Here is a 230,686-nt window from a genome sequence, read left to right as displayed (position 1 = left end):
AAGGAATCCATCTTTCATCCCTCCTCATCGATATTTTAATACATGAAAACCGGGATGGAAAATTTCCGATGCATAGAATTTGTGAATTTTAACCATCCTAAGTACCGTAATAATCATTCGAAGGAGGATTTTTCATGAGCGTATTGCAAAGAATTTGTCTCGTCTTAACCATCATCGGGGCCATCAACTGGGGACTGGTCGGATTTTTTCAATATGATTTCGTGACCGCCCTGTTCGGCGAAGGTATCGCCCGTTTTATTTTTGGCATTGTCGGGATCGCCGGGCTGATCAACATCGGTCTCCTTTTCGTCCCCAATGAGGAGAGAAGCCGTTCCGCGGAACCGCGGACCGACCGGACTTAATGCGCAAGATGCGCGGGATGGATGATTTCTAAAATGATTCCTGCCGGCTGCTGGCGGGACGTCCGGACGGCCGATCCGGCCCGAAGGAAAGAAAAATGGACGGGACAAATCCGTTGATGGAAAGCGAGGAGGCATTCCCCACTCGCAAGCCGCTTTCGAATCTTTAACGAAACGCCGGGGAAGCGAAAAGAGGATCCGAAAAGGATTTCGGGATCCTCTTTTTTCCTGTTCCGATCCGGAATCACTTAAAAGTCGAAGTCGCTGGGGTCCATCGGTTCCAATTTTTTATACCCTGCCGTCCCTTTCGTAAAGAGGGTCTCGTCCAGCGGCTGATCGATTTTGATCATCTTTGTCGTAAACGAATATTTCACCCGCTTCTGGTCGTCGAAAACTTTAAATCCGATGACAGTCCCGGTGTTCTTTTCCACTTGCATCTCAAAGGGGCCGTTCATATCTCCAGAATCCGTTATTTTCCCCTGTAATTGATAACATGGCAGATCCATACATTTCCCTTCGTGATAATCCCAATTCCTGAAATTCATGAGATAAAGGACATATTCGGAAGAAACAGCAAAACCCCCAGCTGTAAATAATTCTCGTTCTACGGGTGCCCGGGAACCATAAAGTTTTTCAAACTTACTAAGCTCTTTATCTTCTTTCTCATTTTTCTCCTTTTTTTTCAGCTCAAGTTCGGTGTAGGTTCGCTCTGTTTCATTAAAAGACATGCATTTTAATTGTTCCTCATCCCAGATTACCGTGGAAATTTTTTCGTTATGATCATACAGGATCCTGATCGATTTTTGTTTTTCCGCGTCGATGGCGTACCAGGTCTTGGACACGGTTGGCACGGGATCCGAGGAATAAGTCTCGTATTCGCCCTCCAAGGTTGTAAAATTTTGATAACCGTGGATGATCTTTTTTACAATGGTTTCCTTGTCCGGATATTTGGAATTATTCTCGATTTGTTCGTCTATGGCCTCGTTTATATTTATATTCTCTCCCTTTCCGGATTGGTTTTTTTCTGTCCCCCCGCCTTGGGTATGCTGAAAAACCCCCAATTCATAAACGATAAAGACAACAACAACCAGGCCCAATAGGATGCCGGTGATCCATTGCTTTCCTTTCAAATTACCACCTTCTTTGGCAAACTCCGGGTAAGATCAATGCGGTCCAGACAAATCCAATTTATGTTTATACATTTTCCCGCCGTCGTATCGGAGAAAGTACAGTTCCACCCTGTCCCTGGAGGGGTCCTCTTTGTCGAGGGTGAAGGTCAACCGGAATTCTTTCTTTCCGTCCGGCGGAATCCCTTGACCCGCTTCCCGGTTAATTGGTTCCGAATAAAATTGTTCCAGATCCACTTGGGTTTGGAAGTGATCCGCGAGCAGAATAAAAGATTCAATCGGAAAAGAAACCGTTTGTCCGGAACGATTCTCGATGACCAAAGGAATGACATAAAGATCATAATCATCACGGGAGCGCACTTCGGGAGTTTGAAAGATGTAAGCCACTTCCTGATGGGAAAACGGACGGCCGATTTTTTCGGTCTTTTCGACGATTTGATAATTCCGGTGCGGGCGATTCACTTCCTGATAGCGGTAGAAACTGAAAACGACGATGATAAGGAAGAGGGGGATGAACAAAAAGAAGAACAGCTTTTTACCCTTCACCGGAGATCACCTCATGGCCGACGATCTTCCCGCCATCCATCACGAAAATTTCATCCGCCACGCCGCGGATCCACTCCCGTTCATGGCTGGCGATCAAAACCGTTTTTCCTTCCCTTTTTAATTGTGCGAGCAGCGAGTTGAGGAGTTTCACGCCTTCCTCATCCAAAGAATTCGTCGGCTCATCCAGGATGATAAGATCGGGATTTTCCATAATGGCCTGGGCAATGCCGAGCCTTTGTTTCATTCCTAAGGAATATTTTTTGTATTTTCGTTTATCCTTCGGATCCAGCCCGACTTTTTCCAACGCTTCGGCCACTTCTTTTTTCGTGATTTTCCTTTGAATATAAGAAAGGAGTTCCAAATTTTTCATCCCCGTATATTCGGGAATAAACCCCGGATTTTCGATCAGAATCCCGATGTTTTCGGGGATGGAGACATCCTTCCCGATTTCCTTTCCGTTGACGGTCACTTTTCCTTGCGTCGGCCGGATCAATCCGGCGATGGCGCGGAACAGCATCGTTTTTCCGGATCCGTTCCTGCCCTGAAATCCGTAAATTTTTCCCTTGGACAATTTGATGCTTATATCGTTCAAAACGATGTTTCCCTGAATCTTTTTCGTCAATTGTTCAATGACGATATAGTCAGTCATGGGGATCAATCCTTTCCGAAATACAAAATGTCCGCTCTTTTAAACAGGCGGTAGCCGATCACGCCCGCCGCAAGAAGGGTGACGGAAAAATACATGACGCATGCGGCCGTGGAAAACCCCCTCGCCGGTTCAAACATCCCGTGGCGCAAAATCATCCCGTAGCTTCCCGGAAGAAACGGATTGGCGGTATATACCGATAATATGTAGATCGACGCTAAGATGAGGAACAAGTAGACCGGCCGGATAAGAAGGGAAAACATCGTATATACCGCGGCGCCGCACAGGTTTAAAAGAAAGGGTAAGGCGATGGTCAGCCAAGTCAGCCGGACGGCCGACCATCCCCCGCCGATGGCCGGTTTTATTTTCGCGTCGCCATATTCCCGAAAGCCGATGTCAGGCGAGAAAAAAACCGCGGCGATCAGCCAAGAGACGGCAAGAAAGGAAAGAAAGACAAGGATGACGGCCAAGAGGGAAAAAAGCACTTTGGCCAGCCAGATGGACAATCGTCTTTTCGCCCGGACGAACAAGAAGGAGGTATGCAAGAAAAGGTCATCCCGCGCATACGCCCCTAAAAGAAAGGGAATCATCATCTGCAACAGGAACCATGAAAAAGGGAAGGGCAAAAATTTTTTTTCGACAATTTCATAATCAACGCCTTGGAAAAGGGAAAACAATAGATCCGTATACGTCAGCATGTTTCGGTCCATACCCAGGAGCTCGGCCGAAGTTTGCAGCTGGTAGACGGAAAGGATGGCCATCGCCGTAAACATCATGAGACAGAAAAGGAAACGATAACGGAGGGATGACAACCCGATCAAGACGTCCCTGTACAAGAAAAAGAATATTTCTTTTGCCACGGGCTACTCCTTCTTTCCGCTCTGGGACAGGAAATCTTTCCGCAGCAGCAAAATAAAAATGCCGATCATCAACACAACCGACAGCCCGAAAAAATACAGGACGATTCCCAATAAATCCTTCCCGTCACCCCATGTTCCCAACCTTACCGCGGCCTTATTCAAAAATAGGGATATCATAAATAACGAATGCAGGGCAAAGTCAAAAATAAGAAACCCTACAACTAGAAAAAACGCATAAATATAACGGTCCGATAACAAATATAGGAAGGCGGCGGCAAGGCCGAGAAACAGGAAAGCCGAAAACTCGGTCAGCCCGTAGCGGAGAATCATGTAAGGCGTCGCGAATAAGGATAAATCAATTTCATCCTTATAAATGAGATACGGCGTTCCTTCTTTCGTCGCCCACGTGTTTTGGAGCGAACCGGTTTTCAGCCAGGCAAACAAAAACCCGAAAGCAAAATAAGCGGCCAGATAAATAAGCACGGTGAAGAAAACGATCCGGAACACGGTCCAAGCCAAAATCTCCCGTTTTTGAAAGCGGACGATCCTCAGCGGTTGGAACAAAGGCGTCAGGACGAAAAAAAGGATGAGCAAAAAGGCGGGAACGGAGAAGGCAAGCAGACTTGATTCGATGAACAACATGTTAAAAACGTCCGGAAGCCCCTGCTCCCACGGAAATAAGGTTTCAATATTGGAAAATACCGAGATTCCCAGGATCAATATTCCGATGCAGGCAGCCATCTTCCAAAGGGAGCGCTGCCAATCCATGAAAAATACTTTGAAAAAGTTAAGGAATGACAAGTTTTTTCACCCCGTACAGATAGGCGGCTGCACTCGCCAGCATGCCCGTCAAAAAAATGGCGGCCGCAACGGGAAAAGACACGGAATCAGTAGCAAATTGCCGCAAAAAATCGGAAGGAACCCAGCCGTACTTTCCTAAGCCCTGGAGGACGAGGGTCCAAACCATCACGATGAGAAAAGAGCCGGTCAGGGCGAGAAAGCGGTTATTGACGTAAAAGGAAAGGCTTAAAGAAAGACTGGCGAACATTCCGGAAAACAAGGACACAAGCAAAATATAAAAGAAAATATGGAGAAGCGGATAGCTGTAATACAACGGTTGGAAAAAGGTTGCATCCGGGCTTAGATAAAGCCGATTATTGACAATCGGATCCGGTTTTACGTCCGGCAAGATCATAAAGGAAAAATAAAGATTGACCAGCAAAGGAATGACACTGATGAGCGCCGCCGCGAGAAAATTGTAAAAATACAGCCCCGCGAAATAGCGGCCGGTCTTTCCCTTCGACAGAATGGCCGTGAAATACCCCGTTTGCCGGTCTTTCAAATACGTGTCGGAAAAAGGAAGCGACGCCAAAATGGGCAGGGTGATGAAAAAAACCGATGAAAGAACGGACAGGCCCGTGCCAAACCATTCGGAATAAGGGGTGAAATCAATCCCCTGGTTCTTTTGGAGCCCCAAGGTCAGCCATACCAATTGGGGAATGATTTCCGCCTTCACATGATAAAGGGATAAAAACAGGCCGAACCCTAAAGAAATATAGAGGGATTTGCTCAACAGCAGCCTTTTGCCTAAAAACAGAGCCATAACAACCATCCTTTGAAGGGATTCGGAGACTTTTTCGCAGCTGTGGATGTCTATGGTTTCTATTAATGCGGGCGTCATCAAGTCAAAAGGTTTTTCCTGACATTCTCCAAAATAAATGGAATCGAACAATGATGATCCAATCTCCCAACTTTTGAAGTTCGAAAACCATTTGGATATGTCATGCTTTTTCTATAAATCAAAATTTAACATATTTTATAATAAATTCCAACAATTTTAGAATGACAATTTTCGACATTTTTCCAATCTGTTCTCCCCGCGGATATTTAACATCGGGCATCGGGAGGTTTTGAGGAATGATCGAGAAGTTAAACAACTTATTTTGCCCCATCTTCCATTCCCTCTTTTTTTCGAAAAAATTTTACCTTGGCAAAAAAGTTTTATAGACTTCAGTCATATTTCTCAAAAAGGAAGGGTGCCCAAAAGAACCCCTTTTGAAGCACCCTCCTTGATTTTCTGCTCCTTAATTAACAGAACGAAGTATTCAAGCTCCATCTTTTCTATTATTTTTCGATCCCCATGTCCCGGTTCATCCGCCGAAAATTACACGGCCGCCGGCCGCATTTCCGCAAACACCGCCTGAATCCGTTCAAAGGCCCAATCCAGCTCCTCCTTGGTGATGACGAGGGGTGGGGCCAAACGGATGACGTTTTCATGGGTTTCTTTGCAGAGCAGCCTCTTCGCTTTCAGGGCTTCGCAATATTTCCGGGCGGGGGTGTGCAATTCGATGCCGATAAATAATCCCCTCCCCCGGACTTCCTTTATGTCGGGATGGTCGATCGTCCGCAATTTTTCCAGGAAGTACCCGCCGAGCTCCAGGGATCGGCGCGGCAGGTCCTCCTCCACGATCACGTCCAGGGCGGCGATGGATACGGCGCAGGCCAGGGGATTCCCGCCGAAGGTGGAACCGTGGGAACCCGGATTGAAGACGCCCAAAATGTCCCGGTCGGCGGCGACGCAGGAAATCGGGAAAACACCACCGCCCAGCGCTTTTCCCAATATGTAGACATCGGGAACGACCCCTTCCCAGTCGCAGGCGAACATTTTTCCCGACCGGCCCAAACCGGATTGGATTTCATCGGCGAGAAACAGCACCTTGTTCTCCTTGCAAATCTCGTAGGCCTTCCGCAAATAGCCGTCCGGCGGAATATGGATGCCGGCTTCCCCTTGGATCGGTTCGACGAGAAAAGCGGCGGTATTTTCGGTAATCGCTTCCTTTAGCGCTTCCAAATCGCCGTATGGAACGAGTTTAATGCCCGGCAGCAGGGGACCGAACCCCCGTTGGTATTCCGGCTCCGACGATAAGCTGACGGCGAGCATCGTCCGTCCGTGGAAGTTCCCCTCGCAGGCGATAATTTCCGCCTTGTTTTCTTCGACGCCTTTGACATCGTAAGCCCAGCGCCTCGCCGCTTTGACGGCCGTCTCCACCGCTTCCGCGCCGGTGTTCATCGGCAGGACCATCTCTTTTTTCGTCAGTCGGGCCACTTTTTCATACCACGGGCCCAATTGGTCGTTGTGAAAGGCCCGGGATGTCAACGTAACCCGATCGGCCTGTTCTTTTAACGCCCGGACGATTTTCGGATGGCGGTGGCCCTGATTGACGGCCGAATAGGCACTGAGCATGTCTAAATATTTATTGCCTTCGGGATCTTCCACCCATACCCCTTCCGCTTTGGAAATGACCACGGGCAGCGGATGATAATTGCGGGCGCCGTACTTTTCCGTCAATTCAATGATTTCTTCCGTGAAACGATGCGCCAATGTTTGAACCTCCATTCCAATGAAAATTTCACGCTATATTCTTATTGTAACGGATGCTTTCAGGCGGAGAAAGGGATAAAAGGGGAAAGGCAAAAAGACGGTTCCCCGGTGACATCGGCGGAAGGAAAAGGATGAGGAAAGTGCCCGCGCATGGAAACGCAAGCCCTGTTTCGAGGCATGATCCGTTCGAGGGAAGAAAAATGGGCAGCGGCCTTAACGTTTGATGGAATATTCTTCCATTGATTGGGCGATCCACTCTTTCAGCTTTTTCTTTAAAGGATAAAATCCCCGTCCGGAAGGAAGGTTGACACGGCGGTATTTCGCATCGGCCATTTTCGCGTCCGGGCGCTTTCTTTTCGGCGGTTTTTGCTTCTTTTCCAAACTTTTCATCGACAACCGGAGTTTCCCTTCCCCGGATGCGCCGATGATTTTTACGCGGATCACCTGACCGATTTTCACATAATCATGGATATTTTTTACATAGCCATTCGTAATTTCGGATATATGAACCAATCCTTGGACATGATCGGATAATTGCACGAACACGCCATACGGTTGGATGCCGATCACTTTCCCTTTGACGACGCTTCCGACTTTCCATTTATCATTCATGACAACACTCCTAAGTCTATAGTTTTCCTTTATGCGTATGATTCAAAAATTATAACATATTTTTGGAACAGGTGAAAAAGATTTTCCCTTTTTCTTCCCGCGTCCCGTTTGATACACGAGCCGAAAGTCCTTCCGTTCCCCCATCCGGATCATTTTTTGGTATGATAAGGAAAAAACGGTTAGGAGGATCGGGATGGCTGTTTTTTCAGACGCATGGATCGACCGAACGTCAACCGACAGCGTCAAATGGAAGGTCCCGAAAAAAATCTATCGACGGGACGATCTCTTGCCCATGTGGGTGGCCGATATGGATTTCCTTTCGCCAAGGGAAATTACGGAAGCTTTGATCAAACGGGCGGAACACGGGATTTACGGCTACGCCGCTCCCCCCGGCTCTCTATTTTCAACGATCCGGCTATGGCTTGAAAAAAGATTTCACTGGACGGTCCCGGAAGATTCCATCCTGTTGGGTCCGGGCGTCGTCTCCTCCCTCGCCCTGGCCATCCGCGCCCTCACGGATGCGGGGGACAAGATCCTGATCCAATCCCCGGTTTATCACCCTTTCTACCAGGTGATCAAAAACAACGGCCGGGAACTTGCCGTCAATCCTTTGGTGTACGACGGGAATGCTTATACGATCGATTTCGACGATCTGGAAAGGAAGCTGAAAAACGGGGTAAAAGCCTTTCTTTTATGCAGCCCCCACAATCCGGTCGGACGGGTCTGGAAAAGGGACGAGCTGGAAGCGATCGGGGCATTGTGCGAAAAATACGGGGTCTACATCCTGTCCGACGAAATCCATGCGGATATCGTGTATGAACCGAATCGCCATCTGCCGATCGCGTCTTTGCATCCCGCGTGGGAAAGACAAAGCATCACCTTCATGGCACCGAGCAAAACCTTCAACATCCCCGGGCTGCAGGCCTCATTTATGGTCATCGCCGACCGGGACATCCGGAAAAAGGTGAAAAGGGAGCAGCAGAAAATCGCTTTCCACGGTCCCAATCTTTTTGCCAACATCGCCATGGAGGCCGCCTATCAACACGGGGAAAAATGGCTGGAGGAACTGCTTTCTTACCTGAAAGAAAACGTGAGGATGTCCATTGAATTTCTAAAAACGGAGCTGCCTGCGGTCCGGCCGGTCGTTCCGGAAGGCACCTATCTGCTCTGGCTCGATTGCCGGGAATTGCAGCTTCCCGAGGAACAATTGATGAAGGCTTTGATCGAAAAAGGAAAAATCCTGTTGGAACCGGGGAAAAAATTCGGCGAGGAGGGCGACGGATTCCTGCGGATGAACATCGCCTGCCCGAGGCCGATGCTGGAGGAAGGATTGCAGCGGTTCAAACGGGCGTTCTCGTAACGGTTCGAATCCGCCGCAAAAAAGGAAATCACGGCCGTTTGCGGAAAAATCCCTCATGCCCAAAGCGGGATTTTCGCCAATGGCTGGCAGGCACGATCCGCACGCGTGCATGATCCGGCGTTTCCGCAATTTTTCCGGTTCCCTGTTGTTCTTTCATAACGGTCGAAAAATTACAACAGCAGGAATTGGCCGGGGTTTATGCCTCATGTTGTTGTTCGTTCATAACGATCTCCTTTCATCGCTTCCAATATGTGCAACTGATCAGGTTCAGAACCTTTCTTTCTTCGTCCGTCTCCTATTCAAAAAAGCACGGCGGCAGATCGGCGGATCCTTGCATATCCGCCTTCCGCGGGGAGACGAAACTCTCCAATCCGCCTGCCCGGCGTCCGGATGTTTGCATGGCCGGATAAAACATCGCATTCATCCGGAAGCTCTGCAGCCCGATGCCGGTCCCGCGCGTGCACCAAACAGCGCCTTGCGGTTATTCGGGAAACTTTCCGGACCTGATACATATGGTCGCATGCGCCGGACAACCCTTGCGGCTGTTCCGGGGTTTTTCCGGCCTCACGGCCCATCCGGTCGACATGCGCAAAAAACCCCTGTAATGCACGCTCCTTCCGGCTTTACAGGGGTTTTTGCGTTTTGCGGGAATCACCTAGGTCGCCGGCAACGGAATCCCACATCCTAAACTTTCCGTTCTTGGTTTTCACGTGGAGCCACTTGGGCACTCACTGCAGAATTTCTCATACTAACCGCCGATCCCGTTTTTCCCAGGAAACCGCCGATTTTCCGCTCTTTTAAAAGCTTTGCCCCGCATCAACCTTTCCTTTCCCCTCCTGCAGGACTTTCCCGGAAATACCGCCGGAACCGCCCCTTATCCGCCAGCGGATGGTAAAGGCGGAAACGGCGAGCAAAAGCAAGGTAAACCCCGCCCAGTTGGCCCCCAAGAAAAGAAATCCTTTCCAATGGATCGGATAGAAGGCGCTGTACAGCGCGGCGCTTGCCGCGCAGCCCGATGCGGCCGCCAGGGCGGACCAGGCCGCCGTTTCCTTTAGATAGAGCCGGAAAATATGACGGTTTTTCCACCCGATGAGCCGGAAGTTTTCCAATTCCTTCTCGCGCACTTTCAGCAGGGAAAGGATGCTTTCGATCAAGGTGGAACCGGCCAGGACATAGGAGGTCCCGATGAGGAAGCCGGAAATCCGGTCCGTCTGCAAATTGATGTATTCGCCCAACAGGGTTATCCCCGTTTGTTCCCCGGTGGAACCGATGGAGAGGTAGACAAAGGAAGACAACAGGCTGACGATCCCGATCTGGGCGAAGGGCGGACGGATATGCTTCCCGTAATAGGAAAGGTTTTTCCGGACCAAAGACTCGCTGTTTGCGGCCTTTTTCCTTTTTGCCGCCCGGAATTCCCGCCGCTCCCGGACAATGCCGCGAAATTTGAAAGGAAGCACGACGAGCAGGATGAACGCGGCGGCAAGAAGAACGATCAAAAACCAAAGGTAAAAATCGGCCCCGAATCTTCCCCATTTTTGCAAAGCCCATGCCCCCGGCAGGGAAATCGACGCCGAAAGCAGGAGGAGAACCGCCATTTCTTGCCTGAACCATCCGATGATGTGCTTCCGCTTCCACCCGAGTTGATGGAAGAGCAGCACATCCCTTCGGTTATCGACCTCCCAAAAAAGCATCCGGTTGATGAGGTAGAAAAGAGCGACAAAAGCGAACAGGACACCAATGATGACGTTGGTCAAATTCCATTCATCCACGATCGTCCCCGCCGCGCCGAGGGTGGTCCACGATTCTTCGACTAGGCCGACGCCTTCGACGTCCACTTTTAATTTTTGCGGCGAGGCCCCGGCGATCATGGTCACCTCCAGTCCCATCGCTTCAATTTCCTTCGCCACTTTTTCAATTTTTTCGGCGGCCGCCTTGGTATACCCTTCAATGCCGGCGACCTTTACGCGGATGGCATCGATCGGTTTGTCTCCCTTTATCCATGCCGCCGATTGGATATTCGTCAACCCCTTCGCCGCGGGAGTGACGAAACTGCCCGGGGTAATCGTCGGCTCCAGGGTGACCCCATGATGCTCGCCGTCCCCAATATATTTCACGGGGGCGAACTGGTAGATGCCGAGGGGGCTGGCCGCCAGCTGTTCCTTTTTGTTCCCCATTTTCACGGTGCCCACCGGGTCGAGGATGAACGTAATCTTCTTCCTCAGGTCCTCATCACGATTGACTTCCGTTGTTTTCATACCATGTTTTTCGATTTCCCGATAGATCGGAACCCCGTTTAACTCGTCCAGCTTCTTCACGGCCAAGCGGCCGTTTTCTGTTACATAGTTTAAAAAACCGGAACGGTAATAGACGGTACTGTCCGCAAAGTTATGCTCAACCAAATAGCCCATCCCCGGATAACTGTCCGGAAGGTCGTACACCGTGCCTATTTTTCCTTCCTCATTAACATAAACTCCTTTCTCATTTTGCTTATAAATCTTCACAAAATCCGACAGGTCCAGATCGTATTCCTTCCGGCTTTTTTCTTTCATTGCCAAGAGTTCGTCAACCAACCGGTCGTATTTTTCCGTGCCCCATTGATTGATAAAAGATATATTGTAAGAATCGTTATCCCCCGGTTCGGAAAGGCCCAGCCTTTCGCGGAATTTTTGGATATCCTTCCTGCTTAACTCCAGTTCATCGATCCTGAGCTTCGCTTTGAGGGAAGTCTTCCCGTCGAGCACCTCGATCACCGGCACGGCTTTTGCGTCGGGGAAACTGTCTCTGACAAACATGGCTCCCAAACCCATTTTGGGAGAATCCGGGTCAATGTCAGAAAAGGAAACGCCCGTCAATTTTTCCTCCTCTTCCGGATCGATGGCCACCAACAAATGATAGGTGTCGGGCAAAAGGAAAGCGGCTTTCTTGTCCGTGCATTCATTTAATAAATCCTTGTGGCTGATCAAATACTCATTGTCCGTTTCAAAGGTATTGCCATCCACCTGATACGCCATCGGATATTTCAATATAAAGCAGGCGTACTCCGGCTTGATGGCATAGTCGTTGATGCCGTCGGACGTGTAAAATTGCATGAGGTAGCGGTTGTATTCATGTTCGGGCGGATAGATGCTGATGTCGTTATTGATCCCGGTAAAATACCCCAAGGAGGCGACGGGAGCGGCAATCTCAATATCCTTCCGGTTTTTGATCCGTTCCCATTGTTCGACGGAAATCCCCCCGTTGCCGAAGCCGATGTAGTTTTCCGGCACAATCCCCATTTTGTCTTCCAACGGATGTTTTGCGCCGGGCGGCCGGACTAAAAGATCATAGCTCCCCCTCGCATAATAGGTGATATCCGTTTTCACCTGGCGATGAATATTCCCCAAGGAAGCAGCCGCCGCGGGCAGGGCCAGAAGGATGCCGACAAGGGAAAGGACAAACAGCAGGTGGATGGTTTTTTTACGGAGAATCCGTTTGAACAACAGCCGGCTCATGGAAGATCACCGATTTCTCCGCCTTCCCGCAGCTTTCCGTCCCGGATGGTTAACGTCCTTGATCCGTATGCCGCCGCTTCCTGATCATGGGTGACAAACAAAATGGTCATCCCGTTGTCATTCAATCCTTTCAATATCTGCAAAATATTTCGCCGGTTTCCTTCGTCCAAATTGCCTGTCGGCTCATCGCACAACAAGATTTGCGGATCATGGAGAATGGCGCGGGCGATCGCCGCGCGCTGTTTTTCGCCCCCCGACAATTCCTGCGGCAATGCGTGCAGGCGATGGCCCATCCCCAACCTTTCCAACACGGCTTCCGACTTTTCCCGGATCAGCTTTTTGGGCTGATACGGCCATTGGGGAAGCATCGTGTTTTCCAACACGGTAAACTGGTCAAAGAGGCGATAATCCTGGAAAATAAAGCCGATTTTCTCGCGCCGGTATTCCTGCAATTCGTCCTGGCCATATTCGGACAAATCGCCGCCGTCCACTTGGATGGAGCCGGACGTCAACGGAAGCAGGCCGGCGATCACATTCAACAACGTGGTTTTTCCCGACCCCGACGGGCCGAGGATCGATATCCACTCTCCTTTTTCGACGGACAAGGTGACGTTTTGCAGGGCATAGACCGGTTCCATCGATTGGAAGATGACGGTCGCGTTCTTCAATTCAATCTGCAACGGGCGGTCACTCCTTTCTGAAAACCAACCTTTTCGTTATACCTATCATATAAAAATTTACAAAAAAATCCAATGCTATTTTTTAAAAATAGATTATGTTCCGAATTTTAATACCCGAAGGATTTTTCCCTCCACAATTGCCTGGATCCGGGAATGTCCCGCCAAATAAAAAAGGATGATCCCCCGATCAAGGAATCATCCGAATAAAAACAGCCCCTTTCGGCGATATCATGTTTTTCGGAGAAACGGCCGCCGGAGCGGCTAAAAAGGGTGCCGCTATCGCAGGCGGAATCAACGTTTCCGGGAAAAGGGCAGAAACCGTTCCTCTTTCCATTCCATCCATCCGCGGTTTTCGGAAAAAACGAATCAAATCTTGTCCCAAGCCGCCAAGAAGCGGGATCAAAGGAACAATCGATCCGGATCAAGAACCGTCGCAAATGAGATCCCGCCCTTTCATCAACCCTTCTTATCTTCCCCTTGCCATTTCTTCACCTGTTCTTCCAAATGTTTCGCCTTCTCCTCTTCTTTTTTGGAATAACGGACGATCCACAGGAAAGTGAAAACGCAGGCGATAAAAAAGATGGAGAAGGAGATGGCGGCGGGGATATATTCCCTTTTATCCTCGGGGAAATAGAGAAATAAGGCAAGAATCCAATCCATCGCCAACATCCTTTCCGGCAATCTTCTTTGCCAATCGGAGACGGCAGGTCGAAATCGGGCCGTTTCCCCTTCCGTACCGGCAATCTTCCCGGTCCGTTCCAATCTCCGCCCGGCACTTGCGGAAAAATGGAAAGAACATCTGCGGGATTCCCGCGGCGGCAGATACCGTTCCACCCTGCCGCGGCCGGTTTTGCAAAACCAATCCAATGCTATTTTACTATAAAGAAACAAGAAATACATGGATGGGCAACCGGACCGGTTTCTGCCGAAGACCGGGGGGAAATATAGCCCCGTTTGGCGGAAAATTTTCAGGCCGGGTTTGCGGTGTTGAAGAGAAACATCTTTTTTCAACAAATTCCGTCCCGTTCAATTTCAAAATCCACATTGATTTGACCAACATTCGGCGGCCCTGGTCGACAACCGGTTCTTTCATCGCGGCTGGATCGTTCAACGTCTGGGGAAAAACGTTCAACATTTTTGGAAAAAATTCAATCAGCCATTCGATATGTCCAACATCATGGCAAAAATGTTCAACATTTATCTTTGATAAGAAGACGGATTGTCCAACATCCGAACCGGAATGTTGATTATTTAAAAAAAATTGTCCAACACCGAAGTTCACTGTCCGACATTCGCGACGATTTGTCCGACATATGAAAAAGTACGTTCATCATGAAAAAAACTTTGTTCATCATAAAAGAAAAAATAACCATCATCCTGGAAAAAACGTCCAACATCAAATGAAAATTGTCCATCATCCTTTTCGTGTCCATCATCCGATACGGTTTGTCCAAAATCCGGGCCCTTTTTGCCGGACACCGATACCGGGACAGGATTGGCCATCCCGCCGCGAAATTGAAACGGACTTCCCGGTCCGAAAAGCATGGCCGGAACCGGGAGGCGAAAACTGCGCGAATGCCGCGTGAAAGGGTTCAAATTTTCGGGACCTTGCAGCAGGTTCGGGGCAAAGTCCCTTGAACGCCGATGGGAACTCCTCCCAATCTTAAAAGTATGACTGTCCGCTTTTTCCCCCTATGACCGAACGCACTTTTCCAGCGGAATCCGTTGTCTTCCGCATGTCTTTCCCCTCCGGATAATACAAACGGAAACTGTTCCGAAAAGGGACGAACCCTTCTTTCGGGATCTCTTCAGAGACGATCAATCACCATTTTTTCGGAATCGGGTAGTTTGACCCGGGGCAGAATTCCCCCCGTGAAACGATCAATCTCCATTTTTTCGGAATCCCTTTTCCGAAAAACCGGCAAGCCCCACTCTTTTGCTCCGCCGTACGCCGGCCGATTCCCATCCGGCTTGGGCGGAAGGCCCGCTGTGCCGCGGACGGAAATATGCCCTCCCCCTCGACGACTTGCCCTCCCCTTTTCCGTTTTCATTTCATATATTATAATATTTAGAGAAACGAAATATTTAAAGAAGGTGATGGAAATTTCTCCTTCGAAACGAAACTTGTCCATTTTGTGGGTCGCGAATTTTTTAGTGGCCTCCAGCACCACCATGATCATGCCTTTTCTTTCCCTGTACATTGAAACGATGGGGAATTTCAGTGAAGAGTATGTGCAAAAATGGGCAGGTTTTGTCTTCAGCGTAACCTTTATCACCGCCTTCCTCTTCTCTCCGTTCTGGGGACGCATCGGCGACAAATACGGCTATAAACCGATTTTGCTGATAACGGGGACGGGCATAGCGGTCAGCATCTTTTTCATGGGATTTATGCATTCGGTCCACCAATTGTTTCTCCTGCGGCTGTTTATGGGCGCCGTGACGGGATTCATTCCCACCTCCCTCGCCCTCATCGCCGCCCAGACGCCGAAAAAAATCGTCGGTGAAGTCCTCGGGACTTTGCAGACGGGGAACGTGACGGGAAGTTTGTTCGGGCCGTTAATCGGCGGAATGATGGCCGATCATTTCGGATTTCAATATACCTTTGTTTACACATCCGTCGTCATCTTCATCGCCACATTGGTCGTCCTTTTCGGCGTGAAAGAGAAGAAGCGGCCGGAAAAAGCGAAAAGGGAAAAAACCTATACCGGGAAAGAAGTTATCTCGTTCATCTTTCATAAAAAAGTCCTGCTGTCGATGATGCTGATCACTTTTTTCGTCCAAATGGCCAATTTCACCATCCAACCGTTGCTGGCGCTTTATGTGAATAAGCTCACCCATGCGGAAAACGTCGCGTTTTTGGCGGGGATGGCCTTTTCCGCCTCCGGTTTCGGCAATCTGCTAGCGACCCGCCAATGGGGAAGATTGGGCGACCATATCGGCCATGAAAAGGTCATTCAGTTTTTGTTGATGGCCGGTGCCATCCTGTTTCTGCCCATGGCCTTCGTCCATTCCTTATGGCAGCTCGTCATTTTGCGCTTTTTCTACGGCATGTGCATGGGCGGCATCATCCCGTGCACGACGGCCTATGTCCGCCTGGTGGCTCCCTTGGAAGTGCAGGGGGAAATCCAGGGCTACCAGGTCAGTTTCCGCTTCCTCGGAAACGTCATCGGCCCTGTGACGGGCGGGGTGATTTCCGGGTATATCGGCATTTCCTCCGTCTTTTTTATCACGAGCGGCATTTTGGCCGCCGCCTTTTTGCTGCTCCTTTGGGGCTCGAAGAGAGAAAAGCGGGAAAGGGAAAGGAAAAAATTGTTGTTCGGCAGTTTTTGAACAAAATTTTCCGGACTTAAAGGATTTTCCCCTTTTTTCTTGAATTAAGGCTATAGAAAAAGGGGGGAGAGGCTTGACATTAATGGATGCGTTAGGGATTGAGCTGGAAGTGTTGGATGAGGGTTACGTGCGTGCCAGCATGCCGGTGGACGAACGGACCCGCCAACCCTTCGGCTATTTGCACGGCGGGGCCTCCGTCGCCCTGGCGGAAACGGTGGCGAGCGTGGGCGCCCACCAGCTCATCGATCCGGAAAACGAAATTTGTTTCGGCATGGAAATTAACGCCAACCATATCCGCCCAAAAAGGGACGGGAAGGTCACCGCGGAAGGAAAAATCCTTCATCACGGCCGGCGCAGCCAAGTTTGGGAAATCCGCATCACCGACGAAACGGGCCGATTGATCTGCATTTCCCGATGCACGATCGCCGTCGTCGCCAAAGAAGAAAACGGCGGTGCCGATCAAAATGGAAAGGGAACATGAACGGAAGGCGGGAAGCTGCTCCGATGATCCCCGGAAGCGGGAAAAGGAGCAGCTTTTTCCATGAAAGGATTGTTGTGAGCGTATTTTCGCATTATCAAGAGTGAGACCGTGAAAGGCGCGCCGGCACGCCCCCGCATTCCTGTGCGATTCCGTTAACGTCCGGTAATTTCCGGAGCAAGGCAAAAATTGGGCGAGTGAACAGGCGTACGGGGAACCCTGCATACCGCATTTTGAAACTGTGGATTTATCTGGATGAAGCGAACAATCGTACGGGAACCGTGCATACGAAAAACGGCCATTTTACTTTAGCAAAAATGAGAGAATGACAGGCGAACCCGTTAACGGTTTAACAAGCTGCCGACATATTTCAACAATTCATTCGCGGAAATCGAGTTGTATCCGTATTCGTCGATGAGGCGGGCGATGACTTCATTGATCTTCTTCAGCTGCTGCTCGTCGGGGGTTTTCGTCGAGGTGGTGATCTTCACGATATCCTTCAAATCGGCGAACAGTTTTTTCTGGATCGCCTCCCGCAGCCGGTCATGGCTGTTGTAGTCGAATTTTTTCCCCTTTCGCGCATAGGCGGAAATGCGGATCAGGATTTCTTCCCGGAACGCCTTTTTCGCGTTCTCGGAAATGCCGATCTGCTCTTCGATCGACCGCATCAGTTTTTCGTCGGGGTTGATTTCCTCGCCCGTCAGCGGATCCCGCAATTTCGTCCGGTTGCAGTATGCCTCCACATTGTCCAAATAATTTTCCATCAAGGTTTTCGCCGATTCCTCGTAGGAGTAGACAAAGGCCTTTTGGACTTCTTTTTTGGCGATTTCATCGTATTCCCTCCGGACGAGGGAGATGAAATTCAAATATTTTTCCTTCAGTTCGGGGGTGATGGAAGGATGCTGATCCAGGCCTTCCTTCAGCGACCGGAGCACATCCAAGGCGTTGATGGAGGGAACCCCCTTCCGGATAATGGCGGACGAAATCCGGTTGATGACATAGCGGGGATCGATGCCGCTCATGCCTTCATCGGCGAATTCTTTTTTGAGTTCGTCCGCGTCCGCCTGGCTGAATCCCTCCACCATTTCCCCGTCATACAGCCGCATTTTCTTGATCAGGTCCATATCCCCCCGTTTCGGTTCCCTCAGCCGGGTCAGAACGGTGAACATGGCGGCGATCCTCAACGTGTGGGGAGCGATATGGACATCGGCGGCGTCGCTCTCCTTGATCATTTTTTCATAGATCTTTTCTTCTTCGCTCACCTTCAAATTATAGGGGATCGGCATGACGATAATCCGGGAGTGAAGGGCCTCGTTTTTCTTATTGGCAATGAAGGAACGGTACTCCGTTTCGTTCGTATGGGCGATGATCATCTCATCGGCGGAAATCAGGGCAAACCGCCCCGCTTTAAAATTCCCTTCCTGGGTGAGGGAAAGCAGATGCCATAAAAATTTTTCATCGCTTTTCAGCATCTCCTGAAATTCCATCAGGCCCCGGTTCGCCTTGTTCAGTTCCCCGTCGAAACGGTAGGCGCGCGGATCGGATTCGGAGCCGTATCGGGCGATCGTGGAAAAGTCGATGCTTCCCGTTAAATCGGCGATGTCCTGGGATTTCGGATCGGACGGGCTGAAGGTGCCGATGCCGACGCGGCGGTCTTCGGAAAAAAAGATCCGCTCCACCGGTACTTCTTCGATTCTCCCGCCGAATTCCTGTTCCAGCCGCATCATGTTCAAAGGGGACAGGTTGCCTTCAATCCGGATCCCGAACTCCTGATAAAAATCCTCCCGCAGATGGTTCGGGATCAAGTGGAGAGGATCTTCATGCATCGGACAATCCTTGATGGCGTAGACCGCCCCTTTCTCCGTCCGGGTATAAGCTTCCAAGCCCCGCTTCAGCAAATTTACCAATGTGGATTTGCCGCCGCTGACCGGCCCCATCAGCAGGAGGATCCGCTTGCGCACATCCAAACGTTTGGCCGCCGGATGAAAATATTCTTCGACCAGCCGTTCCAGCGCCTCTTCCAGCCCGAAGAGATGGCCGCTGAAAAATTTGTACCTTTTCCTCCCGTTCTCATCCTCTTCCACGCCCGCATCTTTGATCATGTTGTATATTCTGGCATGGGCCGATTGGGCAATCCACGGCTTTTCCTTTAACAGCTCCAAATATTCGGCAAAGGTTCCTTCCCATTTTAATTTTTCTTCTTCCATACGCGCCTGGGCAATCTTGTCAAGAATCCTCACAGGTACCACCCCATGCTTTTTCATTTTCGCCGCTATCAAGCATTGATACCTATAAGTTTATGTCCCTTGCGGGGGAAAAATGCCTGTCCGCTTCCGCCATGTTCCGCCGGAAAACGATTCCGCCCGGCGGTCACCGAACCTTTGATCGCTGCCGGGCGGAGCACCCTTGGGCACGGGCCTTTTCCTTTCTTGCCGGGAACCGTCGGCTTGCAGCAGGACCCTCGCGGTTTTTGGCCTGAGAGCCTCCCCCCTTTCTTTTATCCGTCTCCCATTCCACCCAATATGAGCCCCCCCTCTTCCTTTCATCCGGCGCCGATTCCTCCCAATACCCGTGGCGGCCGGGCAGAAAAAGATAAAAATCCTGCGGAATCCGATGGCGATGCAGTAGATTTCCGTTGGTTTTCGTCGTTTTCGGTAGGCGGTATTTACAATAAATTTAGAAAAGATACACATTTTCGAATGAGGGGGAGGTTTGTTGATCTATTTTCATCAAGTGAACAAATACTATGGCGATTTCCACGTGCTGAAAGATATCAACTTAACCATCCATCAAGGGGAAGTCGTCGTCATCATCGGCCCGTCCGGTTCGGGAAAAAGCACGCTCGTCCGTTGCATCAACCGATTGGAAACGATTACAAGCGGGGAACTCATCGTCGACAATGTGAAAGTCAATGACAAAAAGGTCGACATCAACCGGCTGCGGCGCAATATCGGCATGGTTTTCCAACATTTCAATTTGTACCCGCATATGACGGTCCTGCAAAATATTACGCTGGCGCCGCGGAAAGTGCTCCGCATCCCGGAAAAAGAGGCGAAAGAAACGGCCATGTACTACCTGGAGAAAGTCGGAATCCCGGAGAAAGCCAACGCCTATCCGTCCGAATTGTCCGGCGGGCAGCAGCAGCGGGTCGCGATCGCCCGAGGATTGGCGATGAAACCGAAAATCATGTTATTTGACGAGCCGACGTCGGCCCTTGACCCGGAAACGATCGGCGAAGTGCTCGATGTCATGAAACAATTGGCCAAAGAGGGAATGACGATGGCCGTCGTCACCCACGAAATGGGATTCGCCCGTGAGGTCGCGGACCGCATCGTCTTTATCGATCAGGGGCGCATTTTGGAAGAAGCCCCTCCGGAGGAATTTTTCTCCAATCCGAAAGAAGAGCGCGCCAAAGTATTTTTGGGCCGTATTCTCAACCATTAATCAAAGCAGGTCATCGATTCGTCCCTTCTCCTGTTTTGCCGGGAAGCCGTATTTTCAACCATTAATCAAAGCAGGCGGCACGCCTTCGGCCTTCAATTTTATTTTTGGGCCGCATTCTTAACCATTAACAAGGAGGTTTTATTATGAAAATCAAATCCTTTTGGAAATTTTGGGCCGCCCTTGCCCTTGCCGCGCTATTGGGCATCGCCTTGGCCGGCTGCGGCGGCGAATCGTCAAAGACCAACGGGAACGGGGGAAAATCGGCGGAAACCGACGCGCTGGAAGCCATCAAACAGCGCGGCAAACTGATTGTCGGCGTCAAATATGATTTGAACCTGTTCGGTTTAAAAAATCCGGAAACCGGTGAAGTGGAAGGATTTGATATCGATATCGCCAAAGGGTTGGCGAAAAAAATTCTCGGGGACGAAAACAAAATCGAACTAAAAGAAGTGACATCCAAAACGCGGATTCCGATGCTGAACAACGGCGATATCGACGCGATCATCGCGACGATGACGATCACCGAAGAGCGGAAAAAGGAAGTCGATTTCTCCGATGTGTATTTCATGGCCGGCCAATCGTTGCTCGTCAAAAAAGACAGCAAGATCAACAGCGTGAAAGATTTGAAAAAAGGAATGACCGTACTGACGGCAAAAGGTTCGACCTCCGCGCAAAACATCCGCAAAGCGGCGCCGGACGTGAATGTATTGGAGTTTGAAAACTACGCCGAGGCGTTCACGGCGCTAAGATCGGGACAAGGCGACGCCCTCACGACGGATAACGCGCTGCTTATGGGGATGGCCAAACAAGACCCGAACTATCGCGTCCTTGACGAAACCTTTACCGAAGAACCCTACGGCATCGCCGTCCGCAAAGGGAACACGGAATTATTGCAGGTCATCAACGAATACTTAAAGGAAATCAGAGAAAACGGCGAGTACGACAGGATCTATGAAAAATGGATCGGGAAAAAACCGCAGGAATAAATGGAAAGAACAGATGGGCGGCGCTTGTTTTCGCTCATCTGTTTCATCTTCAGACAGGAAAGAGGTGGAAGCAGCGTGCTCCGATTTTCGATTTTGCTCGAGCATTGGGACATGTACATGCAAGGGTTTGCCAATACGTTAAAGGCCAGCGTCCTTGCCCTCATCGGAAGCCTGATCATCGGCATCATCATCGCCATTTTCCGGATTGCGCCGATCCGGCCGCTGAACTGGCTGGGAGCGGCCTATGTGGAATTCATCCGCAACATTCCCCTCGTTTTAATCGTTTTCTTCTTTTTTGTCGGTCTGCCCGCCATAGGCATCCGCTTTGATCCGTTTACTGCGGGCACGTTAGGCTTGATGGTCTACACCGCCTCTTTTATCGCCGAAGTCATCCGGTCGGGAATCCTTGCCGTTCCGAAAGGGCAGACGGAGGCGGCACGCTCGTCCGGATTGACCTATTTGCAGACGATGCGCCATATCGTCTTGCCGCAGGCGATCAAAATCGTCATTCCGCCGCTCGGCAACCAATTTCTTAATCTCGTGAAAAACTCGTCCGTTTTAGGCGTCATTGCCGGGCTGGACCTCATGTATTTCGGCGATTTAATCTCGTCGGATACGTTTGTTACCTTTGACGTTTACATTTTCGTCGCATTGTTTTACCTTGTCCTGACGATCCCGCTCAGCCTCGGCGTCGGATATTTGGAACGGCGCCTGGCCAAAAGCCGATAATACGAGGAGGGATGGACAAATGGACTTTATCGGCGCATACTCCCCGGCGCATCTCGCATTTTTGCTGGAAGGATTTTTGGTGACATTGGAAGTTGCGTTTATTTCCATATTTTTTAGTTTCATCTTCGGGATCATCATCGGAGTGATCCGCTACACAAAAATCCCCGGCGTTTCCCAGCTTTTCGCCGTCATCGTCGAAACGATCCGCAATCTTCCGCTTCTTTTGATTATTTTCTTTACCTATTTCGCGCTGCCGGAAGTGGGATTAAAGCTTGACAAATTTTACGCGGCCATTGCCGCCCTCGTCGTGTTCGAATCGGCGATGCTGTCGGAAATCGTCCGCGGAGGATTGAACTCGATCGACAAAGGACAGATCGAAGCGGCGCGCTCATCCGGCCTCTCCTATATCCAAACGCTATGGCATATCGTCTTGCCGCAAGCATTGCGCCGCATGGTGCCGCCGATCGTCAGCCAATTCATTTCCTTGCTGAAAGACACGTCGCTGGCGATCGTTATCTCCCTTCCGGAGCTGATGAACCACGCGCAAATCATTAACGGGAGGAGTGTCAATTACGTGATACCGATTTTTCTCCTCGTCGCGTTCATGTATTTTGCCGTCAATTATTCCCTGTCCCTCGTTTCCAGAAGGCTTGAATATAAACAGCGCTAAAGCGGCAATTTTTTCCAGAAAAATTAATTATAAAAATTCACCGCCCATCTGTTATATAATAGAAAGGGGATGGTGAAAGATGTGTGACAAAGGGGAAAACGACGCGTGAGCCGTTTTTGGGCGCGGTGTTTCTGATCTTGGCTGCCGCATTTTTCGGGGAAATGAAAGTAACGCCGTTCAATAATTCGTTCCGCTTTTCATTGGGAAGCGCCGTATTTTTTTTCGGACTCATTTCCTTCACGACGATTTCGCCGATTTTCATCGGCGTTTGTACAGGATTTTTCGTGACCGGATTCCGCATCGCCCTGGACATGCTGACGGGGGAAACCTTCGCCGGCAGCCTCCCTGTCCATCTGCCGGCCGCTTTTTATTACATGAGCTTCGCGTTGCTTGCCAAAATCATCAACTTCCGCCGTTACATGGACTGGCCGATTCGCGCCGGGTTTCTTGGCGCCGCTTTGGATTTCACTTCCAACGCGGTCGAACTCGCTTTCCGACATTTCTTCGGCGAACCGTTCGCGCTGACTTACCAGAACGTGGCGATGATGATGCTGTTCGGGATTTTGCGTAGCTTCAGCGTCATCGGCCTGTACAATATTTTCATGATCAGGCATCTTCGCGCTATAGGGGAAGCGCGGCAACAGGAACTGGAACGCCTTGTGATGATCAATACGGGGCTGTATGAGGAAACCTTTTACTTGCAAAAATCGATCGCATACATGGAAGAAATCACCCGGAAGAGTTATGACCTGTACTCGCTCCTCTTGGAAGGAAAAAAAGCCGATCCCCATTCCGCCCTCGTCATCGCCGAGCATATCCATGAAGTAAAAAAGGATGCGCAGCGCATTTTCTCGGGCCTGTCGAAATTGATCGGACAAGAACCGCTGCGGCGCCGGCTTCCGATCAGCGAACTTTGCGGCATGGTTATGCGCGCGAACGAAAAATTCGCCGAACTGTTGGGGAAAAAGATCCGGTTCACCCATGCGTGCCGGGCCGATTTGTCGACCGATCACGTCTACGCCCTGCTCTCCGTTTTGAACAATTTAGTCGCCAACGCCGTGGAAGCCATTCCGTCCGCCGGCACGATTCATCTGCAGGCGGAATTGAAACAAAGCGATCTCGTCTTTGAGGTGACGGACTCCGGAACCGGTATCGCGAAGGAAGATGCCGACTGGATTTTTCATCCCGGTTTCACGACCAAATACGATCCTCACGGGAACCCGTCAACGGGAATCGGCCTCACCCATGCGCGGGACATCGTGCAAAGCCTCCAAGGACAGATCCGGCTTGTCAGCAGCAGACCCGGACAAACGATATTCCGCCTTTCCATTCCCACCGGCCAGCTGTTGCGAAAGGAGGAACGCAAGTAATGCCGCTCCGCTTTTTTCTCATTGAGGATGACGCCGTCGTGCGAAAAATGCTGGAAAAAATCATTGCGGAAAACCGGCTCGGGGAAGTCGTCGGACAAGCGGAAGACGGCTTGGACGTATCTGCGAACCAATTGTATTCCGTCGACGTCGTGCTGATCGATTTGCTGATGCCTGGACGCGACGGCATCCAAACGATGAAAAAATTAAAAGAGGAAGGGTTTACCGGACAGTTTGTCATGATTTCCCAAGTGGAAAATAAAGAAATGGTCGGGCAGGCATACCTTCACGGCGTCGATACGTACATCCAAAAGCCGATCAACCGCCACGAAGTGGCGGCGGTATTGAAGCGGGTGGCGGAACATCTCTCGATCGCCCACTCCCTCGACTCGATCCGGCAGCTGTTGCAGACGTTGGATCAGGAAGCGGAAACCTCCCCTTCGCATCAAACCGGACAAACGCCGCTGGAACAAAAGGCGCAGCATCTCCTTCTTTTGCTGGGCATTGCCGGGGAAACGGGGGCGTCCGATTTATTGCTGATCATGCGCTGGATGGCGGAGCGGGAAAAGCAGGGACGGACCGTTCACGAACTGCCTCCTTTAAAAGAATTATACACGGAACTTGTGGAAAAAACCCACGGCCCCCGTCATGACAAACCGGCCGTACAAAAAGAAGTCCGCGCGATGGAACAGCGAATCCGCCGCATCGTGCTGCAAGCCTTTACCCATTTGTCCTCCCTCGGGCTCACCGACTACACGAACCCCACGTTCGAGCACTTCGCCCCCCGGCTGTTTGATTTTGCCGAAATCCGGAAGCGCATGAACGAACTCGAAGCGGGAGAAAAGACAACGAAGTGCCGAATAAACGTGCGGAAATTTTTAACGGCTTTTTACATGGAAATCAAAAAAACCTGAGCCGTTAAAGGGCGATAGTTGCCGCCGTCACCCTCTTTTAAAAATTGCCGGCAGCGAATCTTACCCATTGTATTGAAAATATCCACAATAACAGAATAGAATATGTACTGATCATGCCCACTGTTACCGTGGCCCATCGGATTCCAACAACAGTTTATCAATTTTTGAAGGATAAAAGATTCCCATTCCCACAAATAAAATAAAAAAGAGGGGAAAACAATCCCCTCTAATCGAGCAATTTAAATCCCAATTTCAATTCATCGACGACGGCTTCTTTCAGGCAGCAAAGCTGTTCGAGCACCTCTGCGACGGACTTATTAAGTTCCGTGATGCCTTTCAGATCATCGTCTTTATCGTCTTTATCGTCTTTTTCGCATTTATCGCCATCGTGTTTGCGGGAATGCTTTTTCTTGAATGTCTCTTCAATGGCTTCTTCCAGCTTCTCTGCTTCTTCAAATAGGATGCGAATGATCCCGACTTGGGTAATCAGGGCTAAAATGACGAGAATATTGGCCAAGGTTTGTTTGGATAAGCGGCTCGTTCCCCCTGCCTCAACCATGTCATAAAAATCATTCATCCATTTGTTGTTTGACATATCGATCCTCCTTGAGCTTTTTTTATTGTCCGGACACTATACATTATGTGATTGCAAAATCGGTGACTGTTGTTTCAACTATCTTAAGCAAAAAATGCTTTTGTAACAAGAAAATACAGGATTGGGGCTTGCGGACTGGATACTGTTGCCGGAGGCGGGAATGCCGATGAGGCGAAAAAATTGGTTTTCCTTTTTGCGGCCGCCGGATTATCCGTCTGCGGTTGGGAAAAAGGTCCGTGCCGGATATGTTATAATAATGGAAAATTTTATAAAATTGCTATTTTCAGGAGCGTGGAACGATGAATTTGGAGATGATGGCCGTGCGGTTTCGACGCTTCGCCGCCGAGGAATGCCGAGGTTCGAGCGGGCTCTATGAACAATTATCGCTCGCGATTGCCGAAGACGGGGAACTGCTGGCCCTTTGTTCGTTCGCCAAGAAAGGCCAGCCCGTCCCCAATTTGCTTTTCGGAACGGTTCATTACCTTTTGCTGAAAGGAAGCGGTCATGAATTGCGGGAATACTATCCGAGCCTGACGGCCAATCCCCGAAACAAAGAGGAGGCTTTTCTTCCCTTTAAAGACTTTTGCCGCATGTACCGGGAGGAAATCATTTCCCTTCTCCAGTCGAAATTGGTGCAAACCAATGAAGTGGGACGCTGCGCGTATCTGTATCCGGCCTTTTGCCATATTTACCGGACCGCGGCGAAACCGTTGGCCTGCATCGAAATTGGCACGAGCGCCGGCCTGCTGCTGTTATGGGATCAATACAGCTATTCCTACGGAACGGGCGAAGTTTTCGGAAACGCAAGCTCCGAAATCCGGATCCGCGGGGAAATCCGCGGAGGCAATTTTCCCTTCATGGAAAAGGACCCGCCCCCGGTCAGCCATCGCATCGGCTTGGATCTGCATATCCTTGATCTGTCCGATCCCGAGGACGAATTGTGGCTTTTGGCCTTGATCTGGCCTGAACACGAGGAAAGAAGGGAATTATTTTTCAAGGCTTCCCGGCTGGCAAAAGAAGCGGCCTTACATTTGATCGAAGGTGACGGCGTGGCGCTTCTTCCCCGCATCGCCGGCCAAATCCCCGCCGATTCCGCCCTTTGCGTCTTCCATACCCATGTGGCCAATCAAATCCCCCCGGAAGGGAAAATCCGATTGTTGAAGGAAATGGAAACGATCGGGAAAAGACGGGATGTCTTCCATTTATACAACAACATCGCAGACGGCGAACTTCATCTCGATTATTTCATCAACGGCCAAAAAGTCGAAAAAACGATCGGAAAAACGGCCGGGCACGGGAGGTGGTTCGAGTGGGGGATATGAAAAAATTGGTTTTCTATTATTAAGCGGACGGAAAACAGGGATGGAATCTTAATAGGCATACAGTCAATCAAGCCATTCTTTGCCACTGGGTTTAAGGGGCAGATTTGATCTGCCGTTTTTCAGTGCTCTTAGCGATTTTTCAAAAGAATGCCAGATCACCTTCAATTGGCTTAGTTAAGAACAAAAGCGATGATTTTCAAAAAAATCCTCCCCTTCTGGACAGTTTGTACGTACTGTCTTCCGGGGAGGTTTAATATTCTTAAAGACTTTTATTCATTGGCCAAATCTTCGCCGTTGGAGGCAATGACTTTTTTGTACCAATAAAAGCTTTTCTTTGGAATCCTCCGCAAATCTTTTAAATCAAATTCATCGCGGTTCACATAAATGAATCCGTAACGTTTGCTTATTCCTTGATGAGTGCTGACTAAATCAATGGCGGACCAAGGGCAGTAACCGATCAATTCCACTCCGTCATCCAAGGCAAGGCGGCATTGTTCAATATGTTTTTGCAAATAATCGATCCGATAATCATCGTTTACAACATCGCCTTCTTCCAATCGGTCCTGAGCGCCGAGACCGTTTTCCGTAATCAGGAGAGGAAGATGATAGCGTTCATATATTTCCCTTAATGTCGTCCTCAAACCCACCGGATCGATTTCCCATCCATACTCTGTTTTGGGTAAATTCGGATTCGGATGGCCTTTGAAAAACCCTGGTTCTTCGAAAGCCATTTGCTGGTCTTCCCTTTTATTATTGGACACTTTTTGGGGCAAATTTGCCCCCACGGTCATCGTACTATAATAATTGAAAGCAATGAAATCCGGTTTGGCCTCTTTTAAAATAGCCATGTCCCCGTCTTGAATCTCTGGTATGGCCTGTTTCTTTTCCAGATAACTCCACACCGTGCTGTTGTAGCGGCCAAAAACCGCCGCGTCCAAATATAGCCAATTCCGGAGCGAGCTGAATGTATGGGCGGCCAACACATCTTCCGGTTGCGGACTGATCGGGTATACGGCGGAAATGTTCGGTGCAGGACCGATTTTGGCATCCGGCAGCATCCTGTGGCACAAAATCATCGCCTTCGCTTGGGCCACGAACATATGATGGTTTTGCTGATACAGCTCTTTCTTCGGATTTTCCGCATTGCGATCAACGGTCCCAAGAAGTTCACCGAACAGAATCATTACGTTTTGTTCATTGATGGTCAACCAATATTTCACCCGATCTCCAAAGTTTTCAAATAATGTTTTCGCATAGTTTTCATAGGCGTCAATGGTTTCCCGATTCAGCCATCCGCCTTTCTTTTGCAAGGCATAGGGCAAATCGAAATGATACATCGTCACAACCGGTTCAATATGGTGTTTTTTCAATTCGTTGATGAGGTTATTATAAAAATCGATGCCCTTTTGATTTACTTCGCCGGTGCCTTCCGGGAAAATGCGAGACCATGATATGGAAAAACGGTACGCTTTTAAGCCCAATTCGGCGAACAAGGCGATATCTTCTTTATAGCGGTGGTAATGATCACTCGCCACTTTAAAATCCGTCACTTCTTTTGGATGCTCGGCCACATCCATGACCGAAGGCCCTTTTCCGTCCTCGTTCCATGCCCCTTCCACTTGATAGGCAGAAGTAGATGCGCCCCATAAAAAGTCTTTCGGAAACGGTTTCAATGGATGGTTTCGCAAGTCAAACACCTCCTGATCAATTGGAAGTTAGCGTCTTCAGTTTGTTTTTTCCCCTTGCGTTTCTTCTTCAACAGCTTTCTTTTCGGCTATTTTATAGAAGGGATAATAAATCGCCGTGGCCACAAACACGAGAACGATTTGTAAAATGACTATTCTCCAGCTGCCTTGTAAAAATCCAGAAGCAATAATCGGTACACCCAAAGGCAATTGGGCTCCCATTAAATGCGGGACAAGACCGATAACCGTTGCAATATAAGCAAGAATCGATAAGGTAAGAGGTGCCAGTATAAAGGGGATGGCCAATAACGGATTTAAGATGATCGGCGTTCCAAAAATAATCGGTTCATTGATTCCGCAGATCCCTGCGGGAATGGCTAATCTGCCTAAAGTTTTATAACGTTTGCTTTTTGAACGAAACAGCATCAATAAGTTCAATCCTAATGTGGCCCCGGAACCTCCAAGCAAGGTGTATACCATACAAAAGGCAAGCCCGACAATATTCGGAAGAGGTTCCCCGGCATTATAAGCATTAAGATTTTCCAAGTCTAAAGCCATCCATATCGGCATCATCACTGACAAAACTACCATCATGCCATGGATGCCGAACAGCCAAAGAAAATGTGCTAAAAACATGACCAACAGATATGACCATATGCTTCCGCCCAATCCTTGCAAAGGAGTTTGAATAAACGTGTAAATAAACTGATGCAAACTTCCATAAGGCGTACAATCAAAAATGAATTTCACGATCAAAACGAGTCCGATAATGATAAATCCCGGAATCAGCCCGGCAAAAGATTTTGTAATTGTTGGCGGAACGCCTTCAGGCATTTTAATAATCAATCCTTTTTTAATAATTGCGACGTAAAGCCTCCCAACGGAAAGACCGAGTATGATGGCCACAAATAATCCCGTTGCGCCTAACCATGTGAACGGTATGAGATTTGAAACCGTGCCATCACTTTCTACCTTCTGTAACGGTGTAAGGATGAGGAATGATATAATACCAAAGGATCCGGCAATAGCACCATCCATATCAAATTTTCTCACCAAATTCATTGCGATAAAGTATACAGCCAGCAAGGCGATAATATCTGTTGTAAAGTTAACGGCAATGGATAGATAAGGTTTGATTCCGATGGAGTCAAGAAGTTTTTGATAAGGATCCCATGGTAAATTGTTGAGCAAAGTACAAATAGCACCCACAAGAATTGCCGGCAAAACGGATGACAAACCATCGGTTATGGAACTTAAATATTTATTGTTAGAAATTTTCGTTGCAACCGGCAAAATCTTATTTTGCAGTCCCTCCATATTTAGGTTCATATGTTTCCCTCCATTTTTTATTCTTCATTACCCTTAATCGCCATCGAAGCAATTACTTTCCTTCAATCAGTTTTAACGCTTGATCCAATACTTTTTCCCCGTTCATCATGCCGTAATCGACCGGGTCAATCACTTCAATTGGAATTTTGTCTCCGTATTTTTTCTGATACTCATCTTTTTTAAAGCTTATTTGCGGACCGAGCAGGAGAATGTCGATATCTTCCACCTCCTTTGAAAGATCTCCGCCTGCACTTGCAGAAATTTCTACATCCAATCCTTTTGCCTTTGCCGCGGCTTCCATTTTAGTTACCAACAAACTGGTCGACATCCCGGCAGCACAAACGAGTAAAATTTTTTTCACCACTATTCCCCCTTATAAATGGATTAGCGCATTATTTTAGTAGTTGTTCTTGAATGATTTCATGCAAACGGATAATTTCAGAAGCTAGATCCTTAATTGTTATCGCATTCATAAGGTGATCTTGGGCATGAACCATAAACAGACTTACTTCCGTCTTATTCCCCCTCGTTTCCTCCTGTATGAGATGCGTTTGTACCTGATGGGCGTTCACCAGGTCCTTTCCCGCTTCCTCGATTAACTTTTTGGCCGAGTCGATCTGTTGTTCAGCCGCCAACTTGATTGCATTCATGGCTTTGCTGCGGGCATTGCCGGCATGTACAATGATATCCATAATTACGTCGATATTCTTCAAATTCTACAACCCCTTCTTTTCTATCCGTAACCTCTTGCTGCTATCTTTATTGTGATATGAAAACGCTGACAATTACAGAGGATGATTTTCCATTATTAATGGCAATTTCTTGCCGGTTTTCGAAGGGGTATTCTCCTTTATTGAAGCATTCACAGGTCTTCTATCATTGAAAGTAAATAGATTGATGATTATAAAAAAAGCCATCATTTTCCAAACCCAGAAAATGATAGCTTTCCGTTGCACAAAATAATTTTTGTAAATCGGCTAATATTTTTTGCTTGTGGGTACAGCCTTGAAGCAAAGGTATAAAACCGGCTTTGACTCACTCCTGTCTATTCATGCCATGATTTTCTACATCATATTCATCATACGGATTACGATTCGAATAAAGCAGTCCTATGGTTTTAAACAAACTTGGCAGACATATTCATTTTGTCGGTTTTGCAAGGGAGCGATCATTAGTTTTCCAGATTTTGTAACAGACATTGCAACACTTATATGTATGAGCCAAACAAGCTGCCCGCTCTTTTAACCGCGTGCTAAAATTTTTACTTATTAGCCGGGCAACCGCACGGCTCCTCCGCAGTTTCAGCCGCCTTTTTCTTTTTTAGTTGTTCAATCGTTTCGTACAGAGTAATAATCTCTTTTGCCAAATCCCTCACCGTCAAAGCGTTCATCAGGTGGTCCTGGGCATGGACCATTAGAAGGCTCACTTCCGTCTTCTTGCCGCGGACCTCTTCTTGGATAAGGCCGGTTTGCGCGCGATGGGCATGCAGGAAATCCTCATCCGCTTGGCCGATCAGCTGTTTGGCCTCGTCAAATTTTCCTTCCTGGGCCAGCTGAATGGCCTTCATCGCTTTACTTCGGGCATTGCCGCCATTGGCGATGATTTCCATAATTATTTCCGTATTTTCCAATGTGTCCATCTCCTTTTCTGTCCGGCGTCTACTTCTCGGATCTCTGTTCCCGTTCATTTATCATAAAATTTCATTTGTCTATCTTGTACATAAACAAAAAACTCTGCAAATTCCGATCGGCGTCCGGCTTCCGATATTGCCCTCCGACTCATTGGCCTTTCAACGCATTCTTAAAAGCTTCAAACGTTTGGCATTGCAACAGCCGATGGATGAGCGGGACATTGTCCAGCAGCTTTACCAATACCTGATACATCGGTTTTAAACTGTCTTTTTTATTTTTATCCACATTCAGCAAGAACACCAATTGAACGGGACGATTTCCCCATGAAATCGGTTTCGTCAACGTTACGATGCACCAAAACGTTTCATCGGTTTGCGGTTCAATCGGATGCGGGATGGCCACTAAATTGCCGAAGCTGGTCGGTGAAAATTTTTCCCGCTCCAGTACGGAATCGATATATTGATTGTTAACCTTTTTGTCTTCCATCAGTTTATTACCCAAAAAACGGATAACTTCCACAGGCGTCGTAAAATCCATCTGTAAAAAAGTGTACCGTTCCCGCAAGTACTGATCGATCACCGAAACTTCATGATTCATCACCTTTTCAATCTTTTTTACGTCGCTTTCCCCTAAAATGGAGCTTACTTGAATCACAGGGACGGGCAATTTTTCTTTGATCGGAACGGTGCTGATAATAAAATCGATATGGTTGAAGGATTGTTGATTCAAATTATAATATTCCGTCGTCCCGATAATATCCAGCTCTTCGTTAAATTTATTTTTTAATTTGTAAAAAAGGAGCTGCGCGGTTCCCAATCCCGATGCGCAGACAATTAAACAGCGGGGGGTTTTGTTCTTCCTCTTTTTTTGCCTTTCTAACGCGACTTCAATATGGAGGGCAATATACCCGATTTCTCGTCAATTTTTACATGAAACCGTTCCTCCAACACTTCGGAACCGATGACGGCCGCTTCGAAAGAAAGGGGATATTTCGTCTTTATTTCCTCTAAGAGCGGATTTCTCAAATTCATTTTATATTTTAGCCGATTGATCGCCGGCTTTAAATGCAGGCATAACGCCATGAGCAATTCCTCGTCCCCGTTCAAATGCAAGCTGTACTTGTCATCGATTTTTTTGACCATTTCCTGGGCGATACTTTGTATTTCCTCATCAATGAATGCATTTATTTCTTCGCTTTTTAGTTGTGGTGGAACCATTTTTGTACCTTGCAAGTGAATGGATATATAGGCCACTTCATTTTTCGGGAACGATACATGAAGCCGTGCTTCAATGTCTTTCACAATTTCTTTCGCTACGAAAAATTCCTTTTGATTTTCCAGCTGCTTTATTTCTTCGTTGACCATCCTGACCACTTTTTCCTCGCGAATCCGCTTACATGCGATGGCAATATGAGTGATCAGGTTATGCAGGCTGATATCGGAAATAATAATATTATATTTCCGCAATTTTGATAGAATAACATTTTTAATCGTTACCAGCTCTTCTTTCGGAATAATGGAAATCCAGTTCTCGGTCTGATCGACGATACTGTGATGATCATTAAATATATACTGGGAGATGCAAAAACGGATTTGCATTTCATCGCCCAATACTTTTAAACCATAGTAGGGCCTTTGCTCAAGCTTTAAATGATATTTGCTGAGGATGTGGCGGACAGTCTTTAGGTCGCTCTGTAAGGTGGAACGGCTGATAAATAGTTCATCTGCGAGTTCTTCCATTTTTACGTAATCGGGCTGGAGAAGCAATTTTTCCATGATATAGCGGACGCGGTCTTCCGACTCCGTCGGTACAAACGGTTTTTCCGTTTCATAGGTTTGCCAAAATTTTTTGAACGTTTCTTCATCGTCGATTCGAAGTTTGTAGCCGGTGCCGCGATAAGATTCAATCTCCGCTTTATAATTTTTCAATAAATTATTTATATCTTTAATATCATTTCGGACGGTTTTCGAACTGACTTGCAATATGGATGCCAGCTGGGAACTCGTAAAAGGACCTTCATTTGAATTTAGTACTTGTATCAATTTCTGCCAGCGGGAATTCATTTTCGGAAAACCTCGCAAATGTTTTATTCGCTATTAATATAGCATTTTTCGACAAATGGCGACAAGGCGAAGGCACGGAGGCCCCTTCATTGGTGAATGCGCTAACGAACACTTACCAACGAAGGGGTTTTGCCTACAAATACGGAATCGCCCAGCGACGGAAGCCCATTCCCCTTTTCGCAAGATGAACCCGAAATGTTCCGGCCTGCTTTATGCCGCCCGGGATGGTTTTTCATTTCGCAGGATCCAAAGGTACATCCCCATCGATACGAGTACGGAAAATGCCGCGGTGAGATAGATGTCCCGGTAGCCCAGCCAATGGCCGATTTGGCCGAAGGTCATGGCCCCGATCCCGATTCCCAGATCAAAAAAGGAGAAAAAGGTGGCGTTCGCCATTCCCCGGCGGTTTTTCGGCGAACTTCCGACCGCCCAGGCCTGCAGGGCGGGCTGAACCGCACCGAATCCCATTCCGTAAAGGAAAGCCGCGGTGAACAACGCCAGACTGTTCGGGAGCCATGAGAGCAGGAGCATGGCCGCACAAATCAGCGCGGTGCCGGGCAGAAAAACCGCAATATGGCCCCTGCGGTCATAAATCTTTCCGGAAAAGATCCTGGACAGCATGAGGGCTGCGGCATAAATGATAAAATACCATTGAATGCCCGCAACCCCCTTCTCGTGGGTGTATAAAGGAAGGAAGGTCGCGATTCCCCCGAATGTGACCGTAATGAAAAAGATGAGAAGGGAAGGTTTTAAAGCGTTCTTTTCATAAAAATCCCACTTCACGGCGGCGGCCTTCCCCGGCTGCCATTCCACCTTCTTATACCGAATCAGGGAAGACAATAAAAAGGCCGTCAACCCCAAAGCCGCGCATATGGAAAACAATAAAGGAAAGGATATGTGCTCCGTCAGCACTAGCCCGAGAGAGGGACCGAAGGCCAAGGCGAGATTGCCGGAGAGCCCGTAATACCCCAGTCCTTCTCCCCTTCTGGAAGCGGGAATCAGATCCGTCGCGATCGTGCCGGCGGCCGTCGTCGACAATCCCCAGCCGGCCCCTTGAACGATCCGCATGGCAAACAGGAGGAGAAGGCTAGTAATCAAACTGTAGGATCCTACGGAAATGACGAAAATGGCCAGCCCGGTCAAATAAACCATCCCCCTTCCCCTCGATTCGAGGGCATGACCGGCATACGGACGGACGGCAAGGGCGGACAAGGTAAAAATGCCGACGACCAGACCGATGAGCTGGTCATTCCCGCCGAGATGTTCCACATATAACGGCAAAGTGGGCAATGTCATTTGGAAGCCCAAAAACACAAAAAAATTGGCAAGGCAGATCAGGACGAAGTCCTTGGTCCAAATCCGCTCCCTTTCCAAACTTTCCTTCTTTAACGCGCCCATTTTTCCTTGGTCCACGAAGAAACGCCCCCGTTGAAAAATGATGTCTGTATCATTATAGCATATCCTTTTTCCCGGAACGCCCAAGAAACGCCCAACCGCCACGAACACCCCGCGGTTCTCCCCGTTTTTTGGCCGCATGATGCCGCGTGAATCCGAAAGACGACGGAAAAAAATTCTTTCCTTGCAACACGGATTGCCGATCCTATATTTTCTTAATATTTAAACTTTTTCGCGCGTTGAAAAAGAGTAAAAAATCATTGCTGATTTCTTACTCTTTTCCGTTTAAGGAGGAACCATGCCATCCATTCCCCATTCGTTTATCGGTTTTCATATTCTTTTTTATATTGTTCGAACTCCCTTTCCGAACAATAAACAAAATGGCCGGGAGCCACTTCCCGCATTTCCGGCCGATCCTGATCCGTGTACTGATGGACGCTCGGATCGTACGGGATCCGTTTGCGGCTCCTTTCATAGTCCGGATCCGGGAGCGGAATGGCGGATAACAGGGACTTCGTGTATGGATGCAGCGGATGCTTGTACAAATCGTCGCTGGGGGCCAGTTCCACCAATTTGCCGAAATACATGACCCCGATGCGGTCGCTGATATATTTCACCATGGAAAGGTCATGGGCGATAAACAAATAGGTCAATCCCTTTTCCTTTTGCAGCCGTTTCATCAAATTGACGACCTGCGCCTGAATGGAAACGTCCAAGGCCGATATCGGTTCGTCCGCGATCACGAATTCGGGGTTGACCGCCAATGCCCGGGCGATCCCGATCCGCTGCCTTTGCCCGCCGGAAAATTCATGGGGGTAACGGTTGGCATGTTCTTCATTCAAACCGACCGTCTCCAGCAGTTCGACGACCTTTTCCATCCTTTCCGTTTTGTTCTTGACAAGGCCGTGGATATCCATGCCTTCGGCGATAATGTCGACGACCTTCATCCGCGGATTTAAGGAAGCGTACGGATCCTGGAAAATCATCTGCATTTTCCGGTTCAATTCTTTCAGTTCCTTTTTCGATTTGATCCGGTGAACATCCTTGCCCTGGTATAAAACCTGGCCTCCGGTCGCATTGTAAAGGCGGATGATCGTCCTTCCCGTCGTCGATTTTCCGCAGCCCGACTCGCCCACAAGCCCAAGGGTTTCCCCCTTGTAAATATCGAAGCTAACGTCGTCGATCGCCTTGACCATGTTGGGCTTGCCCGCGTTAAAATATTTCTTTAAATGTTTCACTTCCACAAGTTTTTCAGCCATTTAGAGACCTCCCTCGACCAAAACAGGATGTTCGAATGTTCCTGGCAAAACGCGTCTGCGCTGCTGAACAATTTTCGGAGGCTCTACTTTCGGCGCATTCGGATGCAAAAGCCAGGATTTGACGAAATGGGTCTCGGACACTTGGAACATCGGCGGTTCCTTTTCAAAATCGATCTGTAAGGCGTAAGGGCTTCTTCTCGCGAAGGCGTCTCCCACCGGCGGTTTGGTCAAATCGGGCGGACTGCCGGGTATGGCGTGCAGTTCTTCGCCATCGTTGGCGTCCAAGCTCGGAATGGAGGACAACAATCCCCATGTATACGGATGCCGCGGATCGTAAAAGATTTCGTCGGACGTCCCGATCTCCACAATTTGTCCGGCATACATGACCGCGACCCGGTCCGCCATATTGGCAACGACGCCCAAGTCATGGGTGATGAAGATGATGGAAGTTTCCAGCTTCTCCTTCAATCTTTTCATCAATTCCAAAATCTGCGCCTGAATGGTCACATCCAAGGCGGTCGTCGGTTCGTCGGCGATCAGCAATTTCGGCCTTGCCGCCACGGCGATGGCGATCATGACCCGCTGCCGCATCCCGCCGGAAAACTGGTGGGGATATTGGTTATAACGGCTGGCCGCATTCGGGATCCCGACCATATCCAACAGTTCGATCGCCCTTCGCTTCGCTTCCTGTCTCGAAACCTTTTCATTTTTCATGATCAATTCGTCAATTTGGCGTCCGACCCTCATCGTCGGATTCAAGGACGTCATCGGATCTTGGAAAATCATGCTGACGACGTTCCCGCGGATCTTTTCCATTTGTTTTTCCGTCTTCGGAACGATATCCTCACCGTCCAAAATAATTTGCCCTTTTGTGATTTCCGCGGGGGGAGTCGGCAGCAATTTCATGATCGCTTGTGCGGTAACGCTTTTTCCGGACCCGGATTCGCCGACGAGGGCCAGGGTTTCCCCCTTGTTCAGGTGAAAATTCACCCCGCGAAGGGCATGGACGGTTCCGGACTGGGTATGAAATTTCACTTCCAGATCTTTGATCTCCAAGATTTTTTCCATCTCATGTCACCTCCTATTTCCGTAAGCGCGGGTCGATGGCATCACGCAGACCGTCCCCGATGACATTTAAAGCAAACATCGTCAAGCAGATGAAGGTGGCCGGGAAAAATAATCTCCACGGATAGTATTCCAACGCCGGCAACCCTTCATTGGCCATCGTTCCCCAGCTGGCAAGGGGCGGATTCAATCCCAATCCCAAGAAGCTCAAAAAGGCCTCGGTGAAAATCGCCGAAGGGATCGTCAAGGTCAAGGTGACCAGGATGGGACCCATCGCGTTAGGGATCACGTGTTTGAATAAGATCCGGTTGAAACTTGCGCCCAAGGTCCGGGCGGCCAAAACGAATTCCTGGTTTTTCAGCTGCAGGACTTGCCCCCGCACAATACGCGCCATATTGATCCAGCCGGTGACGGTCATGGCGAGGATCATCGTCCAAAGTTCCTGTCCGAAAACGACCATAAACAAGATGATAACCAACAAGTAAGGAATGCCGTTTAATATGTCCGCGATCCGCATCATCACTTCATCGACTCTTCCGCCCTTATATCCGGCGATGCCGCCCCAGACGACACCGATCAATAAATCGATGAGCGCGGCCACCACACCGATCGTCAAGGATATTCTCGCGCCGACCCAAGTGCGCACAAATACGTCCCTTCCCAGATCATCGGTGCCGAACCAATGTTTCGCGGAAGGCGGCTGGTTGGTGTTCATCAAATCGTTCGTATCGTAGTCATACTTGCTGAACCACGGCACAAAAATGGCCATTGCCACGAGAACAAGCAGCAGGAAAACGCAAAACATGGCCAATTTATTTTGCCTGAACCGGTAAAAGGCATCTCCCCAAAAACTGATGCTCTTCTTCTCGATTTTTTCCGCTTCTTCCAAATTCTGCTGGACGAGAACAAACTTTTCTTTTTCCCCGACGGATGACGTCATCTTGATCATACCCCCTCTTTCGCGGATACTTTGATGCGCGGATCGATCAGCCCATAAACGATATCAACCAACAATACGGCAAGCAAGAGGATGATGCTGTAGAAAGTGGTCACGCCCATGATGACCGTATAATCCCGGTTGGTAATGCTCTGCACAAAGTGGGCGCCAAGACCGGGGATGCCGAAAATTTTTTCGATAACAAAGCTTCCCGTAATGATGTTGGCGGTCAACGGGCCCAAATAGGAGATGACCGGAAGAAGGGAATTTCTTAAAGCATGGCGGTAGACGATGACCCGCTCGCTGAATCCCTTCGACTTCGCCGTCTTGATGTAGTCATTGTTCAAGACTTCCAACATGGTCGACCTGGTCAGCCGCGCAATATAGGCGAGCGGCATCATGGCCAGAGCCACCGAGGGGAGGATAGTGTGTTTAAAAGAAGCCCATGTGGCAATCGGAAACCATTCCAATTTAATGGCAAAGATATATTGCAAGACGGCGGCCATGATGAACGACGGAACTGAGATGCCGATGACCGCAAGGCTCATGGATGAATAATCGACCCAGCTGTTCTGCCTGACGGCGGCGAAAACGCCCAGCAAAATCCCAAAAAAAACAGCGATAAATAACGCTTCGAGGCCAAGATACAAGGAAACCGGAAAACCGTCCGCGATGAGATCGTTCACCGTCTGTCCCTTATATTTAAACGAGGGGCCGAAATCCCAGGTGGCCACTTTGACCAAATATTGGGCATATTGCTTGTACCACGGTTGGTCAAGGCCGTAATGGGCGTTCAGGTTCGCTTCAATTTCCGGGGGAAGCCTTTTTTCGGAAGTGAACGGGTTGCCCGGGGCAATCCGCATGAGGAAAAAGGTGATCGTGACGATGACGAACAAGGTAAGCAAAATGGATGCGAGACGCCTGAGAATATATTTAAGCACGCCTAACCACCTCCGTTTTAACTAAGTAAAGGGTATATGAGCGTGGCCCATATACCCCATTGAACAAACTCATTTTTATTCGAAGTAAGCCCATTTGAGCTGTACGTCTCCCAGGCCAGAGATAGCCACATCTTTGAGGTTGTCTTTTTGTACCCAGGCATTGGTATAGAAGTAAATCGGCGCGACCGGCATTTCATCCATGAAGATTTTTTCCGCTTGTTTCAACAGTTCAAGGCGTTTTTCAGGATCCCGTTCTTTTTGGGATTGGATCAACAATTGTTTGAATTGCGGGTTTTCCCAACGGGTGTCGTTGTTTCCGCCGTTCTTGTCGCGGAAGAGTTCAAGGAAGTTGATCGGGTCGTTGAAGTCGCCCAGCCAGCCCATCCGTCCGACCATGTAGTCGCCGCGGTGAAGTTTTTCGATATAAACGGCCCATTCTTCGTTTTCAAGTTCGGTTTTGATCCCGAGGTTCTTTTTCCACATGTCTTGGATGGCCTGAGCGATCTTTTGGTGAGCTTCATCCGTGTTGTAAGCGATCTTGATGACCGGCAATTCGGACACATCTTTGTAGCCCAGTTCCTTCAAGCCTTCTTCCAGAAGTTTTTTCGCGGTTTCCACATCGTTGTCCTTGAAGTAGCCTTTTTCGTTTTCAGGGAACATGGAAGGCGGAACTGCGGCCATCGCCGGGATTTGCCCCGCTTTCGTAATATTCTTTACGATCGCTTCGCGGTCGATGGCATAGGCCAATGCTTTACGAATTTTCGCATTATTTAAGGGCTTGACTTCCGTATTGAATTTGTACCAGTACACGCCGGCGATCGGCTTGATATTCAATATGCCTTCTTTTTCCAGCTGTTCAATGGAATCGGTCGGCAATTGCGAGAACGGAAGACCCGCCCAGTCGAGTTCACCTTTCTTGAACATGGACAGTTCCGTATTGACGTCTTCGATCATGTACATGGTGATTTTTTCTAATTTTACGTTGTCTTTATCCCAGTATTGGTCGTTTTTCACGAGCTCGATCTTGTTGCGGTGTTCCCAGGTCACCATTTTGAACGGACCGTTGGAGACGTAATCTTCTCCGGCGTTTTTATACCAGTCCGGGTTTTTCTGGGCGATTTTGCTGTTGATCGGCAAATACGTATAGAATGCGGTTAATTCCAGGAAATACGGAGTCGGTTGTTCCAAAGTGACGACCAAGGTTTTGTCGTCCTGGGCCTTGACCCCTACGGAATCCAGCGAAGCCTTTCCGGTGTTGGCAGCTTCACCGTTTTTCAAATAATAGAGCTGATAGGCGTATTGGGATTCGTTTTTCGGATCGAGCGCCCATTTCCATGCGTATTCAAAGTCGTGGGCGGTTACCGGGTCGCCGTTGGACCATTTGGCGTCACGGAGCTTGAAGGTATAAACCGTTCCGTCATCGGAAACTTGAATATCTTCCGCCATCGCTTTTTCCGGTTTGCCGTCCATGCCGATGCGGGTCAAACCTTCAAAGGTGTTGCGAAGCACGGTACCGGAAGTGTTGTCATTGGCCAAGCCCGGATGCAGGGAAAATGGCTCGGTCTTGATGTTCACCCGGAATTCCTGCTTGGGTTTTTCTTTTTCGGATCCCCCATCACCGGCACTGTTTTTCCCGCCGCAAGCGGAAAGAACCGTGCCTAAGGCCAGCAACAGGGTGAGAAGTAACGCAAGCTTCTTCTTCATCGATTTCCCCCCTAGTTTGTTTTAAATCTCCATTTTCTGAAGATTTATATATATTATCATTATAATCGTTTTTTTCTTTTTTTCAATATAATTTTTTTATCCGCTCTTGTTATAAAATGCAGTAATCATTTCACGGATTAATATTTTTTTAATAAAATTTTCGATAAGAATATATCGAATTTTTTTTGCGATATTTCCATAATGACAGAATTTTAATTCGAAAAAAATAATATTTAAAAATAATAGCGAAAGGGGTTTCATGGCTTTTCCTAGAATGGGGCAGCAAAAATTGGAAGCGAAATTTCAGTCCCGTTTCCGCTTTTTTTTTGCAAATCCTGAATCGATAAAATGGGATGATTTCTCGCCGGTTCCCGCCCATTTATTCCTTTTCGGCGGCGGGGATATTGGGGTATAATAATAGAAGCTGAAAGGGAAGTGACAAAGGAGGTAAAAAGATGCGGTTAATCCTTATCCTCGGGGTGGCCATTGCCTTTTTGACAGCGATTCTCACATCTGGGTACGAAGACAAACCGGGCACTTTTTAAACAAGGGCCGCCTCAAGCGGCTTCAAGTCCTGCCCGTTCAACGGCAAAACCCACAGACCGCGGTCTGTGGGTTTTGTGCTGTTTTATTTTCCCGTCGCATTTTCTTCCTGAAAAACGTCCGCCTCCGCCGGCAGTTCCGGACCGGCGATTTCCAGCCCCGGGAAGTTTTGCTGCCGCAGCGCTTCGTAAACCAATATGGCCGCCGTGTTGGATAAATTCAAGGAACGGACGTTGCCGTTCATCGGGATGCGGAGGCATCTTTCCCGGTTTTTCCGCAGCAAATCCTTCGGAAGCCCGGTCGTTTCCTTTCCGAAAATGAAATAATATTCCTTCGCCGGATCGCGGAAATCGCATTCGCTGTAAGTCCTCTTCCCGAATTTGCTGATGTAATAATGCTCCCCGGTGCCGTTTTTATGAAAAAATTCATCGAGGGAATCATAGTAAAAAATTTTTACGAACGGCCAGTAATCCAGCCCCGCCCGCTTCAGCATCTTGTCATCGGTGGAAAAGCCCAGCGGACGGATGAGATGCAAAACGGTGTCCGTCGCCGCACAGGTTCTCGCAATATTTCCCGTATTTGCGGGTATTTCCGGCTGGTAAAGGACGACATGGATTCCCACCAATCATTCACCTCTTGTTTCAAGCCTGCTCGTACACCCGGACGGTCCGGGCAATCCTAAAATGCCGTGCCGGATCCGTCCGCCCCGGCATCGGAACGGAACCCGCCCCGCTGCCAGGACCATCGCCCGGATGCCGCCGTTTTATAATATTAGTGGCGGGACGGGTGCCCTCCCGTTTCCGGGAACGAAGGTTCCGCCTCGGTTCCCCTTCCTTTGGACCGCACGGGAAGGTTCGCCGCTCCGGCCCGGGGCCAACCTTTGCGGCCAAAGCCTGCCGGGTCTGCCGAAGGTCCTTCTTTTGACGCAGCCGCGAGCCGCTTCTCCCGCCCGAACTCCGGGCCGCCTTCCTTTTATTATAAAGAAGCAAGACGAATCCTCTTCAAACATCCCGTTTTAGATCTTGTTGAATCCTTTTTTCTTGATGTAATCATGCACGTACAGGCGCTCATTTTTCATCAGGGTTTTGACCGCCTGCCCCGTCCAAGTATCGGCCCGCAGGCCTCCCGTCCGTTTGCGGTAATAAGACCGGACGGTTTCGTTGTATGCGCGAAGCTGTTCTATGTATTTGTTCTTATCCTTTTCGTACCCGTTTTCGTGGTAAATATGTTCCAGCGCCAAACGGGGTTTTTGTTCGTTTATTTTCGCCGGGTAGCCGACGGTCAGCCCAAACAGCGGCAAGACAAAATCGGGAAGATCCAAAATCCGGCTGACCTCCTCCAGGTCATTCCGCAAACTCCCGATATAGCAGATCCCCAGCCCCATCGATTCCGCGGCCAAGGCGGCATTTTGCGCGGCGAGGGCCGCATCGATCAGGGCGACCATAAATAATTCCGTGCTTTCCAGGTTCTTTGCGGCCTGCTCCCCTTCCATCTCAAAGGCGATGCGGTGGCGGTACAGGTCGGCGCAAAAGACGAACAAATGCCCGTTTTTTGCCACATGCCTCTGATTGGAGGCGATTTCCGCCAAGCGGGCCTTCTTTTCTTCATCGGTTACCCCGATGATCGAATAAGCCTGCAAAAAGCTGGATGTGGAGGCCGCTTGGGCGCATCGGATGATCGTTTCAATCTGTTCCTTCGTCAGTTTTTTCTCTTCAAAATCCCTGATCGAACGGTGGGAAAGGATGGTTTCTACGACAGGATTCATGACGTATTCCCCCTTTTTTATGTACGTTTGCGAAAAAATCGCCCCGTTTTCCCGGCGAAAATGGGGCGGATGTGGCTCGTGCCATCATTTTACTTCAAAAGGCATCCCGCAGGCAATTTCGGCGCCCTGGCTTTCCTGCACGCCTCCCGGCGAAACGTCACCCCGCTGCGGAGGCGGAATCGGCGGGCCAGCGCCGCCCAGCTTTTTCTAAGCGGACGCTCCGGAGGCGGAAACCTATTCTTCCCTGTCATCGACAATGGTCACGAACGTGTATTGGATGTTTTCCGTATAGGCGGATGAATCTTCGTATGACCAATAACGCATGCGGCTGTTCGTCGTATGGGCATTGACGAGGGGCATGCCGTCAGCGTCCTTCGCCGTTACGATCGTGGAATGGTCAAAGCGGCCATTTCCCTGGAAATCGTAAAAGATCACATCCCCCAGCTTCAGTTCGGCGGGATGGGCCACCCGTTTTCCCCTCAAACCGACTTTCGACGATAATAAATACTGGCGCAAGGAATGGGAGGTGGACCAGCTGTAGCTCCAATTTTTGTTTTGCATCCACCATCCCTTGCTCCGGTCCGGGTAGCCCCGCATCGGCGCGCCGCCCGCATAAAGGCATTGGGAAATAAAATTGGTGCAGTCCACGGCAAATTTTTCAAACCGGGGATTGTAGTCGTTCCACCAGCGTTCGGCATACTGGACCGCCCGCAGCCGGTCGTAAATGAAACGCAATCTTTCCGCTTCCTCCGCAAACTCGCCCGCCAGCCGGTAATCGGCCTCTTCCTCTGCGGCTTCCTGCTCCTCGTCGGAAACGAAGACATTTTGATAGAAAGTGGCCACCCGGTTCTCCACTTCCTGCTCGAGGTAATAGCGGTTTTTCTGCTTGATGAACAGCGATAATTCCAGATCGTAATCCACCCGCTTCAATTCGGATTCTTCCCGGATCCCGTTGATTTTTCCCCTGGCTTCCGCCTTGATGATCTCCGCACCCCGTTTTTTCATCAGCTGCTTTTTCCGGGTGATTTTCCCGCAGCCCGTCAGACGATCGTCGACACATTGTTTCACCCGCCTTGAAGCGGCGTTTTTGATGTGCTCCAGCATGCGCCTCACTCCCCTTCTACTATGAATGTATGTAAAAGGGGCGGGGCGTTGAACTTTTATTGCAGCATTTTCAACGCTCGGCCGATTTCCGCCAACACCTGTTCCGATTTTTCCCTATCCCGGGCGGAGGACAAAATCTCCTTCGCCCTTTCCCCTCCGATTTTTCCCAACGCCCAGGCCGCCGTCTTCCGGATCACTTCCCGGGGATCTTCCGCCAAAACCTTCCCCAAGTCCTCAACGGCAGTCACGTCTTTAAAATGGGCAAGGGCGATAATCGCGTTCCGCTGAATCGGCTTTTTCCCCCGCCAGGCGCCGGACATGTGTCCGAATCTTTCCTTAAATTCCCGGTTCGAGATCGACAAGAGCGGCTTTAAAAGCGGCTTTGCCGCCTCCGGATCCGGTTCGAATTCCGGATGAAAATGAAAATCTTTTCCTTTGTTATAAGGGCATACGACCTGGCAGGTGTCGCAGCCGTACAGCCGGTTGCCGATTTTTTTGCGGTAGGGTTCCGGGATGTCCTCTTTCGTTTGGGTCAAATAGGAAATGCATATTTTCGCATTGATTTGGCCGGCACGGACGAGGGCGCCGGTGGGACAGGCTTCCAAACATCGATTGCAGGATCCGCACCGATCCTCGATCGGGGCATCCGGCTCAAAAGGAATATTCGTAATCAATTCCCCCAGGTAGACATAGGATCCGAATTCCGGGGTAATGATGGCGCAGTTTTTCCCGCTCCATCCGATCCCCGCCCGCTCGGCCACCGCCCGGTCGGCGAGGGGCCCCGTATCGACCATCGGTTTATACCGGGCGTCGGGGACTTTGGAACGGATAAACTGCCCCAGTTTTTCCAGCTTGTCATTCAACACCCGGTGGTAGTCTTCCCCCCAGGAAGAACGGGCAAAAATCCCCCTTCTTTCCTCCCGGTTGCCCCGGACGGGGTTTTTCATTTTTGAAGGGTAACAGACGGCAATGGAAATGATCGATTGGGCGCCCTCCAAGGAAAGCCGGGGATCGGTCCGTTTTTCGATGTCCGGCTCTTCGAAGCCGGATTGGTAATTCAATTCCCTTTGCCGGATCAGCCGGTTTTTTAATTCGGTGAAAGGATCGGCGGTCGTAAACCCGATTTTGTCGATGCCGATCTCCTTGCTGTACGCAATGATTTCCTTCTTCAAAGTATTCAGCGCTTCCATCGCCGGTTCTGCCCCCTTCCGTCCCTAACGTCATCATAATATTTTCCCCAAAAAGGAAAAAACGCAATGCTTCGTTCTTTCCGAAACGAAACACTGCGTTGATGCAATATGTATGAAATAATTTCAGCAATGTTTATAATAACACGGCAAAAATGATTTGTAAACCGTTTTTGTCATAAATTGTGCTTTTTTTCCCATTCCCCTGCGGGTTCGGGATATTACCGGGAGAAACTTTCGTCCTCCGCCGGCGGCTCGTGAAACCTTTTCCGGTTCGAGTCCTCGCGAAAGGGTCCGGATCCTGGCGGCCGGCCTTCTGATCCGGGCGGCAATATCCGCCATATCGGGAACGGGAATCAAATGAAATGGGGGCTCCGTACGGTGTCGGATCCGGTGCATGGGAAAGCAGTCCTTCCGGAACCGCCCGGTTCTCCGCCTTTCCGCAAAGCTCCCCTACACATGCCGGGGGTTGCTTTTCCCCCACTGCCGAAAAGACCGCGGAAACCCGTCGAATGTGCCCCGGCTTCCGTCCCGGACGCCCCCTCATTTGTCCTTTCGCGGCCGCCCGGGATCCTCGCCGAAGCCCCGTGCCGGGGCCCGAACTTCCCGGCGGGATATGGAAAACGGAAAGACCGGCCGTTCATCTCCCGGGCTTTCCGTCTCCATCTCCTTAAATAAATCCGGGGATCGGGATTTCGGCCGTTTATCCTCCGGGCTTTCCGTCCCTTCACTTTTTCACGCTTTGAACATAACGTTCGCGGAACACTTGCATTCCTTCATCTTCGTTCAAATTCTTCAAATCCCGGTTCGTCACCTTGCCGTTTCCCATCTTCACGACATAGACATCAACGGTCTTTTTCCCCCACTGTTCGTAAACGTCTTTCACGGTTTCAAAATATAAATCAATTTTGTTTCCTTTGATGGCGCCTCCCTTGTCGGCGACGACCCCATACCCGTATTCGGGGATGAAGAGGATGGTCCCGAGCGGGAAAACATTTAAATCCGCCGCAATGGTCGAGTATAAATCCCTCTTGACTTTTACCCCCGAATAGGTGATGCCGAAATCGGGATCCCCGGGCCGCTTCCCCGTGGATTCGTAACCGGCGGTATAGCCCGTGGCGACGACTTTCACCTTCGGGTACTTTTCCCAGTCAAACGCCTCTTCCAAAGGGGGGACTTTCCCTTGGATGGAGGTGCTCGATGAAATTTTCGTTTCTTCCCGTTTTTCTTGGTTTAATGTTTTATAAGATAGATTGACTTCTTTCAACGCATGGATGTATGGAAGATCATCGGATGAATATCCGCCGTAATTCGCTTCCTCAAGCAAAAATCCCGCGGCTTCCGCTTTAATTCCCGTCCATTTGATCCCCGTCAATGCCTGAAATGTCGTCAAAAAGGCGGCGACAAACAGCACGGTCATGACGATCCTTCTTAACCATCTGGATAAAGTCGGCATAAAAATTCACTCCTCCCGAATCTATTTCTTTCCTAAATTGGCAAGAAATATTCACGGGAGGAGCTGAAATCTTTGCTGGCAAAGGATATTTAAAACATTTGATAGCCTTTTTGGCGCAGGATGCGGATGGCAATCCCCGAGAGAACGGCCCCGGCAAACCCGGACAGCAAAATGATCACATCCGCCGCATGGAGGGAAAGGATCCGCTCCCACAGGCGGCCAAGGGATTCCCCCGGCTTGGTGAAGTATTCATACCATTTCACCTGATCGATAATGAAGATGACGACGATCGGATAAAGGGCGGCCATCAGCCACGTCATCCGCAGCACCATGTTCAAGATAAAACCGATGCCGAAAAAAAGAACGAAAAACAGCAGCACGGAAACCGCCATTTGGATGATCGTGATTTGCACGGCAAATGCTCCTCTCCTACATGCTAATTTTAGTTTACTGAAGAAAAAAGGCGCCCGTCAAATCACGCGAAGGCGGTTTGCGTCCCTTCCGCCCGCATCCGGATGAAGGATCTCGGATGGCCGGTAACGGCGGAAAGGCTCCACGGGGAGCATCCGTCTCTTCCTGGGGTTGCGTCCGTCCCTTTGCCGGAGATCCGCTTTCCGCCGCCATGGGAAGCCTCCGTTTCTCCCGGGGAATGCGTCGGAAAAGGATTTCCCTTCGCTTAGGGGACGCGGAGCCGCGGACCGGGTCCCGGAAACCGGATCTCCCTTCGCCGGCTTGCGGCTTAACCCGGAAAAAAAGGCCGGCGTTCCGCCGGCCGATTTTTTTCCGGATTTATAACAGTTTGAACTTTCCTTTTTTTAGGACGAGCGGAAGTCCGCCGACCAAATAGAGGGCGCGGTTGTCCACCACTTTTTTCATGAAGGCCGCCTTAAAGCCGGTCAATTTTTTCCCGAAGACGATGGCGATGGCGTCTTTTTCGCCCAAGGAACAAACCGTCCCCTTGTTGTCAAAGACGAAATCATCCAGTTCTTGATTGCGGATTAAAGCAGCGATATTCTTCGCGGTATGTTCTCCCTGCTGCATGGCGATCTGCGCCGTCGGCGGATAGGGGCGGTTCGTTTCTTCATTGATGACGAGCGAGCAGTCGCCGATGACGAAAATATTTTCGTGTCCGGGCATCCGCAGATACATGTCCACTTTGACCCGGCCTCTCATGTTCTCGAACCCGGATTTTTCAATGACGGAATTTCCCCGGACCCCTGCTGCCCAGATCACGGTGCCAGCCTTGATGAGCTCCGTTTCGTTTTCCCCTTTGCCGACGACGACCCCTTCCGGCGTGCATTCTTTAATCGGCGTGGAGATGCGGAACTCGACGCCTTTCTTCTCCAGCAGGGAGACGGCGTAATTGACCAGTTCGGGATCGAATCCGGGCAGGATGACCGGCGCCGCTTCCACGCAGATGATCTTCACTTTCTTCGGATCGATGTCGTATTCTTCACACAGTTCGGGAACGCGGTTGACCAATTCCCCGAGGAACTCGATGCCGGTAAAGCCGGCGCCGCCGACGACGATGGTCAAAAGTTCCTCCCTTTTTTCATCCTCCGCCTTGTAGGTGGCGAATTGGTATTCAATATGCTCGCGGATTTTTCTGGCCATGTTGACATTGGTGATCGACAGGGCATGTTCCTTCAATCCTTGGATGCCGAAGGTTTCCGATTCGCCGCCCAAGGCAATGACCAAATAATCGTAATGGAGTTCGCCGCCGGACAAAATCACCTTTTGTTCGTCCGCCTTGATTTCCTCGACGGTATCTTGGATGAATTTCACCCGGTTCGTGTTGACCACGTCGCGGATGCGGTAGCGGACCCGGTCGTGATGCAGCGTGCCGGCGGATGCTTCATGCAGCCACGTCGTTTCATAGTGGTAATCGTTTTTGTTCACCAAGACGATGTCCGCTTCGTTGGGGTGCAGCAACTTCTGCAGTTTGACGGTCGCCATCAGGCCGCCGTACCCCGCGCCTAATACAACAACAGCTGGTTTCTTTACCATCTTTCACCCTTCTCCCATACTTTTGATTCAAAAATGCTTTCCATTTTCTCCCTTCGCCGAATCGGGGGAAAGTTTGTGTAATTCTTCACTAACTAATTCATAAAATGTTACTAATTTTTTCACAAAAAATTAACATCTGTTTCAAATCCATCATAGCCCTTTTTCCTAAAATTTTCAATATCCCTGCTTCAATATTTTTTCCCTTTTTCCGGAAACGCCATCGGCCTTCCTATTATTTGCTTTTGTAACAGTTGTGTTAAAATATAGGGGGTAAAAAGGAATGGAGGGATTTTTTTGAAAGAAGATAAACAAATTTATGACATAACCGTGATCGGCGGCGGTCCCACCGGTCTTTTTGCCGCTTTTTACGGCGGGCTGCGAAACGCCACCGTTAAAATCATAGAGAGCTTGCCCCAGCTGGGCGGCCAACTGGCGGCATTGTATCCGGAAAAATATATCTATGATGTGGCCGGGTTCCCGAAGATCCGGGCCCAGGATTTGGTCAACGCCCTGATCGAACAAGCGAAAATGTTCAATCCGACCGTCTGCCTGGAACAATCCGTTCAAAAGGTGGAAAAGCTGGACAACGGCATTTTCCGGCTGACGACGGACAAGGAAATCCATTATTCAAAAACCGTCATCATCACCGCCGGAAACGGCGCCTTCCAGCCGCGGCGGCTGGAACTGGAAGAAGCCAAACAATATGAGGGAAAAAATCTCCACTACTTCGTCACCGACCTCCAATATTTTTCCGGGAAAAGGGTGGCCGTCTTCGGCGGGGGCGACTCCGCGGTCGACTGGTCGCTCATGCTTGAGCCGATCGCCAAAAAAGTGACGATCATCCACCGCAGGGACAAGTTCCGTGCCCATGAAAGCAGCGTGGAAAAGCTGAAAAATTCCAAGGTGGAAATCAAAACCCCCTTTGTCCCGGCGGAGCTGATCGGAGACGGGGAAAAAATTGCGCAAATCGTGCTGAAGCATGCGAAAGAAGAGACGACGGAAGTCCTCGACGTGGACGAAGTGGTCGTCAACTACGGTTTTATCTCCTCCCTCGGTCCGATCAAAGACTGGGGCCTTGATATCGTAAAAAATTCCATCGTCGTCAATTCGAAAATGGAAACGAACATCCCCGGCATCTACGCCGCCGGTGACATCTGCATCTATGAAGGGAAAGTGAAGCTGATCGCCACCGGGTTCGGCGAAGCGCCGATCGCGGTGAACAACGCCAAAGCCTACATCGACCCGAAAGCAAGGGTGCAGCCGGTCCACAGCACTTCCCTTTTCGAACAATGAGGAACAGATCAGTTCCAATGTTTTTGGATCGTTAAGATTCCGCGCCTCCCGGCCGGGAACGCCCGCGGGCGGGGCGGGCGCTTCAATGCCCGGACCCGAATACTGGATGAAGTCCAAACTCGGTGTAAAACCGGATACTGGATCCATTCCATAATTTGTGCAAAAACCCGGAATCCGGATCAATTGCATAATTTGAGCAAAACCCGGAATCCGGATCAATTCCATTATTTGTGCAAAATATCGCCGCTAAGCGATTCCAATTACGTAAAGAAAATGTTCGCCGACCGGGAGTCGAATTTTTCACAATCACTTGGACTTGGCCGAATACTGATTCCGGAATGACAGTTCCGGAAACAAGATGCCCGAAGCCGGCACCGCCTCCAAAAAAGGGAATAAAACATGCGGCGCAAGGCGGGGAAACATGCATCTTTCCCCGGTGCCGCAATCGTAATCCGTCCGCAAAGCGTTTTTCGTCAAGTATTTGCGGACGTTTTTTATTCCAGCCAATAAAAAATGGATACATCGGTTAAGGGCGCTCTCCTCGGGGAAAAGTCCGCGTTTTTAAAACCGTCCAGTCTTTAAATGATTTGAATACAGGCGCAACTGACTTCCCATACGGGAAGTTTTCTCTTCTGCCTTCTCCAACTGTGCTTGCTATCTTTTCAAGAAATCGTTTCGGCGGGTCCTTCCTTCCCCGATTTTGCCGACCGGAAATTCGGTGCGGACCATGAACGTTTTTAAACGTTTCTTATCCGCCCCGTTTTCCGTCCCCCTTGCCCCGTCCAAACAGGGTTTTCATGACGATTGATCCAGATCCGCCGCTAATCCGGCGAACATGGCACTTGCTCCTTTTCCATCCAGCTACGACCGTTGTTCAGGGAATATGATCGATTTTCGAATTATAAGGCGCAAGGTCTTTGTCCGTTCACCTATTGTAGGGGCCTGATTTTGCCCGCAAATATTTTATTCATTCTGTTGCCATGCAGGGTTGGAGCGCTTCGGCGGATCTTCTGCGTCTACACCCGCCTGTTATATCAAAATTTTTTGAACTGGATTCGACAGCCAGGGCAGGGCCGGGGCCGCCTCTTTTGTCATACTGTTGTCAGAACTTCTTTTTTACGGGGTTCCGGAGGGATTGTCTGCAAGAGACCGCTGGTTCAAATCACCTATATTCCCGGTAAGTACGGGGTCTAAGGCCCGTTGTCAGGAGCTCCGGCATTCCCCGACCGATGGCCATGAGCCGGCATGGGAGGTTCATGGTTCAACTTGATATTATTTCCGCCATAGAAGGTTCATGGATCAACATGGATGGTCCTCTGACCGCCTTGAAAGGTTCATGGTTCAAGGTGGATGGTCCTTTGACCGGCATGCAAGATTCATTGTTTAACTTGGATGGTACTTGACCGGCATGGGAGGTTCATGGTTTATCATCGAAGAGGAATGTTCAACATTCATGGATTTCCGGGCCGGTATGTCCAACATTTTTCTTCCCTTCGTCCCCCGGCTGTTCAACAACCAAGGAAAAATGTTCATCATTTTTTGCCAAACGTTCAAAGAAAGGTACTCTTTGTCCAAAATCCCGGGTAAAATGTCCGACATTCATTCCGGGTTACGGCACGGAGTGTCCAACATCTTAACCAGAACGTTCAACATCTGAAAAAAAACGTCCAACACCGCACGGGACTGTCTAACATTTTCAAAAAAATGTCCATCATTTGAAAATTTTTGTCCAACATGGAAAAAAATTTGTCCAACATGGACGAAAAAATGTCCATCATCGCGGAAAAAACGTCCATCACCGCATGAATAATGTCCAACATCGTTCCCTAGGGAACGCATCCCGGATGAATTGAAATACGCCGCCTCTGGTTTCCTCCCAATAGGAACCGGAGGCAGATTATCCTTTAAGGTAAGTGCCGTACAGAATGGAAGATGAAATCGCCGGGCGGGACAAAACCAACAGCGATCATTGGTCACCCCGCCAATGGAAGGGCCTGATTTTTCCCAAAAATATTTTACTCTTTCACAAATGAAAGATCCGGACGCTCCCGTCCGGATCCTATCTTTTTAAGGTAAATTACTCCTCCCTTTTAAGGCTTGTTCCCATAGGACCATCCCTCCCCCGAAAGCATAGAAAGGATGGAAAAGGCCGGCGATTTCCATTTATTCTTTCCGCCTCCGGTTTCCATTGAAATGAAAAAACCTGAGTCCTTGGCATAGCGGACCCAGGCCGATTCCCGCCATCCAGGCAGCGGCTTTAAAAGGGATTTTCTTCCTTTTTCCATTATTGAAACGCTCAGCATTTTTCCGGCGTACCCGCCACTTTCGCCGTACGGAAGGAAGCCCCGCAGCCGCAGGACGCTATGGCGTTCGGGTTGTCGATCGTAAAACCGCCGCCCATGAGCGTTTGCTTATAATCGATTTTCGTCCCTTGCAAGATCGGTGCGCTCGTTTGATCGACGAGCACCTTGACCCCATGTTGTTCGATGATTATGTCATCCTCATTGACATGATCGTCCACTCCCATTCCGTAGGAGAGCCCGCTGCATCCGCCGCCTTTGACGGAAATACGCAAGTACGCGTCCTCCATGCCGTTTTCCTTCAACATATCCTTGATTTGGTAGGCGGCGGCCTCCGTTAACCGGATGACGTCAGCCATCGTTTGAACCTCCCTTCCACGTTTCTCGTTTGCCATCTTATGAGATAGTATATCCCTTTTCGCCGGGACGCTCAACGATTTAAAACGACGGTTCTTCCCTGGGCGGAGATATATATTTGCGCCGGGCAATTTTTCCGGGACGCCCGACGATTTAAAACAACGGTTCTTCCTCGAGGCGGTGATAAATGTTTTCCACCAGCTTTTCCGGATCTTCCCCCGTGACGATCTCCCCGTTCACGAGGGCGAATAAATGCCCGGCGCAGAATTCGCAATGGTTTAAACAGCTGTATTCGATCACATCCAAATTCGGATCGTTTTCCAATATCTCCAAGGCCCGCCAGGACCCGTTCGCCAAATTGCTCATGCAAAATTCAATGATCGGATTCACCGTTCTCACCTCAAAATCTTTCCGCAAAACCATGTCCTTTGTTTAAGAATGCTACCCGAACCCGGGCTCGCGGTCAATGATTTTGCTTGATTTGCAATGGGGTCATTGTTTAAGCCGCATTTTTTGTTATAATTTTTTGTGAGTGTTTACAAAACTTTTTTAAGATAATAATCATTCAAAACTGGAGATTGCTGATAAAGGGGATTATGCACATGAAAAAGCTAGTCGTGTTGGGCGGCGGTTACGGGGGCATGACTTTGCTGCAGCGCCTTCTTGCCAAAGGGCTGCCGGAAGGCCATTCCCTCCTGCTCATCGACCGGACGCCGTACCACTGGTTAAAAACGGAATTTTATGCGCTGGCTGCCGGCACGATTTCCGATCACCACATTCGGGTTCCTTTCCCCGAAAGCCCGCAATTGGAATATTTATGCGGCCACGTGGTAAAAATTGACCTGGACAACCGACTTGTCCATTTAAAAAATCAGGAACCGGTCAAATACGACGAGCTCGTGATCGCCTTGGGATGCGAGGACAGGTACCATCAGGTGCCGGGCGCGAAAGAACACACCCACAGCATCCAGACGATCGAAGCCGCAAGGGCCGCCTACCAGGCCATCCATAATCTCCCGCCGAAAGGGAAAGTGGCGATCGTCGGGGCGGGCCTGAGCGGCGTCGAACTGGCAAGCGAACTGTGCGAAAGCCGGCCGGACCTGGAGGTTTTTTTATTCGACCGGAGCAAAAGGATCCTTTCCGCTTTCCCGGAACGGCTGAGCAATTACGTGGAGTCCTGGTTTCGGGAACACCGCATCCATTTGGTCCGGGAAGCGAATATCACCAAAGTGGAAGAAGGGGTGCTGTACAACCGCGGGGAGCCGGAGGATTTTGACGTTATCGTCTGGACGGCCGGCATCCAGGCCAATAAGATCGTCCGCGACTTGGACGTGGAAAAAGACGGCGGCGGCCGCGTCCTTTTAACCACCCACCATACCATCCCAAATTACGACAACGTGTTCGTTTGCGGCGATTGCGCGAGCCTCCCCTTCGCCCCGAGCGCCCAATTGGCGGAACGGCAGGCGGAACAAATTGCCGATGTTTTGCTCAAACGCTGGGCGGGGGAACCGCTGCCGCCCGAACTGCCCCGCATCAAGCTGAAGGGAATTTTAGGATCCCTCGGAAAAAAGCACGGCTTTGGACTGGTTGCCGACCGCCCGATCACCGGCAGGGTGCCCCGGCTGTTAAAATCCGGCGTGCTGTGGCTTTATAAATTCCATAACGGGTAATTCAGCCGCCGGATGCCGGATCCGCTTCCGGCTTCTCCGGAAAATTTGCCCCGGCGCCCCCGCCGACCGCCCGCAGCGGATGGAAGGCACGGCGCCTTTCCCGCCCCCTTCCGTCCTTTCATCCGCTATTCTTTCCTTTTCCCGCAAAGCCATGAGTCCCCGCCCAGGCATCCCGTCCGTTCCCTTTCCCCTTCCCGGTCTTTTTCGTCCCCAAAATTCTTCCCCGCCCGGCCGTGAAAAAGGCTTTCCCCAAAGCAAACGGCGATTTTCCAAACCTCCGATCGAATCATGGACGGTTATGGAATATTTTTCCTCAGAAATGAAAGGGTTTTCCAAAATTTTCTTTAAAAAATTGTTATAGACAAAGAAAAAAATGTGGTATAAAATTAGTTCTGAATATTCTATTTATTGGTCTTTTTAAAATAGAAAAAGGGGGATTTATATTGTTTAATTTTAGAAAATTCTTACTAATCTTTTTGGCATCATGTCTTGTTTTTTTTACCGCCGCATGCGGCAATTCAGAGAAAGGTTCATCGTCCGGTGATACGATCAAAATCGGACTGAATCTCGAATTGTCCGGGCAAGTCGCATCCTACGGAAGCTCCGCAAAGGAAGGGGCCGAACTGGCCGTTGAAGAAATCAACGCGAAAGGCGGCATCGACGGGAAAAAACTGGAATTGGTCACCGTCGACAACAAATCCGACAACTCCGAATCGACGAGCGCGGCCATCAAATTGACCACCCAAGAAAAGGTGGTTGCGATCATCGGCCCGGCAACCAGCGGCGCGGTCATGGCGGAAAAAGACGTGGCGACGGAAAATAAGACGCCCGTCATCACCCCTTCCGGGACCAATGAACGGATAACGGTCAACGAAGACGGTTCCGTCAACGAATACATGTTCCGGACGTGCTTTATCGATCCGTTCCAAGGAAAGATCGCCGCGACCTTCGCCGCCGACGAATTGAAACTGAAGAACGCGGCCATCTATACCGACAATTCCAGCGATTATGCGAAAGGCCTGGCGGCCGCCTTTAAAGAAACCTTCCTTGAAAAAGGCGGCAAGATCGTCGCGGAAGAAGCTTACGCCGCCAAGGACACCGACTTCCGTTCCACGCTGACGCGCATCAAGGCCGCCAAGCCGGATGTCGTCTTCATTCCCGGCTACTATGAAGAAGTCGGTTTGATCATCAAGCAGGCCCGGGAGCTGGGAATCGACGTGCCCCTGATCGGAGGGGACGGCTGGGATTCCCCGACATTGGTTAAACTCGCCGGGAACGAGGCTTTGAACAACGCTTACATGCTCGCCCACTACGCTTCCGACGATCCGGATGAAAAGATCCAATCCTTCGTCGAAGCTTTCAAAAAGAAATTCAACGGGAAATCGCCCAACGGCTTCAACGCTTTAGGGTATGACTCGGTCTACTTCCTGGCCGACGCCATCAAACGGGCCGGCAGCCTAGACGGCGAAAAAATCAAGGACGCCCTCGCGGAAACCAAAGGATTGGAATTGGTTTCCGGGACGCTGACGGTCGATGAAAACCACAACCCGATCAAAGCCGTAACGATCATGAAATTCGAAAACGGCACGGCGAAATTCCATTCGAAAGTCAATCCGTAATGCACGAGGATTTTTCATAGGCAAAGCGGCACCGGTCGTATGGGGGAATTATTCCCCCGCTCCTTTTTTATGCAAGAAATTTCGCTTCTGGGCCGGAACAAACGGATATCCCTTTCCGTCATCATCTTTTTCATGCAAGGAAAATCGCTTCTGGGGGGAACCAACCGATGGAATTGATTCAGCAATTGATCAACGGCATTTCACTGGGGAGCATATACGCGTTGATCGCATTGGGTTATACGATGGTATACGGCATCATCAAATTGATCAATTTCGCCCACGGCGACGTGTTTATGGTCGGCGCCTTCACCGGGTTTTATCTGATTACGGTCTTCCATCTCCCCTTCGTCCTGGCCCTCGTTCTGACCATGCTCATCACCGCCCTGCTCGGCGTGGTGATCGAACGGGTCGCCTACAAACCGTTGCGGAATGCGACAAGAATTGCGGCTTTGATCACCGCCATCGGCGTATCGCTGCTCATCGAATATACGACCATTTATTTGCGGGGCGCCCAACCGGCGGCCTATCCCGACGATATCATTCCGAACAAAACCATTGCGATTTCCGGGCTGACCATCAGCAGCCAGTCCATCGTCATTCTCGCCGTCTCGGTGACGTTGATGATCATCCTCGAATTATTCATCCATAAAACCAAAACGGGAAAAGCCATGCGTGCCGTTTCCGTCGATGCGGATGCCGCCCGGCTGATGGGAATCAATGTGGACCGGACCATCTCCGTCACCTTCGCCATCGGTTCCGCCCTGGCGGGGGCGGCGGGTGTCGCCTTCGGGATCTACTACATCAAGATCGAACCGTTAATGGGCATCATCCCGGGATTGAAGGCGTTCATCGCGGCGGTTTTGGGCGGAATCGGCATCATCCCCGGCGCCATGGTCGGAGGAATGCTTTTGGGCATCGTCGAAGCCCTCGTCAGCGCGGCGGGTTTTTCCCTCTGGCGCGACGCGGCGGCCTTTCTCATCTTGATTTTGATCCTGCTGTTCAAACCTTCCGGGCTGTTCGGCAAAAACATCAGGGAGAAGGTGTGATTCATGAAAATCAACAAAAAATTTTGGATCCCGTTTTCCTTGGCCATCGTTTTTTACGCGGTGGTGCAATTTCTCCTTTCCTCCGGAACGTTGAATCCGTATTACGAAAACACCTTGTTTCTCATTTGCATCAACCTCATCTTTGCCGTCAGCCTCCATCTGATCATCGGCATCACGGGGCAATTTTCCATCGGCCATGCGGGATTCATCGCCGTCGGCGCCTACGTTTCGGCCGTTTTGACCATGAAAATGCATCTCCCCTTCCTGCTTGCGATCGCTGCCGGCGGGATTGCTGCGGCGATTGCGGGAATATTGATCGGCGTTCCCAGCTTCCGTTTAAAAGGGGATTATTTGGCGATCGCCACGTTGGGATTCGGTGAGATCATCCGCATCATCCTGTTAAACATCGACTATGTCGGCGGCGCCGCCGGAATGAACGTCTCCCGTTTAACCAATTGGACGATCCTGTTTTTTTCCGTCCTCATCACGATCATCGTCATCAACAACTTCACGAAGTCAACCCACGGCCGGGCATGCATCGCCCTGAGGGAAGATGAAATCGCCGCGGATGCGATGGGAATCAACACCACGTATTACAAAGTCATCGCCTTCGTCATCGGTTCCTTTTTCGCCGGCGTGGGCGGCGCCTTGTACGCCCATAATTTCTACATCATCCAGCCGCAGGTTTTCGGCTTTTTAAAATCCTTCGACATCTTGATCTTCGTGGTTTTGGGCGGCCTGGGAAGCCTTTCGGGAACCGTCATCTCCACGGTCCTGCTGACGATCGTCTCCATCTATTTGCAGGACTACCCGGAAACGCGGATGATCCTGTACAGCATCGTCCTCATACTGACGATGATCTTCCGCCCGCAGGGCTTAATGGGGACAAAAGAATGGACGGATCTGTTTAAAAAATACGGAAAAATGGGGGGCAACCAGAATGGCAAACAAACCGTTGCTTGAAATGAAACAGGTCGGCGTCCAGTTCGGCGGATTGAAGGCCGTCTCGAACATCAATCTTGAAATTTATGAAAACGAACTGGTGGGGCTCATCGGGCCGAACGGGGCGGGAAAAACGACCATCTTCAATCTGCTGACCGGCGTGTATCCCCCGACGGAGGGAGAGATCAGACTGCAGGGGGAATCCATCGTCAAGCTTCCCCCGTATAAAATCACCCAAAAGGGGATCAGCCGCACCTTTCAAAATATCCGCCTGTTTAAAGAATTGACGGTCTTGGACAACGTCAAAGCGGCCTATCATTCCTTGGCCAAACATTCCATCCTGAGCTCCGTCTTCCGGCTGCCTTCCCATTTCTCCGGGGAAAAGGAAATCGAAGAGAAGGCCGTCTCTTTCTTAAAAATTTTTAACCTGGATTCGAAAAAGGACGAATTGGCAAAAAATCTCCCCTACGGCCAGCAGCGGCGGCTGGAGATCGCCAGGGCCCTGGCCGCCAACCCGAAGCTCCTCCTGCTGGACGAACCGGCGGCGGGCATGAACCCGAAGGAAACCCAGGAATTGATGGAGTTGATCCGTTTCATTCAAAGGGAATTTCATCTGTCCATTTTATTAATTGAACATGACATGCCTCTTGTGATGGGCATATGCCAAAGGATCATCGTTTTGGATCACGGACAAAAGATCGCGGAAGGTTCCCCCGAAGAGGTCCGAAACGACAAGAGAGTCATTGAGGCGTATCTCGGAGAGGAGGTCGTGTCATGATCCGGGTAAAAAATTTAAACGTGTATTACGGCCAAATTCACGTGCTGAAGGATCTGTCCCTGGAAGTGAACGAAGGGGAAATCGTCACCTTGATCGGCGCCAACGGCGCGGGAAAAACGACCTTGTTAAAAACCATTTCCGGCTTGATTAAACCGAAATCCGGCTCGATCACCTACAAAGGCCGGGAAATCCACGGTAAACCGGCGCCGATGATCGTAAAGGCGGGAATCTCCCAAGTTCCCGAAGGACGCCGGGTGTTCCCCAACTTGACGGTGGAAGAAAATCTGGAATTGGGGGCATATCTCAGAAAAGATAAGGCGGCGGTGGCCCAGGATTTCAAAAAGGTTTACGACCTTTTTCCCCGGCTGGCCGAACGAAAAAAACAATTGGCCGGGACCCTGTCCGGCGGGGAACAGCAAATGCTGGCCATCGGCAGGGCCCTGATGTCGAGGCCGTCCTTGCTTCTCTTGGACGAACCGTCCATGGGGCTGGCCCCGCTGCTGGTCAAGACCATCTTCCAAGTCATCCGGGAAATCAGCGAAAGCGGCACGACGATCCTGCTGGTGGAACAAAACGCGAATTTGGCATTGGGGATCGCCGACCGGGCGTACGTATTGGAAACGGGAAAAATCGTCCATTCGGGGAAGGCGAGCGACATCTATAACAGCGAACAAATTAAAGCCGCGTATTTGGGGAGTTGAAGGGGCCTGCGGCCGGAAACGGCCCATCTTCCTTCCGGGGACGAACGGCGGCCGGGCAAATCGACGGGGGTTTCCGCTGGCGAACAAAAGAACGACGGGCAAGGAAATGTCAAACGTCCTTTTTCAAGGATTCTTAACCGGCGGACCCTTAGGCGAACCGTCCCCGTCCCCGTTGGAAACGTCCCGTTTTTCCGAAGGGACATGCGCATTTCTTTGGCGGGAGGTTCGCGGACGAAACGCTCCCGCAAATTTTTTCCGTCCTTTCCTTTCCCGGGAAAGGGCCCCTTATCGGTGGATGCAGAAGAACGGCCATTCCATGGATTTGCTTTGCGGGGAGAGGGCTTTTCGTCCCGGCCGCAGACGGAATCTCCTTTTCCGTCGGGACCGCCCGAAAAAAAAAGGCGGCTATTTGCCGCTTTCCGTTCCCGGTTTGTATCCGTATTTTTCCAATTCGGCGAATATCTCCTTCAGGCGGGGATTCCCTTCGCCCACGACTCGGTCTTCAATGACGACGACCGGATAAAACATGTCCTCTTCGATCACTTTCCGTGCGAACGCCCGCTTTTTCCCTTCGTCCGGGGGATTGAACAGATCCACGTATTCGATGGCAAACGGCTGGCCCGGAAACTTTCGGGCAATGGCCGCCTGCAGCCATTCAAAGGTGTCCCTGGACGACGGCAGATTGACACAGGACGGGCATATTTGTTCGGCGCCGTAAACGACGATCTCCACTTTCTTTTTCATGGTCCATCCCCTTTATGGAAGCCGGCGGTCGGCATTTTCCAATAGATTTTTTTGTTGAACTTTATTATACTATGAATTAGGAAAGGAGTCGATGATATGGCAGATCGGGAGATCAAGGAACAGGTTCAGGAAGTGCTGGATAAACTGCGTCCTTTTCTGCTTCGTGACGGCGGTGACTGCGAACTCGTCGACGTGGAAGATGGTGTGGTCAAACTGCGTCTGCTCGGCGCCTGCGGCACATGCCCCAGCTCGACCATCACCTTAAAAGCCGGAATCGAAAGGGCGCTGTTTGAAGAAGTGCCCGGAGTCGTTGAAGTGGAACAAGTCTTTTAAAAAATCCATGTCAAAATAAAGGAAAAGCTTATTGGTTCATCATCCAATAAGCTGTTTTTTATTTTTCGGACAGTCCGCACCGCCTTGCGGAATTTTCACCGGCAACATGCGGGAAATGGCTCCGGGATTTTAATCGGTAAACCCCGCGGACACGCGGTAAAATCCGCGGACGGCCGGCGCTTTTTCGGATCCGCAGGGAAAGGCGGGCGGGGCTTCCTTTGTCAACCGGCCTTCCGTTGGAACCTGCGCGGGCCGCGGTGCCGGCCGGGCGGACGGTCACCGGCCGCGAAGCTGAAAACCCGATTTTCAAATCCGCCTCGGCCGGAGTTCAAAAGATGCGCGGCCCCTCCTCAACCGAAAGAAAGGAATTGGCGTCCTGTCCCCACGTTTTAACAATGCTCCGTTCATCATTTTCCCACGCCTTGTCCGCAAGGAACTTTGGCATGGTTCGTACCCCGGCAAACCATAGCTTCCGATCTTCGAAAAGCCGACTTCCCCCGGTCCGTTTCCGTCAGAGGTGCGATCTTTGCAAGACCGAAGGATTGACCACATTCACCGGCGGCCTTCCGGACAGGACCGCTTCCAAATTCTCCGCGCATCTTTCCATCATCGCCCATCTCGTTTCCGTCGAGGCGCTGCCGATATGGGGCAAAGGCACCACCTGTTTCATTTTCAAAAGGGGATGGTCCGGACGGACCGGTTCCTCGGCGAAAACATCCAGCCCGGCGCCGGCAATTTCCCCCTTTTCCAGCGCCTCGATCAAATCCTCTTCCACGGCGACCGCGCCCCTCGCCACATTGATGAAAAAGGCCGAAGGTTTCATCTTTTTAAACGCTTCCCGGTCGAACATTCCCCTCGTCTCATCGGTCAGGGGCGTCAAGCAGACCACGTAATCCGATTCCCGAAGCAAATCGTCAAAGGATCTGTAGACCGCGCCCAGCCGTTTTTCCGCCTCCGGTTTCCGATGCCGGTTATGATACAGCACCTTCATGGAAAAACCCCGGGCCCGCTCGGCCACCGCTTCGCCGATTTTCCCCATGCCGACAATGCCCAAGGTTTTATGATGGATATCCGTGCCCGCCATAAAGAAAGGGCTCCAGCTCTTCCAGCGGCCGTTTTTCACGCATTCCAACGCTTCCCCCAACCGCCGTCCGGCCATCAGGATCAGGGCCATCGTCAAGTCCGCCGTCGTGTCGGTCAATATATCCGGGGTATTGCATACGGCAACGCCGAGTTCCGTCGCCTTGCCAACGTCGATATTGTCATAACCCACGCCGAGATTGGCGACCACCTTCAAACGCTTTGCCGCGGATAAAAGCTCTTCATCGATCCGGTCGGATAACATGGCGAATAACCCGTCCGCCTTCGCCGCTTCCCTGAGCAAAACATCCCGCGGAACGGGCCGTTCTTCGCTCGGCCAAACTCCCACTTCGGCAAAACGCCGCAGTTTTTCGATGATCTCCGCCGGCAGCTGCCGGGTCACATAAATGTACGGTTTGGCAGTCATGGCAATCTCCTTTCCCCTGCAAAGTCCGTTCCCTGATACGAAATCCGTCCGTCGGTGATCCCGGATCCGTCCCGTGAAAGACGCAACGGAATCCCCTATTATTTTAACCAATCGACCCGCGGCAGCCAATGGTTTTGCATCCGGATTTGCAAATATTCGATCAATTCCGCCAAGAATTTTTCATATTCCCCGCTCCGTTCCACCATCACCTCCAGTTCCCTTTCTTTTTTCAGCCTCTCCCCGTCAGATTCCGCCGTAAAACAGCCTTCGGCACATTCCAAAAAATGGAGCGGAAGAAGGAGGCGGGAATAATACAGGCGGCAAAAAAAAGGGGACAATGGAACGGCGGACGCATATTCCCGAAGCAGGCGGGAAATCATTTCCTTATACCTTCCCGGGAAACGGAAAAAGGCGTCCCGGGACCATTCGGCAAGATCCCGCGACGGATGGTCGACGACCCAATCGAAGGGGTTTTTCCAAACGGATTTGCCCCTCCAGGCCGAACAGCCGAACCGGTGGTGACAGATCGCCGGAAGATCGCAATCCCAAGGACGCTCATCATAAAAGGTCTCCGTGAAATACTGTATGGCGTTTTCGCACAAACCGGAAAAATAGGGAAAGGCCTCCGCGAACAATCGTTCAAATCCGCGCCCAGGCGCCTTCCCTTCCATGGTTTTCCATACCGCATCCAGCTGCTCCAGACGCCTCTCCCACATTTCTTTCCACAGGCCGTACCGGTTCAGCGCCTTGCCGCCGGCAAAATTCCTGCCCCGGCGGTGGAAGCCGGCCAATTCCCGGCCGAGATCGCGGATTTCACCCAGATTCCGGAGGGGGATTCGCAAAACCAGGCACGGTTCGCCCCGATATGCTATAATATAATACCCGTCCTTCGCCGGCAAAAATTCCGGAACATGCCTCTCCCCGAAGGAAATGAGCCAATTGGCCATGGCGTAACGTTCCTGAATTTCATCCGGCGCCTCTTCCGTCCTGATCCGGATATAGACCTGATCGCCGCTGCGAAAGGCCGGGCAGCCGTCCAGGGTGAAAAACCCCTCAGGCGTGATTCCGTATTGCTGCCGGATAAAAGAGGCATCCATTTCCATTTCCTTTTCCTCCCCGGTTCCCGCCAATAAAAGTCCAATACCTTTCTACCCATTGTATGATCCCCTCCTTCGGACTATTTCACATTTTGTTCCAGGGGGATTATAATAAGGAAAACGAAGCGGTTTTCTCCGCCCCGTCCCATGATGAAGGGCGGAGGCCAAAACCTCGCCCGTCCGGATAAAAATTCCTGACTTTCCATCATATTGAAAAGAAGGTGATTGCCATGTCCGAACAAAAATTCATGCCGTTAAAGGAAAATAGAGCAAAACAATTGCTGAAGGAACGGGGAGTAACCGTCGATGACATCGCCGAACTGGTGTATTTTTTGCAAAAAAGCTATCATCCCGACTTGAAAATCAAAGAATGCAAAGAAAACGTGGAAGCGGTATTGGAAAAACGGGAAGTGCAAAACGCCGTTTTGACCGGAATCCAGTTGGACGTATTGGCGGAAAAGGGGCTGCTCGATGAACCGCTGCAGACGATGATCAAAATGGATGAGGGCCTTTACGGCGTAGACGAGATCCTGGCCTTCTCAATCGTCAATGTCTACGGTTCCATCGGCTTCACCAACTACGGTTATATCGACAAAGTCAAACCGGGAATCTTAAAAAAATTAAACGACAAAAGGAACGGCGATGTGAACACCTTTTTGGACGACATTGTCGGGGCCATCGCCGCCGCCGCATCCAGCCGGCTGGCTCACCGTTCCGTGGGCGCCGAATGACCGCGCAAGAAGTTCCCCTCCCCTTTCCGTTTCCGGGCTTTCCCCCAACCGATCGGAAGTGCGTATAAAAACCCGCGGGACCATTTCCCGCGGGTTTTTGCCGGACCAAAAAGAGATTCTTCGTCTCAAAGAACCGTCCATTCGTCCAAGGAATCGACGGCGTAAGTCGGCATTTGCTCCACCTTTTGCAAATCTTCTTTTTTCGTGACGCCGGAAAAAACCAGCAGCGTATCGATGCCCGCCCGGATTCCGGCCAGGATGTCGGTGGCGTAGTTGTCGCCGACGAGCAGCGTCTCCTCTTTTTTTGTGCCCAATACTTGCAGCGCCTGTTCGACGATGATCGGTTCCGGCTTGCCGATAAATACCGGTTCCGTCCCGGTGGAGACGCGGACGAGGGCTGTCAAAGCGCCGTTGCCCGGCATCAGTCCCCGTTCCGTCGGCAGCGCGATGTCGCCGTTGGTTGAAATGAACCGGGCGCCGTTCCGGATCGCCAAGCAGGCGACGGCAAATTTTTCATAGGTCACTTGCCGGTCCAAGCCGACGACGACGCATTCGGCGTCCTCCCCGGCAAAGGCGAATCCTTTTTCCATCAGGGCCAGCTTCAGCCCCTCTTCCCCGATAAAATAAATCTTCGCATCCTTCTTCCATTGGTAAATGTAATTGGCCGTGGCCATGCTTGTGGTGAAAACCGAATCCTTCGTCGCCGGAATGCCGAATCGGTTCAGCTTTTCGGCCACTTGTTCGGGCGGTTTTGTGGAATTATTGGTGACGAACAAATACGGGATTTTTTCCTCGGCCAGCCGCCGGACAAACCGGACGGCCGCATCGATCCGTTCCTCTCCCCTGTACATCGTTCCGTCCAGGTCGATTAAATAACCGCGATATCTTTTCATCGTCGATCTCCCCAGCCTGTTATGTATGTTTATGAAAATTATTCGTTTTTAAATGCGGAAACCGGTCCAGACCCATGTTTCAAATAATCCCTGACCCGGTCCGGAAAAGCGGCAAAAGACGGCGCCGCCTGGCGGATCATCCTGTGCATCTGGCCATGGTCGATGGCCAAATACTCCTGCATGATCGTCTTTCGCATCGGAATGACCGATTTGAAATCTTCCGCCATCTTCTTGGTAATCACTTTCTCATCCGCCAAAATATCAACAATGTCGTTATAACTTCCCGGATCCCGCATGATGAAGCCGTCGATCAGGGCGTTGCCCGCATCCAGAAAGGAATCGATCAATGTCAACACAATCCTCTCCAAGGCCGCTTTCTCGATCTCCTTATCCGGAGATCGGATGGAAGACAGCGTCTCCAATTGTTTTTCCATGTATAACAGGGTTTCTTCAATTTTTTTGCGGTCAACAAAGTACAACGGCTCATTCCCCCTTTTCAAGAAACTTCCGTTCGAGAAGATTCGGCTAGCTATATGATAACACAATCCCGGCCCTTTCCGCATGCCGCCTTTTGCTTCCCCGGCAGGGGCTCCTCGCCCGTGCCCCGAAAGAAAATCTCCTTCCGCAAAAACTTCCGGGTTTCAATAAATCGGATCGCGGACGCTTAACGTCTCTGAAGGCCGAGAAACGCCTGACTTGCGGGTTTCATGTTTTTTACCTCTTCAGCGCCAAGGTTCATGCAAACCCCTGCGGCAAAGGCGAAATTTGGCCAATAAATATAAAATTTCCGGGAAATACTAGCCATATCCGGCGTTTGAAAGGGATGAACGGAATGGATCGAAAGGATCCGGAGCAATCCGGGGAATTTGCCAATGTTGAAGTCGGACGGGAATACATCGTTCCGGAGGAATTTCCGGAGGGGCCCTATGGCGCCCCGCGGGGAAAATTCGAAAGGATCAAGCCCGGGAAAAAGGGGAAAAAAGGGCAGAGGGTGTACAGCGCCTTCAATTATGAATACAAACAGCTCCATGAAAACCTGCCGAGGCAAATGGACGGGGCCCACCCTCCCCATGATGAAAAAGGGGAATAAAATTCCCCTTTCGGAAAAACAAGAAAACGGATGAAAGGTCGGGCCTTTAGGGACAAGCTCTCGACTTCGGCAGACACTTTAAGGGAAGGATCTTGAGTTTCGATGAAGGCGGAAACCAAACCGCCGAATCTTTTCCCTCCGGCCGAAAAAGAAAGGGAAAAAGAAAGGACGGATCCCGTTGGAAGATCCGTCCGTTCCCGATTATTTTTCCACCTTTTTTAATACGAAATAGGGACAGCCAAAATTGCAGTATTCGTATAAATATTCCGTCAAGGTGCTGATCTTCGTATCATAGGTCGCCTTCTGGTTGTTGTCGTCAAAAAAGCCTTTCAGCCGGAGCTGGCCGTAACCCCAGTCGCCGACAATATAATCATAACGGAGCAAAATATCGCTGAAACGGTCGCGGAATGCCTGCTCATTGAATCCGTTTTTTCTTTCCTCCACCAATTCGTAATAAACATTATGAATGCTTAACAATTTCATGGTCTATTTCGCACCTCGCTTCCCATGATCGCGGATTCCACATTTTTCTATCAGGAAAAAAGCCCCTTTTGCAAATGCTAAATTCAGGAGGTGATCCAATGAAAACTTTCATTTCCCTCTGCCTGATTTGCGCGTTCCTGTGCGGATGCAACAAAAGTGCCGGACATCCCGGCGTGTACGAAAGAAACGGGACCACGGTCGACGTGAACGACCAAAGGCCGGATCTGTACAATTACGTCGATACCGGAAACGGGGAACGGATGGATGACTTCGGATTCGTCCGGCACGTGAAAAGCCCTGTCGCCGGTCAAAACCCGGCCAACAAGCCGGTGTTCATCAACCGGGAGAAGTTGGCCGACATGATCAGCCGCCTCGTGGTGTCCCTCCCGGACGTAACGGATTGCAGCACTTTGGTCACGAGCAAGGAAGCGTTGGTCGCCTATACGACCGGCTCCCGCGACCGGCGGCGGGTGGCCGAACAGGTGAAGCGGACGGCCATGTCCGTCGTGCCGCGGCAGTACGAGGTTTATGTGACGGACGATCCTTCGTTGCGCAAGGAAATCGAAAATTTCGCCGGCTTGGACTCGGACAGCGGAGGAATCGATAAGGTTTTGAACCTTACCATTCAACGGATGATCGATTCCACGCCGCAGGGAACGGAACCGCCAGCGGGGGGCGGATGAGTCCGCCGGACCCCCGTTCCGGACGGCAGCGGATGATGCCGCATTTCTTATAAAGAATTATACTTTTCCCCAGGAAAAATTCAATCCTGAAGAGTTCCGCCGGCAAAATGCCGTCTTTCTTCATCTCCGCTCACTTCGTTCGCAGCCCATGATAACGGCCTGTCCTGCAACAGGACAGCGCCCGATCAAGCAAGGAGGAATCAGCTTGCGAATCAAGAAACTGTCCGTCCTTTTCATCCTTTTTTCCGCCATCTCCTGCCACCCCGCCCAGGCGGCCGCCCCGGACGGGGAAAAGGCACGGCTTGAAAAAAGGATGGAAGCCTATCAATATATGGGAGCGGCCACCCACATTCCCTGGTATTATCTGGCCGCCGTCGACCAATACGAAAGGAACATCCGGCAAGCGCAGCGTCATTCGCCCAAGCCCGAAGGGATCATCGCCATTCATATCCCAAAAGAAAAATGGGCGGGATTGTTCAATCCCGACCCGGATGACAAAAACCCGTTGTCCATTTTGGTTTTCCAAGGTTTCGGCAGGGACGGGAACGGCGACGGAAAAGCCGATCCGTCCGACGGCGCGGACGTCCTTTATTCCTTTGCCGACTATCTCCTGCAATACGGACCCGACGACGAAAACATCCGAATCGCATTGTGGAATTATTATCAGCGGGACAAGACCGTCGGCATCATTTTGAATATTGCCAAGCTTTTCAAAACCTACGGGCGGATCGACCTGCAGCAGAAGCATTTTCCCCTTCCCGTTTACGCCCGGTACAGTTACCGGGACACGTGGGGGGACCGGCGGGGGTGGGGCGGAAGAAGGATCCATGAAGGAACGGATATTTTTGCCCATTATGGCACGGAAGTGTATTCCACCTGTTACGGGGTGGTCGAGATGAAAGGCTGGAACAAATACGGGGGCTGGCGCGTCGGCATCCGCGACATCAACAATACCTATCATTACTATGCCCATTTGAATCATTTTTCTAAAAACATCAAAATCGGGGATGTCGTCGAACCGGGTCAGCTCATCGGCACCGTCGGCAGTTCCGGATACGGGCCGAAGGGCACGGCAGGAAAATTCCCTCCCCACCTCCATTATGGGATGTACAAGGATAACGGACGCACCGAATGGTCCTTTGACCCCTATCCGTATTTAAAACGTTGGGAACGGGAGACGAAGGCGAACAAAGGAAAAAAAGGCTAGTCCCCTGCCCCGATCCCAACGCAGCAAATGCCTTCCGGAAAGGCCGGCGGCCGGCCTTTCGGCATGCGGGAGAGAGGATGCGGGAGCTTTCCCGGGTTGGCCGGCCATCCGGGCGATAACCGTCCGGGCTTTTCATCCGGAAGCCATAGTCCAGACCGCCGTGGAAAAATGCCACCCTATCGCTTTGGAAAATCGTCCTCCCTTTTGTCCCTCTTTCCGCCGCGCCGCGGACTTCTGCGGCATATGGAGGGCATAGGGCGTCCAAAGGGAACAAATACGGGAAAGACAAATCCCCGGCATCCCGTTCCCCATCGGAAACCCGAGGTTTTCTCCGCGGCGTTTTTTGAGGGCCGGCACCCATTCCTCCCTTACTTATGGGAAACAATGGTGGAATCAACTTCCGCGAGGAGCCGGTACTCCCTTCCACCCGCCTTACTCTTTCCCATCGGGGATTTGGATCGAAGGGGGCGTGTCACCGCGATTGTTGTAAAACTGGGGAACATCCCCTTTAATGTATCCCATGGCGAGGGGGATCCTTTTTTCGATGGTCGTGATTTCCGTTTCAAAGGGGACGATAATGCGAATGCCGATCTTCACATGGAGCCGGATTTCCACCCAAATATTGTTGATTTGATGTTCTTCCCGGACGGTTTCAATATCGTTTTTCACATCGGCGATGGCCTGCAGCTTGACGGGGATATCCGGACCGAGACTGCCGATGATGATGTTATCGAAGACCCGGCCCATCGGGATGTAAAAGATGATCCCGTCCTTCGCCGGATGGACATCCTTAATATCCCCCTCCAGGGGAAGTTCCGCCGCTCCCCCTTCCATCGCATTGATGCTGTTCAGGATCGAATTGGTGATTTTCGTCGAATATTCCACCGCTTTCTGGGTATTGAACCGGTAAGTCATGACGCTCCCCGATTGGTCAAGGGGCACGATTTCCATCATATCGTCCAGCCGAAGGCCTTCGCCGATCTGATCTTCGATGGCCTTGTTGATCAGGTTCGTCGCCAAATTGACGGATTGGGACTCGGCGTATTTCATGACCGGCGACTTCATCCGGTCATTGACGATCCACAGCCCGACGGCGCTCGAAAGCACAAAAAAAACGAAGGATAACAACAAAATATATCGTAAAGGAAGCGGTTTTCTTCTGATGCGGCGGCGGTATAACGCCAACGGAGAACACCCCCTTACAAGCTATATGTATGCTCGCAAAGGGGAAAAAACAACGGTTTGAAAAATTGCCGACCGGAAAAGGAAAACAGGCCCGATACGGAAGGAAAATTTTCGGAAGGCCGCCCTTCCCGGTCGCAAAAATTCCGAACGGAAAAAGGAAATCCCCGTCAGGAACAAAATCTTCAGACAGCGCAACCCTTCCGGCAAAAAATTCCAACCGGAAAAAGGGAGAATGCCCGTGTCAAATTTCGGGCCGCAGACAGCCCTTCGAGGAGGAAAAGAGGCCGTTTCCGCGCGGCAACATTTAGGCCTTCAAAAACCGCACGGCTAACAAATATTTCGGGCATCGTCCCCCAGAACGAAAATTCCAGCCACAAAGGGTAAATACCCCTTCCGGAACGCTTGCGCCCTTTCGACGCATCCTCCCGAAATGGAAAGGAACCAGCCGCAAGCCTGTTGACGACGCTGCTATCTTCCGCCGGGACGGGGCAGTCTCCCTTCGGCGCCAATACTCCCTCCCGAAAAAGAAAAGGCACCGTCAGCAACCCTTCGGGGGCACGGCCGCCTTCCACCCGGTCCTTTTAATCATCTTCCGGCAGCGGGAACATGGTCTGCAATTTCCACTTCAAAACATCCCGAATGAATTCCGGCAAAAAGAAACGCTTTTCGGCCCGCATGATGGGGGGATAGAAACGGGCGATGGCGAGCATGTCGAGCGTCGCCACCGTATACCTTCGTTCCGGTTCGATTTCCGCGCCGTTAATCCGGATTTCCGCGGAGGCGCCCTTCCCGGAAATTTGGATGTTATCGAAGATCATTTTCCCGAAGATTTCGCCCCGGAAGCCGAACCCTTTGAGCGCCAGCGTCAAATAGGGGTCTTCCGCCATTTGGGCAAGGACTTCCTTCAATGCCCCTCCCTTCATGCTCACCGTGCAGGGATTGATCGGATGGGGGCAAATTCTATGGATATCATACTCGGTAACGATCCCTTCCGGGAGATCATCCAGCAAAATGCCCGCATTGATAAAGGCGCATTCGGCCTTGCACCATTCGGTTAAAGCTTTGCACAATAGCCGGTTCAGCTCCGTTTCCCGGAACCAGTCCGACTTCAGGCGGGCCGGCAGCTTCGCCACCGGGGCGGATAACAGTTTTTTTCCGTCTTCCTCCAATTGTTCGACGAACCGTTTCTCACCTTCCGCCTCCGCCAGCCCTTCCGTCGCGATCAGCATCGCCCTTTTGCGGACGGGCTTCTTTTTTTCCGGATCGAACGCCAATTCCACCCGGCCGATGTTCATCCCGTATTTTCCGGTGCAGCACAACAGGGTTTGGCCGATCTCCTTTCCCCTTTCTAAAACATGATGGGTATGGGCCCCCAGAACGACGTCCACCTCCGGGAATTCCTGGGCGATCCGTTCATCCTCGGACAACCCCAAATGGGAAAGGACGACGATCAGATCCGCTTGTTCCTTCAAGAAGGGCAGCCATTTCCGCAGCTCGGCAAAAGGATCGCCCGCCACCCAATGCAAAGGACGGTAAAAATTGCTGTAATTGATCGTAACCCCGATCACGCCGATCTTCGTTCCCCGCCGCGTCTCATACAGGCGGTAAGGTTTCGCCCACGGCGGCCGGCTCCCGTCTTCAAAAAAGAGATTGGCGACGAGGCAGTCGAACCGGGCCTCCCGGTACAGTTCCATCAAATCCTCATGGGACAAGGTGATCCCCTCGTTGTTTCCGATCGTCACCCCGTCATAGCCGCATTCGTTGAGAAGCTTGACGTTCCCCTTTCCCATCGTCCCTTCCGAGTAGGGGTGAAAACGGTCCACATGGTCCCCGACGTCGAACAGGAACATGGACTCGCCTCGCTGTTCATGGATTTCCCTTCGCCTTTGCAATTCCTTCCGGATGCGGGGCCAATTTTCAAAATGGCTGTGCAAGTCGTTCGTATGATAAATGTAAATCTTCTCAAGCATTTTATTCCCTCTTCGCAGGTTTTTCGGGGGCTTCCCCGGTGCAGGCAACGATTTTGGAATCGCACGGGAATCCCCCGCACATTTTACGTTCTCTACTCCATATATACCAAAAAATTCGCCCTTACGGAAACGCGGAACGCACCAACCGGATAATCAGGGCGAAAGGCATCAAGAACATCCGGTTCAGATACAGCCGTTTTCTGCCCGGATGAAACACAGGCATGTTATCGATCAGGATGAAAATGTCTGAGCCGTCAGGGAGCGTCATTTTGTTCACAAGCCGCCTCCATCCCCTCCCTTCTTTTTCGGAAGAAAAAAAGACCTACTCAAATGAATAGGCCCGCCTTCATCGTTTTCCATTTTCCTGAACTTTTCCTTCCGCGCCTTTTGGAAACAACAGATTCGCCGGTCGCCGGACATAGGGATGGCAGCTTTTACCGTTTTCATTCCTGCCGGCGGTTGACCGCGAATTTGACTACCGGCCATTTCTCCTTCCGCAGCGCGTTGATCAGTTCCGGCCCAACATGCAGGTGGGCCCGCACGAGCTCTTCCGGGGTCAGCGCCATCCACCGGTTCAGCGACACATCGGTGTAACGGTTGCTCTTGAATAGCTCAAAAAACCAAAGGCTTTGGTCGCCGATGTTCTGGATGTAGTGCCCGTAAGCGCGCGGGATATAGCCGACATCGCCGGCCCGATAATTGAATGTCCGGGCCGTGCCATTCGCGGCGAACACCGTCATGCGCGCCGTGCCCGTGAGGTAATACTGCCACTCGTCGCTGTTCGGATGCCAATGCATCTCCCGCATCCCGCCCGGCTCGACCTCGACCAGTGCCGCCGCGATTGTGGCCGATGCGGGAAAATTGGTGGAATCGACGATGCGTACCGACCCGCCCGTCGTGACGATCGGCTCTTGGGCCAGCAGCCGGTGCGTGAAGGTCTTTGGCACGATCCCGTAAGGATCCGGCACCTTCTGGGTTTCCACCGGTCCGGGCACCTTCCCTTGGAAAATGTAGCGCTGCTTGGCAGGAATATGGGCAAAGACGCTTTCCAGTACGCCGAAATTCGCGGCCAGCACGTCCTTCGCTGTATGGGCGAACCAATCGGTAATCGTGAAGGTATCGTACTCCGTGAAACTGCCGTCGTCGAAGACGAGCAGAAATTCGCAGCCTTCACCGAGCCCCTGGATCGAGTGGGGGATTCCGGCGGGAAAATACCACAAATCCCCTTCGCCTACATCGGCGATAAAATTCCGCCCGTGCTGGTCGACCGCGGTGATGCGGGCACTGCCCAAGATCACGTAGGCCCATTCCGCCTGCTTATGCCAATGCAACTCGCGCACCCCGCCGGGCGTCAGGTACATATTCACGCCCGCCAGGGCGGTGGCGATCGGCAGCTGCCTCACCGTCACTTCCCGCGACCAGCCGCCGTGTTTTAACTGCATATGGGTGTCGGAAAAGGAGAACTTCAAGTTGGGGATCGATCCGGCATCCGAAGCAGGCGGGACCAGCATGTCGGGATTCTCCAGGTCGCGAAGCACATCCCGGGGGCCCAAATCGATTCCGCCGGCGCCGTCTTCCCTGACCGGCTGCGGTACGTTTCCAAAGGAAGCTTGATTCTCCGGTCCTTTTTTCATAAGATATGATCCTTTCACAAGGAGTTTTGAAAATTCCATATTCTTAACAGTAATTTATGACGCGGATTCGGAAAATATCTCCCTTCGTATAAAAACCCCGAAACGTCCGATTTGGGTGCGAAGAAGACGCCATGGCAAGGTTCCGGGGTTTTGACGGATCATGAAAAATAATCTCCTTGTTTCACTGACGAAACAAAATCATCTGCATGCGCAGAAAATGATGTGAACGCCTAATCAAACGGAGAAAAAATCCTATATGATAAATGGCAGGCAAATAAATGGAGGTGTCATTCGATGAGTGCCGGAGGATATGCGGGTACCAGCTTTGCCTTTTTCGTGGTGCTGTTCATCTTGTTAATCATCGTGGGTTGCGGCTGTATGATCGGCGGTTTTGGCGGTCACGGGAGAGGATACGGTTATGGACCGGAATTCGGACCCTGTTAACCGCGGTTTACTTCAATAATTGCCAAAATGCTTGTCCTAGCAACAGGTTGAGCGGGGCACACAAAAGGACCAACGGACTTCGGTCTTTTTGTGTGCCCTGAAACGAGCGGCGGCATGCAACCGTCCCATAAAAAAGAGAGGTCTCCCCATCGCTTATTTCGCAGATCAATCGGTCTCCTCTCAACCGTCAAATGATCGGCGGCTTTTCATTTTTTACTGCCGGGGAAAACAAATTTCCCATCCCACATTTTTTCATAAGCGGTACGAGTTGCGCGGAGCAACGGTCAGGAGTGCCATTCGCGGCGGGAAACGGTCAGCGGATCACAAGATACGGCCTCATCATTTCATAATCCTCGTGCTCCAAGATATGACAGTGCCATACATACAGCCCCGTATAAGGACCAAACCTCATGATGATTCGGGTTACCTGGTTCGGATTGGCTCTTACGGTATCCTTCCATCCCCGTTCTTGCGGCTCGGGAGGGATCGGCGGGCCCGTATAACGGATGACCCCCTCCTTTTTAAACCTTTCGGCATCGAAATCCCGTCGGTCCAATATTTGAAAATCGATCAGGTGAAGATGAATGGGGTGTGTATCCCCCGTTAAGTTGATCAGGCACCATATCTCCGTTGATCCCAACTTTGGAGTTTCTGTTACGGGGGCATCCCAAGGTTTATTATCCAGCAGCATCCATTCACGGCCGTACGGATCCTGCCGGTCATTTAATGTAAGATATCGGATCTTCGCAGCCGACCCTTCGTTTATTTTCGGAAGCGGCAGCAAAACAGCCGGGATCACGCTCGTATCCACGCCGGACAGGGGAAGAGACACCCGAAACTGCATCACCGTCCCAGTGTGTTCGTCCGGCGGATCGCCGGCCGGAAAAGGAGCGGGGGCGTCATTGGTCATGGTAATCTTTTTCCCCGCCAGATTGGCAAAATCAATGATCACATCCGCCCGTTCCGCCGGGGCCAGCGTGATCTCCCTGACGCCGATCGGATGGGGCATGAATCCTCCATCCGTCCCGATCTGATAAAAAAGTTGTCCGGAATCAAGCTTCAGCCGATAAAAACGGGCGTTCGACGCATTTAACAGCCTGAAGCGATATTTCCGGGGTTCCACTTTGAGATACGGCCATACTTTCCCGTTTACGAGGATGGTATTCCCGAAAAATTCGGGAACGATCGAGGTTTCCAATCCCGGGACTGGTTTTTCCGGCTGTTCAGGGTAATATAGGGATCCGTCTTCCTTAAACGTCTTGTCTTGGATCATTAGCGGGATCTCGTATTTTCCGCTTGGCAAATTCAAGCGACGTTCCCGATGATCCCGGATCAGATAGAATCCCGCCAGGCCGGCATACACATTGAGCCTCGTGATCCCGAGCGCATGGTCATGATACCAGAGGGTGCAGGCCCGATCGGTATTATCATATCGATAGATCGGCTTTCGGAAAAATGGCCCGGTTTGTTGGAATCCCCTTGTAAACCAGGCCTCCGGATAGCCGTCGCTTTCCCATTCGACGCTCGCCCCGTGTACGTGTACGACCGTCCGTACTTCCGGCACATTCCCATGGGCGCCGTGCACCGTGCGGTCCACCGGCAAAAGATGTTTGTCCGGAAGCCGGTTGATCCATTGGATAAACACCCTTTCTCCGCTCGTTGCTTCGATGGTGGGACCCGGATAGCTGCCTTCAAAACCCCATACGGTCGTATCGTTTAATTCCCGGTGGAGGGATTGCTTAAATTCGGTCATATTCACTTCATAATACGTATGGAACGGATCTTTCCACCGCGGTTGTAAAACGGGAGGGACGGGAAGCTCATCTGCAAATTTGGAGAGTCTCATCGTTCCACTCCTTCATCACCCGATGATGATCATAGCCTCCTTTCTTATAAGGTATATGGATGGCAAGCCCGGTATGACCAGATTATCATTTTTGCCGATCATGAATCGGGCGATGGCACGAAACAATGAAGGACGATGCTGTCCCGGCGTCCGTGCGATTATGTCCGGAGGGGCGGTCCGACGGATAGCAGCCCTCAAATCAAAAAGGAGAATGAATCGATATCCTGAATGCGCGGGAGTGAAACCGGTTTGTTCAAGATGATGAAAAAAGTTCCAGGAGAGGAATTCATCCGAATGACAGACCGGCAAGCAGATGATGCCGCTTGGATCCGGGAGCAGGATGTCAAATGTGCATCCGAACGTTTGGGGGTTGAAAGCATAAAATGACCGCTGACACCGGCCTCCATGCGACCAAGAAAATTGCGGACGGATCGCTGGAGTCGTGTCAGCGGCACGCAAATCAAAATCTAAATTTTTGCGGGCAAATTGTGGGTGCAGCGGACAAGAATGAACGCTGCACCCATGATATGACAAGGATTACCCGATGCTTCCTTCCATCTCGAACTTGATGAGACGGTTCATTTCCACCGCATATTCCATGGGAAGTTCCCGCGTGAACGGTTCGATGAAGCCCATGACGATCATTTCGGTGGCTTCCTGTTCGGAAATGCCGCGGCTCATCAAATAGAACAATTGTTCCTCCGATACCTTCGAAACCTTCGCTTCGTGTTCCAGGGAGATGTTGTCGTTTAAAATCTCATTGTACGGAATGGTATCGGAAGTCGATTTGTTGTCCATGATGAGCGTGTCGCACTCGATGTTGGAGCGCGCCCCGTCGGCCTTCCTGCCGAAATGGACGAGCCCGCGGTAAGTGACTTTGCCGCCTTGACGGGAAATGGATTTCGACACGATGGTCGAGGACGTATTCGGCGCCAAATGGTACATTTTCGCCCCCGCGTCCTGATGCTGCCCTTTCCCGGCGAAGGCGATGGACAAGGTCATGCCCCGGGCGCCTTCCCCTTTCAGCAAAACGGAAGGATATTTCATCGTCAGCTTGGAACCGATGTTTCCGTCGATCCATTCCATCGTGGCGTTTTCTTCGCAAACCGCCCTTTTCGTGACCAGGTTGTAGACGTTCGTTGACCAGTTCTGAATCGTCGTGTAGCGGCAGTAGGCGCCTTTTTTGACGATGATTTCCACGACGGCGGCGTGAAGGGAATCGGTCGTATAGATCGGGGCCGTGCAGCCTTCCACATAATGGACGCTGGCGCCTTCGTCGACGATGATCAGGGTGCGCTCAAATTGTCCCATGTTTTCCGAGTTGATCCGGAAGTAAGCTTGCAGCGGCGTTTCCACCTTCACACCCGGCGGAACGTAAATGAAGGAACCGCCTGACCATACCGCCGAGTTGAGGGCGGCGAATTTGTTGTCCGTCGGCGGGACGACGGTGGCAAAATATTTTTTGAACAGCTCTTCGTTTTCCTTCAATGCGGAATCCGTATCTTTAAAGATGATCCCCAATTTTTCAATATCTTTTTTCATATTATGATAAACGACTTCCGATTCGTATTGGGCGGAAACCCCCGCCAAATATTTTTGTTCCGCCTCTGGAATCCCGAGCCGATCGAAGGTGCGCTTGATTTCTTCCGGCACCTCGTCCCAGGACCGGCTGGTGCGATCGGACGGCTTCACATAATAGGTGATTTCGTCGAAGTTCAGTCCGGACAAATCGCCGCCCCATTGGGGCATCGGCCGTTTATAAAAATGGTCCAGCGCCTTCAGGCGGAATTCGAGCATCCATTTCGGCTCGTTTTTCATGCGGGAAATCTCTTCCACGACTTCTTTGGTCAATCCCCGCTTTGCCCGATAGACGGCGACGTCCTTATCGCGGAAGCCGTATCTATATTCACCGATTTCCGGCATTTTCTTCGCCATCGATCATTCCTCCTTTTTTAATGGTCTTTCAACCCTTTTTCCAACGCTTTCCACGCCAAAGTCGCACATTTGATGCGGGCGGGAAATTTCGCTACGCCCTGAAGGGCAACCGCATCTCCAAGGGCTTCGATTTGTTCGACATCTTTGCCTTGGATCATCTCGGAAAACATTTCAGCCAGACGGAGCGCCGATTCGGTGTCCTTTCCCCTGATCGCTTCGGTCATCATCGACGCGGAGGCCATCGAAATGGAACAGCCTTCCCCTTCAAACTTGACGTCATCCACTTTGCCGCCGTCGATTTTCATCGTCAGGCGGATCCGGTCTCCGCAGGTCGGATTGTTCATGTCCACCGTCAGGCTGCCGTCCTGCAGAACCCCTTTGTTCCTCGGCCGCTTATAATGATCCATGATCACTTGCCGGTATAAGGTTTCCAATTGGTCAAATGACATCGTCGAAAAACTCCTTTGCTTTGCGAAGCCCTTCAATGAACCGGTCGACATCTTCAAAGGTGTTGTAAAGATAGAAGCTGGCCCGGCCCGTGGCCGTCACGCCCAGCCATTTCATCAGCGGCTGGGCGCAGTGATGGCCGGCGCGGATGGCAATTCCGTAAGCATCCAGCACGGTCGCCACATCGTGGGCATGGACGCCGGAAAGATTAAAGGCGATGACACCGCCCCGCCGATCGGGATCCTTGGGGCCGTACCACTCGAGGCCTTCGATCGTCTCCAACTGTTCCATCGTGTAACGGATCAGCGCCCGCTCATGCCTTTCAATTTCCTCCAGCCCGACTTCTTCCAGGAAGTCGATGGCCGCGCCCAAACCGATGGCATCGGCGATAATCGGCGTGCCGCCTTCAAATTTCCAAGGCAGCTCCTTCCATGTCGATTCGTACAATCCGACCGTATCGATCATTTCCCCGCCGAATTCCACCGGTTCCATCTGTTCCAGCCAGCGCCTTTTCCCATATAATACGCCGATTCCCGTCGGCCCGCACATTTTATGTCCGGAAAAGGCGTAAAAGTCGCAGTCCAGATCGCGGACATCCACCTTTTTGTGCGGGGTGCTTTGGGCGCCGTCGACGACAACCACCGCTCCGTGTCGGTGGGCGATCGCCGCGATTTCTTTAATCGGGTTGACCGTTCCCAGCACGTTGGATACATGGGTGATGGCCACAATCTTCGTCCGGTCGGTAATCGTTGCCTTGACATCCTCCAAGTCGATCGTCCCGTCGGCTTGAAGGGGGATATATTTCAGGCGCGCGCCGGTGAATTTTGCCGCATGCTGCCAAGGGATCAGATTGCTGTGATGTTCCATGCAGGTAAGAACAATTTCATCCTCCGGTTTCAAAAAAGCTCGGCCGTAGCTGGAAGCGACGGTATTGATGGCCGTGGTCGTCCCCCTGGTGAAAATGATTTCTTCAACGGACTCGGCATTGATGAATTTTCTCACCTTTTCCCGGGCGGCTTCATACGCCTCCGTCGCCTTCGTCCCCAGGGTATGCACCCCCCGGTGGACGTTGGAATTGTAGGTTTTGTAATAGTGGGTGATCGCGTCGATCACCGGCTGCGGCTTCTGGGAAGTGGCCGCGCTGTCCAAATATACGAGGGGATGGCCGTTGACTTCCTGGTCAAGGATCGGAAACAGGGAACGGACAGCTTTAATATCCATTTTATTTTACTTTCCTTTCTATAACCTCGATCAACTGCTTTTTAACCCCTTCAATGGGCAATTGGTTGACGACCGGAGCGAGGAAGCCGTGGATGATCAGCCGTTCCGCCTCCGCCTTGGGAATTCCCCGGCTCATCATATAATAGAGCTGAATCGGATCGACCCTTCCGACGGAAGCGGCGTGTCCCGCAAGGACATCGTCTTCGTCGATCAACAGGATCGGGTTGGCGTCCCCGCGGGCTTTTTCGCTCAGCATCAAAACCCGCGACTCTTGCTGGGCGTTGGATTTCGAGGCGCCGTGCTCAATTTTTCCGATCCCGTTGAACACGACGGAAGATTTGTCCTTGACGACGCCGTGCTGCAAGATAAATCCTTCCGAAGCTTTGCCGAAATGGATCACCTTGGTGGTAAAGTTTTGGGTTTGTTCGCCCCTGCCGACAACGACCGTTTTCGTATCCCCGTAGGATCCGTCGCCGACAAGCAGGGTGACGTTTTCCGAAACGGTATTGCCGTCGTTCATCAATCCCAGCGCCCATTGGATGGAGGCGTCCTTCCCGGCGACCCCGCGCCGGTTGACGTAGGCGGTAACCCCCTTCGCCAACGTTTCGACGGCCCCGTAAACGATCTTCGCGTTCGTGTTGGCGATCACTTCCGAAACGATGTTGACGATGCCGTCGGAAGCTTCCCGAAGCGAGATGTAATTTTCCACGTAAGTGACGGAACTGTTGTCATCGGCGACGACCAGGACGTGGTTGATCAGCGGCGCGTTTTCGTCGTGGATATAAACGGCTTGCACCGGTTCCTCCACCTGGACGTTCTTCGGAATGTACAGGAACGCCCCCCCGTTAAACAGCGCCGCATGGAAAGCGGTCAGCCGGTGATCGTCGGCCTTGACGGCTTCCGTCATAAAATATTTTTTCACCAAATCGCCGTGCTCCCTCACGGCGGTCAATATATCCGTAAAGATGACCCCTTGGTCGGCCAATTCCTTCGACAGGGATGCGTAGATGGGCTGTTGATCGTATTGGACGTAAAGATTTTTTGCGTTTTCCAGATCGATCAAGGATTTGACCTTTTCCGGCAATTGTTCGATCCCGCCGGCAGGGGCCTTCTCGGAAACGTGCTCGGTGAAACGGGTAAAATTCCATTTGTCGATTTTCGTCTTATCCGGTTTGGGAAGCTCCAGTTGGGATATCCGTTCATAGGCGTTCAGGCGAAAAGTTTTCAGCCATTCCGGTTCCGACCGCCCTGCGGAAAAGGACTCCACGTATTTTTGGTCAAACGGATTTTGTACATCGATCGTCATCTTCATCCTCCTAACCCCTAGGCTTCTTGCCCGACCTCTTCATCTTCCGTTTCGTCTTCAATGCCGAGTTCCTTTTTGATCCAATCGTATCCTTCCGCTTCGAGGCGCAGGGCCAATTCCGGACCGCCGGATTTCACGATGCGGCCTTGCATCATGACGTGGACGTAATCCGGCGTGATGTAGTTTAACAGGCGTTGATAGTGGGTGATGATGATGCAGCCGAAGTTTTCGTTGCGCATCGAGTTAATCCCTTTGGCCACGACTTTCAAGGCGTCGATGTCCAAACCGGAGTCGATTTCGTCAAGGATGGCGATTTTCGGTTCGAGCATCATCAGCTGCAAGATTTCGTTCCGTTTTTTCTCCCCGCCTGAGAACCCTTCATTGACGTAGCGCTGGCCCATGTTGACATCCATTTCCAGCAATTGCATCGTTTGATCCAATTTTTTAATGAACGGCATCAGCGGGATTTCGTTTCCTTCTCCCCGGCGGCTGTTGATCGCCGTGCGCAAAAAGTCAGCGTTCGTGACGCCGCTGATTTCGCTCGGATATTGCATGGCCAGGAAAAGACCGGCTCTGGCCCGTTCGTCCACTTCCATCTCCAGAACATCTTGCCCGTCGAGGGTGACGGTTCCCTTGGTGACTTCATACTTCGGATGGCCCATGATGGCCGCGGAAAGGGTCGATTTCCCCGTGCCGTTCGGGCCCATGATGGCGTGGAATTCGCCGGTTTTCACTTCGAGGTTGACCCCTTTTAAAATTTCTTTGCCTTCAACGGCAACATGCAAGTCTTTAATGGTTAATGTTGAACTCGCCATGTCTATACCTCCATTATTCCATTCAATGTTCATTCTCAATTTATTCTCATTACAATATTATAACAAATGAAAAGTATATTCAACTTGCCGGGTTAACTTTTCCACGGATGCAATCACCAAGATGTGGACGGAAAATGGTTTCCGCCGTACATGGAGACCCTTGAATCCTTGCCGAAGCCTTGGCCGGATGGCGGTTAAAGGCTTGGCCGGCTGTTTCCCTTCTTGTCCGGCGGCCTGGGGCCCGCCCTTGCCCGGGTCCGGTTTCCTGAAAAGGCCCGCGGGAACGGGATTTTCCGGATGGGTTCGGGCCGGGATCCTGAAGCCGAATGAAAACGGAACGGCCGGATTGGGGATTCCATTTTATCAACGATGAATGAAAGGGAACGAAACCAGGGAAATCAGCAAAGATTCTGTTTAATCCATTTTATCAAAAATCCGGGATCTGCGGGGAGACTTCGAGGCTTGCGGATGATTTGATCTTATTATTTTATCAGAAAACGGGATAAAAGAAAGTGCCCCAAAATCCATTTTTGGGACACTCGACGTGGAATCATCTGCGTTTTATTTCTTTGCGAAACCCCGCTCCGCCCGGTCCCCGGAAACGGGACGGTTTCCGCATCGGGCCGGACGATCTTGGCCCTTAAGACGCTCCCGGAGGAGGAACACACCCTTTTTATTTATCGACGGGAACGACCGCTCCGCCCCATTCTTCCAGGATGAAGTCCTGAATTTCCTTCGAATGGAGGACATCCACCAGCGTCTTGATCTCTTCTTTGTTTTCATCCCCCTGGCGGACGGCGATGATGTTGACATAGGGCGAATCCGAATCTTCGATGGCGATGCTGTCCTTCACCGGATTCAATCCGGCGTCGAGGGCGTAGTTGGAATTGATGACGACCGCATCCCCTTCGTTGTTCTTGTAGATTTGGGGCAGCAATTCCGGGGCATACTCGTAGTTGAATTTCAAATGTTTCGGATTTTCCGCAATATCTTTTACGGTAGCCGTGACCTTGTCAACCCCGTCTTTCAGTTTAATTAGCCCGTTTTTCTCAAGCAATGTCAAAATGCGTCCGTGGTCGGGCACGCTGTTACTGATGATGATCGTCGCCCCGTCGGGAAGTTCATCCAGGGATTTGTACTTTTTCGAATAAACCCCGATCGGTTCGATATGGATCCCGCCGGCATTGGCAAATTTGTAGCCGAATTCCTTCATTTGCGCTTCCAAATAGGGAATGTGCTGGAAGTAATTGGCGTCCAAGGATCCGTCATTCAAGGCCGGATTGATCAGTTCATATTTGCTGAAGGTGCGGATATCCAAATCGATGCCTTTTTCTTTCAGGATCGGTTTGGCCTTTTCCAGGATCTTGGCGTGGGGTTCATTCGTCGCCCCGATGACGATCTTTTTCAATTCCCCTTCATCGGAGCCTCCGGTTTTCTCGGATTTCCCGCAGGCCGCAAGGCCGAAAATCAAGGCTACAGCGAAAAGTGCGACAAGCCATTTTTTCATGAAAAATCCCCCTTTGTATTATTGTTTCAATCCTTATCGGATCAATTAACCCGCTTCAAATGCCGCCGAACCCTTGATCCGGCCTTCCCGTCCGAAGGGATTTGCCGGATCTTGATCCTTTCCGGAAGCCGGAAAGACCGGGCCGGTGTCCCGCCATTTCCGGCAGTTTTCCGGGACCCATCCCCCGTCCTTGCGGCGGCCGTTCATCGTTTATCCAATTTTTTCGTTATAAAATCTCCGATAAATTGGATGATAAAGACGATGAGTAAGATCAACAGGGTGGCGAAAAAGGTCACATCGTTTTGATTTTGCGAAAATCCGTCCAGATACGCGTAGTCGCCGAGGCCGCCGGCCCCGATGACGCCCGCGATGGCCGTATATCCGACGAGGGCGATGGCGGTCACCGTAATGCCGGAAACCAATGCCGGCATCGATTCGGGCAGCAAAACCTTAAAAATGATCGTGAAGGTGTTTGCCCCCATCGCCTTTGCCGCCTCAATCACCCCCTTATCGATTTCCCGCAGGCCGATTTCCACCATCCTCGCATAAAATGGAGCGGAACCGATGATCAATGCGGGAAGGGCGGCGTCTGCCCCGATCATCGTCCCGACGAGAAATTTCGTAAAGGGAATCAATAAAACGATTAAAATGACGAAGGGAATGGAACGGAAAATATTGATCAATCCGGAAATAATGCCATAGATCCATCTGTTTTCCCACAGATTGCCCTTCGAGGTCAGAAACACCAATAATCCCAAAATAATTCCAAGTAAAAATATAAAAATAATGGAAATTCCGGTCATATAGAGGGTTTCCCATGTCTTTTGCCATGCTTTCGCCAAATCCACATTCGGAAATATGGCGCTAAACATTTTTCATCACCTCCACGCCGATCTGTTCCGCCGATAAGATCTCAAAGGCCTTCGCCAACGCTTCCGGATCTCCGGCCATTTGCACATACAGGAAACCATAGGCGCCGTTTCTCGTTTGCGAAATGTTTCCATGCAGGATATTGATGTCCAGACCGGTTTCCCTGATCAGTTTGGCGATGATCGGTTTTTCGACGGATTCCCCGGCGAAGGTGAGTTTGACCAATTTTCCTTCGGGATATTTGCGGAAAAGATGTTCGATGGTTTCCGACGGTTCTTCCGTTTCGGTAACTTGCCGGACGAACTGTTTCGTGATTTCCGCTTTCGGCCGTTTAAATATTTCCAAGACCGGGCCGACCTCGACGATTTTTCCCGCCTCCATCACCGCCACCCGATGGCAGATTTTGCGGATGACATGCATTTCATGGGTGATGAGAACGATCGTCAAGCCCAGTTTTTGGTTGATGTCGACGAGCAGCTCCAGAATCGAATCGGTCGTTTGCGGATCCAGGGCCGACGTGGCCTCGTCGCAAAGCAGCACCTTCGGATTGTTCGCCAACGCCCGGGCGATGCCGACCCGCTGTTTTTGCCCCCCGCTCAGTTGGGAAGGATAGGCATCCTCCTTTCCTTCCAAGCCGACCAGTTTAATCAGCTCATCGACCCTTTTTTTCCGTTCCTGTTTCGGCACCTTGGCAATTTCCAACGGGAATGAAATATTCTCCCGGACCGTCCGCGACCAGAGGAGATTAAAATGCTGGAAGATCATCCCGATCTGCTGCCGGGCCTTTCGCAATTCCGCGCCGCGGATATTGTGGATTTCCTTCCCGTCGATAATGACCGAACCCGACGTGGGGGTCTCCAATCCGTTCAGCAGGCGGATAAGGGTGCTTTTCCCGGCGCCGCTGTAACCGATAATCCCGAATATTTCTCCTTCTTTGATCTCCAGATTGACATGGTCAACCGCCGTAACATCTCCGTTTTTCGCCGGAAAAATTTTTGTTAAGTTCTGCACGGAGATCAAAACGTTCCACCCCTTTCCCTGTCGCCATCCATAAAAGGAAAGCGCCTTTCCACAATGAGCAGAAAGGCGCACGATTACGAAACAATCGATTACCTCTCCCTCATCTCTCAAAGTGAATCGCTTCACTTTGTGTGAATTGGCACCATTTCAATGCATACGCATTGACGGTTGCCGGGTTTCATCGGGCACATCCCTCCACCTCTCTTGATAAGAGCTAGGTACTGCCTTATTAAATTTTCATGATGATTGAAATTCTATCACCCTTCTTAAGCCATGTCAATAAAAAAATGAAGGAAAACTTCAATCGCCGCGGCCTTTCGGCAGGAAAAATCCCTTCCATTTTTTGGCCGCCGGAAGGGCCGATCGGGTCCGCCCTTTGGCCGCACGGACAGCCGGGCCCAAACGGATCGGACCGCTTTTCCCGGCCTCCGGGGGCGGCCGGCGATATGCGCGGCATCACCGTTTGCGGATGGCTCATTTTTCCTTTCACCACCCATCCTTCGCGATGAATCCCGAATGGCTGTCCATACAGCAGGGAAAACCTCCTTCATCCGCGGATGAATCCCCCTTTCCGCGGCCCGGTCGGGCCGTTCATTCGCCAAAAACTTTTCCTGAAGGAAATCGCTGCCCGGATGGCGAATCATGAAAAAAGTTGAGTTAGGATGCTTTCCTTTTTAGGGAACGCGGGGAGCTCCATTTCCCCGCCAACTGCAGCCGTTGGGCCGGGATTCTTTCTTTTTTAGGAGGTTTTCGTATGTGGCAAAGAGAAATGGCGGATACCCGCAGGGGAAAGTTCGAGATATTCACCCGGGGCGAGGGCAGCCCGCTCTGCATTACCCATTTCTATAGCGAATTCAACGAACGGGGCTATTATTTTGCCGATGCATTTACCGGCCATTTCAAAGTTTATCTCACCAACTTGAAAGAGGCGGGAAACTCTTGCAAAGCGGATTCGGAGCGGGAACTGGGCATGGAAGAAACATGCAAGGATTTGGAATCCGTCCGGGAAGCGCTCGGCATCGAGAAATGGGGATTCGCCGGCCATTCCGCCGGCGGGATGCTCGGGCTGGTCTATGCGGCCATTTTCCCCCGTTCCTTAACAAAAATCTTGATCGGCGGGGCCTCCGCAAGCAAGGATTACATGGAACATGAAGGCAGCATGTACAGTCCGAAAAGCCCATTGAACAAAAGGCTGAAAGCCTTGTTTTCCATCCTGAAATCCCCGTCATCCGCGAAGGAAGAACGGGCAAAGGCCATGAGGGAATGGACGGAAATGTCCCTTTACAGGCCGGAGAAATTCGAGGACTATTTTTCCAGGCCGAGCAGCGGAAGGGTCGTGCAAAATAGATTGGATTACTTTTCGTTTCACGAATTGCCCAACTACGACATTCGGGAGAAATTAAAACATGTCCCCGTTCCGGCCTTCATTTATTGCGGCAGATACGATGCCCAATGCCCGCTCCCGTTCTCGGAAGAAATCCATCGGTTGCTGCCGGATTCCAAACTGTTCGTGTTCAACCAAAGCAACCACGTCCCGTTTTTGGAAGAGGAGGATTTATTCAAGGAGATGGTGCGCCAATTTGCGGAACTGGGCAATGCGTAAGATTTGCTCATGCTGTTTCGGCAGCCGCATTCGGGGAACGCATGGGGCCCGTCAGATACGTTTTTATAGACGGGATAAGTTCGTGAATCGGCAGCCCGTTTCTCGGAATAAAAACCAAAACGGGATTGCCGCCAACGCCGGTGAATTTTATGAGGATAAAATCTTCGTGGCCAGCATTCTGGCGGCGGGCAGCCCTTTCTCCGGCTGATGCCGTATCAGAAAGGCAGGATCATGAACAAAGGAAAAGGAATCTGCGAGAAAAAAGGAAAATTTGAACCGGGAATTCATCATCCGGGGTCCGGCCACGGCCCCGTCTCCGCCGGAAGCCGCAAAGACCCAGCCCAAACCGGAAAAAACATGCCGCAACAAAATGAAAAACCCGATTGTCATGACGGCGCCCCTCAAAAAGAGCCTTGATAGATCAAGTCCTCCTATTTGTGTAAAATCCTGCTCCCAGTCAAGGGAACATCGCCTTCCGGGAATGGATCCGCTTTGCGCCCGCTTCTTTTTACACAAATTTTTGGACTTCATCGCCTTGATATGCATTTTCAGAAACTTGGCGAAAGGGACCGGCCCTTCCTTAGCCGCCTTACATCCGCTTGGAAGAAAACTTAAAGGTGTATTTGTCGCTTCGAAAATAAAGTTTCGTATATTCAAATACGGTGCCGTCTTCCAAATATGCCCAGGCAGACATGTAAATGAGCGGCAGGTCTTTTGGCGTCCGCAGCAATTGATTCAGGCTCTTGTTCGGGAAAATCGCCGAAATCTCCCCTCTTCTCTCCTTAATTTGATACCCTTTCCTTTCAACATAGTCGTATTTGGATTTCGACATCACTTCAACGGACAGATCCGGGAACAGTTTTTCCGGCAGATAGGTTTCCTCCAATATCATCGGCTCCTCCCCGACACAGCGCAAACGGCGTACGAAAAACACCCGCTCATCTTCCTTCAAATGCAAAATGTCCCGAACTTGCCGGTCCGGATATTCCAGGCGAAATTCCAAGATTTTATTGATCGGGTTTTGCTGCAGCTGCAGCATTTCCTCCGTAAACCCTTGAAGCTTGTAAATATCGTGATTGATCTTTTCCGTTTTTACATACGTGCCGCTGCCTTGAATTTTATATAAAATCCCCTCTTTCACCAACAAATCGATCGCCCGGCGAATCGTGACCCTGCTCACCTTGTATTTTTCCGCCAGTTTGTTTTCCGGCAAGATCGCTTCATCCTTCCCCAAATTCGACAAGATAATGTCTTCTTTGATTCTTGATGCGATTTGCCGATAGAGAGGCGTTGATCGGTTCACGATTAGATTCCCTCCAAAATTTCACCATGTTTAAATACAAATATATAACAAATTTTTTTGTCTTTCATTATTTATTTTTTACAAAATGAGGTAATTCCATGGTTTTTCCCCGATCGGCGAAAAAATGTCTTCATATTTGTATTAAAATTGTATTGTATTTGTATCTAATTTATGATATATATGAAGTATCCCAATACTTCACATCTTGAGGAGGCCTCTTCGATGAAAAAGCAGCGCCTTGTGATTGCAGGCAGTGGAAGCACTTACACGATCGGGATGGTCATGAGCCTGATTGCCGAAAAAGAGAATTTCCCCCTGGAAAGCCTTGTCTTTTACGATATCGATGAAAAAAGGCAAGCGCTGAATGCGAAGGCCACGGAAATTTTGCTGAAGGAATACTACCCGGAGCTGAGGTCCTTCACCTACACAACGGACAAGAAGGAAGCCTTTAAAAACGCCGATTTCGTTTTTGTGCAAATTCGCACCGGCGGACTGAAGATGCGGGAAAAAGATGAACAAATCCCGCTGAAATACGGCGTCGTCGGCCAGGAAACATGCGGTCCCGGCGGAATGGCTTACGGGCTTCGATCCATTAAAGATATGATCGAACTGATTTACGACATCCGAAAACAATCCCCCGATGCCTGGATTTTGAACTACACCAATCCGGCGGCGATCGTGGCTGAAGCATTAAAAAGAGAATTCCCCGACGATCGGAGAATTTTAAACATATGCGATATGCCCATCGCCATTATGGTCAGCTATGCGAAAATTTTAGGTCTGGAAGTTTGGGACCTGGTTCCGGAATATTTCGGGCTGAACCATTTCGGCTGGTTTACCAAAATTTACGACAAAAGCGGAAACGACCTTACCGAACGATTGAAAAACTTGATCATCGAAAAAGGATTCAAACCGGAAGATGCGGAGATTGCCAATGATCCGTCCTGGATTAAAACCTTTGAACAAGCCAGGAAAACCTTGATGGACTTTCCTGAATATTTGCCGAATACCTATTTGCAATATTACCTCTACCCCGAGGAAATGGTGAAGAAAGAAGATCCGAACCATACGAGAGCCCGCCAAGTGATGGAAGGCCGGGAAAAAAGGGTTCGGGAACTATGCCGGCGCATCATTGAAAAAGGTACGGCTGCCGGGGAAGACCTTCACGCGGATATTCACGGCGTCTACATGATCCGTGCCGCAGAATCGCTGGCGTATAACTTGCATCAATATTTTATCGTCATGGTGGAAAACAGGGGGGTCATTCCGAATCTCCCGCAAGATGCCATGGTGGAAGTCACGTGCGTGTTAACGAGCGACGGCCCGAAGCCCTTCGCCGTCGGTGAAATCCCGACCTTTTACAAAGGCTTAATCGAGGGGCAATTCGCCTATGAAAAATTAGTGGTCGACGCCTACTATGAAAAAAGTTATTTGAAACTCCTGCAAGCTTTAACCTTGAATCGGACGGTGGTCGACACGGATAAGGCGAGACGGATTCTCGATGAACTGATCGAGGCAAACAAAGGCTATTGGCCGGATTTGAAATAAATCTTCCTGAAAGAGGTGACAAAAATGAAAAAACTGATCATCAACGCGGATGACTTCGGTTATTCCCGTTCCGTCAATTACGGGATTATCGACGCCCATCAATTGGGGATATTAACATCCACCACTTTAATGACAAACATGCCGGGTGCAGGGCACGCAGCCGAACTTGCCAAAGCCAACCCTTCTTTAGGGGTTGGCGTGCACCTCGTCCTTACCTGCGGGAAACCGTTGCTGAAGCATCATAAAACGATTGCCGATATGAACGGAAATTTCCGCAGATTGGATTACTATAAAGGCGCCTTTACCATCGATTTGGATGAGGTTTACGAAGAATGGAAGGCGCAAATCGAAAAATTCCTGTCATTCGGGCTGATCCCCACCCATTTGGACAGCCATCACCATATCCATTCCTTCGGAAATATTCCGGAAGTCTTTTTGACGCTGGCAAAGGAATATCGCTTGCCCGTCCGGGGCAATATGCCAAAGGATTGGATGGATACTGCGAGACAAAAGGGAATAAAAACGACCGATTATTTTTGTTATCAAATTGAAACCGTTTTAAAGGATCATACCCTTGAACAGCTATTCGAAAATTATGATTCGATAGAGATTATGACCCATCCGGCTTATCTGGATAAAAGTGTGATCGCAAACTCGTCCTATGCTTATCCGCGGGTGGATGAACTGGAAATGTTAATCCATCCGGAACTCGTCCGAAAGGTGAAATCCTTTACCGATATCAAACTAGCCACTTATCGAGATATCTAAAATCTATGCGGGATTCGGGAGGAGATCAACATGAAAAAATTTTTGCAAAGATTGGGAAAAAGTATGCTATTGCCAATTGTCGTGCTGCCGATCGCCGGGCTGCTCCTGCGGCTAACGGCTCCGGACATGCTGAATATTCCTTTGTTCCAGGCATCCGGGATCATTTTGAGCAACATGGATGTGATTATCGCCATTGGGATCGCCATCGGTTTCGCCAATACGAAAGATAAAGGCATCCCGGCTTTCACCGGCTATCTGGCCATCGTCGTCCTCAAAGAAGGCTTGCGGATCATGAATCCCGAATTGAATATGAGCGTTTTCGGGGGAATATTAGCCGGTCTGCTCGCGGCCTATATTTATAATCAATTTAAAGATACGAAACTCCCAAGCATGTTCGCCTTCTTCAGCGGAGAAAAATTCCCGATCACGATGATCGTCCTGGTGATGATCCCCGTCGCCGGCATTTCCGCATGGGTCTGGCCCTATGCGCAAAACGGCATCGATGCTTTCAGCCAAACCCTCGTGAAATTGGGGGCGGTCGGCATTTTCATTTTCGGATTTTTAAACCGGTTTTTGCTTCCTTTCGGTTTGCATCACGTCATCAATACGTATGTCTATTTCGGGCTCGGGGAGTACACGACGAAAACCGGCGAAGTCGTCAACGGAGAGATTACCCGCTTTTTAAACGGGGATCCGACGGCAGGATTTTTCATCGGCGGCTTCTTCGTGACCATGTTGTTCGGCATCCCGGCCATCGCCTTGGCCATTGCCCGCGCGGCAAAATACAAAAAAGCGGAAACAAAGGCATTAATGTCTTCCGGGGCGGCCACTTCCTTTGTAACCGGTATTACGGAACCGATTGAGTTCACCTTCTTGTTCACATCGCCGCTGTTGTACTTTATCCATGCGGTCTACACGGGATTGGCCGGCGCCGTATTATATCTGCTTCATATCAGACACGGTTTTTCCTGGGGGGCCGGCGTCATCGACTACGTATTGAACCTGGGATTGTCTGACAACGGCTTAATGATCATTCCGGTTGGGATCTGCTTCTTCGTATTGTATTATTTGACGTTCTACTTCCTTATTAAAAAGAAAAATATTCCCGTCATGGGACAAGTTGAGGACAAAGTGTTCGCCGCGGACGCGGGGGAAGAAGAGCAGTCATTGAAACTGACCCATTCCAATTATGAATACATGGCCAGAAAAATTGTTCAATATATCGGCGGCAAAGAAAATATTGTTTCTTACGAAAACTGCATGACTCGAATCCGTTTGGAGCTGAAGGATACTTCCCTCATCGACGAAGAAAAAATTAAACAAACCGGGGCCCACGGTGTAATTAAAGTCAATGACCGTTTGGCGCAAATTGTCATCGGCCCCCAAGTCACAAACGTGATGAAAGAATTTGAAAAAATCGTGGAAGAATCATAAAGCCGGCGTTTGACGGAAAGGCAGGCACTTCACCATGTGGAGTGCCTGTTTTATTGGACGGGCCCATATATGGGATGCTTCGGCGGTGGAAATCCCTGTTCCCAAGGGGCTCGAGCAAGGCGGCATCCGGCAGGCGGCATTTCCCATCCTTTTTCTTTAAAAGCCGATTCTTTATTGTAGGGATGTTGTCATAGTGTTAATATGGGAAGGGAAAGGAATCTGGCAAATCCCGCGGCGCGGCCGTGAAATTTGTTTTTTCAAAATATTCTTTACTTAATTGATTCCTCAACAAACGCTGCCTGGCCAATAGGAAAACTTCTTGCAGAGGAGTGGTGTTCATGCGACTGACGAAGGAGGAATTGGAGATTTTGGCGATCTTGGAGGAAAACCACCGCACGCCCGTTGAAACGATCGCCATGCAAGTCCAGACAACCCCGGAGAACGTGAAAAAAATCATCGAAAGATTGGAAAAGGAAAAGATCATCGTCAGCTATCCGGCCCTCATCGATTGGAACAAAATCGATGGCAAGGAGCATGTCGTCGCCATGATCGATGTCAAGGTCACGCCGAAACGGGGAGTCGGATTCGACGAAGTGGCCGAACGGATTTACCGCTACCCGGAGGTGACCTCCCTCTACCTCATGTCCGGGACTTATGATTTTTCGGTCACCGTGGAAGGAAAAAACTTGAAAGATATCGCCACCTTCGTTTCCGAAAAACTGGCGACGATCGAAAACGTGGTCTCGACTACCACCCATTTTTTGTTGAAAAAATATAAACATGACGGGGTCATCATCGAGGGAAAACAAGATAAGGACCGGAGAATGGTGATCACCCCATGAAAAATCCCGAAAGCTATCTGTCCGAAACAGCCGCCCGCCTGCGGCCGTCCGGCATCCGCAAATTTTTCGATCTGGCGAGCAATATGGAAGATGTGATTTCCTTGGGCGTCGGCGAACCGGATTTTGTCACGCCTTGGGGCATTCGGGAAGCCGCCATCGCTTCCTTGGAAGAAGGATATACTTCCTACACGGCGAATGCGGGACTCATCGAGCTGAGGCGGGAGATCTCCGCCTACTTGCAGAAAAAAATCGGCGTCAAATACGATGCCGGACAAATCCTGGTCACCATCGGGGCCAGCCAGGCATTGGACCTTGCCTTCCGGGCGATGCTCAACCCGGGCGATGAAGTGCTGATCATCGAACCGGCTTTCGTTTCTTACGCCGCCCTCGTCACCTTGGCCGGCGGAAAACCGGTAACGATTCCCGCCCCCGCCGAAAACGGATTTAAAATCACGCCCGAACAACTGGAATCCGCCATCGGTCGCCGCACGAAGGGGATCTTAATCTGTTCGCCCAACAACCCGACCGGCACCTGCTTCAACAAAGAGGAGCTTGCGGCCTTGGCCGAAGTCATCGAAAAACACGACTTAATCGTTTTTTCCGATGAAATTTACGGAGAATTGACTTACGACGGGGAATACGCGAGCATCGCCGCCATCGGCGGCATGAAAGAGCGGACGATTCTGATCAGCGGCTTCTCCAAAGCCTTTGCGATGACGGGCTGGCGATTGGGGTATGCCGCCGGTCCGAAACCATGGATCCAGGCGATGCTGAAAATCCATCAATATGCGGCCATGTGCGCCCCCCATATGCTCCAGCACGGGGCGATGGAAGCCTTGCGGAACCATGAGGAAGACGTAAAAAAAATGCGCGACAGCTACCGGAGAAGGAGGAATTACCTCGTCGCCGCCCTGAACAAAATCGGTCTCGACTGCCATATGCCGGGGGGAGCCTTCTACGTCTTTCCCTCCATACAAAAAACCGGCCTGACTTCGGAGGCCTTCGCGGAAGAATTGCTCAAAAAGGAAAAAGTGGCCGTCGTTCCGGGGAACGCCTTCGGCGAAAGCGGGGAAGGATACATCCGGTGTTCCTACGCCACCTCCATGGAACAGCTGCAGGAAGCCATCCGCCGCATCGAAAGATTCGTCGGAACCCTCCTGCCGGGGAAAAAAGGCGGGAACGAAGGGACGGCCAAGGCGGAATACATGAACGTCTGAGCGGGATCGATCCGGCCGCATGCCCGGGACCGGCCGCCGAAGCATGCAGAACCTTCAAGCCTCGGCAAAGCTTTCCGGGGCGCAGGCAAAAGCTGATGACCAGGCGGACCCAAAAATGGAAATTAATGAACAATCCTTGGCTCCTGTCCCCGCTCCAAGCCGCATCCGGCCAAATCCGGCGGCGCCGGAAAAGGAACGGCACAGAAAAACGCGCAAAAAAAGCCGGGTCCCTTGAACGCATGAACCGGGACCGGCTTCCAAACATTTCTCCCCTTCCGATGATGACGGGAAGCGGCGGGCTATAAAAATTCCCTTTTCACCGCGATATTCGCCCGCAAAAGAACTTGGGCCACATGCCTGTCCGGCGCCGCCGCGACTTCCCGGTAGGATCGGTCGATGTATAGATGTTTCGCCTCGGGAAACTCCCGTCTCAGCTTTTTTCTCAGCTTTTCCCCCGATTCGTCGGCATCGGTCAGGATAAACAGCTCCCTGCCGGGCAAGCGGTCCGTCCATTCGTCGATTTTTCCGATCCCGATGGTCCCGTTGGTGCAGATGACCTCCACCGGCTCGTCAACGACGGCGAGCACCTTCCTTTTGTCGGTCTTTCCTTCCACGACGATGACTTTCCATTCCGAATCCGTCATGCTGATCACCTTTTTTCATTCTTCCCCTGCGCCGCGCGGAAAAAACGCCGCCCGTTTCCCGCTGAAAGAAGAGCGCCTGAAGAAACAGGCGCCCGAACGGACTTATTCTTTTTCGCTGATCCATTCACTGTATTCATCGGCCGATAAAAGCTTCTTCAGTTCGTCGGGATCGGTAGGTTCCACAACGATCATCCATGCCTTTTCGTAGGGGGACTCGTTGACAAATTCCGGATGGTCGCCCAGTTCTTCATTCACTTCGACCACTTTTCCGCTGACCGGCGCATACAATTCGGATACGGTTTTTACCGATTCCACGCTGCCGAACGGCTCACCGGCCTTGACTTCCGTTCCCGCTTCGGGAAGTTCGACGAAGACGATATCCCCCAGCTCCGATTGGGCAAAATCGGTGATGCCGACCCGGATCCGGCCTTCTTCCACCTTCACCCATTCATGTTCTTTCGTATAGAGAAAATCCTTCGGTGTTTCCATTTTCTCTTACCCCTCCACATCCGTATATCATCCTGAATTTTTTTCCTCTCATCCGCGGGAATTTGTATCCTGCGGCGGCCTTTGCATGCGAAATTGGAAATCCGGCCGCTCCGATGGACGGCCGTCCTACCCCCGCTCCGGAGATTTAAGGCAGCCAATGCTTTTCAAATTCCTCTTCCGAAAAGCCGACGGTCACCTGCGAACCGTCGGTCACGAGCGGCCGCTTAATCAGCATGCCGTCCGATGCCAGAAGATCCAGCAGCTCCGATTCGGAAGCCGTCTTCAATCGTTCCTTGACGCCCAGCTCCCGGTATTTTTGCCCGCTCGTGTTAAAGAATTTTTTCAATTCCAAACCGCTTTGCCTGTACAGTTTTTCCAACTCTTCGCGGGAAGGGGGATTTTCCGCGATGTGGACGGCCCGGTAATCCACCTGATGGTCGTCCAGCCATTTTTTGGCTTTCCGGCAAGTGGAACATTTCGGATACCAGTAGAACGTGACAGCCACAGGTTCATCACCTTCCGATACGTACTAAACCCATTATATCATTTCCTCGGGGAAAGCCAATATTCGATCGTCCGGCGGCCGCCCCTTTCCTGCTCAGGCGGATAAAAAGCGAGGGGGCGAAATCCTTTAAGGAAACAGGAATAACGCCTCCCCGGCAAAAGAAAAAGGCCCGGACGAATCCGGGCGCAGGGACGGAAAGCTTCAAGCGATTTCCGCCTCGAAAACTTTCTTTTTCAGCCGTCCCAGAAGGTATGGAAGGCTTCACACGACGTATTTTTCCGCTTCGATGATCCGGTCCGCCGCCTCCCGTTTTTTCGGAATCACGTTGACGGGATCGCGGCGCGTCAATTTCCGCAAAGCGGATAGCATCAACCGCTGCTGGTCGCCTTCGGATACGGCGAGCAAGGTTTCTTTCGCATCCAGTTCGAGCTTGTTAAAGGCTTCTTCGCAGAAGATTTCCGTATACAAAATCTTCTGTCTGCTCTTTTCCGGCCCCTCTTTGGCGATCGCCTTTTCCGTCCGCAGCAAGGCCGATTCCATGGCGTACACGCCGGAAACCATGTCGGCGAGATTGACCAGGATCTCCTGTTCCTTTTCCAGATCGTTGCCGAATCTTTGCGCGGCCAGCCCGGCGGCCATCAAGGTGATCTTCTTGGCGTTTGCCGTCAAATATTTCTGCAGGGCAAGGGGCTCGTTCGGGATCTCCCGGGGCGCAAGCATCATCAGCTCTTCCTGAAGCGCCTGGGCTTTTTCCAGGAGCGGGAGTTCGCCCCGCAATGCCCGCTTGAAGAACGTGCCGGGAACCAGCAGGCGGTTGATTTCATTCGTACCTTCGAAAATCCGGTTGATCCGGGAATCCCGGTAGGCCCTTTCAATTTCGTAATCTTGCATAAAACCGTAACCGCCGTGGATCTGCACGCCCTCATCGACGACGTGATCCAGCGTTTCCGTGGCAAACACCTTGTTCAAGGAGCATTCGATGGCATATTCGGCGATGGCTTTGGCAATCTCTTTGCCGTCCTTGGCCTGTTCTTCGCTCAGGCTGCCCAGCCGTTGGTCGAAAAGGCCGACGGTCCGGTAAACGGAGCTCTCCGCGGCGTAAATCTCCGCGGCCAGCGTGCCGAATTTTTCCTTCGTCAAATGAAACTGGGCGATCGGCGTGTTAAATTGCCGGCGTTCTTTGGCATATTTGACGGTGATTTCAAAGGCGTGTTTCGCACCGCCGACGGCCCCGACGCCGAGTTTGTAGCGGCCGATGTTCAGGATGTTGAAGGCGATGACGTGGCCGCGGCCCACTTCCCCGAGGAGGTTTTCGACGGGAACGGGGACGTCCTGCAAAATCAGCGTCCTTGTCGAAGAGCTTTTGATCCCCATCTTCTTTTCTTCCTGGCCGGTGGAAACCCCGGGGAAATCCCGTTCCACGATGAAGGCGGAAAACTTGTCGCCGTCCACCTTCGCATAAACGATGAACACATCGGCGAATCCGGCGTTGGTGATCCATTGTTTTTCCCCGTTTAAAATGTAATGGGTGCCGGCTTCGTTCAACTTGGCGGTCGTTTTCGCCCCGAGGGCGTCCGACCCCGAACCCGGTTCGGTCAGCGCATAGGCGGCGATCTTTTCGCCGGTGGCCAAGGCCGGCAAATATTTCCGCTTTTGCTCTTCCGTGCCGAACAGGACGATCGGCAGCGTGCCGATGCCCACATGGGCGCCGTGGGAGATGGAGAAGCCCCCCGCTTTGGACATTTTTTCGGCGATCAAGGCCGAACTGATTTTATCCAGCCCCAGTCCGCCGTAATCTTCCGGGATATCGGTGCCCAGGAGCCCCAATTCCCCGGCCTTTTTTAGAAGCTTTACGGAAAGGTCGAATTCGTGGTTCTCCAGCCTGTCCAGCACCGGCAGCACTTCCTGCTGGACAAAATCTTCCGTCGTTTTGGCGATCATATGGTGCTCTTCGGTAAAATCCTCCGGCGTGAACACCTGTTCCGGCTTGATTTCGTCGATTAAAAAGCTTCCGCCCTTCACGGCTTGATCCGTTTGATTCGCCATAAATATTCCTCCCCCTTGTTTTTCGCATTAATCCAATAACTCGAAAACTCCCGCTGCGCCCATCCCCCCGCCGATGCACATCGTCACGATGCCGAATTGGACGTTCCGCCTTCTCATTTCGTGGATCAGCGTCAGCGTCAATTTCGTCCCCGTGCATCCGAGGGGATGGCCCAAAGCGATGGCCCCGCCGTTTACGTTGACGATCTCTTCATCGAGGCCGAGTTCCCGGATAACCTGGATGGATTGGGAAGCAAAGGCTTCGTTCAGTTCGATCAGCCCGATGTCTTCCAGCTCCAATCCGGCCAGTTTCAGCGCCTTCGGCACGGCCTCCACCGGGCCGATGCCCATGATTTCCGGACGCACCCCGGCGACGGCGAAGGAGCGAAATTTGGCCAGGGGCTTCAGCCCCTCCGCCTCCGCCTTTTCCCGATCCATCAACAACACGGCCGCCGCTCCGTCGCTCATCTGCGACGAGTTCCCCGCCGTCACCGTCCCGTTGACGGAAAAAACGGGCTTTAATTGGGAAAGGACCTCCACGTTCGTCTCCGGCCTGACCCCTTCGTCCTGGGCAAAGGTGACCGTTTTTTCCACCAGCTTGTTGTTTTCCACGGTCCGGACCGGGACTTCCACGGGGACGATCTCTTCGTTGAACTTCCCTTCCCGAATCGCCCGGGCGGCCCTTTGATGGCTTCTTGCCGCAAATTCATCCTGGTCCCTTCTGGTCACGCCGAACCGCTTCGCCACTTCTTCGGCGGTATGCCCCATGCTCATATAATACTCGGGCGCTTCTTCGGCGAGCCGGGCATTCGGGCGCACGACATGCCCCATCATCGGAACGAGGCTCATCGATTCGACGCCTCCCGCGAGGACCGCCTCGGCGTGGCCGAGCATGATCCGTTCGGCCCCGTAGGCGATCGATTGCAAACCCGAGGAGCAATACCGGTTGATGGTAATGGCCGGAACGGTATGGGGAAGGCCGGCCAGCGCCCCTATGTTTCTGGCGATATTCAAACCTTGTTCCGCCTCCGGCATGGCGCAGCCGATGATCAAATCATCGATCGGGCCGTCGTAGTCCCCGGCCCTTTTCAGCGTTTCCTTTACGACAAGGGCGCCCAAATCGTCGGGCCGCATGTTTTTCAGCGCGCCCTTCCTCGCCTTGCCGACGGGCGTTCTTGCCCCGCTGACAATCACAGCTTCCTTCATATTTCTCCTCCCCTTTGCGGATCGATAGAATCGTAGCCCGAAAAAGAGACGGATCGCGCCGGCGAGACCGGTGCCGCCGGATGCTCCGGCCGGAAGGCCGGATCCGTCCTCCCGCTTTCCCGGCCGCTGAAAGCCCTTTCGGAAATGCCGACGCCGTTTCTTTCCGGGTCTTGTCTTCAGTTTCTCAGCGGTTTGCCTTTCAATAACATATGCTGCATTCTTTCTTGGGTTTTCGGTTCGCCGATCAGGCTCAAAAAAGCTTCCCTTTCCAGATCGAGCAAATATTGTTCGTCCACTTCCGTACCGAACGGGACTTTCCCTCCGGCGAGGACATAGGCCAATTTTTTGGCGATTTTCAGATCGTGGTCGGAAATGTAGCCGGAGCGGTGCATCGTTTGCGCCGCCAACAACATCGCCGCATAGCCCGTTTCCCCGGCGACGGGAATCTTTTTGCGGGCTTTCGGGCGGAATCCCTTCTCATATAGCTCCAGCACCCTTTGTTTCGCGTCGTAAAGCAGATGGTCGGGATTCACGCTGATCGAATCTTCCGGCGACAGGAAGCCGTTTTCCCTCGCTTCCTCGGCGGAAGCGGACACTTTGGCCATGGCGACCGTTTCAAAAACCTTCATCACCACATCCTGCAAATCGACTTTGATCCCTTGGGGCAGGCGTTCCAGATGCTTCACGTACAATTCTTTGCTGCCGCCCCCGCCGGGAATCAGGCCGACCCCCACTTCCACAAGGCCGATGTAGGTTTCCATCGAAGCCTGAATCCTTGGCGCGTGGAGGCAGACTTCCGCTCCGCCGCCCAAGGTCATGTTGAAGGGAGCGGCAACCACCGGTTTTTGGGCGTATTTGATCCGCAGCATCGCCTGCTGGAATTGGCGGACGACAAGATCCAGCTCATCGAAGTTTTCGTCCTGCGCCTCCATCAGCATTAAGGCGATATTGGCCCCGACGCAGAAATTTTTTCCCTGGTTGCCGATGACCAATCCTTTGAAATTTTTTTCCGCTTCCTCGACGGCGGCATTGATCATCTGGATGATATCCATGCCGATGGCGTTGTTCGGCGAATGGAACTCCAGGAGGGCAACGTCATCCCCGAGGTCGATCAAGCTCGCCCCGGCGTTTTTCTTGATGACGCCGTGTTCCTCCTTCCACAATTTCAAATGGATCGTCTTTTTATTCTCCCGGACCGCCTTGTATTCCCCTTGATGGTAATAATACACCTTGCCCTTTTCCGTTTTATAGAAGGATTTGAACCCTTTGGCGAGCATTTCCTTGACCCAGCCGGGAACGACATAGCCTTCCTTCTCCATCCGCTCGACGGATTTTTCCAGGCCGATGGCGTCCCAGGATTCGAAGGGCCCCAGTTCCCAGCCGAACCCCCATTTCATCGCCTGGTCGACGGCCACCAGATCGTCGGCAATGGCGTAGGCCCGTTCGGCGGCATAGATCAGGGTCGGGGCAAAGATGTTCCAAAGCAATCGTCCCGCCCGGTCGTCCGCATAAACCAATGCCTTCAATTTATTTTTCGCGCCCCTCTGCTGCTTCGCCGCTTCGGTTGAAGCCGTTTTCAATTTTTTCCGCGGGACGTAATCCATCGCCCGGATGTCCAATTCAAAAATTTCTTTTCCCTTCTTCAGGTAAAAGCCTTGCCCGCTTTTTGCGCCGAGCCAGCCCTTTTCCAACATTTTTAAAACGAAGTCCGGGACCTTGAAGACTTCCTTTTCTTCCCCTTCCACCTGGTGGTAGACGTTATTGGCCACGTGGACGAAGGTGTCCAAGCCGACCACATCCAGGGTCCGGAAGGTGGCGCTTTTCGGTCTTCCGATCAAAGGTCCGGTCACCGAATCCACTTCCCCGATGGAATACCCCCCTTTCACCATCTCCCGGACGGTAACGAGCAATCCGTATGTGCCGATCCGGTTGGCGATGAAGTTGGGCGTGTCTTTGGCAATGACGACGCCCTTCCCCAAGACGTCTTCCGCGAAGGTTTTCATGGTTTCGGTCACTTCCGGATCGGTCTCCTCCGCCGGAATGATTTCCAGCAGCTTCAAATAGCGGGGCGGATTAAAGAAGTGGGTCCCCAAAAAATGCCTTTTGAAATCTTCCGAACGGCCTTCCGCCATCTGTCGGACGGATATCCCCGAGGTGTTGGAGCTGACGATGGATCCCGGGCGGCGATAACGGTCGATTTTTTCGAATACCGATCTTTTCACTTCCAAATTTTCCACGACCGCTTCGATGATCCAGTCGGCTTCCCGGATGCGGGGCAGATCGTCTTCCAAGTTCCCCGCTTCAATGAGCTCCAAATTTTCCTTTTTCGTTAAAGGAGCCGGCTTTTGTTTCAGCAGTTTAGCTTTGTTCGTTTCCGCGATCCGGTTGCGGACCGCCTTATCCTGCAAGGTCAGCCCCTTCTCTTTTTCTTCCGGCGTCAAGTCTTTTGGGACGATATCGAGCAGCAATACCGGTATTCCGACATTGGCCAAATGGGCGGCGATTCCTGACCCCATCACGCCGGATCCGATCACGCAGGCTTTCCGGATCTTTCGTACCATGGTTTCTCCTCCCCTTCGCATTTGAATGAACGCTCATTCATTCATGCTGAAAAAAATAAAATCCGTCTTATTTTAAATATATAAAAGATTTTCCCTGTTCGCAATATCGGAAAAAGGAAAAAACTTCACCGAACCGGCGCACGGTTGCGGTGAAGCGGAACAAAAAATATCGCCTTTATGCCGTTTTCATCTTTTAAATATTCCCTTCAGCACAAACCATACGTTGGCCGGGCGTTCGGCCAAACGGCGCATGAAATATCCGTACCAATCGGTCCCGTAAGGCACGTACACCCGCATCGTGTAGCCTTCCCGGGCCAGCTCCAGCTGCTTTTCGTTCCGGATGCCGTAAAGCATTTGAAACTCAAAACGGTCCTTCGGGATATTTAATTCCTTCACCAAATTTTTGGTATATTCGATGATTTGGTCGTCATGGGTGGCGACGGCGGTGTAATTGCCGTTTTCCATATTCATCCGGATGATCTTTTTAAAGTTTTCATCCACGTCCTTTTTTAAAGGAAAAGCGACTTCTTCCGGTTCTTTGTACGCGCCCTTGACGAGCCTTAACACCGGAGAATAGGCGTTCAAATTCTCAAGATCGTGTTCCGTCCGATACAGATAGGCCTGCAATACCGTGCCCACATTGTCGTATTTTTCCCTCAGCTTCTTATAAATGGTCAACGTTTTTTCGCAGCGGGTATGGTCCTCCATGTCGATGGTGACGAAAACATCGTGTTCCTTCGCCTTATCCAAAATCCTCGTCATGTTGCGGAAGACGACATCATCGGAAATGTCCAGGCCCATGGAGGTTAATTTTACGGACAATTGGGCGTTCAATTTCTCCGCGCCGATCCTTTCCACCGTTTCCACGCAATGGTCCGCCATTTCGTTGGCTTCCCGTTCATTTTCCACAAACTCCCCCAAATAATCGACGGTAACCGCCAAGCCGTCTTCATTCAGCTTTTTGATCACGCGGACCGCCTCGTCGAGGGTTTCGCCGGCGACAAAGCGCTGTGCGCCCAAGTGCAAGCCATATTTGCGGGCAAGCCTCGTTAAAAATTTATTGGTGGACAAAAATTGAAAAAAATTCTTCATCAATTTTTCCATTTGCATGCCCCCTAAACAGAAAAAAATTATGTTGTTTTTTGTTTTGTACCGGCACTTTTCGAATACCCAATAAATAATTTTATCATTCTTTGCCATAAAAACCATATACAGTTTTCACCAAACCTTCCCAAATTCTTCCGGATCCTCCCCTTTTGCGGAAAAAGCGGGAAAAGAGGGAAAAGATAGGGACAAACCTTGAAATCGGGGGAGCCAAGCGGCAGCGCGGCGGCCGGAAAAAGGGCCTCTTTTCGCGGTGTTTTTCGCTTGCGGGAGGGTGCGGGAGATATGCCTGCCTTATTTTCAGAAAGAGCGTCACCCCGTTAACCATCTTTCCCCCGAAGTACCCGGGTGTTTAGCAAATTTCCGAAAAGAAAGTGCTTTGCAACAGGGGCTGCGGTACCCTCTATTCCGGGTGTTTCTCTCTTCTTCCGGGAATGGTATACTTTCTAAAAGAGGATTAGGCCTAATCATGGGGAGGGCAAAAGATTGGCGAAATCGAAACTGCAATTTTGGACGGTGCAAATCTTATTAACCGTCGGAATCATCTATTTATGCACGAAAATCTCTTTTCTATTCGAACCGATTTTCATTTTTTTCTCGACCTTGTTTTTTCCCATTTTAATTTCCGGGTTTCTGTTTTTTATTTTTAACCCGATCGTCACCTTCGCGGAAAAATTCAAAATCCCGAGAACCGCGGGGATTTTGGGAATCTATGTGGCCTTTATCGGGCTCATCGCCCTGGTCATCGCCTTCGTCGGGCCGATTTTGTCAAAACAGATCGCCGAGTTTTTCAAAGATATCCCGAGGTACGTCAGGGAAATCCAACGTCTGACGGTTCTCATCGCCGATTCGGAAGCCTTCCGATGGCTTCAGTCCCAAGAATATTTTTCCATCGAAAAGATCGGGGAGACCTTCTCCGCCTTTATTACCGATCTCCCCGTCAAGTTTACGGCGGGCATCGCCAACATCGTCGGGATCATCACGAATATCGCCTTGACGACCGTCACCGTTCCGTTCCTCCTGTTTTACATGCTGAAAGACGGAAGGAAGATGCCCCGGCTGATCGTCCGGATTTTGCCGGCAAACTACCGGGACGAGGGGCTCGCCATCTTAAAAGATCTGACGAAAACTTTGTCCGCCTACATCCAGGGGATCGTCACCGTCTCCTTGATCGTCGGGACGCTGTCTTTCATCGGTTTTATGATCATCGGGCTGCCCTATTCCCTGCTGCTGGCCTCCATTGTGGCGGTGACCAACATCATTCCCTACGTCGGTCCCTTTCTCGGGGCGACACCCGCGGTGATCATCGGCCTGTTCCATTCCCCGATGATGGCCTTGCTGGCGGTTGTCGTGATCGTCGTCGCCCAGCAGATCGACAGCAATTTGCTGTCCCCGCTCATCATCGGCAAGCAATTGGAAACCCATCCGGCAACGATCATCATCCTTTTGCTGGTGGCGGGGAATCTGGCGGGCATCCTCGGCATGATTTTGGCCGTGCCCGTCTACGCCGTCCTGAAAACCATCACCTTGAATATCATCCGGCTCTACCGGCTGTACCGGCAGCACCAGCTGGCTTCGGATAAGCTGGAAATATAAGGCCGGAGGCGGCCAGGGGGCGGGTTTCCCGGCCGGGCTGTTTTCCTGCGGGGAACACCGGAGTCCTTCGCCGCCGGTCCGCTTCACAATTTTAAGGCCTCGGCGGGAAGGCTGCGGATGAAAACCGGATGGAAGGCGGAAGAGCGCATCCCTATTCCGAAAAAGGCGGCCCGTCCGCTCCGGGATGCGGGAGCGGAAAGGTTCTCCCAAGCCGGATCGGGTTCCGGCGGGGCACATGGAAGGAAATCGGCTCGGGCGATTCCGGATGAAAACCCGCCGCGCCAGGATATCCGGGCGCAAAGCCGGGTAGCGGGCCCGCACGGCCCGGTCCCGCCTCTTATCATCCTTGGAAAAGCATGCCGATCCCGCTTCATCAAGTGAAAAATGTTTCCGCCGCGAGGACGGCGCCATCGAATGCTTGCCGCCCGGGAAAAACACATCGGTGATCCCCCTGCAGCATCGGTATCTCCCCCGCGGCAGACGGCAACCGGCTGAACTGCGCCGGCAAAAAATCGGGCCGCCTGACCCCGGCAAGGGGCAGGCACGCCCGGTTTTCCTATGTTCCTGAAGAAGGAAAATTTTACCGTTTGTAAACGGCCGTTATTTTAAAAATATGGATTCCCTTTTATTCAGCGCGCAGGGGACCGACGGTCCGCCTATCATAGCAGAACCCTGCCGAACGGGAAACCTCCTCCCCCGTTGCGGGCCGCAAACCGTCAGCGATCCCTTTTGCTTTTCAACAAGTCCTTTCCGGATATGCCCGGTTGGGTCATTTCAAAGGGATCCAAAATTTTGTTGATCTCCTCTTCCTTCAAAATTCCCTTTTCGATGCACAGGCTTTTGACGGATTTTCCCGTTTCCAGCGCCTCCCGGGCAATGGCCGAAGCCGTTTCATAGCCCACGTGGGGGTTGATGGCCGTCACAATGCCGATGCTTTTTTCCACATATTCTTTCATCTTCGCTTCATTCGCCCGAATGCCGTCCAGGCAATACTTCCGGAACACGGTAAATACGTTCGTCATCATTTCAATGGATTGCAGCAGATTGAAAACAAGCACCGGTTCCATCACGTTCAGCTCAAACTGTCCGGCTTCGGAAGCCAAACAAATCGTATGGTCGTTGCCGATCACCTGGAACGCCACCTGGTTGACGACTTCGGCCATGACCGGGTTCACCTTCCCCGGCATGATGGAAGAACCCGGCTGCCGCGGGGGCAGGATCAATTCCCCCAATCCCGCCCGCGGTCCGGAAGCCATCAGCCTCAAATCGTTGGCGATTTTCGACATGTTGATCATGCAGCCCTTCAAAGCCGAGGAAACTTCCACATAAGCGTCCGTATTCTGCGTCGCATCGACCAAATGATCGGCTCTCCTCAACGGCAGCCCGCTGTTTTCCCTGAGAAACTCGAGGACTTTTTCCATGTAGACCGGGTCGGCGTTCAACCCGGTGCCGACCGCCGTCGCGCCGATGTTCACTTCGTAAAGATGCTGGCGGGACGTGCGGATGCGGCCCATATCCCGTTCCAGCACCCGCGCGTACGCCTCAAATTCCTGCCCGAGCCGGATGGGCACCGCATCCTGCAGATGGGTTCGCCCGATCTTCAATATATATTTGAATTCATCGGCTTTACGGTAGAAAGACTTCGTCAGTTGCTCCAACGCATCGAGCAGCTTTTCCAGCTTCTGCAAAACCGCGATATGGATGGCGGTCGGAAAAACGTCATTCGTCGATTGGGACATGTTGACGTGGCTGTTCGGACTGACCGTCCGGTAATCTCCTTTTTCCTTTCCCAAAATTTCCAGGGCCCGGTTGGCGATCACCTCATTGGCGTTCATGTTGATCGACGTGCCGGCGCCCCCCTGGATCGGGTCGACGATAAATTGGTCATGCCACTTCCCGGCAATAATCTCCTCCGCCGCCCGGATGATCGCGTCGGCAACGGGCGGCGAAAGTTGGCCGATGGCCAGATTGGCCTGGGCCGCCGATTTTTTGACGATCGCCAGCGCCGTGATCAAACTTTTATCCAGCTTTTGCCCGGTAATCGGAAAATTTTCCACCGCCCTCAATGTTTGGATCCCGTAGTAGGCATCCTTCGGAACGTCCTTTTCCCCCAAAAAATCCCTCTCCGTCCGAAAATCCTTCGATGGCAATTTTTTCACTCCTGATCCATTCTTTTTCCCGAATTTCCAATGATATTATAAATCTTTTGCACAAATCTTTCATCGGATGCTCACCGGGTCCGTACCGTTCCGGTCCGTCAACCGCCTGCAAGTTTCCGACTCCGCCGCCACCGTTGCCATCCTTGCAGACGATGTCCTAAAGACGGAACGCCTCCAAAGGATATTCTTCGGCCCGGCCGGCGGTGCGGTTTGCTGTCCATTTTTCAACGGTTTTTATATAATGGGGTTGAATTCAATCCATAAGGATGTGGCAACATGGGTCTTTTTTCCAAAAAAAATAAGCCGGGGAAACTATATTTTTGCACCAATAATTTAAACCGCTTTTATGACGATGACGCCTTCGACCGCCTGGAAAGCTTCGTCGACGAACACGGGCTGAAGGTGCGGGAGATGGACTGCTTGAGCTACTGCGAAGAATGCGAGTGCTCTCCCTATGCCCTCTTCAATAGGGAATTTATCGCCGCGGACACTCCCGATGAACTGATCGAAAAATTGAAACGGCGTGTGTCCGAGGCCTGATTCCTGCCGGCTTTTCCCGGGCCGGAGCCAAATGCAAAAGGGAAACCGACGGAACAGCGGGGGTTTTACCGGCTTGCTCCCGCCGAATGGTCCCGGGCCTCCGCTTCCACAAAAAATGCCCGTTTTGCCGGATGATAGACCATCCAAGCCAGCAATAGGCCGATGGACAAACAGACGAAGGAAGCCAGGACGATGCTGGAACGCAGCGGGAAAAGATCCCCGGTAAAGCCGATCAGCAGGATGAACAAGATTTGCAAAAGGCTCTGAAACAGCCCATAGATGCTGGATATCCGACCCATCATATCCTGGGGGAAATGATTTTGAAAGAACGTGAGAACGCCCGTGCTGGAAAAGGCGTTAAAAAACCCGAGCAGCAAAAATCCCGCCGCAATCGCGAGAAAGGAATAGGAAAAGGCATAAATGATATAACCGGCGGCCACCAGCAGATGCCCGACGGCGATCATCGTCCGCACCGAGATTTTTTGGGCGGTGCGGGAAAGGACCATCGAGCCGGCGACGTAACCGATCCCCGTCACGCTGATGAGCAGCCCGTATTCGCTTTCCGAAAGGCCCACCACTTTTCGGGCAAACACCACTTCCTGGGCATCCATCCCCAAAGCGATAATCATAAAGAACTGGGCAAGAAAGTAAACGGTGACGATGTACGGATGGTTCCTGCTGAAGCGGAGCACCTTTCCCCAGTCCTCCGCGAAAACGCGGAAATGGATCTTCCGTTTTTCCGCTTTTGGTCCGTCCAAGTCCGGCAGGAAGAAAAAAACGAGAGCGGAACAGGCAAAGGAGACGGCGTTCAGCAGGATGGCCGCCTCGGGGGTGCTGATCAGCAAAAGCATGCCGGATATGGCGGGGCCGATCAGAAAGGCGCCTGACGTCACGAGACTGCGGTAGGCATTAAATTTTTTCCGGTCTTCCGCCGGGACCAATTTGGTGATGTATGTAATCGAAGCCGGGTTGAAGAAGGCTTTGGCGACGGCCAATAAAAACAGGATCCCATAAATCAGCCAGACGGATTCCAGCAAGGGAATCGCGGCCGTTAAAACGGCGCGGAAAAGATCGGTTGCGATCAAGAGCCGGCGTTTGTTGAAACGGTCGATGAACGTGCCGGACCAAAATTGGGTGAGGATGGCGGCCAGCGGACTCATGATCCATAACCCGGCTACCGCCGCCGCGGAATCGGTCAGCCGCAAAATGAATACATTGATGGCCACCAGATAGATGAAGTCGCCGAAGGTCGATGTCCCCAGCCCGATGAAAAGCAGCCACTGTTTTTTCCTCTCTCCCATCCCGTCACCTTCCGTTCTCCCAATCATTCCATCCGAACCGCATGCGAAACGAGCCATAAAGCTTCCGGAGAGCAAAAAAAATCCCAACCGGGTTCCCAAATCGGATTTGCATCCAGCATCCGCTCTTCCAGCGTAAAAAGCGAAAGCTCAATCGCCCGGTTGGTCTTCTTCCGGCTGCTCCAATTTTTTTCTCCTTTCGATCCGGTCCTCTTCTTGCAGAAAGCGGACAAAGTTTTCCATGGCCAAAGCCGGTTTTTCCTTGATCCGCCGAATGTAGCGGGTCTTCACTTCCTCGGAAACCGACCGGCTTTTGGTGATCCGTTCCACCATGTATTGCATGCCGATTTTTTCAATTTCTTTTTTGTTCAGCCTCGTTTCCTTCCACAGCGCCAGCCCAAGGGCGCCAAGGACGGAATAGACGAAGAGCAGCCCGTAATCCCGGCCCCCGTCGGGAATGAAAAACAGGAGGTAAACGATGTTCAAAAAGGAAATCCCGATCAGCGGAAACGTCCAAAACATGTATTTCGACGTTTTCCTGGCCAGGGGAAAGATTAATTTTTGGATTTGCTCCAATTCCTTCCGGATATACTCGGGAAAACTGTTCGCCAAAAAATTGTCCAAACTTCATCATCCCTCATCAAAAATTCCTTGGAACACTTCCGTCCCTATGAAAAAAGACCTTCCTCTTCCGCCAGGTAAGGTCTTGCCAACAACCGAATCTGTTGCCGGCAAAGCCGGGAGTAGAACGCTCCGTTATGACGACTTTGCCGTGAATGATACTCCCCTGTCCGCTGTGAATGATGAATGGCCGGGTCATTTTTTGAAAAAACCGGTGACGTCGGATCCCATCCTGCCAAAGCGCCCGGAAACCGATCCCTTACCGCTTTCTTGATGGAGACGGTGGGAGTCGAACCCACGTCCAGAAGCATCGCCGCTTAAGCCTCTACGAGCGTAGTCGGTATATTCTCTTTCGCGGTTACTTCAGCCTACCGACAGGCTTCCGTAACGCTAGTCTGGGAAGATCTCTTCCTTTGCCCTCAGACGGCAGGCAAAAGGCGTAGCCCATTCCTATAAGTCCCTGACCCTTCACATGGGCGATGAAGGGAGGAACCGCTCTTGGCGATTAAGCGGCAAGAGCGAGGTTAGCTTGTTGTTTGCCAGTTATTCTTGGCACGGCGTTTTAACGAGATCGCCAACTCGGCTCGCAGCTTAAGCTCGATCTGCCCCTGTCGAATCCAAAACGTCCCCGCGATTCAATTTTCAAAGGAAAAGGAAGAACCTTTGCAATCTTAATTATAGCATAATCCCGTACGGGATCAAAGGATTGAACAACCTGTCTTTACATATATTGCCTTTCTTTGAAAGCCCGTTCGATGTCCCGTTTCGCTTCTCTCTTCTTCAATTCTTCCCGCTTATCGTATTTTTTCTTCCCCTTCGCCAGGGCGAGGGTGATTTTCGCAAAACCGTTTTTCAAGTAAATTTTTAACGGGACGAGGGAATATCCCTGCTCTTTCGTCAGCCCGATCAGCTTGTTGATTTCCTTCCGGTGCAAAAGGAGCTTCCGCGTACGGAGGGGATCGTGGTTAAAGCGGTTTCCCTGCTCGTACGGGCTGATGTGCATTTGATGCAAAAAGACTTCCCCGTTTTCAATCTTCGCATAGGAATCTTTTAAATTGACCTTTCCGGCGCGAATCGATTTGATCTCCGTCCCCTGCAGAACGATTCCGGCTTCGTAGGTTTCTTCGATAAAATAGTCATGGTGCGCCTTTTTGTTCTGGGCGATTACCTTTCCGTCGCCTTTCGCCATGCAGATTCCCCCTTCGGTACCCCTACATTTTAGCAAAAAAAAATTTTTTTCACAATAAACAAAACGCCCCTTCCGTATGACGGAAAAGGGCGGATCCCCCCTTCAGGAAAAGGGGGAGGGACATTCGGGCCGCCGGCCGACAGGCGAAAAGGCACCGGGATGGGAGATCGAGCCGCAGCCCTCTTTCATGAACAAGTGGCATCCACTAAGCGAGGGACACGGGACGGATGAGCGCTCCGCCGCTTTCCTTTATCCCCGTTTTTGCCTATGGTTGTGCTTCCGCCCTTTTCCCTTCTCTTTTTCCCGCGGATGGCCGGACAGCCAAATTTCGCCGGCGCCTTTCCTCTTCTTTCCTTTGTCCGCGCGGAGCACTTTCACCTTCCGGTCGCCGAGCCCCTTCTTCCGTTTGATGCCGACCACTTCAAAATCGATCGATCTTTCATCCTTGTTGACCTGCAGGACGCGGACCGTAATTTCATCCCCGATCCGGTACACTTTTCCGGTCAATTCTCCGATCAAGGCATATTGTCTTTCATGGAAATGGTAATAATCATCATACAAATAACTGATGTGCACCAGGCCTTCAATCGTGTTCGGCAGCTCGACAAAGAGGCCGAAATTGGTCACCGAGCTGATGATGCCGTCGAATTCCTGGCCGATCTTGTCTTGCATGAATTCCGCTTTCTTCAGGTCTTCCGTCTCCCGTTCCGCATCCTCCGCCATCCGTTCCATCTTCGAGGTGTGTTCGGCGATCTCCGGCAATTTTTCCCGCCATTTTTCCACCGATTTTTCATCGATGGCGCCTTCCAGCAAATAGGCGCGAATGAGCCGGTGGACGACCAGGTCGGGATAGCGGCGGATCGGCGAGGTGAAATGGGTGTAATATTTCGCCGCCAATCCGAAATGGCCGACGCTTTCCGGGCTGTACTTCGCCTGCTGCATCGAACGGAGCATGACGGTGGAGACGATCATTTCCTCCGGTTTTCCCCGGACTTCGTCGAGGATTTCCTGCAAGGCGCCGGGATGGACGTCGTTCGCCCGTCCCCGGACGACGAGCCCGAAATTGGTGATGAATTCGAAAAACCTTTGCAGTTTTTCCTCCTTCGGATGTTCGTGGATGCGGTAGATAAAGGGGAGATCAAGCCAATGGAAATGTTCGGCGACCGTTTCATTGGCGCACAGCATGAATTCTTCGATCAGCCGCTCGGCCACGGAACGTTCGCGGATGACCACGTCCGTCGGCTTGCCCTTTTCGTTGACCACAATCTTCGCTTCTTTGAAATCAAAATCGATGGCTCCCCGGTTCATCCGTTTGTTCCGCAAGATCTCCGCCAGTTCGGCCATCGTCTCCAGCATCGGGACGATTTCCCGGTATTTTTCCCTGAGCGGTTCATCCCGGTCCACCAGGATCCGGTTGACGTCGGAATAGGTCATCCTTTCCTTCGTCTGGATGACGCTTTGGAAAATTTCGTGGCGGACGACCTCTCCCTTTTCGTCGATCTCCATTTCACAGGAAATGGCAAGACGCGGGACCCTCGGATTTAAAGAGCAGATGCCGTTGGACAGGCGGTGGGGAAGCATCGGGATCACCCGGTCGACCAGATAGACGCTCGTTCCCCGGTTGAAGGCTTCCCGGTCGATGGCGCTCCCTTCCTTGACATAGTGGCTCACATCGGCGATATGGACGCCCAACAGATAGTGGCCGTTGTCCATTTTTTTCACCGTTACCGCGTCGTCCAAATCCTTCGCGTCTTCCCCGTCGATGGTGATGATCGTTTCCCCGCGCAAATCCCTTCTTCCCGCGAGATCCCGATCCTGCACTTCGGAAGGGATTTGTTCCGCTTCCGCCATGACTTCCTCCGGAAATTCATGGGCGATCCCGTGCTTATGGATGATCGACAAAATATCTACGCCGGGATCGTTTTTATGCCCCAATATTTTTACGATTTCCCCTTCCGCGCTTTTCCGGCCTTCGGGGAAGGCGGTGATTTTCACGACGACTTTGTGCCCGTCGACGGCCCCTTTGGAAGCCTCTTTCGGAATGAAGATGTCGCCGTTAAATCGTTTGTCATCGGGGACGACAAAACCGAAATATTTGCTCTCCACGTAGGTTCCGACGACTTCCGAAAAGCCCCGCTGGAGGATGCGGATGATGGAGCCTTCCGGCTTTTCCCCGCTCGATTTGAAGGAGACGCGGACAAGCACCAGATCCCCGTGAAGGGCGTTGTTCATCTCCCCCGGCGGGATGAAAATATCGTCCATCCCCGGCTCGTCGGGCGTAACAAAGGCGTAGCCTTTCGGATGGCCGGACACCCGGCCGCGAACCAGATTCATTTTTTCCGGTACGCCGTAGCGGTTGCTTCTCGTGCGGACGACCAAGCCCTTCTGCTCCATGTAAACCAGGGCCTTGACGAATTGTTTGAATTCGGCGGCGTCCTTCACCCCGAAGGCTTTCTCCAATTCGCTGGCCGTGAGCGGTTTGTAGGCTTCCTCCCGCATGTAGTCCAGCAATTTTTCCACCCATTCGGAAGTTTCCATGGAAAACTCCCTCCTTTCTTTCCTTTTCTTCTTAACCATCTATAAAGGGCGGACCGGCCAAATCACCTGCTTTTGTAAAATCCTGCCTAATGCCAAGGGAGCACAGCACCCCGGAAAAGGAACGGCTTTGCGCCCCCTTCTTTTTTACACGAATGCCTGGACTTCATCGGCGGATCGACCGGGGAAGGGAGCGGCCCTGCCGGTCACCGCAATTTCTGATCTTCCGGTTTGCCGCCCGGTGATAACGGGCCGACCCTTTCCGACCGGCCACCGTATCCTGATCATCGTCGGTCCATCCATGTGCATACGGGGCCTGGCATCCTTGCCATCCCGGCCGCCAACCCGGCAGGCGCAAGACCCGTTCCGCCTTCCCGCAATCGCAGCATCCCCTCCTGCCCCTTTCGGCAACGGAAGTTCCCAGGCGCGGTCAGGCGGCAGGCATTCGGGCGGATTAACGGATTAACGGGAAGCTTGCCAATCCAACCCTTCCAAAAAGCGGAGCACGTCGTCGTGCAATTGATCCTTTTCCACGCCGGTCGTCAGGACATGCCCCGATCTTTCATACCACTTGATTTGTTTTTCCGCGGAAGCGACGCCGTTATAGATGACGTCGGCGCTCCCCGGATCGATCATCTCGTCATGCCTGGCCTGGGCGACAAAAACCGGAGCGTAGATCATGTCGAGACTGTCCCTTACTTCTTGAATTAACGCCTGGATTTTTTTCAGGGAGGAGAGGGGTTTTTGCCGAAGGGCCTCCACCTCTTTACGGACGGTTTCTTCGTCCTTCCCTTCCTTTCTTTTGTATTCCCGCGCGAAGTTCAAAACCCCGTGAAGCATTTTTTCTTCCCTTTGAATCGCCATCGGGGCGCACATCGTGACGATCCCTTTGACGGGAACGGTATAGCCCAGCTTCAGGGCAAAAACGCCGCCGAGGGACAGGCCCGCCACGGCGATTTCTTCATACCCCATATCTTTTAAGGAATGGTAGGCGCTCAGCACGTCTTCCCACCAATCGTCCGGGGTATAGCGGAAAAGTTCTTCCGGCGGCACGCCGTGGCCCCGGTAGATCGGCGCGTGGGAAGTATAGCCCATCTTTTCCAGAAATCGGCCGAGCATACGCACATCGGCGCTCGTGCCGGTAAATCCGTGAAGCAATAATACGGCCCGTTCCCCAGCTTGAAAGGTGAACGGTTTCGGCGGTACGATTTTCACGCGCATGCATCCTTTCATTCATCTATAAGGTTTGCCCCGTCCGGGCCGATTTATCCCGGAACCGGAAAAAATTTCAATCCTTTTGTCCGAGGATATGCCAGAACGCAAGACTTTCCCAAGGAAAGCCGTTCAAAGGAGCCTGATCAACCGCAGCATCCGAAATCTTGCTCCCCATCCCCAAGGAAAACCGTTCAAAGGAAGCCCGAAGCGGGCGGGGTCATCTCCGGGTAGCGGAGGCAGAATTTTTTAAAAGGTTGCCCGAAAAGAAGGACGCCCACGCCCGTTTTTTTATCCCTTGTTCGGACCAAGGGAAGCCTTTTTCGGTGCCGTTTGCCCCCAAATAAAAAACCTGACCTGCAAACTCGGCCAGGATTTCGCGTTTTCACAAGCCAAAATAGGTAACGGCGATCGTCAAAAGGAAGAACAGCACAGAGAGCACGATCGTGATCCGGTGCAAAATCAGGTCAATCCCCCGGGCTTTTTGCTTTCCGAAAAGCTGCTCCGCCCCGCCGGTGATGGCACCCGACAGCCCGGCGCTTCTTCCCGATTGCAACAAAACGACGGCAATCAGGCTGATGGACACAATGACCAATAATACAATTAATACCTTGTGCAACAAAACCTTCGACCTCCCGAAACGGACATTCCTGCCATTATTCATATGTTAACACAAAATATTCCATAAAACAATTGTTTGATCAAGAAGTGTTGTTCGTCTGTGATCTTGTCATATTGTAACGCTTCAGTGAAAATGTCAGTATGAGACAGGAGCGAATTCCATTGAGCAAAAAAGAATTGAAGCGTTACAAAGTCATTCGTCAATGGATCGAAGGGTNTATCACGGGAAAACAAGCTGCCGAATTGTTATCGCTGAGTCTTCGTCAGGTTTATCGCCTAAAAAAACGAGTCCTTGAGGAGGATGAAAACGGAGTCATTCACAAAAACCGGGGGCGAAACCTGCACATGCCTTATCCGAAGACAGCTCCGGGTCACCGTTCTTTCTTCATCCATCACGATGCGCCGGACTTCCATACCTTTCTTTCGTTTCGTGCTCCGGATTTACCCCATCCGCTTCGGAAAATAAATTCCCTTGCGGGCGCTCCGCGGATTCTTCCAATTTGTTCACCATGTCCCCGTCTTCCCGGGATTTGACCATTCCCGCTTTGTTACGATATTCCGGACGGCCCCGTTTGCTATTCACTTCCGTCCACTCGGCCAAGGTGTCCGCCACAGTCCGGTCGTCGCACTTACTGGCCAATTTCGCGGTCTTGACAGCCGCCATCGGAGATCTTTGTTCCTTATTTTTGGATGCCCGGCCACGCTAATGGAATTGCCCTTCGGATCGGCCATCAACGTCCGTAAAAAAAACTCACCGTGCCAAAAAGGAATTGAATCGGCCGCTGAACGTTTCTTTCCATCTTCCATCCTTCGCCTTGTTTTGTTTTTGAGCATCTCGTTAAGTTGGGAAAAACCTTTTCGAGGGCATTTGCAAAAAACCGATGCATAAGCCGCAACAGTTTCTCTTTTTTCCATCAGACCGGACGCGGGCCGGACGATCCCATCCCGTATAAGCGTAACGCTTTAGGGAAAGCGGCCGAAAGCAGCGGACGGATCCATGATCATGACCAATATTCCTTCAGGCACGGCTCCTCGATATCCCTTCGATCCCACCGGCTGCGGCCGGATTTGGAAGCGCACGTCGTTCGCCAAACATCCCCCTCTTTATTGCGCCGGACCGCCCTTCAAAAACCGCAACGCTTCCTTCAAATCGGCATCTTCCTGCAAATGCCCGGGCGTCCACGGCAGATAAACATCCGGATGGGCGGCAAGATCGAGCAGATTTTTTACCTTATCCATCTTGTCCAATCTCGAAGTGGGAAAATAGAACTGAAAATCATCCCATTCCTTTACGGCCAGATTGGCATAGCCGTTCACCCCGGCGGTCGGCCGGCCGATCACCGTCACCTTGGGCGATTTTTTGCAGATTTCAACAAAGTTCTCGCCGGAACTTCCACAGCCCGTATCCGTTAATATCACAACTTTTTCGGGGAGTCTCCTCCCTTCGATGACGGCCTCGAAATCTTCCTCGAACAAACGGACGAACCCTTTCCCCTTGTTTTTCCTCCATCGCTCCATGAAGTTTTCCAATGTTTTTCGGGTTTCCTCATCCCGGATCTGCCGAAGTTCGGATTGGATCTGTTCCACCGTGAGATGATAATTTCTTTCCGTGCAATGGAAGGTCATTTTCCAATCCTCTTCCATGGTCAGGACGTTTTTTCCCTCGGGAAAAAGATAAGGAAGCAGCCGAAGAAATGCGGCATCCGTCCCTCCCCGGTTCTTTCTCACGTCGATGACCCAATATCGGCAGCGTTCCAGTTTTTCCGCGTTTTCCTCGATCAATGCCCGGATTTTATCGGGATTTTCGAAATCGGTCAAGGTCATCAATAAGATATTTTCATCGATTTCCCGGATCTCGTGGCAAGGTTCGTATTTTTCCTTCGGATATGCGGATAATTCCAGCTCCATCTCCGTTCCCGCTTTCGTGACAACCTGACACTTTTTATATTTTTTTATGATCTTGTTCCAATTTTGCCTTTCCGGGATCTCGTCCATCAATTCCCTTTGATGTTTTTCGGCCAGCTCGCCGATCGGAATTCCGTCCAAGGCGCGTATGGAATCGCCCGCCGCAAGACGTTTTTCCCTTCCGGCGGACGTCACATACAACCGGTCCATGTACCGGCGGACCGCAAATCCGACATCCGTTTCTTTGCCGGCGTCCGTTTTCAGCAAGAAATACATATGCGGGTCTTTAAAATCCAGCAAATAATCCTGGACCAGTTCATGAAATTTGGCTGGGGTCAAAGCTTGCTGCGCTTCCAGCCGGCGGATGGTTTCCAAATAAGGTTCCGGCCGGTCCCAGCCTTTTTTGTCCAGGCAGCCGGCGTAGTCATTCCGGACGATGGATACGACTTCCAAGAAAATCTCTTCATACATCTTTCATAACCGCTCCCTTCTATCGATCTCCGATTCTTTTTCCCTTGAAATTATTCGTCCGATCGTGACGCATGTCGAACTCCAGCGGCGGCCCCCTCACGGGTTTCCTTTTCCGGAAAAGGAGCCTGCAGCTTGCGCGGCTTTACACTCGGACAAACGGCTAAACATAAAATCCGCAGTCCCTTCCCCGCTCCTTTCGCATCAATGTGCATCAATGATTATGAATGCAAAAAATTCCTATTTCTTTTTTTATCGGCCGGCTTGACCGTTCCAACAGCCGCCCGGAAAAATGCCCAGTATGTTGATCGGCCGGGCAGCAAGTACGGCCAAAAATGCCCCATTGAAACTCTGGCTATCGGTCCCCGCGCCGCCAGACAGGGCCCCAATAAACAGGAAAAGCCGTTTTTATTGAAAAAACCGAAACACCGGCGGCGTAGGGATGAATAACAACGCTCGCAGAAAACAAACCGCTCCCGTGAAATCCTGGAAAATAGAAATCCGCCCGGTTTCCCGGAAAAGGGCGGATTGCTAATAAAACCGGAAAATTTTGTTTCGGCAGAATCCGTTGAATAAGTTTAAAAGGAAGGCAAACAAAATGGCAAGGAAAAAAAGGCGACCGCCACATACCAAAAACGCAAATTCGTTGCCCGCAACGTATTCGGATTTTAAGGAGCCTTCTGCATCCTCGTTTTCCGGTCGCCAATGAACGTTTCTTGCCTGAATGGACGGAACGGCATATGCGCCGGATGCCGCTTTCCCTCAAATGCGATCAGCCGCCAATGAGACGGCCATAAACTTTTTCCGCAAGCAGGATCCGGAGAAAGGCCTTCTTGCAAGATCTTTGTCCCGCTTACTGTAAAAATTTTAACCGGAGCCGCCGTTATTTCACCTTTCTTTTAGAAAGGACTTTCCCGGTTTCAAAGAATATGCTTCAACTAAAGTTTTGTCCACAATTCAAACGGAGCCGTTGCGCATCTTTTCCTGGCCCGCACAAGTTTCCTGCCTGTTGAATGCCGGAGGCACCGGAGGTTGGCAAGGCTTTTTCTTGTTTTCACCAGCCGTGAGTCTTTTCGCCAACTGCGCCAAAAACATTTCCTCCATAGAACCGTTCATAAAACCTGGCAAAGGAACGCAAAACGGCAACGCTTGCCAAGAAGGATATTTACAGATATTGGAGTATTTATCTTTTAAAGGAATTCATTTTAAATCTATCCGGCAAAAGGTTGAATCAGGCGTCCGGAGGAAAGCATGAATTTCATCAGACGGAGAAAAACTGCGGTCCCCGCCGCAACTCTCTTTTTACTGCATTGTTTCATCGTGCGCCAGGAGAAAGACGACAAGTAATTAATCCCCAGGGCGTCCAGACATCAACGGGGCTCCCCGCGGAAGACGATTTACAGCGGTCATTCAGCAATAAGGTTTAAGGAGGATTATATGCGAAAGATCATTGATAGACCCGGTCTTTTGCTCCTGATGATCTTTTTCATTTCCTTACTCATTTCGAACATATTTCCTTCGTCGGCGCCGACGGTTTTTGATCTATGGATTTTGTTCCTTGGTTTGCTTATTTCTATTTTTTGGCATGAATTGGGGCATACGATCTTTGGGGTATCATCCGGGATGCGTTTCCATTTCCTTGCTTTTGGACCCTTTTTCATTGCAAAAGCCCAAGGAAAAGTAAAAATCCGTGAAAATAAACATTGGATGTATTTCGGCGGCGTCTCATTCCTGACCCCCGCCCCCCATGGTTTTTCCAAAATAAAAGCAAAGTGGGGACTGTATTTGTTCGGAGGCCCTTTTTTTAGTCTGATTGCCTTTTTTGGTTTTTTTATGATTTGGAAGACTGCCGAAAACGATCGGATGCTATGGTACACCATCCTGAACATGGCCATTTTTATAGCCACCTCATTCCCGATTCCAAAAGGAGAAGCAAACGATGGCGGAAATTTATTTTTATTATTTCGGGACAAGGATCAGACGTATTTGTTAAAAATTCAAGTATTGAGCGAGATGTTTGGTTCAAAAAGGCCCATGGACTGGGATAAAGGGTTGATCGAACAGTGCAAGGAAATCATGAAAGAAAAAAATGCGCTGGAAAATCCCATGATCAATACTTTTCTTTTTTATCATTATTTTGACGCCGGCAAGATGGAACAGATTTTGTCGATTCTGGAGCCGATTGTCCACGGACCTCCTTTAAGGGATAAGAAATGGATCAAAGGAAGTTTTAACAGTTTATACATACTCTGCAAATTCTTGTATGAAAACAATGAAGATAGCCTGGAAGAATTCGAAAAATTATTTAAAGAGATACCTAGATTCGATTCATATGCCTATCATCGTTCCCTTGCCATCATCAAATTTTTAAAGGGGGATGTGGAAGGGGCAAAAAATCTGATCAACCAATTGGAACGGGAATTGGACCACACGGATGGCCAAGGGATGTATCATACCGAAAAAGAGATCTTACAAAAATTAAGAGGCAAAATGTTGATATAAATCTCCCTTGCTTCGGCCCGCCCATTACAAAAAATTTCAGCCCAAAATTTACAGGAAACAATTCTTGGCGGATGAATCCCGATTTTGTCCGGTCCGGCCGCCCTAAACCATCCGATAAAAAGCCGCGCAAAAACCCTTGGCCAGCCTTTGTCCTGCCCAAGGGTTTGCGCGTGACGGCGAAGACCTTTCGGCTCCGCCCATCTTGGCGGTCAGACGATTTACGCACCGCCTGCCGGCCGTCGGGAGGGAAGGCGGGTTCCCTCCCGCGCCAAAACGAAAAAGCCTCGCCCATCATCTCGAAGTGAAGGACCTCTTCAAACCCTGTACCGATCAAGAAAGTCAGGGTATCCTTAAACCTTACCCAATCAATGAAAGTTCGAGGCATCTTCCCTCGTATAGCAGTTTAAATATTCATCCTTCATCGCGAAACTCCTGCAGGCCCTTCCCCGTTCATCATAAATAGCTTTGAAAATATTGAGCCTCATGCTTTGATCCGCATCGTCGATACCGGATTCTCTATTTCTTATTTGAAGGGTTTCGTCATCCAGCCACATCACGGAAAAATCCGAATACCCTTCCGCATCATAGACGGTTTTCGCTTTCTTTTTTCGACGGAAAATACCGCCATAAGGACGTCTTGTCCTCCTGCAGCCCCGTAGAAGATTTGATAGACCTTTGCGACATCGTCTTTATTCGGCGTCTCGTAACCATCGACCAAATCCCCCTTCTTCGCATCGTCAAACGTAATTGTCTAGATCGAGTAAAAACGAAGGGCGGCAAAAATCCCGATGGGGATGAGAATAAAATAAAAATTTTTAATGGCTTTTTCATCCTTTCCCCCTAGGTAGTGTGCCGTTTTGGCACCAGTTCAATGCCGCGCCTTTTACATGAACGTCTTTTCCCGACCGAAGCCGGTTCTTCCTGCCGGAACCGCGAATACGGCCAATGTAAATCCATTTTTGCTTAATAAATCTATGAAAATATGGATTTGTTAAAAAATCCCTCTTCCGATTTCGTGATTTTGTCAAAAATGCGCAAAAACCATGCGGCAGCGGAAGAAACGGAACCGCTTGACCTATTCTCCGGCAGGGAAAGCATTTCCCCCGCCATCGCCTAAATGGATTGAAACTTGTATGCTCAACAAACGGAAAAATATCCCATCCCCCTTGATCCATCACCGAAAAGGGGTAGTCATTTCATAAACGGCGAAATTTCTTTAAAATAGAGATGGTGCCGGTGTTTTCCGCCGGAAAAAGGTACCGTTCCATGGCCGGGTATAGGCGTGGGCCGCCAAGTTATTGACTGAAGCTCCCTCCCTGTGATACGGTCATGGGCGGACCATAGAAAAGCCGGGCCATCGCCGTGTCGCAAAAGAAGCATATCTCGTTCAAGTCAAGGGCGGACACCGGAAAAACCCATGCGCTTGAATCCCCGGATGACAAGCCGGAAACGGTTGATGGCCAAAGTGCGGTTTTCCCTGCTGATTCGGCCATTCGGCCGAAAATCGATGCGGTGCGAAAAAAGGAATATCCCGTTTCCATTGGAGATAAATGTTAAAACATCGGCTTAGAGAAAAAACCATTTCGACAAAGGCAGGCGTTTGCGATGGAGAAATCAATGGAAAAGATCCTTGATACGGAAATCCAGCATTTGGACGGGAAGGGGCTGGGGCAGGCCGTCCTATGGCGGGAATTGGGAGACGGCCGAAAGAAAAAAATCACATTAACCGTTCCGAATACCCTTCCCGGCGAACGGGTGCGGGTTTCGGCCGATCATCCGGAACGGAAGCGGATCAAGGCGAAACTGGAAACGGTGCTGGAACCCCATCCCGAAAGGGTGACGCCCTTATGCCCCCATTTTGAACGCTGCGGGGGCTGCGTCTGGCAGCATTGGAACTATTCGGGGCAATTGAAGCAGAAAACGGACCGGGTCAAGCAGGCGTTCGCCTCCCAAGGCTTCGACCCGGACATGGTGGAAGAGACCATCGGCATGGAACACCCGTGGCATTACCGCAACAAGATGGAATTCACCTTCGCCCCGGACGGCTCGTTAGGGCTGCATGAACAAGGGAATTTCCGCAAGATCATCCCCCTGGAAACCTGTTTCATCGCCGGGAAAAACATGATCGGCGCGGCGATGGAGGCGGCCGCCTGGGCCAAGGAGCATCACCTTCCTGGATATGATAAGGACACCCATGAAGGGTTGCTCAGGCACGTATTGGTCCGGGAGTCTTTCGCCACAGGGGAGATCATGCTGGCCCTCTTTGCCACCGAACCGCCGGCCGGCCATCTGGAAAAGGCGGCGAATGATTTGGCGGAACGGATCACCGGGAAATTCCCCCAGGTGAAAAGTTTGCTTTGGATGGAAAACCGGAACTGGGCGGACCGGACAGGGGCCGAACGGACCCATATCCTGGCGGGCCGGGATTTCATTTTCGACGAATTGGCCGGATTCCGCTACCGGCTCTGGTTTGACACCTTCTTCCAAACCAACCCGGCCCAGGCTCAAAGGCTGGTGGAATTGGCCCTGGATATGGCCCGCCCCCAAGAAACGGAAAAGGTTATCGACCTTTTTTGCGGCGTCGGCACCTTTTCCCTGCCCTTCGCCAAGCGGGCCCGGGAACTGATGGGCATTGAAATCGTGGAAACCTCCGTTCAATCGGCCAAGCGGAACGCGGAGGACAACGGCATCCAAAACGCCTTTTTCCTTGCCAAAGACGCCAGACACGGAATCGATGAAGCCATCGAAAAGCTGGGAAGACCCGATCTGCTGTTGCTGGACCCTCCCCGCTCCGGGGCCGGGGGAAAAGTGATGCGGAAAATCGGCCGCTCCTCGCCCGGCCGGATCGTGTACATTTCCTGCAACCCGGATACCTTGGCCGCAGACTTGAAGGAACTCGTTCCCTTCGGGTACCGGCCGGTGAAGATCCAGCCGGTGGACTTGTTCCCCCATACCGTTCACGTGGAATGCGTCGTCTTGTTGACGCGGGAAAAACGGTGAAGAACGGCTTAAATTCGGTGGGGGCATCGGAGCCATCATCCGCGACGCCGTACCGACGGAATTGAAGGAAACGCTGCCTGCCGGGGAAATGGCGGCAATTGGCCGGGATGCCGGCAGGCTTTGCCGCGGAGACGGAAAAATTCTTAAAAAACGCCCCTGGGAGGCATCGCGTCATGAATGCCGGTCCATCATTCAAAAGTCCGGCACCTTTAAAATTTTTCATCTTGGTTTTTGCGCGTTCGATCCCCTTTTGGCTGTTTGGCGCCGTGGCCGAACACTTGGCGGACCGGCTTCCCGTAAGTTCGTTCATGGCCTTTTGCCCGATGATCGCAGCACTCATGCTGGTTTATTAAGGAAGAAAAATATGCGGACATAAAGTCCAAGAAAAAGAGCACCTACTCCGCCTTGCTCCTCCTGGAGGGGGCAGCTGTTTCAGAAAGTTTTCCTCGATCGGGGCATCAAAAAAAGGATATGGTATGCGCCCATCCTGTCGCTGATGCCCGCGGTCATGCTCCTGTCTTACGGCGTTTTGCGCCTTGCGGGAAGTGCGCTTCCCGAATGGCGAATTCCGCTTTCTATGATACCGGTCTTTTTTGTCGTGTTTTTTATTGCCGCGATCGGCAAAGAGGCGGGGTGAATTGGGATATGCCGTCGATCCGATGCAGGATCGGTGGAACGCCCCTGCCCGCCAGCCTGATGATGGAGGTGGTGTGGGGGATCTGGCATGTGGTCCCTTATATGCAAGCGCACCATACCGCATGCCGGATCCTATGGCAATGCCTGTTTACCGTTGCGGCACGTGTCCTGATGTTGGCTGTATAACAACTTCAAAAAGCGTGCTTTCCGCCATTCGATGATCAACGTGAGCTTCGCATTGTTCCCGAACTACGGCTCCCATTACGATCCGGCCGTCGCCGGCCCGATCGCCGCCATTGCGGCCTTGATCGTCATCTTCCTATGGGGACCGAAGACATTGGCCCGGTACAGATATGCCTGATGGAAATTCCGATCGCCGGAATTTTCTTCCGCCGCCCAAGAGGGAATGGGAGCGGAAACAGAAATTTGGATTCCTTGCTTTTTTCTGCTCCCGTTTCAAACCGGCCGGGCCGGCTTTAAGGACATCCCCGGCAAAAACGGGACAGGATAACGGTATTGACGGCCTTTTGCCTGCGATTTTTTGCCCTGTTGGTTGTATGCTTGCGGCCTGCAGAGAACGATTCGACGCGAAGTCCGATCATCGTTCTTGCCTTGGTGTGTGCTTTCAGCCCTATGGCCATGAAACGCCGGAGCCCTTCCTCCGTTCAACAATCTCCTGTTTTGCCTTTCCTTTTCTTGCCCAGCCCGCCTGCGTTTTTAACCGATATGCAAACGCGCTTCTCTAGCCCCGCTGGCCCACCGGGCAGATTCTATATGATTTCAGCCCCTGCCCCAATCCTCCCCAACCGCTTTCCCGACGGATTTGAAGTTTCCGAATCCACGTTTTCCTGATTCGGTGACGGTCTCTTCGTGGGGCGCCCCGAAACGACCGATCCATTGAATGTTCGGAGCAGTTGGATCGCCTCATCATGGACAATGCGCGGGAAAGACGGGAAACACTTTCCCTAGGATACCTCCCGTTCCTGGGTTTGTCGAAAGATTTCAAGCAAATTTCTGCTGTAAATTTTTATCAAATATAGTAATATTCTGAATATAGCAGGCTGGCGAAAACGGATGGGCAGAAAGAGGGGAATTTTTCAACGGATCCGAAATGCAGTCCGAATTGGCTGCAAGTTTTTAAGATGCCGGCCTTCCAACCGATATAGAAGGAAACAAAGTGATTTGCCCGGTCTCCCCTTCCCCCGCAGTTCCCGCTGCCTGAACAGGCCGGCCGGACCTCCGGGATGCCGGGGGTGACACGGCCGACCCACGGCAAGCCGTTTTGCTTTCGTCTGTGAAGAAGGGCATGTCCCGTTTTGACGGCCAATCATCGATTCATTCGCAAGCCATTTCGTTTTTCCCGGAGGAAAAGGCATGGAAAAAGGGCTTCTCTTCATCCGGCTATTGTTCAAAAGAACGGTCAACCGGCTGCTGATCAATCTCTATCAAAAACCGGAAACGTTCTTCCTGCTGATTCTCCTGATTCTCTTTGTCCTGTTCTTTGCCGCATTGGCCCCTTTCCTGGCCGATTTCCATATCCCTATGGAAATGGGGCTTTTCCCTGAGGCATCCTATATTTTTCTGATCGGCGGCCTCTTTCCCTACATTTTTTTCGTGACGAAAGAGAAACCGAAGGAGGAAGCGGAAGGTTCCCTGCTGCATTACATTACCGAGGATTATTGGCGGCCGGTGAAGAATTTCTTTTCCTTTTTCCTGCCGTTCCTTTTGTCAATCCTAATTCTTTTCATCGTTTTATCCATTTACGACAATATTCCGCTGTTTGATTCCTTGCTGTTTTGGCAGGCCTTGACCCAGGTGTATTTCATCATCGCCGTTTCCGGGGAAAGGGCCGTCCGGCGCCTTTTGCGGCGCTTCCGGATCGCGAAAAACCGGATGCTTATGAAATACGGGCTGTTTTTCGGAATCGTCGTCTGCGAATTAAGCGTTCCTTTGCATCAATGGTACGGGAGGCTGTGGCTGGACCGCCGGGTCCCCGCCTGGCAATCGGTTTTGGTGATGCTCATTGCCTTCGTTCTTTTTCTTTTGCTTCACGCCAAGGACCGCGAAACGGAACAGCCGTGGGCGGAAAACGCCCGGCGGGTTTATTGGCTGAAAAGACTCCCGTCCGGTTACGGTTTTTTGGCCCTTATTCATATGAAGGATTATCTGATCTTTTTGGCGTCCACCGTTTTTTTCATGGCTGCGGTCTCGAAAATCGCCGGAAATTTTTACAGCATTTCCGAGATTTATTTGATCTTTTTGATTTTGGGCGGAACGGCCTTCACTTTTGCCCATCTGGCCAAAACGGCGCCGGGGATCGCCCTGCTCCGCCTATCCCATTTGAACCATGCGGGGACGCTGCTGACGCTTTATTTTGCGTCAGGCGCCATATTTTTCATTTTCTATCTTTGGCTGATTTCCCTTTTCCATGGTCAATCCTTCGCCTTTTTGTGCAAATCTTTGGGGATTGGCAATTCCCTTGTCACGTACTTATTTGGTTTATATATCGCCGTTCTCATCTATTATTGGTTCCATCAATTTTTCGGACCGGCTTTGCAAATGATCGCCAGCTTTTTTGTATTGGTCACTTCCTATCGAATATGGCCAGAGTATGTCGGCCGGGTCATGGAACTCGGTTCCGTATCCGGCAGGGCCGCCGTCTTTCTCCTGACGGCCCTCGTTTTGTACGGAATGCTGATTTTAACGATCGGCGGATCCCAGGATGACACAAACGTCCATTAGGATCGGCGGCTATCGGGAAAACAGGCGGGAGAGGGCTCATGTAAAAGAGGAGACGCGCTGCATTCCGTTTTTTCCCGGTTCGTGTGCGGCTGCAAATTTCCCGGCGGGGGAAGCCATTTCGTGGATTTGACCGCCGGCGGATGCTCCCTATCAAGCCGTTGGCCAGACCGGCGGGATACGGGATAGGGGATCCTTGGGGATCGGCGGCCGGACCGCGGTCGCCGAATGACCGTTTTCCATCGGGTGGCGGGAGGATGATCTCCTTTCCATGAGAATGATTCAAACCTCGCAACAGGCAAGAATTCAAATATACTGAAGGTGGGAACCGGATGAAAACCGTTCGGGCTTTCGTAATCATCGCTTTTCTGAACACGGTGATCGGATTTCTGATCTCGTTCGTCCTTTTTTCCATGAACTTGAGGCAGCCGGTGGAACGGGCAAAGAGTTATCCCTTTGATGCCTTTCCGCTGTACCGGCTATTGCCGAGCGGCGAAGTGGAAATCGGGTTCTTCCATATCATCATCGCCGCCATCCTGCTTGCGTTCCCCATCACGTTCATCGTTCTCCTATTCAACCGTTCCATCGGGGTTTATTTTGGCAAAAAGGGAAGGATTTGAATGCGGCTGAATGAAATCGCCATTGAAGACCTGTCCGTCTCCTACGGGGAGAAAACCGCGCTGAGCCACGTCTCCACCCGCTTTCAAAGGGGAGAAATCTACGTCCTGCTTGGGCATAACGGCGCCGGAAAAACGACGTTCATCAAGGAAATTCTGAAGGCCGATCTGAAACGGCAAAAAATCAAATACTTGACGGACGAACAAAATCCGAGGGCCAAAACGCTAAAATACCGCATGTCTTTTTCCCCGGAAAAACCCGTCCTTTTTGAGGAACTGACGATCATGGAATACGTTTCCTTCGTTTTGAAAATGTACGGTTCCTGCCGGGAGCAATCCCTGAAACGCGTGAAGGAACTGCTCGCCGCCTTTGATCTTGAAAAAGAAAAAAATAAATTTATTTACGCCTTGTCCAACGGGATGAAGAAAAAGGTCTGCCATATTGCCGCATTGGCATTGGATGCGGATTTCATCTTTTTGGATGAGCCCTTTGCGGCGCTGGATCCGGTTGCCATTTACGAATTGAAGCGGCTCATCCTCTCCAGGACGGAACAGGCGGCCATCGTTTTGTCCACCCACCAGCTGGACGTAGTCGAAGGTTTGCCGGTTGATCCGGACCGGCTTCACATCCGTCTGCTGAAACAGGGACGGCTCCTTTTCGAAGGCACGAAAGGTGAACTTCTCCATGAACATCCTTCCTTGGAAGCCGCCTATTTGCATTTTTACGAAGCCCGGTGAGGAGGCGCGTAAAACACCAAAGGATTGCACAATCCACAGGAATGCATCCAGGAGTCCGGCCATCGATCGGCGGCATGACGACCTTTGACACATTTTATCCAAGTCCCGCAGGACTCGGGACCGTTTGCCTCCCTTTTGTCCTTCGCGTGACCGGTTTTCCGGCTGCATCTTTCCCTTTCTCCCTTTCATCCGCATACAAGGGCGACCGGTTTCCTGCCGCTTTTTGGAAAGGCGCCGGTTTCGGACGGCAGGCCGTCCTTTCTTACCCGTCCACGATCAAAAATCGGCGGAGCAAGAAAGTTAAGATTGGCTCCGCCCCATTTTATTCCCTCCTCATCGTCACCCCGCACCGGAAGAAACCGCCTCGGTCTCCCTTCCTCGGAGGCTTTCCGCCTATGACCGTGTGCTCCTTCTTGGTGCATCGGTTTTTTGATGATCGGGGAAACTCCCGGTTATATTCCGGTTAACAAAGAAAAAAGCAAGGATATTTTCCTTGCCGGTTATTCCCTTTGTGCGGGCCATGTCCCTTGCATTTTCCTCAGCAAAACGATTTGTCCCGTGTGATACGTGTCGTGCATGATCCACGCTGCGAGTTTTTCTAAGAAGCCCTCCTTTTCCAAATCTTTGCCGTCAAGCTTTTCCAGGGCCTCTTCGATGCCTTGGGCAATCTGCCGGGTGCGGCGGAGGGTCTCCTCCCATCCCTTCCGATCATCCGGATCCCCGGGAGGACCGAAGGTTTCCGTATTGGTGATTGTCTGCGGGGCGGGTTCCTTGCCTTGCAATTGTTCCAGGACGCGTTCGTTATAATAATTGAGATGATTCAAGATTTGCCAAATGCTGTTGGTATGTCCGTCCGGACGCCACGCCGCTTCCGCGGCGGTTACGCCTTCGATGGCCGAAGCGAGAGGCAAAAACCAGGATTCCTCCTTCCAGCTGAACTTTCTGAGCTCCTTCAAGAGCGACAAGGGTGAATATTCCATCACATAACCTCCTCACAACACATCGGTTCGGGCGGATATTCCATCGAAGGTTTTCCCCGGGATGCACAGGTTCCGGGAGCAAAGCCTCGGGAATTTTCCGATGAAACCCCGTTGAAGCTGTCGAAGCTTGTTTAATGCCATTATACCTTAAAAGGGCAGTCCCGCCACAGGTCAAATCTTCGCAGTTTATCGACCTTTTTTCCGTCCGTCGGTTCCTTTCCCTGCAAATCCTGGAATCGCTTACGCGTGCTCTGAAGCTTCCCGCCTGCTCTACACCCATGCCTGACAGCAAAAAACGGCACGCCGCCGGCCGATGGCCGAAAGCGTGCCGTATGCCTGCCGTTTTTTCCTTCCCGTGCCGCCGGCACGGGATGCTTTAACGGCCGGATTATTTTTTCAGGTTGTAGAATGCTTTCAATCCCAGATATTGGGCCGTGTCGCCCAATTGGTCTTCGATGCGGAGGAGCTGGTTGTATTTGGCCACCCGGTCGGTGCGGGACGGCGCGCCGGTTTTGATTTGACCGGCATTGGTCGCCACGGCGATATCGGCGATCGTGCTGTCTTCCGTTTCGCCGGAACGGTGGGAAACGATGGCCGTATACCCCGCCTTTTTCGCCATTTCGATGGCATCAAAAGTTTCCGTCAGCGTGCCGATTTGGTTCACCTTGATCAGGATGGAGTTGGCGATTCCCTTTTCGATCCCTTGCGCCAATTTTTTCGTATTGGTGACGAACAGGTCGTCCCCGACGAGCTGCACTTTCTTGCCCAGGCGTTCGGTCAGAAGCTTGAAGCCGTCCCAGTCGTTTTCCCCGAGACCGTCTTCAATGGAAATGATCGGATATTTGTTGCACAGGTCTTCGTAGAAGTCCACCATTTCCGCGGATGTGCGGACGACGCCTTCTCCCGGGAAATGGTATTTGCCGTCTTCTTTGTTGAACAGTTCGGATGCGGCCACGTCCATCCCGAGCATCACTTCTTCTCCCGGTTTGTAGCCGGCTTTTTCGATGGCTTCAATGATCGTTTGCAGCGCTTCTTCGTTGGATTTTAAGCTCGGGGCAAAGCCGCCTTCATCGCCGACGGCGGTGTTATAGCCCTTCGCTTTCAAAACGGCGCGCAGGCTGTGGAAGATTTCCGCCCCCATGCGGAGCGCTTCGCGGAAATTGGGAGCGCCCACCGGCAGGATCATGAATTCTTGGATGTCGACGGTGTTGTCGGCGTGTTTTCCCCCGTTCAGGATGTTCATCATCGGCACCGGAAGCTGTTTGGCGTTGAATCCGCCGAGATATTGATACAATTCGACGCCGAGGTAATCCGCGGCGGCCCGGGCGACGGCCAGGGATACGCCCAAAATGGCGTTGGCGCCCAATTTCCCTTTATTTTCGGTGCCGTCCAATTCGATCATCGCCTTGTCGATGGCCACCTGATCGAGGACATGGTAACCGACGATTTCCGGGGCGATGATCTCATTGACGTTTTTCACGGCGTTCAAAACGCCTTTCCCCAAATACCGGCTTTTGTCCCCGTCGCGAAGTTCAACGGCTTCATATTCCCCGGTGGATGCGCCGCTCGGGACAAGGGCGCGGCCGAAAGCTCCCGATTCCGTGTAAACTTCCACTTCCACCGTCGGGTTGCCTCTGGAATCCAATACTTCACGGGCGTAAATTTCTTTGATCAATGGCATGATGATCTCTCCTCCAAGTTATTTTTTGATTAAGCTTTTTCCTGTCATGGCTTCCGGTTTCTCAATTCCGAGCAGATCCAGCATCGTCGGTGCCAGATCGCCCAAAATTCCGTCATCGCGCAATTCGATCCCTTTCTTCGTGACGATGACGGGAACCGGGTTTGTCGTATGGGCCGTCATCGGCTTTCCGTCCAATGTGACCACTTCATCGGCGTTTCCGTGGTCGGCGGTGATGATCGCCGTTCCGCCCTTTTCCAGAATGAGATCGACGACTTTCCCCAGGCATTCATCGACGGCTTCCACCGCCTTGATCGTCGGTTCCAGTTTGCCGGAATGCCCGACCATGTCCGGGTTGGCAAAGTTCAAGATGATCACATCGTATTTGTCTTTTTTCAATTCGTTCAGCAAGGCGTCGGTCACTTCATAGGCGCTCATTTCCGGCTTCAAATCGTAGGTGGCCACCTTCGGGGAATTGATCAAAATCCGGTCTTCCCCGGGGAATTGCTGTTCGCTGCCGCCGTTAAAGAAGAAGGTGACATGGGGATATTTTTCCGTTTCCGCGATCCGGAGCTGCTTTAAGCCGTGCTTGGATAAAACTTCTCCCAGCACATCATCCAGGCTGGTCGGTTCGAAGGCCACGTAGCCTTTCACCGTTTCGCTGAAATGGGTCAGGCAGACGAAGAACAAATCCTTCGGATGTTTCGGGCCGCGGTCAAAATGGGTGTACTCTTCGTTGGTAAAGGCGTTGGAAATTTGGATGGCCCGGTCGGGACGGAAATTGTAAAAGATGATCGCGTCCCGGTCTTTAATCGTCGCCACCGGTTCCCCGTTTTCGTCCACCATGACCGAGGGGATGACAAATTCGTCGTAAATGCCGTTTTTATAGGAATCGTCCACGCAGGCGAAGGGATCCCGGTATTTCGGGCCTTCCCCGTACACCATGGCCCGGTATGCCTTTTCCACCCGGTCCCAGCGTTTGTCGCGGTCCATGGAATAATACCGGCCGGAAATGGTGGCGAATTGGCCGACGCCGTATTCTTTCATTTTGTCCAGCGTTTGCCGGATGTAGGTTTTCGCCGTTTGCGGCCCCACATCCCGGCCATCCAAAAAGGCATGCACATAGACATTCGGCAGGTTTTGCTTTTGGGCCAGCCGGAGCAGGGCGAACAGATGGTTGATATGGGAATGCACCCCTCCGTCGGAAAGGAGGCCGAAAATATGCAAATTCGTACCGTGTTTTTTCACATGTTCAATGGCCTTCAAAAAGGTTTCGTTTTTTTCAAATTCCCCGGTCCGGATGGCAATGTCCACCCGGGTCAGGCTTTGATAAACGATCCTTCCCGCGCCGATATTCAAATGGCCGACTTCCGAATTCCCCATTTGGCCTTCCGGCAAACCGACGGCTTCCCCGCTGGCTTTCAGCGTGGAATGGGGGAATTCGTTCCAATAACGGTCAAAATTCGGCTTGTTCGCCTGGGCGACCGCATTCCCCTTCACTTCATCCCTCAGTCCGAAACCGTCAAGGATGATTAAGGCTGTTGGTGCTTTGCTCATTTCGATGCCTCCAGTAATTGAAGAAATGATTGGGGATCCAGGCTGGCTCCGCCGACAAGGGCACCGTCAATATGGGGCTGTTTGACAAAATCCCCGATATTGTCCGGCTTTACGCTTCCGCCGTACTGGATGCGGACTTTTTCCGCGACTTCCTTGCCGAACATGTCGGCGATCACGGACCGGATGTATCCGCAAACTTCATTGGCGTCTTCCGCCGTGGCCGATCTGCCGGTCCCGATCGCCCAAACCGGCTCGTAGGCGACGACCGCCTTTTCCGCCTGATCCGGTTTCAATCCCTCAAAGGCTTTTTTGATCTGGGTTTCCACCACATGCTTCGTTTCGCCCTTTTCCCGCTGCTCGAGGGTTTCCCCGACGCAGACGATGGGAACCAGCGAATGCTTAAAGGCGGCGTGCATCTTTTTGTTGACCGATTCATCGGTTTCGTTGAACATCTCTCTCCGTTCCGAATGGCCGATGATCACATATTGGACGCCAAGATCGGACAGGGCCAGGGGGCTGATTTCCCCGGTAAAGGCTCCTTGATCCTGAAAATGCATGTTTTGCGCGCCGACGGCCAGTTCCGATCCTTTCACGGCGCCGACAAGCCGGTCGAGAAACAGGGCCGGCGCGCAAACCACCGCGTCCACCCGATCATTGGGCGGTATTTTATCCTTTACCTTTTCGACAAAATCCACCGCTTCGGCGGCGGTTTTATGCATCTTCCAATTGCCGGCGATAATGGGTTTGCGCATCCTCATCTTCCTTTCAAAATGAAAACTGGTTTTCCATTTTTATTTTAGCAAAAAGAAAGATGAGGGAGTCCGCATCGCTCATCTTTCTTCCTTTATGCAGATGTTCATTCTTTGTCATCCAAGGCCGCAACCCCGGGAAGCACTTTCCCTTCCATGAATTCCAATGAAGCGCCTCCGCCGGTGGAAACATGGCCCATTTGATCGGCCAGGCCGAATTTTTTTACGGCTGCGGCAGAATCCCCGCCGCCGATCACGGTAAAGGCATCCTTCGCATCGGCCAAAGCCAGGGCGACTTGTTTCGTCCCTTCGGCAAATTTGTCGAATTCGAAGACGCCCATCGGTCCGTTCCATACGACCAATTTCGATTGGAGGATGACATCGCGGTAAAGTTTCGCCGTCTTCGGGCCGATGTCGAGGGCCTGCCAGTCTTCCGGAATGGCGTCAATATCCACGACTTTCGATTCGGCATTTTCGGAGAACTCTTTGGCGACAACGGCGTCGACGGGCATGTAAAATTTGACGCCTTTTTCTTCCGCTTTTTTCATGAATTCTTTCGCCAATTCGATCTTGTCTTCTTCGAGGAGCGATTTTCCGATTTCATAGCCCTTCGCTTTGACGAAGGTATAGGCGAGTCCGCCCCCGATGATCAGATTGTCCACTTTATCCAAAAGGTTATCGATGACGCCGATCTTGTCCTTCACTTTCGCGCCGCCGATGATGGCCGTAAACGGACGTTTCGGATTTTCCAAAGCTCCGCCCAATGCCGCCAATTCTTTTTCCATCAAAAATCCGGCAACGGCGGGCAAATGACGGGCGATGCCTTCCGTCGAAGCGTGGGCCCGGTGGGCGGAACCGAAGGCGTCGTTGACGTACACATCCGCCAATTCGGCAAAGGCTTTCGCCAGTTCCGGATCATTTTTCGTTTCGCCGGGATAGAAGCGGACGTTTTCTAACAGGAGCACGTCCCCTTCCTGCATTTTTTCGATCTCCGCTTTCACCGTGTCCCCGAAGGCTTCGTCCGTTTTCAGCACCTTTTTCCCGAGGAGCTCCGAAAGTCTTTCCCCGGCGGCGGTCAAGCGCATTTCTTCCACCACTTGTCCTTTCGGCCGGCCGAGATGGCTGGCGAGGATCACTTTCGCCCCGTGTTCGATCAAGTAACGGATGGTCGGAAGGGCGGCGCGGATTCTCGTGTCATCGGTCACTTTTCCGTCCTTCATCGGCACGTTGAAGTCGACGCGGACGAATACCCGTTTCCCTTTTACATCAATATCCCTCACGGTTTTCTTGTTCATACGTGGCGACCTCCCTGGTTTTTTCGGCCCCTTCAGGGGCTGTTCAAAAAAAGATAAAAGGGGAAGGGGGAAATCGAGATCCCCGCTTCCCCCGGAAAACGTTGTTCAGGCGGTGATGGGTTCGGCCGAATTATAAACCTTTCTTGGCGATGTAAGCGGCCAGGTCGACGACGCGGCAGGAATAGCCGTATTCGTTGTCATACCAAGAAAGGACTTTGACCATGGTGCCTTCGATGACCATCGTCGACAGGGCATCGATGGTGGAAGATACGGTCGTATGGTTGTAGTCTTTGGAAACGAGCGGTTCTTCAGAGTAGGCCAAGATACCTTTCAATTCGCCTTCCGCCGCTTCTTTCAAGGCCTTGTTGACTTCTTCCACGGTGACTTCTTTTTCGAGCTCGGCCACCAAATCGACGAGGGATACGTTCGGCGTCGGCACGCGAACGGCCATGCCGTTCAGTTTTCCTTTCAATTCCGGCAGCACCAAAGCGACCGCTTTTGCGGCTCCCGTCGTGGTCGGGATCATCGATTCGGCGGCAGCGCGGGCGCGGCGATAGTCTTTATGGGGCAAATCCAGGATTTGTTGGTCGTTCGTGTAAGAATGGATCGTCGTCATCAAGCCGCGTTTAATGCCGAATTTTTCATGCAGCACTTTTGCGAAGGGAGCCAGGCAGTTGGTCGTGCAGGACGCGTTGGAAATGATATGGTGATTTTGCGGATCGTATTTTTCTTCGTTGACGCCCATGACGATCGTAATATCTTCATCCTTCGCGGGAGCGGTAATCACCACTTTTTTCGCGCCGGCTTCCAAATGCTTGGCGGCATCTTCCCGTTTTCTGAAACGGCCGGTGGATTCCACCACGATATCGACGCCGAGTTCTTTCCATGGCAGTTGGGCCGGATCGCGTTCCGCGAGAACCTTCACGCGATGGCCGTCGACGATGAAGGAATCGCCGTCAACGGTGACTTCCTTGTCCAAGGTGCCGTGAACGGAGTCGTATTTCAGGAGGTGGGCAAGCATTTTGGCGTCGGTCAAGTCGTTGACCGCCACAATGTCCAATTCCGGATTGTCGAGAGCCGCACGGAACACGAGGCGCCCAATCCGTCCGAATCCGTTAATTGCAACTTTCACTGCCATAATGAAACTCCTCCTTAAATTTTTTGATATATTTAAAAGGTTTTAACCTTTTAATAACCTTTTCGCGACCGCCTCATCGGTGATCAGCACCGTATTGGGAGGCGCGATTTTCATATAGGCTTTGATCGCCTTGGCCTTCGATTTACCGCCGGCTACGGCGAAGATGTGGGGGATGGCGTTCAGATCGCGCAATTGCAAGCCGATCGTCCGCACTTTGTGGACGATTTTCCCCTCTTCGTTGAAATAATACCCGAAGGCTTCGCCGACAGCCTTTCCGCGGGTGATTTTCTCCATGATCTCCGCTTCCGTCCTTCTCCTTTCGGCCATGGCTTTCGCCTCCCCGATGCCGTGGATGACGATATTGGCCGATTGGATCATGGTTAAAACCTCTTTGATCGAAGGCTCCTCGATCACCGACTCGTAAATCTCCTGGCTGACCTGTTCAGGGACGTACAAAACCCGGTGCTTTCCGCCGGACTTTTCCGCCATCTTGGATACGATGGTATTCGCCTGGTTTTTCACATCTTCCCCGAGACCGCCCCTCGCCGGCACAAAGACGATTTCCTTGTCGTGAAAATCGGGGGTGAAGGCTTCGGCCACCGCCGCCATCGTCGTTCCTCCCATGACGGCAATGACGTTTCGATCGGCGAGGCAGCTTTTGATCCGCTTGACACACGCCCGGCCAAGTTCAAATTTCACCCAGGGAGATGTGTCGCTGTCCCCGGAAATCACGACGACATCCTTGATGTTCAGCTGACTTTTCAGCTTTGTTTCCAATTCGAGGACGCCGGTCACTTCCCGCATAAATTCTTCCAGTTTGAACAAAATAATCTTGCCTTCATGGCTCAGGGTCATTCCGCTGCTCTTCACATCGATTAATTTTTGCTCTTTCAGGAAATCGATCTCTCCGCGGAGAACCCGTTCCGTCATCCCCATCCTTGCGGACAGGCTTCTTCTGCCGACCGGCTGCATCAAGGATATCGTGTGCAGGATCTGATACCTTTTTTCCAGCGTTTCCAAAAGATCGGGGACTAATCTTTTTTGGATTTGGATCAACGATTCCATTGGCGAATCCCACCGAACCATTTGGTCATTAAATGTCCCTAATAGTCTTTTTTGGTCCCATTACCGCTAAAAAAAATTTCCATCTCCACTTCTAATCATAGCAGGAAAGGGCCATATTTTCAATTGGAGAGGAGTTGTTGTAAGCGGTTTCTCGCTTCATCTTTCACAATTTGTCCATATAGGATGATCTGTCCGTCCACCTCAAGGACGGGGATCATCAGCCCGTATTTTTCCGTCCATTCATCGCTGTCGTCGATGTTGATCTTTTTCAAGGTGATCGGCAATTCTTCGGTCAATTCCCGCAAAACCGTTTCCGCCCTTTCGCACAGATGGCAGCCGGGCCGGCTGTAAAACGTGACTTCCACCGGATTTTCCGCTCCTTATTCTGCTCCGAATCTTCTTCTTTTATTCGAACTCGGGATGCCGATCTGTTCCCGGTATTTGGCGATCGTCCGCCGGGAGACGGATATGCCTTTCTTTTGAAAAATCTCCGCGATTTCCTGGTCGGACAAGGGGCGCCTTTTATCCTCCCGGTCGATGATCGCCCGCAATTCGCCTTTGATTTGCTGCGCCGATATTTCTTCCCGATTTTTGGCGAGCTTTGCGGAAAACAGGTCCTTCAAGGCAAAAGTTCCGCCCGGGGCGCGGACGTATTTGTTCTTGACCACCCTGGAAACCGTCGATTCATGGACCCCCGCCCGTTCGGCGAGTTCCTTCATCGTCATCGGGCGGAGCTGGTTTTTTTCCCCTAAAAAGAACTTTTCCTGGAGCTTGACCAGTTCGCCGATGATTTTCATCATCGTCTCCCGCCGCTGGGCCAGGCTTTTTTGCAGCCAGCGGTATTGCTGCATTTTTTCCCGGAAATAGGCTTTCATCGCCGGATCCGGGTTCCCGCGGAAGACATCGACATAGTCCCGGTTCAATTTCACGTCAATGAGATTGGCTTCGGCAATCTCAATTTCCCATTTTCCGTCGTTATATTTTACTATAAAATCCGGAATAATGTAATGGGGACGTTCCTGCAGGAAGGCGGCCCCCGGTTTCGGGTTCAGTTTTTGCACCCCGTCCATGACCTTCTGGATCTCGGCGGCGGAAACGTTCAATTTCCGGGAAATCTCCCGCCACTTCCTGTTGACGAACGGCTGAAAATAGTCTTTGATCACGGTGATGGCCAAGGCGTTATCCCCGGGGGACCTTTCCAGTTGCAGCAACAGGCATTCCTGCAGCGACCTGGCGCCGACTCCGGGAGGATCCAAACGCTGCAATGCGGCCAGCGCCCTTTCCCCCGCCTCCTTGGAAACCCCGATCTGCCGGCATGCCTCTTCCACGTCGACGGAGAGATAACCGTTCCCGTCGAGGTTGAGAATGAAATAGTCCAGGGCCTTCCTCTCCTCCCCGTCCAAGGGCAGCAGGAGGCTCTGGGTTTTCAAATAATCGGCAAGGGAGCAGGAGCCGGGGAAGGGGATTTGTTCGATATCCGCCACGGGGGGGCCGGACTTTTCGTAATTCCTGTAACGGTTCCATTTTTTGGCGTGGGGATCCGTTGTCCGGAAAAAATGGATATCCACGTTCAGCAGCGGGTTTTCTTCCGCTTTTTCTTCCAAAAACGAAGCCAGCTCCAAGGAGGTATATTGCAATAAAGAAATCGCTTGCAATAATTCCTGGGTAATATTCAGCTGTAGGTTTTGTTCCTGGGTCAACCCCGTCTGCAGTTTCATTTTGATCCCCCCGATCCTATTGTAAGCGAAGGAAAGGGATTGAACAAATAAAAAATGCCCCGGCCGACAGGGGATGGCCGGGAGACGGCCTCCGGCGCCTTTCGGCGGGGAATCCGCTTCTCCGGCGGGGCTCGGCCTTCGCGGAAGACTTGCTGCTGCCTCCGCCGCTTGGCAAAGGCGAACCAAGGGGACCTAGGTGGAAACGAAGCGGCATCGCCCTCTGTCTTTTGCACGATCCGAATCGACCTTCAGGAACAAAAAGGAGGGGGAACGAAGCGCCTTTTGCAAAAAAAAGAACGGGGCGTCCGCAAGCCGAATAAGGACTTACGGGAACGCCCCATTCCTTTTCCGCGCAAGACGTTTGCCGTTCCGTCTTGCGCCCGTCCGGCGCCATCCGGCGCCGAACTCCGATCTAGCGCCCTCGGCAGGACTCGAACCCACATTTCAAGAACCGGAATCTTGCGTGCTATCCATTACACCACGAGGGCATATCCAAATGACAAAGTTTATTATAATAGATGCTTGGAAAAAATGCAACTGGATTTGCCGAAAATTTTTTTCTTTTTTTTGACGGTTCATTGGAAAATGAAATGCAACAAAAAATATGTAAAAGCCATAGATAAACGATCAAGTCCTCCTATTTTTGTAAAATCCCGCTCCCAGTCAAGGGAACATCGACTTCCGGAATTGGAACGGCTTTGCGCCTGCTTTTTTTTACGCGAATTCCTGGACTTCATCTAGATAAACCGTGTTATGATTAGAGGCGGCGATACCACGATCAAACGGAGGGGCTATCCGTGGCTTTTGCAAATTTAGTTACCGTCTTTTACACCGAACGCTTTTTGGCGAAAAAAGTATTATTGGCCGGGCCTCTTTTTGTTTGACCTTTATTGACCTTTATTGTATGATGATTTTGTATGAAAATTGTTTTTTCAAGGAGGAGTTTCCCGATGTATTTGATTCCGACAGTCATCGAACAAACCAATCGCGGAGAACGTGCCTACGATATTTATTCCCGCCTTTTGAAAGACCGGATCATCATGCTCGGTGGGCCGATCGACGACCAGGTGGCCAACTCCATCGTCGCCCAATTGCTGTTTTTGGATGCGGAAAATCCGGAAAAGGACATCTCCTTATACATCAACAGCCCGGGCGGAAGCATCACCGCCGGAATGGCCATTTACGACACGATGCAATTTGTCAAGGCGGATGTGCAAACGATCTGCATCGGCATGGCCGCGTCCATGGGCGCCTTCTTGCTGGCGGCGGGAACGAAAGGGAAACGCTACGCCCTGCCGAACAGCGAAGTGATGATCCACCAACCGTTGGGCGGCGCCCAAGGGCAGGCGACGGAAATCGAAATCGCGGCGAGACGGATCCTGTTCTTGCGCGACAAGATCAACAAACTCTTGTCCGAACATACCGGCCAGCCGCTGGAAGTCATCCAAAAGGACACGGACCGGGACAAATTCATGACCGCCCAAGAAGCGAAGGATTACGGGCTGATCGACCACATTATCTCCAGAAACACGATTTCTTGACGGGCGCCGGAGGGCGCGCAAAAAAGGGGCAGCACTTGTTGCGCGCCCCTTTTTCTTTTCCGGAAATCCCCTTGCCCTGCAATGCAAATGGCCGCGGAGCGGCCTTCGCCCCGCGCCGCCCGCCTCCCCCTCCCATTCTCCCGTTTCAAAAACGGACGGGCTGCCCGCTTCGCAATTTCTCGGCGATGTCGTCCAGTTTGCGAAGGCGGTGGTTGATTCCCGATTTGCTGATCTTTCCGGAGGCCATTTCGCATAATTCCTGCAGCGTGACATCCTGGTATTCCAGGCGGAGCTTCGCAATTTCCTTCAATTTTTCCGGGAGGGAGTCGAGGCCGATTTGTTCGTCGATCAATTTGATATTCTCCACTTGCCGGACCGCCGCGCTGATCGTTTTGTTCAAATTTGCCGTTTCGCAATTGACGAGCCGGTTCACCGAATTCCGCATGTCCCTTACGATCCGCACGTCCTCAAAGCGCAGCAGGGCGTTGTGGGCGCCGATCACGTTCAAAAAATCGCTGATTTTTTCCGCTTCCTTCAGATAGGTGATATAGCCTTTCTTTCGCTGCAATGTCCGGCTGTTCAATGAAAAGCCGTTCATCAGCGAGCGGAGAGACTCCGCATGTTCATTGAACAGGGAAAAAATCTCCAGATGATAAGATGAGGTCTCCGGGTTATTTACCGAGCCTCCCGCAAGGAAAGCGCCGCGCAAATAGGACCGCTTGCAGCATTTTTTCCGGGTGAGGCCTTCGGAGATCTTCCGGTTGATGGAAAATCCTTCGCCGACGATTTCCAAGTCTTTCAGGATCATATCTCCGCCTTCGATGATCCGGACGATATAGATGTTATTTTTTTTCAGCCTCATTTTCTTCCGGACGATGACTTCCAGCGGCACATCGTAATATTTTTTGATCAAGGTGTAGATTCTTCTGGCGATCGCCGCATTTTCCGTCTGGACGTTCACCCAAACCTTCTGGCCTGCAAAAAAAACCGAACCGTTCATCCGCGTCAATGCGGCGAGTTCGGCCTTCCCGCAGCAGTCTTTGACCTCCAGATTCGTCAATTCCTTTTTGATATCCGAGGCAAATGACATCCCTCATACCCCCGTCGTTGGACAAATTGACACCTGCGTTTTTTCCTGCCGTCCCCGGTCATTTTCGCCCCTCACGGAAGGGAACCTGCAGACCCTCGCAGAATTTTAAGGCGGCAAAGGAAAACCTTGAACGCCTTGGTCCCGCGGTCAAAACGCCGCCGGCACCCAAACGGCCATCACGCCCGAAAACCCTTGTCCGGCCTTGGCTTGCTTCCCGGTCCAAAGCCGCTTTTTCCCGTTTTGCCAGGGACATCCCGTTCGGTCCGTAAGCGGTCCCGCCGGCATGTTGCGGGAAACATCCCGTTTCCCCTCCCCGAGCCTTCACCGGAAAGCCGCGGGGGGCCGGAAAAACGGACGGCTTTTTCGCGAAAGCCGCCCTTCCGCTCCAAAACCAAGCAAGAGAATCCGGCGATGGGACGGCCTTTATGCAAGCGATTGATGCGCATACCTTCAGCGGGCCGGGCAAACGGACCAGCTTTTTTGCCGTTGGCGGAAACACCCGGCATGGCCGTCCCGGAAGGAAGCCGGGCGAACGGCCCCCTAAAGGGTTTCCTTTATGATTTGAAAAATGATTTCCGAAAGCTTGAGCGAATCGTGGCGGACGATCCCGCTCTTGTAGTCGGCGATCGGTTCGGAAATCACGTCCAAACCCATTCGCACGAGGTTGTCGACATCGGGGAGGACGGGAATGGACGTTTCTTTCTTATATTTTTCGGTGATTTCTTCGGGAATCGCCCCGTCGTTGACGATGATTTGATGGATGGATGCATGGCCGATATGGTCAAAGATCGCCTGGATATGGTCGCTCGCCTTGTAACCGTCCGTTTCCCCGGGCTGGGTCATCAAGTTGCAAATATAGATCTTTCTCGCCTTCGCCTGGCGGACCGCATGCCCGATGCCCGGCACGAGCAAATTCGGCAAAATGCTGGTATACAGACTGCCGGGGCCGACGATGATGAAATCCGCCGTTTCAATGGAGCGGACGGCTTCGGGAAGGGGATCGATACGATCCGGGGTTAAAAAGACCCGTTTGATCCGTTTGCCCGCCAACGGGATTTTCGATTCCCCGGAAATGACCGTGCCGTCCTCCAGTTCCGCATGCAGCATCACGATCTGATTGGAAGAAGGAAGGACCGTCCCTTTCACGTTTAAAACCTTGCTCATTTCCTGCACGGCGCGGGCAAAATTGCCCGTAATGTTCGTCATCGCCGCAAGCATCAAATTTCCCAACGAATGGCCGGATAATTCCCCGTCGGAACGGAACCGATGCTGGAACAGCTGAAGGATGAGGGGTTCCACCTCCGAGAGGGCCGCCAAAACATTGCGGATATCGCCGGGGGGAGGGACGCGTAAATCTTCCCGTATCCTTCCCGAACTGCCTCCGTCATCGGCGACGGTGACGATGGCCGTAATGTTGACGGGGAACCGTTTCAACCCCCGCAGCAATACGGGCAATCCGGTTCCGCCGCCGATGACGACGACTTTCGGCAATGCCTTATATTCCATCATGAAACTTTTTCCTTTCGTCGCTTATTTCCCGGTGAGTGATTTCCACCGGATAATCGGTTTGCAGCTTTTCTTTCAAATACCTGGCGATGGCGACGGAGCGGTGCTGTCCGCCGGTACAGCCGACCGCAATCACCAGCTGGCTCTTCCCTTCCCGCTTGTAAAGGGGGATGATGAACTCCAGAAGGTCCGTCAATTTTTCCAAAAACTTGGCCGTGTCGTTCCACTTCATGACATAGTCGTACACTTCCGATTCCAAGCCGGTTTTCTCCCGCATCCTGCGGATATAATAGGGATTCGGCAAAAACCGCACGTCGAAGACGAGATCGGCGTCGATCGGTATGCCATGCTTAAAGCCGAAGGAAACGATATGGATGGAAAAGATTTTGGCGTTGCTTTCGGAGAATTCTTCCAAAATCTTTTCCCGAAGTTCTTTCGGCTTCATTTGGCTCGTATTGTAAATGATTTGGGCGCGGCCTTTGATTTCCTCGAGCAGCGCCCGTTCCAGGCGGATGCCTTCCAAGGGGAGCCCGGATTTGGCCAGGGGGTGGGAACGCCGCGATTCTTTATACCGGTTGACCAAAGTGGAATCGTCGGCATCCAAAAACAAAATCTTGACCTGCATCCACGGACTTTGTTCCAGTTCGTCCAAAACTTTGAACAAATCGTCAAAAAATTCCCTGCCCCTCAGATCCATCACCAGGGCGACCTTGTTCATCTTGCCGCTTTCCTTCATCAGCTCCAAAAATTTCGGAAGCAGGAGCGGGGGCAAATTGTCCACACAAAAAAAACCGAGATCTTCAAAACTGTGGATCGCAACCGTTTTCCCCGCCCCGGACATCCCCGTGATGATCACAACCTGCATCTCCTGGTGCTGCGACTGCATCTTTTGACCCCCTTCTTTTCAACCCGGCATTTCGATTATGCCAATTCCGGATCCAGGCGGTAGGAAAGCAGACGATAATCGGAAGAATAATGGAAGGAATTGTACATGATCTCGTTCCCGTTCAGCGCGTGGCGGATGATAAACCGGTCGCCCTCGGCCATCGGCAAGTTTCCGATTTCTTGAACGGGCTGCCATTGCAAGATCCCTTCATCGGTCGTTTCCTTGGTCTGCCCTTCCCCGTCCTTCGCCAAAAAGGTAAACATCATCCATTCATGAACGCCGTTTCCTTCATCGACTAAAAAGGTGGAAATGCTTTTCAGCACCGGATCTTTAATCCGGATCCCCGTTTCTTCCAAATATTCCCTGACGACCGCTTCCTTCACCGTTTCTTTCGGCTCCATTTTGCCGCCGGGCAAAGCCCAGAAACCGCGGCTCGGCTTTCTCAGCATCAATACCTTGCCGTCCTTAAAAAAAACACAATTGGTTACTCTTTGCATGAAACTCACCTCGTCGGATGCATAAAAAACGGCGGGATTTTTGCTCAAACCATTTTTATTATACTATATAGGGAGTAAGAACGGTATTTCAAAGACGGGCGCTTATCGATGAGGAAAAACGGATTTTCCCAGACGAAAGCCCCGGCCGCCGATGCCATGCCCGGGGATGCATCCGATGGGCTCCCCGGAATGGGTCCGGCGCCAAGCCGGAATGGTTTGAGCCATCCGGCTGCCGCCGGGTGCCCCGCCGGAAAATTCCGCCATCTGTCATCCCCGCGAAAGGGCCGCCTCCCGTCCAGTTCCCCGCCAAAAGCTTCGTTTCCCCAAAGGATGAACCGGATATGGGCGATCTTTCCCCGAGGGGTTCCTTTTCGTTTTGACGCACCGGCCCTTGACCGGTTTCTCCCTTCCGTCCGGCAACCCCCCGGTCAGGAACAGCCCTGCCTTGTTTCCGGCTCCTTCCCGTCAGAAACACCGTGCGCGGACCATCGAGTCTTCCGGTTCGGGAAATCTCCCTGTCCCTTCCAGCGGTTCCCGGTCCCGGCGGAAAGGACGATCCCTGACCGGGAAGGGGAAGTTTTCCGGGGCCTTTTCCGCCGGCCGGGCCGGTCTTCCCTCATTCCGCAAAAAAAATGGCACAGGTGAAAACCCGTGCCCGACGATTGAAAGATCTATTTAAAAGGGGGTCAATTTCTAATTCTTATCTTAACCGATCATTGTTTCATCCGTGTTACAGTTGATTTAAAAGGATTTAACGTTTCGGTTAGAAAACGATTATGAAATATTTGCCTTTTCCAATTCTTCGGCCAGATTCTCTACATACAGCTGGGCGCTCTGCGCGGCGATGCAGCCGTCCCCCGTCGCCGTAACGATTTGCCGCAGCGTTTTTTCCCTGACATCCCCCGCGGCAAAAATACCCGGGATTTTCGTTTCCATCCGCTCGTTCGTCACAATATAGCCGTTTTCATTGGTGATTCCCAATTTTTCGAAGGGCTTCGTCAGCGGCACCATGCCGATGTAAATGAATACGCCGTCCGCGGCCACTTCTTTTTCCGTGCCGTCCACGGTGGAAACGAGGGTGACGCTCCCCACTTTTCCGTCCTTTTCATTGATTCTTTTTACCGTATGGTTCCAGATAAAGTCGATTTTTTCATTGGCGAAGGCCCGCTGCTGCAAAATCTTTTGCGCCCGCAGCTTGTCGCGGCGGTGGACGATCGTGACTTTTCTGGCAAACCGGGTCAAATAAACCCCTTCTTCAACCGCCGAATCGCCCCCGCCGACCACGATCAGATCCTTCCCTCTGAAAAACGCCCCGTCACATACGGCGCAATAGGAGACGCCCCTGCCGCTCAATTCCATTTCCCCGGGGACGCCGAGCTTCTTATATTCCGCCCCGGTGGCGATGATGACGGCGCGGGCCTTATATTCCTTGTTCCCGGCGATGACCCGCTTGTAAGGTTTCCCGTCGATGACCTCTTTGATATCCCCGTAAGCGTATTCGGCTCCGAATTTTTTCGCATGGGCAAACATTTTTTCCGACAATTCCGGCCCTAAAATGGAATCATAGCCGGGATAATTTTCCACTTCCCCGGTATTCACCATTTGCCCGCCGGGCACGCCCCGTTCGATCATTAATGTGGACAGATTGGCGCGGGATGTGTAGACCGCCGCCGTCATGCCGGCGGGACCCGCCCCGATGATCACCACATCATAAATTTTTTCTTCAGCCACATTTCTTCACTCCCAACGGCTTATTAGGCCTTTCGCTACTATTATTGCCCTCATATCCATGGTATAACAGAAACGCCGAACGGTCCATGAACTTGCTCAATCGGGACGCCGCGGGGATCCGGAAAAGGGGGAGGGGAAATTTTCCGTTTTCCACGGCTCCCTTCCCTTTTTGTCCGGATGGAGCCTGACGAACGTTTCCCAATATTGCCGGGCCTCCTCCTCCATTCCGCTGAAATGGGCGGAATAGGCCAGCCAGTAATAAAGGTAACTGTCCACTTCATAGCCTTTTTTCGCGATCGATTTCAGCCATTGGTAGGCCCGTTCGTATCTGCCGAGAATCGCCAGCGTCGTGCCCAATTTGAAACGGTGGTCGTCGGAAATCGGATAAATTTTCTCCAGCATCGACGCCAACCCGTCCACCGGCTCTCCTGCGTGGCGCGAAAAGATGGCGGCGTTGCACAGGGCATGGAGATTCCCGGGGCTCTCCGCCAAGACCTGCTCCAATAATTCCGCGGCATCAGCGGTTTTTCCGATGTAAAAATAGGCGAGGGCCAAGTTGTTGTAGGCTGGCCAAAAGCGGGGATATTTTTCGATGATTTCCCGGAAAAGCCAGATCGCTTCCCCGATCTTTCCCTCCTTCAGCAGCCGGTTGGCTTCATCCTGAAGCTCGATCAGCTCGAGTTCTTCCCAAAAGTCTTCCCCCGCACCGCCCTGCGTCAAAAAGTCTTCCTCCTCGCCGATCTCCATGACGAGGATTTCCTCCAGTTCTTTCGCCTCCTCGGCGTATTCCCCTTCCGGATCAAAATAGAGATAGGTGCGGACGTGGTACAGGGCCTCTTTATATTTTCCGAGATAGGCGTAGTTGTTTCCCAAAAAATAATAACATTCGGTCATGTCCGGATCGATGCGGTTCAATATATAATAGAGGAGATCATTCGCCGGTTCATAATCGCCCATTTCCGCCATGACGATGGCCAATTGGCAAATGATCGTCGGATCGTCCGGTTCCAGCTGATTGGCCCTCTCCAGATATTTTTTCGCCAAGGGCAATTTATTTTGCTGGAAGGCTTTGACCGCCTTCGAAAAATAAAACTTTCCGTTCGGTATGAATGAAATCAATTTTTTCAGTTGGGATTCGTGATCCATGGAATTATTCACTAAAAATCCTCCAGCTTTCCGTCCGTAAAAAGTTTTCGAATTTCCGAAAGTACATTTTAACACAATTCCACCGCCGAGAAAATAAATTTCTTTCCCCGCGAATCCAAACGATGGAGCCCGGGAAGCTTCGCAAAAATGCCTGCTGCCAGGCCGGCTTCCGGTTCCCGGAAGCCGGGTTTTCCTCCAATCCGACCGGGGCGAAAAGCACGGAGGATTTTGCCGTGCGAAGGCCAGAAGGCCGGTACATCCGGTCCCGGGCTCCGCATGGGGTAAAAAAACGGACCCATAAGGGTACAAACCGTCGCGGATGTCAGACACCGGAAAGGATGATGGACATTTTTCTCGGGATGATTGACGTTTTTTCCGGGATGACGGTTATTTTTCCTTCCATGTTGGACAATTTCTTTTCTATTTAGAACCTAAAATTTAAAATGATGAACCAATTGTTGAAAATGTTGGACATTCCCATGCGGTGATGGACGATTTTTTCATGATATTGAACAATCCGGCTGAAATGTTGGACGATCCGTCCTGAAAGCCAAAAGAAATGTTGAACGTTTTACCCAACATATTGGACAAACGAAATCGTTTGTTGAACACTCGGCAAAAATGTTGGACATTTATCCTTAAATGTTAAACCATCCAAACCCAAAGAAAAAGCGAATGTTGGACATTCCGGTCCGGAACCAAGGCATGCAGAACGTTCCTGCCCTGTGTCGAACAGCCGGGCGACCATGCCGGGGCCCGGATGGTCAGGCAATTTTACCGAATTCCAAAGAAAAAGCCCATGACCCTTTTGTGAAAAAGGCAGGCAGTCTCCCGCCTTTGCACGAAAATAGGTCATGGGCAGCCGCAGTCCTTTGCGCATCGTAAAACAATCACCGGTCCCTTCAAGGCTGAGCATCCTTTCCCCGGCCCCGGACGATGTCCCCCGATTGCCGGAAATCTGCCCGCCGCCCCAGTAAAGGCGCCCGGCCGGAAGACAGCTACCGGTCGGGCCGGGACATCTTCTTCCGTTCCTCCATCTCTTCCTTTGTGTAAATCACCCGCATCGGATTCCCGCCGACAAAGGCGCCGGGGGGAACGTCTTGATGGACGAGGGTGGCCGCGGAGACGACGGCCCGGTCGCCGATCGTCACGCCGGGAAGGATGGTCGTATTGGCGCCGATCATCACTTCGTTGCCGATGACGACTTCCCCGATCCGGTATTCGTCAATCAAATATTCGTGGGTCAGTATCGTCGTATTGTAGCCGATCACGCTGTTGGAACCGACGGTGATTTTTTCCGGGAAAAACACGTCGACCATGGCCATCAGGGCGAAGGACGTGTTATCCCCCACCTTCATTTTCAAAAATTTCCGGTAGAGAAAATTTTTCAAAGGCAAAAAGGGCGTGTAGCGGGCGATTTGGATGACGATGAAATTTTTTACCACCTTCCAAAAGGGGACGGTTTTATAAACTTGCCACAAAGGATTCGGCCCTTCAACCGGATACCGCGTCGTCCTTCTCATCCTGCTCAACCCCGACAATCGTTAAAAGATCGCTCATCTTATCGAGCATATAATCCGGATGGAACTGCCGCAAATAATCCTTTCCTTTCAGCGACCACGCCACCCCCGCCGTCTTTGTCCCGGCGTTTTTTCCCGCCAAAATGTCATGATAATTGTCCCCGATCATCAGCGTCTCTTCGGGCCGGGCGCCGAAAAATTCCATCGCCTTCAGCACCGATTCCGGATGGGGTTTCGGATTCGCCACCTCGTCGACCGAGATGATGCATGGGAAAAAGGGGCGGAGCCGGGTCGCTTCCAAACCCAGATGCACCATTTCTTTCATTTTCGATGTCACGATTCCCAGGCGGAAACGGTGTTCATGCAATGCGCGGATGGTCTCATAAACGCCGGGGAACTCCCGGATGTAACGGTCATGGTTTTCCCGGTTAAAAGCCCGGTAGCAGGCGATCATTTCCTTGGCGCGATCCGGCGCTATCTTCCCGAAGGTTTCCCTCAGCGTCGGACCGATAAACGATATGCAATCTTCCCTGCTGTACCGGTTCGGGAAAAACCGGTCGAAGGTATGCATGAACGATTGAATGATCAATTCGTTGGTGTCGACGAGGGTCCCGTCAAAATCAAAGAGGAGAACGGTAATCATGGCTCCAGTCCTTTCTGCCCGTTTGTGAAACGTCTTTCCAACATTGGCTGACGGCAACCGTCAGCAAAACCGCCGCCGATAACCTCAACAAAAATAACGGCAAGACGGGTATGCCAAGGGGTGCAAAGACCAATGTATCTTCAATGACCGCATGGCATGCGGCCAAAAAGATGAAAACCACGCTCGCGTCCCGCCGGCTGACGCCTTCTTCCCGGATCGACCGGAGAAGGACGCCGGCCCCGTAGGCCATGCCGAAAATCAAACCGGCCGTCAAGGCGAGCGCCGTATTTTCGCCCAAGCCCAAAAACCTGGTCACCGGCGCCATTTTTTTCGAAAAGACGTCCAGCCACCGTTTGTCCTTCATGATTTGAATGGCGACCATCAGCGGGATGACGATCACCGCCGTTTGGACGACGCCAAAAAACCCCCGTTTTATCCCTTCCCAAAGGACGCTGCCTTCCGCGTTGCCGGCTCCGGCAGCGAGGCCGTAACGCGCTTCTTCTTCCCCGCCTTGCCAGAGGAGATGGATGGCGGCGGCGGAGCCGACCGCCAAGCCGAGCCGTACGAGGACGATCAGCCAAAGTTTAACCCCCGATTTGGCGGCGACCCCCGATTCGATGAACAAATTGTGGGAAAAGGAAAGCATCACCGCCAGAATAAACACTTCTTTTACCGATAAAGGGAGGGATAAAATGGCCCCGATGCCCGCATACAGGTTCAGCACGTTCCCCAGCACGAGGGGAATCGCCGCCTCCCCCGGCAGGCCGAAAAGACCCATGACCGGGGACAAAAGATCCATCAGCCATGGCAAAACCGGCGTCGATTGAAGGAGGGTGACGATCAAGGTAACGGGAAAAATGACTTTGCCGAGAATCCACGTCGTTTTGAATCCCGAACGCAATCCCTCTCGAAGCGTTGAACCCACTTTCCGTACCCCTTTCACAGCGATGATCCCGTTTCGGAGCGCCTTTCCAAGCGATGGCGCCGCTTGGCCGCACCCGCCTTCCGTCCGGCGCTTGCCGCGCCGGATCTTCCCGTTCACCTTGCAGAGCGATGAACCCGCTTTTCCCATGCGAGTAAAACCGGCGGGGGCCCGCACAAGGCCGCAAATACGACGGACCCGGTCCGGACCTATCCGTCCGGGAAGACCCGGCAGGACATCAAGAAAGGCCGATGGTCCCGGCCGAACAGGGCCGGCTTTTTCGCCGTTGCGGCGTCCCGCCGCCGCAACGGGTTGACCCGCCTTCCGGCCCGCAAGCGCCAATCCCCGGTCCTATTCCGAATAGCGGGGAATCTCCTTATTTCTCCGGCGGACGAAAATCAACACCGCCGAAATCACGATTAAGGAAACGGACACGAGCTGGGCCGCCCGCAGGTTGAAAAACATCAGGCTGTCCGTCCGCATCCCCTCGACGAAAAAGCGGCCGACGGAGTACAAAATCAGATAGGCAAAAAAGATTTCCCCCTGTTTCACTTTCGTCCTTCTCAGAAGGATCAGCAAGAGGAACACGAAAAAGTTCCACAGCGACTCATACAGGAACGTCGGGTGCCGGTATTGCCCGTCGATATACATCTGGTTGATGATAAAATCGGGAAGGCGGAGACTCTCCAAAAATTCCCGCGTGACCACGCCGCCATAGGCCTCCTGATTCATAAAATTCCCCCAGCGGCCGATGGCCTGGCCGATGATCAGACTGGGGGCGGCAATATCCGCCAGCTTGAAAAAGGGGATTTTTCTTTTGTAACAAAAAACGGCGGCGGTGGCGACCGCGCCGATCAAGGCGCCATGAATCGCGAGCCCTCCCCTCCAGATTTGAACGATCTGCTCCGGATAAAGGGAGTAATAGTCCCACTGGAAGATCACGTAATAAATCCGGGCGCAAAGGATCGCAATGGGTACGGCCCAAATCAACAGATCGGTAAAGACTTCCTCGCGGATCCCCCGCTTTTTGCCTTCCCGGACGGCCAAAAAGTAGGCGATGATAATGCCGGTGACGATAATAATCCCGTACCACCGGACGGATATCGGTCCGAGTTTAAAGGCAACAGGATCAAGGGGTTGGATCGTATAGAGCATATTACCTCTCCTTATCAAAGATTGACGAATCGTTCTGCCCGTTTAGTGATTGGACGGCGGAAAGGGACGGTCATTTCCTTACAGGCCGCCAGCCCGACCGCGCGGATTGGCCGCCGGTCCCCTTCCGCCGCAATCGGTTCGCAAAAGCGGGAATGTTCATGAATCCGGTAAATCGCTCAATGCGGTTTATTTGCAAATCGGTTGATCAGACCCATGGACCGCCCGCCCATCGATCATCCGGCGGGAAAAATCGCGCATGATGTGCGGTCCTTTCGGCATTTCCCGCAAATCCGGCCCGCCGGCCGAATCAATCTTCATCATCGGGGCGTTGGGTGATGGAACTGTACAGCTTTTCGGTAAACAATTGCGCCGCATTTACCCCCATCCGTTTCAGCCGGTAATTCATGGCCGCCACTTCGATGATGACGGCCAGGTTTCTGCCCGGCTGAACAGGGATCGTCAGCTTCGGCAATTCCGTGTCGAAGATCTTCATCTTTTCCTCTTCCAGGCCGATCCGGTCATATTGTTTGTTCGCATCCCAATTTTCCAAATGGATGCACAGGGAGATCCGCTTATGGCTCCGGACGCTGCCGGCGCCGAATAAGGTCATGACATTGATGATCCCAAGTCCGCGAATCTCCAACAAATGTTCGATCAGCTCGGGAGCGTTTCCAACCAGGGTGTCGTAATCTTCCTGGCGGATCTCCACGCAGTCATCGGCGACGAGGCGGTGCCCCCGCTTTACCAGCTCGAGGGCCGTTTCGCTTTTCCCGACGCCGCTTTTCCCCGTAATTAAAACGCCGACGCCGTAGACATCCACGAGGACGCCGTGGATGGAAATGGTCGGGGCCAGCTTCCCTTCCAAATAATTGGTCAAGAGGCTCGAAATCTTGGTTGTTTTCATCGGGGAGCGCAAAACGGGAACCCCGACCCTTTCCGAAGCCCGGATGAGCTCTTCCGGGACCTCTTGGTTGCGCGTCACGATGATGGCCGGGGTGATTTCCGTGCAAAGCTTCTCCATTCTTTCCTTCCGTTCCTGCGGCGACAAAAATTTATGGAAAAAGGACAATTCCGTCCTTCCGAGCAGCTGGACCCGCTCCGCCGGATAATGGTCGTAAAATCCGGCCAATTCGATCCCCGGCCTGGACAGATCGCTCGTGGTAATCTGCCGGTTGATGCCCTCTTCTCCGCTGACCAGCTCCATTTTAAAATTTTTCAATAAATCTTTCACAGTCACCTTTGCCATCTTGCTTCCACTCGCTTTTCCTTTTTCTGGTCCGTTCCTTTTTGTTATGCCTATTTTATCATGTTTTCCGGAGAAGAAAAATAAAAGGGCAGAAAATTTCCGCGGTTTTGTCTTTCCGGATTCGGGGAACGTTTTTTCGCCCCTCCGTCCCATGATAAAGATGTCTTCCTTAAGAAATTATACTATAATAGGGAGTGAACACTATGAAATAAAGGAGAATGAGAGTCCCGAAATGAAAAGCGACGCTTTCATTGTCGAAGGAACGGTATGCCTGGGAAATGAACTTCTGGAGGATGGGTTTGTAGCCATCAGGGACGGCAAGATTGAAAAGGCGGGAAGAAAAGGCGGGCATGCCCTCCCCGATGCGGAAACCATAACCTTTTCCCATCCCGTCTACATCGTGCCGGGATTTATCGATGTACATATCCACGGGGCGGGGGGCGCCGATACGATGGATGCCACGCCCGAAGCCCTGGATACGATCGCGAAAACTTTGGCGAAGGAAGGGACCACCGCCTTTTTGGCGACTACGATCACCCAAAGCCCTCAAGCCATCGAAAAGGCCCTGGCCAATGCGGCTTCCTACATCAAGGAACAGAACGCCCCGGGAAAAGCGGAAGTCGTCGGCATCCATTTGGAAGGACCTTTTATTAATGCCAAAAGGAAGGGGGCCCAACCGGAAGAATATATCCTCGAACCGGATGTGGAGACCTTTCAAAAATGGCAAAACCTCGCGGAAGGCCATATCCGTCTGGTGACGATGGCCCCCGAATGTCCCAACGGGCTTGAACTTGTTCATTATTTATCAAAGAACCGTTGCATCGCCTCCATCGGACACAGCGACGCCGATTATGCGGATGTGAAGGCGGCCGTGGAAGCGGGGGCGACCCATGTGACCCATTTGTTCAACGGCATGAAAGGGATTCACCACCGCGAACCGGGAACGGCGGGTGCCGCCCTCCTTTTCGATGAATTGACCGTGGAGCTCATCGCCGACGGCATCCACGTCCGGCCGGAGATGTTCCGCCTCATCTTGCAGGCAAAGGGCCTGGACCGTGTCGTATTGATTACCGACGCCATGCGGGCCAAATGTTTGAAAAACGGCGTCTACGATCTCGGCGGACAGGATGTCCACGTCCGGGACGGGAAGGCGCTGCTTTCTGACGGCACATTGGCCGGCAGCATTCTCAAAATGAAAGACGGGATCAAAAATATTCTGGCACATACCTCCCTCACCCTGCCGGAGGCCGTAAAGCTGGCGTCGGAAAACCCGGCGAGGGAATTGGGGCTGTTTGACCGGAAAGGCAGCCTGGAGGCGGGAAAAGACGCCGACCTGGTCGTCCTGAACGAACAGTACGAACCGATATTGACAATCTGCAGAGGAGCCATCGCGTTTAAAGGAGAGTTTTAAACATGGAAGTGATCGTCGCAAAAAATTACGAAGACATGAGCAAAAAGGCCTGCGCCCATATCGTCAGCCGGATCAAGGAAAAACCGGACCTCGTCTTGGGCCTGGCCACCGGCTCGACGCCGATCGGGCTTTATCAAAACCTGATCGCCGAATATAAAAACAACAACATCAGTTTCCGCCGGGTCGTCACCTTCAACTTGGACGAATACGTCGGCCTGGACGGAAACGATCCGAACAGCTACCGCTATTTCATGGACCACCAGCTGTTCAACCATATCGATATCGACAAGAACAACACTTTCATCCCGGACGGAACGGCGGAAAACATCGAGGAAGAATGCAAAAACTACGAGGCATTAATCAAAAAATTCGGGGGCATCGACCTGCAAATCCTCGGAATCGGGCGAAACGGTCATATCGGGTTCAATGAACCCGGATCGCCCTTCAACAGCCGGACCCAATACATCCGTTTGGCGGAAAGCACCCGGCAGGCCAACTCCCGGTTTTTCCCATCCCTGGACGATGTGCCGACCCATGCCATCACCATGGGGATCGGAACCATTTTGGAAGCGAAGGAAATCCTGCTCTTGATTTCCGGAAAGGGGAAACAGGAAGCGGTCCGCCGGCTGTTTACCGAAGAGCCGAACGAGGATTTCCCCGCTTCGGCCATAAAAACCCATCCGAAAGTGTTCGTCTTTGTCGACGAAGACGCCCTGGCGAGCGAAAGCGGAAAGGATCTGCAGGAATTGCTGGCAAAGTGAATCCTTTGCAAAATCCCTTTTCCCGCGGTTTCAATTCGCCCGGCTCCCGGATAAGGGGCCGGGCTTTTTTATGCCGATTTATCCCGGCAAAATTTCCCTGTCGATCACTTGCATCCCTTCGGATCAATTCAGGGGGCCCGGCCGCCGTCCCGGCACCGCAAGGATCCGCATCGTGGCCGGTCCGCCAGCCGGCCAAGGTCGGCTTGAACCCTTGCTTTCGTGCCAAAAAATTCCCCGGGGAAAATCCCGGGGAAGGTGCCGATGGCCGCTTTCCGGCTTGTCATCCGGACCACAGCTTTGCTTCAAATATTCACTTATCCCATTGGTCCAAAATCCTTCTTCCGGCGCCGCACGGTTTGCCGCTGCCACCGCCAAGGCGTTCCCGCGGGCCAGGTCCTTTGTCCTTTCCGGCACCGGAAGGATCCTGCCCACCGCCCTCCTGGGCGTCCCCTAAAACGGGCCGTTTCCGAACGGGCCGCGAATCCGGTTTTTGTACGCTCCCGCGTCCTTCCTGCCGGCTGCCGCGCACCCGAAGGGCGTTCAGACCCGGTTTACGGCTTCTTCTCGGGCGTTCATGCGGGCCAAATCCCGCTTCAAAATTTTGTCCAAATATTGCCCGGTATACGAGCTTCCCACCTTGACGATCTCCTCCGGCGTGCCGGCGGCGATGACCGTTCCGCCGCCCTCCCCGCCTTCGGGGCCGAGGTCGATGATGTAATCGGCCGTTTTGATCACATCCAAATTATGTTCGATGACGACGACCGTATCCCCGTTATCCACGAGGCGATGCAGCACTTTCAAAAGGCGGGCGATGTCGTCCGTATGAAGTCCCGTTGTCGGCTCGTCCAAAATATATAAACTTTTTCCGTTGGAACGGCGGTGCAATTCCGAAGCCAGTTTTACCCGCTGGGCTTCTCCGCCGGACAAGGTGGTGGCCGGCTGGCCCAGCTTGATGTAACCGAGCCCCACATCCACGATCGTCTGCAGTTTCCGCTTGATTTTCGGGATGTTGGCGAAAAATTCGAGGGCTTCCTCCACGGTCATGTCCAGCACTTCGGCGATGTTTTTCCCTTTATATTTCACTTCCAGCGTTTCCCGGTTGTACCGTTTTCCGTGGCAGATCTCGCAGGGGATGTAGACATCCGGGAGGAAGTGCATCTCGATTTTGATGATCCCGTCGCCGCGGCAGGCTTCACAGCGCCCGCCCTTGACGTTAAAGCTGAAGCGCCCCTTCTTGTACCCGCGGACCTTCGCCTCGTTGGTCGCGGCGAAGACGTCGCGGATATCGTCAAAGACCCCGGTGTAGGTCGCCGGATTGGAGCGGGGTGTCCGCCCGATGGGCGATTGGTCGATGTCGATCACCTTTTCCAGATGCTCGATCCCTTTGATCCCCTTATGTTTTCCCGGCTTGACCTTCGATTGATGGAGCTTTTGGGACAGGGATTTGTACAAAATCTCGTTGACCAACGTGCTCTTTCCCGAACCGGAGACGCCGGTGACGGCGATGAAGGTGCCGAGGGGGAATTTCACGTTGATGTTTTTCAAGTTGTTTTCCTGGGCGCCGATGACTTCGAGGAAATGGCCGTTACCCTTCCGCCTTTTCCTCGGGACGGGGATGAATTTCTTTCCCGACAAATATTGACCGGTCAGGGATTTCGGGTTATTCATCACTTCCTCCGGCGTCCCGGCCGCGACGATCTCTCCCCCGCGGGCTCCGGCCCCCGGCCCCACATCGATCAGATAGTCGCTGGCCAGCATCGTATCCTCGTCGTGTTCAACGACGATCAGCGTATTGCCGAGGTCGCGCATTTTCTTCAACGCGGCCAGCAGGCGGTCGTTGTCCCGCTGATGGAGGCCGATGGACGGCTCATCGAGCACGTACAAGACCCCGGTCAGCTGGGAGCCGATCTGGGTGGCCAGGCGGATCCTTTGCGCCTCGCCGCCGGACAAGGTGCCTGCCGAACGGCTGAGGGTCAAATAATCGAGGCCGACGCCCGCCAGGAAACCGAGCCGCTCTTTTATCTCCCGCAAAATTAACCGGGCGATGCTGTATTCCTTTTCGGACAAGGGCAAGTTTTCGAAAAAGGCCAAGGCTTCTTTGATCGACATCTCGGTGACTTCGCCGATGTGGCGGCCGTTGATCTTGACGGCCAGGCTTTCCGGCCGCAAACGGTGCCCGCGGCAGGTGGGACAAACTTTGTGGGCCATATATTTTTCCATTTGCTCCCGGACGTAATCGGAAGTCGTTTCGCGGAAGCGCCGTTCCACGTTGCGGACGACTCCCTCGAATTCCACATATTTTTCATGGACCTGGCCGAAATCGCTGACGTATCGGAAATAAATCTTTTCTCCGTTCGAACCGTACAGCAATTTTTCCATCAAATGATCGGGAATCTGTTTCACCGGGACGTCCATGTCGATGCCGTAATGGTCGCAAACCGCTTCCAGCAGCTGGACATAGTACTGGGAGCTGACCGGCTCCCACGGGGCGATGGCGTTTTCCCGCAAGGACAATTCCTTGTTGGGGATGATCAAGTCCACGTCCGCTTCCAGCTTCGCGCCGATCCCGTCGCAATCCGGGCAGGCGCCGAAGGGGCTGTTGAACGAAAACATCCGCGGCTCCAAATCGCCGATGGAAAAGCCGCAGATCGGACAGGCGAGCTTTTCGCTCATCAGCAATTCTTCCTTGCCGATGACATCGATGATGACCCGGCCGTCGGCCAGTTTCAAAGCCGTTTCCAGCGAATCGGTCAACCGGGCCTGCACGCCCGGTTTGAGAATGATCCGGTCGACCACGACTTCGATGGAATGTTTTTTGTTTTTCTCCAGTTCGATGTTCTCCTGGATGTCCCTGATCTCCCCGTCGACGCGGACGCGGACGAACCCTTCCTTCTTAATGTCCTCCAAAACCTTGGCATGGGTGCCCTTCCGCCCCGATACCACCGGGGCCAAAATTTGGATCCGCGTCTGTTCCGGATATTCCAAAATCCGGTCGACCATTTGCTCCACCGTCTGGGAGTTGATCTCGATGCCGTGTTTCGGGCAGATCGGCTTCCCAATCCGGGCGAACAAAAGGCGCAGGTAGTCGTAAATTTCCGTCACCGTGCCGACCGTCGACCGCGGGTTCCGGCTCGTCGTTTTCTGGTCGATGGAGATGGCGGGGGAAAGCCCTTCGATCGTATCCACGTCCGGCTTGTCCATCTGCCCCAAAAATTGCCGGGCATAAGCCGACAAGGATTCCACGTAACGGCGCTGTCCTTCCGCGTAAATCGTATCAAAGGCGAGGGAGGACTTCCCCGAACCGGAAAGTCCCGTAAGGACGACCAGCCGGTCCCTCGGGATTTCCACGTTGATATTCTTCAAATTATGGGTCCTGGCCCCCCGGACAACGATTCGATCTTTCATCTTTTCTTCACCCTTCTGCCTTCAATTCGAAAATCGCATCACGCAATTCGGCGGCCCGCTCGAAATCCAAAGCCTTCGCCGCTTCCTTCATTTCCTTTTCCAAACGGGCGATCAACTTCTCTCTTTCTTTCTTCGACATCTTCCCTTTGGCAAGGCTTCCGGTCCGGTATTCTTCGCCGTCTTCCGCGGCCTTGGTGGCCCGGATCACGTCGTGGATTTCTTTATGGATCGTTTTCGGAACGATGCCGTGTTTTTTATTGTACTCTTCCTGTATCCTTCTCCGCCGCCGGGTTTCCTCGATGGCGATCCGCATCGAATTGGTGATCGTGTCGGCGTACATGATGACCTTGCCGTTGGCGTTCCGGGCCGCCCGGCCGATCGTCTGGATGAGGGAGCGTTCCGAGCGCAAAAAGCCTTCCTTGTCGGCGTCCAGGATGGCGACGAGGGAGACTTCCGGGATGTCCAGCCCTTCCCGCAAAAGGTTAATGCCGACAATGACGTCGAATTTTCCGAGGCGCAAGTCGCGGACGATCTCGATCCGCTCCAGCGTCTTCACCTCGGAATGCAAATATTGCACTTTAATTCCCGCATCCTTCAAATAATCGGTCAAATCTTCCGCCATTTTCTTCGTCAGCGTCGTCACCAGCACCCGCTCGTTCCTGTCGATCCGTTCCCGGATCTCCCCGATCAAATCGTCAATCTGGCCTTTGACCGGCCGCACTTCCACAACCGGATCCAGCAATCCGGTCGGCCGGATGATCTGTTCCACCACTTCCGGGCAATGCTCCAGTTCATAGGGGCCGGGCGTCGCCGAAACATAGATGATCTGATGGATATGTTGTTCAAACTCTTCGAAGGTCAGCGGCCGGTTATCCAGGGCGGAGGGCAGGCGGAAGCCGTGTTCCACGAGCACTTCCTTCCGCGACCGGTCCCCGTTGTACATCCCGCGGAGCTGAGGCAAGGTGACGTGGGACTCGTCGACGACGATCAGGAAATCGTCCGGGAAATAATCGAGCAGCGTATACGGGGGTTCGCCCGGCTTCCGGAAGGTCAAATGCCGCGAATAGTTTTCGATTCCGGAACAATAGCCCATCTCCCGCATCATTTCCAGATCGTATCTCGTCCGCTGCTCCAGGCGCTGGGCTTCGAGAAGCTTGTTTTGCGCCCGGAGCTTCGCCAGCTGTTCCTCCAGCTCCTTTTCGATATTTTCGATGGCCAATTTCATCTTTTCCTCGCGGGTAACGAAGTGGGATGCGGGAAAGATCGCCACATGATCACGGTCGCCGATGATCTCTCCGGTCAGCGCGTCCACTTCCCGGATCCGGTCGATTTCATCGCCGAAAAATTCCACGCGGATGCAGTGCTGATCCCGGGAAGCGGGGAAAATCTCCACCACATCGCCGCGGACGCGGAACGTCCCCCGCTGAAAATCGATGTCATTGCGGTTGTACTGGATATCGACAAGCTTGCGCAATAATTGGTTGCGGTCGATCTCCATGCCTGTCCGCAATGAAACGACGAGATCCCGGTATTCCTCCGGCGATCCTAAACCGTAGATGCAGGAGACGCTGGCGACAATGATCACATCCCGCCGTTCGAACAGGGCGGATGTGGCCGAATGGCGCAGTTTATCGATTTCGTCGTTGATGCTCGAATCCTTTTCGATATACGTATCCGTCTGGGGCACATAAGCCTCCGGCTGATAATAATCGTAATAGCTGACGAAATATTCCACCGCATTGTTCGGGAAAAACTCTTTAAACTCGCTGTACAGCTGGCCCGCCAACGTTTTGTTATGGGCGATGACGAGGGTCGGCTTGTTGACTTGCTGGATCACGTTGGATATCGTAAAGGTTTTCCCCGTGCCCGTGGCGCCGAGCAGGGTTTGATGCTTTTTCCCTTGCTTAATGCCTTCCACCAGTTTTCGGATGGCCTGCGGCTGATCGCCTTGAGGCTTGAATTTGGACACTAATTGAAACGATTGGCTCATCGGGATCATCCTTTGAAATCGGTCATTATCATAGATTTCATTTTACCATAAGATTGAGGAAAATAAACAAAAAAACGAACAAATATTCGTTTTTTGGAATGCCGGACTTCTTTCGCAAAAAGAAAAAAGCTGCCAAAAAGTCGCTTCCTCCATGACTTTTCGAACAGCCCGCAACCCCCGCCGGCACCGTCAGACGAACTTCCGGGACATTCGCCTGGAATACCAGAAGCCGGCCGTCAGGGATAACGCATCGATGATCAATAAAGGCCAAGTGTCGGTATACCCGCGGTAAACGGAAATGGCGATCAAAGCCACCGTCAATACCAATCCGACCAGGGCGTTATAGGTCACCCTGGTGAACAGGACGACGAGCAAACCGGGAAAAAACAGCGCCGCCAAATATTTGCCCATATCTCTTCCACCGTCCAACGAACCTTCTCATCGTTTATCCTATCACAGGAAAAGGATTTTTTCTTCCGAAAAGCATCAAGCTTACTTTTTTATTCCGATGAATGGCGCTTGCGCGCCGCATCCCGGAAAAGGGAAAAACGGCCCCCGCAGGGCTTGTTCGCGGAAAGGCTGCCCAAGGGTTTCATTCGTGGAATCAAAAAGGCGTGATGACGGAGGCCTTATCACAAAAGGACAGCCCGGGCCAAAGGCGGAGGAAAACCGCCGTTGCCGGCAACGGAACGGCAAGTCTCTTCCCGCCGTCCGTTCCTACCCCGCATGATCCATCCATTGTTTTTCTTTCCCGACGAAGAGGATCCCGAGCTCATGATGTTCCCCTTCGTACAGCGCCCCGCTTTCCAGGCGGACCTCCCCCTGATGGTCGACGACTTCCAGCCTGCAGTAGGCCATGTTTTTTTGCAGGGCCCCGTAAAATCCGGTGTCATCGTTGACCGGCGTCCCGTTCACCTTCGTCACCAATTCCCCGATCTTCAAGCCCATCCGCTCGGCCGGGGAACCGGGAATGATATCCAGAATCTTCACTCCCCTTTCCGACCGGGAAAAATAGAAGGGCCGGTTCTGGTCCTGCATCCGTTGGATCAACGGGATAAAAAGCCGGCCGATCACGGCTGCGGCCGCGCTAGCGGCGGACCAGAGGGGATGCCAAAAGCCGGGAATCGCAAGGGCCGACACGATGAGCCCCAAGACCAAAACCCTTTTGGCCGTGGCGGAAACGGCAGCCGCCGGCAGATCGGTGCGGATTTGCCGGGCAAATCCGATCCAATAGGGGATCATAAGGAGCGAAAAATCCTCGTTCGGAAACGGAAGAAGCGGCCAGAAATCCAAGGGCAGATGAAGATTTCCTCCGGGCAGGACCAGCACGAGCGGAACCATCCAAAGCCGGCGGGATTCATGCACGCCGACGTTCAGCCCCCGGGGGCTGCGGATGATCCGCGGGGAGGTATGGTAAGCCGCGTCTTTAAACAACAAATAGCTTTCCGCAAACAACAAAAGGGCCAGCAAAAAAGAGACCGTCGGCAGCGTCCCGTCCGGCTCAAAGGAAAGCCACCGGTTCAAATAGGGAATTTCCGCGCGATAGATTTGCAAAAAATACAAAAGAAAAAAGGCCGTTCCGGCGGTAAAGGCCGGCGATAACCAAGCGGGATGCAAAAACAGGGAAAACAGAAGGGTGGCGAAGAAGGCCGCGACGGGAAAAGAGAAGGAACTGTAAGCGCCCGCGGCAAAAACCACGAGGGAAATGAGGACCCCCGGCAATATCCCTTTAGACAAATAGGTGCGGAATTCAAACCAGCCGTCCTGCACCCGGACATGGAAATCCTTCCGTTCCCTTTTGACCCGGCGGTAGCCGAGATAAACGGCGTAAAACCAGCCGATATAGAAAAGAGGATGAAGAAAGAACATGCCGATTCCTTTCGCAACTTCAAAAACCCATGCCGCCAAAGCAGGCACCTCCCCGTCCGATTGACCCAAATCCCTTGGCAGATGGCAGCATCTATCGGTCCGTTGGCTTGATTTTCTTTTATTTTAGCAAAATTTTTTTCAAAAACCTATTTCTATACGGGAAAAATATTTGGGCGAACCGCCGAAATGGAAGCCGGCCAATCCGAAGAAAAAAATCGGCGCCCGGCGGCGAAACAACTAGGAAACGGGCCGGTCATTCCCGCGAATGAACCGAAAGCGGCGCCCGGCATTGAACGGCACCGGCCGGCCGTTTATTGCCCGTCTTCGAAAATCAACGGGGGATTTCCTTTGCGATGGAGGGTCCGGCCTGCCGCAGAACGGCGTGCGCAGGGTCTCTCAAGGATCGTTTCAGCGCCCTTGCGCAAAGAATCGGCCGGCGGGCACGGCGGCAGGAAAAAAACCGGCACCCGAAAGACCCTTTTCGGTCTTTGCGGGCACCGGCCGTTTCCGGGGCTATTTTTCGGCCATGTAGGAAAGGTATTTTAACGAGGTCTTCAATTGGCGGTCATTCGCTTTATTCTCCTTTTCCTCCAGGATCACCTTTTCCATCGTCTTCGCCGTTTTCCCATCGATGACGCCGGTTTCGGGAAGCCGGTTGTCATGCTGGAAGACCTTCACCGCCGCTTCCGTCGTTTCGTCAAAGTAACCGTCGGTGCGTCCGGGTTCATAGCCGAGCTCTTTCAAGATGAATTGGGCCTGCTTGATCTGTTCATCGTTCATATCCCGTTTGAGGATCCCTTTCAGCTGCAGCGGCTGCAGGTGGAACAGGGCGGGCTGCTCGACCTGCACGTCCGGTTCGATGCCCTTTCCGTGGATCCAGTTGCCGTTCGGGGTCAGCCATTTGTACATCGTCAATTTCATGTTGCTTCCGTCCCCGAGGGAGATTTGCTGCTGAACGGTTCCCTTGCCGAAGGTCCGCTCGCCGATGACCGGATAGCCTTCCCCTTCTTTTAAAGCGGCGGCCAATATTTCAGAGGCCGAGGCGCTTCCCTCGTCGGTCAGCACGGCGATCGGATAGCTCTTCCTTTTCTTCAGCTTGGAAAAAATGGTTTCCCGCTCCCCGTCCTTTTTTTCGATCTGGACGATCGGTTTGTCGCCGGTTATCAGTTGGGACGCGATCTCCTCCACGCTCGTCAACAGGCCTCCCGGATTCCCCCGCACGTCGATGATCAGGCCGGCGATCTTCTTCCTTTCCAGCTTTTTCAAATGGTCGGCAAATTCTTCGCCCGTATCCCGGGAAAAGGAGGTGATCTCGATATAGCCGATTTTTTTCCCGTTCGCTTCTTCGAGGGAAGAATAGACCGTCTCGATCGGGATCGTATCCCGTTTCACCTCGACGGAGATCGGCTTCTCCAAGCCGTTGCGCAAAATTTCCAGAACGACTTTCGTCCCTTTTTTCCCGCGGATCTTCAAAGTTACCTCGTTCAATTCTTTGTTCGTCACGTCCGCCCCGTCGACCTTCAGGATTTGATCATAGGGTTTCAAACCGGCCTTTTCCGCCGGGGAATTTTTTAACGGGGAAACGATGATGATTTTCCCGTCGATCTTCGTGATTTCCGCGCCGATTCCTTCGAAGGAAGAATCGAGGGATTCGGAAAAACGGCTGGCTTCCTCCCTGTTCATGTACACGGAGTAAGGGTCGTTCAATACGGTCAACATTCCTTGGATGGCGCCTTCCGTTAATTTTTCTTCATTCACTTCGCCGACATATTGGGTTTTGATCAAATGGAAGGCGTTCCCTATTTTTTCCAAGTAATCCTGATTTTCCTGTGCGCCCCCCTCGGGAATTTCAATCAAATCCTGCTGTTCCCGCACCCGTTCCTCCCAGCGCCAATTCAGAAGAAAATAGGTGGCGCTTGCGGAAAGAACCATGGAAATGAGCAATAAAATGAGGACTTTCCTTTTTGACAAACCGGTCCCTCCTTGCCTCCAGGGCCGAAGTTTCCTTGCGGCCGGCCGAATCGTGTTTTGTACCATGTGTATGCGGCGGAGGGACAAGGTATGTAAAAAGATTCGAACGGGCAACGAGCAATCGTTGGGCATCCTTTTTTCAAATAAAAAAGAGGGGATGTCCCAGAACGGACATCCCGCTCTTCTTAACAGAGCTCCCCCATCCCGAGGTTTTGCGCTTCCCTTCGGGCGGCCCTCAACGGATCCGGTTAAAAATTGATATACTTGCGCGGGTTCACCGCATTGGACTTCGCATCGTTCCATGGCCCCTCATGAATTTCGAAATGGAGGTGGGGACCCGTCGAATCTCCCGTTGAACCCATCGCTCCGATATATTGGCCCTGCTGGACCACTTGCCCCCGGGAAACCGCCCGGGAAGAGAGATGGGCGTAAACGGTGGTAAAGGTTTTCCCGTCAATGATGTGGGTGATAAAGATGACATTCCCGTAACTGGGAGAATAATAAGAATCTAACACGACACCGCCGGCCGCGGCATATACGGGCGTGCCTACACCGTTGGCGATATCGATCCCGTAATGTTTACCGCCCCTGGTGCCGAATTCATCGGAGACGACTCCGGTCGTGGGACGGATGAAGATCCCGCTTCCGGAAGGCGCAGGCGCCGCATTCCCGCCCTTATTGTTATGCTGCTGCTGTTGCTGTTGCTGCTGTCTCTTCAATTCTTCCAGGCGCTTCTTTTCCAGCTCCATCGCCTTTTTAATGGCGGCTTCCTGGGCGGCGAGCAACGCTTTTTGCTCTTCCAGACCCATGTAGTATTCTTCCGCTTCTTTTTGTTTATCCTTCAATTCCGCCAACAGCCGTTCCTTTTTGGCCCGTTGGCTGGCGAGGCTCGCCTTCTGGGCTTCCAGCTCTTTCTTCAGCTTTTCGACCTGCGCCAATTCGTTTTCGACTTTTTTCTTGTTTTTCTTTAAGGCCTCATTATCCCGTTTTTGCTCTTCGATGATCGACTTGTCCGCTTCCAGGATGGTGGAAACGGCGGAGAGCCGGTCGATGAAATCGGTGAAGCTTTTCGACCCGAGCAGCACTTCCAGATAGCTGATGGTGCCGCCGGTCGCCTGAACGGTCCGGGCCCGCTCTTTCAACAGCCGGTCCCGTTTCTCGATCCGTTTTTCCAGTTCGGCGATTTCCTTTTTCAATTTTTCAATCTCCGATTTTTTCTCGGCGATCTTCCCTTCCTGCTGCTTGATCTTCGTTTCCGTCGCCTGGATCGACTGATCCAAGGATTGCAGATCGTCCGTCACTTCCGCCTGCCGGCTTTTGATCTCGTTGATCTTCTGATTGGCCTCTTCCATTTCCGTATGGATGCTGGCCTTCTCGCTTTGGATCTCTTCCTTCTTTTTTTCCAATTCCTGAAGCTTGGATGCGCCGGCCGGCGTTCCGTTTGCCGCCATCGCCATCAGGAGAAACGCGCTTCCCGCGACGGAAAGGAATCTTTTAAACTTCACCGGTAACCTCCTCTCTGAAATATTCTCTATGTAATCAACAAGAAACCCTATCGGTGAAACCGACAGTTTGCTAGATATTCAGGAACTTGCGGACGGACATCATGCTCCCCCAGATCCCGATCAGGCAGCCGAGGAAAAGCAGCAGCCCGCCCACTTGGTAGGCGAAGGGATGGAAATCGAGGATTTGGATAAAATGTCCCCGCAGTTTCGGCTCGAGAAAATCGTAAGCATATTTATAAACGGTGATAATCAACGCGATGGGCAAAATCGCCCCCATCATGCCGAGCCATAACCCTTCCAGGAAAAAGGGCCAGCGGATGAATCCGTTCGTCGCCCCGACCAGGCGCATGATTTCGATTTCCCTTCTGCGGGAGACGATGGTGATTTTGATCGTGTTGGAGATGAGGAAAACCGCCGTGAACAACAGGCCGAGAATGAGGACCAACCCGACGTTGCGGCTGATGTTGATGATCTTGAACAGCTTTTCCACATTTCCCTTTCCGTAATTGACCCGGTACACATTGTCCATCTTCTCGATCTGTTCCGCCACTTTGATCGTGTCTTCGGGAACTTTTGTCGTCACGATGAAGGCGTCATACAAAGGGTTTTCCTGCTCGTACAATTGGAAGATTTTCCCGTCTTCTCCGAAACTTTTAATCAATTGTTGCAGCTCATGATCCTTCGAAGAGAAGGTGACCGTGTCGACTTCCGGAATGGACTTGATTTTTGCTTCCAATTGTTCCTGCATGGCCTTGTCGGCCGCCGAATCGATCAAAACCTTGATCTTCACATCTTCTTCGATGGATTTCGCCACCTGATTGAGGTTCATCAAGATGACGTAAAACACGCCGACCATTAATAAGGTGACCGTCACCGAACTGATCGATGCGAATGTCATCCAGCCGTTTCTGAAGATGCTTTTCCAGCTTTCCTTCGCATGACGGCCAATGGTCCTAATTTTCATTGTTGTATCCTCCCCGCTGCTCATCCCGGACGATCATGCCGCCGTCGATTTCGATAACCCGGTGCTTGATCGTATTGACGATCTCCTTATTATGAGTGGCCATGATCACCGTTGTTCCCCTCGTGTTGATCTCTTCAAAAATTTGCATGATCCCCCAGGAAGTTTCCGGATCCAGGTTTCCGGTCGGCTCGTCCGCTATGACCACGCTCGGCGAATTGACGATGGAACGGGCGATGGACACCCGCTGCTGTTCCCCGCCGGAAAGCTCCGTCGGAAACATCCGCGCCTTGTGCTTCAAATTGACCAGATCCAGCACTTCCAACACTTTTTTGCGGATCACCCGCGGCGATTCTTCGATGACTTCCAGGGCAAAGGCGATATTTTCATAGACCGTCAGTTTCGGAAGCAGTTTGAAATCCTGGAAGACGACGCCGATATTCCGGCGCAAGAGCGGAATTTTGCTGCTTCTCATTTTCGTGATGTCCAGCCCGTTGACAATGATCGTGCCCTTGGTCGGCTTCTCTTCCCGGTACATCAATTTAATAAAGGTAGATTTCCCCGCTCCGCTGGCGCCGACTACGTAAACGAATTCGCCTTGGCTGATGGTCACGTCGATTCCGTTTACGGCGACGACCCCATTCGGATATTTTTTATATACATTTTTCATGATGATCATCGTTCATTCACCTTGTTTTCCCTTTTCTTGATGTTTGCAAGCGAGATTCGCCTTTCTTTGCGACAAATGGAACGAATATTCAGCAAACAACTCCGACTGTTTTTTCCATTTCGGGCCGATCTTCGTTTTCCTTGCCGTTTCTTGCGTCGCTATCATTATATCATCATATTATGTCAATTTTTGATTAAAAAAATTTACATTTTCATTTCAAGGTCCTGCTAATGATAGAAATCGGCAAAAAATGGGAGATTATAAAGGTTTTTGTCCGATTTTGCTTTGCTTTATATTATACGGAAATATGGAAAAACTTAAATACGTTTCGCCGAAAAAATTCGATGGGGAAGGGTAAATTTTAAACCGGCCCTTCATCATCCGCCTTTCCCGCCGCGTCAAAAAAATAAAAGAGGATCCGGACAATGGATCCTCCGCCGTTTTCCCGGCCTTCCCGCACGTCGCCTCGGAAAAAAAGAATAATTCACTTCCCCTTTGATCGCGATATGCCCTTCCCGCACATCGCCTTCGGCAAAAAAAGGCCGGAAAACTTTTCCGCCCTCTTCAAGTTAATTACCGTATCTATGGGAAAAATCCCCAATAAAAAGATTGGGGATTTTTGTCATTCCGCTATTTCTTTTGCGCCAGCCATTCGGCCACTTTCGCCGCATCATCGCCTTGAAGCAATCCTTTCGGCATTTGTCCGATTCCTTCCTCAATGATCTTTTCAATTTCCTCTTTGGAATATTTGGAACCGATTTTGTCCAAGTCGGGAGCATAACCGCTCTTCAAATCCCCGCCGTGGCAGGACGAACATTTTTGTTCGAAAAGCTTTTCGGCGCTGGCCGTGGCCGTTCCGCCGTCTCCTCCGGATTCATTTCCGCCGCCGTTATCCTTCGACCCGCCGCAAGCCGCCAATCCGAACAGGAGAAACAATCCGACGGCGATCGACAAAAGTCTCTTCTTCATTGGCGTGTCCCCCCTAACTGGAAAAATGTGCATCTCCATGAATATTATAGCAATGCTATACGGTTTTGAAACCCTTTCCCAGGACCTCGGAAGCGTCCAAAACGACGACAAAGGCAGACGTATCAACGGTTTTAACCATTTGTTTCAAATTTGTGAATTCTGTCTGATCGAAGACGACGAGCAAAATATTCCGCTCTTCTTCGGTAAATCCTCCGTACGCCTTTAGTATGGTCAGCCCCCGGTCGAGATTATGCAAGATCTTTTCCTTTACGGCCTCCGCCTTGTCCGTGATAATGATGGCCATTTTGGAACGGCTGAACCCCACTTGCACGGCATCGATCGTCTTGCTCGTTATATATAATCCGATGAGGGCAAGGAGGCCTTTTTCGATGTTGAAAACAAGGGCGGCGGTAAGGACGATGAGGCCGTCGATCAATGCGACGCAGTTTCCCAAGGAAAGGCCCGTATATTTCGCCAATATTTGGGCGGCCAAATCCGTTCCTCCGGTCGAGGCGTTTCCGCGAAAAACGATGCCGAGCCCGAGCCCGACGCCGATTCCGCCGAAGACGGCGGCAAGCAGGGGATTGTCCGTCCAGGGCCCCCAGTCCCGCGTCAGATAGACGGCAAAGGGCAAAAACAAGGTCCCGACCAAGGTTTTCACCCCGAAACGCACCCCTAAAACGACAACGCCGGCAAGGAAAAGGGGAATGTTCAAGGCCCATTGGACATAGGCCGGTTCCCAGCGGAACAATCCGTTCAGGATGGTGCTGATGCCGCTCACCCCCCCGGCGGCGATTTCATTCGGGAGAAAAAATACGTTGAAAGCCACGGCGATAATCGCCGAACCGATCAGGACGTCGGCCCAGCCCATCCACTTCCCCTTCCGGGAATTTTCCTCTCTTCTCCTTTTCTTTCCCTTCATGGCGAAAACCCCTTAACCAAAATTGAAAACAGGTCCGGAAAAGAAAAAAGGGGAAAAATTTCCCCTGTTTCCGAAATCTTGAAGATTTTAACCGAGCTGCGAACGCAGATAGGCGTCAATGAACAAATCGATTTCACCGTCCATTACGCTTTGGATGTTCCCCGTTTCCACGTTGGTGCGGTGATCTTTCACAAGGGAATAAGGATGGAAAACATAGGAACGGATTTGGTTCCCCCATCCGATTTCCTTCTGTTCTCCCCGCAGTTCATTCAGCTGCCTTTCCTGCTCTTCCAATTTCCGCTGATAGAGCTTCCCTTTCAACATGTTCAACGCCTTTTCCCGGTTTTGGATCTGCGAACGTTCCGACTGGCAGGTGACGACGATGCCCGTCGGCAGGTGGGTGATGCGCACCGCCGAATCGGTGGTGTTCACGTGCTGCCCGCCGGCCCCGCTGGAACGGTACGTATCGATCTTCAGCTCTTCCGGACGGATTTCGATTTGAATGTCCTCATCGAATTCCGGCATGACTTCGCAGGAAACAAAGGAGGTGTGCCGCCGTCCGGAGGCGTCGAAAGGCGAGATGCGGACGAGCCGGTGGACGCCTTTTTCCGCTTTCAAATAACCGTAAGCGTTGCGCCCTTTGATCAACAAGGTGACGCTTTTGATCCCCGCCTCGTCGCCGGGCAGATAATCCAGGGTCTCGACTTTGAAGCCTTTCTTCTCCGCCCAGCGCGTATACATCCGCAAAAGCATCGCGCCCCAGTCTTGGGATTCGGTTCCCCCGGCGCCGGGGTGGAGTTCCAATATGGCGTTGTTTTTGTCGTAAGGCCCGCTCAAAAGCAATTGCAATTCGAATTCGTTTAATTTCGTTTTCAACTGTTTGAGATCCGCTTCCAGCTCTTCCTTCAATTCCTTGTCTTCCTCTTCCTTTACGAGCTCGTAGGCGAGCTCCAGATCTTCGTAGGCCTTTTCCAAGGAAGTGAAAGTCTGGACTTGGTCCTTTAACCCGTTCAATTCATTGATGACTTCCTGGGCCTTCCTCTGGTCATCCCAAAATCCGGGGGCCAGCATTTTTTCTTCCAGTTGGGCGATCTTCGCTTCTTTGCCCTGTAAGTCAAAGAGACCCCCTGAAATCCGCTAATCGCTTAGCGGTTTTTTCCAATTCCTGCCTGATTTCAAACAGTTCCATCTTCTTCACCTCATTTTGGAATAGGTTTTACAAAAAATCCCCTTTCCTTCCGGATGAAACCCGACCGATTTCCGGGTCCGGAAGGGCCCTTTGTCGGCACTTGTCGCAGGAAAAAATATTTTCCGGGAAATAACCGGACAAAATCCGCGGAATTGAAGGAGTCGTTTTCCCAAAAAAAGACGGACGAACCCTCTCCGCGGGGCCATCTTTATCCCATTATCCTAGTATATGGATTTATCCGTCAAGTTCAAGGCTTTTTCATCGGATGGCCAGGCCAAGATTTCGGCAGCCTCCGCCGGATGCCTCCGCCGGATGCGATGGCGGCCGGCTTTCTGCGGTGCCGGGCGTTTTTCCGGATGGTTAATTTTCTTTTCTGCTGTAAAAATTTTTCTCCAAGTCGAACATCCCTTATGCAAAGAATGAAAATGCCGGGCCGTCCGATGCGGCCCGGGCAATTTTTTCATCTTTGAGCGATCGGTCCGTCCCAAATCCGGAAGCCCGGGAAAAGCAAGGGTTCCCACAGAACCTGACGGCCCTTTTTGCCAATGACCGGGGGCGGCGTTGAACCGGGCCGAAGGAGTCCTGCGGGGAAACCGTTGCAGACGGGCAAAGGTTCAGGCACAAGGCCCGCGTTTGCATGGCTCCCCCATCCCGGCATATCAAGCCGGCGATCATCCGAAAACGATCCGTTGCGCGAGGAAGGGGCGAAACGCAGCCAAAAGGGAAAGCGCCCGCCCCGGCGGAAAGCGCCGGAAAATCCGCGGGCGGCCGTCCGGGAAGCCCGGCCCGTGTTTCCCGGAAAAAAATCCTCTCCATTCCTTATGGAGAGGCGATCCTTCCGATCAAACCGGCCCTTCGCGGCGGTACGGCCCGCCGAACGAGCCGGCAAACAAAGCCCCCTTCCGATTAAACCGTCTTTCCGTGGCAATGCTTATATTTTTTCCCGCTTCCGCAAAAACACGGGTCGTTGCGGCCGATATGCACCGTTTTCCGTATCGGTTTTTGCTTCGGCTTTTCCCCGTCGGATTTCGGGATGACCGCCTGGCCTTTCGCCACTTCTTCCCGCTTCAGGTTGCTGACGATCTCCGCTTTCATGATATATTTCGCCACGTCTTCCTCGATGGCCTCGATCATGCTTTCAAACATTTGGAAACCTTCCTGTTGATACTCCCTCAGCGGGTCGATTTGCCCGTACGCCCGCAGATGGATGCCCTGGCGCAGCTGGTCCATCGCGTCGATATGGTCCATCCATTTGGAGTCGACGGCCCGCAAGGTGATGACTTTTTCAAATTCCCGCATTTTTTCCGGTCCCAATTGCTGTTCCTTTTCATCGTAGCGCATCTTGACTTTGTCGAAAATGAATCGGACCATTTCTTCCGGTTCTTTGCCTTTTAAGTCATCCACGGTCACGTCGTTTTCCGGAAGGAGATTGGCGCTGACGTAATCGACCAGGCCTTCCAGATTCCAATCTTCCGGATCGGCGTTTTCGTTGGCGAAATCCTGCACGTGGCGCTTAATGACCGTCAGGATCATCTCTTCGATAATATCCCGCAAATTGTCGGAAGTGATCACTTCATACCGCTGTTTGTAAATGATTTCCCGCTGCTGGCGGATGACATCGTCATATTGCAGCAGCTGCTTGCGGGCGTCGAAGTTGTTGCCTTCCACCCGTTTTTGCGCGGATTCGACGGCCTTGGACACCATCTTGCTTTGGATCGGCTGGCTGTCGTCCATGCCGAAGCGCTGCATCATTCCTTTGATGCTGTCGGAACCGAAGCGGCGCATCAGCTCGTCTTCCAAAGACAGGTAAAATTGGGTGACGCCGGGATCCCCCTGACGGCCGGAACGGCCGCGGAGCTGATTGTCGATCCGGCGGCTTTCATGGCGTTCCGTCCCGATGACCGCCAATCCGCCCAATTCTTTCACGCCTTCGCCCAGCTTGATGTCCGTACCGCGGCCGGCCATGTTCGTGGCGATCGTCACCGCCCCTTTTTGTCCGGCCTGGGCGATGATTTCCGCTTCCCGGGCATGGTTTTTCGCATTCAAAACATTGTGCTTGATCCCGCGTTTCGTCAGCATCTTCGAAAGCAATTCCGAAGTCTCGATGGCGACGGTGCCGACGAGGACGGGCTGCCCTTTGGCATGGCGGCGGGCGATGTCTTCCACGACCGCCTTAAATTTCCCTTCCATCGTGGCGTAGATCAAATCCGGGCGGTCTTCCCGGATGACCGGCTTGTTCGTCGGGATGACGACGACGTTCATATTGTAAATGTTCCGGAATTCTTCCTCTTCCGTTTTGGCCGTACCGGTCATCCCCGCCAGCTTTTTATACATCCGGAAATAGTTTTGGAAGGTGATCGTCGCCAAGGTCATGCTTTCGTTTTGGATCGGGACCCCTTCCTTCGCCTCGATCGCCTGATGGAGGCCGTCGCTGTATCTCCGCCCTTTCATCAGGCGCCCGGTGAAGGGATCGACGATGATGATCTCGCCGTCTTGAACCACATAATCGACGTCCCTTTGCATGATGTAATTGGCCCTCAGCGCCTGATTGATATGATGGTTCAGGGTGACGTGATTGATGTCGAAAAGGTTGTCGATGCCGAAGGCCCGTTCCGCCTTGTTGATTCCTTCTTCCGTCAGCTGGACGGTTTTCGTTTTTTCGTCCAAGGTGAAGTCCACGTCTTTTTTCAACGTGCGGACGAAGGCGTTGGCCTGAATGTACAATTCGTTCGATTTTTTCGCCGAACCGGAAATGATCAGCGGGGTGCGGGCTTCGTCGATCAAGATCGAGTCGACTTCGTCGATGATCGCGTAATTCAGCGGCCGCTGCACCATATGTTCTTTGTACAAGACCATGTTATCGCGGAGGTAGTCGAAGCCGAACTCATTGTTCGTTCCGTAGGTGACGTCCGCCTGATAGGCTTTTTGTTTTTCTTCCCGGCTCATTTCCGGCAAATTTAAACCGACGGAAAGGCCGAGGAATTCGTAAATCTTCCCCATTTCCGTCGCGTCCCGTTTCGCCAGATAGTCGTTGACCGTCACCACATGGACGCCCTCGCCCGTCAAGGCGTTCAAATAGACCGGCATGGTGGAGGTCAGGGTCTTCCCTTCCCCGGTTTTCATCTCGGCGATGTTTCCTTCGTGCAAAACAACGGCGCCCATCAATTGCACTTTAAAGGGATATAATCCAAGAACGCGCCGGGAAGCTTCCCGGACGACGGCGTAGGCTTCCACCAACAGGTCATCAAGGGTTTCGCCCTTGGCGAGCCGGTTTTTGAACTCGTCGGTTTTCGCCTTCAACGCCGAATCCGGCAGCCGTTTCATCTCGCCGGAAAGGGCGTCGATCTGATCGGCGATCTTTTCCAATCTTTTCAGTTCCCGTTTGTTCAGGTCGAATAGTTTAGTTAAAATGCCTGCCATTTCTCAACGCTCCTTTGTCGGCATCTTTTGATTGCAACCCTTCGGCCAATCAAAAGATTCCTTCCAATGGCTTCACTCTTCATTTATCAATCTTAACACTATCAAACCATGCTGACAACTTGCAAGGCGCGGGCCCGGCCCCGAAGACCGCCGGAAGAATAAACGGCGGCCCTTCGATCCGCCGATTTTCCGGGAATTTTACGCCCGGCGGGCGGGACTTTGCGGCCGACGGAAAATTCGCGCAAAAATCGGACAGGCTTTCGGCTGCCGCCGGCAAAATCATTTCCCTCAGGACAGGAAGAAGGCCCCGTAAAGCAATGCGCCCGCGATGACATACAGCGGGTGGATTTTTTTCTTTTCCAGCAAATAAAAACTGACAGCGGCGAGGACGAAAGTTTTCCAGCCGCCGATTTTTTCCGCGGACTCAAAGGCGAATTCGAAAGCCAAGATTCCGATCAAAACGGCAATGGCCGGGCGGACGAAGACGCTCATCTTTTTCACCCGGGGCGAATCCTTATGCCTTAAAAGCAGGCTTAACAGAGCGATCATCAGCAGGAGCGACGGAGCGATGGTGGCAAACAAGGCAACCAATAAGCCGAGGATGCCCCCCTGCATGTAGCCGATATACCCGGCCATTTTCGTCGCGATCGGACCGGGCAAAGCGTTGGCGATCGCCAGCATTTCGCTGAATTCCCTGCTCGTCATCCAATGATAACGGTCGACCACTTCCGCTTCCACGAGCGGAATCGACGATGGTCCTCCCCCGTAGCCGAAGATACCGGGAATAAAAAATGCGAGGAAAATTTGCCAGTAGATCATGCTTTTCACCTTTTACCGTTCTTTTTCTTGTTCCTGTTCCCGCGCCGTTCCGGAAAAGAAAGCAAAGGCCAGCAACGCGGCGATCCATATCGCCGGATGCCAGCGGAAAACCTGGAGAACGAGGAAAGATCCCCCGGTAAACAGGATGAGGCCCTTCCAGGTCATGGCGGACTTCGCCTGTTTCATAAAATCCAGGGCGAGAGCCGCCATCATGGCGGCAACAACCGGGAGCACCGCCGCGGACATCCCCTGCACCCACGGTTTATCCTTCGACGCGCCCAATCCCGTTAAAAATATAATGAGCAGCAGGACCGTGGGGACGACGGAGGCGAACAGGGCGATCAGCATCCCGGGCCATCCCCCCACCCGGTAACCGATATAACCGGCGATTTTTGTGTTGATCGGACCGGGCAGCGTGTTCCCCAGGGCGACCACGTCGGAAAATTCCTCATCCTTCATCCAGCGGTATTTTTCCACCACTTCTTTATAAACGAGGGGGATGGCGCTCGGTCCCCCTCCGAAGCCCAGGATCCCCGAACGGAAAAAAGCCATGAAAATTTGAACATACTTCAATGAAAAACACCTGCCCACCGAAAAAAATAACCCTATCCCCATGGGAACGGCTGGACCCGGCCAGCGGGCTCCGCTCCGGCCCTTCCGGCCTTACCAGACGGCGATCATGCCGTCCGTCCTCGGTTCGGTTCCTCCCGCATAAACGCCGGTTTCCGGATTCCGGATGATGATCTGGCCGCGGCCGAAGGAATCGGACTCGAGGAAAACCTGGATCTGGTGCCCCTTGCGGGCCAGCGCCTTCGCCAGATGTTCCGGGAAACCGTGTTCCACCGCCACCTTTTTCCCCTCCAGCCACTGCCAGCGGGGGGCGTCCAACGCGGCCTGGGGATTGAGATGCTTATCCAACAAATTCATGACCACCTGCATATGGCCTTGGGGCTGCATATAACCGCCCATGACCCCGAAGGGGCCGACCGCCTCCTTTCCCTTTGTCAAAAATCCGGGAATGATCGTGTGATAGGTCCGCTTCCCCGGCATCAGGACGTTGGGATGCCCTTCGTCGAGGGAAAAATCGGCCCCGCGGTTCTGCATGGCGATGCCGGTGCCCGGGATCACGATCCCGGATCCGAATCCCATGTAATTGCTTTGGATATAGGAAACCATATTCCCTTCTTCATCGGCGGTTGCCAAATAGACGGTGCCGCCCTTCGGTACGGAAACGGGCCCGGGTTCGGAAGCGAAGGAGGTGACTTCCGCCGCCCGTTTTTTCGCATATTCCTCGGACAGCCAGCGGGAGATTTCCGTCTTCATAAAGGCCGGGTCGGTGATCTGGGCCTTCCCGTCGGCGAAGGCAAGCTTCAGCGCTTCGATTTGGTGGTGGAACCATTCCGTTTCATCCATCCGTTCCAAGGGGAACTGCTTTACGATATTTAAAGCCATGAGGGCGACCAGCCCTTGGCCGTTCGGGGGCAGTTCCCAGATTTGATACCCCCGGTAGGGGATGCTGACCGGTTCCACCCATTCCGGCGAAAAATCCGCCAGATCTTCTCCGGATAAAAATCCCCCGTGTTTGCGGAAAAATTGGTCGATTTTTTCCGCCAATTCCCCCCGGTAAAAACTTTCCCCTTCCGTTTTCCCGATGAGTTCCAGCGTCCGGGCGTGATCCGGCGAGGCCCAGACTTCCCCCGGCTGCGGCGGCTTCCCGGAAAGGGTGAAGGTGTCGAACCAGGGCTGAAACTCCGGCCCTTTTAAAGAGCTGTAACGGCGATAGGCCGCCTGCCAATTTTTCGCCAATACCGGGCTCACCGGGTAACCTTCCCTCGCATATCGGATCGCCGGCTGCAAAACTTCGGAAAGGGAAAGCCGGCCGAACCGCTTCGACAATGCCGCCCAGGATCTCGGCACGCCGGGGACCGTAACCGGGATGATCCCGAAGGCGGGCATTTTTTCATGTCCCCGTTCTTTGACGGCTTCAACGGAAATGGACTTCGGAGAGGGGCCGCTGCCGTTCAGTCCGTACAGCCTCCCTTTGTACCAGAGGATGGCAAAGGCGTCCCCGCCGATGCCGTTGGATGCCGGTTCGACGACGGTCAGGGCCGCTGCAGAGGCGATGGCCGCATCGACGGCGTTCCCTCCCTTTTTCAAAATCTCCAGTCCCGCCTGAGCCGCCAGCGGCTGGGAAGCGGCGACCATCCCTTTTTTCGCAAACACCGCCATTCTCCGGGACGGGTGAGGATAGTGCAAGAAATCCATTACATCCACCTTCTCCCTTTCCAATTTTTCCGGCCGGCCGATCCACCGTTGAAGCGGCCGGACGGAATCCGTTTTTTCAAATGGGTGCGGCGAGGCCCGTGAAACCGCAAGAAATTCCAGCCCGCGGCCTTCGGAACGAAACCGTGCCGGTCGAACCCGGAAAGGAGCGTCCGGAAATCTTGAGCTTCCGGAAACAGCGACCCGGCCAAGCGCTTCCGGGGGTTTCCCTTCCGCAGCAACCGGACGCGGCCGGATTCCCGGTTTCCCGGCCCGTCGCAGGCTCCGGCACAAGGCCGTGCCGGGCAAACGATGGAATTTTTAAGTATAGAAAATCAAGACCCTGATGCAGGACATCCGGATTGAAAAAAACTGTTTCCCGGCATCGAGCGGCACGGGAAACAGCTTGAACCTGCCTATGGCACTATCCGTTTTTCTTGTTCCGGACGTTCCACCCTCCTCCGGCGGCAGCCGTCCGCCGAAAGGGATGAAGGGATGCGGGGCGCGGCCAGCCGCCGAATCCGGACCGTCCTCAATTGGTTTCAATCAATCCGTATTTTCCGTCCTTTCTCCGGTATACGACCGCCGGTTTGTTCGTTTCGACATCGGTGAAGACGAAGAAGTTATGGCCGAGCAAATTCATTTGCAAAATCGCTTCTTCGCTGTCCATCGGTTTCAGGTCGAACCGTTTCGTTCGCACGATTTCGATTTCGCTTTCTTCTTCCTTCGGCCCGGAAGAAACGTTTACGAACATTTCCTTCGCGCTGCCCTTTTCGCGAAGCTTGCGGTTCACTTTCGTTTTATGCTTGCGGATTTGCCGTTCCAATTTATCTGCGATCAAATCAATCCCCGCATACATATCCTCGTTGACTTCTTCCGCCCGCAGCACGAGATTGGGAAGGGGGATCGTTACTTCCACTTTCGTCGATTTGTCATTGTACACCTTCAAATTTACGTACACGTTCGTATCCGGGACTTCCGTAAAATAACGCTCCAATTTGGAAATCTTTTTTTCCGCGTAGTCCCGCAAAGCCGGAGTCACTTCGATATTTTCGCCGCGAATGTTATAATTCATAGACGTTCCTCCTTAAATAGACTCTATTTAAATCATTCGACAAATTTCGCGGGAATCCTTTCGCTTTTTGCGGCAAAATTTGCCGGATCTTTAAACTCCGGTGCCCGTCCCCCGAGAAATTCCCGCGCGGCCGCTTCCTGTGTTTATTCCGTGTTTATTATTCATTATACGTTTTTTCCGGGAAATGAAAATAATGGTTACAAATTTATTTTAGAAATTTAATCCGCAAGACATATTCCGTCCGTTTTCAGGCACCGGAAGACCCGAAGGGGCTTTCGCGGGCACGGAAAAACCGCCGGCCGTTCCTTTGGCGGCGGTTCTCCCGCAACGCTTTAATTTTTCTTATCGTAAAACACGCCCCCTGCCGTGGGGGAACGGTACGGGTTCCGGTATTTTTTCCGGTATTCCTTTTGCCGCTTCAATTGGTCCAGCTGTTCCTGGATGGCGGCCTTTTCCCGTACCAGCAGATCGTTTAATTTTTCATTCAGGGCCTGTATTTTTTCCGCCAGCGCCCGATCCTCATCGGTAAAGGGCGGGCCGATCCTTTTTAACAGTTCCTCCCGCTCCTCCAAAAAACGGTTGATCCGTTCGATCGTAACATCGCGTTCCTCTTTTCCTTGTTTTTCCAAAAACGCGACGAACGCCTCCGTCAGGGAATAAAACTGTTTTAACGGTTCCATTCAGATTTGTCCGCCTTCTTTATATTGTTGTTTCCGGTTAATTTGGATGACCTGCTTCCAGACGTCGCGGAATTCTGTGACGAAACCCTCACATTCCTCGAGGATGGCCAAATCGTTTTTCAAGTTGGCCTCCAGGAGCCGGCGGTAAATATAGTCGTACATGGCCATCATGTTTTTGGAAACCTCATATTCCGGTTTTAGAGTGACCATCAGCTCACGGATGATGTTCTGGGCCTTTTGCAGGTTGGTGTTTTTCCCGGCATAATCCTTCTTTTTCATCGCCTCTTTGGCGGCGGCGATAAATTTCAAACAACCGTTGTACAACATCAACGTCAATTCGCCAGGTGAAGCCGTCGTCACCGCGTTATCCTGATACGCCTGATACGGATTTTGGATTGACAATGCCATTCTCCTCCAACATCAATTAATTTGCGGTCTCCGGTCCGGCCGCCACATTTGCCCGGCTTGCCCGAACGGGAAAACCCGGCTCACCTTCATTGTGCGGAATACCCGCCGAACATCTGCATCAAATACATGGACTGTTGGTTGGACCGCAAAATCGCCTGTTCCATCGCCGTAAATTGCCGGTAATAACGGGCTTCGATTTTCATCAACCGGTCTTCGAAGCGGTCGATCCGGTCGTTCAAATCATCCAAAATCCTTCCGATCGTATACTGGTCTTCCGTCCAATAAGCCTTGCCGGCCTTTTCGTAAATCGCGTTCATCGCCCTGTCGACGGAATCGGTCAACCGCTGGGCGATTCCCTTTTCCGAATCGGTTTGTCCCGTCGCGGCAAATAGATTGTAAACCGCATCGGGATTTTTCTCAATCGCCTCCTTCAATTTCTTCTCGTCGATCACCAAGATTCCCCGTTCCGAATAATCCGTCGACGTCGTAATGCCGATGTTAAACAAAAACTTGTATTCTTCGGGGACGGAGGCATTTTCCACCTTCCCGTACAGCGCGAGGCGGAAGCTGTTCAAAGCGCCCGACAGAATGGGATCGCTGCGCAATAAGCCGCTCTTCGCCTTTTCCTCCCAAAGTTGAATCTCCTGCTCCTTCATTTCCTTCTTTTGCTCATCGGTCAGGGGCGGGAAATCCCGGTAACGCTTTTCCAGCAGTTTTGCGTTGATCTTGGTGATGATTTCATTGTACTTGTCCACGAAGGCTTTAATATTTTCATAAACGGCGTCCACATCGGTCGTCACGCTGATCGTAACCGGCGATCCGGTCTGGGCGGCATCGAAGGTCCCTTTCAGCGTGAAGGTGACCCCGTCGATGGTGAAACTGTTGGCGAATCTTTCCGTTTCCAGCCCGTTGATCATAAACTTGGCGTTTTCCCCGCCGTATTCGAGAACCCCGCCGAATTGCAAGACATCGTTCAAAAATGCGCCGATGGTGACGATTTCCTGGCCGCCGTATTCGGCCGGATTGTTGTTAAAGTTCCCCGTTTTGGCCCTCGTCAACGTGATTTGATCCGTGAAGGAATCATAAACGGCGACGACGCCCGCGCTGGATTTGTTGATTTCGCTGATGATCACGTTCAAACTGGCGGAGGCGTCAACGGTGATGATGTCCTTTACCGCTTCCCCCTGCTCGTTGTAAGTCTGGATACCGAAGGAAAAATAGCGGGTTTGATAGCCGACGGAAAAGACGGAACCTTCCGCCAAAGACTCGGAAAAGGTCAATCTTCCGGTTGCGGAATCGAACAATACTTCGCCCGCATCCGGGGCGTCTTTGCCCGTGACAACGGTGAAGGTCTTTTCGTTGCCGTCCTTGTCGCGCACCGTTATGACGTTTCCCGTCAGTTCCGTATAGGGGGACAGGCTAAAGACGGAACCTCCCCCTTGGGGGACGGTAAACTCCTTCTTCAGCTCGTTGACAAAGTAGCCGGCTTGGACGGAACCTTGGATCGCGGTGTTAAATTGCAGCTTCGCCTTTTCCCCGCTCAAATCAAGATACACCGTCTGATCGTTCAATTGCCCCGGGTCGGTCACCACTCGGTACGTTTTCCCGTTTACAATGATTTCCATATTTTCGATCGATTCCGCATCCCATTTGACATTTCCGGCCAAATGGGAAAGTTCGACCGTATTTGCCGGCGACGCCAAGGAAATGGTTTCTTTCACATATCCGCCCATCTTCCAATCGATTTTGTCGCCATTGGCCAGCAAATCCATTTGGGCGTAAAGGCTTTTGGCCGGATCAATCTTTTGCGAAGCGGATTTGGAAAGGGAACCGGCGCTGATTTTGTAGGCGGCCGACGCCAATTGGCTGACCTTTTGAATCGTATAGGAAATGCTCGACGCCCCTGCGGCGGCGGTGGCGGTGACCAGGTTTTCGTTGGATGAAGTGACCTTCCTCCCCTTGAACGTCTGCGACAAACGCAGGTTGAGGGCCGCATCCCTCAACGACAAGAGAAGGGAATTGACTTCCCTGTAAGCGTCCCGCTGCCATTCCAGGTATTGCTTTTGCTGATAGAGTTTATTCAACGGAATCCGTTCGGCTTTCATCAGATCCTTGACCATCTGGTCGACGTCGATTCCGCTGACAAGGCCGCTGATGCGCATGTTCACGTTCATCACCCCGCATCAAATTTTTTCATCGATGATCAAACCGAGCTGTTCGACAAGCGCAGCGTAAATGTCCAGCAGCTTTTTCGGAGGGATTTCTTTAATGACTTCTCCCGTTTCCGAATCCACGATCTTCACATAATATTCGTTCAGTTTCTCATGCAATTCGAATTGGATGGAGACGTAGGTCGGCCGCAGGAATCGGTTCAGATTGTCCACCAATTCGGCCGGCTCCGTTTTCGGCAAAACATCGCCCGTCAAGTTTTCCTCATTCCGTTCCCGAGTGCCGGTGACTTTTATTTCAACCCCGTTTTGAAAATGATGCGGGCGATTATGGGCAGCCAGCGAATAGGACGAACTCACCCGGTTAATCATTTGGACTTCCCCCTGAAAAGAGACTGATTTTATTATTAATATCGGCAAGGGCGTAAAGGATTTAAGGAAGAAAGGAACGGAATTTAATCCTTTTTGACGGAGTAACATGTTACGGACAAGATTTGCCGGGCGGTTCTGCCCGCGGCTTCCCGGGGCGGCGGCGGCCCGGCGCCCTCGTCCCCGGGCCGGGAGAAGGGCGGCATGAACAGGGATCTCGTTGCGGGAAAAATTTTTGCCGGGAGCCAAGGCCGCCGGGGGTGGTCTCCTGATGCCGAAGGGCCCGTCATAAGGGATCCGGGGGACGGCCCGCCGGCCATGCAGCCCGAAAGGAGTCCGCCCCCTTTTGCGGGAGTAAAAGATTCGCGGAAAACAGGTGACAAACGGTCAGGGGAACCAGCGGAGGCCTGCGGCTGAAAACCCCCCTTTTTTCCCGCTCTTGCAGGAAAAAAAATTAATCATTAATATTAAAATGACAGATTCATATCCGGAAATTTAAGGGTGTTTCCAATGTTGAACATATTAGTGACCGTAAATTCCAACTACATCCCCCCCTTGAAAGTCATGCTCAACTCCCTGTTTTTAAACAACCGCCAGGAACGATTCGCGATTTATTTGCTGTATTCCAATATTAAAGATGAAGAAATCAAAGATTTGCTGGATTTCGTGGAAGGAAAAGGGCAGCGGCTGCACCCGATCGCCGTCGATCCGAAACAATTCGAAGACGCCCCGGTCTTCCGCCATTACACCGTGGAAATGTATTACCGGCTGGCCGCCCACCTTTATTTGCCGGAGGAGATCGACCGCATCCTCTATTTGGATCCCGACATCGTCGTCATCAATCCGATCAAGGAACTGTACGAAATGGATTTCGACGGCTGCCTTTTCATCGCCGCCGAGCACGAACATACGACGAAAGTGGCCAGGCCCTTCAACAAGCTGCGGCTCGGGACGCCGAACGCGAAGGGCTATTTCAACACGGGCGTGCTGCTGATGAATTTGCAGGAAATCCGGAAAAACGTGGACATGCAAAAAATCTACCGGTTCATTGAGGAAAACAAACTCCTCTTGTTCCTGCCGGACCAGGACGTGCTGAACGCCCTTTTCTGGGACAAAATCAAGCCGGTGGACGCGTACCGTTACAATTACGACGCGAGATATTACGAACTGGGAAAACTGTTGCCGAAATTCAAATACGACCTGGACTGGATGAAAAAAAACACCGTGTTCATCCATTTTTGCGGAAAGGAAAAGCCGTGGCAGGAAAAGTATAAAGGGGAACTGGGGAAATTTTACAAAGAATATGAAAGGCTGCTCTGAGAAGAAATTTGGGGGTTGGCCAAGGTGCCGCAACGGGGATTCTCCCCTCCGCCTGCCGGAAAAATTCGGATCTTCAGACCGCAAAACTTACGTCCCGCCATTGAATTTTAAAAGGAGGCCCTCGCAAGCCAAGCCGACGGCTGACCGGGGCCCTTTTTTATTGGCATAAAAAAGAAACGGGCGAAAATCAGCTTCTCGCCGTCGCCGCCCTAGTGCAGAAAACGCAAAAACGATCCGATCCATGCGAATCTTCGATCCGCAAGCCCGTCCGGTGATCGGGCCGGCGGACGGTATCCGGAAAAGGCAAAGCCCTGCCCCCTCCGGTCCCCTTCCGCCATTTCCCGTAAAACGGCATCAAATCCCCCGGATAAGGCCCGCGGCATTGGGTGGGTCCACCGGCATTAGGATTCAGCCGCTCACCTTTTCAAGCCGCCGGCCTTTTTCTTTTTTCCATGAACCAGCGGAAAATCTCCGCTCCCTTTTCCCACGGAAGGTCCTCGATCAAAAGCGTTTCGGAAGGATTGGCGCGAATATGGATTTCCACGGTGGCGAGGCCGAATCGCCGCTGCAGCCAGGATGTCTTTAAAACCATTTCATCCATATGATGTTCCGGCAGATAGATCAGTTCCGCCGTCCACACCCCGCCTTGCTGCTGGATGTGGTTTTCCTCCAATCTGTACCTGCAGCGGAAAAAGGACAAAATCCGGTGAACGAGAATATAAACCAGCAAAATGACGGATGCGTACCAATATTCGGGCCATTGGTAAAAATTCACGACGGCGGCAATGATCCACAAATAGTTCGGGCGCAGCAGCTTTACGGCAAGGGCCCGCGCCGGCAGCTTTTCCATCGGTTCCGAAAGCCGAATCCCGAACATTTCCCGGACAAGCTCCTTTGCCCGGTTTTCCTGCAAAAAGGGGAAAAGGACGGCGGATTTCGTCTCCGAATCCTCCCCGTTTCCCGCCATGGCCACCAGCTTCACTTCGGTGATGCCCAAAAAACTGCGCAGGAAATATTTCTTCCATTTTATCGCCCGGATTTTTTCAACGGGAACGGCCAGTTCGCTCACGTTAAAAAGGCCTTTCTTGATGACGATCCGCTTACCGTCCGATTCCACCCGGTAATTCCCGTAGCGCAGAAAGGTGACGATGATGCCGAAAAGAAGGGAAACCACAATCAGGGCCGCGCCCCCCAGCAAGAGCAACGGAACGGACCGGGCAAGCGATTCCCATACCCGGACCGGCAGATCGCCCAACAGATCGCTCAAATGAAAATATTCATCGATGTTCAAATACAGGGAAACAAGGAAAGGGCCGAAAGCCAAAAAACTGAAGGATGTAAAGGAAGCGATGAAAATGTCCTTCGGCGCCATGGCAAAAATCGTTTTCGCACCGGGAACGCCCTGCATTCCCTTCCCGCCCGCTTCCGCCGCCGGATCCGCCGTGCCTTTTCCGTCTCCCCGGATCCGGTTCAGGATTTCGTCCGCTTCCTTTTCCTTGATCGCTTCCAGGGAGAAGACCTCCTCTTCGCCGGTTGCCAAGTGAATTTTCAGCGACGTCAACGAAAACCAGCGGTGGATGAAGGAGGTTTCCTTCTCCACGCTTTGGATCCTTTTGACCGGAATGATCTTCTCCTCTTTGACGAAACTCCCCTTGATGATGCGGATCTCCTTTTCCGTGACCCGGTATTTGTAATTTTTCCATTGCAGGAAAATGCCTATAAGCTGGATAAGGAAAAAGGGGACACAAAGAATCTTGATGGCTTTGATCCACCACCCGTCCGAGTTGTTAATCACGAACAGGATGATGGGGATGAGCCATTCCTTCACCAAATTTGCCAAGGAAAAAAACAGCCAGGCGGGGGAAAGCCGTTTCCAGCCGGGAGCCCCTGCGATGCGCTCATCCATGACGGACATCTTCAGCATCCCCTCCTCCGGAAGGAAGGGCAGAATCCGCCGCATCCGTGTCCCCTTCCGTCCTTTCCTTGTCCTTCCTTTCCGGTGCGGCCGTTTCTTCCGCCGGCTTTTGGAAAGCGGCGGGGACGGCCTCCCCTTCGCCGTTTTCCGCCGCGGCGATTTCATCCACCGGCCTTTTTCCGTCAATTCCCAGCGCCTCTTCCTCCTCGGCGATGGCGGCAAGTTTTGCGATCTGCATCCGCAGCTGTTTGGCCTCCTCCAAGGGAAGCCCGGGGATTTCATGTTCGGAGGCCATCGTCTTGACGGTGATGTCAGCCAGCCCGTATTTCCGCAATAGCAGCCCCTGTCTTAAGTTCACATATTGGATTTTCGTCATCGGGATCAGGAAATGGTTTTTTTCCAGCACGCCATATTTCAATTGAATGAATTGATCATGGATCTCATAGCGCCACGTCTTTTGCCGGTAAATCGGTTCGATCCAGACGTCGTAAGGCAAATAAAGAACCAAAAATACGAAGATCATTTTGAAAACAAGCCCGATCCACGGATACCAGCCGTAACGCCCGGCCGCCCAAATGAGGCCGCCGAGCAGGAGAAGCCCGACGCAATTCCCGATAAAAGAAGAAATCATCCAAACTTTTACGGCATCTTTGGAAATCTGTCTTCCAGGTTCCGGGAGCTGTGCTTCCATACTTTTCTTCCTTTCTATCCTAGTGGTTCACAAACATGCGGAAACGGGAAAATTTTATGAAGAGGAATTCCTGTCCGCCGTTTGGGACGGATCTTCCAGGAGGAACGGTTTTCTCCCTTTTTCCGCAAAACTTGCCGCTTTTTTTCCATCAATCGGGACGAAGCGACGAAAACCCCGACCGTCACGGAAACAAGCGAATCCGGACAATTCCTGTCGAAAACCGGCTGATCCGGTTACGCCTTCCCCATACAGTACGAATGAATCGGACAAATTTCTTCATTAAAATGCAATTTTTTTGTCATTTTCCTATTTAAAATTTAAAATCATAATTACGACAGCCATTTTACAAGGAGGTTGGCATCATGGCAAACATTTTGGAACATCGTGTCCCGGAATTCGAAGTGGATGAAGTATTTATCAAAAGATGGTCGCCCCGGGCCTTTCAAGAAAAGGAAGTCCCGGAAGATTTGCTCTTCAGCCTATTTGAAGCCGCCCGCTGGGCTCCCTCGGCTTACAACAGCCAGCCGTGGCGCTTCATCATCGCCAGGACGAAGGAAGACCGGGAAAAATTTCATACCTTCATCAGCGACTTCAATTTGCTTTGGTGCAAAAAAGCCCCGGTTCTCGTGCTCATATTATCCAAGACGAAAGAAGATGGGAAAAACATCGTATCCCACGCCTTCGATACGGGTGCGGCCTGGGGATATCTGTCCATCCAGGCGATGAAACACGGGTTGATCACCCATCCGATGACCGGTTTCGATTTTGCAAAGGCGCGGGAAGTGTTGAACATCCCCGAAGAATATGCCATCCAGGCATTGGTTGCCATCGGATATCAGGGAAGGAAGGAAGACCTCCCGGAACACTTGCAGGAAAGGGAGTTTCCGAAAGGACGCCGGCCGTTGAAAGAGTCGGTTTTTGAAGGTTCCTTCGGACAACCCTTTCATACCGATCAATAAACATGGATGGAATTTTGGAACGACCACGTCGTTCCGCGAATCCCACTTTCCTACCGATCAATAAACATGGATGGACGGGGAAATTCGGAGACGAAGCCAGGACGGCGGTCCGCCGGCGGTCCGATGCCGATCCGATGTCCGCTGATCATCGATCCATGCGGGGAAGCGTTCCGGCGCCGGACTTCCGTCCCGGTTTCCCCGCCCATGCTTTATCCCATGACCGTTGGACCAACTCCGCGGCGATCCGCGAGAACACGCTTTTTCCTTGGCAACGGACCGCCCCGGGCTGTTTTCCTCCGCCCGTTGAGCCGTGAAAGGCTTGCGGGAAAACGAAAGCGCCCGGATGTTTTCCTTTAAAAAATCGCGGTCCCGTTTTCCCTCAGAAAAAATGCTGCCCGGAAGGATTTCACCGATATGCGAACGGCGTCCTTTCAGGCAGCATTTTTTCATGATGCTCCCTCTATCGGTTCGTTTCCCCGGGCTCAATTCCCTTTCGATTCATGAAGGCGGCGGAGGCTTTCCTTAAACTCGCTTTCAATTTGTTCATTCGGCTTATATGTCAATAAAGAGACGATATAAATAAAGACCAAATTCAGCAAAAACCCGGGGACCATTTCATACAAATCATCCAGCCATGATTGAAAATCAATGTTCGGCCAAACGAGGACGGTAATTGCCCCGGCGGCCATCCCGGCGATCGCCCCCCAGTTGGTCATCTTTTTCCAGAACAGCCCGAGGAAGACAACCGGGCCGAAGGAGGCGCCGAATCCCGCCCAGGCATGGGCCACAAGGGCCAAGATCGTGTCGCTTTGCACCCATGCCATCGCCGCGGCGACCACCGTGACAATCAATACGGACAAACGGCCGAGGAAGACCAGTTCCTTGTCCGTCACATTGCGTTTGACAAGCCGAAACAAATCCTCCGTCAACGCGCTGGAGGTGACGATCAGCTGGGACGAGATCGTGCTCATGATCGCCGCCAGGACGGCGGATAAGACCAAACCGGCGATGAACGGGTGGAACAAAATTTGGCCAAGATCAATAAAAACCGCTTCAGGGTTTGACAGCTCATAGCCGGTTTTTTCATAAAAGGCGATTCCCGCCAGGGCGGTAAAGGTCGCGCCCAGGAGGCATAAAATCATCCAGCCGATCCCGATCCTCCGGGCGATTTTCACTTCCTTCGCCGATTGGATCGCCATAAAGCGGACGATAATATGCGGCTGGCCGACATAGCCCAATCCCCAGGCCAATGACGAAACAATCCCGACGGCCGTCGTTCCGCCGAACAGGCTCAGCAGTGCCGGATCGATTTTTTCAATGGTGGCGAAGGTCTCCTGGACGCCTCCCGTATGGAAAAAGGCGATCAAGGGGATCAAAAGCAGCGCGGACAGCATGATCAGTCCCTGGACGAAATCCGTCCAGCTCACGGCCAAAAATCCCCCCGCCAGCGTATAGAGAAAAACGACGGAAGTGAGGATGATGAGGCCCGCATGGTAGCTCAGATCGAAGGTATTGTCGAAAAACACAGCGCCGGCCACAATCCCGGAAGAAACGTAAAAGGTAAAAAACACTAAAATAACCAATGAAGACACGATTCTAAGCAGCAAGGTGGAATCTTTGAAGCGGTTTTCGAAAAAGGACGGGATCGTAATCGAGTTGTTGGCCACTTCCGTATAAACCCGGAGCCTGGGCGCCACCAACAGCCAGTTCAAATAGGCGCCGACCGTCAAGCCGATGGCGATCCAAACCTGGGACAGGCCCGCGCCGTATACCGCCCCCGGGAAACCCATCATCAGCCAGCCGCTCATGTCGGCCGCCCCCGCGCTCAATGCGGATACGGCCGGTCCCAACGAACGTCCGCCGAGCATATAGTCGCTCAAATCCTTCGTCCTCCGGTAGCCGTACCAGCCGATGATCAGCATGGCGACCATATAAACGCCAATCGCCAGCAGCTTTAAACCGTTTTCACCCATTGCGTCTCCCCCTTGTAAAATCTGATACTCATATTTTCACAAAAACTTTGAAATATTGCAACAAAATGTTCACAATCTCCTTAAATCATAAAAAAAGGATTTCATCAAAATTGATGGAATCCAGGACGCACGGCGATGTGCCTATGTATGGAATTCGGCGGCTCGCCCAACGTTTTTGATCAATCGTAAATTTCTTTTAACAACACCGGCTCGCCCAGCAAGTAGCCTTGTCCGAAATGGACCCCAAGGGCTTTGGCCGCTGCCAGATCCTCTTCCCTTTCAATCCCTTCCAGGACGACTTTGCTCTTTTTACTTTCGCAATGGACAAGGATCTTTTCGATGATTTTTTGATTGCCTTCCTTTTTTTTCAACTGGTTGGCAAGGGATTTATCCAATTTCACGAAATTCGGTTCCAAATCGAGGATTTTATCCGGTCTGCTGTCATTTTTCCCAAAATCGTCAAGGGCCACCAAATAATTCAGTTCTTTCAACTGCTCCACAGATTTTTTGAACAGGCGGTAATCGAAGATTTTTTCACTTTCGTTGATTTCAAAAACGATGTTTTGCTTGATCGGAACCGAGCTGTTTAGCATTTCCAAAAAGGGAGAAAATAGAGGGTGTACCAATGTGGATGGGAAAATATTGATGAACAGCTTGATATTGTACATTTTGATCGACTCGATCGCCAGCTGGATCGATGCCGTGTCCAACAAATATAAATAATTCAATTGCCTCGCCAATAAAATAAAACTCTCCGCATTCGGAAACTGGTTGGTCCTGATGAGCGCTTCATATCCGAAAATTTCCCATTCCTGAAGGTCGTATATCGGCTGAAATACATGACTAAACATTTTATTTTCAATCATGTATTGGATGCTTCTTCCATTTCTTTTCGCCACTGGAAAATACCCCCAAATTTCTAAGCCGAAAGTCCTAGAAAAAAATTCAACGATACGGTAAATTACATGTAAAGTATATATATTTTTCAAATTAATATCAATAGTCTCTTGAAAATACAGCTTTTCGTGCTTCCATAAAATTACGATCCATTAGGAGTGGTATGATGAGCGAGATTCAGAAGATGGTTGGTGAAAGAATCCGGCATTTCCGCAAAGAAAAAGGACTCAGCCAGGAGGATCTGGCATCCTTGGCCAATCTTCACGCAACCTATATCGGCCAGTTGGAACGGGGGGAAAAAAATCCGACCTTAAACAGCATGCTAAAGATCGCCGACGCCCTTGGCATTTCTTTGGAGCAGCTGTTTCAGGCGATGGAAATGAACAACGAGTCGAAGGACTACACGCTGATCAAGATCATCACGTTTTTGCAAACGAAATCCGTCGAGGAACAAAAGTTCGTTTTAAAGTTTCTGCAAATGCTTTTTGAATGGAAAAAATTTTAACAATACATAACGTGCCAGCCAGGAAAACCGGATGGGGCTTCCGGACCGCCGGCCTCCCCGGCCCGAATCATGAAGAATGCCGGTTCGGGAACCGGTTGTTTCCGGCGCGGCGCGGGACCTCGCCTGAATTGTTTTCCGGCGAAGGCTGTCCATAATAGAAAAGCCCCGTTCTTGGGCGAAAACCTTGGCGCGATTGTCACCGGATGAAGCAAAGCAAGATAGTGGGTGTGCGCGGCCGCAATCGTTCCGACGTTCCATTTGTTCGCAGTGAACGGGGGTTACGGGCGAAATGCTGACGTTTTGAATGCCATCACGTTCCGGCTGTACCAAACTCGGAAAACGGTGCTTCTTGCTTATTTTTTCCTCCACGACTCCGGCATGATGACGGTGATAACTTCTCCCTTGGCGCACAACATTTCCCCGGCATACAGTTCCGTCAAAACTTTCCATTTTTTCGGATGGATTTCTTCCGCCGTCCCGACGGCTTTCAACGGAACGCCCATCGGCGTCGGTTTTAAAAAGTCCACCTTCAGCGAGGCGGTCACAAATCTCGGGGGTTCGGAACCATCACCCAGCCGGCGGCCGTTTTTCCGATGCAAAGCCAGGGAAGCCGAACCGGTGCTGTGGCAATCGATAAAAGACGCGATGAGTCCGCCGTATACATATCCCGGAACCGCCGTATGCTCCGGTTCGGGGGTATAATAAGTAACCGTTTTTTCCCCTTGCCAGCCTGTGCGAAAATGATGGCCGTGTGTATTCAACCTGCCGCATCCATAACACCAGGAAAATTCGTCCGCATATTCGTCCTGCACTGCCCGGGCCACGATTTCTTCCATTTTCCATCCTCCTTTGGCAAATAGTATATCACCCGATCCTTTTGTTTGAAAGCGCAAAATCTTCAGCCATTTAACAAATGCGGATGTTTTGCTATGATAGGTTTATGGAATGCCGGCTTGCCGAATAATCCGGGAAAGTGGAAAACGGTCGAGGAGGTAGATGCCATGAATGCCCGTATTATCGTCAGCGGAAGGGTGCAGGGCGTCGGCTTCCGCTACACGGTGATGCAAAAGGCGCTGGAACAAGGGATCAACGGCTGGGTCCGCAATAACGAGGACGGCACCGTGGAAATGGAAGTGGAAGGAACGAAGGAAAAGATCGAGACTTTCATCCATTCGTTAAATAAAAGATTGAATCCCTTCATCAAGATCACCGACATGAAAATCGAGTATAAAGAGGAAGAGGCGGGCTACAAAGATTTCCGCATCAGATATTGAGAAGTCCGGAAAGACATGATCCCCCCGTCGCAGAAGGGAGAATGGGCCATTCATCTGTCTGCGGTGGCGGGGTTTTTTCTGTGGAGGAAATAGGTTAAAAGTTTAGCGGATTGATATTTGAATCCTTGCATGGCAAGCCTCTTTCTCCGTGCAGACGGAGCGTTTCCCGCACGGCCGAAGAAGGGAAGGCTGGTGCTCGCCCGTCGGATCGATTTTAGACCGCCGATGTTCCTAAAAGAAATGAACAGCCTGAGTACTTATGAGATAGGACCCAGGCTGCCAAAAATGCCCCCGTCTGATTGACAGGGGGCGCTTCATCTTCAATGTGCCTTTTATCCATGTTTGCTTGGCAGGGGACCCAGGGGACGCTTCATGTACGAACTCCCTTTTTGTAAGGATCGATCCCAATGAACCGAAACGGTGCCGATTTTCGTTTCACCCTTCCTCCACGCCGATTTCCGCTTCCACCTGAATCTCCACATTTCCCTGCACCGCCCGGGAGATCATGCAGCTTTTCTCCGCCTTTTCCGACAGAAGCCCGGCTTTTTCCACATCTTTCCCGTCCGCTTCCGCCGCCAAGGTGACTTTGGGCCGGTGGATGATCTTTTTGTAGGTAAACACCCCCTGTTCCACTTCCACGATCCCTTCCGATTCCAATTTCAATTGGCTGACCGGGATCTTGGCCCGTTCCAGCATGGCGGCGAGGGTGATCAAATAGCAGGTGGCTGCCGCGCCGAGCAGCATCTCATCCGGGTTTGTTCCGACCCCCGGTCCGTCCATTTCCTCCGGGATGGAGATTTCCGCCTTCAACCCGCCCGCGTCGATAAATCCGGTGCTGTTTCTGCCTCCGTGCCAGTCCGCTTTCAAGAGAAAATGATGTTCGGCCATGGTTTCCTCCTCAAATAAATAAAAAGATCATCCATTTATTCCTATTTTACCGTTGCATATGTTTCTATTTCAAAATATATTGTCATCCGAGAAGATTCCCCCGCTTCTAAACGAAGAGAAAGGGGGACGGATCAGAAAATTGATCGGGTTAATTTCCCTCCAGCGGAAAGGACCGCCCGGGCGTACCCTCCCTTTAAATCGGCGCAGGCATATCCAACAATTGAGGTCCGCTGGAAGGAACAGAGGCCGCCGCCTTTAAACTTTAGCGCAGGCGGCGGGGTACGCCCAATTATTTTACGTTCCGCTCAGCGTACGAAAATAACCATGATGCACCCGCTTCATATTGCAAGATTTCTTGGGTTTCATCGGCGGCGGGAGCTTTCACCTAAAATGGTGAAAATCAAGTCTAAACACGCCCGGACGGTTTCGTCCGGAGCCTTCCCGTCTTGCTTTCCAACCGACGCTTTTGAACTGATCCGGCAAGATTGCGCCATAAACGGCTAAACCGTCACGAAGCTCTACTCAAAAAGATAGCCCTTTTGTTTACGGGTGATGGGGCAGACTGCAGCAAATCTTGTCAAACGGTTAAACTTCTTTGGTGATAGTACAATGCAGTCACGAACCCCTGCCTGTTCATGTCCGGCTTGTGGATTAAGGGTGGGCGTAACCAGATCGCCGCGTTCGGTTCCATTATATCAGCTCATTTCCTTGAGGGAGACCAAAATCAATTTCTTCGTGACGGTTCTCGGGAGTGATTTTCGCCAGGAGTTCGCCTAACGTCATTTTTCGCTTCAAGGGGTATAATTTTTATTGACTGATTTTCTGCCGCAATCTCAATTTTTGAACCTTCTTCAATTTTTATTTGTTCCGCAATATATTTTGGGATCCGGGTGGCCAGGGAATTTCCCCAATTTTGAACCGTCGTGGCCAACTTACTCCCTCTCCGATCTTTGTTTTTTCACTTCCGTCGTCTATTCCGGGCAATATTAATTTACCACCTCAAATCGAAGCTGTATATACTCGGTAAATCCCCGCATATCTAAACCGGTCTCTTTTTAACCGATGACGTCTCCGCATGAAAAAATTCGGTTGATCGCTCAGAGAGTTGATCCACATTATCCGATCGATGCAAAAAATAAAACGGTATTATTTTACCGTTTATTTCTGCCCTTGGTTTCATTGCAATCGCATAATGATGGGATATCTTTTAAAAATTTGCCTATCCTTAATTTCCCGGCTTTTGCAGTTGAATCATGAATCGGGCAGGAGGGGACGGCTGATCCCCGTCCTTTCCGAAAACATGCAAGTTTTTCCTGAAAAATTTTTAATCTGAAGACGCACCGCGCCATCTCCCGATCTGCTTCGAAACCGGCGAAATGCCTTCTTTTCGGCGCCTCGACCCACGAAGGATATGCCGAACCGAAGCGCGTTCAGGAAAAACCCGCCATAAACCGTCTTTCGAAAAACCCGTATTCAACGGACGAAAAACATATGATATTCGACCGTTTCCAGGATTTTTTCCGCCCTTTGCAGCCAAGTATGCCTTTCCATGGCTTTTTTCCTGCCGTTGTCCGCGATCCTTTGCATTTTTTCCTCATCGTTAAAAAATTCCCCTAACACTTCCTCCAGATCTTGACCGAACGCGTAAAAAAGGATGTCTTCCCCTTCTCGAAACTCGCGCCGCAAATAGCTGTTGCCGCTGGATAAACACACCGCGCCGTTCAACATGGCGGAAAAGATTCTTTCATGTCCGCCTTCGTGAAAATTCGGCAAAATATTCAAAACCACTTTCGCATCCGCCATTTTTTCTTGGACCCGTTCAAAAGGAAGGGAGGGATAGAATTTGACGGAAGGATGCCTATCCAAATAGGGCTCCCAGCCGTTGCCGAAGATTTCGATTCTCAATCCCAATTTGGATATACGTTGGATCACATCCAGCCGCCTTTTGTTGCGGACATACAAATCGACATACACCAAATTCTCCCAGAATCGATAATGGTTCAAATACTCGGTATCGATCCCCCGTTCCTCAAAGACGTCTTCCGCTGCCATGATCAGCGTCCGGTCATGGCCCGACAGATATCTTTCCATGATTTCATCGTACAATCGGGCGATCGATCGTCCTCCGGCGGACCACTTTTCCCGGTAAGAATCGGGATTGAAAACCGTGCCCGCAAAGAAAATATCGATGTTCCTCTTTCCTACGGATCTTCCGGAATCCGGATGGGGACGGAAAGGGGCGCCATGGGGAATAAACACCTTTGTATATTCACCGTTGAGAAACCTTTTTAAAAAATCAACATGGGTTCGGTCCACGCAGGAAACGATGAGGTTTTTCACGCCCCGGTTCAGCCGGTTAAGATGATACATGGGATGATCAACCAAAAATGCGAACAGGGGAATGTTCAAATAATCATACAGGGCGGTTTCCCCGATTTTTATGTCGATGCCCATCGCATTCATGGACAAAAAGAAGCGGACATCCCTTTCCTTTACCGTTTTCTCCAAATCAGCCGGCCATGAGGGACGAAGCAAATCCACGATCTCCGCATGATACCCAAGCTGTTGGAAAGCCGCCGCCAAATCTTGAATAAAATGCCGGAGCACATGATATTGGCTTTGGCCATTCAAAAGGACGATGGTTTTTTGCCGTTGATTCAAATCGATCACCTTCGTTTTCTGACGATCCGCCATGTTAAAAATCATCCGGCCTCCGGAATCGGCGGCCGGGGACAAATTGCCAGTGAATGATTCCGTCAATCCTGAACAGTTCTGGAAAAATGCTTGGCCTTTCGCTTTTAAAAAATTTCTGTATCTGAAAATCAAGAGGAAAACCCAGGCGGAAAAACGCTCTTACAACAGCTGCTCCCAGCTTAACGGCGTTCCTTTTTTCACATCCCGCTTCAATTCTTTTCCGAGGAGCATTTCATAATATTTCGGGGGCAAGCCGTACCCCGGCCGGATAACCCGGATGTTTTGCCGCGTCAATTTTTCCCCCGCCTTGATGTCTTCCGCCGCGTAAATCGACCTGCGGAACTTCAATGACGCCTGCTCCCTCTCCGTCGGACCGTAATGGATCCGTCCCAGCGACCGCCAGGCCCTCTCCGTTTCCAGAACGAGGGCCTTCATTTCTTCCGGTTCCAAGGAAAACGCCGCATCCACGCCGCCCTCGGCCCGCGATAAGGTAAAATGCTTTTCAATGACCGTCGCCCCCAGGGCGACAGCCGCGACCGCCACCCCCACCCCCAACGTATGATCCGACAGACCGACCTGGCAGTCAAACAGCTCTTTCATATGGGGGATGGTCAACAGGTTGGAATCCGCCGGGTCGGCCGGATAGGTGCTGGTGCATTTTAATAGGATGAGATCTTTGCATCCGGCCTCCCTCGCCGTCCGGACCGTTTCATCCAGTTCGGCGGCGGTGGCCATCCCCGTGGAAATGATCATCGGCTTCCCCGTGGAAGCCACCTTTTTAATGAGCGGAATATCCGTGTTTTCAAACGAGGCGATTTTGTACATCGGCACATCCAGCTCTTCCAAAAAATCCACGGCCGTTTCGTCAAAAGGCGTGCTGAAAGGGATCATCCCCAATTCCCGGGCCCGGTCAAAGATGGGCTTGTGCCACTCCCAAGGGGTATAGGCCTTCTGATAGAGCCGATACAAGGTATTCCCTTTCCACAAGCTTTCACTGTCCTCAATGCGAAAATCGGGATTTTCCAAATTTAACGTCATCGTATCCGCCGTATAGGTTTGAATCTTCAGGGCGTCCGCCCCGGCCTTGGCGGCGGCTTCGACGATCGCCAGCGCCCGTTCCAGCGATTGATTGTGGTTCCCCGACATTTCGGCAATGATAAACGGTCTGTGTCCCGGCCCGATCTTTCTGCCTTCGATGACGATTTCGTTCATAGCCCCAATCCCCCGATCCATTTTTCGATCTCCCTTCGCTTATCCTGCCACTCCCGTTGAAAGAGCGCCATGGCGACGACGTCCGCATAGCGGCCGTTTTTCAGGACGTGTTCCTTGAAAATCCCCTCCGTCCGGAACCCCAGCCGCTCGTGGTAACGGAGGCTCCGCTCATTGGAACGGAGAATCTCCGCGCATAATTTCCGGATCCCGGCTTCACCGAAGATAAAATTTAACGCCAGGTAGCCCATGATCGTCCCCGCCCCCTTCGGGGCGTCCGGGTCGCCGATGTAGAATCCCCAATAGCACTTGCCGTTCCTTTTGTCGATATCCGTAAAATTCACAAGCCCCATCGGGGTATCGTCAAAGGCGAAGATTTTTACGATCGTCCGCGGATCCTGCGCCGTTTTTTCAAACCATTTCCTGTGCTCTTCCATGGATATGATTCCGTCGTTGAACATGACCGAACGGATCGCTTCCCGGTTCCGCCAGTTCAACACCATTTCGAGATGGGAAGCATCCATGTCCACCAATCTCGCGCGCGCCAGCAGGTTCATCTTCCTTCCCCCATCATCGCCTTCAATACAGGATAAGTCTTGACCATGTCCCGATCGGCAAGTTCCCCTGCCCGTTCCGCCATCGCCCGGACTTTTTCGGGATCCTCCCTCAGCCGGGAGATCTCATGAAAGATCTTCTCCGGGGTCACTTCGCGGCTCCAGCCGAGATTCACGGCCGCCCCGAACGCGCTGACGGCTTCCGCCAATTCCCTTTGGTTTTCCGCCACAACCACGATCAGAGCGGGGAGCCCCAAAAACAAGCGTTCCCAGGTCGCCGTTCCCCCCGCTCCGATCGCCAAATCCGCTTCGTTCATCAGCTCCGCCAAGTTAGATACTTGACAATGGAAAAAAAGATGGGGATAGCTGCCGCAAATCTCCTCGATGCGCTTTTTCTTCGGGTTGGCGGCCCCCACCACCACATGAACGGCTGGCGGATCCTCAAGCCGCACCAGGGCCTCCAGCGCTTTTTCCGTTTCGTTGGTCGGGTCCGATCCGCCAAAAAACACAAGGATGTTGCGGATTTCTCCGTTACGGACCCTACGGGGGGCACGGAAAAATTCCTCCCGCAGCAAGGCGTATCCGGGGCCCAAAAGCTGCCGGCATCCCGGCGGAACCAAATCCTTGTACCTTTCCCGATACCGAAAAACATAATTCTGATCCAGGAGAATGTCGCAGTCATGCCTGCGGTTGGCCAGATCATCGATCACCATCAGTTTCTTTGCGAAGGGCTTCATCCGGGATTCCCATTTTTCGTCCAAGCCGTAATGGTCGACGACAAGAAAATCCGCCGAATCCAGATGCCGCTCCAAAAGGGACAAGGTTTCCCGGGCATCCCGTTCCCAGTTCCTTTCATACCATTGGAGAACCCGACGGTCTTCCACTTCCGGCAGGGTGAAAACGGGAAAATGCTGTTCCCGGATCAGGGAAATGACGTTTCCCTCCATTTCCCTGCATACAAAAAAGCTGTCGGCTTTCCTCTGTCGCAATTGGCCGGCCAGCGTTAAACACCGCATGACATGCCCCGTACCGATGGTGAAGGATGAATCCACGCGAAAGACGATCTTCATGGAAAACACAACCTACAGTTTCTTTTGTTCGACATGGGCGTTTATTTCCGCCCATTCCGGGTTTTCCCTTAAAACCCGGAGGACATCGTCCATGGTAAACAACGGATTTTCCGGATACAGTCTTTCGATGATCTTTTGAATGAGCAGAAAATCTTCCCCGGTGTCCACCGTCCACCGGTGGCGGCTTTCATCCGCCGGATGGGAAACATTCCCGATCCGGAACCGGTCCGGGTGCCGATAAATATAGGCGGTGACATGTTCCCGGGAGGCCGGATCCTTCGCCTCTTCAAAGGCCCGTTTCAACGCCCGGAAGGAGACCACTTCCGTGTCCATCCCCCGCGGATAGGTCCGCTCCAAAGTGTTTGACACATAATCATACTTCCCTTGATTCCGTACATAGCAGGCGACCACCCGGTCGATGACCGCCGGGTCGATGATGGGGCAATCCGCCGTCAGGCGGACGACGGGATCCGCATGAAAGCGGACGGCCGCTTCATAATAACGGGCCAAGACGTCTTCTTCCGGCCCGCGGTACACGGGAACGGAAAGTTCCCGGCAAAGCCGGACGATGGGGTCATCCCGTTCATTATCCGTCGTGGCGACGACGACCGCCTCCACCGTCTTCGCCCTTTTTACCCTTTCCACCTGATATTCCAGCAGCGGTTTCCCCAGCACTTTCTTCAACACCTTCCCGGGGAGCCGGGTGGAACCGGTGCGGGCTTGAATAATCGCCGTGACTTTCACCTTCGCATCATCCTATTTCCGGTATTGGCCGACGGTTCTTTTCACCGCCTCGATGACATCGCGGACGTCCTGCTCAGACATGGCCGGAAAGAGGGGCAGGGTGAGGATTTCTTCGTACACCCTTTCCGCTTTCGGGCAGATCCCTTTGTCATACCCCAGCTTCCGGTAATACGGCTGATAATGAACGGGGATGTAATGGACATTCACCCCGATATTTTGCCGTTGCAACGCTTCAAAGATTTCCCTTCGGGATGCGGCGAGTTTTTTCGGTCTCAGCCGGATCACATACAGATGCCAGCCGGATTCGGCCCATTCCGGCTGATGCGGGAGGATGAGCTCATCCATCCCCTTGAACGCATCATTGTACATGGCCGCATACCGGCGCCGCAACTCCAGGAACTTTTCGATCTTTTTCAGCTGGCTGAGCCCCAATGCCGCCTGAATATCGGTCAAGCGGTAATTGTAACCGAGGAATTGCATCTCATAATACCACGGGCCGTGGTCTTCGGCCATCCTGCTCCGGTCCCGGGTGATCCCGTGGGTCCGGAACTGGAGCAGCCTTTCGTAGTATTCTTCGTTATTCGTGACAATGATTCCGCCTTCCCCCGTCGTGATCAGTTTTACCGGATGGAAGCTGAACATCGTCATATCGCTGATCGATCCGACTTTTCTCCCCTTGTACACCGCTCCCAGGGCGTGGGCCGCATCTTCAATGACGACGAGGCGATGCTTTTCGGCGATTTCCAAAATCGGATCCAAATCGGCGGGCTGTCCGGCGAAATCCACCGGGATGATCGCTTTCGTCCGTTCCGTGATCTTTTCTTCCACGCTTTGGGGATCGATATTGTACGTCTTCTCATCGATATCGGCGAAAACGGGGACACCGCCCCGGTAAAGGACGCAATTTGCGCTGGCGGCAAAGGTCATCGGGGTGGTGATGACCTCGTCTCCCTCCCCGATCCCCGCCGCAAAACAGGCGCCGTGCAGCGCCGCGGTGCCGTTGGAAAAAGCGACGGCGTATTTTGCCCCGACGTAGTCGGCGATCGCCCGTTCAAAACGGGAAACGTAGGGACCGGTCGTGAGAAAATCCCCCTTCAATGCCTTGACGACCGCTTCGATATCCTCCTCGTCGATCCATTGCCGGCCATAGGGCAAATAGCTCTCCCTGACCGGCCGGAATGTTGTCCGTTCCATCTCTTCATCTCCCCAAACGGAAAAAACAGATGCACACCTATATTTCTTCCACCAGTTTGCGCAATTGTTCCACCGTCAGCCATTGGGTGTTGGTGTCGCTGGTGTATTTAAACCCTTCCGGCAACGGTTTTCCGCCCTCGAGCCCTTCCTTGGACCACCAGGGAAATTCCGGCTGAATCACATAATAAGTGTCAAATTCCAGCGTGTGGCGGGCATCGTCCTCGGAGATCATCGCTTCATGCAGCTTTTCTCCCGGCCGGATGCCGACGATCTCGATTTCGCATTCCGGCGCGATCGCCTCCGCCAAATCGAGCACCCGCATGCTCGGGATCTTCGGCACAAAGATCTCCCCGCCCCGCATGCGCCGCAGGCTGTCGATGACGAATTGGACGCCCTGGTCCAGGGTGATCCAGAAACGGGTCATCCTTTCGTCGGTGATCGGCAATTTGCCGGTATGGCGGATTTTTTTGAAGAAGGGGACGACGCTCCCCCGGCTTCCGGCCACATTTCCGTAGCGGACCACCGAAAACCGGGTTTCTTTTCCGCCCACATAGGAGTTGGCGGCGACAAACAGTTTGTCCGAAGCCAGCTTCGTAGCCCCGTAAAGGTTGACGGGACTGCAGGCCTTGTCCGTGCTCAGGGCGATGACCCGCCGGACGCCCCGATCGATGGCGGCTTCAATGACGTTTTGTGCGCCGTAAATATTGGTTTTAATGGCTTCGAAGGGGTTGTATTCGCAGGCGGGCACCTGCTTCATGGCCGCCGCGTGGACGACGATGTCCACCCCGTCAAAGGCCCGGTACAGCCGGTCTTTATCCCGGACATCCCCGATAAAGAAACGGATGCGGGGATCCTTAAATTCCTGGGCCATTTCATATTGTTTCAGTTCATCCCGGCTGAATACGATCACCTTTTTGATGTCGTATTCCAATATTTTTTTCACGAATTTTTTCCCGAAGGAACCGGTGCCGCCGGTTACCAAAACCACTTTTCCGTCCAATTCCATGTCTGATCCTTCCTTGCCAATTGTTGTTGATAAAGGCCAAGCCGTTCACCTGATACCGGAGGAGTTCAACAGGATGTGAAAAATCTTAAATCCTGCTGGGCTCCGGCCATTCCAAATCCTTCGGCATCCGCTTCATTTTACCCGACTTTTTGGACTTCGGCCAATACCTCGCCGCCGATCTTCTTGATTTCCTCCTTGACCGTCCGGAAGGCGGCTTCCCATGCGTCCACCAGCCGCCGGTATTCCTTCACGACCGTTTGCCCTTTTTTTATGGCATCCTCGCTGTTCCGGACGGCGGCAATTTCCTTGGAGGCAATTTCCGTTTCAAATTGGGTCATCGAACGAAGGAAGATTTTGTAGACGAGGGTGTTCTGCAAGCCGTTGACCTTTCCTTCCAGCGACTGATACAAATGCTCCATTTTGTGCAGTTTGCGCATTTGCAGCGTTTGCTCGATTTTTGCCGTCATTTTTCGGATCTCATCAATCTTTTCTCCGATGCTTTCCGATTCGGAGACGATGGTTTTCCATTTTTCTTCGATGAAGGCAAGATCGTAATTCGGCCGCTCGTCGGTGAACCAGGGCAGCACGATCCCGTTTTTCGGCAGTTCGTCAACGAGGGAGGATAATTCCCGGTAAATCGTATGCTCGATTTTCGCCCCCTTTTTCGTCGTATTGTAGACCGTCTTCCCTATCATCCCTTCGAGGACGTATTCCATCGATTTTTTCATTTGCATGTACCCTTCGTTGGTCAGCACTTTTCCGCCGTCGACAGATTCGGTTTCAAAGGTCCCTTCCATTTCTTTCTCGCCCAGTTCGCTGTCAACCATATCATATTCGATCCCGGAAGCATAGCGTTTCCGTTCGCGGAAGGAAAAATTTTGCCCCACTAAAAGGATGGGGTTGCAGTTTAACCGGTCCAAAATCTGCAAGGTGATGATGGCAATGGAGGGCGAATCCATCGCGATATCGATATCGGCAAGTTCCCGGTGTTTCAGCGTGTAGGCGGAAAGCCAGTCCTGGCTCGTGATGAAATGGGCCATCTTCCCGGGATAATCCTTCAGCGTTTCGAAGCCGACGCTCGAACCGAACACCAACGGGATCTCTGTAATCCCCTTTTCTTTCAATTTTTGAAAAACGAATTGATTATGGGGCGTCGGATCGTAGGTAAAGGCGGCATGGGGATAGATGCCGTGCTCGATCAGGGCGTTGATGGCCGACCCGACGGAAAAGATGTAGGCGGATCGGTCCTCTTTGATCCTTTTCAGGTGGTCGAATTCTTCATTTAGCGATGGTCCGGCCGCAACCAGGACGGCAGGCTTGTTCTCGAAAAGGGAACGGTCAAAATCCGCCAGCAGATTCGGCGTCTTCAACAAAGAGGGGAAATTTTGCAGACTGTTGATTATCCACCTTTTTTCGAAATGGAGGGTCGTCACATACCGGGATTTTTTCTCTTTCAAATATTGCTGAAACCCGGATAAGTATCGGGCGACCTCCTCTTTAAAAATCCTTTCGTAGCTCGGCAATATGACGAGCTGCGGCGGGCGGTTGACGTCGTCCACATCTTGGACGATGGCGGGCAAAATCTGTTCCTCGTTCTCGATCAAATGGAGATGCTTCAACCCTTTGAAAAATTTCCTTTTTTTTATGTCATAAACGGATAAAGCCGCTTTTAAGACTTCCGGAGAAAATTCGATGACCGAAAACCAGGGGGGCGACAACCTTTCGGCGATCGCGTCGATATGATAGCCCAAGCCGAAGCCGATAAAAATGACCGGCTCTTTTTCTTTCAGTTTCCCCCTCAATCTTTCCATAATCATAGCGGCTTCCTTCCCGGGATCATAGCCGCTGTGAACCAGAAGCATCCGCCCGTTTTTTTCGATTTGCAGCGTCTTTTGCCCGTTTTTTGCCTCGACGCAGCCCACCCGTCCGGAATCGAAAACGGCATCGAGGCGCTCTAAAATTCCGCTCGCTTTCTCCTTCAAAAAGACCCGGTTATCCGTTAACATCGGTACCTTCCTCTGCTGTCAAACGTTCCTTGATTTGCTGAAACAGGGGCAAAATTTCATAGGTGATCAAGTCGGCCAAAAGGACAAGGTCCCGGGCTTCCAGCGCTTGAACCAGCTGGCCCGAAACCGATTGGATGCCGCTTATGATCGGATCCGGATTGGACAAAATCCTCGTTTTGGAAAAGATTTTCAGCAAATACTCCATCCCTTCGGACAGATCGCTCATCTGCCGCCATACGGCAGGGGAGGATTCGCCGGAATAGAGGGTTTGCGAAAGCTCTTGCAAAATCCCTGCCGCCCGGCCGACGTAGCCGAGGATTTCCCTTTTCGCTTCCGATAGCCATTCTTCTTCTGTAATCCCCACGATCTCGACAGGCAGCTCTTTATTCCAATATTCGTCAACCAACGAATAGATATCCCCGTAGTAAGGCATCCCGCTGACGAGAAAATGGCTGAATACCAATCCGTTTTCATTTAAGGCCTTATTGATTTGCTCCATGAATTGACGGACGGCGCCGGGATCCCTTTCCGGCAGATGAATCGCTTGATCCTGAAAGATGAATTGCATCGCCATGCTCCTTACAGTTCCTTTTTACTAATTATATCGTCCGGATCCGCCGATTTTAAAGATTCGATTTCAGGGATGCCCGGTCCGGCCGGCGGGAGGCACATTGCGCTTTCCGCCATTTTTCCCGGCTAAGGCGTCCCTCCTTTCCCGGATTCATCCGAAAAAGATCCGAGAGGCCGGTTTCCCGTACCGAACCCGGCCTTTGCCTCCCGCTGTCTCCCGCTTATCGGCGGCAGATCGCCAAAGCGTAAGGACCCGGTCGAACAATTTGCCCGTTTCCTTCTTTGTGGTCCGGATTCCTGCTCCCCTGTCCGGGCTTCCGCCCCATCCGGTCGGATTCATCGGCGGCACGCCCCGGAGGCCGTTCCTTCAGCCGGGGTTCTGCAAGATGCCATTCGGATTCGCCTCCCAACGGGAGCTCCTTTCCTTTTCCCGGTCGACGCAATGCAAGGGAAGAGCTTTTCCGCCCGCCGTTCCCTATCCTTGCGGAGATAAAAAAATGGGCTGCTTTGTAAGCAAAAGCAGCCTGAATTTCCCTTCATGCAAGCCATGGGCAGGGCCGGCTTCCCCGGCCCGCGGTTCGCCCCTTGCCTTTCATTTTCCGGGCTTTTCTTCCGCGTCGGTTCGACAGAAAACGTTTCGTACGACAGCGAATCCTTAGTTTTCGGCGGTTTCATGCGTTCTCGCATCGCCGATCCGCCGCAAATGATTCTCACTAAGTTTACGGAAGGCTGTTTTCGACCTCCTCGATCATTTCCCGGACGGAGACTAACCCGCCGCCGGACAAGTACCAAAAGTTCGGATCCAAATATACGATATGGCCTTCCTGATAGGCTTTCGTCTTTTTCACCAATTCATTTTCCACCGTATCTTTCGCGTTCGTTTTTCCGCCGACCACGGCCGTCCGGTCGACGACGAACAAGTAATCCGGATTTTTTTCCAAAATGTATTCGAAGGAAACGCTTTGGCCGTGGGTGGATACTTCGATATTCGGGTCGACGGGCTTAAAGCCGAGGACATCGTGGATCAAACCGAAACGGGAACCCGGTCCGAACGCGCTCACTTTTCCTTCATTGGCCAAAAGGATCAACGCGTTTTTATTGGCCTCTTCCGCCTTCTTTTTCACCTGGGCGATTTTTTCTTCGATCTTGGCGATTTCATCATTGACAAACGCTTCTTTGTCGAAAATTTTTCCTAACGTTTGCACGTTTTCTTTAAAGGAATCGAGGTACCGGGACGTATCCAGGCCCATGTAGACGGTCGGACCAAGTTTTGTAAATTCTTCATACAAGTCGGACTGCCTGCCGGAGATAATGATCAGATCGGGATCGATTTCCGCAATCTTTTCGAAATCCGGCTCTTTTAAGCTGCCGACATTCACATATTTTTTATCCTTATATTTTTCCAGATAGGGGGGGATGTTGGCCTGGGGCACGCCGGTTACTTCGATGCCCATCAGATCCAGCGTATCCAACATGCCGAAGTCGAAGACAACGATCTTTTCCGGATTTTTTTCCACCTTCGTTTTTCCCAATGGATGGGTGATGGTTAACGTTTCCGATTTTTTCTCATCGCCTTGGGAAGAACTCTGATCCGCTTTCCCGCAGCCGGTGATCATGAATCCCAGGACGATAAGGAAAAGGAACGGAAAGAAACGGTATTTTTTCATCATGACCTGCCTCCCATTTTTTTACGTAAAATATAAACAAATCTTGCAGTTTTTATAGTTTTCGATGGAAATATCCATATCATATACTTCCCGCAGGATGTCGCGGTCGATCATCTCGTCCGCCGGCCCCTCCTTGACGATGACGCCGTTTTTCAGGGCGACGATGTAATCGGAATAGATGGAAGCGAAATTGATGTCATGGATGACAAGAATGACGGTTTTCCCCTGTTCATCCACCAGGCGGCGCAAGGTTTTCATGATTTGCACGGAATGTTTCATATCCAAATTGTTCAACGGTTCATCCAGCAGAATATAATCCGTATCCTGCGCGATAACCATGGCGATGAAGGCGCGCTGCCGCTGGCCGCCGCTCAAATTTTGCAAATATTCGTGTTGTATCTCTTCCAAATCCATATAGCGGATGGCCTGATCGACTTTTTTCCAATCCTCTTGCGTCAGCCGCCCTTGCGAGTAAGGGAAGCGGCCGAAGGAAACGAGTTCCCGGACGGTCAAGCGCAACTGAATGTGATTCGCCTGTTTCAAAATGGCAATTTTCTTGGCCAAATCCCGGGATTTTCGCTTGCTGATTTCCGTGCCGTCGATGTGGATTTCCCCTTCATCTTTTAAAATGAGGCGGCTGATCATCGACAGCAACGTGCTTTTTCCGGCGCCGTTCGGGCCGATGAAAGAGGTGATCTTCCCTTTCCGGATCCGGACGGAAACATCGCGAATGACCTTTTTCGAACCGAACCGTTTCGTTACATGCCGCACATCTACCATGACCGATTCTCCTTCAGCAAAAGATAGATGAAATAGATGCCGCCGATGAAATTGATGATAACGCTCAAAGTGGTGGAAAAGGCGAAAACGCGCTCGACGATCCATTGCCCGCCGACGAGGGCGATGATGCTGATGAGGATCGCCCCCAAGATTAATTCCCGATGACGATAGGTTTTTAAATATTCATAGGAGAGGTTTGCGACGAGCAGACCGAGAAAGGTGACGGGCCCGGCCAGGGCCGTGGAAATGCTCGTCAAAACCGCCACAATGACCATGAACCGTCTGGCCGCCACATCAAAATCGACGCCCAAATTGATCGCATGGTCGCGGCCCAAAGCCATGACATCCAAATATTTCAAATCCCGGACAGAGAAAAGGGCGGCCGCCGCAAACAGCGCAGAGGCGAGATAAAGCACGTCGATGTTAAGGTTGTTGAAGGAAGCGAACATCCGGTCTTGAACGATTTGGAATTCATTCGGATCGATCAGCACCTGCATGAAGGAAGAGAAGCTTTCGAAAAAGGTGCCGACGACGAACCCGATGAGCAATAAGAAATAAATATTTTGTTCCCTTTTAAAAAGGAAATGGTACATCAGGACGGAAAACAGAATCATGATGCCGGCATTGAGGAGAAACTGAATGTTCCGGTCCATCATCGTAAGCCGGGTCGAACCGAAAAGAAAGATGATGACCGTGTTCAATAACACGTACAAGTCATCCAATCCCATGATGCTCGGCGTCAAAATCCGGTTTTGGGTAATCGTTTGGAAAACGACGGTTGAAAAGGCGACGGCAGCACCCGTGAGGATGATGGCCGCGATCTTCATGGCCCGCCGCGGCAGGATGTAGGAAATATTCCCTGACAAACCGGAAAAGAGGAACAGGGCGATGAGGAGGACGGCCAAGAAAACCAACAGCCAGATTTTTCCTTTAAGCCGCTTCATTCCTTTTACTCCTTAACAGCAAATAGATGAAGATGCCGCTGCCGATCACGCCAACCGTCAAATGAATCGGAATTTCATAGGGATAGATGATTAATCTCCCCAGGATGTCGCAGGCCAATAGAAACACGGATCCGAATAACGCCGTTTCGGGCAGGCTTCGTTTCAAATGGTCGCCGCGGTAGATGGAAACCAAGTTCGGAACGATGAGGCCCAAAAACGGAATGACGCCGACGGTGATAATGACCGACGATGTAATGAAAGCGACGATCACCAATCCGAGACGGACAACGTTTTTGTAGTTTAAGCCAAGGTTTTTGGAAAAGTCTTCCCCCATGCCGGCGATCGTAAAACGGTTCGCATACAAATAGGCGAGCATGACCAGGGGCACGCTGATGAAAATCAGTTCGTATCTGCTTTTGATCACGTTGGAAAAATCGCCGATCAGCCAAGATGAAATATTTTGGATCAAATCATACCGGTAGGCAAAGAAGGTGGAGATGGAACTGACGATGTTCCCCAGCATCAGCCCGACGAGGGGGATGAAAACGGGATCTTTGAACTTGATATTGTCCACGATTTTCATGAACAAGTAGGTGCCCAAAAGGGCGAACAGAAAGGCGACCGCCATTTTTAAAAAAGGGCCGGATCGGGAAAAGACCAGCAAAGCGATCAAGATCCCCAATTTGGCAAAATCCATCGTTCCCGCCGTCGTCGGAGACACGAATTTGTTCCTGCTCAATTGCTGCATGATGAGGCCGGCGATGCTCAAGCCTGCGCCGGCGACGACAATGCTCAGCAGACGGGGAAGGCGGCTGATCAGCAAGATTTCCTTTTGTTCCCCCGACAAATGAAAGACATCCTTGATGCCGACATCCGACACGCCGATAAAAAGCGAGGCGGCGGACAAGATCAGCATCGAAAGGAGCAAAACGATTTTGTTCATAGGCTTCGTTCGCTTTCTTCCGGAAGAAATGTCGGCAAATAAAAATGAGAACCATTCTCATTTATAATGATAATGAGAATAATTCTCACTGTCAATCCGTTTTTTGAAAATGTTTGAGTCAAGCGTATGTGGGCATTTTTTTAACCCCGTGCCGGGAATATAAAACGGATACAAACGTTCAGGGTTCTCTCCTTGGTCAATATTCCGCGTTTTTAAAAACCGGACAGTGCTTTCAGCGCTTTATATGTGGGCGTATCTGCCTTGTTTTTTAAGATCGTGAGGTTGTCTCTTGTGACTTCTCCACCTTTTCAAGAAAATGTTTCGGCAGGTTCTTTTCTTCCTCGCTTTCTGTCCATCTTTCCACTCTTCCAAACAGCGTTATTCATGCCAATTGATCCAAATAGGCCACCATTCCGGTGAACATGGCACTTGCCCCTTTTCCACCCAGCTGCGACCATTTTTCAGCCTTTTGGCAAACACGCTCATCGTTCCTTTCGCGCTTCCCATCGGACGCATTCCGGTGGTGTCAATCCCTTGGTCTTCCAACGATTGAGTCAAGCGCATGTCGGCAATTTTTTACCGGCGCCTATGTCCGGCCGGTCGGCTCCCCGCAATTGATCATTTCCAGGGACATCCGCGAGTAAGACGGATGTCCGGGGAACCGACATTTCCGGCTGGCCATGGACCGGAAGGTCTATTGTTCAAATTACATGGTTTCGACCAACAAGGAAGTTTTATTGTTCTACATTTCAATATTCATGGATTCCCGGACCGGAATGTTCGATATTTTTCTATTCTTCATCTCCGGATCGTTCCACATCCAAAGCACAATGTTCGACATTTTTTGCCAAATGTTCAAGAATGGATCCTTTTTGTTCAACATCTGGAGGAATTCGTTCAACATTCCGTCCGCCTTTCCCGGCTGACTGTCCAACATTATAACCGGATCGTCCAACATCTGAGAAAAAACGTCCAACACCGCATGGGACTGTCCAACATTTTCAAAAAAATGTCCATCATTTGAAATTTTTTGTCCAACATGGAAAAAAATTTGTCCAACATCACAGAAAAAATGTCCATCATCCGGGAAAAAACGTCCATCATCGGGCAAAAAATGTCCATCATCCTTTCCCGTGTCCGACATCCGCTGCCGTTTGTCCAACATCGATGCCACTAACAGGTTAACAAAAAACAGAAAAGGTACAGTGAATATAATGATGCGGAGAAATCCGTTTTCTTTTCATGATGGTTGAAAAAATCCCCGCCATTTCCTTCCAAGCAATCTTTTCAATCGTTTGGATATCCGGATATTCTTGATACTCCATGGTTTTTGCTCCTTCAGTTGTCTTATTTATTCTGCCAAGTCAGCCCCTTTTTCATGAATTCTTCTTTACCCGACTCGCTTATGCAGGGTTCCCCCTTCATTGGATGAGCGTCTTCGATCGCACACCTACTTGAAAAGGGCGTCTTCGATCGCTCACCTATTGAAGGGCTAAATTTTGCCCACAAATATTTTACTCATACTTTGAAAATTTCCAATTTCCCTTCCATGAAAAAGCGGCCGTTGTTTCACGGCCGTCCCAGTCATTGGTATGATTCGGGAAAGCGGCTGCTCCCGCCCGGTCCCATCCGCAGATCTGCGCCTATGCCGGACCTGTAAATTCCCCCGCAGGCCGGCGTTACATCCGCAAGCAAAGAAAAAGAGACTCCGAAGAATTGACTTCGAAGTCTCTCGTTTGCCGATTAGCGCAACAATTGCAGGACGCCTTGGGGCAATTGGTTGGCTTGGGCCAGCATCGCTTGCGCGGCTTGGGTCAGGATGCTGTTCTTGGTGAATTCCATCATTTCTTTTGCCATATCCACGTCACGGATCCGGGATTCGGCAGCCGTCAAGTTTTCAGCGGCTGTGCCCAAATTATTGATGGTGTGTTCCAGACGGTTTTGCATGGCCCCGAGTTTCGCCCGTTCGGAAGAAACTGTGTCAATAGCGGTGTCAATGGTTGAGATCGCAGCATCAGCATCTGCTTGAGTATCAATTTTTAAGTTTTGAAGGCCGCTGGCGCCGCTCGTTTGCAAACCTAAAGCTTTGGCTTTCATGCTAGAAATATCCAAAGTCACACTTTGGGCGCTATTCGCTCCGATATGGAATACTATTCCGGTTCCTGAGCCGTTCAACAGATTTTTGGTGTTAAATTGGGTCGTATCGGCGATGCGGTCGATTTCTGCAATCAATTGGTCCACTTCTTTTTGCAGTTCCTTACGGTCGTTGTCGGTGTTCGTGTCGTTGGCGGCTTGCACGGCCAGTTCACGAATCCGTTGCAGGATCGCGTGGGTTTCATTCAAAGCGCCTTCCGCCGTTTGGATCAGGCTGATGCCGTCTTGGGCGTTTTTCGTCGCCATTTCCAGGCCGCGGATTTGCCCGCGCATTTTTTCAGAGATGGCGAGACCAGCGGCGTCGTCGCCGGCGCGGTTGATCCGGTAACCGGAAGAAAGTTTTTCAAGGTTTTTCGCCGTTTGGGTGTTGTTGAAAGAGAGTTGGCGATAGGTGTTCAACGCCGAAATGTTATGGTTGATTCTCATTACCGATTCCTCCTTGAATTTTTTTGTTCACATCCTTGTGAACGCTTTGGTAAACGGGTTTTGAGGTCGGCCGCCCTCGTAAACCGTTGCATCCTTTATATCGGAAAGCGAGGGAAAAGTTTTAATGGAAACAGACAAATTTTTTAATTTTTATAGGACTTTTTTACCAGGTCCAAAAGGCCTGGGGTAAGGCTGCCCGCCAGCCGGTTTTCCGCTTGAATCTGTTCGTAAATTTCACTCCGGTAGATCTCCAGCGATTTCGGCGCCTCGATGCCGATTTTTACCTGTTCCCCTTGGACGTCCAGGATAGTAATGCGGATGTTTTCCCCGATCTGGATCGATTGGCCGTTTTTTCTGGTTAATACGAGCATCATTTCACCCCTCCGCCGGCATCGGCACCCTTTTTCGGAAACAGCGGATGCTTGGTGGTATAGGGGACATTGTTCAAAACGACCTGTTTCGCCTTGCGGTTTTTCCGGTTGATGACGACGGGAGCCTGCAGGTTAGCGGTCGTGTTTTCGAAGGGATCATGGACCGTCAGGATCACGGAAACCTTTACGTCTTCCGGCCTTTCGATCCCCAGCTGTTCCGCCGCCGCATCTTCCAAATCAAACGCATAGTCTTTAAAAAAGAAGAAAGGATCGGTGATGACAAAGGCGAGTTCCGGCGTCGCGACCGATTGCATGATTTCAAAAAGCCCGTCGTCCGTAAACGGGAGAATCACAAACCTCGTTTCTTCCCAAAATCCGGGGATCCCGTTTTCAAAAGTGATCATATCCTTTTCATCAATGTCTATTTCGTCAAAGTATTTCGTTTTAATTTTCATGGGTTTCACCCTCTATACCTTTTCGTCGAACAGATGGACGAAATCAATTTTTAACGAAGGCCAGCGCTCCATATACACGCGGACCTCTCCCGGGATGTACGTATGAACGGGTTTTCGCGGCAGCGCCTCGATCACCGGCTTTTGCGGCACGGCACGGATATGCACCTTCGCCGGTTTATAATGGAATTTGACGCTGAAAAAGGAAGGCACCCAGCCGACATTGAACCGTTTTTCCTCCCCTTCGCTGTTTTCGACCGCCTGTCTGGCGATCGGATTTCCCCCGTTTTCGATCCGCATCAGTTCATCGCCCTGATCCCTTCTTCGGGCGATGTTTTTCAGCCATTCCTGATAGGCTTTCTCCACATACATTTCGTTCGTCCGCAAAATATTTTGCAAATTCCGGTCTTCCCAAGCCTGCGTTTGATCGATGACGAGTTTTCCCTTTTCCGTTTCGATTTCCAAGATGGCTTTCGGCTGCCGGATCGTAACGATCGCCTTCGGCTGTTCGATGGACTGGACCGGTTTTTCCCGCACCAGGCCGATCCTGGCCATCACGGATTCCATCCGGATTTGCGGAAGCCGCATCCCTTTCCCTCCCGTTCATTGTGTCACGGATCATGAAAAATGAAAAGCGGTCAATCGCATTCGCGAAATCCTTGAAAAAAATTTTGATGAATCTTGCGCAAGAGAAGGCCTTCCTTCTGGCAAGTCCGTGGGAACTTTTATTTTCTGAGCCTTCTCTTTTTTTGCCGATCATCCTGCGGCGGGAAAAAATTCAGTCAAACCAATCGCCCGCACTCCCATGCCCTTTTCAGCCGCCGCGCTTCCATTCGGTTCCCTCGACCGGCGGGATAAAAAGGGGGCCTTAAACCACGGCGCGGGGTTTATCAGGCACCTTTGACCACAAATATTTTGCCCCTGCAAGCAAAAAATCGGGACAGGCACATAAAGAAAAAAGCTATCCGCGATGGAATAGCTTAATTCAGGAAATCGACGAGGGTCGGCTGGATGATGCGGGCACCGACGGCAAGGGCCGCCCGATGGACGGATTCCTGGGTCGTCAGTTCCACGATCACCTTTTCCACGTCCACATCTTCGTTCGCGGACAAAACGTCCTTGGCGAAGACCTCCTGCTTCGACAAGCGATCCTTCATCAGCTCGACGCGGTTTTGCTTGGCGCCGATGTTGGCCCGCTCCGCCAGGAAACGGTCGATGACCGATTGGACCTCACCGATATAGTCGTCCAGCTGGTCGTCCGGAACCGCGGGATCGTTCAGATCATTGATCAGCCGTTGAAGGACGCCCGTGCCGGTGAACAGATCCCCGAAAAGGGCCTGCCCATCCGTGTTCACCTTCATCCGGATGCCGTTAAAGACTTCAATTTCAATATCCCCCGTCGCAAACGTCCCGTTCGGCCGCACATTTGTTTTCGATCCGTTAAAAATATATTTTCCGGCGATATCCGTGTCCCCGATCAGCAAGAGCTGCTCCTTCAGCTGCTCGATCTCTTTCCCGATGAAGCCCCTTTGATTTTCTTCATACGTCCCGTTGGCCGCCTGCACCGTCAGTTCCCGGATTCGCTGCAGCACCTGGACGGCCTCTTCCAGGGCGGCATCGGTCGTGTCCAACCAGTTGGTAACCTCGCCGATGTTTCTTTGATACTGCTCAATACGGTTCACATCCGTCCGGTAGCTCAAACCGAGCATCGCCACGACCGGGTCGTCGGACGGACGGGTAATTTTCTTCTGGGTCAGCAGCTGATTTTGCAGTTTTTCCAGTCGCTTATAGCTCGTCGACAGGTTCCGGATCATATTATGGGATAACATGGATTGGGTTACCCGCATCGCGTTCACCACCTTGATCCTCGAATTCTCTGAAAATCCTTATCGCCCCTTCCGGCGGGCGGCGATGTGCGCCCGCCGCCAGGACTGCCTTTTATTTTCCTTTCATCAGCGTCCCACGATGCCCATGCCGTTGATGATTTTATCGATCATTTCGTCAATGACCGTGATGATCCTTGCCGAAGCGTTATAGGCATGCTGGAACGTGATCATGTTCGTCATTTCCTCATCCAGGGAAACGGAGCTGATCGATTTCCGGTTGTAATCGACCGAATCGACCAAGACCTGGACGTTGTCCCGGTCTTTTATGGCGTTTTGGGCATCGACGCCCAATTTGCCGATGATGCCGGCATAATAGGAATCGATGGTTCCATTCATGTTGGGAGGCAGTTGGGCCTTCGTAATATAATCGCTAAAGTTCTTCGATTTGATGGCCGCAAGGAGGGCGGCGTTCCCGTTGTCCCCGGAATCGCCGGAATTCAGCCCGGCGGCGATTTTGCCCGTATCATCCAAGATCGTTTGGCTGACCCGGATCGTTCCCGCCGGATTGGCGCTGTCGAATACAAAGAAGTCCAGACCGGACGGGGCGGTTCCTCCCAAGCTGTATCCGGCCTGATGGACGGCATTGAATTCATTGGCGAAGGCCAAAGTGAAATTGTGCAGTTTTTGAATCATTTCCGGATAAATCCCTTTCACTTGGCCGCTGTCCTGATAGCCGAAGCTCTCGATCAAGGCCCCCAATTCCCCAAGGAAGGAGAAATCCGGCAAACTTTGCTCCCCGACCATGACCGTCTGCACGCTTCCCGACAGGGATTCGGACTGCCCGTTTTCATCCAGCACCTTGACCTCATTGACGGCGGTCCTGCCGGAAGCCGGGTCGGCGTGGATGAGATAAACCGGCGGCGCGTAGGAAGAACCGTCGTTTTTGACGAGTTCGATTTGATAGACCCCGACCGCCGAAGGATCGGCCTTTCCGTAATTTTTCGGAACGACGGTCTTCACTTTGATGTTGACCAAGGAAGAAAGCTGGTCAACGAGCAAATCCCGGCGGTCATACAGATCGTTGGGCAACTGGCCGCTCGGCTCGATGCTTGCGATCTGTTTGTTCAGCTGATCGATTTGGGAAAGGAGGGTATTGATTTCCTTCGTTTTGACGGAGATTTGATTTCCGATTTCATTTTTCATCCGGACCAAAGAATTGTAATAGTAGTTGATCGTTTCCGCGAGCATCTCCCCGGTGGAGGCAACGACTTCGCGGGCGCCGGTGTTCTCCGTATGGTTCGCCAAATCCTGCAGGGCCTTCCAGAACTTCTCCATCACCGAATGGAGGCCGCTTTCCGACGGCTCGTTCATGATCTCCTCAATTTTTCCCAAAGAATCCGCCAGCGTGGCGTAATAGCCGAGTTTATTGGATTCCAGGCGGTATTGGCGATCGAGGAAGGCGTCGCGGATCCTTTCGATTTTTCCCGCCGTTACCCCCGTCCCGATTTGCCCGGGGATCTCCGGCCGGTTGAGCCCGGTTCCCGGATAAGGATTCGTCGGGGTGAAACTTACCCGCTGCCTCGAATAACCGACGGTATTGGCATTGGCGATATTATGGGCGACGGTAAATAAAGCGGATTGCTGGGTCGAAATTCCCCTTTTTGCCGTCTCTAAACCGTGGAATGTGGGAATCATCTTCCTTTTCCTCCGTTCCTGATCATTTACACTTTCGTGTTGAGCAACGGTTTGCTTTGCCGTCTTTCGGGCGCCTTATGGTTCCCTCCCGGACCGTATCCGGATGCCGGTTCGCCCGGCTGGATGAGGCTTAACGAAAAGTGGATGAACTGCAAGGAATGATACAAAAGCTCCTGGTTCAATTCATTCGCTTCTTTCAATTTCTTCAAAATGTCGGTTAATTCCTCCGCCGTCTTTTGCAGCAAGTCCTTTTCATCCGCCTTTTGCAACAATTCCGACAGCGTCAGGGAACCGTTTCCTCCGGCCGTCTTTTCCATCTGTCCCGCCCGTTCCGATTCCAATCGTTGCAGCTCGGCCACATGGACTTGTTCCTGTTCGGTGATCCGGTTGAGGGTATCGATATCGTTCACTTTGATGGCTTCCGTTTTTTCCTTCGCCAGCTGGAAAAGTTTTTCATAGATCCTCGTTTGTTTGGCCAATATGTCGATGATCCCTTGCACGTCCATCCCCTTCACCTCCCGGGAAAATGTTGATCGGCTCAGCGATCGCCGAAATAATAACGAAAGATCGCCTTGGCCAGTTCCTTTTCATCGATCTTGTACGTCCCGCTCTCGATTTGGCTCCTGATTTCGGAAACCTTCTTTTTCCGGTCGGCGATCACCGAGGAGTGTTGCTGCAGCTTTATCGCTTCGCTGGAGATTTCCAGCCGGTCCTTCGTTTTTTTATGATTGGCCGATAAGGCCCTGGGATAAGGCTGTTTGTAAGGGTGAATTCCGGTCGGACCGAATGGATCGATTTTCATATCCAACCCTCTCTTTCATTTCCGCTCCGTTCATCTAGCATATATATCGTCATCATCATCCCAATGTTTAATGGTTCTTTTCTTCCGATTTCAACCGGCCCGCCCGCGGGCGAATCCTTCCCGGCCCGGAAGAAGGGGGTGCTGCAAGGGCCCGTTTTGGCAGGAAGGTCATCCTCCGTTTCGGATTTCCTCTGGCTGCGCCATGTGAATTCCCGTTCGGACTTCGCCGTCAGGATCCGAATGCCGCAGCGGAGGCCTGCCGGCGGGCTTTTTAAAACCGGGATTCTTTTGAAATCGAGGCCCGGCGGACAGGAATTTCCCGGGGCCCCGCAGGCCCCCCAAAAATAAAAGGCGGCTTCGGAATCGCTTTCAACCGGTCTTCCGCAAAACCGCCAATGATCTTTCGAAGGCCAGATCCCGCCGACGCCGTCCCCGTTATTTTTTCATGTTTTCCGGTCCCCTGTTAATATAGTAGGTGTTCAGATGCAGCTTTTCCTGCCGCTCCCGTTCCTTCTCAAAAACTTCCAAATCATTGCGCAGCTCGTTTATGCAATCCTCGCACAGGTTCCCTTTCCTGATCAATTTTCCGCAGCGGCTGCAAGGATAGGCCAGGTTGGGAAAATGGATGACCTGAATCCGCCCTTTCCGGATAAATTTGATGATGAGATCCTGGCTTACACCCGTGTTTTCAATGATATCCATCATCGTAGCCATCCGGTTTTTCCGGTCGCGAAGAAAATTGTTGACTTTTTGGAAGGCCTCTTCCTCTTCCAAAAAGCATTCCCGGCAAAGTTCCTGGCCGGCGTTTTGCACAAATAATTTGCCGCATTTCGGGCAATTCAACAGATTCATCTCCACTCCCCCGCAGACGAACATTTTTTCCGGATAAACGAAAGGAAATAATTTCACATTCCAAGTTCATGCGCATACTCTCTGGAAAATATTCCGTCCATTTCCATTATAAAAAAAAGAAAACAGGAATTGGAAAAAAATTTAACAATTTAACTTCTTGCCACGGTCAGGGAAAGGATTTTTTGGGCTCCGGCCTCTTTCAGCACCCGCGCCGCATGGCGCACGGTGGAGCCGGTCGTATAAACGTCATCGACCAGCAAAAGGGTTTTTCCCTTGACATCCCCGGATGCCGGATGGAGCTGAAAAACTCCGGCAAGAAGGATTCGGTCCGTTTTCGATTTCTTTGCCTGTTTTTCCGAATGGACCCGGGTCAGGGCATGCAGCGGCTCAAGGCCGGCTTCGGCGATCAGCGCTTCCGCCTGATTAAATCCCCGCTCGTAAAGCCTCTCTTCGCTCAACGGGATCGGAACGGCGGCATCGAAGGGAAGCCGTTTCATCGCGTTTTTCAGATCCCGGGAAAAGGCGCGGGCGATTTTATAATCCCCACGGTATTTGAACCGGTACAGAACCTCTTGGAGGAAGCCGTTGTATTCGTAAAGAGAAATATTTTTTTCCAGGACGCCGCGGAATTTTGCGCTTTTTTCCCAAAAATGGCAATCCCGGCACCGGTTCCCCCAGCGGTATTTTTCCCCGGCTTTATTTAACGGCCTGCTGCAGAGGGGGCAAAGGGGCCCCTCCGGTTTCACGAGTTTTTTCCGGCATTCCCGGCAAACTTCCTCCTCCGCTTCTCCGAGGAAAAAGGTGTTCCAACCGATATCCGGGACGAAGGGAGAACCGCACAACAAACAATCGCAGGACCGGAAGAAAGGCAAATCCCGATTCCTCCTTTTCGATTAATATCGGCTCAAAAGTTTTCTTTTTTCCGCTTCCCGGTTCATCCACATGATGTGTTTTTTCGCTTCGATCATCGCCCTTGTCTTCCCGTAGTGGAAAAAGACGACATCCCCGTCCGGATAGTCCGGATGCCTGCCCACCCGTCCGGAGATCTGGACAAGGGCGCTTTCCGTGAAAATATCGTCCTCCGCTCCGACTACGGCCACGTCAATATCGGGGAAGGTGACGCCCCGTTCGAGGATGGTCGTCGTCAGCAAAACAAGCACTTCCTTCTTACGCATTTTTTCCACCTTTTCTTTCCGCTGCGGATCATTGGCGTGGACGGACAAGGCGCCGGGGCAGAAGGAAAGAAACAGCGGGAGCGCCTGCTCCATCCGCTCGACATCGGGAAAAAAGACGAGGCATCGTTTGCCGCGCCGCACCCGTTCCCTCACCCAATCGGCCACTTTGGCCGGGAGCTGCCCTTTCCGAATGGCCTTCCGCCAGTTTCCGCACCAAACAAAACGGGGAACGGGAAGGGGACGGCGGTGAAAACGGGCGGGCAAGATCACACAATTTCTCAATCCCCGGAGGCATTCCCTTTTCCATTTTTCGCTCGGGGTCGCCGTCAAAAAAATTTGCGCCCCCGTGTCCTTTTTTGCCCGGTTCGCCGCGGTTTGCAGCATTTCATCGCAGGAGAAGGGGAAGGCGTCCACTTCGTCGATGATGAGCACGTCGAAGGCTTTGTAAAAACGGAGCAGCTGATGGGTGGTGGAAACGGAGAGCGGGGCGAAGCGGAACCGTTCCTGGCTGCCGCCGTACAAGGCGGCGACCGGAACGGTTGGAAAGGCCCGTTTCAAACGGGGGACCAATTCAAAGACCACATCCGTCCTCGGGGTGGCAATCGCCACCCGCATCCCTTCCTTCAAAGCCCGGCCGATGCCGGGAAAAAGCATCTCCGTCTTTCCCGCCCCGCATACCGCCCAAACGATCAGCGCTTCCCTTTTCTCGATGGCCCGGACAATCCGGCCGGCCGCTTCCCGTTGGGCCGGCTGTAATTCCCCCTGCCAGGCGGACTGCACCCGGCACGGAACGGCAGGTTCAGGCCCCCGCCATTCGAGAAGGGGAGTGCATTGGCTGATCCTGCCCGTCATCAGGCATCGCCGGCAATAGGCGCATTCCCTTCGGCAGCGGGCGCAGGGGAAGACGTGGAAAAGGCGCGGATTTTCATTGTGGCACCGGTGGCAAAAATAACCTCCGCTCCGCCTTTCCACCCCTTTTCCATAAGCGATATAGCCCCTTTCGGCATGGGAATGGACGAGCGCCAACGGAAAGGGAATCTCTTCGAGAAGCAGTTTCTTCCCCGCCAGGTGGAGCTGCAGGGAACGGTCAAAGGGAAAGGAAGCATCCCGCTCCCGCACGGGGATCTCCCGCAAATCGTCGATGCGGAAAAAAGCGGTTTCCCCTTTCGTTTTCGACAGGAGCTCCGGACGGAGAAATCCGTCCTCCAGGCAAAAGCGCAAGACCATCACCCCGGTTCGATATGGAAATCCGGAAGTTTTCAACACGAAATGAGGGAATGAAGGTTTTCGGATCAAAAGAAGAGGGAAAAGAGGACCATCCCGGATCGGATGGAGGGATGGAGGGATTGAGGATCCGCACGGCTTCTTGCGCAGCCGGCGGGATCGTCCATTCCGGATCGCGGGGAACGAAAAGAGCGGCAAAATCGACCCCTGGCGGACCTTCCTTGAGGAAAATGAAACGGAGGACAAAACTTGCCGACGGGCAGGAAAAAGGCTTTCGGACCGCAGCGAGGAAAACGGGCCACGATCCGTCGACCGGCGGAAGGAAAATCGGCCGCATCCGGGCAAAGAACCGGCCAAAAACGCATAGGCCCGGTACGGAAAGCCTCCGGAAAAAATCAGCCCCGGAAAAGGGATGGCTGCAGGTCCGGGGATGAAGTCCATCCGCCCGGAAAAGGGAAACCTGCAGTCCCGGGAAGGCCGGAGATCCCGGAAATGAGAAGCGGTCGATAATGGACGCACCATCCGGAAGCAGAAACCCATCAAGCCGGCGGCCTTGACAGAGAAAGCGAAGACATTTTCCGATCGCCTGCTTGGCACGAGGCATGCGGTCAAACGGCGCGAAAGAGGAAAAACCTCCCGCCACGGCATACGGACAGGAAGCCGCGGCCGGCGGACAACGGTTTCCTCCGTCCGAAACCTTCCGGCCGCATCTAAGGGCATGGATCTTCCGGAAGAAGGAGCCCTTAAGCAAAGGAGAGAAAGATTCGGCGGGAAAAACGGATATGCTTCCCTCAGCGGAAAATAAAAACTCAATCTTTGATCCAGCACAGGCCCATGGCTCCCTCGCCCAGATGGGTGGCGATCACCGGGCCGAAATAACTGATCCAAAATTCCACATGGGGGTACAGGGCGGACAATTCCTCTTTCCATTTCAATGCCTCTTCCTCCCTGTTGCCATGGATGATCACCGCCTTCATCGGCCGCCCCGTTTTCGCATCCTCCCCGAAAAGCTCAAAAATCCGGCTGACCGCCTTCTTCCGGGTGCGGACTTTCTCAAAAGGAACAATGACTTTGTTTTGGAAATGGAGGATCGGTTTCACTTGCAAAAGGCTTCCGATCAGGGCCTGGGCTCCGGAAAGCCTGCCTCCCCTTTGCAGATGGGACAAATCGTCCACCATGAAATAGGCCCGCATGTTGGCCCGCATTTGCTCCAACCGCCGCAGAATGGTTTCCGGCTCCTCCCCTTTCAACGCCATCTCCGCGGCTTCGATCGCGATCAGCCCCTGGGCCATGCAGCTGATTTCCGAGTCAAAGGGATAAACCTTAATCGAATCGACCATGTTTCCGGCGGTAACGGCGCCCTGGTATGTCCCGCTGATCCCGCTGGACAAATGGATGCTGATGACCGCGTCATAATCCTTGGCCAGTCTTTCGAACAACTCCGTAAACATCCCCGTCGAAGGCTGGGTCGTCTTCGGGAGAACCTTCGAGTGGCGGATTTTTTCATAAAAATCGTCAATGGAAATCTCCACTTCTTCCTGGTAGCTTTCATTTCCGAAAACAACGCTTAACGGAATCATGTGTATTCTCAATTTTTCCCGGATATCCTTCGGGATATAGGCGGTGCTGTCTGTAACGATGGCCGTTTTCATGATACCATCCCCCTTTGTCAATTGTCGGTTTGTCGTCCGGGTGCGAAAACCCATTATTTAATATTCCCTTTCAGCCATCTTTCTCCTTCTTATTCCGGTGATTTTTACAGACAAAAAAACCGGGCAGGCACATCGGCGCCTGTCCTGGAAAACGATCATCCGACTTCCACCCAGCCCCGTTTGATCGCCTCGACAACCGCCTGGGTGCGGTCGACGCAATTCATCTTTTGCAAAATGTTGGAAACGTGGTTTTTTACCGTTTTTTCGCTGATGTACAAAATTTCCCCGATCTTCTTGTTGCTTTTTCCTTCCGCCAGCAATTGGAGAACTTCGCATTCCCGTCTCGTCAACAGATGGTACGGCCGGCGGACATGATAACTGTTCAGCCGCTGGCCGCTTCCCTGGTTGTTGTTAACGATCGTTTCCATCAGCCGGCGATATTCCTTCACCAGGTTGTTGGTGACCTTCGGGTGAAGATAGCACCCACCTTCGGCCACCACCTTTACCGCCTCGATCATCGCCTCGACATCCATTTCCTTTAAAAGATAACCGCTGGCACCGGTTTGCAAGGCGTGGGAGACATAGGTTTCGTCGTCATGGATCGAAAGGATGATGACCTTCGTATTGGGGAATGTCCGCACCAGGTTTCTCGTCGCTTCAATGCCGTTCATATTCGGCATATTGATATCCATAATGACGACATCCGGCTTCAGCCGGCGGACGAGGGACATGACTTGGGTCCCGTCTTCCCCTTCGCCGACAATTTCAAATCCTTCCTCGAACTCCAAAATTCTTTTAATGCCTTCCCGATACAATTGATGATCATCAATGATGAGGATTTTCGTTTTCAAAATCGATCCCTCCCTTTGCACCGTTCGCGTTGCCCGGCCCATGGCCGGACAACTGATATTCGACCGTCATGCCGTGGCAATGATGGGTAAAAATGCGTTTGCCCTTTCCGGAGAATTGCCGATATCCTTGCCGGGCGACGGGACCGGTCCGGATGGGGATTCCCTTGATCCTTGACGGATCGGGGCATGGGCGTCAAGGATAAAATCCCAAGAAGCGTCCCGAATCCTTCAAGCCTTGACGGATCGAAGGCGGGCCGTCATCCGTCCTCTTTGATCGGGATCCCGATGAAAACCGTCGTCCCTTCGCCGATTTTGGATTGGATCCGAAATGTCCCGTTCAGCAATTCCACCCGTTCTTTCATGCCCAAAATCCCGAAGGTTCCCTGCTGGATTTGGTTGACGTCGAATCCTTTTCCGTCATCTTTAACCAACGCGTTCACTTTGCCGCCGGTAATTTCCAGTTTCACTTCGATCGTGTCGGCTTCCGAATGCTTCAGGGCGTTTTGCACCGATTCCTGAATGAGGCGGAAGACGGCCGCCTCCATTTTGCTCGGCAATCTTTCCTCGCTTCCGATGTAAACAAAGTTGATCTTCGGTTTTTTATGGTAATCCTCAATGGTGTTCAAATATTTTTTCAGAACCGGGACGAGCCCAAGATCGTCCAATGCCATCGGGCGCAAATTGTAAATGATGTGGCGGACTTCATACAAGGCGTCCCGGGCGTTTTTCCGCAATTCCTTGATCTCTTTTAAAGCCTCTTCCATTCCTTTATGGGTATAGATCTTTTCGATAAAATCCGCCCGCATCATCATATTGGCCAACATTTGCGCCGGGCCGTCGTGAATCTCCCTGGACAGCCTTTTCCGCTCCTCCTCTTGGGCTTCAAAAATTTTCAGGCCGAATTCCTGCCTGGCGCTCGTGTCATGGATGTAATCGGAAATACTTTTCAAATCGCCGGTCAAATAATTTTGGACGACATTGACTTGGGAGACAAGGTTGTCCGCCCTTTGGATCATCTCCTTTAATCCGGCGATCCGCCTTTCCATTTCATCCCGTCTTTCCTTTAATTGTTTTTCGAATTGCCGGGTGACGGTCAACTTCACTTGCAGGGAATGGGCGTATTCATAGGCCTCCCGTACTTCCTCTTCGGTGTATTTGTTGAATTGACGGCTGACCTCCGCCAATCTTTTCCTTGCATGGCGGGCTTTTTTCTCCAGCTCATCCCCTTCCCGGATCGTTTCCAGCAGTATCGTTTTTACCCGGTTCAACTCTTCCAGGATGGATTGATAGTCATTCCGGCATTGCTCCCCGATGTAGATGATTTCCTTCTTGCTGTTATCGACGGTCTGCACCATTTTATCGAGAATTTCATCAAAGATTTTGGGATTCAAATATTTTGTTCCCATCGATGTTACTCCCCTTTAAAAAGAAGAAAGAAGAAAAAAGCCGCCTTTTCATCGAGCGAAATCTGTTATATAATTGGTAAAAAAATGCATTTTTCCGTTGAAGGATGACGAAGGCAGGAGAAGCGATCAATCCCGAAAACTTTCTATTTATAAAATTATTACTAGTATTATTATAATAAAGGAAAAACGGCCATTTGTTTAACCCCTCGCAGTAGGCCGAAAGTCCCAATTCGGGGAGCATTCCCTCCCTTTATATTACCATTAATTTCTTCATTTTTTTATTTCTGGTTTTTTTTCCTGGGAAAAAAATCGGAACCGGACGGGGGAAAAAACCGCAACGCTTCCCCAGCCCGCAAGGATGAAAGGATCCCGTTTCTTCATTGCGCGAAACAGAAGGAAGAATTATAATAATTGAAGTACGTTTTTGCATTTGCAGAAAGGGGACATTCGGTGCTCTCCTGCTACTATACGGTCAAAGGATTCGGGACGGACGAAATCGTCATCCAGAAATCCCGTTTCATCGCTTACGTCGATCGCGCGGAAAGCGAAGAAAAGGCCTATCAATTTTTGCAGACCATCAAAAAGAAACATTGGGACGCCACCCATAATTGCTCCGCCTTCATCATCGGCGAACACGATCAGATCCAAAGGGCCAATGACGACGGCGAACCGAGCGGTACGGCGGGAATCCCGATGCTGGAAGTGCTGAAAAAGCGCCGCTTGAAAAATACCGTTGTCGTAGTCACCCGTTATTTCGGCGGCATTAAACTGGGGGCGGGCGGTTTAGTCCGGGCCTACAGCCGGGCGGCATCGTCGGGCATCGACGCCGCCGGGGTAGTGGAACGGAAATTGATGCGCATCATGCACACCTTCATCGATTACAGCTGGTTGGGGAAAATCGAAAACGAATTGAGAAATTCACCTTATCCGATAAAGGATATCCGCTATTTTGACCGGGTGGAAATTGAAACTTACGTCGAGGAAGGACAACAGGACGTTTTCCGCCAATGGATGACCGAGAAAACGAACGGGCAAGCGCTCATCAGCGAAGGCGAAACCGATTATGTGGAAAGGGAAATCGTGAATCCGAAATAGTGGGCGCTGTACCGAATTTTTTGCGAAAGAGGAAAAAGTATGGTCGAGGAAACCCGTGCATTGAGAGGAAATCGCAGAACCGGAAGAAGGAAGAAGAAAAAAAGCAAGTGGCGCTGGCTTGGCTATGCCCTGACAGCCTTGTTGATCCTCGTCGTGGCTTACGGCATCTACCTGTCCACCCTCGCCGCGAACGTAACGAACAAAGCCCATAAGCAGCTGGAACGGGGCGAGAAATCGGAAAAGCGGGTGGAAGCCGTCTACCCCGGAAAGGACAATTTCTCCGTCCTGTTCATCGGGGTGGATGAACGGAAAGGGGAAAAACAAAGCCGCTCCGATGTTTTGATATTGGCCACCTTCAACAAGGACGACAAAACGATCAAGATGGTCCATATCCCAAGGGATTCCAGGGTATATATTCCAGGCTATTACGAAACGAAGATCAATCACGCCCATTTCTGGGGCGGCGTGGATTTGGCCGTTGAAACGGTCGAGGAACTGTTCGACGTGCCGGTGGATTATTACGTCAAATTGAATTTTGAAGCCTTCATGGATATCGTCGATGCCATCGGCGGCATTACCGTTGATGTGGAAAAAACCTTCTCGGAAATGGACAGCAAAGACCGGAAAAATCGCATTACAATCCATGCCGGCCGGCAAACCTTGAACGGCGAGGAGGCCCTCGCCTATGTCAGGATGCGGAAGCAAGATCCCCTGGGCGACATCGGCAGGGGGCAAAGACAGCAGCAAGTCATAAAAGCGATCATCGAAAAAAGCGCCTCGATCTCTTCCATCACGAAATACGATGACATTTTGAACAGCTTGGGCGATAACTTGACCACGAACTTTACGTTCCAAAACCTTGTGGCCCTTCATAAATATGCCGGGTCCTTACGGTCGATCGAAACGTTGAAGCTGGAAGGAAAAGACCTGTATCTCGACAATATTTATTACTACGACCTCGATGAGGAGTCCGTCGCCGAGATCTCCCGGGAGCTGAAAGAACATCTCGGCATCGCCGACGAAGACCAATTGGTGCAGTATTAAAATTCGGAAAGGCCTGATCCAGGGTCCCCCCAAAAACATAAAAAATTTGGAACGCCTTAAACCGGGGAACCCGCAACGGACCCGTTAAACCAAAAGGACGGGTTCTTTCCGCCGGGGCATCCGTTCCGGTTTTCCGGAGGGAAATCCCGGAAAAAGCCGGCGCAGATCAAAAGAATCGGCGACGGATCCTTGGATTCCCGAAACATTTACCGTAATCGGCAAAGGAGCCGGAAACTTTCAAAGTTTCCGGCTCCTTTTTCCCTTGCTCCAGAAAACTTCCCTTTGCCCTTCGGCCGGCGGACGGCCGCCCGTTCCGCCGGAACCGTCTCATTTGCCGTTTCCATCGGATGAAGCGCAGCACTTGGGCGGTTTTTGCCGCGGGATGGAGGCGAGCGCCGCAAGGCCGAAAGGGGCAGGCCGTCCGAAACCGGATCGCTTTTCCCCCCGGCGGTCAGAACGACCCTTCCACATTAAGATCCAAAAGCGTAATACGGTAACCTTTCGGAAGGTCTTCCCCTTCTTTTGCGGCGATTCTTCCTTCAAACAAGGTTTTTCCCGATTTCAGATCGCCGATCAGGATTTTCCCGGTTTTCGCATCCGTATCGGGAACGGCGACATAAATCTTCTCGTTCGTCAATTTGATGATGCTGTCTCGCAAAGAAGAGTCTCTTTCCGAACGCGGGACCGCAAACACCCGATCGGAAATGATCTTTCCCTTTTCCAAGTCATAAGCAATGATTTGGATGCCGTTTTCCGCGAGTTTTTGGAAATAAAGAGTGGAGCCGCTGACCAGGGCCGGTTCCGCTTCCGCGATGGTCTTTTCGGGAAGGCCGATCTTTTTCCGTTCGCCGGTTTCCAGGTCATAGGCGGCCAATTCCACGGTTTTTTCCTGCGTGGTAATATCGCCTTCCTCATCTTTCTCCGGCACTTCTTCCAAGCTTCTTTTTGAAAACACCACATACCGGTCCAGCTTCGTCCTGTCAAAGCTCACGGGATAAACCAACATCTCGCCGTTTTTTTGGGAAACGGAAAAAACGGTTTCGTCACTGAGCATCTTTTTCCTTTTCCAATCGATGGTATACACATGGGACTCGATCGAATTAGAATTATAGGATTGATTGGTCGTTATGACTTTCATCACCCCGTTCATGACGTGGACCTTTTCCACATAAACCATCGTGTACCGTTCCCTGTCCGGAACCGGCAGACGGAATGAGACCGTGTCCTTCCTTTTCTTGTCCAGGCAGGCGACGGTAAAGGCAAAATCGGTCGGTTCATAACCGCGGAGCAGATTCGTTTCGATGGCGGCATAGCCGACAAAATCCCGGTCTTCAAAATAGTAAGCGTCGTTCTCTTCCTTTCCCCGCATGAAATTCCGGTATTTTTTCTGCAGATGTTTGGTGAAGGAGATAAAATTTCCCCCTTCCAACCGATCGAAATAGGACCGCTGCCGCCAATATTCCGATCCTCCGGCGCGGATCCAAAGGGTCTCCTCCTTATTGCCTTCATTATAAAAGCCGTCAATGTAGATGGGCTCGGCCTCCCTTTCATCCCCGCTTACCTTCCTGATCGCAAAATCGGGAAAGCGGTCGGCCGCTATCTTGGCTTGAACGTAATACACACCCACCGAAAAAACGATGACCGTCGCAAGGAGGATCAATCTCCAATACTTTTTCACATGCATCCCCTGTCACACCCTTATTTTGTAGTTTAATAGAAATCGGCTTATAAAAATCGACATGCCGGACACGAAAAGCCCTAGGGCCACTTCCGCAAAAAACCTTTCAATCGGGTATAAATACACTTTTTCCGTGAACATCTCGATCAAAATCGGCGATAGAAAGATGCCGGCGGCCAGGGCGCAGTATCCGGCCCCGAAAAAGATCCCTCTGAACCGGTAGCACCGTTCGAACAAGATGGCGGTAAACAAGACTAAGACCACCATCAATCCGGCGCCGTAGCGAGCGACAAATTCGATCAACGTCCCGGGGAATAAAACGGTCAAGTATTTGGAGAAGGTAATAATGTCCGCCGTGGACAGATCTTGCCTGAAATCGTCCGGGATCATCGCCCGGAAAATCCCTTGTTCAACCGGAAAAAGGATCAGCTGCAGGGAAATGAGCCCGAGCACCATCAGAAAGATGGCGGTGGCTTTGGCCAAATAAACATTGATCCTGTCCGTCGGGAGGGTCAAAAGCCGGTAGGCGAACGTGTTCCTTGCAAACCAATCCCGATACCAGATGAAGAAGACATAGATGATCAACGTAACGGCGCAGATGGCGATCGACCACATAAACCATCCGTTCGTAACAATATGCACGAAAGACATTTGTCCATAATCGGCCAAAAACTGTTCCTTCGATGCATTCATCCCATATATCATTTCATTGGCTTGCTTCAAATATTGCCTGCACTCGACGATGACCGCGGTCATTTGCAGAACGACGGTCAGGACGATCAGCACCAAATAGATTTTAAAAAAACGGTTCAGTTCAAAATTGAGCAGTTTCAAGTATTTGTTCACGGCCGGTACACCTCTCTCATCACGTCAACGACTGATTTTCCTTCCCTTTCGCGGATTTCTTCCACGGCGAACTCCTTGACGACGATGCCCTCATCCAACAGGACCGCCTTGTCGATGAGATGTTCGATATCATTGATTTCATGGGTGGTAATAATGACGCCCCGATCCTCGATCAGATGGCTGGTGAACACTTCGGCGATTTGTTCCCTGGTGAAAATGTCGATGCCGGAAAAGGGTTCATCCATCAGCACAAAATCCGCGTCAAGGGCCAGCCCGAGAAGCAGGTTGACCTTCGCCATATTCCCTTTCGACAGATTGGCGATCCGGTCTTCTTCCTTCAAACGGAAAAATTCGAGCAGCTCCCTTGCCCGTTCCTCGTTCCAGCCGGCATAAAAATCCTTCATAAACGCCATCGCCTCGGAAATCTTCATGGAGGACGGCATGATGAAGGCGTCCGGGATAAAGGTGATTTTTTCATAGGTCCCTTTATGGATCCTTTTCCCGTTGATCAGGATCTCCCCTCCGTAATAGGGGGTGAGCCCCATGATCGCCTTCAGGATCGTCGTTTTGCCGACGCCGTTGACCCCGATCAGGCAGGTGATCTCTCCCTTTTTCGCCGTAAAGCTGACCCCTTTCAGGACCTGTTTCCGGCCGAATTTTTTCTTAATATTTTTCACTTCGATCATTCCGGTCCCCCTCTTTCTCTCCCGTTTTCCCGTAAAATTCCCTGACCAGCGCGACCGCCTCCTCGACCGGGACATTGATCGATTGGACGGTGGATACGAAGGCGTGGACCGCCTCCATTATGAGCTCCTCCCGCACCGACCGCAAAATTTTCTCGTCCCTGGTGACTCGGCTTGGCAAATTTCCTTCGGTAAAAATTAATCCTTGATTTTCCATTTCCTTATACGCCCTTTGCACCGTATTTGGATTGACCTTCAACCAATGGGCAAGCTCCCTTCTGGACGGGATTTCCTGCCCCGGCTCAAAAACCCCTTTGGCGATCTGTTCCTTGAAATACCGGATGATTTGGACATATACCGGTTCCCGATTATTGAAATTCACTGTCATTGGCAAAACTCCCGGTCGATTGGATTTCTGGATCCCGTCCTTTGTGTATTAACAGCTTAATACACCGCCGGCATAAAAAATGTATTAAGCGTGTAATACACTTCATGTGTATTATATGCTTAATACACATCGGCTGTCAATACACTTTTTTCCATTTTTTCGTTTTTCTTCTCCAGATGCCAAGTAAGGGATGCGGACGGTGTCTGAAGCCGGGCGGGCGCATTCGGATCGGGAAACGCCCTCCGCTCATTGACTTTTTCCGGATCAAAAATTCTCAGGACAGCGGACGGCATCGCCCCCCGCCACGAGAGGCAAAGCGGAAAGAGGCGGATCGGGGCGTGTCCACTCCCAATGGACCATACTGGCAAACTCCATGTTTGCCAGATGAGGAAGAGCAATCCCTTGCCCACGTACAGCTCTATCCGTTGGCTATTCTGCGTATCAAGGACCTGGCCCTTCCCGCTATGCAACGCCCCATCCCGCAGGCAGCATCGATGTTTTGCCCGTTAAGGACGGCGGGCCCTGCCCGGCGCAAATCTTTAGCCATAGGCAAAGGCAACATGCTGCAGGAATTGCGGTCCTTTCCCGGTGCACATCCCCATCCATCGGCAACGGTGATGTTTTGAAGGGGAGCGGAACATAAAGTGGGCGGCCCATTCTTAAGGCATGGAAACGGAAATGGACAAGGTCCAAGATGAGTGGATGAACAAAGGTTGTTACGGCGAGACGCGGGTCCGCAAGGACCAGGATACTGCTTACATACAAGTATAAAAGAATCGGGGGCCATGTGGGGTAAGGCCGTATGCCCCCACCCCAACATTTGACAAAGGACCAAAAAAGAAAAAGCCGCGGAAAAATCTTCCGCAGCTTGTCCGAATCGGTTCAATCCAAAATTGCTGAAGGAATGCATGGCGAAATCGGGCGTTCGCCGCAAACCATTATTTGAGGCGGGCGCGCCCACGCCTGCCTGCCCGGTATGCCGACCGGGCTTTACCGGTTCCGGGAACGGCCGAAATCCCGCAATCCTTCGAATATCCTTAATAGCGGCTTGTAGCTCTGGCTGATGAGGCCGATTTTCTCAATGAAAATCTCGAGGGAAACGATCACGATGGCCAACAGCAGGATCGATCCCCAAACGGTCGTCATCGAGAAGATGAACGCGAACAGGGCAAACAGGGAACTGATGGCATAAATGATGATCACCGTCTGCCGGTGGGTAAAGCCGAGATTCAGCAGGCAATGGTGCAGATGGGACCGGTCCGGCTTGCTGATCGGCTTTTTGTGGACGATCCGCCGGATGATCGCAAAGATCGTATCTGAAAGCGGAACCCCCAGAATCAGTATCGGCACAATGAAGGAAATGAAGGTGATGTTTTTAAATCCCAACAACGACAAGACGGAGATCATAAAACCGAGAAAAAGGGCCCCTGTGTCGCCCATGAAGATCTTTGCCGGATAAAAATTGTAAGGCAGAAACCCGAGGATGCTGCCGACGAGAAGAACGGCCATGGAAAAAACGTAAGCATCTTCCATGATGAAGGCCATGCCGCTCATGGCGAGCAGGGCGATGGCGGAAACGCCCGCGGAAAGGCCGTCCAATCCGTCGATCAAATTGATGGCATTCGTCACGCCGATGATCCATAAATAGGTGATCGGAATGCTGAAGATGCCGAATTCCAAAACGCCTCCCCACGGAACGTTAATATAGGTAACGGTAATGTCGCCGAAAAAAATGATGATGGTTGCGGCGATGAATTGGCCGGCCAGCTTTTGCCACGCCGGGATGGAATATTTATCATCGATCAGCCCCGTAATGAGTATGACGAGGCCGGCGAGCAAAAGCGGAAAATGGACCGGATGGGAAGGCTGCAAAAAAAGGATGGAAACCAAAAAACCGAGATAGATCGCCAGGCCGCCCAGCAACGGGATTTCATGTTGATGCACCTTTCTTTCGTTCGGGCGGTCAACGATTTTCCATCTTTTGGCCAGGAATATCATGAACGGCGTCAAAACCAATGAAATCACGAAGCTTGCCAAAAACGAAAGGGCCATGAATGATCCTCCTTAAAACAGGAAAGGAAAAAATCTGTTATATCTATCTTACCGCAATATTGCCTATAGTCAATGTTCCCTAAAGGCGGCGCCGTTAATCAGGGAATGAAGCAGCCGACCGGAAAATCTTTCCCTATCTATCCTAACATTTTTTGACGAAATTTCCACGATTATGTTACATGGCGATTGGAATTTATTTATCGGAAATACCCCGCCTCCCGGACCGGCTTCCGTCGCGAGGCTTTCGTGCAACCTTGCGCGCAAACAGCCACGGTCCGGATCATCTTCAACGCCGCATCCATTGTTAATCATAGGCCCCGATTCGCTCATGCTTTCCGCCGGATCATCTTCAACGCCGCATCCTTAGGGTCAAGTGCCGTTGAAGGCTTTCCACCTGCTTTTCAGGTCATCTTCAACACCGCATCCTTCGGGTCCGGCACCGCGGAAAAAATCCCCCCGCCGACCAAACTCTTTCCGTGGTTCGCCTTTCTGATTTCCGTCCCCTTTCGTCCGGAGGCGATACTTCCGGCTATCTCCATAAAGAAATCCGCGCCGTTCCCATCGTCTATGCTGTCCCCGTTCACTAGTATAATTGAAATCGGAACCCTTTTTTTGAACGGTTTTTGAACGGAAACCGATCGCATCGCTTTTCTCGAACTTTTGTCAAAAGTCCGACCAAACTTGGCCCCAGTTTTTTATACCAGCCGGAGCCCGCGTGTCCTATTTTGTTGAACGGTTGTGGAACCCCGACAAAGCTGTCCCCGGCCGTTTTCCTTTCCATCAAAAAAAGCGGGAGGCGCAAAGGCCTGCCGCCGGCAAAACTTATATTTTTCTTTCGTAAACATGTTGTTTTGTCCCCTGCTTTCCATTCCATACGGGAAAATCTCCTTTGCGCATGGGCCAATCGGGTGCCACAGGGCAAAAGAATCTTGTATCCGTCCCATTTGGTTGCGCCAGCTTTGGCCAGCATCCATGGTCCTTTTCGCCTTGTACAGAGCGGGACGTTTGGCGCAAAAAATATCCGATCGGACGGCAACCATGGACCGTTTTCAAAGGGGCGGCCCCATTTTCGCCGGACAAGCTTGGCCGGCATGGAAAATTTCAAAAAAAAAGCGGCTCCCCCCACGTCAAACAGGGAACCGCGATTTTCGTCCGAGGAAACTATTAAAGCGGCGTCGTTTCCATGCCCCGTTTCTGGACTTGCGGGAGCGCCAGGGAATCGGACAGGTACAGGACGAGATTCCGGCTGGAAAAACCTTGGGAATAGGCGTTCCATGTTTCTTTAAATGCCCTGATCTTTTCCCTGTCAAAGGAATCGTTCTCAATGCAGGCGATCAGCTCCTCCGTGGACCGGACGATCGGCCCGGGAACCAATTCCTCATATTTTTTCCACAGGCCCCTTTCCCTTTCATATTTTTCCAGGTCGTAAGGGAAAAAGACCATCGGCTTTTCCAGGATGGCATATTCAAAAGGAACCGAAGAATAGTCGGAAACCAAATAATCGGTGATTACCAGCAGGTCATTGATCTCCGGATAGCGGGAAAAATCGTAGGCGAATCCTTTGTAATCGTCGAAATCCAGCCGGTCTTGTACGGAGGGATGCAGCCGGATCAGCAGGGCGTATTCCCCTTTCCAGCGTTCATACAAACGGCCGACGTCTAGGGAGAGAGCTCTTTCTTCCTCATAATCCCGGTAAGTGGGGGCGTACAAGACGATTTTCTTTCCTTTTAATTCGGGATATTTCCGGTAAAAATCCTTCCGGATTTCTTCATGCCGTTCCCGGTCATAAAAAAAGTCCGTCCGCGGGACGCCGGTGGGCAGGATGTTCGCTTCGGAAAGCTGGAAGGCTTCCTGGAATATTTTCCCGAATTCCTCCGAGCCGACGACCACTTTATGAAATTGCTTGTAAACCTTTTTGAATCTTTTCAACGCGCGCTTTGACCGATTTCGGATCGTCTTGTCCTTCAAGCCGAAGGTCTTCACGGCCCCGGCGGCATGCCAAATCTGAATGCACTCTACCCCTTTTTTAAAGGAGGCCGCCGCCAAAAAACCGTAATAATTGTCGACGATGATCGCTTTTGAGGTGGCGAGATGGTAGATCCCAGCCAGTTCATGGAACAAATGGTTCGACTCGATTCGGTAAACCTTTTCCTTCACCGTATTTTTCACGGAGCGGTAACAGTTTCCTTTGCAAAGGAAAACCACTTTTCCTGGGAAATTTAACCGTTCCATTTCTTTATAGACCGCCAGGGGATTCGCTTTAAAGGATACGACAAAGGTCACCTTTTCTTGCAGGGGAAGCCACTTGAAAAGGGCAAAAACGGCTTTGAAAAAAGCCAGGTAGATTTCGATCAAGATCTCCCTTGCCATCGCCGCTTCAGCCAACCCGTTCCCGCTGTTTTAGCAAACTTGCCGCATCTGCCGGCGAGTGGACGGCTTCCCCGCTGCCCTTCCGAAAATGGGACCTTGCTTCCCCGCGATTGCCCGGTCGTCCGTCAACCCTTTGTTCCCGGCCGGTCCCGGAAACGGCTTCGCCGGGAAAACCGGCGTTTGCCAAAAGGGGCATGCCCAGGCCGCTTCCCCTGTCGGCAGCTTTCTTCCGTGTGAATTCGGCTGCGGCTTTCTTGCGAAACAGAACAGGCCGACGGCCGCAGGATGTATTTTTTTCCATCGGGATTCGCTCCTTAAAGATTCTATTAATCTATTCTAAATTTAGATTAAGATTTTGTAAATGCAAGCATGCTGCCGGTGTTGTTCGTCTGTGATATTGTCATATTGTAACGCTTCAGTGAAAATGTCAGTATGAGACAGGAGCGAATTCCATTGAGCAAAAAAGAATTGAAGCGTTACAAAGTGATTAGTCAATGGATCGAAGGGTATATCACGGGAAAACAAGCTGCCGAATTGTTATCGCTAAGTCTTCGTCAGGTTTATCGCCTCAAAAAACGAGTCCTTGAGGAGGATGAAAACGGAGTCATTCACAAAAACCGGGGGCGAAAACCTGCACATGCCTTATCCGAAGACATCCGGCAAAAAAT

205 protein-coding genes, 1 tRNA gene, 1 other RNA gene, 4 pseudogenes and 1 riboswitch (1 of these 212 cut by a window edge) are annotated in these 230,686 nt (G+C 51.7%); of the genes and pseudogenes, 52 read left to right on the top strand and 159 right to left on the bottom strand.

All coding sequences use genetic code 11. The features are described 5' to 3' along the window. Positions 1-11: the beginning of an iron-containing alcohol dehydrogenase gene (locus tag A3EQ_RS0111230; protein ID WP_020155282.1), read on the bottom strand. 1,153 nt of this gene lie to the left of the window's left edge; 11 of the gene's 1,164 nt are visible here — the first part of the coding sequence; the start codon lies at positions 9-11; the stop codon falls past the left edge of the window. Positions 12-134: 123 nt separating this feature from the next. On the opposite strand from A3EQ_RS0111230, the gene A3EQ_RS0111225 reads away from it, so the two are divergent. Next, the gene (locus tag A3EQ_RS0111225) at positions 135-362 is read left to right on the top strand and encodes a DUF378 domain-containing protein (RefSeq protein ID WP_020155281.1); all 228 of its coding nucleotides are present in this window, start codon (positions 135-137) and stop codon (positions 360-362) included. A gap of 245 nt (positions 363-607) precedes the next feature. On the opposite strand, the gene A3EQ_RS0111215 is transcribed toward A3EQ_RS0111225, so the two are convergent. The 8 genes from A3EQ_RS0111215 to A3EQ_RS0111165 all read right to left on the bottom strand — a co-directional run bounded on the left by A3EQ_RS0111215 (position 608) and on the right by A3EQ_RS0111165 (position 7,532). Next, positions 608-1,489 carry a hypothetical protein gene (locus tag A3EQ_RS0111215; protein WP_020155279.1) on the bottom strand — a complete coding sequence of 294 codons (882 nt, stop codon included), beginning with the start codon at positions 1,487-1,489 and terminating at the stop codon, positions 608-610. Positions 1,490-1,522: 33 nt separating this feature from the next. Beyond that, positions 1,523-2,032 (bottom strand): hypothetical protein, encoded by a 510-nt coding sequence (locus A3EQ_RS0111210; RefSeq protein WP_020155278.1) that lies wholly within the window; start codon positions 2,030-2,032, stop codon positions 1,523-1,525. Then, a complete protein-coding gene (locus A3EQ_RS0111205; protein ID WP_020155277.1) occupies positions 2,022-2,681 on the bottom strand; it encodes an ATP-binding cassette domain-containing protein in 660 nt (219 codons plus the stop codon). The genes A3EQ_RS0111210 and A3EQ_RS0111205 overlap by 11 nt, the downstream gene beginning before the upstream one ends. 5 nt (positions 2,682-2,686) lie before the next feature. Next, complete coding sequence (locus tag A3EQ_RS0111200; RefSeq protein ID WP_020155276.1) at positions 2,687-3,538, bottom strand: hypothetical protein; 852 nt, start codon at positions 3,536-3,538, stop codon at positions 2,687-2,689. 3 nt (positions 3,539-3,541) lie between these two features. Then, entirely contained in the window at positions 3,542-4,339 is a 798-nt protein-coding gene (locus tag A3EQ_RS0111195) for a hypothetical protein (protein ID WP_020155275.1), read from the bottom strand. Next, entirely contained in the window at positions 4,326-5,141 is an 816-nt protein-coding gene (locus A3EQ_RS0111190; RefSeq protein ID WP_020155274.1) for a hypothetical protein, read from the bottom strand. Before A3EQ_RS0111190 ends, A3EQ_RS0111195 begins: the two co-directional genes overlap by 14 nt. A gap of 561 nt (positions 5,142-5,702) precedes the next feature. Further along, complete coding sequence (locus A3EQ_RS0111175) at positions 5,703-6,935, bottom strand: ornithine--oxo-acid transaminase (RefSeq protein ID WP_026499907.1); 1,233 nt, start codon at positions 6,933-6,935, stop codon at positions 5,703-5,705. Positions 6,936-7,133: 198 nt separating this feature from the next. Then, positions 7,134-7,532, bottom strand: coding sequence for a CvfD/Ygs/GSP13 family RNA-binding post-transcriptional regulator (locus A3EQ_RS0111165; protein WP_020155269.1), 399 nt, complete (start codon positions 7,530-7,532; stop codon positions 7,134-7,136). A 193-nt stretch (positions 7,533-7,725) separates the two neighbouring features. Here A3EQ_RS0111165 and A3EQ_RS0111160 point away from each other — a divergent pair, with 193 nt between their 5' ends. Next, positions 7,726-8,892 (top strand): MalY/PatB family protein, encoded by a 1,167-nt coding sequence (locus A3EQ_RS0111160; RefSeq protein ID WP_020155268.1) that lies wholly within the window; start codon positions 7,726-7,728, stop codon positions 8,890-8,892. A gap of 797 nt (positions 8,893-9,689) precedes the next feature. On the opposite strand, the gene A3EQ_RS0111145 is transcribed toward A3EQ_RS0111160, so the two are convergent. From A3EQ_RS0111145 to A3EQ_RS22510, 5 genes are all read right to left on the bottom strand, one after another. Continuing rightward, positions 9,690-12,383 (bottom strand): FtsX-like permease family protein, encoded by a 2,694-nt coding sequence (locus tag A3EQ_RS0111145; protein WP_020155265.1) that lies wholly within the window; start codon positions 12,381-12,383, stop codon positions 9,690-9,692. Then, positions 12,380-13,063 carry an ABC transporter ATP-binding protein gene (locus A3EQ_RS0111140; protein ID WP_020155264.1) on the bottom strand — a complete coding sequence of 228 codons (684 nt, stop codon included), beginning with the start codon at positions 13,061-13,063 and terminating at the stop codon, positions 12,380-12,382. Before A3EQ_RS0111140 ends, A3EQ_RS0111145 begins: the two co-directional genes overlap by 4 nt. Positions 13,064-13,519: 456 nt before the next feature. Further along, positions 13,520-13,732 carry a hypothetical protein gene (locus A3EQ_RS0111130; RefSeq protein ID WP_026499906.1) on the bottom strand — a complete coding sequence of 71 codons (213 nt, stop codon included), beginning with the start codon at positions 13,730-13,732 and terminating at the stop codon, positions 13,520-13,522. A gap of 208 nt (positions 13,733-13,940) precedes the next feature. Then, positions 13,941-14,345, bottom strand: coding sequence for a hypothetical protein (locus tag A3EQ_RS22515; RefSeq protein WP_154652859.1), 405 nt, complete (start codon positions 14,343-14,345; stop codon positions 13,941-13,943). Further along, positions 14,342-14,566 (bottom strand): hypothetical protein, encoded by a 225-nt coding sequence (locus tag A3EQ_RS22510; protein ID WP_154652858.1) that lies wholly within the window; start codon positions 14,564-14,566, stop codon positions 14,342-14,344. The genes A3EQ_RS22515 and A3EQ_RS22510 overlap by 4 nt, the downstream gene beginning before the upstream one ends. A gap of 594 nt (positions 14,567-15,160) precedes the next feature. Here A3EQ_RS22510 and A3EQ_RS0111105 point away from each other — a divergent pair. Together A3EQ_RS0111105 and A3EQ_RS20955 are read left to right on the top strand one after the other, a co-directional pair. After that, positions 15,161-16,393 carry an MFS transporter gene (locus A3EQ_RS0111105; RefSeq protein ID WP_040369334.1) on the top strand — a complete coding sequence of 411 codons (1,233 nt, stop codon included), beginning with the start codon at positions 15,161-15,163 and terminating at the stop codon, positions 16,391-16,393. Positions 16,394-16,475: 82 nt separating this feature from the next. Next, the gene (locus tag A3EQ_RS20955) at positions 16,476-16,874 is read left to right on the top strand and encodes a hotdog fold thioesterase (protein WP_020155256.1); all 399 of its coding nucleotides are present in this window, start codon (positions 16,476-16,478) and stop codon (positions 16,872-16,874) included. 338 nt (positions 16,875-17,212) lie between these two features. Here A3EQ_RS20955 and A3EQ_RS0111090 read toward each other — a convergent pair whose 3' ends face one another. Further along, on the bottom strand, positions 17,213-19,111 hold the full coding sequence (locus A3EQ_RS0111090; protein WP_020155254.1) for a PrkA family serine protein kinase: 1,899 nt from the start codon (positions 19,109-19,111) through the stop codon (positions 17,213-17,215). Positions 19,112-19,586: 475 nt separating this feature from the next. On the opposite strand from A3EQ_RS0111090, the gene A3EQ_RS0111080 reads away from it, so the two are divergent. The 6 genes from A3EQ_RS0111080 (at position 19,587) to A3EQ_RS0111055 (ending at position 24,981) form a co-directional block, all read left to right on the top strand. Further along, positions 19,587-20,315, top strand: coding sequence for an amino acid ABC transporter ATP-binding protein (locus A3EQ_RS0111080; RefSeq protein ID WP_020155252.1), 729 nt, complete (start codon positions 19,587-19,589; stop codon positions 20,313-20,315). Positions 20,316-20,458: 143 nt separating this feature from the next. Then, the gene (locus A3EQ_RS0111075) at positions 20,459-21,301 is read left to right on the top strand and encodes an ABC transporter substrate-binding protein (RefSeq protein WP_020155251.1); all 843 of its coding nucleotides are present in this window, start codon (positions 20,459-20,461) and stop codon (positions 21,299-21,301) included. A gap of 75 nt (positions 21,302-21,376) precedes the next feature. Further along, positions 21,377-22,030, top strand: coding sequence for an amino acid ABC transporter permease (locus A3EQ_RS0111070; protein ID WP_020155250.1), 654 nt, complete (start codon positions 21,377-21,379; stop codon positions 22,028-22,030). A gap of 19 nt (positions 22,031-22,049) precedes the next feature. After that, entirely contained in the window at positions 22,050-22,700 is a 651-nt protein-coding gene (locus tag A3EQ_RS0111065) for an amino acid ABC transporter permease (protein ID WP_020155249.1), read from the top strand. Positions 22,701-22,861: 161 nt separating this feature from the next. Further along, entirely contained in the window at positions 22,862-24,070 is a 1,209-nt protein-coding gene (locus A3EQ_RS0111060; protein WP_051091416.1) for an ATP-binding protein, read from the top strand. Beyond that, positions 24,070-24,981, top strand: a complete 912-nt coding sequence (locus A3EQ_RS0111055) for a response regulator (RefSeq protein WP_020155247.1) — start codon at positions 24,070-24,072, stop codon at positions 24,979-24,981. Before A3EQ_RS0111060 ends, A3EQ_RS0111055 begins: the two co-directional genes overlap by 1 nt. Before the next feature lie 226 nt (positions 24,982-25,207). On the opposite strand, the gene A3EQ_RS0111050 is transcribed toward A3EQ_RS0111055, so the two are convergent. Continuing rightward, positions 25,208-25,576 (bottom strand): hypothetical protein, encoded by a 369-nt coding sequence (locus tag A3EQ_RS0111050; RefSeq protein ID WP_020155246.1) that lies wholly within the window; start codon positions 25,574-25,576, stop codon positions 25,208-25,210. A gap of 299 nt (positions 25,577-25,875) precedes the next feature. Here A3EQ_RS0111050 and A3EQ_RS0111045 point away from each other — a divergent pair, with 299 nt between their 5' ends. Continuing rightward, positions 25,876-26,898, top strand: a complete 1,023-nt coding sequence (locus tag A3EQ_RS0111045; protein ID WP_020155245.1) for a DUF2332 domain-containing protein — start codon at positions 25,876-25,878, stop codon at positions 26,896-26,898. A gap of 269 nt (positions 26,899-27,167) precedes the next feature. Here the strand turns inward: A3EQ_RS0111045 and A3EQ_RS0111040 are convergent, their stop codons facing one another. From A3EQ_RS0111040 to A3EQ_RS0110910, 20 genes are all read right to left on the bottom strand, one after another. Further along, entirely contained in the window at positions 27,168-28,586 is a 1,419-nt protein-coding gene (locus A3EQ_RS0111040; RefSeq protein ID WP_020155244.1) for a glycoside hydrolase family 1 protein, read from the bottom strand. Between the two features lie 36 nt (positions 28,587-28,622). Beyond that, positions 28,623-29,912, bottom strand: coding sequence for a PTS sugar transporter subunit IIC (locus A3EQ_RS0111035; RefSeq protein ID WP_020155243.1), 1,290 nt, complete (start codon positions 29,910-29,912; stop codon positions 28,623-28,625). Positions 29,913-29,964: 52 nt separating this feature from the next. Then, entirely contained in the window at positions 29,965-30,273 is a 309-nt protein-coding gene (locus tag A3EQ_RS0111030; RefSeq protein ID WP_020155242.1) for a PTS sugar transporter subunit IIB, read from the bottom strand. A 31-nt stretch (positions 30,274-30,304) separates the two neighbouring features. Further along, entirely contained in the window at positions 30,305-30,625 is a 321-nt protein-coding gene (locus A3EQ_RS0111025) for a PTS lactose/cellobiose transporter subunit IIA (RefSeq protein WP_020155241.1), read from the bottom strand. Between the two features lie 548 nt (positions 30,626-31,173). Beyond that, on the bottom strand, positions 31,174-31,551 hold the full coding sequence (locus A3EQ_RS20950) for a PTS lactose/cellobiose transporter subunit IIA (RefSeq protein ID WP_020155240.1): 378 nt from the start codon (positions 31,549-31,551) through the stop codon (positions 31,174-31,176). Between the two features lie 139 nt (positions 31,552-31,690). Further along, on the bottom strand, positions 31,691-32,377 hold the full coding sequence (locus tag A3EQ_RS21720) for a PTS sugar transporter subunit IIA (RefSeq protein ID WP_280510707.1): 687 nt from the start codon (positions 32,375-32,377) through the stop codon (positions 31,691-31,693). Between the two features lie 41 nt (positions 32,378-32,418). Continuing rightward, entirely contained in the window at positions 32,419-33,606 is a 1,188-nt protein-coding gene (locus A3EQ_RS21715; protein ID WP_154652857.1) for a BglG family transcription antiterminator, read from the bottom strand. A gap of 210 nt (positions 33,607-33,816) precedes the next feature. After that, positions 33,817-35,004, bottom strand: a complete 1,188-nt coding sequence (locus tag A3EQ_RS0111010; protein ID WP_026499904.1) for an MFS transporter — start codon at positions 35,002-35,004, stop codon at positions 33,817-33,819. A 317-nt stretch (positions 35,005-35,321) separates the two neighbouring features. Continuing rightward, positions 35,322-36,260 (bottom strand): ABC transporter ATP-binding protein, encoded by a 939-nt coding sequence (locus A3EQ_RS0111005; RefSeq protein ID WP_020155237.1) that lies wholly within the window; start codon positions 36,258-36,260, stop codon positions 35,322-35,324. Next, complete coding sequence (locus tag A3EQ_RS0111000) at positions 36,261-37,328, bottom strand: ABC transporter ATP-binding protein (protein ID WP_020155236.1); 1,068 nt, start codon at positions 37,326-37,328, stop codon at positions 36,261-36,263. Between the two features lie 13 nt (positions 37,329-37,341). Then, complete coding sequence (locus tag A3EQ_RS0110995; protein WP_040369366.1) at positions 37,342-38,265, bottom strand: ABC transporter permease; 924 nt, start codon at positions 38,263-38,265, stop codon at positions 37,342-37,344. Positions 38,266-38,270: 5 nt separating this feature from the next. Further along, the gene (locus A3EQ_RS0110990; protein ID WP_020155234.1) at positions 38,271-39,203 is read right to left on the bottom strand and encodes an ABC transporter permease; all 933 of its coding nucleotides are present in this window, start codon (positions 39,201-39,203) and stop codon (positions 38,271-38,273) included. Positions 39,204-39,278: 75 nt separating this feature from the next. After that, complete coding sequence (locus A3EQ_RS0110985; protein WP_020155233.1) at positions 39,279-40,907, bottom strand: peptide ABC transporter substrate-binding protein; 1,629 nt, start codon at positions 40,905-40,907, stop codon at positions 39,279-39,281. A 628-nt stretch (positions 40,908-41,535) separates the two neighbouring features. Further along, positions 41,536-42,075: a tRNA (uridine(34)/cytosine(34)/5-carboxymethylaminomethyluridine(34)-2'-O)-methyltransferase TrmL gene (trmL, locus tag A3EQ_RS20940; RefSeq protein ID WP_020155229.1), complete on the bottom strand. Its 540-nt coding sequence runs from the start codon at positions 42,073-42,075 to the stop codon at positions 41,536-41,538. Between the two features lie 390 nt (positions 42,076-42,465). Then, positions 42,466-43,215, bottom strand: a complete 750-nt coding sequence (nfsA, locus tag A3EQ_RS0110955; RefSeq protein WP_020155227.1) for an oxygen-insensitive NADPH nitroreductase — start codon at positions 43,213-43,215, stop codon at positions 42,466-42,468. Positions 43,216-43,449: 234 nt separating this feature from the next. Next, entirely contained in the window at positions 43,450-44,319 is an 870-nt protein-coding gene (locus A3EQ_RS0110950; RefSeq protein ID WP_020155226.1) for an amidase domain-containing protein, read from the bottom strand. A 56-nt stretch (positions 44,320-44,375) separates the two neighbouring features. Then, on the bottom strand, positions 44,376-45,509 hold the full coding sequence (queG, locus tag A3EQ_RS0110945) for a tRNA epoxyqueuosine(34) reductase QueG (RefSeq protein WP_020155225.1): 1,134 nt from the start codon (positions 45,507-45,509) through the stop codon (positions 44,376-44,378). 724 nt (positions 45,510-46,233) lie between these two features. Beyond that, positions 46,234-46,962 (bottom strand): 3D domain-containing protein, encoded by a 729-nt coding sequence (locus tag A3EQ_RS0110930; protein WP_020155222.1) that lies wholly within the window; start codon positions 46,960-46,962, stop codon positions 46,234-46,236. Between the two features lie 89 nt (positions 46,963-47,051). Next, entirely contained in the window at positions 47,052-47,354 is a 303-nt protein-coding gene (locus tag A3EQ_RS0110925) for a YuiB family protein (protein ID WP_154652862.1), read from the bottom strand. Between the two features lie 397 nt (positions 47,355-47,751). After that, positions 47,752-48,969 carry an NAD(P)/FAD-dependent oxidoreductase gene (locus tag A3EQ_RS0110910; RefSeq protein WP_020155218.1) on the bottom strand — a complete coding sequence of 406 codons (1,218 nt, stop codon included), beginning with the start codon at positions 48,967-48,969 and terminating at the stop codon, positions 47,752-47,754. A 294-nt stretch (positions 48,970-49,263) separates the two neighbouring features. On the opposite strand from A3EQ_RS0110910, the gene A3EQ_RS0110905 reads away from it, so the two are divergent. Together A3EQ_RS0110905 and A3EQ_RS22505 are read left to right on the top strand one after the other, a co-directional pair. Then, positions 49,264-50,262 carry an NAD(P)/FAD-dependent oxidoreductase gene (locus A3EQ_RS0110905; protein ID WP_020155217.1) on the top strand — a complete coding sequence of 333 codons (999 nt, stop codon included), beginning with the start codon at positions 49,264-49,266 and terminating at the stop codon, positions 50,260-50,262. Positions 50,263-51,518: 1,256 nt separating this feature from the next. Then, positions 51,519-51,665, top strand: a complete 147-nt coding sequence (locus A3EQ_RS22505; RefSeq protein ID WP_020155214.1) for a hypothetical protein — start codon at positions 51,519-51,521, stop codon at positions 51,663-51,665. 893 nt (positions 51,666-52,558) lie between these two features. On the opposite strand, the gene erpA is transcribed toward A3EQ_RS22505, so the two are convergent. Together erpA and A3EQ_RS0110860 are read right to left on the bottom strand one after the other, a co-directional pair. Continuing rightward, on the bottom strand, positions 52,559-52,921 hold the full coding sequence (erpA, locus tag A3EQ_RS0110865) for an iron-sulfur cluster insertion protein ErpA (RefSeq protein ID WP_020155209.1): 363 nt from the start codon (positions 52,919-52,921) through the stop codon (positions 52,559-52,561). A gap of 151 nt (positions 52,922-53,072) precedes the next feature. Next, on the bottom strand, positions 53,073-53,342 hold the full coding sequence (locus A3EQ_RS0110860; RefSeq protein WP_020155208.1) for a YuzB family protein: 270 nt from the start codon (positions 53,340-53,342) through the stop codon (positions 53,073-53,075). 179 nt (positions 53,343-53,521) lie between these two features. On the opposite strand from A3EQ_RS0110860, the gene A3EQ_RS0110855 reads away from it, so the two are divergent. The 6 genes from A3EQ_RS0110855 (at position 53,522) to A3EQ_RS0110820 (ending at position 59,675) form a co-directional block, all read left to right on the top strand. Beyond that, on the top strand, positions 53,522-54,589 hold the full coding sequence (locus A3EQ_RS0110855; RefSeq protein WP_020155207.1) for an NAD(P)/FAD-dependent oxidoreductase: 1,068 nt from the start codon (positions 53,522-53,524) through the stop codon (positions 54,587-54,589). 443 nt (positions 54,590-55,032) lie between these two features. Then, the gene (locus tag A3EQ_RS0110845) at positions 55,033-56,208 is read left to right on the top strand and encodes an ABC transporter substrate-binding protein (RefSeq protein WP_020155205.1); all 1,176 of its coding nucleotides are present in this window, start codon (positions 55,033-55,035) and stop codon (positions 56,206-56,208) included. 167 nt (positions 56,209-56,375) lie between these two features. Beyond that, entirely contained in the window at positions 56,376-57,254 is an 879-nt protein-coding gene (locus A3EQ_RS0110835) for a branched-chain amino acid ABC transporter permease (protein WP_020155203.1), read from the top strand. A gap of 3 nt (positions 57,255-57,257) precedes the next feature. Further along, the gene (locus A3EQ_RS0110830) at positions 57,258-58,217 is read left to right on the top strand and encodes a branched-chain amino acid ABC transporter permease (protein WP_020155202.1); all 960 of its coding nucleotides are present in this window, start codon (positions 57,258-57,260) and stop codon (positions 58,215-58,217) included. Then, positions 58,195-58,974 carry an ABC transporter ATP-binding protein gene (locus tag A3EQ_RS0110825; protein ID WP_020155201.1) on the top strand — a complete coding sequence of 260 codons (780 nt, stop codon included), beginning with the start codon at positions 58,195-58,197 and terminating at the stop codon, positions 58,972-58,974. The genes A3EQ_RS0110830 and A3EQ_RS0110825 overlap by 23 nt, the downstream gene beginning before the upstream one ends. Next, a complete protein-coding gene (locus A3EQ_RS0110820; protein WP_020155200.1) occupies positions 58,971-59,675 on the top strand; it encodes an ABC transporter ATP-binding protein in 705 nt (234 codons plus the stop codon). Before A3EQ_RS0110825 ends, A3EQ_RS0110820 begins: the two co-directional genes overlap by 4 nt. A 405-nt stretch (positions 59,676-60,080) precedes the next feature. Here A3EQ_RS0110820 and A3EQ_RS0110815 read toward each other — a convergent pair whose 3' ends face one another. Further along, the gene (locus A3EQ_RS0110815) at positions 60,081-60,419 is read right to left on the bottom strand and encodes a YuzD family protein (RefSeq protein WP_020155198.1); all 339 of its coding nucleotides are present in this window, start codon (positions 60,417-60,419) and stop codon (positions 60,081-60,083) included. A gap of 96 nt (positions 60,420-60,515) precedes the next feature. On the opposite strand from A3EQ_RS0110815, the gene A3EQ_RS0110810 reads away from it, so the two are divergent. Continuing rightward, positions 60,516-60,752, top strand: coding sequence for a NifU family protein (locus A3EQ_RS0110810; RefSeq protein ID WP_020155197.1), 237 nt, complete (start codon positions 60,516-60,518; stop codon positions 60,750-60,752). 511 nt (positions 60,753-61,263) lie between these two features. On the opposite strand, the gene A3EQ_RS0110800 is transcribed toward A3EQ_RS0110810, so the two are convergent. Then, positions 61,264-62,259, bottom strand: coding sequence for a 2-hydroxyacid dehydrogenase (locus A3EQ_RS0110800; protein WP_020155195.1), 996 nt, complete (start codon positions 62,257-62,259; stop codon positions 61,264-61,266). Positions 62,260-62,357: 98 nt separating this feature from the next. After that, positions 62,358-63,362 (bottom strand): spore coat putative kinase YutH, encoded by a 1,005-nt coding sequence (gene yutH / locus A3EQ_RS0110795; protein WP_154652856.1) that lies wholly within the window; start codon positions 63,360-63,362, stop codon positions 62,358-62,360. 224 nt (positions 63,363-63,586) lie between these two features. On the opposite strand from yutH, the gene A3EQ_RS0110785 reads away from it, so the two are divergent. Next, positions 63,587-64,087 (top strand): phosphatidylglycerophosphatase A family protein, encoded by a 501-nt coding sequence (locus A3EQ_RS0110785; RefSeq protein ID WP_020155192.1) that lies wholly within the window; start codon positions 63,587-63,589, stop codon positions 64,085-64,087. 125 nt (positions 64,088-64,212) lie between these two features. Here A3EQ_RS0110785 and A3EQ_RS0110780 read toward each other — a convergent pair whose 3' ends face one another. Both A3EQ_RS0110780 and A3EQ_RS0110775 read right to left on the bottom strand, forming a co-directional pair. Beyond that, a complete protein-coding gene (locus tag A3EQ_RS0110780) occupies positions 64,213-64,980 on the bottom strand; it encodes a TIGR01457 family HAD-type hydrolase (RefSeq protein WP_020155191.1) in 768 nt (255 codons plus the stop codon). A 38-nt stretch (positions 64,981-65,018) separates the two neighbouring features. Next, positions 65,019-65,459, bottom strand: a complete 441-nt coding sequence (locus A3EQ_RS0110775; RefSeq protein WP_020155190.1) for a DUF86 domain-containing protein — start codon at positions 65,457-65,459, stop codon at positions 65,019-65,021. 353 nt (positions 65,460-65,812) lie between these two features. Here A3EQ_RS0110775 and A3EQ_RS0110770 point away from each other — a divergent pair, with 353 nt between their 5' ends. Continuing rightward, a complete protein-coding gene (locus tag A3EQ_RS0110770) occupies positions 65,813-66,070 on the top strand; it encodes a hypothetical protein (protein WP_026499901.1) in 258 nt (85 codons plus the stop codon). 201 nt (positions 66,071-66,271) lie between these two features. Here the strand turns inward: A3EQ_RS0110770 and A3EQ_RS0110760 are convergent, their stop codons facing one another. Further along, positions 66,272-66,553 (bottom strand): YutD family protein, encoded by a 282-nt coding sequence (locus A3EQ_RS0110760; protein WP_020155187.1) that lies wholly within the window; start codon positions 66,551-66,553, stop codon positions 66,272-66,274. Between the two features lie 98 nt (positions 66,554-66,651). On the opposite strand from A3EQ_RS0110760, the gene A3EQ_RS20935 reads away from it, so the two are divergent. Both A3EQ_RS20935 and A3EQ_RS0110750 read left to right on the top strand, forming a co-directional pair. Then, a complete protein-coding gene (locus A3EQ_RS20935; RefSeq protein WP_020155186.1) occupies positions 66,652-67,236 on the top strand; it encodes a YhcN/YlaJ family sporulation lipoprotein in 585 nt (194 codons plus the stop codon). A 250-nt stretch (positions 67,237-67,486) separates the two neighbouring features. Beyond that, positions 67,487-68,443, top strand: coding sequence for a M23 family metallopeptidase (locus A3EQ_RS0110750; protein WP_235597177.1), 957 nt, complete (start codon positions 67,487-67,489; stop codon positions 68,441-68,443). A gap of 432 nt (positions 68,444-68,875) precedes the next feature. Here the strand turns inward: A3EQ_RS0110750 and yunB are convergent, their stop codons facing one another. The 3 genes from yunB to A3EQ_RS0110715 form a co-directional block, all read right to left on the bottom strand. Beyond that, positions 68,876-69,628 carry a sporulation protein YunB gene (gene yunB / locus A3EQ_RS0110740; protein ID WP_020155183.1) on the bottom strand — a complete coding sequence of 251 codons (753 nt, stop codon included), beginning with the start codon at positions 69,626-69,628 and terminating at the stop codon, positions 68,876-68,878. A 581-nt stretch (positions 69,629-70,209) separates the two neighbouring features. Further along, positions 70,210-71,598, bottom strand: coding sequence for a bifunctional metallophosphatase/5'-nucleotidase (locus A3EQ_RS0110730; protein ID WP_020155181.1), 1,389 nt, complete (start codon positions 71,596-71,598; stop codon positions 70,210-70,212). Positions 71,599-72,041: 443 nt separating this feature from the next. Next, complete coding sequence (locus A3EQ_RS0110715) at positions 72,042-73,232, bottom strand: oxalate decarboxylase family bicupin (RefSeq protein WP_020155178.1); 1,191 nt, start codon at positions 73,230-73,232, stop codon at positions 72,042-72,044. A 294-nt stretch (positions 73,233-73,526) separates the two neighbouring features. Here A3EQ_RS0110715 and A3EQ_RS22190 point away from each other — a divergent pair, with 294 nt between their 5' ends. Then, positions 73,527-73,676, top strand: coding sequence for a YjcZ family sporulation protein (locus A3EQ_RS22190; RefSeq protein ID WP_020155177.1), 150 nt, complete (start codon positions 73,527-73,529; stop codon positions 73,674-73,676). 313 nt (positions 73,677-73,989) lie between these two features. On the opposite strand, the gene A3EQ_RS0110705 is transcribed toward A3EQ_RS22190, so the two are convergent. The 9 genes from A3EQ_RS0110705 to A3EQ_RS0110645 all read right to left on the bottom strand — a co-directional run bounded on the left by A3EQ_RS0110705 (position 73,990) and on the right by A3EQ_RS0110645 (position 84,643). Beyond that, positions 73,990-75,522, bottom strand: a complete 1,533-nt coding sequence (locus tag A3EQ_RS0110705; RefSeq protein ID WP_020155176.1) for a multicopper oxidase family protein — start codon at positions 75,520-75,522, stop codon at positions 73,990-73,992. A gap of 537 nt (positions 75,523-76,059) precedes the next feature. Continuing rightward, the gene (gene sufB / locus A3EQ_RS0110695) at positions 76,060-77,457 is read right to left on the bottom strand and encodes a Fe-S cluster assembly protein SufB (protein ID WP_020155174.1); all 1,398 of its coding nucleotides are present in this window, start codon (positions 77,455-77,457) and stop codon (positions 76,060-76,062) included. Between the two features lie 17 nt (positions 77,458-77,474). Continuing rightward, entirely contained in the window at positions 77,475-77,906 is a 432-nt protein-coding gene (gene sufU, locus A3EQ_RS0110690) for a Fe-S cluster assembly sulfur transfer protein SufU (RefSeq protein ID WP_020155173.1), read from the bottom strand. Beyond that, positions 77,896-79,125 carry a cysteine desulfurase gene (locus A3EQ_RS0110685; protein ID WP_020155172.1) on the bottom strand — a complete coding sequence of 410 codons (1,230 nt, stop codon included), beginning with the start codon at positions 79,123-79,125 and terminating at the stop codon, positions 77,896-77,898. Before A3EQ_RS0110685 ends, sufU begins: the two co-directional genes overlap by 11 nt. A 1-nt stretch (position 79,126) precedes the next feature. Next, positions 79,127-80,431: a Fe-S cluster assembly protein SufD gene (gene sufD / locus A3EQ_RS0110680; protein WP_020155171.1), complete on the bottom strand. Its 1,305-nt coding sequence runs from the start codon at positions 80,429-80,431 to the stop codon at positions 79,127-79,129. Between the two features lie 17 nt (positions 80,432-80,448). Beyond that, the gene (sufC, locus tag A3EQ_RS0110675) at positions 80,449-81,246 is read right to left on the bottom strand and encodes a Fe-S cluster assembly ATPase SufC (protein ID WP_020155170.1); all 798 of its coding nucleotides are present in this window, start codon (positions 81,244-81,246) and stop codon (positions 80,449-80,451) included. 673 nt (positions 81,247-81,919) lie between these two features. Next, entirely contained in the window at positions 81,920-82,753 is an 834-nt protein-coding gene (locus A3EQ_RS0110660) for a MetQ/NlpA family ABC transporter substrate-binding protein (protein ID WP_020155167.1), read from the bottom strand. A 203-nt stretch (positions 82,754-82,956) separates the two neighbouring features. Beyond that, complete coding sequence (locus tag A3EQ_RS0110650) at positions 82,957-83,625, bottom strand: methionine ABC transporter permease (RefSeq protein ID WP_020155165.1); 669 nt, start codon at positions 83,623-83,625, stop codon at positions 82,957-82,959. Further along, positions 83,618-84,643, bottom strand: coding sequence for a methionine ABC transporter ATP-binding protein (locus A3EQ_RS0110645; RefSeq protein WP_020155164.1), 1,026 nt, complete (start codon positions 84,641-84,643; stop codon positions 83,618-83,620). Before A3EQ_RS0110645 ends, A3EQ_RS0110650 begins: the two co-directional genes overlap by 8 nt. Positions 84,644-84,740: 97 nt before the next feature. Beyond that, positions 84,741-84,857, bottom strand: a riboswitch (SAM riboswitch). A gap of 540 nt (positions 84,858-85,397) precedes the next feature. Here A3EQ_RS0110645 and A3EQ_RS0110630 point away from each other — a divergent pair. Then, entirely contained in the window at positions 85,398-86,246 is an 849-nt protein-coding gene (locus A3EQ_RS0110630) for an alpha/beta fold hydrolase (protein ID WP_020155161.1), read from the top strand. A 589-nt stretch (positions 86,247-86,835) separates the two neighbouring features. Here the strand turns inward: A3EQ_RS0110630 and A3EQ_RS0110620 are convergent. Next, positions 86,836-87,549 carry a GntR family transcriptional regulator gene (locus tag A3EQ_RS0110620; protein ID WP_051091413.1) on the bottom strand — a complete coding sequence of 238 codons (714 nt, stop codon included), beginning with the start codon at positions 87,547-87,549 and terminating at the stop codon, positions 86,836-86,838. A gap of 222 nt (positions 87,550-87,771) precedes the next feature. Here A3EQ_RS0110620 and A3EQ_RS0110615 point away from each other — a divergent pair, with 222 nt between their 5' ends. From A3EQ_RS0110615 to A3EQ_RS0110590, 5 genes are all read left to right on the top strand, one after another. Further along, the gene (locus tag A3EQ_RS0110615; RefSeq protein WP_020155158.1) at positions 87,772-89,097 is read left to right on the top strand and encodes a 6-phospho-alpha-glucosidase; all 1,326 of its coding nucleotides are present in this window, start codon (positions 87,772-87,774) and stop codon (positions 89,095-89,097) included. Between the two features lie 24 nt (positions 89,098-89,121). Continuing rightward, entirely contained in the window at positions 89,122-89,865 is a 744-nt protein-coding gene (gene chbG, locus A3EQ_RS0110610; RefSeq protein WP_020155157.1) for a chitin disaccharide deacetylase, read from the top strand. 30 nt (positions 89,866-89,895) lie between these two features. Then, a complete protein-coding gene (locus A3EQ_RS0110605) occupies positions 89,896-91,299 on the top strand; it encodes a PTS transporter subunit EIIC (RefSeq protein ID WP_020155156.1) in 1,404 nt (467 codons plus the stop codon). 338 nt (positions 91,300-91,637) lie between these two features. After that, complete coding sequence (locus tag A3EQ_RS0110595; protein ID WP_020155154.1) at positions 91,638-92,141, top strand: Lrp/AsnC family transcriptional regulator; 504 nt, start codon at positions 91,638-91,640, stop codon at positions 92,139-92,141. Continuing rightward, positions 92,138-93,358 (top strand): aminotransferase, encoded by a 1,221-nt coding sequence (locus A3EQ_RS0110590; RefSeq protein WP_020155153.1) that lies wholly within the window; start codon positions 92,138-92,140, stop codon positions 93,356-93,358. The genes A3EQ_RS0110595 and A3EQ_RS0110590 overlap by 4 nt, the downstream gene beginning before the upstream one ends. A 299-nt stretch (positions 93,359-93,657) precedes the next feature. Here the strand turns inward: A3EQ_RS0110590 and A3EQ_RS0110580 are convergent, their stop codons facing one another. The 7 genes from A3EQ_RS0110580 to A3EQ_RS0110540 form a co-directional block, all read right to left on the bottom strand. Beyond that, a complete protein-coding gene (locus A3EQ_RS0110580; protein ID WP_020155151.1) occupies positions 93,658-94,002 on the bottom strand; it encodes a toprim domain-containing protein in 345 nt (114 codons plus the stop codon). Positions 94,003-94,104: 102 nt separating this feature from the next. Beyond that, complete coding sequence (gene gcvH / locus A3EQ_RS0110575) at positions 94,105-94,491, bottom strand: glycine cleavage system protein GcvH (RefSeq protein ID WP_020155150.1); 387 nt, start codon at positions 94,489-94,491, stop codon at positions 94,105-94,107. A gap of 145 nt (positions 94,492-94,636) precedes the next feature. Then, on the bottom strand, positions 94,637-94,996 hold the full coding sequence (locus tag A3EQ_RS0110570) for an arsenate reductase family protein (RefSeq protein WP_020155149.1): 360 nt from the start codon (positions 94,994-94,996) through the stop codon (positions 94,637-94,639). A gap of 261 nt (positions 94,997-95,257) precedes the next feature. Beyond that, positions 95,258-97,042 (bottom strand): acyl-CoA dehydrogenase family protein, encoded by a 1,785-nt coding sequence (locus A3EQ_RS0110560; protein ID WP_020155147.1) that lies wholly within the window; start codon positions 97,040-97,042, stop codon positions 95,258-95,260. 27 nt (positions 97,043-97,069) lie between these two features. Continuing rightward, complete coding sequence (locus A3EQ_RS0110555) at positions 97,070-98,245, bottom strand: acetyl-CoA C-acetyltransferase (protein ID WP_020155146.1); 1,176 nt, start codon at positions 98,243-98,245, stop codon at positions 97,070-97,072. A 176-nt stretch (positions 98,246-98,421) separates the two neighbouring features. Beyond that, positions 98,422-100,806, bottom strand: coding sequence for a 3-hydroxyacyl-CoA dehydrogenase/enoyl-CoA hydratase family protein (locus tag A3EQ_RS0110550; RefSeq protein WP_020155145.1), 2,385 nt, complete (start codon positions 100,804-100,806; stop codon positions 98,422-98,424). Positions 100,807-100,992: 186 nt separating this feature from the next. Further along, positions 100,993-101,910: a proline dehydrogenase family protein gene (locus tag A3EQ_RS0110540; RefSeq protein WP_026499898.1), complete on the bottom strand. Its 918-nt coding sequence runs from the start codon at positions 101,908-101,910 to the stop codon at positions 100,993-100,995. A gap of 486 nt (positions 101,911-102,396) precedes the next feature. Between A3EQ_RS0110540 and A3EQ_RS0110530 the strand changes: the two genes are divergently transcribed. Next, complete coding sequence (locus A3EQ_RS0110530) at positions 102,397-103,506, top strand: AI-2E family transporter (protein ID WP_020155141.1); 1,110 nt, start codon at positions 102,397-102,399, stop codon at positions 103,504-103,506. A gap of 716 nt (positions 103,507-104,222) precedes the next feature. Here the strand turns inward: A3EQ_RS0110530 and aspA are convergent. Further along, entirely contained in the window at positions 104,223-105,665 is a 1,443-nt protein-coding gene (gene aspA / locus A3EQ_RS0110520) for an aspartate ammonia-lyase (protein ID WP_020155139.1), read from the bottom strand. Positions 105,666-105,941: 276 nt separating this feature from the next. Here aspA and A3EQ_RS0110515 point away from each other — a divergent pair, with 276 nt between their 5' ends. Continuing rightward, positions 105,942-106,205, top strand: a complete 264-nt coding sequence (locus tag A3EQ_RS0110515) for a DUF1450 domain-containing protein (protein ID WP_020155138.1) — start codon at positions 105,942-105,944, stop codon at positions 106,203-106,205. Between the two features lie 65 nt (positions 106,206-106,270). Here A3EQ_RS0110515 and A3EQ_RS0110510 read toward each other — a convergent pair whose 3' ends face one another. After that, the gene (locus tag A3EQ_RS0110510) at positions 106,271-107,506 is read right to left on the bottom strand and encodes an MFS transporter (protein WP_020155137.1); all 1,236 of its coding nucleotides are present in this window, start codon (positions 107,504-107,506) and stop codon (positions 106,271-106,273) included. Between the two features lie 147 nt (positions 107,507-107,653). Beyond that, positions 107,654-108,079, bottom strand: a complete 426-nt coding sequence (locus A3EQ_RS0110505; protein ID WP_244874579.1) for a DUF5392 family protein — start codon at positions 108,077-108,079, stop codon at positions 107,654-107,656. Between A3EQ_RS0110505 and A3EQ_RS22930 the strand changes: the two genes are divergently transcribed. Then, the gene (locus A3EQ_RS22930; protein WP_154652853.1) at positions 107,982-108,398 is read left to right on the top strand and encodes a hypothetical protein; all 417 of its coding nucleotides are present in this window, start codon (positions 107,982-107,984) and stop codon (positions 108,396-108,398) included. The two genes, A3EQ_RS0110505 and A3EQ_RS22930, sit on opposite strands and share 98 nt — an antisense overlap. On the opposite strand, the gene ssrA is transcribed toward A3EQ_RS22930, so the two are convergent. The 5 genes from ssrA to secG form a co-directional block, all read right to left on the bottom strand. Beyond that, positions 108,396-108,754, bottom strand: a transfer-messenger RNA (tmRNA) gene (ssrA, locus tag A3EQ_RS22185). The genes A3EQ_RS22930 and ssrA overlap by 3 nt on opposite strands. A 91-nt stretch (positions 108,755-108,845) precedes the next feature. Then, entirely contained in the window at positions 108,846-109,313 is a 468-nt protein-coding gene (gene smpB, locus A3EQ_RS0110495; RefSeq protein WP_020155133.1) for an SsrA-binding protein SmpB, read from the bottom strand. 249 nt (positions 109,314-109,562) lie between these two features. Further along, positions 109,563-111,851 (bottom strand): ribonuclease R, encoded by a 2,289-nt coding sequence (rnr, locus tag A3EQ_RS0110485; protein ID WP_020155131.1) that lies wholly within the window; start codon positions 111,849-111,851, stop codon positions 109,563-109,565. Between the two features lie 459 nt (positions 111,852-112,310). Then, on the bottom strand, positions 112,311-113,069 hold the full coding sequence (locus tag A3EQ_RS0110475) for an alpha/beta hydrolase (RefSeq protein WP_020155129.1): 759 nt from the start codon (positions 113,067-113,069) through the stop codon (positions 112,311-112,313). A gap of 376 nt (positions 113,070-113,445) precedes the next feature. Next, the gene (gene secG / locus A3EQ_RS0110465) at positions 113,446-113,724 is read right to left on the bottom strand and encodes a preprotein translocase subunit SecG (RefSeq protein WP_370741138.1); all 279 of its coding nucleotides are present in this window, start codon (positions 113,722-113,724) and stop codon (positions 113,446-113,448) included. A 119-nt stretch (positions 113,725-113,843) separates the two neighbouring features. Between secG and A3EQ_RS23295 the strand changes: the two are divergent. Beyond that, positions 113,844-114,043, top strand: a pseudogene (locus tag A3EQ_RS23295) (helix-turn-helix domain-containing protein); the annotation flags it as partial. A gap of 742 nt (positions 114,044-114,785) precedes the next feature. Here A3EQ_RS23295 and A3EQ_RS0110440 read toward each other — a convergent pair. Further along, positions 114,786-116,057, bottom strand: a complete 1,272-nt coding sequence (locus tag A3EQ_RS0110440; protein WP_020155122.1) for a S41 family peptidase — start codon at positions 116,055-116,057, stop codon at positions 114,786-114,788. A gap of 1,434 nt (positions 116,058-117,491) precedes the next feature. Here A3EQ_RS0110440 and A3EQ_RS23210 point away from each other — a divergent pair. The 7 genes from A3EQ_RS23210 to A3EQ_RS20920 all read left to right on the top strand — a co-directional run bounded on the left by A3EQ_RS23210 (position 117,492) and on the right by A3EQ_RS20920 (position 126,286). Then, complete coding sequence (locus tag A3EQ_RS23210) at positions 117,492-118,556, top strand: site-2 protease family protein (RefSeq protein WP_020155119.1); 1,065 nt, start codon at positions 117,492-117,494, stop codon at positions 118,554-118,556. A 1,605-nt stretch (positions 118,557-120,161) separates the two neighbouring features. Further along, the gene (gene rlmD / locus A3EQ_RS0110395; RefSeq protein ID WP_020155113.1) at positions 120,162-121,556 is read left to right on the top strand and encodes a 23S rRNA (uracil(1939)-C(5))-methyltransferase RlmD; all 1,395 of its coding nucleotides are present in this window, start codon (positions 120,162-120,164) and stop codon (positions 121,554-121,556) included. A gap of 61 nt (positions 121,557-121,617) precedes the next feature. Then, complete coding sequence (locus A3EQ_RS22795) at positions 121,618-121,932, top strand: hypothetical protein (protein ID WP_211212063.1); 315 nt, start codon at positions 121,618-121,620, stop codon at positions 121,930-121,932. 486 nt (positions 121,933-122,418) lie between these two features. Beyond that, complete coding sequence (locus A3EQ_RS23105) at positions 122,419-122,553, top strand: hypothetical protein (RefSeq protein ID WP_280510704.1); 135 nt, start codon at positions 122,419-122,421, stop codon at positions 122,551-122,553. Positions 122,554-123,566: 1,013 nt separating this feature from the next. Beyond that, on the top strand, positions 123,567-124,934 hold the full coding sequence (locus A3EQ_RS0110360; protein WP_020155106.1) for a hypothetical protein: 1,368 nt from the start codon (positions 123,567-123,569) through the stop codon (positions 124,932-124,934). A gap of 329 nt (positions 124,935-125,263) precedes the next feature. Further along, entirely contained in the window at positions 125,264-125,551 is a 288-nt protein-coding gene (locus tag A3EQ_RS0110355; RefSeq protein WP_020155105.1) for a hypothetical protein, read from the top strand. Beyond that, positions 125,552-126,286, top strand: a complete 735-nt coding sequence (locus A3EQ_RS20920) for an ABC transporter ATP-binding protein (protein ID WP_020155104.1) — start codon at positions 125,552-125,554, stop codon at positions 126,284-126,286. A 500-nt stretch (positions 126,287-126,786) separates the two neighbouring features. Here A3EQ_RS20920 and A3EQ_RS0110340 read toward each other — a convergent pair whose 3' ends face one another. The 10 genes from A3EQ_RS0110340 to A3EQ_RS0110290 all read right to left on the bottom strand — a co-directional run bounded on the left by A3EQ_RS0110340 (position 126,787) and on the right by A3EQ_RS0110290 (position 136,954). Further along, positions 126,787-127,266 carry a DinB family protein gene (locus A3EQ_RS0110340; protein ID WP_020155102.1) on the bottom strand — a complete coding sequence of 160 codons (480 nt, stop codon included), beginning with the start codon at positions 127,264-127,266 and terminating at the stop codon, positions 126,787-126,789. A gap of 388 nt (positions 127,267-127,654) precedes the next feature. Further along, positions 127,655-128,947 carry a phosphopyruvate hydratase gene (eno, locus tag A3EQ_RS0110335; protein WP_020155101.1) on the bottom strand — a complete coding sequence of 431 codons (1,293 nt, stop codon included), beginning with the start codon at positions 128,945-128,947 and terminating at the stop codon, positions 127,655-127,657. 18 nt (positions 128,948-128,965) lie between these two features. Beyond that, positions 128,966-130,501, bottom strand: coding sequence for a 2,3-bisphosphoglycerate-independent phosphoglycerate mutase (gpmI, locus tag A3EQ_RS0110330; protein ID WP_020155100.1), 1,536 nt, complete (start codon positions 130,499-130,501; stop codon positions 128,966-128,968). Beyond that, positions 130,498-131,253 (bottom strand): triose-phosphate isomerase, encoded by a 756-nt coding sequence (gene tpiA / locus A3EQ_RS0110325; RefSeq protein WP_020155099.1) that lies wholly within the window; start codon positions 131,251-131,253, stop codon positions 130,498-130,500. Before tpiA ends, gpmI begins: the two co-directional genes overlap by 4 nt. A gap of 104 nt (positions 131,254-131,357) precedes the next feature. Then, positions 131,358-132,545, bottom strand: coding sequence for a phosphoglycerate kinase (locus tag A3EQ_RS0110315; RefSeq protein ID WP_020155097.1), 1,188 nt, complete (start codon positions 132,543-132,545; stop codon positions 131,358-131,360). 130 nt (positions 132,546-132,675) lie between these two features. Further along, positions 132,676-133,683: an ArsJ-associated glyceraldehyde-3-phosphate dehydrogenase gene (locus A3EQ_RS0110310; RefSeq protein ID WP_020155096.1), complete on the bottom strand. Its 1,008-nt coding sequence runs from the start codon at positions 133,681-133,683 to the stop codon at positions 132,676-132,678. Between the two features lie 42 nt (positions 133,684-133,725). Next, positions 133,726-134,748 carry a sugar-binding transcriptional regulator gene (locus tag A3EQ_RS0110305; protein ID WP_020155095.1) on the bottom strand — a complete coding sequence of 341 codons (1,023 nt, stop codon included), beginning with the start codon at positions 134,746-134,748 and terminating at the stop codon, positions 133,726-133,728. A gap of 119 nt (positions 134,749-134,867) precedes the next feature. After that, positions 134,868-135,113 (bottom strand): glutaredoxin family protein, encoded by a 246-nt coding sequence (locus A3EQ_RS0110300; RefSeq protein WP_020155094.1) that lies wholly within the window; start codon positions 135,111-135,113, stop codon positions 134,868-134,870. Positions 135,114-135,128: 15 nt separating this feature from the next. Continuing rightward, positions 135,129-136,466 carry an RNA polymerase factor sigma-54 gene (gene rpoN, locus A3EQ_RS0110295; RefSeq protein WP_020155093.1) on the bottom strand — a complete coding sequence of 446 codons (1,338 nt, stop codon included), beginning with the start codon at positions 136,464-136,466 and terminating at the stop codon, positions 135,129-135,131. Between the two features lie 416 nt (positions 136,467-136,882). Beyond that, positions 136,883-136,954 (bottom strand) — tRNA-Arg (locus A3EQ_RS0110290). A 462-nt stretch (positions 136,955-137,416) separates the two neighbouring features. Here A3EQ_RS0110290 and clpP point away from each other — a divergent pair. Beyond that, entirely contained in the window at positions 137,417-138,007 is a 591-nt protein-coding gene (clpP, locus tag A3EQ_RS0110275; protein ID WP_020155091.1) for an ATP-dependent Clp endopeptidase proteolytic subunit ClpP, read from the top strand. 145 nt (positions 138,008-138,152) lie between these two features. Here the strand turns inward: clpP and whiA are convergent, their stop codons facing one another. From whiA to hprK, 12 genes are all read right to left on the bottom strand, one after another. After that, complete coding sequence (whiA, locus tag A3EQ_RS0110270; protein WP_020155090.1) at positions 138,153-139,097, bottom strand: DNA-binding protein WhiA; 945 nt, start codon at positions 139,095-139,097, stop codon at positions 138,153-138,155. A 540-nt stretch (positions 139,098-139,637) separates the two neighbouring features. Then, positions 139,638-140,606 (bottom strand): gluconeogenesis factor YvcK family protein, encoded by a 969-nt coding sequence (locus A3EQ_RS0110260; protein ID WP_020155088.1) that lies wholly within the window; start codon positions 140,604-140,606, stop codon positions 139,638-139,640. Further along, on the bottom strand, positions 140,593-141,489 hold the full coding sequence (rapZ, locus tag A3EQ_RS0110255; RefSeq protein WP_020155087.1) for an RNase adapter RapZ: 897 nt from the start codon (positions 141,487-141,489) through the stop codon (positions 140,593-140,595). The genes A3EQ_RS0110260 and rapZ overlap by 14 nt, the downstream gene beginning before the upstream one ends. A gap of 35 nt (positions 141,490-141,524) precedes the next feature. Next, entirely contained in the window at positions 141,525-141,986 is a 462-nt protein-coding gene (locus A3EQ_RS0110250) for an NUDIX hydrolase (protein ID WP_026499891.1), read from the bottom strand. A 774-nt stretch (positions 141,987-142,760) separates the two neighbouring features. Then, the gene (gene trxB, locus A3EQ_RS0110240; protein ID WP_020155084.1) at positions 142,761-143,717 is read right to left on the bottom strand and encodes a thioredoxin-disulfide reductase; all 957 of its coding nucleotides are present in this window, start codon (positions 143,715-143,717) and stop codon (positions 142,761-142,763) included. Between the two features lie 96 nt (positions 143,718-143,813). Then, positions 143,814-144,875: a tetratricopeptide repeat protein gene (locus tag A3EQ_RS20915; RefSeq protein WP_020155083.1), complete on the bottom strand. Its 1,062-nt coding sequence runs from the start codon at positions 144,873-144,875 to the stop codon at positions 143,814-143,816. Between the two features lie 559 nt (positions 144,876-145,434). Beyond that, on the bottom strand, positions 145,435-145,743 hold the full coding sequence (locus A3EQ_RS22495) for a hypothetical protein (RefSeq protein ID WP_154652851.1): 309 nt from the start codon (positions 145,741-145,743) through the stop codon (positions 145,435-145,437). A gap of 118 nt (positions 145,744-145,861) precedes the next feature. After that, positions 145,862-146,386: an acyltransferase gene (locus tag A3EQ_RS0110225; protein ID WP_020155081.1), complete on the bottom strand. Its 525-nt coding sequence runs from the start codon at positions 146,384-146,386 to the stop codon at positions 145,862-145,864. Beyond that, positions 146,358-147,026: a pyrophosphatase PpaX gene (gene ppaX / locus A3EQ_RS0110220; RefSeq protein ID WP_020155080.1), complete on the bottom strand. Its 669-nt coding sequence runs from the start codon at positions 147,024-147,026 to the stop codon at positions 146,358-146,360. The genes A3EQ_RS0110225 and ppaX overlap by 29 nt, the downstream gene beginning before the upstream one ends. Beyond that, positions 147,004-147,951 (bottom strand): nucleoside recognition domain-containing protein, encoded by a 948-nt coding sequence (locus A3EQ_RS0110215; RefSeq protein WP_040369348.1) that lies wholly within the window; start codon positions 147,949-147,951, stop codon positions 147,004-147,006. The genes ppaX and A3EQ_RS0110215 overlap by 23 nt, the downstream gene beginning before the upstream one ends. Positions 147,952-148,299: 348 nt before the next feature. Next, on the bottom strand, positions 148,300-149,103 hold the full coding sequence (gene lgt, locus A3EQ_RS0110205) for a prolipoprotein diacylglyceryl transferase (RefSeq protein ID WP_020155077.1): 804 nt from the start codon (positions 149,101-149,103) through the stop codon (positions 148,300-148,302). Between the two features lie 307 nt (positions 149,104-149,410). Beyond that, a complete protein-coding gene (gene hprK, locus A3EQ_RS0110195; RefSeq protein ID WP_026499888.1) occupies positions 149,411-150,349 on the bottom strand; it encodes an HPr(Ser) kinase/phosphatase in 939 nt (312 codons plus the stop codon). Positions 150,350-150,581: 232 nt separating this feature from the next. On the opposite strand from hprK, the gene nagA reads away from it, so the two are divergent. Continuing rightward, on the top strand, positions 150,582-151,760 hold the full coding sequence (nagA, locus tag A3EQ_RS0110190) for an N-acetylglucosamine-6-phosphate deacetylase (protein WP_020155074.1): 1,179 nt from the start codon (positions 150,582-150,584) through the stop codon (positions 151,758-151,760). A gap of 2 nt (positions 151,761-151,762) precedes the next feature. Beyond that, a complete protein-coding gene (nagB, locus tag A3EQ_RS0110185) occupies positions 151,763-152,521 on the top strand; it encodes a glucosamine-6-phosphate deaminase (protein ID WP_020155073.1) in 759 nt (252 codons plus the stop codon). A gap of 540 nt (positions 152,522-153,061) precedes the next feature. On the opposite strand, the gene uvrA is transcribed toward nagB, so the two are convergent. The 20 genes from uvrA to flaG form a co-directional block, all read right to left on the bottom strand. Continuing rightward, on the bottom strand, positions 153,062-155,926 hold the full coding sequence (gene uvrA / locus A3EQ_RS0110175; RefSeq protein WP_020155071.1) for an excinuclease ABC subunit UvrA: 2,865 nt from the start codon (positions 155,924-155,926) through the stop codon (positions 153,062-153,064). A gap of 7 nt (positions 155,927-155,933) precedes the next feature. After that, entirely contained in the window at positions 155,934-157,916 is a 1,983-nt protein-coding gene (uvrB, locus tag A3EQ_RS0110170) for an excinuclease ABC subunit UvrB (protein WP_020155070.1), read from the bottom strand. A 189-nt stretch (positions 157,917-158,105) separates the two neighbouring features. Continuing rightward, positions 158,106-158,327 (bottom strand): CsbA family protein, encoded by a 222-nt coding sequence (locus A3EQ_RS0110160; protein WP_020155068.1) that lies wholly within the window; start codon positions 158,325-158,327, stop codon positions 158,106-158,108. Between the two features lie 306 nt (positions 158,328-158,633). Next, a complete protein-coding gene (locus A3EQ_RS0110150) occupies positions 158,634-159,824 on the bottom strand; it encodes a PDZ domain-containing protein (RefSeq protein ID WP_020155066.1) in 1,191 nt (396 codons plus the stop codon). Positions 159,825-160,298: 474 nt separating this feature from the next. Continuing rightward, a complete protein-coding gene (locus A3EQ_RS0110140; protein ID WP_020155064.1) occupies positions 160,299-161,756 on the bottom strand; it encodes a S41 family peptidase in 1,458 nt (485 codons plus the stop codon). Positions 161,757-162,004: 248 nt separating this feature from the next. Next, positions 162,005-163,261: a murein hydrolase activator EnvC family protein gene (locus tag A3EQ_RS0110135; RefSeq protein ID WP_020155063.1), complete on the bottom strand. Its 1,257-nt coding sequence runs from the start codon at positions 163,259-163,261 to the stop codon at positions 162,005-162,007. A gap of 70 nt (positions 163,262-163,331) precedes the next feature. After that, entirely contained in the window at positions 163,332-164,225 is an 894-nt protein-coding gene (ftsX, locus tag A3EQ_RS0110130) for a permease-like cell division protein FtsX (protein WP_020155062.1), read from the bottom strand. Beyond that, positions 164,215-164,901, bottom strand: a complete 687-nt coding sequence (gene ftsE / locus A3EQ_RS0110125; protein WP_020155061.1) for a cell division ATP-binding protein FtsE — start codon at positions 164,899-164,901, stop codon at positions 164,215-164,217. The genes ftsX and ftsE overlap by 11 nt, the downstream gene beginning before the upstream one ends. A gap of 621 nt (positions 164,902-165,522) precedes the next feature. Then, positions 165,523-165,861: a cytochrome c551 gene (gene cccB, locus A3EQ_RS0110105; RefSeq protein ID WP_020155057.1), complete on the bottom strand. Its 339-nt coding sequence runs from the start codon at positions 165,859-165,861 to the stop codon at positions 165,523-165,525. A 55-nt stretch (positions 165,862-165,916) separates the two neighbouring features. After that, positions 165,917-166,732 carry a YitT family protein gene (locus A3EQ_RS0110100; RefSeq protein WP_244874578.1) on the bottom strand — a complete coding sequence of 272 codons (816 nt, stop codon included), beginning with the start codon at positions 166,730-166,732 and terminating at the stop codon, positions 165,917-165,919. Between the two features lie 138 nt (positions 166,733-166,870). Next, positions 166,871-167,972, bottom strand: a protein-coding gene (gene prfB / locus A3EQ_RS0110095; protein ID WP_120667233.1) for a peptide chain release factor 2 whose coding sequence is annotated in 2 segments (ribosomal slippage) — positions 166,871-167,899 and positions 167,901-167,972 — 1,101 coding nt in all. Because the reading frame shifts where the segments join, the coding sequence is not laid out codon by codon here. A 906-nt stretch (positions 167,973-168,878) separates the two neighbouring features. Next, a complete protein-coding gene (gene secA / locus A3EQ_RS0110075) occupies positions 168,879-171,392 on the bottom strand; it encodes a preprotein translocase subunit SecA (RefSeq protein WP_020155051.1) in 2,514 nt (837 codons plus the stop codon). A 288-nt stretch (positions 171,393-171,680) separates the two neighbouring features. Then, the gene (locus A3EQ_RS0110065) at positions 171,681-172,211 is read right to left on the bottom strand and encodes a chromate transporter (protein WP_020155049.1); all 531 of its coding nucleotides are present in this window, start codon (positions 172,209-172,211) and stop codon (positions 171,681-171,683) included. A 12-nt stretch (positions 172,212-172,223) separates the two neighbouring features. Next, positions 172,224-172,784 (bottom strand): chromate transporter, encoded by a 561-nt coding sequence (locus tag A3EQ_RS0110060; RefSeq protein WP_020155048.1) that lies wholly within the window; start codon positions 172,782-172,784, stop codon positions 172,224-172,226. A gap of 90 nt (positions 172,785-172,874) precedes the next feature. Beyond that, entirely contained in the window at positions 172,875-174,476 is a 1,602-nt protein-coding gene (locus A3EQ_RS0110055) for a gamma-glutamyltransferase family protein (protein WP_020155047.1), read from the bottom strand. 529 nt (positions 174,477-175,005) lie between these two features. Then, the gene (gene hpf, locus A3EQ_RS0110040) at positions 175,006-175,548 is read right to left on the bottom strand and encodes a ribosome hibernation-promoting factor, HPF/YfiA family (RefSeq protein ID WP_020155044.1); all 543 of its coding nucleotides are present in this window, start codon (positions 175,546-175,548) and stop codon (positions 175,006-175,008) included. Between the two features lie 332 nt (positions 175,549-175,880). Beyond that, on the bottom strand, positions 175,881-176,228 hold the full coding sequence (locus tag A3EQ_RS0110035) for a flagellar protein FliT (protein ID WP_020155043.1): 348 nt from the start codon (positions 176,226-176,228) through the stop codon (positions 175,881-175,883). Then, positions 176,229-176,630, bottom strand: a complete 402-nt coding sequence (fliS, locus tag A3EQ_RS0110030; RefSeq protein WP_020155042.1) for a flagellar export chaperone FliS — start codon at positions 176,628-176,630, stop codon at positions 176,229-176,231. Between the two features lie 92 nt (positions 176,631-176,722). Beyond that, positions 176,723-178,798: a flagellar filament capping protein FliD gene (gene fliD / locus A3EQ_RS0110025; protein WP_244874577.1), complete on the bottom strand. Its 2,076-nt coding sequence runs from the start codon at positions 178,796-178,798 to the stop codon at positions 176,723-176,725. A gap of 21 nt (positions 178,799-178,819) precedes the next feature. Next, positions 178,820-179,176, bottom strand: coding sequence for a flagellar protein FlaG (gene flaG, locus A3EQ_RS0110020; RefSeq protein WP_020155040.1), 357 nt, complete (start codon positions 179,174-179,176; stop codon positions 178,820-178,822). A gap of 507 nt (positions 179,177-179,683) precedes the next feature. Here flaG and A3EQ_RS0110010 point away from each other — a divergent pair. Continuing rightward, on the top strand, positions 179,684-180,493 hold the full coding sequence (locus tag A3EQ_RS0110010) for a glycosyltransferase family 8 protein (RefSeq protein WP_020155038.1): 810 nt from the start codon (positions 179,684-179,686) through the stop codon (positions 180,491-180,493). 424 nt (positions 180,494-180,917) lie between these two features. Here A3EQ_RS0110010 and A3EQ_RS0110000 read toward each other — a convergent pair whose 3' ends face one another. Both A3EQ_RS0110000 and A3EQ_RS20905 read right to left on the bottom strand, forming a co-directional pair. Beyond that, positions 180,918-182,417: a PH domain-containing protein gene (locus A3EQ_RS0110000; RefSeq protein WP_169382684.1), complete on the bottom strand. Its 1,500-nt coding sequence runs from the start codon at positions 182,415-182,417 to the stop codon at positions 180,918-180,920. After that, positions 182,392-183,099, bottom strand: coding sequence for a PH domain-containing protein (locus tag A3EQ_RS20905; protein WP_020155035.1), 708 nt, complete (start codon positions 183,097-183,099; stop codon positions 182,392-182,394). The genes A3EQ_RS0110000 and A3EQ_RS20905 overlap by 26 nt, the downstream gene beginning before the upstream one ends. A 362-nt stretch (positions 183,100-183,461) precedes the next feature. Between A3EQ_RS20905 and A3EQ_RS0109985 the strand changes: the two genes are divergently transcribed. Then, positions 183,462-184,058 (top strand): nitroreductase family protein, encoded by a 597-nt coding sequence (locus tag A3EQ_RS0109985; protein ID WP_020155033.1) that lies wholly within the window; start codon positions 183,462-183,464, stop codon positions 184,056-184,058. 482 nt (positions 184,059-184,540) lie between these two features. Here the strand turns inward: A3EQ_RS0109985 and putP are convergent, their stop codons facing one another. Together putP and A3EQ_RS0109970 are read right to left on the bottom strand one after the other, a co-directional pair. Next, a complete protein-coding gene (putP, locus tag A3EQ_RS0109975; RefSeq protein ID WP_020155031.1) occupies positions 184,541-186,031 on the bottom strand; it encodes a sodium/proline symporter PutP in 1,491 nt (496 codons plus the stop codon). Positions 186,032-186,210: 179 nt separating this feature from the next. Further along, on the bottom strand, positions 186,211-186,930 hold the full coding sequence (locus A3EQ_RS0109970) for an EAL domain-containing protein (RefSeq protein WP_020155030.1): 720 nt from the start codon (positions 186,928-186,930) through the stop codon (positions 186,211-186,213). A gap of 164 nt (positions 186,931-187,094) precedes the next feature. On the opposite strand from A3EQ_RS0109970, the gene A3EQ_RS0109965 reads away from it, so the two are divergent. After that, a complete protein-coding gene (locus tag A3EQ_RS0109965) occupies positions 187,095-187,433 on the top strand; it encodes a helix-turn-helix domain-containing protein (protein WP_020155029.1) in 339 nt (112 codons plus the stop codon). Between the two features lie 353 nt (positions 187,434-187,786). On the opposite strand, the gene A3EQ_RS0109955 is transcribed toward A3EQ_RS0109965, so the two are convergent. Further along, positions 187,787-188,269 carry a PaaI family thioesterase gene (locus A3EQ_RS0109955; protein WP_020155027.1) on the bottom strand — a complete coding sequence of 161 codons (483 nt, stop codon included), beginning with the start codon at positions 188,267-188,269 and terminating at the stop codon, positions 187,787-187,789. A gap of 165 nt (positions 188,270-188,434) precedes the next feature. On the opposite strand from A3EQ_RS0109955, the gene A3EQ_RS0109950 reads away from it, so the two are divergent. After that, the gene (locus A3EQ_RS0109950) at positions 188,435-188,707 is read left to right on the top strand and encodes an acylphosphatase (protein WP_026499885.1); all 273 of its coding nucleotides are present in this window, start codon (positions 188,435-188,437) and stop codon (positions 188,705-188,707) included. 435 nt (positions 188,708-189,142) lie between these two features. Here the strand turns inward: A3EQ_RS0109950 and A3EQ_RS0109945 are convergent, their stop codons facing one another. The 33 genes and pseudogenes from A3EQ_RS0109945 to A3EQ_RS0109745 all read right to left on the bottom strand — a co-directional run bounded on the left by A3EQ_RS0109945 (position 189,143) and on the right by A3EQ_RS0109745 (position 219,862). Further along, the gene (locus tag A3EQ_RS0109945) at positions 189,143-189,595 is read right to left on the bottom strand and encodes an OsmC family protein (RefSeq protein WP_020155025.1); all 453 of its coding nucleotides are present in this window, start codon (positions 189,593-189,595) and stop codon (positions 189,143-189,145) included. A gap of 362 nt (positions 189,596-189,957) precedes the next feature. Next, positions 189,958-190,266, bottom strand: a pseudogene (locus A3EQ_RS22165) (type II toxin-antitoxin system PemK/MazF family toxin). Between the two features lie 19 nt (positions 190,267-190,285). Then, positions 190,286-190,526, bottom strand: a pseudogene (locus A3EQ_RS20900) (AbrB/MazE/SpoVT family DNA-binding domain-containing protein). A 542-nt stretch (positions 190,527-191,068) separates the two neighbouring features. Continuing rightward, the gene (locus A3EQ_RS0109930) at positions 191,069-192,289 is read right to left on the bottom strand and encodes a glycosyltransferase family protein (protein WP_244874574.1); all 1,221 of its coding nucleotides are present in this window, start codon (positions 192,287-192,289) and stop codon (positions 191,069-191,071) included. Positions 192,290-192,448: 159 nt separating this feature from the next. After that, positions 192,449-193,501 (bottom strand): pseudaminic acid synthase, encoded by a 1,053-nt coding sequence (pseI, locus tag A3EQ_RS0109925; RefSeq protein WP_020155022.1) that lies wholly within the window; start codon positions 193,499-193,501, stop codon positions 192,449-192,451. Beyond that, entirely contained in the window at positions 193,498-194,055 is a 558-nt protein-coding gene (pseH, locus tag A3EQ_RS0109920) for a UDP-4-amino-4,6-dideoxy-N-acetyl-beta-L-altrosamine N-acetyltransferase (protein WP_020155021.1), read from the bottom strand. The genes pseI and pseH overlap by 4 nt, the downstream gene beginning before the upstream one ends. Beyond that, positions 194,052-195,122: a UDP-2,4-diacetamido-2,4,6-trideoxy-beta-L-altropyranose hydrolase gene (gene pseG / locus A3EQ_RS0109915; protein ID WP_026499884.1), complete on the bottom strand. Its 1,071-nt coding sequence runs from the start codon at positions 195,120-195,122 to the stop codon at positions 194,052-194,054. The genes pseH and pseG overlap by 4 nt, the downstream gene beginning before the upstream one ends. A 12-nt stretch (positions 195,123-195,134) precedes the next feature. Beyond that, positions 195,135-195,866 carry a cytidylyltransferase domain-containing protein gene (locus A3EQ_RS0109910; protein ID WP_020155019.1) on the bottom strand — a complete coding sequence of 244 codons (732 nt, stop codon included), beginning with the start codon at positions 195,864-195,866 and terminating at the stop codon, positions 195,135-195,137. Positions 195,867-195,878: 12 nt separating this feature from the next. Further along, positions 195,879-197,060, bottom strand: coding sequence for a UDP-4-amino-4,6-dideoxy-N-acetyl-beta-L-altrosamine transaminase (gene pseC / locus A3EQ_RS0109905; protein ID WP_020155018.1), 1,182 nt, complete (start codon positions 197,058-197,060; stop codon positions 195,879-195,881). Between the two features lie 37 nt (positions 197,061-197,097). Continuing rightward, the gene (gene pseB, locus A3EQ_RS0109900) at positions 197,098-198,066 is read right to left on the bottom strand and encodes a UDP-N-acetylglucosamine 4,6-dehydratase (inverting) (RefSeq protein ID WP_020155017.1); all 969 of its coding nucleotides are present in this window, start codon (positions 198,064-198,066) and stop codon (positions 197,098-197,100) included. A 137-nt stretch (positions 198,067-198,203) separates the two neighbouring features. Further along, positions 198,204-200,072: a motility associated factor glycosyltransferase family protein gene (locus A3EQ_RS0109895; RefSeq protein ID WP_020155016.1), complete on the bottom strand. Its 1,869-nt coding sequence runs from the start codon at positions 200,070-200,072 to the stop codon at positions 198,204-198,206. Further along, positions 200,059-200,640 (bottom strand): hypothetical protein, encoded by a 582-nt coding sequence (locus A3EQ_RS0109890; protein WP_154652850.1) that lies wholly within the window; start codon positions 200,638-200,640, stop codon positions 200,059-200,061. Before A3EQ_RS0109890 ends, A3EQ_RS0109895 begins: the two co-directional genes overlap by 14 nt. A 721-nt stretch (positions 200,641-201,361) precedes the next feature. Beyond that, a complete protein-coding gene (locus A3EQ_RS0109870) occupies positions 201,362-202,309 on the bottom strand; it encodes a siderophore ABC transporter substrate-binding protein (RefSeq protein WP_040369344.1) in 948 nt (315 codons plus the stop codon). 21 nt (positions 202,310-202,330) lie between these two features. Beyond that, the gene (locus A3EQ_RS0109865; protein WP_020155011.1) at positions 202,331-203,089 is read right to left on the bottom strand and encodes an iron ABC transporter ATP-binding protein; all 759 of its coding nucleotides are present in this window, start codon (positions 203,087-203,089) and stop codon (positions 202,331-202,333) included. Then, positions 203,083-204,033 (bottom strand): iron chelate uptake ABC transporter family permease subunit, encoded by a 951-nt coding sequence (locus A3EQ_RS0109860; RefSeq protein ID WP_020155010.1) that lies wholly within the window; start codon positions 204,031-204,033, stop codon positions 203,083-203,085. The genes A3EQ_RS0109865 and A3EQ_RS0109860 overlap by 7 nt, the downstream gene beginning before the upstream one ends. After that, on the bottom strand, positions 204,020-204,976 hold the full coding sequence (locus tag A3EQ_RS0109855; RefSeq protein ID WP_020155009.1) for an ABC transporter permease: 957 nt from the start codon (positions 204,974-204,976) through the stop codon (positions 204,020-204,022). Before A3EQ_RS0109855 ends, A3EQ_RS0109860 begins: the two co-directional genes overlap by 14 nt. Before the next feature lie 432 nt (positions 204,977-205,408). Further along, positions 205,409-205,516 (bottom strand): annotated as a pseudogene (locus tag A3EQ_RS22915) (UPF0236 family transposase-like protein); the annotation flags it as partial. A 202-nt stretch (positions 205,517-205,718) separates the two neighbouring features. Beyond that, entirely contained in the window at positions 205,719-206,138 is a 420-nt protein-coding gene (locus tag A3EQ_RS22910) for a hypothetical protein (protein WP_244874573.1), read from the bottom strand. Between the two features lie 19 nt (positions 206,139-206,157). Then, the gene (locus tag A3EQ_RS22490) at positions 206,158-206,301 is read right to left on the bottom strand and encodes a hypothetical protein (RefSeq protein ID WP_020155005.1); all 144 of its coding nucleotides are present in this window, start codon (positions 206,299-206,301) and stop codon (positions 206,158-206,160) included. 418 nt (positions 206,302-206,719) lie between these two features. Next, complete coding sequence (hag, locus tag A3EQ_RS0109830; protein WP_020155004.1) at positions 206,720-207,556, bottom strand: flagellin Hag; 837 nt, start codon at positions 207,554-207,556, stop codon at positions 206,720-206,722. Between the two features lie 143 nt (positions 207,557-207,699). Next, positions 207,700-207,930: a carbon storage regulator CsrA gene (csrA, locus tag A3EQ_RS0109825; RefSeq protein WP_020155003.1), complete on the bottom strand. Its 231-nt coding sequence runs from the start codon at positions 207,928-207,930 to the stop codon at positions 207,700-207,702. After that, the gene (gene fliW, locus A3EQ_RS0109820) at positions 207,927-208,382 is read right to left on the bottom strand and encodes a flagellar assembly protein FliW (RefSeq protein WP_020155002.1); all 456 of its coding nucleotides are present in this window, start codon (positions 208,380-208,382) and stop codon (positions 207,927-207,929) included. Before fliW ends, csrA begins: the two co-directional genes overlap by 4 nt. Positions 208,383-208,394: 12 nt before the next feature. After that, positions 208,395-208,967: a DUF6470 family protein gene (locus tag A3EQ_RS0109815; protein ID WP_020155001.1), complete on the bottom strand. Its 573-nt coding sequence runs from the start codon at positions 208,965-208,967 to the stop codon at positions 208,395-208,397. A 392-nt stretch (positions 208,968-209,359) separates the two neighbouring features. Beyond that, the gene (flgL, locus tag A3EQ_RS0109805) at positions 209,360-210,226 is read right to left on the bottom strand and encodes a flagellar hook-associated protein FlgL (RefSeq protein WP_020154999.1); all 867 of its coding nucleotides are present in this window, start codon (positions 210,224-210,226) and stop codon (positions 209,360-209,362) included. 105 nt (positions 210,227-210,331) lie between these two features. Continuing rightward, positions 210,332-211,900: a flagellar hook-associated protein FlgK gene (flgK, locus tag A3EQ_RS0109800; protein ID WP_020154998.1), complete on the bottom strand. Its 1,569-nt coding sequence runs from the start codon at positions 211,898-211,900 to the stop codon at positions 210,332-210,334. A gap of 26 nt (positions 211,901-211,926) precedes the next feature. Next, positions 211,927-212,406 carry a flagellar protein FlgN gene (locus tag A3EQ_RS20895; protein ID WP_020154997.1) on the bottom strand — a complete coding sequence of 160 codons (480 nt, stop codon included), beginning with the start codon at positions 212,404-212,406 and terminating at the stop codon, positions 211,927-211,929. A gap of 32 nt (positions 212,407-212,438) precedes the next feature. Beyond that, positions 212,439-212,702, bottom strand: coding sequence for a flagellar biosynthesis anti-sigma factor FlgM (gene flgM, locus A3EQ_RS0109790; protein ID WP_020154996.1), 264 nt, complete (start codon positions 212,700-212,702; stop codon positions 212,439-212,441). 435 nt (positions 212,703-213,137) lie between these two features. Continuing rightward, positions 213,138-213,554: a TIGR03826 family flagellar region protein gene (locus A3EQ_RS0109780; RefSeq protein ID WP_026499880.1), complete on the bottom strand. Its 417-nt coding sequence runs from the start codon at positions 213,552-213,554 to the stop codon at positions 213,138-213,140. Positions 213,555-213,703: 149 nt separating this feature from the next. Next, positions 213,704-214,426, bottom strand: a complete 723-nt coding sequence (locus A3EQ_RS0109775; RefSeq protein WP_020154993.1) for a ComF family protein — start codon at positions 214,424-214,426, stop codon at positions 213,704-213,706. A gap of 21 nt (positions 214,427-214,447) precedes the next feature. Then, a complete protein-coding gene (locus A3EQ_RS0109770; protein ID WP_407637026.1) occupies positions 214,448-215,956 on the bottom strand; it encodes a DEAD/DEAH box helicase in 1,509 nt (502 codons plus the stop codon). A gap of 806 nt (positions 215,957-216,762) precedes the next feature. After that, positions 216,763-217,605: a DegV family protein gene (locus tag A3EQ_RS0109755; RefSeq protein WP_020154989.1), complete on the bottom strand. Its 843-nt coding sequence runs from the start codon at positions 217,603-217,605 to the stop codon at positions 216,763-216,765. 155 nt (positions 217,606-217,760) lie between these two features. Further along, a complete protein-coding gene (locus tag A3EQ_RS0109750; protein ID WP_020154988.1) occupies positions 217,761-218,456 on the bottom strand; it encodes a response regulator transcription factor in 696 nt (231 codons plus the stop codon). Between the two features lie 257 nt (positions 218,457-218,713). Then, positions 218,714-219,862 carry a sensor histidine kinase gene (locus A3EQ_RS0109745; RefSeq protein ID WP_020154987.1) on the bottom strand — a complete coding sequence of 383 codons (1,149 nt, stop codon included), beginning with the start codon at positions 219,860-219,862 and terminating at the stop codon, positions 218,714-218,716. 450 nt (positions 219,863-220,312) lie between these two features. On the opposite strand from A3EQ_RS0109745, the gene A3EQ_RS0109740 reads away from it, so the two are divergent. After that, complete coding sequence (locus A3EQ_RS0109740) at positions 220,313-220,957, top strand: YigZ family protein (RefSeq protein ID WP_026499878.1); 645 nt, start codon at positions 220,313-220,315, stop codon at positions 220,955-220,957. 39 nt (positions 220,958-220,996) lie between these two features. Beyond that, the gene (locus A3EQ_RS0109735; protein WP_020154984.1) at positions 220,997-222,001 is read left to right on the top strand and encodes an LCP family protein; all 1,005 of its coding nucleotides are present in this window, start codon (positions 220,997-220,999) and stop codon (positions 221,999-222,001) included. A gap of 451 nt (positions 222,002-222,452) precedes the next feature. Here A3EQ_RS0109735 and A3EQ_RS0109720 read toward each other — a convergent pair whose 3' ends face one another. The 6 genes from A3EQ_RS0109720 to A3EQ_RS0109665 all read right to left on the bottom strand — a co-directional run bounded on the left by A3EQ_RS0109720 (position 222,453) and on the right by A3EQ_RS0109665 (position 230,033). Continuing rightward, on the bottom strand, positions 222,453-223,679 hold the full coding sequence (locus tag A3EQ_RS0109720; RefSeq protein ID WP_154652849.1) for a hypothetical protein: 1,227 nt from the start codon (positions 223,677-223,679) through the stop codon (positions 222,453-222,455). Positions 223,680-223,691: 12 nt separating this feature from the next. Then, the gene (locus tag A3EQ_RS0109715; protein WP_020154980.1) at positions 223,692-224,525 is read right to left on the bottom strand and encodes a hypothetical protein; all 834 of its coding nucleotides are present in this window, start codon (positions 224,523-224,525) and stop codon (positions 223,692-223,694) included. After that, positions 224,522-225,211 carry an ATP-binding cassette domain-containing protein gene (locus A3EQ_RS0109710; protein ID WP_020154979.1) on the bottom strand — a complete coding sequence of 230 codons (690 nt, stop codon included), beginning with the start codon at positions 225,209-225,211 and terminating at the stop codon, positions 224,522-224,524. Before A3EQ_RS0109710 ends, A3EQ_RS0109715 begins: the two co-directional genes overlap by 4 nt. After that, positions 225,189-225,596 carry a GntR family transcriptional regulator gene (locus A3EQ_RS0109705; protein WP_020154978.1) on the bottom strand — a complete coding sequence of 136 codons (408 nt, stop codon included), beginning with the start codon at positions 225,594-225,596 and terminating at the stop codon, positions 225,189-225,191. The genes A3EQ_RS0109710 and A3EQ_RS0109705 overlap by 23 nt, the downstream gene beginning before the upstream one ends. A gap of 990 nt (positions 225,597-226,586) precedes the next feature. Further along, positions 226,587-227,648, bottom strand: coding sequence for a glycosyltransferase family 4 protein (locus A3EQ_RS0109680; RefSeq protein WP_020154973.1), 1,062 nt, complete (start codon positions 227,646-227,648; stop codon positions 226,587-226,589). Positions 227,649-228,812: 1,164 nt separating this feature from the next. Further along, a complete protein-coding gene (locus A3EQ_RS0109665; protein ID WP_020154970.1) occupies positions 228,813-230,033 on the bottom strand; it encodes a CDP-glycerol glycerophosphotransferase family protein in 1,221 nt (406 codons plus the stop codon). A 438-nt stretch (positions 230,034-230,471) separates the two neighbouring features. Here A3EQ_RS0109665 and A3EQ_RS20890 point away from each other — a divergent pair. Beyond that, on the top strand, positions 230,472-230,686 hold a 215-nt coding region (locus A3EQ_RS20890; RefSeq protein ID WP_154652848.1), incomplete at its 3' end, for a helix-turn-helix domain-containing protein.

Source organism: Caldibacillus debilis DSM 16016, assembly GCF_000383875.1.
GTDB classification, from domain to species: Bacteria; Bacillota; Bacilli; order Bacillales; family Caldibacillaceae; genus Caldibacillus; species Caldibacillus debilis.
Note: the sequence above shows the minus strand (reverse complement) of the source record. Positions and strands in the feature narration are given on the sequence as shown.

Coding starts and splice junctions, on each gene's coding strand:
- A3EQ_RS0111225 (WP_020155281.1), top strand. CDS start 135: ATGAGCGTATTGCAAAGAATTTGTCTCGTCTTAACCATCATCGGGGCC.
- A3EQ_RS0111205 (WP_020155277.1), bottom strand. CDS start 2,681: ATGACTGACTATATCGTCATTGAACAATTGACGAAAAAGATTCAGGGA.
- A3EQ_RS0111190 (WP_020155274.1), bottom strand. CDS start 5,141: ATGGCTCTGTTTTTAGGCAAAAGGCTGCTGTTGAGCAAATCCCTCTAT.
- A3EQ_RS0111175 (WP_026499907.1), bottom strand. CDS start 6,935: ATGGAGGTTCAAACATTGGCGCATCGTTTCACGGAAGAAATCATTGAA.
- A3EQ_RS0111165 (WP_020155269.1), bottom strand. CDS start 7,532: ATGAATGATAAATGGAAAGTCGGAAGCGTCGTCAAAGGGAAAGTGATC.
- A3EQ_RS0111160 (WP_020155268.1), top strand. CDS start 7,726: ATGGCTGTTTTTTCAGACGCATGGATCGACCGAACGTCAACCGACAGC.
- A3EQ_RS0111145 (WP_020155265.1), bottom strand. CDS start 12,383: ATGAGCCGGCTGTTGTTCAAACGGATTCTCCGTAAAAAAACCATCCAC.
- A3EQ_RS0111130 (WP_026499906.1), bottom strand. CDS start 13,732: ATGTTGGCGATGGATTGGATTCTTGCCTTATTTCTCTATTTCCCCGAG.
- A3EQ_RS22510 (WP_154652858.1), bottom strand. CDS start 14,566: ATGGCCAATCCTGTCCCGGTATCGGTGTCCGGCAAAAAGGGCCCGGAT.
- A3EQ_RS0111105 (WP_040369334.1), top strand. CDS start 15,161: ATGGAAATTTCTCCTTCGAAACGAAACTTGTCCATTTTGTGGGTCGCG.
- A3EQ_RS20955 (WP_020155256.1), top strand. CDS start 16,476: ATGGATGCGTTAGGGATTGAGCTGGAAGTGTTGGATGAGGGTTACGTG.
- A3EQ_RS0111075 (WP_020155251.1), top strand. CDS start 20,459: ATGAAAATCAAATCCTTTTGGAAATTTTGGGCCGCCCTTGCCCTTGCC.
- A3EQ_RS0111065 (WP_020155249.1), top strand. CDS start 22,050: ATGGACTTTATCGGCGCATACTCCCCGGCGCATCTCGCATTTTTGCTG.
- A3EQ_RS0111060 (WP_051091416.1), top strand. CDS start 22,862: ATGAAAGTAACGCCGTTCAATAATTCGTTCCGCTTTTCATTGGGAAGC.
- A3EQ_RS0111055 (WP_020155247.1), top strand. CDS start 24,070: ATGCCGCTCCGCTTTTTTCTCATTGAGGATGACGCCGTCGTGCGAAAA.
- A3EQ_RS0111050 (WP_020155246.1), bottom strand. CDS start 25,576: ATGTCAAACAACAAATGGATGAATGATTTTTATGACATGGTTGAGGCA.
- A3EQ_RS0111045 (WP_020155245.1), top strand. CDS start 25,876: ATGAATTTGGAGATGATGGCCGTGCGGTTTCGACGCTTCGCCGCCGAG.
- A3EQ_RS0111035 (WP_020155243.1), bottom strand. CDS start 29,912: ATGAACCTAAATATGGAGGGACTGCAAAATAAGATTTTGCCGGTTGCA.
- A3EQ_RS20950 (WP_020155240.1), bottom strand. CDS start 31,551: ATGGACACATTGGAAAATACGGAAATAATTATGGAAATCATCGCCAAT.
- A3EQ_RS21715 (WP_154652857.1), bottom strand. CDS start 33,606: ATGAATTCCCGCTGGCAGAAATTGATACAAGTACTAAATTCAAATGAA.
- A3EQ_RS0111010 (WP_026499904.1), bottom strand. CDS start 35,004: ATGGGCGCGTTAAAGAAGGAAAGTTTGGAAAGGGAGCGGATTTGGACC.
- A3EQ_RS0111005 (WP_020155237.1), bottom strand. CDS start 36,260: ATGGCTGAAAAACTTGTGGAAGTGAAACATTTAAAGAAATATTTTAAC.
- A3EQ_RS0111000 (WP_020155236.1), bottom strand. CDS start 37,328: ATGGAAAAAATCTTGGAGATCAAAGATCTGGAAGTGAAATTTCATACC.
- A3EQ_RS0110995 (WP_040369366.1), bottom strand. CDS start 38,265: ATGACGTCATCCGTCGGGGAAAAAGAAAAGTTTGTTCTCGTCCAGCAG.
- A3EQ_RS0110985 (WP_020155233.1), bottom strand. CDS start 40,907: ATGAAGAAGAAGCTTGCGTTACTTCTCACCCTGTTGCTGGCCTTAGGC.
- nfsA (WP_020155227.1), bottom strand. CDS start 43,215: ATGAATCCTGTCGTAGAAACCATCCTTTCCCACCGTTCGATCAGGGAT.
- A3EQ_RS0110950 (WP_020155226.1), bottom strand. CDS start 44,319: ATGCTGGAGCACATCAAAAACGCCGCTTCAAGGCGGGTGAAACAATGT.
- queG (WP_020155225.1), bottom strand. CDS start 45,509: ATGGAAGCGCTGAATACTTTGAAGAAGGAAATCATTGCGTACAGCAAG.
- A3EQ_RS0110930 (WP_020155222.1), bottom strand. CDS start 46,962: ATGCCGACTTTATCCAGATGGTTAAGAAGGATCGTCATGACCGTGCTG.
- A3EQ_RS0110925 (WP_154652862.1), bottom strand. CDS start 47,354: ATGGCGGTTTCCGTGCTGCTGTTTTTCGTTCTTTTTTTCGGCATCGGT.
- A3EQ_RS0110910 (WP_020155218.1), bottom strand. CDS start 48,969: ATGGTAAAGAAACCAGCTGTTGTTGTATTAGGCGCGGGGTACGGCGGC.
- A3EQ_RS22505 (WP_020155214.1), top strand. CDS start 51,519: ATGGTTCAACTTGATATTATTTCCGCCATAGAAGGTTCATGGATCAAC.
- erpA (WP_020155209.1), bottom strand. CDS start 52,921: ATGGCTGACGTCATCCGGTTAACGGAGGCCGCCGCCTACCAAATCAAG.
- A3EQ_RS0110860 (WP_020155208.1), bottom strand. CDS start 53,342: ATGGTTTTGCGGAAAGATTTTGAGGTGAGAACGGTGAATCCGATCATT.
- A3EQ_RS0110855 (WP_020155207.1), top strand. CDS start 53,522: ATGAAAAAGCTAGTCGTGTTGGGCGGCGGTTACGGGGGCATGACTTTG.
- A3EQ_RS0110835 (WP_020155203.1), top strand. CDS start 56,376: ATGGAATTGATTCAGCAATTGATCAACGGCATTTCACTGGGGAGCATA.
- A3EQ_RS0110830 (WP_020155202.1), top strand. CDS start 57,258: ATGAAAATCAACAAAAAATTTTGGATCCCGTTTTCCTTGGCCATCGTT.
- A3EQ_RS0110825 (WP_020155201.1), top strand. CDS start 58,195: ATGGCAAACAAACCGTTGCTTGAAATGAAACAGGTCGGCGTCCAGTTC.
- A3EQ_RS0110820 (WP_020155200.1), top strand. CDS start 58,971: ATGATCCGGGTAAAAAATTTAAACGTGTATTACGGCCAAATTCACGTG.
- A3EQ_RS0110815 (WP_020155198.1), bottom strand. CDS start 60,419: ATGAAAAAGAAAGTGGAGATCGTCGTTTACGGCGCCGAACAAATATGC.
- A3EQ_RS0110810 (WP_020155197.1), top strand. CDS start 60,516: ATGGCAGATCGGGAGATCAAGGAACAGGTTCAGGAAGTGCTGGATAAA.
- A3EQ_RS0110800 (WP_020155195.1), bottom strand. CDS start 62,259: ATGACTGCCAAACCGTACATTTATGTGACCCGGCAGCTGCCGGCGGAG.
- yutH (WP_154652856.1), bottom strand. CDS start 63,362: ATGGAAATGGATGCCTCTTTTATCCGGCAGCAATACGGAATCACGCCT.
- A3EQ_RS0110785 (WP_020155192.1), top strand. CDS start 63,587: ATGTCCGAACAAAAATTCATGCCGTTAAAGGAAAATAGAGCAAAACAA.
- A3EQ_RS0110780 (WP_020155191.1), bottom strand. CDS start 64,980: ATGAAAAGATATCGCGGTTATTTAATCGACCTGGACGGAACGATGTAC.
- A3EQ_RS0110770 (WP_026499901.1), top strand. CDS start 65,813: ATGGATCGAAAGGATCCGGAGCAATCCGGGGAATTTGCCAATGTTGAA.
- A3EQ_RS0110760 (WP_020155187.1), bottom strand. CDS start 66,553: ATGAAATTGTTAAGCATTCATAATGTTTATTACGAATTGGTGGAGGAA.
- A3EQ_RS20935 (WP_020155186.1), top strand. CDS start 66,652: ATGAAAACTTTCATTTCCCTCTGCCTGATTTGCGCGTTCCTGTGCGGA.
- A3EQ_RS0110730 (WP_020155181.1), bottom strand. CDS start 71,598: ATGCTTGAGAAGATTTACATTTATCATACGAACGACTTGCACAGCCAT.
- A3EQ_RS0110715 (WP_020155178.1), bottom strand. CDS start 73,232: ATGAAAAAAGGACCGGAGAATCAAGCTTCCTTTGGAAACGTACCGCAG.
- A3EQ_RS22190 (WP_020155177.1), top strand. CDS start 73,527: ATGAGTGCCGGAGGATATGCGGGTACCAGCTTTGCCTTTTTCGTGGTG.
- A3EQ_RS0110705 (WP_020155176.1), bottom strand. CDS start 75,522: ATGAGACTCTCCAAATTTGCAGATGAGCTTCCCGTCCCTCCCGTTTTA.
- sufB (WP_020155174.1), bottom strand. CDS start 77,457: ATGGCGAAGAAAATGCCGGAAATCGGTGAATATAGATACGGCTTCCGC.
- sufU (WP_020155173.1), bottom strand. CDS start 77,906: ATGTCATTTGACCAATTGGAAACCTTATACCGGCAAGTGATCATGGAT.
- A3EQ_RS0110685 (WP_020155172.1), bottom strand. CDS start 79,125: ATGGATATTAAAGCTGTCCGTTCCCTGTTTCCGATCCTTGACCAGGAA.
- sufD (WP_020155171.1), bottom strand. CDS start 80,431: ATGACGATCGATGTACAAAATCCGTTTGACCAAAAATACGTGGAGTCC.
- sufC (WP_020155170.1), bottom strand. CDS start 81,246: ATGGCGAGTTCAACATTAACCATTAAAGACTTGCATGTTGCCGTTGAA.
- A3EQ_RS0110660 (WP_020155167.1), bottom strand. CDS start 82,753: ATGAAAAAATGGCTTGTCGCACTTTTCGCTGTAGCCTTGATTTTCGGC.
- A3EQ_RS0110650 (WP_020155165.1), bottom strand. CDS start 83,625: ATGTTTAGCGCCATATTTCCGAATGTGGATTTGGCGAAAGCATGGCAA.
- A3EQ_RS0110630 (WP_020155161.1), top strand. CDS start 85,398: ATGTGGCAAAGAGAAATGGCGGATACCCGCAGGGGAAAGTTCGAGATA.
- A3EQ_RS0110615 (WP_020155158.1), top strand. CDS start 87,772: ATGAAAAAGCAGCGCCTTGTGATTGCAGGCAGTGGAAGCACTTACACG.
- chbG (WP_020155157.1), top strand. CDS start 89,122: ATGAAAAAACTGATCATCAACGCGGATGACTTCGGTTATTCCCGTTCC.
- A3EQ_RS0110605 (WP_020155156.1), top strand. CDS start 89,896: ATGAAAAAATTTTTGCAAAGATTGGGAAAAAGTATGCTATTGCCAATT.
- A3EQ_RS0110595 (WP_020155154.1), top strand. CDS start 91,638: ATGCGACTGACGAAGGAGGAATTGGAGATTTTGGCGATCTTGGAGGAA.
- A3EQ_RS0110590 (WP_020155153.1), top strand. CDS start 92,138: ATGAAAAATCCCGAAAGCTATCTGTCCGAAACAGCCGCCCGCCTGCGG.
- A3EQ_RS0110580 (WP_020155151.1), bottom strand. CDS start 94,002: ATGACGGATTCGGAATGGAAAGTCATCGTCGTGGAAGGAAAGACCGAC.
- gcvH (WP_020155150.1), bottom strand. CDS start 94,491: ATGGAAACACCGAAGGATTTTCTCTATACGAAAGAACATGAATGGGTG.
- A3EQ_RS0110560 (WP_020155147.1), bottom strand. CDS start 97,042: ATGGCGAATCAAACGGATCAAGCCGTGAAGGGCGGAAGCTTTTTAATC.
- A3EQ_RS0110555 (WP_020155146.1), bottom strand. CDS start 98,245: ATGAAGGAAGCTGTGATTGTCAGCGGGGCAAGAACGCCCGTCGGCAAG.
- A3EQ_RS0110550 (WP_020155145.1), bottom strand. CDS start 100,806: ATGGTACGAAAGATCCGGAAAGCCTGCGTGATCGGATCCGGCGTGATG.
- A3EQ_RS0110540 (WP_026499898.1), bottom strand. CDS start 101,910: ATGGAAAAATTGATGAAGAATTTTTTTCAATTTTTGTCCACCAATAAA.
- A3EQ_RS0110515 (WP_020155138.1), top strand. CDS start 105,942: ATGGGTCTTTTTTCCAAAAAAAATAAGCCGGGGAAACTATATTTTTGC.
- A3EQ_RS0110510 (WP_020155137.1), bottom strand. CDS start 107,506: ATGGGAGAGAGGAAAAAACAGTGGCTGCTTTTCATCGGGCTGGGGACA.
- A3EQ_RS22930 (WP_154652853.1), top strand. CDS start 107,982: ATGTTCAAAAAGGAAATCCCGATCAGCGGAAACGTCCAAAACATGTAT.
- smpB (WP_020155133.1), bottom strand. CDS start 109,313: ATGGCGAAAGGCGACGGAAAGGTAATCGCCCAGAACAAAAAGGCGCAC.
- rnr (WP_020155131.1), bottom strand. CDS start 111,851: ATGGAAACTTCCGAATGGGTGGAAAAATTGCTGGACTACATGCGGGAG.
- A3EQ_RS0110475 (WP_020155129.1), bottom strand. CDS start 113,069: ATGCGCGTGAAAATCGTACCGCCGAAACCGTTCACCTTTCAAGCTGGG.
- secG (WP_370741138.1), bottom strand. CDS start 113,724: ATGAATAATGGCAGGAATGTCCGTTTCGGGAGGTCGAAGGTTTTGTTG.
- A3EQ_RS0110440 (WP_020155122.1), bottom strand. CDS start 116,057: ATGTATGAAGAGATTTTCTTGGAAGTCGTATCCATCGTCCGGAATGAC.
- A3EQ_RS23210 (WP_020155119.1), top strand. CDS start 117,492: ATGCGAAAGATCATTGATAGACCCGGTCTTTTGCTCCTGATGATCTTT.
- rlmD (WP_020155113.1), top strand. CDS start 120,162: ATGGAGAAATCAATGGAAAAGATCCTTGATACGGAAATCCAGCATTTG.
- A3EQ_RS0110360 (WP_020155106.1), top strand. CDS start 123,567: ATGGAAAAAGGGCTTCTCTTCATCCGGCTATTGTTCAAAAGAACGGTC.
- A3EQ_RS0110355 (WP_020155105.1), top strand. CDS start 125,264: ATGAAAACCGTTCGGGCTTTCGTAATCATCGCTTTTCTGAACACGGTG.
- A3EQ_RS20920 (WP_020155104.1), top strand. CDS start 125,552: ATGCGGCTGAATGAAATCGCCATTGAAGACCTGTCCGTCTCCTACGGG.
- A3EQ_RS0110340 (WP_020155102.1), bottom strand. CDS start 127,266: ATGGAATATTCACCCTTGTCGCTCTTGAAGGAGCTCAGAAAGTTCAGC.
- eno (WP_020155101.1), bottom strand. CDS start 128,947: ATGCCATTGATCAAAGAAATTTACGCCCGTGAAGTATTGGATTCCAGA.
- gpmI (WP_020155100.1), bottom strand. CDS start 130,501: ATGAGCAAAGCACCAACAGCCTTAATCATCCTTGACGGTTTCGGACTG.
- tpiA (WP_020155099.1), bottom strand. CDS start 131,253: ATGCGCAAACCCATTATCGCCGGCAATTGGAAGATGCATAAAACCGCC.
- A3EQ_RS0110315 (WP_020155097.1), bottom strand. CDS start 132,545: ATGAACAAGAAAACCGTGAGGGATATTGATGTAAAAGGGAAACGGGTA.
- A3EQ_RS0110310 (WP_020155096.1), bottom strand. CDS start 133,683: ATGGCAGTGAAAGTTGCAATTAACGGATTCGGACGGATTGGGCGCCTC.
- A3EQ_RS0110305 (WP_020155095.1), bottom strand. CDS start 134,748: ATGGAATCGTTGATCCAAATCCAAAAAAGATTAGTCCCCGATCTTTTG.
- rpoN (WP_020155093.1), bottom strand. CDS start 136,466: ATGAAACTGCAGACGGGGTTGACCCAGGAACAAAACCTACAGCTGAAT.
- clpP (WP_020155091.1), top strand. CDS start 137,417: ATGTATTTGATTCCGACAGTCATCGAACAAACCAATCGCGGAGAACGT.
- whiA (WP_020155090.1), bottom strand. CDS start 139,097: ATGTCATTTGCCTCGGATATCAAAAAGGAATTGACGAATCTGGAGGTC.
- A3EQ_RS0110260 (WP_020155088.1), bottom strand. CDS start 140,606: ATGATGGAATATAAGGCATTGCCGAAAGTCGTCGTCATCGGCGGCGGA.
- rapZ (WP_020155087.1), bottom strand. CDS start 141,489: ATGCAGTCGCAGCACCAGGAGATGCAGGTTGTGATCATCACGGGGATG.
- A3EQ_RS0110250 (WP_026499891.1), bottom strand. CDS start 141,986: ATGCAAAGAGTAACCAATTGTGTTTTTTTTAAGGACGGCAAGGTATTG.
- A3EQ_RS22495 (WP_154652851.1), bottom strand. CDS start 145,743: ATGCGCAAAGGACTGCGGCTGCCCATGACCTATTTTCGTGCAAAGGCG.
- A3EQ_RS0110225 (WP_020155081.1), bottom strand. CDS start 146,386: ATGAGAAGGACGACGCGGTATCCGGTTGAAGGGCCGAATCCTTTGTGG.
- ppaX (WP_020155080.1), bottom strand. CDS start 147,026: ATGATTACCGTTCTCCTCTTTGATTTTGACGGGACCCTCGTCGACACC.
- lgt (WP_020155077.1), bottom strand. CDS start 149,103: ATGCTCTATACGATCCAACCCCTTGATCCTGTTGCCTTTAAACTCGGA.
- hprK (WP_026499888.1), bottom strand. CDS start 150,349: ATGGCAAAGGTGACTGTGAAAGATTTATTGAAAAATTTTAAAATGGAG.
- nagA (WP_020155074.1), top strand. CDS start 150,582: ATGAAAAGCGACGCTTTCATTGTCGAAGGAACGGTATGCCTGGGAAAT.
- nagB (WP_020155073.1), top strand. CDS start 151,763: ATGGAAGTGATCGTCGCAAAAAATTACGAAGACATGAGCAAAAAGGCC.
- uvrA (WP_020155071.1), bottom strand. CDS start 155,926: ATGAAAGATCGAATCGTTGTCCGGGGGGCCAGGACCCATAATTTGAAG.
- uvrB (WP_020155070.1), bottom strand. CDS start 157,916: ATGAGCCAATCGTTTCAATTAGTGTCCAAATTCAAGCCTCAAGGCGAT.
- A3EQ_RS0110160 (WP_020155068.1), bottom strand. CDS start 158,327: ATGGGCAAATATTTGGCGGCGCTGTTTTTTCCCGGTTTGCTCGTCGTC.
- ftsX (WP_020155062.1), bottom strand. CDS start 164,225: ATGAAAATTAGGACCATTGGCCGTCATGCGAAGGAAAGCTGGAAAAGC.
- ftsE (WP_020155061.1), bottom strand. CDS start 164,901: ATGATCATCATGAAAAATGTATATAAAAAATATCCGAATGGGGTCGTC.
- cccB (WP_020155057.1), bottom strand. CDS start 165,861: ATGAAGAAGAGACTTTTGTCGATCGCCGTCGGATTGTTTCTCCTGTTC.
- A3EQ_RS0110100 (WP_244874578.1), bottom strand. CDS start 166,732: ATGGGCTGGGCCGACGTCCTGATCGGTTCGGCGATTATCGCCGTGGCT.
- secA (WP_020155051.1), bottom strand. CDS start 171,392: ATGGCAGGCATTTTAACTAAACTATTCGACCTGAACAAACGGGAACTG.
- A3EQ_RS0110065 (WP_020155049.1), bottom strand. CDS start 172,211: ATGATCTACTGGCAAATTTTCCTCGCATTTTTTATTCCCGGTATCTTC.
- A3EQ_RS0110055 (WP_020155047.1), bottom strand. CDS start 174,476: ATGGATTTCTTGCACTATCCTCACCCGTCCCGGAGAATGGCGGTGTTT.
- hpf (WP_020155044.1), bottom strand. CDS start 175,548: ATGAATTATAACATTCGCGGCGAAAATATCGAAGTGACTCCGGCTTTG.
- A3EQ_RS0110035 (WP_020155043.1), bottom strand. CDS start 176,228: ATGGAACCGTTAAAACAGTTTTATTCCCTGACGGAGGCGTTCGTCGCG.
- fliD (WP_244874577.1), bottom strand. CDS start 178,798: ATGCGCATCAGCGGCCTTGTCAGCGGAATCGACGTCGACCAGATGGTC.
- flaG (WP_020155040.1), bottom strand. CDS start 179,176: ATGATTAACCGGGTGAGTTCGTCCTATTCGCTGGCTGCCCATAATCGC.
- A3EQ_RS0110010 (WP_020155038.1), top strand. CDS start 179,684: ATGTTGAACATATTAGTGACCGTAAATTCCAACTACATCCCCCCCTTG.
- A3EQ_RS0110000 (WP_169382684.1), bottom strand. CDS start 182,417: ATGCTGAAGATGTCCGTCATGGATGAGCGCATCGCAGGGGCTCCCGGC.
- A3EQ_RS20905 (WP_020155035.1), bottom strand. CDS start 183,099: ATGGAAGCACAGCTCCCGGAACCTGGAAGACAGATTTCCAAAGATGCC.
- A3EQ_RS0109985 (WP_020155033.1), top strand. CDS start 183,462: ATGGCAAACATTTTGGAACATCGTGTCCCGGAATTCGAAGTGGATGAA.
- putP (WP_020155031.1), bottom strand. CDS start 186,031: ATGGGTGAAAACGGTTTAAAGCTGCTGGCGATTGGCGTTTATATGGTC.
- A3EQ_RS0109965 (WP_020155029.1), top strand. CDS start 187,095: ATGAGCGAGATTCAGAAGATGGTTGGTGAAAGAATCCGGCATTTCCGC.
- A3EQ_RS0109955 (WP_020155027.1), bottom strand. CDS start 188,269: ATGGAAGAAATCGTGGCCCGGGCAGTGCAGGACGAATATGCGGACGAA.
- A3EQ_RS0109950 (WP_026499885.1), top strand. CDS start 188,435: ATGAATGCCCGTATTATCGTCAGCGGAAGGGTGCAGGGCGTCGGCTTC.
- A3EQ_RS0109945 (WP_020155025.1), bottom strand. CDS start 189,595: ATGGCCGAACATCATTTTCTCTTGAAAGCGGACTGGCACGGAGGCAGA.
- A3EQ_RS0109930 (WP_244874574.1), bottom strand. CDS start 192,289: ATGGCGGATCGTCAGAAAACGAAGGTGATCGATTTGAATCAACGGCAA.
- pseI (WP_020155022.1), bottom strand. CDS start 193,501: ATGAACGAAATCGTCATCGAAGGCAGAAAGATCGGGCCGGGACACAGA.
- pseH (WP_020155021.1), bottom strand. CDS start 194,055: ATGAACCTGCTGGCGCGCGCGAGATTGGTGGACATGGATGCTTCCCAT.
- pseG (WP_026499884.1), bottom strand. CDS start 195,122: ATGAAGATCGTCTTTCGCGTGGATTCATCCTTCACCATCGGTACGGGG.
- pseC (WP_020155018.1), bottom strand. CDS start 197,060: ATGGAACGGACAACATTCCGGCCGGTCAGGGAGAGCTATTTGCCCTAT.
- pseB (WP_020155017.1), bottom strand. CDS start 198,066: ATGGAATTGGACGGAAAAGTGGTTTTGGTAACCGGCGGCACCGGTTCC.
- A3EQ_RS0109895 (WP_020155016.1), bottom strand. CDS start 200,072: ATGTTAACGGATAACCGGGTCTTTTTGAAGGAGAAAGCGAGCGGAATT.
- A3EQ_RS0109890 (WP_154652850.1), bottom strand. CDS start 200,640: ATGCAATTCATCTTTCAGGATCAAGCGATTCATCTGCCGGAAAGGGAT.
- A3EQ_RS0109870 (WP_040369344.1), bottom strand. CDS start 202,309: ATGAAAAAATACCGTTTCTTTCCGTTCCTTTTCCTTATCGTCCTGGGA.
- A3EQ_RS0109865 (WP_020155011.1), bottom strand. CDS start 203,089: ATGGTAGATGTGCGGCATGTAACGAAACGGTTCGGTTCGAAAAAGGTC.
- A3EQ_RS0109860 (WP_020155010.1), bottom strand. CDS start 204,033: ATGAAGCGGCTTAAAGGAAAAATCTGGCTGTTGGTTTTCTTGGCCGTC.
- A3EQ_RS0109855 (WP_020155009.1), bottom strand. CDS start 204,976: ATGAACAAAATCGTTTTGCTCCTTTCGATGCTGATCTTGTCCGCCGCC.
- A3EQ_RS22490 (WP_020155005.1), bottom strand. CDS start 206,301: ATGGAGTATCAAGAATATCCGGATATCCAAACGATTGAAAAGATTGCT.
- hag (WP_020155004.1), bottom strand. CDS start 207,556: ATGAGAATCAACCATAACATTTCGGCGTTGAACACCTATCGCCAACTC.
- csrA (WP_020155003.1), bottom strand. CDS start 207,930: ATGATGCTCGTATTAACCAGAAAAAACGGCCAATCGATCCAGATCGGG.
- fliW (WP_020155002.1), bottom strand. CDS start 208,382: ATGAAAATTAAAACGAAATACTTTGACGAAATAGACATTGATGAAAAG.
- A3EQ_RS0109815 (WP_020155001.1), bottom strand. CDS start 208,967: ATGCGGCTTCCGCAAATCCGGATGGAATCCGTGATGGCCAGGATCGGC.
- flgL (WP_020154999.1), bottom strand. CDS start 210,226: ATGCGGGTAACCCAATCCATGTTATCCCATAATATGATCCGGAACCTG.
- flgK (WP_020154998.1), bottom strand. CDS start 211,900: ATGATTCCCACATTCCACGGTTTAGAGACGGCAAAAAGGGGAATTTCG.
- A3EQ_RS20895 (WP_020154997.1), bottom strand. CDS start 212,406: ATGGACGTGCAAGGGATCATCGACATATTGGCCAAACAAACGAGGATC.
- flgM (WP_020154996.1), bottom strand. CDS start 212,702: ATGAAAATCGATCCATTCGGTCCGACCGGAATTCACCCTTACAAACAG.
- A3EQ_RS0109780 (WP_026499880.1), bottom strand. CDS start 213,554: ATGAATCTGTTGAATTGCCCGAAATGCGGCAAATTATTTGTGCAAAAC.
- A3EQ_RS0109770 (WP_407637026.1), bottom strand. CDS start 215,956: ATGGTCTTGCGCTTTTGCCTGGAGGACGGATTTCTCCGTCCGGAGCTC.
- A3EQ_RS0109755 (WP_020154989.1), bottom strand. CDS start 217,605: ATGAAAACGGCCATCGTTACAGACAGCACCGCCTATATCCCGAAGGAT.
- A3EQ_RS0109745 (WP_020154987.1), bottom strand. CDS start 219,862: ATGGGAACAAAATATTTGAATCCCAAAATCTTTGATGAAATTCTCGAT.
- A3EQ_RS0109735 (WP_020154984.1), top strand. CDS start 220,997: ATGGTCGAGGAAACCCGTGCATTGAGAGGAAATCGCAGAACCGGAAGA.
- A3EQ_RS0109710 (WP_020154979.1), bottom strand. CDS start 225,211: ATGATCGAAGTGAAAAATATTAAGAAAAAATTCGGCCGGAAACAGGTC.
- A3EQ_RS0109705 (WP_020154978.1), bottom strand. CDS start 225,596: ATGACAGTGAATTTCAATAATCGGGAACCGGTATATGTCCAAATCATC.
- A3EQ_RS0109680 (WP_020154973.1), bottom strand. CDS start 227,648: ATGGCCCTTTCGTTTTTGGCAAGCTTCGTGATTTCATTGGTTTTGACG.